At 65.1% G+C, this 222,982-nt stretch carries 238 protein-coding genes, 1 pseudogene and 1 riboswitch (2 of these 240 running past the window's edge); of the genes and pseudogenes, 154 read left to right on the top strand and 85 right to left on the bottom strand.

All coding sequences use genetic code 11. The annotated features are described in order from the left end of the window. Positions 1-38: the 3' end of a class II fructose-bisphosphate aldolase gene (gene fbaA / locus AB0366_RS06520; protein ID WP_243594553.1), read on the top strand. Its footprint begins 1,003 nt before the window's first position; the window shows 38 of its 1,041 coding nt (coding positions 1,004-1,041); the start codon falls outside the window, past its left edge; the stop codon is at positions 36-38. A 64-nt stretch (positions 39-102) separates the two neighbouring features. Here the strand turns inward: fbaA and AB0366_RS06515 are convergent, their stop codons facing one another. Next, positions 103-894, bottom strand: a complete 792-nt coding sequence (locus AB0366_RS06515) for a hypothetical protein (protein ID WP_366243164.1) — start codon at positions 892-894, stop codon at positions 103-105. Positions 895-1,043: 149 nt separating this feature from the next. Here AB0366_RS06515 and AB0366_RS06510 point away from each other — a divergent pair, with 149 nt between their 5' ends. The 3 genes from AB0366_RS06510 (at position 1,044) to AB0366_RS06500 (ending at position 3,601) form a co-directional block, all read left to right on the top strand. Next, complete coding sequence (locus AB0366_RS06510; RefSeq protein WP_032397398.1) at positions 1,044-1,460, top strand: DUF3151 domain-containing protein; 417 nt, start codon at positions 1,044-1,046, stop codon at positions 1,458-1,460. 37 nt (positions 1,461-1,497) lie between these two features. Next, a complete protein-coding gene (locus tag AB0366_RS06505) occupies positions 1,498-2,592 on the top strand; it encodes an FUSC family protein (protein WP_121872957.1) in 1,095 nt (364 codons plus the stop codon). A gap of 79 nt (positions 2,593-2,671) precedes the next feature. Next, positions 2,672-3,601, top strand: coding sequence for a cation diffusion facilitator family transporter (locus AB0366_RS06500; RefSeq protein ID WP_366243163.1), 930 nt, complete (start codon positions 2,672-2,674; stop codon positions 3,599-3,601). On the opposite strand, the gene AB0366_RS06495 is transcribed toward AB0366_RS06500, so the two are convergent. Then, a complete protein-coding gene (locus AB0366_RS06495; protein ID WP_366243162.1) occupies positions 3,591-4,058 on the bottom strand; it encodes a pyridoxamine 5'-phosphate oxidase family protein in 468 nt (155 codons plus the stop codon). The genes AB0366_RS06500 and AB0366_RS06495 overlap by 11 nt on opposite strands. A gap of 53 nt (positions 4,059-4,111) precedes the next feature. On the opposite strand from AB0366_RS06495, the gene AB0366_RS06490 reads away from it, so the two are divergent. Continuing rightward, positions 4,112-5,053, top strand: a complete 942-nt coding sequence (locus AB0366_RS06490) for a YafY family protein (protein ID WP_366243161.1) — start codon at positions 4,112-4,114, stop codon at positions 5,051-5,053. Position 5,054: 1 nt separating this feature from the next. Here the strand turns inward: AB0366_RS06490 and AB0366_RS06485 are convergent, their stop codons facing one another. Together AB0366_RS06485 and AB0366_RS06480 are read right to left on the bottom strand one after the other, a co-directional pair. Continuing rightward, positions 5,055-5,828 (bottom strand): site-2 protease family protein, encoded by a 774-nt coding sequence (locus AB0366_RS06485; protein WP_366243160.1) that lies wholly within the window; start codon positions 5,826-5,828, stop codon positions 5,055-5,057. Then, complete coding sequence (locus AB0366_RS06480) at positions 5,825-6,490, bottom strand: hypothetical protein (RefSeq protein ID WP_366243159.1); 666 nt, start codon at positions 6,488-6,490, stop codon at positions 5,825-5,827. The genes AB0366_RS06485 and AB0366_RS06480 overlap by 4 nt, the downstream gene beginning before the upstream one ends. A 202-nt stretch (positions 6,491-6,692) precedes the next feature. Here AB0366_RS06480 and AB0366_RS06475 point away from each other — a divergent pair, with 202 nt between their 5' ends. The 8 genes from AB0366_RS06475 to AB0366_RS06440 all read left to right on the top strand — a co-directional run bounded on the left by AB0366_RS06475 (position 6,693) and on the right by AB0366_RS06440 (position 13,424). Continuing rightward, positions 6,693-7,982, top strand: coding sequence for an adenylosuccinate synthase (locus AB0366_RS06475; protein WP_366243158.1), 1,290 nt, complete (start codon positions 6,693-6,695; stop codon positions 7,980-7,982). Positions 7,983-8,407: 425 nt separating this feature from the next. Further along, positions 8,408-8,956: an alternate-type signal peptide domain-containing protein gene (locus AB0366_RS06470; RefSeq protein ID WP_366243157.1), complete on the top strand. Its 549-nt coding sequence runs from the start codon at positions 8,408-8,410 to the stop codon at positions 8,954-8,956. Between the two features lie 9 nt (positions 8,957-8,965). Continuing rightward, positions 8,966-9,526, top strand: a complete 561-nt coding sequence (locus tag AB0366_RS06465; RefSeq protein WP_366243156.1) for a hypothetical protein — start codon at positions 8,966-8,968, stop codon at positions 9,524-9,526. Then, positions 9,523-10,122: a signal peptidase I gene (locus tag AB0366_RS06460; protein WP_366243155.1), complete on the top strand. Its 600-nt coding sequence runs from the start codon at positions 9,523-9,525 to the stop codon at positions 10,120-10,122. The genes AB0366_RS06465 and AB0366_RS06460 overlap by 4 nt, the downstream gene beginning before the upstream one ends. Continuing rightward, positions 10,119-10,628, top strand: a complete 510-nt coding sequence (locus tag AB0366_RS06455; protein WP_366243154.1) for a hypothetical protein — start codon at positions 10,119-10,121, stop codon at positions 10,626-10,628. The genes AB0366_RS06460 and AB0366_RS06455 overlap by 4 nt, the downstream gene beginning before the upstream one ends. Then, on the top strand, positions 10,628-11,233 hold the full coding sequence (locus tag AB0366_RS06450; RefSeq protein ID WP_366243153.1) for a SipW-dependent-type signal peptide-containing protein: 606 nt from the start codon (positions 10,628-10,630) through the stop codon (positions 11,231-11,233). The genes AB0366_RS06455 and AB0366_RS06450 overlap by 1 nt, the downstream gene beginning before the upstream one ends. Before the next feature lie 3 nt (positions 11,234-11,236). After that, the gene (locus tag AB0366_RS06445; protein ID WP_366243152.1) at positions 11,237-12,895 is read left to right on the top strand and encodes a signal peptidase I; all 1,659 of its coding nucleotides are present in this window, start codon (positions 11,237-11,239) and stop codon (positions 12,893-12,895) included. An 88-nt stretch (positions 12,896-12,983) separates the two neighbouring features. Next, positions 12,984-13,424: a hypothetical protein gene (locus tag AB0366_RS06440; protein ID WP_366243151.1), complete on the top strand. Its 441-nt coding sequence runs from the start codon at positions 12,984-12,986 to the stop codon at positions 13,422-13,424. A gap of 68 nt (positions 13,425-13,492) precedes the next feature. Here the strand turns inward: AB0366_RS06440 and AB0366_RS06435 are convergent, their stop codons facing one another. Beyond that, positions 13,493-14,017 (bottom strand): methylated-DNA--[protein]-cysteine S-methyltransferase, encoded by a 525-nt coding sequence (locus tag AB0366_RS06435; protein WP_366243150.1) that lies wholly within the window; start codon positions 14,015-14,017, stop codon positions 13,493-13,495. 91 nt (positions 14,018-14,108) lie between these two features. Here AB0366_RS06435 and AB0366_RS06430 point away from each other — a divergent pair, with 91 nt between their 5' ends. Continuing rightward, positions 14,109-15,590, top strand: a complete 1,482-nt coding sequence (locus AB0366_RS06430) for a PLP-dependent aminotransferase family protein (RefSeq protein ID WP_366243149.1) — start codon at positions 14,109-14,111, stop codon at positions 15,588-15,590. Between the two features lie 66 nt (positions 15,591-15,656). On the opposite strand, the gene AB0366_RS06425 is transcribed toward AB0366_RS06430, so the two are convergent. Further along, entirely contained in the window at positions 15,657-16,733 is a 1,077-nt protein-coding gene (locus AB0366_RS06425) for a CaiB/BaiF CoA-transferase family protein (protein WP_366243148.1), read from the bottom strand. 95 nt (positions 16,734-16,828) lie between these two features. Here AB0366_RS06425 and purT point away from each other — a divergent pair, with 95 nt between their 5' ends. After that, positions 16,829-18,025, top strand: coding sequence for a formate-dependent phosphoribosylglycinamide formyltransferase (gene purT, locus AB0366_RS06420; RefSeq protein ID WP_366243147.1), 1,197 nt, complete (start codon positions 16,829-16,831; stop codon positions 18,023-18,025). A gap of 24 nt (positions 18,026-18,049) precedes the next feature. Continuing rightward, positions 18,050-18,532, top strand: coding sequence for a DUF456 domain-containing protein (locus tag AB0366_RS06415; protein WP_121872214.1), 483 nt, complete (start codon positions 18,050-18,052; stop codon positions 18,530-18,532). 3 nt (positions 18,533-18,535) lie between these two features. Here AB0366_RS06415 and AB0366_RS06410 read toward each other — a convergent pair whose 3' ends face one another. Next, positions 18,536-19,282, bottom strand: a complete 747-nt coding sequence (locus tag AB0366_RS06410) for an amidohydrolase family protein (RefSeq protein WP_121872215.1) — start codon at positions 19,280-19,282, stop codon at positions 18,536-18,538. Positions 19,283-19,337: 55 nt separating this feature from the next. Here AB0366_RS06410 and AB0366_RS06405 point away from each other — a divergent pair, with 55 nt between their 5' ends. After that, the gene (locus AB0366_RS06405) at positions 19,338-20,207 is read left to right on the top strand and encodes an SMP-30/gluconolactonase/LRE family protein (RefSeq protein WP_366243146.1); all 870 of its coding nucleotides are present in this window, start codon (positions 19,338-19,340) and stop codon (positions 20,205-20,207) included. A gap of 71 nt (positions 20,208-20,278) precedes the next feature. Here AB0366_RS06405 and AB0366_RS06400 read toward each other — a convergent pair whose 3' ends face one another. After that, positions 20,279-21,664 carry an FAD-dependent oxidoreductase gene (locus AB0366_RS06400; protein ID WP_366243145.1) on the bottom strand — a complete coding sequence of 462 codons (1,386 nt, stop codon included), beginning with the start codon at positions 21,662-21,664 and terminating at the stop codon, positions 20,279-20,281. Positions 21,665-21,958: 294 nt separating this feature from the next. Between AB0366_RS06400 and AB0366_RS06395 the strand changes: the two genes are divergently transcribed. From AB0366_RS06395 to AB0366_RS06380, 4 genes are read left to right on the top strand one after another with little or no spacing between them, the layout of a single operon-like run. Continuing rightward, positions 21,959-22,819 carry a TauD/TfdA family dioxygenase gene (locus tag AB0366_RS06395; protein ID WP_366243144.1) on the top strand — a complete coding sequence of 287 codons (861 nt, stop codon included), beginning with the start codon at positions 21,959-21,961 and terminating at the stop codon, positions 22,817-22,819. 34 nt (positions 22,820-22,853) lie between these two features. Beyond that, positions 22,854-23,381: a hypothetical protein gene (locus AB0366_RS06390; protein WP_366243143.1), complete on the top strand. Its 528-nt coding sequence runs from the start codon at positions 22,854-22,856 to the stop codon at positions 23,379-23,381. A gap of 36 nt (positions 23,382-23,417) precedes the next feature. After that, a complete protein-coding gene (locus AB0366_RS06385; protein WP_037190430.1) occupies positions 23,418-23,831 on the top strand; it encodes a rhodanese-like domain-containing protein in 414 nt (137 codons plus the stop codon). Further along, positions 23,828-25,051 (top strand): O-succinylhomoserine sulfhydrylase, encoded by a 1,224-nt coding sequence (locus tag AB0366_RS06380; RefSeq protein WP_366243142.1) that lies wholly within the window; start codon positions 23,828-23,830, stop codon positions 25,049-25,051. The genes AB0366_RS06385 and AB0366_RS06380 overlap by 4 nt, the downstream gene beginning before the upstream one ends. 106 nt (positions 25,052-25,157) lie before the next feature. On the opposite strand, the gene AB0366_RS06375 is transcribed toward AB0366_RS06380, so the two are convergent. The 4 genes from AB0366_RS06375 to AB0366_RS06360 form a co-directional block, all read right to left on the bottom strand. Further along, a complete protein-coding gene (locus AB0366_RS06375; RefSeq protein WP_366243141.1) occupies positions 25,158-26,231 on the bottom strand; it encodes an isochorismate synthase in 1,074 nt (357 codons plus the stop codon). After that, positions 26,231-26,989: an HAD-IIA family hydrolase gene (locus AB0366_RS06370; RefSeq protein WP_068053998.1), complete on the bottom strand. Its 759-nt coding sequence runs from the start codon at positions 26,987-26,989 to the stop codon at positions 26,231-26,233. The genes AB0366_RS06375 and AB0366_RS06370 overlap by 1 nt, the downstream gene beginning before the upstream one ends. A 122-nt stretch (positions 26,990-27,111) precedes the next feature. After that, the gene (locus AB0366_RS06365; RefSeq protein ID WP_366243140.1) at positions 27,112-27,432 is read right to left on the bottom strand and encodes a WhiB family transcriptional regulator; all 321 of its coding nucleotides are present in this window, start codon (positions 27,430-27,432) and stop codon (positions 27,112-27,114) included. A 177-nt stretch (positions 27,433-27,609) separates the two neighbouring features. Further along, entirely contained in the window at positions 27,610-29,427 is a 1,818-nt protein-coding gene (locus AB0366_RS06360; RefSeq protein ID WP_366243139.1) for a DUF222 domain-containing protein, read from the bottom strand. Positions 29,428-29,743: 316 nt separating this feature from the next. Here AB0366_RS06360 and AB0366_RS06355 point away from each other — a divergent pair, with 316 nt between their 5' ends. The 4 genes from AB0366_RS06355 (at position 29,744) to AB0366_RS06340 (ending at position 32,173) form a co-directional block, all read left to right on the top strand. After that, on the top strand, positions 29,744-30,307 hold the full coding sequence (locus AB0366_RS06355; protein ID WP_366243138.1) for a hypothetical protein: 564 nt from the start codon (positions 29,744-29,746) through the stop codon (positions 30,305-30,307). Between the two features lie 62 nt (positions 30,308-30,369). Next, the gene (locus AB0366_RS06350) at positions 30,370-31,305 is read left to right on the top strand and encodes an NADP-dependent oxidoreductase (RefSeq protein ID WP_366243137.1); all 936 of its coding nucleotides are present in this window, start codon (positions 30,370-30,372) and stop codon (positions 31,303-31,305) included. Between the two features lie 136 nt (positions 31,306-31,441). Further along, positions 31,442-31,564, top strand: a complete 123-nt coding sequence (locus AB0366_RS06345) for a hypothetical protein (RefSeq protein ID WP_366243136.1) — start codon at positions 31,442-31,444, stop codon at positions 31,562-31,564. A gap of 84 nt (positions 31,565-31,648) precedes the next feature. Further along, entirely contained in the window at positions 31,649-32,173 is a 525-nt protein-coding gene (locus AB0366_RS06340; RefSeq protein WP_032393749.1) for a hypothetical protein, read from the top strand. Between the two features lie 3 nt (positions 32,174-32,176). Here the strand turns inward: AB0366_RS06340 and AB0366_RS06335 are convergent, their stop codons facing one another. Beyond that, positions 32,177-32,656, bottom strand: a complete 480-nt coding sequence (locus AB0366_RS06335; protein ID WP_366243135.1) for a winged helix-turn-helix domain-containing protein — start codon at positions 32,654-32,656, stop codon at positions 32,177-32,179. Between the two features lie 159 nt (positions 32,657-32,815). Then, entirely contained in the window at positions 32,816-33,589 is a 774-nt protein-coding gene (gene map, locus AB0366_RS06330; RefSeq protein ID WP_366243134.1) for a type I methionyl aminopeptidase, read from the bottom strand. A 104-nt stretch (positions 33,590-33,693) separates the two neighbouring features. On the opposite strand from map, the gene AB0366_RS06325 reads away from it, so the two are divergent. The 4 genes from AB0366_RS06325 (at position 33,694) to fgd (ending at position 36,183) form a co-directional block, all read left to right on the top strand. Then, the gene (locus tag AB0366_RS06325) at positions 33,694-34,386 is read left to right on the top strand and encodes a GNAT family N-acetyltransferase (RefSeq protein WP_366243133.1); all 693 of its coding nucleotides are present in this window, start codon (positions 33,694-33,696) and stop codon (positions 34,384-34,386) included. A 69-nt stretch (positions 34,387-34,455) separates the two neighbouring features. Continuing rightward, entirely contained in the window at positions 34,456-34,776 is a 321-nt protein-coding gene (locus AB0366_RS06320) for a hypothetical protein (protein ID WP_366243132.1), read from the top strand. After that, entirely contained in the window at positions 34,773-35,105 is a 333-nt protein-coding gene (locus tag AB0366_RS06315; protein ID WP_121872230.1) for a DUF202 domain-containing protein, read from the top strand. Before AB0366_RS06320 ends, AB0366_RS06315 begins: the two co-directional genes overlap by 4 nt. Before the next feature lie 64 nt (positions 35,106-35,169). Continuing rightward, entirely contained in the window at positions 35,170-36,183 is a 1,014-nt protein-coding gene (fgd, locus tag AB0366_RS06310; RefSeq protein ID WP_317804942.1) for a glucose-6-phosphate dehydrogenase (coenzyme-F420), read from the top strand. A 12-nt stretch (positions 36,184-36,195) separates the two neighbouring features. Here fgd and AB0366_RS06305 read toward each other — a convergent pair whose 3' ends face one another. Continuing rightward, positions 36,196-36,708, bottom strand: coding sequence for a nitroreductase/quinone reductase family protein (locus tag AB0366_RS06305; protein WP_366243131.1), 513 nt, complete (start codon positions 36,706-36,708; stop codon positions 36,196-36,198). A gap of 130 nt (positions 36,709-36,838) precedes the next feature. On the opposite strand from AB0366_RS06305, the gene pta reads away from it, so the two are divergent. Both pta and AB0366_RS06295 read left to right on the top strand, forming a co-directional pair. Further along, entirely contained in the window at positions 36,839-38,962 is a 2,124-nt protein-coding gene (gene pta / locus AB0366_RS06300; RefSeq protein WP_366243130.1) for a phosphate acetyltransferase, read from the top strand. Beyond that, entirely contained in the window at positions 38,959-40,146 is a 1,188-nt protein-coding gene (locus tag AB0366_RS06295; protein ID WP_366243129.1) for an acetate kinase, read from the top strand. Before pta ends, AB0366_RS06295 begins: the two co-directional genes overlap by 4 nt. 13 nt (positions 40,147-40,159) lie before the next feature. Here AB0366_RS06295 and AB0366_RS06290 read toward each other — a convergent pair whose 3' ends face one another. From AB0366_RS06290 to AB0366_RS06280, 3 genes are read right to left on the bottom strand one after another with little or no spacing between them, the layout of a single operon-like run. Next, complete coding sequence (locus AB0366_RS06290) at positions 40,160-42,568, bottom strand: tetratricopeptide repeat protein (protein ID WP_366243128.1); 2,409 nt, start codon at positions 42,566-42,568, stop codon at positions 40,160-40,162. Between the two features lie 11 nt (positions 42,569-42,579). Continuing rightward, positions 42,580-43,524 (bottom strand): glutamate ABC transporter substrate-binding protein, encoded by a 945-nt coding sequence (locus AB0366_RS06285; protein ID WP_366243798.1) that lies wholly within the window; start codon positions 43,522-43,524, stop codon positions 42,580-42,582. Positions 43,525-43,547: 23 nt separating this feature from the next. Continuing rightward, a complete protein-coding gene (locus AB0366_RS06280; RefSeq protein ID WP_366243127.1) occupies positions 43,548-44,852 on the bottom strand; it encodes a hypothetical protein in 1,305 nt (434 codons plus the stop codon). A 72-nt stretch (positions 44,853-44,924) separates the two neighbouring features. On the opposite strand from AB0366_RS06280, the gene AB0366_RS06275 reads away from it, so the two are divergent. Continuing rightward, on the top strand, positions 44,925-45,761 hold the full coding sequence (locus AB0366_RS06275; protein WP_121872962.1) for an NUDIX hydrolase: 837 nt from the start codon (positions 44,925-44,927) through the stop codon (positions 45,759-45,761). On the opposite strand, the gene thiE is transcribed toward AB0366_RS06275, so the two are convergent. Beyond that, on the bottom strand, positions 45,758-46,450 hold the full coding sequence (gene thiE / locus AB0366_RS06270; protein WP_366243126.1) for a thiamine phosphate synthase: 693 nt from the start codon (positions 46,448-46,450) through the stop codon (positions 45,758-45,760). The genes AB0366_RS06275 and thiE overlap by 4 nt on opposite strands. A gap of 35 nt (positions 46,451-46,485) precedes the next feature. After that, a riboswitch (TPP riboswitch) is annotated at positions 46,486-46,599 on the top strand. On the opposite strand from thiE, the gene thiO reads away from it, so the two are divergent. From thiO to AB0366_RS06235, 7 genes are all read left to right on the top strand, one after another. Next, positions 46,598-47,650 (top strand): glycine oxidase ThiO, encoded by a 1,053-nt coding sequence (thiO, locus tag AB0366_RS06265; protein WP_366243796.1) that lies wholly within the window; start codon positions 46,598-46,600, stop codon positions 47,648-47,650. Its footprint overlaps the riboswitch before it by 2 nt. Continuing rightward, entirely contained in the window at positions 47,647-47,862 is a 216-nt protein-coding gene (gene thiS / locus AB0366_RS06260; RefSeq protein ID WP_366243125.1) for a sulfur carrier protein ThiS, read from the top strand. Before thiO ends, thiS begins: the two co-directional genes overlap by 4 nt. A gap of 4 nt (positions 47,863-47,866) precedes the next feature. Then, complete coding sequence (locus tag AB0366_RS06255; RefSeq protein ID WP_366243124.1) at positions 47,867-48,616, top strand: thiazole synthase; 750 nt, start codon at positions 47,867-47,869, stop codon at positions 48,614-48,616. Positions 48,617-49,039: 423 nt separating this feature from the next. After that, positions 49,040-50,002, top strand: coding sequence for an ABC transporter ATP-binding protein (locus AB0366_RS06250; protein WP_366243123.1), 963 nt, complete (start codon positions 49,040-49,042; stop codon positions 50,000-50,002). After that, complete coding sequence (locus AB0366_RS06245; RefSeq protein WP_121872240.1) at positions 50,002-50,772, top strand: ABC transporter permease; 771 nt, start codon at positions 50,002-50,004, stop codon at positions 50,770-50,772. Before AB0366_RS06250 ends, AB0366_RS06245 begins: the two co-directional genes overlap by 1 nt. A gap of 26 nt (positions 50,773-50,798) precedes the next feature. Beyond that, positions 50,799-52,256, top strand: coding sequence for a M20/M25/M40 family metallo-hydrolase (locus AB0366_RS06240; RefSeq protein WP_366243122.1), 1,458 nt, complete (start codon positions 50,799-50,801; stop codon positions 52,254-52,256). A gap of 37 nt (positions 52,257-52,293) precedes the next feature. Then, positions 52,294-53,115, top strand: coding sequence for an adenylate/guanylate cyclase domain-containing protein (locus AB0366_RS06235; protein ID WP_366243121.1), 822 nt, complete (start codon positions 52,294-52,296; stop codon positions 53,113-53,115). On the opposite strand, the gene thiD is transcribed toward AB0366_RS06235, so the two are convergent. Further along, the gene (gene thiD, locus AB0366_RS06230) at positions 53,077-53,931 is read right to left on the bottom strand and encodes a bifunctional hydroxymethylpyrimidine kinase/phosphomethylpyrimidine kinase (RefSeq protein ID WP_032393765.1); all 855 of its coding nucleotides are present in this window, start codon (positions 53,929-53,931) and stop codon (positions 53,077-53,079) included. The two genes, AB0366_RS06235 and thiD, sit on opposite strands and share 39 nt — an antisense overlap. Before the next feature lie 292 nt (positions 53,932-54,223). Between thiD and AB0366_RS06225 the strand changes: the two genes are divergently transcribed. The 3 genes from AB0366_RS06225 to AB0366_RS06215 all read left to right on the top strand — a co-directional run bounded on the left by AB0366_RS06225 (position 54,224) and on the right by AB0366_RS06215 (position 55,697). After that, positions 54,224-54,550: a GNAT family N-acetyltransferase gene (locus AB0366_RS06225; protein ID WP_037186711.1), complete on the top strand. Its 327-nt coding sequence runs from the start codon at positions 54,224-54,226 to the stop codon at positions 54,548-54,550. Between the two features lie 111 nt (positions 54,551-54,661). Then, positions 54,662-55,015: a GNAT family N-acetyltransferase gene (locus tag AB0366_RS06220; protein WP_366243120.1), complete on the top strand. Its 354-nt coding sequence runs from the start codon at positions 54,662-54,664 to the stop codon at positions 55,013-55,015. 85 nt (positions 55,016-55,100) lie between these two features. Further along, complete coding sequence (locus AB0366_RS06215; RefSeq protein WP_366243119.1) at positions 55,101-55,697, top strand: hypothetical protein; 597 nt, start codon at positions 55,101-55,103, stop codon at positions 55,695-55,697. On the opposite strand, the gene AB0366_RS06210 is transcribed toward AB0366_RS06215, so the two are convergent. Genes AB0366_RS06210 through AB0366_RS06200 form a run of 3 tightly spaced genes read right to left on the bottom strand, consistent with a single transcriptional unit; the run spans position 55,667 to position 58,049 of the window. Then, the gene (locus AB0366_RS06210) at positions 55,667-56,467 is read right to left on the bottom strand and encodes an exodeoxyribonuclease III (RefSeq protein ID WP_366243118.1); all 801 of its coding nucleotides are present in this window, start codon (positions 56,465-56,467) and stop codon (positions 55,667-55,669) included. The two genes, AB0366_RS06215 and AB0366_RS06210, sit on opposite strands and share 31 nt — an antisense overlap. Before the next feature lie 11 nt (positions 56,468-56,478). Further along, complete coding sequence (locus tag AB0366_RS06205; RefSeq protein WP_366243794.1) at positions 56,479-57,423, bottom strand: GNAT family N-acetyltransferase; 945 nt, start codon at positions 57,421-57,423, stop codon at positions 56,479-56,481. A gap of 23 nt (positions 57,424-57,446) precedes the next feature. Then, positions 57,447-58,049 (bottom strand): peptide deformylase, encoded by a 603-nt coding sequence (locus AB0366_RS06200; protein WP_366243117.1) that lies wholly within the window; start codon positions 58,047-58,049, stop codon positions 57,447-57,449. A 328-nt stretch (positions 58,050-58,377) separates the two neighbouring features. Here AB0366_RS06200 and AB0366_RS06195 point away from each other — a divergent pair, with 328 nt between their 5' ends. The 4 genes from AB0366_RS06195 (at position 58,378) to AB0366_RS06180 (ending at position 61,266) form a co-directional block, all read left to right on the top strand. Beyond that, a complete protein-coding gene (locus AB0366_RS06195) occupies positions 58,378-58,716 on the top strand; it encodes a DUF3263 domain-containing protein (protein ID WP_032393769.1) in 339 nt (112 codons plus the stop codon). A 57-nt stretch (positions 58,717-58,773) separates the two neighbouring features. Beyond that, positions 58,774-59,310 (top strand): LytR C-terminal domain-containing protein, encoded by a 537-nt coding sequence (locus tag AB0366_RS06190; RefSeq protein WP_366243116.1) that lies wholly within the window; start codon positions 58,774-58,776, stop codon positions 59,308-59,310. A gap of 113 nt (positions 59,311-59,423) precedes the next feature. Then, positions 59,424-60,134: a superoxide dismutase family protein gene (locus AB0366_RS06185; RefSeq protein ID WP_366243115.1), complete on the top strand. Its 711-nt coding sequence runs from the start codon at positions 59,424-59,426 to the stop codon at positions 60,132-60,134. Between the two features lies 1 nt (position 60,135). Further along, on the top strand, positions 60,136-61,266 hold the full coding sequence (locus AB0366_RS06180; RefSeq protein WP_366243114.1) for a glutamate--cysteine ligase: 1,131 nt from the start codon (positions 60,136-60,138) through the stop codon (positions 61,264-61,266). A gap of 7 nt (positions 61,267-61,273) precedes the next feature. Here AB0366_RS06180 and mnhG read toward each other — a convergent pair whose 3' ends face one another. From mnhG to AB0366_RS06150, 6 genes are read right to left on the bottom strand one after another with little or no spacing between them, the layout of a single operon-like run. After that, positions 61,274-61,612: a monovalent cation/H(+) antiporter subunit G gene (mnhG, locus tag AB0366_RS06175; RefSeq protein ID WP_366243113.1), complete on the bottom strand. Its 339-nt coding sequence runs from the start codon at positions 61,610-61,612 to the stop codon at positions 61,274-61,276. Between the two features lie 22 nt (positions 61,613-61,634). Further along, positions 61,635-61,892 carry a monovalent cation/H+ antiporter complex subunit F gene (locus AB0366_RS06170; RefSeq protein ID WP_121872248.1) on the bottom strand — a complete coding sequence of 86 codons (258 nt, stop codon included), beginning with the start codon at positions 61,890-61,892 and terminating at the stop codon, positions 61,635-61,637. Then, positions 61,889-62,536: a Na+/H+ antiporter subunit E gene (locus AB0366_RS06165; RefSeq protein WP_121872249.1), complete on the bottom strand. Its 648-nt coding sequence runs from the start codon at positions 62,534-62,536 to the stop codon at positions 61,889-61,891. Before AB0366_RS06165 ends, AB0366_RS06170 begins: the two co-directional genes overlap by 4 nt. Then, entirely contained in the window at positions 62,533-64,176 is a 1,644-nt protein-coding gene (locus tag AB0366_RS06160) for a Na+/H+ antiporter subunit D (protein ID WP_366243112.1), read from the bottom strand. Before AB0366_RS06160 ends, AB0366_RS06165 begins: the two co-directional genes overlap by 4 nt. Next, positions 64,173-64,793: a Na(+)/H(+) antiporter subunit C gene (locus AB0366_RS06155; protein WP_121872251.1), complete on the bottom strand. Its 621-nt coding sequence runs from the start codon at positions 64,791-64,793 to the stop codon at positions 64,173-64,175. Before AB0366_RS06155 ends, AB0366_RS06160 begins: the two co-directional genes overlap by 4 nt. Beyond that, positions 64,790-67,639, bottom strand: a complete 2,850-nt coding sequence (locus tag AB0366_RS06150; protein WP_366243110.1) for a Na+/H+ antiporter subunit A — start codon at positions 67,637-67,639, stop codon at positions 64,790-64,792. The genes AB0366_RS06155 and AB0366_RS06150 overlap by 4 nt, the downstream gene beginning before the upstream one ends. Before the next feature lie 293 nt (positions 67,640-67,932). Between AB0366_RS06150 and AB0366_RS06145 the strand changes: the two genes are divergently transcribed. Together AB0366_RS06145 and AB0366_RS06140 are read left to right on the top strand one after the other, a co-directional pair. Continuing rightward, positions 67,933-68,343 carry an NUDIX domain-containing protein gene (locus AB0366_RS06145; RefSeq protein WP_366243109.1) on the top strand — a complete coding sequence of 137 codons (411 nt, stop codon included), beginning with the start codon at positions 67,933-67,935 and terminating at the stop codon, positions 68,341-68,343. Between the two features lie 63 nt (positions 68,344-68,406). Beyond that, the gene (locus tag AB0366_RS06140; RefSeq protein ID WP_366243108.1) at positions 68,407-69,159 is read left to right on the top strand and encodes an isocitrate lyase/phosphoenolpyruvate mutase family protein; all 753 of its coding nucleotides are present in this window, start codon (positions 68,407-68,409) and stop codon (positions 69,157-69,159) included. A 53-nt stretch (positions 69,160-69,212) separates the two neighbouring features. On the opposite strand, the gene AB0366_RS06135 is transcribed toward AB0366_RS06140, so the two are convergent. The 6 genes from AB0366_RS06135 to AB0366_RS06110 form a co-directional block, all read right to left on the bottom strand. After that, positions 69,213-71,390 (bottom strand): AAA family ATPase, encoded by a 2,178-nt coding sequence (locus AB0366_RS06135; RefSeq protein ID WP_366243107.1) that lies wholly within the window; start codon positions 71,388-71,390, stop codon positions 69,213-69,215. Positions 71,391-71,449: 59 nt separating this feature from the next. After that, a complete protein-coding gene (locus AB0366_RS06130) occupies positions 71,450-72,304 on the bottom strand; it encodes a phosphatidylcholine/phosphatidylserine synthase (RefSeq protein WP_121872255.1) in 855 nt (284 codons plus the stop codon). A gap of 8 nt (positions 72,305-72,312) precedes the next feature. Next, positions 72,313-73,029, bottom strand: a complete 717-nt coding sequence (locus AB0366_RS06125) for a phosphatidylserine decarboxylase (protein WP_366243106.1) — start codon at positions 73,027-73,029, stop codon at positions 72,313-72,315. A gap of 134 nt (positions 73,030-73,163) precedes the next feature. Continuing rightward, positions 73,164-73,430, bottom strand: coding sequence for a GlsB/YeaQ/YmgE family stress response membrane protein (locus AB0366_RS06120; RefSeq protein ID WP_128646930.1), 267 nt, complete (start codon positions 73,428-73,430; stop codon positions 73,164-73,166). A gap of 88 nt (positions 73,431-73,518) precedes the next feature. Continuing rightward, a complete protein-coding gene (locus AB0366_RS06115) occupies positions 73,519-73,983 on the bottom strand; it encodes an SRPBCC family protein (RefSeq protein WP_128646929.1) in 465 nt (154 codons plus the stop codon). Positions 73,984-74,110: 127 nt separating this feature from the next. After that, positions 74,111-74,908: a DUF1206 domain-containing protein gene (locus tag AB0366_RS06110; protein WP_366243105.1), complete on the bottom strand. Its 798-nt coding sequence runs from the start codon at positions 74,906-74,908 to the stop codon at positions 74,111-74,113. 424 nt (positions 74,909-75,332) lie between these two features. Here AB0366_RS06110 and AB0366_RS06105 point away from each other — a divergent pair, with 424 nt between their 5' ends. The 6 genes from AB0366_RS06105 to AB0366_RS06080 are packed head-to-tail and all read left to right on the top strand — an operon-like array spanning position 75,333 to position 80,477. Continuing rightward, positions 75,333-76,988, top strand: coding sequence for an FAD-dependent oxidoreductase (locus tag AB0366_RS06105; RefSeq protein WP_366243104.1), 1,656 nt, complete (start codon positions 75,333-75,335; stop codon positions 76,986-76,988). Beyond that, positions 76,985-78,430 (top strand): ATP-binding protein, encoded by a 1,446-nt coding sequence (locus AB0366_RS06100; protein WP_366243103.1) that lies wholly within the window; start codon positions 76,985-76,987, stop codon positions 78,428-78,430. The genes AB0366_RS06105 and AB0366_RS06100 overlap by 4 nt, the downstream gene beginning before the upstream one ends. Beyond that, positions 78,427-78,771, top strand: a complete 345-nt coding sequence (locus AB0366_RS06095; protein ID WP_366243102.1) for a UBP-type zinc finger domain-containing protein — start codon at positions 78,427-78,429, stop codon at positions 78,769-78,771. Before AB0366_RS06100 ends, AB0366_RS06095 begins: the two co-directional genes overlap by 4 nt. After that, complete coding sequence (locus AB0366_RS06090) at positions 78,768-79,187, top strand: DUF1801 domain-containing protein (protein WP_366243101.1); 420 nt, start codon at positions 78,768-78,770, stop codon at positions 79,185-79,187. The genes AB0366_RS06095 and AB0366_RS06090 overlap by 4 nt, the downstream gene beginning before the upstream one ends. Beyond that, positions 79,184-79,861: a GPP34 family phosphoprotein gene (locus AB0366_RS06085; RefSeq protein ID WP_128644818.1), complete on the top strand. Its 678-nt coding sequence runs from the start codon at positions 79,184-79,186 to the stop codon at positions 79,859-79,861. The genes AB0366_RS06090 and AB0366_RS06085 overlap by 4 nt, the downstream gene beginning before the upstream one ends. A 10-nt stretch (positions 79,862-79,871) precedes the next feature. Beyond that, the gene (locus tag AB0366_RS06080; RefSeq protein WP_366243100.1) at positions 79,872-80,477 is read left to right on the top strand and encodes a DJ-1/PfpI family protein; all 606 of its coding nucleotides are present in this window, start codon (positions 79,872-79,874) and stop codon (positions 80,475-80,477) included. Here the strand turns inward: AB0366_RS06080 and AB0366_RS06075 are convergent. Further along, a complete protein-coding gene (locus AB0366_RS06075; protein WP_366243099.1) occupies positions 80,457-80,804 on the bottom strand; it encodes a DoxX family protein in 348 nt (115 codons plus the stop codon). The two genes, AB0366_RS06080 and AB0366_RS06075, sit on opposite strands and share 21 nt — an antisense overlap. 80 nt (positions 80,805-80,884) lie before the next feature. Between AB0366_RS06075 and AB0366_RS06070 the strand changes: the two genes are divergently transcribed. Then, positions 80,885-81,214, top strand: a complete 330-nt coding sequence (locus AB0366_RS06070) for a helix-turn-helix domain-containing protein (protein ID WP_121872263.1) — start codon at positions 80,885-80,887, stop codon at positions 81,212-81,214. A gap of 43 nt (positions 81,215-81,257) precedes the next feature. Here AB0366_RS06070 and AB0366_RS06065 read toward each other — a convergent pair whose 3' ends face one another. Then, entirely contained in the window at positions 81,258-83,120 is a 1,863-nt protein-coding gene (locus tag AB0366_RS06065; RefSeq protein WP_366243098.1) for a BCCT family transporter, read from the bottom strand. Positions 83,121-83,408: 288 nt separating this feature from the next. Here AB0366_RS06065 and AB0366_RS06060 point away from each other — a divergent pair, with 288 nt between their 5' ends. Continuing rightward, positions 83,409-84,323, top strand: a complete 915-nt coding sequence (locus AB0366_RS06060; RefSeq protein WP_366243097.1) for a serine/threonine-protein kinase — start codon at positions 83,409-83,411, stop codon at positions 84,321-84,323. A gap of 29 nt (positions 84,324-84,352) precedes the next feature. On the opposite strand, the gene AB0366_RS06055 is transcribed toward AB0366_RS06060, so the two are convergent. Beyond that, positions 84,353-85,834, bottom strand: a complete 1,482-nt coding sequence (locus AB0366_RS06055; RefSeq protein ID WP_366243096.1) for an amino acid permease — start codon at positions 85,832-85,834, stop codon at positions 84,353-84,355. A 407-nt stretch (positions 85,835-86,241) separates the two neighbouring features. On the opposite strand from AB0366_RS06055, the gene groL reads away from it, so the two are divergent. Both groL and AB0366_RS06045 read left to right on the top strand, forming a co-directional pair. Continuing rightward, complete coding sequence (groL, locus tag AB0366_RS06050) at positions 86,242-87,867, top strand: chaperonin GroEL (RefSeq protein WP_008713461.1); 1,626 nt, start codon at positions 86,242-86,244, stop codon at positions 87,865-87,867. A 143-nt stretch (positions 87,868-88,010) separates the two neighbouring features. Beyond that, on the top strand, positions 88,011-88,913 hold the full coding sequence (locus tag AB0366_RS06045) for an alpha/beta hydrolase (protein WP_366243095.1): 903 nt from the start codon (positions 88,011-88,013) through the stop codon (positions 88,911-88,913). Here AB0366_RS06045 and AB0366_RS06040 read toward each other — a convergent pair. After that, on the bottom strand, positions 88,910-89,233 hold the full coding sequence (locus AB0366_RS06040; RefSeq protein WP_121872269.1) for a putative quinol monooxygenase: 324 nt from the start codon (positions 89,231-89,233) through the stop codon (positions 88,910-88,912). The two genes, AB0366_RS06045 and AB0366_RS06040, sit on opposite strands and share 4 nt — an antisense overlap. A 91-nt stretch (positions 89,234-89,324) precedes the next feature. Between AB0366_RS06040 and ligD the strand changes: the two genes are divergently transcribed. Then, the gene (ligD, locus tag AB0366_RS06035; RefSeq protein WP_366243094.1) at positions 89,325-90,278 is read left to right on the top strand and encodes a non-homologous end-joining DNA ligase; all 954 of its coding nucleotides are present in this window, start codon (positions 89,325-89,327) and stop codon (positions 90,276-90,278) included. Between the two features lie 71 nt (positions 90,279-90,349). On the opposite strand, the gene argG is transcribed toward ligD, so the two are convergent. Both argG and AB0366_RS06025 read right to left on the bottom strand, forming a co-directional pair. After that, positions 90,350-91,765: an argininosuccinate synthase gene (gene argG, locus AB0366_RS06030; protein WP_121872271.1), complete on the bottom strand. Its 1,416-nt coding sequence runs from the start codon at positions 91,763-91,765 to the stop codon at positions 90,350-90,352. Between the two features lie 39 nt (positions 91,766-91,804). Beyond that, on the bottom strand, positions 91,805-92,509 hold the full coding sequence (locus tag AB0366_RS06025; RefSeq protein ID WP_366243093.1) for a FadR/GntR family transcriptional regulator: 705 nt from the start codon (positions 92,507-92,509) through the stop codon (positions 91,805-91,807). A 99-nt stretch (positions 92,510-92,608) separates the two neighbouring features. Here AB0366_RS06025 and aspA point away from each other — a divergent pair, with 99 nt between their 5' ends. The 3 genes from aspA to AB0366_RS06010 are packed head-to-tail and all read left to right on the top strand — an operon-like array spanning position 92,609 to position 96,369. Continuing rightward, complete coding sequence (aspA, locus tag AB0366_RS06020) at positions 92,609-94,048, top strand: aspartate ammonia-lyase (RefSeq protein ID WP_121872273.1); 1,440 nt, start codon at positions 92,609-92,611, stop codon at positions 94,046-94,048. Positions 94,049-94,052: 4 nt separating this feature from the next. Further along, positions 94,053-95,492 (top strand): amino acid permease, encoded by a 1,440-nt coding sequence (locus tag AB0366_RS06015; RefSeq protein WP_366243092.1) that lies wholly within the window; start codon positions 94,053-94,055, stop codon positions 95,490-95,492. Continuing rightward, positions 95,485-96,369, top strand: a complete 885-nt coding sequence (locus AB0366_RS06010; protein ID WP_121872275.1) for an asparaginase — start codon at positions 95,485-95,487, stop codon at positions 96,367-96,369. Before AB0366_RS06015 ends, AB0366_RS06010 begins: the two co-directional genes overlap by 8 nt. A 55-nt stretch (positions 96,370-96,424) precedes the next feature. Here the strand turns inward: AB0366_RS06010 and AB0366_RS06005 are convergent, their stop codons facing one another. Further along, positions 96,425-97,231 (bottom strand): MOSC N-terminal beta barrel domain-containing protein, encoded by an 807-nt coding sequence (locus AB0366_RS06005; RefSeq protein WP_366243091.1) that lies wholly within the window; start codon positions 97,229-97,231, stop codon positions 96,425-96,427. A gap of 21 nt (positions 97,232-97,252) precedes the next feature. Here AB0366_RS06005 and AB0366_RS06000 point away from each other — a divergent pair, with 21 nt between their 5' ends. Beyond that, entirely contained in the window at positions 97,253-97,825 is a 573-nt protein-coding gene (locus tag AB0366_RS06000) for an isochorismatase family protein (RefSeq protein ID WP_366243090.1), read from the top strand. Here the strand turns inward: AB0366_RS06000 and AB0366_RS05995 are convergent. The 3 genes from AB0366_RS05995 to AB0366_RS05985 all read right to left on the bottom strand — a co-directional run bounded on the left by AB0366_RS05995 (position 97,822) and on the right by AB0366_RS05985 (position 100,106). After that, positions 97,822-98,157 (bottom strand): cupin domain-containing protein, encoded by a 336-nt coding sequence (locus AB0366_RS05995; protein WP_366243089.1) that lies wholly within the window; start codon positions 98,155-98,157, stop codon positions 97,822-97,824. The two genes, AB0366_RS06000 and AB0366_RS05995, sit on opposite strands and share 4 nt — an antisense overlap. After that, positions 98,154-99,395, bottom strand: coding sequence for a globin domain-containing protein (locus tag AB0366_RS05990; RefSeq protein WP_366243088.1), 1,242 nt, complete (start codon positions 99,393-99,395; stop codon positions 98,154-98,156). Before AB0366_RS05990 ends, AB0366_RS05995 begins: the two co-directional genes overlap by 4 nt. Before the next feature lie 75 nt (positions 99,396-99,470). Next, positions 99,471-100,106 carry a hypothetical protein gene (locus AB0366_RS05985; RefSeq protein WP_366243087.1) on the bottom strand — a complete coding sequence of 212 codons (636 nt, stop codon included), beginning with the start codon at positions 100,104-100,106 and terminating at the stop codon, positions 99,471-99,473. Between the two features lie 49 nt (positions 100,107-100,155). On the opposite strand from AB0366_RS05985, the gene AB0366_RS05980 reads away from it, so the two are divergent. Together AB0366_RS05980 and AB0366_RS05975 are read left to right on the top strand one after the other, a co-directional pair. After that, a complete protein-coding gene (locus tag AB0366_RS05980) occupies positions 100,156-101,562 on the top strand; it encodes a glucose-6-phosphate dehydrogenase (NADP(+)) (RefSeq protein WP_366243086.1) in 1,407 nt (468 codons plus the stop codon). A gap of 156 nt (positions 101,563-101,718) precedes the next feature. Then, positions 101,719-101,874: a hypothetical protein gene (locus AB0366_RS05975; protein ID WP_183130382.1), complete on the top strand. Its 156-nt coding sequence runs from the start codon at positions 101,719-101,721 to the stop codon at positions 101,872-101,874. Positions 101,875-101,931: 57 nt separating this feature from the next. Here the strand turns inward: AB0366_RS05975 and AB0366_RS05970 are convergent, their stop codons facing one another. Continuing rightward, on the bottom strand, positions 101,932-102,135 hold the full coding sequence (locus AB0366_RS05970; RefSeq protein ID WP_094613965.1) for a PspC domain-containing protein: 204 nt from the start codon (positions 102,133-102,135) through the stop codon (positions 101,932-101,934). Positions 102,136-102,432: 297 nt separating this feature from the next. Here AB0366_RS05970 and ppk2 point away from each other — a divergent pair, with 297 nt between their 5' ends. From ppk2 to AB0366_RS05955, 3 genes are all read left to right on the top strand, one after another. Continuing rightward, a complete protein-coding gene (gene ppk2 / locus AB0366_RS05965; RefSeq protein ID WP_183130383.1) occupies positions 102,433-103,377 on the top strand; it encodes a polyphosphate kinase 2 in 945 nt (314 codons plus the stop codon). Between the two features lie 703 nt (positions 103,378-104,080). Beyond that, positions 104,081-104,914 (top strand): alpha/beta fold hydrolase, encoded by an 834-nt coding sequence (locus tag AB0366_RS05960; RefSeq protein WP_121872280.1) that lies wholly within the window; start codon positions 104,081-104,083, stop codon positions 104,912-104,914. Positions 104,915-105,036: 122 nt separating this feature from the next. Then, positions 105,037-106,119 (top strand): alpha/beta hydrolase family protein, encoded by a 1,083-nt coding sequence (locus tag AB0366_RS05955; RefSeq protein WP_366243085.1) that lies wholly within the window; start codon positions 105,037-105,039, stop codon positions 106,117-106,119. Between the two features lie 3 nt (positions 106,120-106,122). Here the strand turns inward: AB0366_RS05955 and AB0366_RS05950 are convergent, their stop codons facing one another. Continuing rightward, positions 106,123-108,156 carry a prolyl oligopeptidase family serine peptidase gene (locus tag AB0366_RS05950; RefSeq protein WP_366243084.1) on the bottom strand — a complete coding sequence of 678 codons (2,034 nt, stop codon included), beginning with the start codon at positions 108,154-108,156 and terminating at the stop codon, positions 106,123-106,125. Between the two features lie 115 nt (positions 108,157-108,271). On the opposite strand from AB0366_RS05950, the gene lpdA reads away from it, so the two are divergent. Then, positions 108,272-109,687, top strand: coding sequence for a dihydrolipoyl dehydrogenase (lpdA, locus tag AB0366_RS05945; RefSeq protein ID WP_128644829.1), 1,416 nt, complete (start codon positions 108,272-108,274; stop codon positions 109,685-109,687). 75 nt (positions 109,688-109,762) lie between these two features. Here the strand turns inward: lpdA and AB0366_RS05940 are convergent, their stop codons facing one another. Next, positions 109,763-110,812, bottom strand: coding sequence for a M48 family metallopeptidase (locus AB0366_RS05940; RefSeq protein ID WP_128644830.1), 1,050 nt, complete (start codon positions 110,810-110,812; stop codon positions 109,763-109,765). Positions 110,813-111,085: 273 nt separating this feature from the next. On the opposite strand from AB0366_RS05940, the gene AB0366_RS05935 reads away from it, so the two are divergent. From AB0366_RS05935 to AB0366_RS05895, 9 genes are all read left to right on the top strand, one after another. Further along, positions 111,086-111,889: an ABC transporter permease gene (locus tag AB0366_RS05935; RefSeq protein ID WP_366243083.1), complete on the top strand. Its 804-nt coding sequence runs from the start codon at positions 111,086-111,088 to the stop codon at positions 111,887-111,889. Between the two features lie 94 nt (positions 111,890-111,983). Continuing rightward, positions 111,984-112,763 (top strand): ABC transporter permease, encoded by a 780-nt coding sequence (locus AB0366_RS05930; protein WP_237668981.1) that lies wholly within the window; start codon positions 111,984-111,986, stop codon positions 112,761-112,763. A 2-nt stretch (positions 112,764-112,765) separates the two neighbouring features. Continuing rightward, positions 112,766-113,803 carry an MlaD family protein gene (locus AB0366_RS05925; protein ID WP_366243082.1) on the top strand — a complete coding sequence of 346 codons (1,038 nt, stop codon included), beginning with the start codon at positions 112,766-112,768 and terminating at the stop codon, positions 113,801-113,803. Beyond that, positions 113,800-114,807, top strand: coding sequence for an MCE family protein (locus AB0366_RS05920; protein WP_366243081.1), 1,008 nt, complete (start codon positions 113,800-113,802; stop codon positions 114,805-114,807). Before AB0366_RS05925 ends, AB0366_RS05920 begins: the two co-directional genes overlap by 4 nt. After that, complete coding sequence (locus AB0366_RS05915) at positions 114,804-115,814, top strand: MlaD family protein (RefSeq protein ID WP_366243080.1); 1,011 nt, start codon at positions 114,804-114,806, stop codon at positions 115,812-115,814. Before AB0366_RS05920 ends, AB0366_RS05915 begins: the two co-directional genes overlap by 4 nt. Next, positions 115,814-116,923 (top strand): MCE family protein, encoded by a 1,110-nt coding sequence (locus tag AB0366_RS05910; RefSeq protein ID WP_366243079.1) that lies wholly within the window; start codon positions 115,814-115,816, stop codon positions 116,921-116,923. The genes AB0366_RS05915 and AB0366_RS05910 overlap by 1 nt, the downstream gene beginning before the upstream one ends. Next, a complete protein-coding gene (locus tag AB0366_RS05905; RefSeq protein WP_366243078.1) occupies positions 116,920-117,960 on the top strand; it encodes an MlaD family protein in 1,041 nt (346 codons plus the stop codon). Before AB0366_RS05910 ends, AB0366_RS05905 begins: the two co-directional genes overlap by 4 nt. Continuing rightward, positions 117,957-118,901 (top strand): MlaD family protein, encoded by a 945-nt coding sequence (locus AB0366_RS05900; protein WP_366243077.1) that lies wholly within the window; start codon positions 117,957-117,959, stop codon positions 118,899-118,901. The genes AB0366_RS05905 and AB0366_RS05900 overlap by 4 nt, the downstream gene beginning before the upstream one ends. A gap of 16 nt (positions 118,902-118,917) precedes the next feature. Beyond that, entirely contained in the window at positions 118,918-119,490 is a 573-nt protein-coding gene (locus AB0366_RS05895) for a hypothetical protein (protein WP_128646359.1), read from the top strand. A 7-nt stretch (positions 119,491-119,497) separates the two neighbouring features. Here AB0366_RS05895 and AB0366_RS05890 read toward each other — a convergent pair whose 3' ends face one another. Beyond that, entirely contained in the window at positions 119,498-120,607 is a 1,110-nt protein-coding gene (locus tag AB0366_RS05890; protein ID WP_366243076.1) for a DUF4873 domain-containing protein, read from the bottom strand. A 4-nt stretch (positions 120,608-120,611) separates the two neighbouring features. Continuing rightward, positions 120,612-121,385: a TetR/AcrR family transcriptional regulator gene (locus tag AB0366_RS05885; RefSeq protein ID WP_347871177.1), complete on the bottom strand. Its 774-nt coding sequence runs from the start codon at positions 121,383-121,385 to the stop codon at positions 120,612-120,614. Between the two features lie 155 nt (positions 121,386-121,540). On the opposite strand from AB0366_RS05885, the gene AB0366_RS05880 reads away from it, so the two are divergent. Genes AB0366_RS05880 through AB0366_RS05870 form a run of 3 tightly spaced genes read left to right on the top strand, consistent with a single transcriptional unit; the run spans position 121,541 to position 124,205 of the window. Next, the gene (locus AB0366_RS05880; protein WP_347871179.1) at positions 121,541-122,473 is read left to right on the top strand and encodes a diiron oxygenase; all 933 of its coding nucleotides are present in this window, start codon (positions 121,541-121,543) and stop codon (positions 122,471-122,473) included. Next, on the top strand, positions 122,470-123,348 hold the full coding sequence (locus tag AB0366_RS05875) for a diiron oxygenase (RefSeq protein ID WP_347871176.1): 879 nt from the start codon (positions 122,470-122,472) through the stop codon (positions 123,346-123,348). The genes AB0366_RS05880 and AB0366_RS05875 overlap by 4 nt, the downstream gene beginning before the upstream one ends. Beyond that, on the top strand, positions 123,345-124,205 hold the full coding sequence (locus AB0366_RS05870; protein WP_347871175.1) for an SDR family NAD(P)-dependent oxidoreductase: 861 nt from the start codon (positions 123,345-123,347) through the stop codon (positions 124,203-124,205). The genes AB0366_RS05875 and AB0366_RS05870 overlap by 4 nt, the downstream gene beginning before the upstream one ends. A gap of 15 nt (positions 124,206-124,220) precedes the next feature. On the opposite strand, the gene AB0366_RS05865 is transcribed toward AB0366_RS05870, so the two are convergent. After that, on the bottom strand, positions 124,221-124,985 hold the full coding sequence (locus AB0366_RS05865; RefSeq protein ID WP_366243075.1) for a methyltransferase domain-containing protein: 765 nt from the start codon (positions 124,983-124,985) through the stop codon (positions 124,221-124,223). Next, positions 124,982-125,542, bottom strand: a complete 561-nt coding sequence (locus AB0366_RS05860; protein WP_366243074.1) for a carboxymuconolactone decarboxylase family protein — start codon at positions 125,540-125,542, stop codon at positions 124,982-124,984. The genes AB0366_RS05865 and AB0366_RS05860 overlap by 4 nt, the downstream gene beginning before the upstream one ends. 91 nt (positions 125,543-125,633) lie before the next feature. Between AB0366_RS05860 and AB0366_RS05855 the strand changes: the two genes are divergently transcribed. Continuing rightward, the gene (locus AB0366_RS05855; RefSeq protein ID WP_366243073.1) at positions 125,634-126,557 is read left to right on the top strand and encodes an iron-siderophore ABC transporter substrate-binding protein; all 924 of its coding nucleotides are present in this window, start codon (positions 125,634-125,636) and stop codon (positions 126,555-126,557) included. Positions 126,558-126,563: 6 nt separating this feature from the next. Here the strand turns inward: AB0366_RS05855 and AB0366_RS05850 are convergent, their stop codons facing one another. The 6 genes from AB0366_RS05850 to urtA all read right to left on the bottom strand — a co-directional run bounded on the left by AB0366_RS05850 (position 126,564) and on the right by urtA (position 132,078). Next, positions 126,564-127,232, bottom strand: a complete 669-nt coding sequence (locus AB0366_RS05850) for a GntR family transcriptional regulator (protein ID WP_121873519.1) — start codon at positions 127,230-127,232, stop codon at positions 126,564-126,566. Between the two features lie 11 nt (positions 127,233-127,243). Then, positions 127,244-127,936, bottom strand: a complete 693-nt coding sequence (urtE, locus tag AB0366_RS05845) for an urea ABC transporter ATP-binding subunit UrtE (RefSeq protein WP_094613983.1) — start codon at positions 127,934-127,936, stop codon at positions 127,244-127,246. Further along, the gene (gene urtD, locus AB0366_RS05840) at positions 127,929-128,759 is read right to left on the bottom strand and encodes an urea ABC transporter ATP-binding protein UrtD (RefSeq protein ID WP_121873518.1); all 831 of its coding nucleotides are present in this window, start codon (positions 128,757-128,759) and stop codon (positions 127,929-127,931) included. The genes urtE and urtD overlap by 8 nt, the downstream gene beginning before the upstream one ends. Continuing rightward, complete coding sequence (gene urtC / locus AB0366_RS05835; RefSeq protein WP_121873517.1) at positions 128,756-129,847, bottom strand: urea ABC transporter permease subunit UrtC; 1,092 nt, start codon at positions 129,845-129,847, stop codon at positions 128,756-128,758. Before urtC ends, urtD begins: the two co-directional genes overlap by 4 nt. Then, complete coding sequence (gene urtB, locus AB0366_RS05830; protein ID WP_094680787.1) at positions 129,844-130,728, bottom strand: urea ABC transporter permease subunit UrtB; 885 nt, start codon at positions 130,726-130,728, stop codon at positions 129,844-129,846. The genes urtC and urtB overlap by 4 nt, the downstream gene beginning before the upstream one ends. A gap of 72 nt (positions 130,729-130,800) precedes the next feature. Continuing rightward, positions 130,801-132,078, bottom strand: a complete 1,278-nt coding sequence (gene urtA / locus AB0366_RS05825; RefSeq protein WP_366243072.1) for an urea ABC transporter substrate-binding protein — start codon at positions 132,076-132,078, stop codon at positions 130,801-130,803. 181 nt (positions 132,079-132,259) lie between these two features. On the opposite strand from urtA, the gene AB0366_RS05820 reads away from it, so the two are divergent. The 3 genes from AB0366_RS05820 to AB0366_RS05810 all read left to right on the top strand — a co-directional run bounded on the left by AB0366_RS05820 (position 132,260) and on the right by AB0366_RS05810 (position 133,640). Beyond that, positions 132,260-132,463, top strand: coding sequence for a helix-turn-helix transcriptional regulator (locus AB0366_RS05820; protein ID WP_094613988.1), 204 nt, complete (start codon positions 132,260-132,262; stop codon positions 132,461-132,463). Further along, a complete protein-coding gene (locus AB0366_RS05815; protein ID WP_366243071.1) occupies positions 132,460-132,981 on the top strand; it encodes a hypothetical protein in 522 nt (173 codons plus the stop codon). Before AB0366_RS05820 ends, AB0366_RS05815 begins: the two co-directional genes overlap by 4 nt. 332 nt (positions 132,982-133,313) lie before the next feature. After that, on the top strand, positions 133,314-133,640 hold the full coding sequence (locus tag AB0366_RS05810) for a hypothetical protein (protein WP_366243070.1): 327 nt from the start codon (positions 133,314-133,316) through the stop codon (positions 133,638-133,640). Positions 133,641-133,650: 10 nt separating this feature from the next. Here AB0366_RS05810 and AB0366_RS05805 read toward each other — a convergent pair whose 3' ends face one another. Together AB0366_RS05805 and AB0366_RS05800 are read right to left on the bottom strand one after the other, a co-directional pair. Further along, the gene (locus AB0366_RS05805) at positions 133,651-134,697 is read right to left on the bottom strand and encodes an agmatine deiminase family protein (RefSeq protein WP_366243069.1); all 1,047 of its coding nucleotides are present in this window, start codon (positions 134,695-134,697) and stop codon (positions 133,651-133,653) included. Beyond that, a complete protein-coding gene (locus AB0366_RS05800; RefSeq protein WP_366243068.1) occupies positions 134,694-135,680 on the bottom strand; it encodes a nitrilase-related carbon-nitrogen hydrolase in 987 nt (328 codons plus the stop codon). The genes AB0366_RS05805 and AB0366_RS05800 overlap by 4 nt, the downstream gene beginning before the upstream one ends. Positions 135,681-135,762: 82 nt before the next feature. Here AB0366_RS05800 and AB0366_RS05795 point away from each other — a divergent pair, with 82 nt between their 5' ends. Together AB0366_RS05795 and AB0366_RS05790 are read left to right on the top strand one after the other, a co-directional pair. Beyond that, positions 135,763-136,380 (top strand): TetR/AcrR family transcriptional regulator C-terminal domain-containing protein, encoded by a 618-nt coding sequence (locus tag AB0366_RS05795; protein WP_366243067.1) that lies wholly within the window; start codon positions 135,763-135,765, stop codon positions 136,378-136,380. 140 nt (positions 136,381-136,520) lie between these two features. Further along, entirely contained in the window at positions 136,521-136,763 is a 243-nt protein-coding gene (locus AB0366_RS05790) for a hypothetical protein (RefSeq protein ID WP_366243066.1), read from the top strand. A 27-nt stretch (positions 136,764-136,790) separates the two neighbouring features. Here AB0366_RS05790 and AB0366_RS05785 read toward each other — a convergent pair whose 3' ends face one another. Continuing rightward, on the bottom strand, positions 136,791-137,981 hold the full coding sequence (locus tag AB0366_RS05785; RefSeq protein WP_366243065.1) for a transposase: 1,191 nt from the start codon (positions 137,979-137,981) through the stop codon (positions 136,791-136,793). Positions 137,982-138,207: 226 nt separating this feature from the next. Between AB0366_RS05785 and AB0366_RS05780 the strand changes: the two genes are divergently transcribed. Both AB0366_RS05780 and AB0366_RS05775 read left to right on the top strand, forming a co-directional pair. Continuing rightward, positions 138,208-139,419, top strand: a complete 1,212-nt coding sequence (locus tag AB0366_RS05780; protein WP_366243064.1) for an MFS transporter — start codon at positions 138,208-138,210, stop codon at positions 139,417-139,419. 18 nt (positions 139,420-139,437) lie between these two features. After that, positions 139,438-140,244 carry a MerR family transcriptional regulator gene (locus tag AB0366_RS05775; protein WP_366243063.1) on the top strand — a complete coding sequence of 269 codons (807 nt, stop codon included), beginning with the start codon at positions 139,438-139,440 and terminating at the stop codon, positions 140,242-140,244. Here the strand turns inward: AB0366_RS05775 and AB0366_RS05770 are convergent. The 5 genes from AB0366_RS05770 to AB0366_RS05750 form a co-directional block, all read right to left on the bottom strand. Next, the gene (locus tag AB0366_RS05770; protein ID WP_366243062.1) at positions 140,224-141,741 is read right to left on the bottom strand and encodes an APC family permease; all 1,518 of its coding nucleotides are present in this window, start codon (positions 141,739-141,741) and stop codon (positions 140,224-140,226) included. The two genes, AB0366_RS05775 and AB0366_RS05770, sit on opposite strands and share 21 nt — an antisense overlap. Further along, positions 141,734-142,621, bottom strand: coding sequence for a universal stress protein (locus tag AB0366_RS05765; protein WP_366243061.1), 888 nt, complete (start codon positions 142,619-142,621; stop codon positions 141,734-141,736). The genes AB0366_RS05770 and AB0366_RS05765 overlap by 8 nt, the downstream gene beginning before the upstream one ends. A 28-nt stretch (positions 142,622-142,649) precedes the next feature. Next, positions 142,650-144,587, bottom strand: a complete 1,938-nt coding sequence (locus AB0366_RS05760; protein WP_366243060.1) for a primary-amine oxidase — start codon at positions 144,585-144,587, stop codon at positions 142,650-142,652. Then, a complete protein-coding gene (locus tag AB0366_RS05755) occupies positions 144,584-146,023 on the bottom strand; it encodes a gamma-aminobutyraldehyde dehydrogenase (protein WP_366243059.1) in 1,440 nt (479 codons plus the stop codon). The genes AB0366_RS05760 and AB0366_RS05755 overlap by 4 nt, the downstream gene beginning before the upstream one ends. Before the next feature lie 97 nt (positions 146,024-146,120). Continuing rightward, complete coding sequence (locus tag AB0366_RS05750) at positions 146,121-146,783, bottom strand: TetR family transcriptional regulator (RefSeq protein ID WP_366243058.1); 663 nt, start codon at positions 146,781-146,783, stop codon at positions 146,121-146,123. Between the two features lie 70 nt (positions 146,784-146,853). Here AB0366_RS05750 and mqo point away from each other — a divergent pair, with 70 nt between their 5' ends. Both mqo and AB0366_RS05740 read left to right on the top strand, forming a co-directional pair. Then, positions 146,854-148,176 carry a malate dehydrogenase (quinone) gene (gene mqo / locus AB0366_RS05745; protein WP_366243057.1) on the top strand — a complete coding sequence of 441 codons (1,323 nt, stop codon included), beginning with the start codon at positions 146,854-146,856 and terminating at the stop codon, positions 148,174-148,176. A gap of 9 nt (positions 148,177-148,185) precedes the next feature. Continuing rightward, the gene (locus tag AB0366_RS05740; RefSeq protein WP_366243056.1) at positions 148,186-149,181 is read left to right on the top strand and encodes an MBL fold metallo-hydrolase; all 996 of its coding nucleotides are present in this window, start codon (positions 148,186-148,188) and stop codon (positions 149,179-149,181) included. Here the strand turns inward: AB0366_RS05740 and AB0366_RS05735 are convergent. Both AB0366_RS05735 and ramB read right to left on the bottom strand, forming a co-directional pair. Then, complete coding sequence (locus AB0366_RS05735; RefSeq protein ID WP_366243055.1) at positions 149,178-149,942, bottom strand: LLM class flavin-dependent oxidoreductase; 765 nt, start codon at positions 149,940-149,942, stop codon at positions 149,178-149,180. The genes AB0366_RS05740 and AB0366_RS05735 overlap by 4 nt on opposite strands. 18 nt (positions 149,943-149,960) lie before the next feature. After that, a complete protein-coding gene (gene ramB, locus AB0366_RS05730) occupies positions 149,961-151,373 on the bottom strand; it encodes an acetate metabolism transcriptional regulator RamB (protein WP_121873501.1) in 1,413 nt (470 codons plus the stop codon). Positions 151,374-151,520: 147 nt separating this feature from the next. Here ramB and AB0366_RS05725 point away from each other — a divergent pair, with 147 nt between their 5' ends. Next, the gene (locus AB0366_RS05725) at positions 151,521-151,925 is read left to right on the top strand and encodes a hypothetical protein (RefSeq protein ID WP_366243054.1); all 405 of its coding nucleotides are present in this window, start codon (positions 151,521-151,523) and stop codon (positions 151,923-151,925) included. Positions 151,926-152,094: 169 nt separating this feature from the next. On the opposite strand, the gene AB0366_RS05720 is transcribed toward AB0366_RS05725, so the two are convergent. Next, positions 152,095-153,051 (bottom strand): DUF559 domain-containing protein, encoded by a 957-nt coding sequence (locus AB0366_RS05720; RefSeq protein WP_366243053.1) that lies wholly within the window; start codon positions 153,049-153,051, stop codon positions 152,095-152,097. Positions 153,052-153,582: 531 nt separating this feature from the next. On the opposite strand from AB0366_RS05720, the gene aceA reads away from it, so the two are divergent. The 4 genes from aceA to AB0366_RS05700 all read left to right on the top strand — a co-directional run bounded on the left by aceA (position 153,583) and on the right by AB0366_RS05700 (position 157,384). Then, positions 153,583-154,872, top strand: a complete 1,290-nt coding sequence (aceA, locus tag AB0366_RS05715) for an isocitrate lyase (RefSeq protein ID WP_037186862.1) — start codon at positions 153,583-153,585, stop codon at positions 154,870-154,872. 159 nt (positions 154,873-155,031) lie between these two features. Next, the gene (locus tag AB0366_RS05710) at positions 155,032-155,907 is read left to right on the top strand and encodes a 3-hydroxybutyryl-CoA dehydrogenase (RefSeq protein ID WP_366243052.1); all 876 of its coding nucleotides are present in this window, start codon (positions 155,032-155,034) and stop codon (positions 155,905-155,907) included. A gap of 64 nt (positions 155,908-155,971) precedes the next feature. Beyond that, the gene (locus tag AB0366_RS05705) at positions 155,972-156,247 is read left to right on the top strand and encodes a hypothetical protein (RefSeq protein ID WP_094614003.1); all 276 of its coding nucleotides are present in this window, start codon (positions 155,972-155,974) and stop codon (positions 156,245-156,247) included. Positions 156,248-156,343: 96 nt separating this feature from the next. Next, positions 156,344-157,384: an NAD(P)-dependent alcohol dehydrogenase gene (locus AB0366_RS05700; RefSeq protein WP_037186868.1), complete on the top strand. Its 1,041-nt coding sequence runs from the start codon at positions 156,344-156,346 to the stop codon at positions 157,382-157,384. 80 nt (positions 157,385-157,464) lie between these two features. On the opposite strand, the gene AB0366_RS05695 is transcribed toward AB0366_RS05700, so the two are convergent. Continuing rightward, positions 157,465-158,322, bottom strand: a complete 858-nt coding sequence (locus AB0366_RS05695; protein ID WP_366243051.1) for a PPK2 family polyphosphate kinase — start codon at positions 158,320-158,322, stop codon at positions 157,465-157,467. A 33-nt stretch (positions 158,323-158,355) separates the two neighbouring features. Here AB0366_RS05695 and AB0366_RS05690 point away from each other — a divergent pair, with 33 nt between their 5' ends. Then, the gene (locus AB0366_RS05690) at positions 158,356-158,817 is read left to right on the top strand and encodes a PPOX class F420-dependent oxidoreductase (protein WP_068046196.1); all 462 of its coding nucleotides are present in this window, start codon (positions 158,356-158,358) and stop codon (positions 158,815-158,817) included. 46 nt (positions 158,818-158,863) lie between these two features. Here the strand turns inward: AB0366_RS05690 and AB0366_RS05685 are convergent, their stop codons facing one another. Both AB0366_RS05685 and AB0366_RS05680 read right to left on the bottom strand, forming a co-directional pair. Continuing rightward, positions 158,864-159,859: an iron-siderophore ABC transporter substrate-binding protein gene (locus AB0366_RS05685; protein WP_366243050.1), complete on the bottom strand. Its 996-nt coding sequence runs from the start codon at positions 159,857-159,859 to the stop codon at positions 158,864-158,866. 16 nt (positions 159,860-159,875) lie between these two features. Further along, positions 159,876-160,421, bottom strand: coding sequence for a type 1 glutamine amidotransferase domain-containing protein (locus tag AB0366_RS05680; RefSeq protein ID WP_366243049.1), 546 nt, complete (start codon positions 160,419-160,421; stop codon positions 159,876-159,878). 62 nt (positions 160,422-160,483) lie between these two features. Between AB0366_RS05680 and AB0366_RS05675 the strand changes: the two genes are divergently transcribed. After that, positions 160,484-160,660, top strand: coding sequence for a hypothetical protein (locus AB0366_RS05675; RefSeq protein WP_366243048.1), 177 nt, complete (start codon positions 160,484-160,486; stop codon positions 160,658-160,660). Here AB0366_RS05675 and AB0366_RS05670 read toward each other — a convergent pair. Beyond that, a complete protein-coding gene (locus tag AB0366_RS05670) occupies positions 160,657-161,370 on the bottom strand; it encodes a TetR/AcrR family transcriptional regulator (RefSeq protein WP_366243791.1) in 714 nt (237 codons plus the stop codon). The two genes, AB0366_RS05675 and AB0366_RS05670, sit on opposite strands and share 4 nt — an antisense overlap. 101 nt (positions 161,371-161,471) lie before the next feature. On the opposite strand from AB0366_RS05670, the gene AB0366_RS05665 reads away from it, so the two are divergent. The 5 genes from AB0366_RS05665 to AB0366_RS05645 all read left to right on the top strand — a co-directional run bounded on the left by AB0366_RS05665 (position 161,472) and on the right by AB0366_RS05645 (position 165,532). Beyond that, the gene (locus tag AB0366_RS05665) at positions 161,472-162,746 is read left to right on the top strand and encodes a DUF445 family protein (protein WP_187298391.1); all 1,275 of its coding nucleotides are present in this window, start codon (positions 161,472-161,474) and stop codon (positions 162,744-162,746) included. A gap of 73 nt (positions 162,747-162,819) precedes the next feature. Next, the gene (locus AB0366_RS05660; RefSeq protein ID WP_052047273.1) at positions 162,820-163,287 is read left to right on the top strand and encodes a helix-turn-helix transcriptional regulator; all 468 of its coding nucleotides are present in this window, start codon (positions 162,820-162,822) and stop codon (positions 163,285-163,287) included. Then, on the top strand, positions 163,280-164,068 hold the full coding sequence (locus tag AB0366_RS05655; protein WP_366243047.1) for a heparin-binding hemagglutinin: 789 nt from the start codon (positions 163,280-163,282) through the stop codon (positions 164,066-164,068). Before AB0366_RS05660 ends, AB0366_RS05655 begins: the two co-directional genes overlap by 8 nt. A gap of 67 nt (positions 164,069-164,135) precedes the next feature. After that, positions 164,136-164,426, top strand: a complete 291-nt coding sequence (locus tag AB0366_RS05650; RefSeq protein ID WP_121873494.1) for a DUF2516 family protein — start codon at positions 164,136-164,138, stop codon at positions 164,424-164,426. Between the two features lie 80 nt (positions 164,427-164,506). Next, complete coding sequence (locus AB0366_RS05645; protein WP_366243046.1) at positions 164,507-165,532, top strand: alpha/beta hydrolase; 1,026 nt, start codon at positions 164,507-164,509, stop codon at positions 165,530-165,532. A gap of 15 nt (positions 165,533-165,547) precedes the next feature. On the opposite strand, the gene purU is transcribed toward AB0366_RS05645, so the two are convergent. Continuing rightward, complete coding sequence (purU, locus tag AB0366_RS05640) at positions 165,548-166,432, bottom strand: formyltetrahydrofolate deformylase (protein WP_121873492.1); 885 nt, start codon at positions 166,430-166,432, stop codon at positions 165,548-165,550. 13 nt (positions 166,433-166,445) lie between these two features. Beyond that, positions 166,446-167,288, bottom strand: a complete 843-nt coding sequence (locus AB0366_RS05635; RefSeq protein WP_366243045.1) for a class I SAM-dependent methyltransferase — start codon at positions 167,286-167,288, stop codon at positions 166,446-166,448. A 50-nt stretch (positions 167,289-167,338) separates the two neighbouring features. On the opposite strand from AB0366_RS05635, the gene deoC reads away from it, so the two are divergent. Next, positions 167,339-168,022, top strand: coding sequence for a deoxyribose-phosphate aldolase (gene deoC / locus AB0366_RS05630; RefSeq protein ID WP_366243789.1), 684 nt, complete (start codon positions 167,339-167,341; stop codon positions 168,020-168,022). A 27-nt stretch (positions 168,023-168,049) separates the two neighbouring features. Here deoC and AB0366_RS05625 read toward each other — a convergent pair whose 3' ends face one another. Then, positions 168,050-168,796 (bottom strand): DUF2993 domain-containing protein, encoded by a 747-nt coding sequence (locus tag AB0366_RS05625; protein WP_366243044.1) that lies wholly within the window; start codon positions 168,794-168,796, stop codon positions 168,050-168,052. A gap of 110 nt (positions 168,797-168,906) precedes the next feature. On the opposite strand from AB0366_RS05625, the gene AB0366_RS05620 reads away from it, so the two are divergent. Next, on the top strand, positions 168,907-169,494 hold the full coding sequence (locus AB0366_RS05620; RefSeq protein ID WP_121873490.1) for a hypothetical protein: 588 nt from the start codon (positions 168,907-168,909) through the stop codon (positions 169,492-169,494). 52 nt (positions 169,495-169,546) lie between these two features. Here AB0366_RS05620 and AB0366_RS05615 read toward each other — a convergent pair whose 3' ends face one another. From AB0366_RS05615 to AB0366_RS05605, 3 genes are all read right to left on the bottom strand, one after another. After that, positions 169,547-170,245: a class I SAM-dependent methyltransferase gene (locus AB0366_RS05615; RefSeq protein ID WP_366243043.1), complete on the bottom strand. Its 699-nt coding sequence runs from the start codon at positions 170,243-170,245 to the stop codon at positions 169,547-169,549. 79 nt (positions 170,246-170,324) lie between these two features. Then, positions 170,325-170,828: a DUF2505 domain-containing protein gene (locus AB0366_RS05610; protein WP_366243042.1), complete on the bottom strand. Its 504-nt coding sequence runs from the start codon at positions 170,826-170,828 to the stop codon at positions 170,325-170,327. Positions 170,829-170,839: 11 nt separating this feature from the next. Then, positions 170,840-171,349, bottom strand: a complete 510-nt coding sequence (locus AB0366_RS05605; protein ID WP_366243041.1) for a DUF2505 domain-containing protein — start codon at positions 171,347-171,349, stop codon at positions 170,840-170,842. A 58-nt stretch (positions 171,350-171,407) separates the two neighbouring features. On the opposite strand from AB0366_RS05605, the gene AB0366_RS05600 reads away from it, so the two are divergent. The 3 genes from AB0366_RS05600 (at position 171,408) to AB0366_RS05590 (ending at position 175,284) form a co-directional block, all read left to right on the top strand. Beyond that, complete coding sequence (locus AB0366_RS05600; protein ID WP_366243040.1) at positions 171,408-172,424, top strand: UDP-N-acetylmuramate dehydrogenase; 1,017 nt, start codon at positions 171,408-171,410, stop codon at positions 172,422-172,424. A 61-nt stretch (positions 172,425-172,485) separates the two neighbouring features. Continuing rightward, positions 172,486-174,036, top strand: coding sequence for an MBL fold metallo-hydrolase (locus AB0366_RS05595; protein ID WP_366243039.1), 1,551 nt, complete (start codon positions 172,486-172,488; stop codon positions 174,034-174,036). 51 nt (positions 174,037-174,087) lie between these two features. Continuing rightward, positions 174,088-175,284: an Ig-like domain-containing protein gene (locus AB0366_RS05590; protein WP_366243038.1), complete on the top strand. Its 1,197-nt coding sequence runs from the start codon at positions 174,088-174,090 to the stop codon at positions 175,282-175,284. 67 nt (positions 175,285-175,351) lie between these two features. On the opposite strand, the gene AB0366_RS05585 is transcribed toward AB0366_RS05590, so the two are convergent. Continuing rightward, positions 175,352-176,107, bottom strand: coding sequence for an SDR family oxidoreductase (locus AB0366_RS05585; RefSeq protein WP_149406639.1), 756 nt, complete (start codon positions 176,105-176,107; stop codon positions 175,352-175,354). Positions 176,108-176,443: 336 nt separating this feature from the next. On the opposite strand from AB0366_RS05585, the gene AB0366_RS05580 reads away from it, so the two are divergent. The 16 genes from AB0366_RS05580 to AB0366_RS05505 all read left to right on the top strand — a co-directional run bounded on the left by AB0366_RS05580 (position 176,444) and on the right by AB0366_RS05505 (position 194,146). Next, positions 176,444-177,697, top strand: coding sequence for an ROK family protein (locus tag AB0366_RS05580; RefSeq protein WP_366243037.1), 1,254 nt, complete (start codon positions 176,444-176,446; stop codon positions 177,695-177,697). An 11-nt stretch (positions 177,698-177,708) separates the two neighbouring features. Next, the gene (locus AB0366_RS05575; protein WP_366243036.1) at positions 177,709-178,590 is read left to right on the top strand and encodes an alpha/beta hydrolase; all 882 of its coding nucleotides are present in this window, start codon (positions 177,709-177,711) and stop codon (positions 178,588-178,590) included. A 23-nt stretch (positions 178,591-178,613) separates the two neighbouring features. Beyond that, positions 178,614-179,957: a D-inositol-3-phosphate glycosyltransferase gene (gene mshA / locus AB0366_RS05570; RefSeq protein ID WP_188078710.1), complete on the top strand. Its 1,344-nt coding sequence runs from the start codon at positions 178,614-178,616 to the stop codon at positions 179,955-179,957. Next, complete coding sequence (locus AB0366_RS05565) at positions 179,954-180,442, top strand: YbjN domain-containing protein (protein WP_121873483.1); 489 nt, start codon at positions 179,954-179,956, stop codon at positions 180,440-180,442. The genes mshA and AB0366_RS05565 overlap by 4 nt, the downstream gene beginning before the upstream one ends. 57 nt (positions 180,443-180,499) lie before the next feature. Continuing rightward, entirely contained in the window at positions 180,500-181,960 is a 1,461-nt protein-coding gene (locus AB0366_RS05560; protein ID WP_366243035.1) for a nucleobase:cation symporter-2 family protein, read from the top strand. A 75-nt stretch (positions 181,961-182,035) separates the two neighbouring features. Next, positions 182,036-183,127 (top strand): BMP family ABC transporter substrate-binding protein, encoded by a 1,092-nt coding sequence (locus tag AB0366_RS05555; RefSeq protein ID WP_262498449.1) that lies wholly within the window; start codon positions 182,036-182,038, stop codon positions 183,125-183,127. A 3-nt stretch (positions 183,128-183,130) separates the two neighbouring features. After that, positions 183,131-184,633: an ABC transporter ATP-binding protein gene (locus tag AB0366_RS05550; RefSeq protein ID WP_366243034.1), complete on the top strand. Its 1,503-nt coding sequence runs from the start codon at positions 183,131-183,133 to the stop codon at positions 184,631-184,633. Further along, positions 184,617-185,846 carry an ABC transporter permease gene (locus AB0366_RS05545; RefSeq protein ID WP_259468271.1) on the top strand — a complete coding sequence of 410 codons (1,230 nt, stop codon included), beginning with the start codon at positions 184,617-184,619 and terminating at the stop codon, positions 185,844-185,846. Before AB0366_RS05550 ends, AB0366_RS05545 begins: the two co-directional genes overlap by 17 nt. Continuing rightward, positions 185,843-187,120: an ABC transporter permease gene (locus tag AB0366_RS05540; protein ID WP_366243033.1), complete on the top strand. Its 1,278-nt coding sequence runs from the start codon at positions 185,843-185,845 to the stop codon at positions 187,118-187,120. Before AB0366_RS05545 ends, AB0366_RS05540 begins: the two co-directional genes overlap by 4 nt. A gap of 99 nt (positions 187,121-187,219) precedes the next feature. Next, positions 187,220-188,809, top strand: a complete 1,590-nt coding sequence (locus AB0366_RS05535; RefSeq protein ID WP_149406645.1) for an AMP-binding protein — start codon at positions 187,220-187,222, stop codon at positions 188,807-188,809. A gap of 225 nt (positions 188,810-189,034) precedes the next feature. Continuing rightward, positions 189,035-189,601, top strand: a complete 567-nt coding sequence (locus AB0366_RS05530; protein ID WP_366243032.1) for a DUF3558 domain-containing protein — start codon at positions 189,035-189,037, stop codon at positions 189,599-189,601. A gap of 19 nt (positions 189,602-189,620) precedes the next feature. Then, positions 189,621-190,022, top strand: a complete 402-nt coding sequence (locus tag AB0366_RS05525; RefSeq protein WP_366243031.1) for a hypothetical protein — start codon at positions 189,621-189,623, stop codon at positions 190,020-190,022. 227 nt (positions 190,023-190,249) lie between these two features. Then, positions 190,250-191,398, top strand: a complete 1,149-nt coding sequence (locus AB0366_RS05520) for a low temperature requirement protein A (protein ID WP_366243787.1) — start codon at positions 190,250-190,252, stop codon at positions 191,396-191,398. Further along, entirely contained in the window at positions 191,395-192,150 is a 756-nt protein-coding gene (locus AB0366_RS05515) for a phosphoglyceromutase (RefSeq protein WP_121873475.1), read from the top strand. The genes AB0366_RS05520 and AB0366_RS05515 overlap by 4 nt, the downstream gene beginning before the upstream one ends. Positions 192,151-192,287: 137 nt before the next feature. Continuing rightward, positions 192,288-193,460: an ATP-binding protein gene (locus AB0366_RS05510; protein ID WP_121873474.1), complete on the top strand. Its 1,173-nt coding sequence runs from the start codon at positions 192,288-192,290 to the stop codon at positions 193,458-193,460. Beyond that, positions 193,457-194,146: a response regulator transcription factor gene (locus tag AB0366_RS05505; protein WP_032393874.1), complete on the top strand. Its 690-nt coding sequence runs from the start codon at positions 193,457-193,459 to the stop codon at positions 194,144-194,146. Before AB0366_RS05510 ends, AB0366_RS05505 begins: the two co-directional genes overlap by 4 nt. A gap of 48 nt (positions 194,147-194,194) precedes the next feature. On the opposite strand, the gene AB0366_RS05500 is transcribed toward AB0366_RS05505, so the two are convergent. Then, on the bottom strand, positions 194,195-194,956 hold the full coding sequence (locus AB0366_RS05500; protein ID WP_188078719.1) for a hypothetical protein: 762 nt from the start codon (positions 194,954-194,956) through the stop codon (positions 194,195-194,197). Between the two features lie 119 nt (positions 194,957-195,075). On the opposite strand from AB0366_RS05500, the pseudogene AB0366_RS05495 reads away from it, so the two are divergent. The 10 genes and pseudogenes from AB0366_RS05495 to AB0366_RS05450 form a co-directional block, all read left to right on the top strand. Further along, positions 195,076-195,309 (top strand): annotated as a pseudogene (locus tag AB0366_RS05495) (hypothetical protein); the annotation flags it as partial. Continuing rightward, complete coding sequence (locus AB0366_RS05490; RefSeq protein WP_366243030.1) at positions 195,306-196,454, top strand: hypothetical protein; 1,149 nt, start codon at positions 195,306-195,308, stop codon at positions 196,452-196,454. The pseudogene AB0366_RS05495 and the gene AB0366_RS05490, both read left to right, overlap by 4 nt. Positions 196,455-196,466: 12 nt before the next feature. Then, a complete protein-coding gene (locus tag AB0366_RS05485) occupies positions 196,467-197,309 on the top strand; it encodes a sugar phosphate isomerase/epimerase (RefSeq protein WP_366243029.1) in 843 nt (280 codons plus the stop codon). A gap of 22 nt (positions 197,310-197,331) precedes the next feature. Further along, positions 197,332-198,189, top strand: a complete 858-nt coding sequence (locus tag AB0366_RS05480; protein ID WP_366243028.1) for a thioesterase family protein — start codon at positions 197,332-197,334, stop codon at positions 198,187-198,189. A 19-nt stretch (positions 198,190-198,208) separates the two neighbouring features. Further along, positions 198,209-199,024, top strand: a complete 816-nt coding sequence (gene proC, locus AB0366_RS05475; protein ID WP_121873626.1) for a pyrroline-5-carboxylate reductase — start codon at positions 198,209-198,211, stop codon at positions 199,022-199,024. Between the two features lie 127 nt (positions 199,025-199,151). Then, complete coding sequence (locus AB0366_RS05470; protein WP_008713658.1) at positions 199,152-199,388, top strand: helix-turn-helix domain-containing protein; 237 nt, start codon at positions 199,152-199,154, stop codon at positions 199,386-199,388. A 204-nt stretch (positions 199,389-199,592) separates the two neighbouring features. Then, the gene (locus AB0366_RS05465) at positions 199,593-199,694 is read left to right on the top strand and encodes an AURKAIP1/COX24 domain-containing protein (RefSeq protein WP_003402602.1); all 102 of its coding nucleotides are present in this window, start codon (positions 199,593-199,595) and stop codon (positions 199,692-199,694) included. A gap of 144 nt (positions 199,695-199,838) precedes the next feature. Further along, complete coding sequence (locus AB0366_RS05460; protein WP_366243027.1) at positions 199,839-200,984, top strand: NAD-dependent epimerase/dehydratase family protein; 1,146 nt, start codon at positions 199,839-199,841, stop codon at positions 200,982-200,984. Beyond that, positions 200,981-202,030 (top strand): lysophospholipid acyltransferase family protein, encoded by a 1,050-nt coding sequence (locus AB0366_RS05455; protein ID WP_121873469.1) that lies wholly within the window; start codon positions 200,981-200,983, stop codon positions 202,028-202,030. Before AB0366_RS05460 ends, AB0366_RS05455 begins: the two co-directional genes overlap by 4 nt. Before the next feature lie 22 nt (positions 202,031-202,052). Further along, a complete protein-coding gene (locus AB0366_RS05450; RefSeq protein WP_121873625.1) occupies positions 202,053-202,541 on the top strand; it encodes a GNAT family N-acetyltransferase in 489 nt (162 codons plus the stop codon). Between the two features lie 16 nt (positions 202,542-202,557). Here AB0366_RS05450 and AB0366_RS05445 read toward each other — a convergent pair whose 3' ends face one another. Beyond that, a complete protein-coding gene (locus AB0366_RS05445; RefSeq protein WP_366243785.1) occupies positions 202,558-203,493 on the bottom strand; it encodes an HAD-IB family hydrolase in 936 nt (311 codons plus the stop codon). 206 nt (positions 203,494-203,699) lie between these two features. Between AB0366_RS05445 and AB0366_RS05440 the strand changes: the two genes are divergently transcribed. The 17 genes from AB0366_RS05440 to AB0366_RS05360 all read left to right on the top strand — a co-directional run bounded on the left by AB0366_RS05440 (position 203,700) and on the right by AB0366_RS05360 (position 216,161). Continuing rightward, positions 203,700-203,981 (top strand): glutaredoxin family protein, encoded by a 282-nt coding sequence (locus AB0366_RS05440; RefSeq protein WP_366243026.1) that lies wholly within the window; start codon positions 203,700-203,702, stop codon positions 203,979-203,981. Between the two features lie 156 nt (positions 203,982-204,137). Further along, on the top strand, positions 204,138-204,983 hold the full coding sequence (locus AB0366_RS05435) for a redox-sensing transcriptional repressor Rex (RefSeq protein ID WP_366243025.1): 846 nt from the start codon (positions 204,138-204,140) through the stop codon (positions 204,981-204,983). Continuing rightward, entirely contained in the window at positions 204,980-206,392 is a 1,413-nt protein-coding gene (locus AB0366_RS05430) for a glutamyl-tRNA reductase (protein WP_149406652.1), read from the top strand. Before AB0366_RS05435 ends, AB0366_RS05430 begins: the two co-directional genes overlap by 4 nt. Before the next feature lie 5 nt (positions 206,393-206,397). Beyond that, on the top strand, positions 206,398-207,366 hold the full coding sequence (gene hemC / locus AB0366_RS05425) for a hydroxymethylbilane synthase (RefSeq protein ID WP_366243783.1): 969 nt from the start codon (positions 206,398-206,400) through the stop codon (positions 207,364-207,366). Beyond that, complete coding sequence (locus AB0366_RS05420) at positions 207,359-207,529, top strand: hypothetical protein (RefSeq protein ID WP_156516050.1); 171 nt, start codon at positions 207,359-207,361, stop codon at positions 207,527-207,529. Before hemC ends, AB0366_RS05420 begins: the two co-directional genes overlap by 8 nt. Next, positions 207,526-209,088: a bifunctional uroporphyrinogen-III C-methyltransferase/uroporphyrinogen-III synthase gene (locus tag AB0366_RS05415; protein ID WP_068046447.1), complete on the top strand. Its 1,563-nt coding sequence runs from the start codon at positions 207,526-207,528 to the stop codon at positions 209,086-209,088. Before AB0366_RS05420 ends, AB0366_RS05415 begins: the two co-directional genes overlap by 4 nt. A gap of 49 nt (positions 209,089-209,137) precedes the next feature. Next, complete coding sequence (hemB, locus tag AB0366_RS05410; RefSeq protein ID WP_366243024.1) at positions 209,138-210,112, top strand: porphobilinogen synthase; 975 nt, start codon at positions 209,138-209,140, stop codon at positions 210,110-210,112. Continuing rightward, the gene (locus tag AB0366_RS05405) at positions 210,109-210,747 is read left to right on the top strand and encodes a hypothetical protein (RefSeq protein WP_366243023.1); all 639 of its coding nucleotides are present in this window, start codon (positions 210,109-210,111) and stop codon (positions 210,745-210,747) included. The genes hemB and AB0366_RS05405 overlap by 4 nt, the downstream gene beginning before the upstream one ends. Before the next feature lie 80 nt (positions 210,748-210,827). Further along, the gene (locus tag AB0366_RS05400) at positions 210,828-211,001 is read left to right on the top strand and encodes a hypothetical protein (protein WP_155290783.1); all 174 of its coding nucleotides are present in this window, start codon (positions 210,828-210,830) and stop codon (positions 210,999-211,001) included. A gap of 69 nt (positions 211,002-211,070) precedes the next feature. Continuing rightward, the gene (locus AB0366_RS05395; protein ID WP_082323454.1) at positions 211,071-211,511 is read left to right on the top strand and encodes a hypothetical protein; all 441 of its coding nucleotides are present in this window, start codon (positions 211,071-211,073) and stop codon (positions 211,509-211,511) included. 1 nt (position 211,512) lies between these two features. After that, positions 211,513-212,001, top strand: a complete 489-nt coding sequence (locus AB0366_RS05390; RefSeq protein WP_366243022.1) for a hypothetical protein — start codon at positions 211,513-211,515, stop codon at positions 211,999-212,001. Next, positions 211,998-212,249, top strand: a complete 252-nt coding sequence (locus tag AB0366_RS05385; RefSeq protein ID WP_366243021.1) for a hypothetical protein — start codon at positions 211,998-212,000, stop codon at positions 212,247-212,249. The genes AB0366_RS05390 and AB0366_RS05385 overlap by 4 nt, the downstream gene beginning before the upstream one ends. Positions 212,250-212,265: 16 nt before the next feature. Next, a complete protein-coding gene (locus tag AB0366_RS05380) occupies positions 212,266-212,547 on the top strand; it encodes a metal-sensitive transcriptional regulator (protein ID WP_032393890.1) in 282 nt (93 codons plus the stop codon). A gap of 20 nt (positions 212,548-212,567) precedes the next feature. Further along, positions 212,568-212,771 carry a heavy-metal-associated domain-containing protein gene (locus AB0366_RS05375; protein ID WP_149406656.1) on the top strand — a complete coding sequence of 68 codons (204 nt, stop codon included), beginning with the start codon at positions 212,568-212,570 and terminating at the stop codon, positions 212,769-212,771. 88 nt (positions 212,772-212,859) lie between these two features. Then, positions 212,860-214,077 carry a sorbosone dehydrogenase family protein gene (locus tag AB0366_RS05370; RefSeq protein ID WP_262498463.1) on the top strand — a complete coding sequence of 406 codons (1,218 nt, stop codon included), beginning with the start codon at positions 212,860-212,862 and terminating at the stop codon, positions 214,075-214,077. Between the two features lie 111 nt (positions 214,078-214,188). After that, on the top strand, positions 214,189-215,364 hold the full coding sequence (locus AB0366_RS05365) for a PQQ-dependent sugar dehydrogenase (RefSeq protein WP_366243020.1): 1,176 nt from the start codon (positions 214,189-214,191) through the stop codon (positions 215,362-215,364). Further along, the gene (locus tag AB0366_RS05360; protein WP_366243019.1) at positions 215,364-216,161 is read left to right on the top strand and encodes a cyclase family protein; all 798 of its coding nucleotides are present in this window, start codon (positions 215,364-215,366) and stop codon (positions 216,159-216,161) included. Before AB0366_RS05365 ends, AB0366_RS05360 begins: the two co-directional genes overlap by 1 nt. A 13-nt stretch (positions 216,162-216,174) precedes the next feature. Here the strand turns inward: AB0366_RS05360 and AB0366_RS05355 are convergent, their stop codons facing one another. From AB0366_RS05355 to AB0366_RS05345, 3 genes are read right to left on the bottom strand one after another with little or no spacing between them, the layout of a single operon-like run. After that, complete coding sequence (locus AB0366_RS05355) at positions 216,175-218,142, bottom strand: acyl-CoA dehydrogenase (RefSeq protein WP_366243018.1); 1,968 nt, start codon at positions 218,140-218,142, stop codon at positions 216,175-216,177. 43 nt (positions 218,143-218,185) lie between these two features. Next, the gene (locus AB0366_RS05350; protein ID WP_121873456.1) at positions 218,186-218,392 is read right to left on the bottom strand and encodes an inositol 2-dehydrogenase; all 207 of its coding nucleotides are present in this window, start codon (positions 218,390-218,392) and stop codon (positions 218,186-218,188) included. A gap of 46 nt (positions 218,393-218,438) precedes the next feature. Further along, positions 218,439-219,782, bottom strand: a complete 1,344-nt coding sequence (locus AB0366_RS05345) for a serine hydrolase (RefSeq protein WP_121873455.1) — start codon at positions 219,780-219,782, stop codon at positions 218,439-218,441. Positions 219,783-219,854: 72 nt separating this feature from the next. Between AB0366_RS05345 and AB0366_RS05340 the strand changes: the two genes are divergently transcribed. The 3 genes in view from AB0366_RS05340 to bioD are tightly spaced (at most 13 nt apart) and all read left to right on the top strand, a layout consistent with a single transcriptional unit that may run on beyond the window. Continuing rightward, complete coding sequence (locus tag AB0366_RS05340; RefSeq protein ID WP_366243781.1) at positions 219,855-221,141, top strand: adenosylmethionine--8-amino-7-oxononanoate transaminase; 1,287 nt, start codon at positions 219,855-219,857, stop codon at positions 221,139-221,141. 13 nt (positions 221,142-221,154) lie between these two features. Continuing rightward, positions 221,155-222,300: an 8-amino-7-oxononanoate synthase gene (locus AB0366_RS05335; protein WP_366243017.1), complete on the top strand. Its 1,146-nt coding sequence runs from the start codon at positions 221,155-221,157 to the stop codon at positions 222,298-222,300. Continuing rightward, a protein-coding gene (gene bioD / locus AB0366_RS05330) for a dethiobiotin synthase (protein ID WP_366243016.1) crosses the window boundary here: on the top strand, positions 222,297-222,982 show its 5' portion. The gene runs 13 nt beyond the window's last position; 686 of the gene's 699 nt are visible here — the first part of the coding sequence; the start codon lies at positions 222,297-222,299; its stop codon lies off the right edge, out of view. The genes AB0366_RS05335 and bioD overlap by 4 nt, the downstream gene beginning before the upstream one ends.

Genomic DNA, 222,982 nt, shown 5'->3' with positions numbered 1-222,982 from the left:
ACCTCAAGTCCGCCGGCCGCAGCGTATCCGCCGGGTAGAGCGGCTTCGCCGCATGTGCGCAGAAACTCGTAGCCTGCTACGAGTTTCTGCGCACATGCAGCGTCAGCTGCACACCTTCCACTGATCGCCCTCGAGGCGCAGGTCGAAGGTGCGCGGCGATCGATCGTTCGGGTTGGCATCGGTGTGCGCGATGACCTGAGCGATCGCGGTGGTGTCGTCGCCGACCTGGATGGCGTCGATGCTGTCGAGGGTGGGTATGTTGCCCTGCTCGGCCGAGACGCGGTGCACCTCGGCGAATTCCGCGTCCGGGATGTCTCGGTAGAACGTCGCCAGGTCACCGCACGAGGTACTGCGCAGCGTGGCCAGGTCGCCGCCGGCCAACGCTCGGGTGAAGGACTCCACGGTCGTTCTGATTCGGGCCTCCGGGGAGTCGTCGACGCTCGTGCGGTCGATCAGCAGATACGCGCCTGCGGTCACTGCCGCGATCACGACAACCGCGGCCACCAGTGCCGCCCACCACTTCTTCCGACTCGGTGTGCCGGGTTCTGTCGGCGACGGCCCGACGCGCTGGGGACCGACCTGCTTGGGGCCCGGCTTCTGCGGCTCGATCTTCCTCGGCCCGACTGGTTGCGGCACAGCGGCAGGCGATTTCTTCTCTGCCGCAACATCTTTCGCCGAAGCTTCGGACGGGTTTCGCGGCGGGATGCGACGTGGGGCCGCGGTGGGCTTCGCGACCGGCTTCGCTTCCGCCACGGCCGGTGTCTCGGCTGGGGCAGTGGCGATCTTCTCGGTCGGAGTGTCGGCGGGCTCGTCGACCTGCTTCTTCTTGCCCAGGTCGATCTTCTCGGTGGCTGCGTCGGCCTCGGAGGGCGCATTCTTCTTCTCGTCCGGCATGCGTTCTCCCTCGTTCACCGAATTCTTGCAAGAGCGGTATGTCTGAAATTTCGTCAGCTGGCAGCCTATCGACCGTGTAGGCCGCTCAGCACGAGCGCCACCGGGGGTGTTCGGACACGATTCGGTGACGTAGGGGCACAATGAGCGCCATGACTTCTTTCGGTGATCTGCTCGGACCCCAACCCACACTGTTGCCCGGCGACGACGAGGCCGAATCCGCGCTGCTGAACCACGAGGCGCCCGAGACCGTCGCGGCGGCGCATCCGACGGCGTCCATCGCGTGGGCCTACCTCGCCGAGGCCGCGCTCGAGTCGGGTGCCACCATCACGGCGTACGCCTACGCTCGTACCGGTTACCACCGAGGTCTGGACCAGTTGCGTCGTAACGGATGGAAGGGATTCGGGCCGGTCCCGTACAGCCATGAGCCCAACCGAGGATTCCTCCGATGCGTCGCAGTCCTCGCCAAGGCAGCCCGCGACATCAACGAGCACGACGAGTACGCCCGCTGCCTCGACCTCCTCGAAGACTGTGACCCCAAGGCAGCAGAAGCGCTCGGCCTGGGCTGATCGAGCCCGCGCCAGCCGGGCGCGAGGCCGAACCCGACTGAAGTCGGGCAGTGCTCGGCTGAAGTTGTCGCTGCTGCCGATCATTCAATGCGCGTTGGCGGCAGGTGTGGCGTGGTTCGTCGCGACGGACATCGTCGGTCACGAGAGCCCGTTCTTCGCACCGATCGCCGCCGTCGTCTCGCTCGGCGTCTCGCTCGGTGCTCGCCTGCGCCGATCGGCCGAGCTCGTCGTCGGAGTGACGGTGGGCATCGGCGTCGGAGATCTGCTCATCTCACTGATCGGCAGTGGGCCGTGGCAGATCGCTCTGGTCGTGGTGTTGGCGATGTCGGCTGCGGTGTTCCTCGACGGCGGCCCGATCATCGCGATGCAGGCCGGGTCGTCTGCCGTGCTGGTGGCGACGCTCATCCCGCCCGGCAACATGGGTGGCCCCAACCGCATGGTCGACGCTTTGGTCGGTGGTCTGGTGGGCATCGCGATCGTGGCGTTGATCCCGACGCATCCGGTGTGGCGGGCCCGGAAGGATGCGGCGAGCGTGTTGGCGACGGCTGCGAGTGTGTTGCAGAAGGTGGCCGACGGTTTGGTGGCGAACGATCCCAAACCGATCGAGGAGGCGCTGCGGAAGGCGCGTGCGACGCAGTCGGGTATCGATGCTCTGCGGACCGATCTCAAGGGCGGCCGGGAGATCGCGCGAATTTCTCCGATGTACTGGAATCACCGCAATCGTCTTGCGACGCTCGCGGCCACGGCCGATCCCATCGACAATGCCGTCCGCAACATCCGGGTGCTCGCGCGTCGGTCGCTGACGCTGGTGCGCGACGACGAGATCCTCGATCCGCGGGTTGTCGACGAGGTGGAGAAGTTGGCGCATGCGGTCGAGGTGTTGCGGCAGATGATTCTCGCCGATCCGGGGCAGAAGCCGGACGCGGCAGAGGCGGCGCGAGTGCTGAGGTCGGTCGCAGCCGGTGCCAAACCGGAGTTGATTTCCAACGCCGGTCTGTCGGCGACGGTGGTGTTGGCGCAGTTGCGGTCGATCATCGTCGACCTGCTGCAGGTCGCGGGGCTCAAGCGTATTTCCGCGTTGGCGACGCTTCCGCCGACGGTGGAGCACCCGCACGTCCCGCCGGAGCTGTGACCCGAGCGCACCATTGCATATATGCGTATGTACGCATATGGTGACTTCCGGAAGTAGACATCGGTCACCAGGGGGAGTCATGGGCGCGGGTCACGGGCACAGTCACGGCGTAGGCGGTCACACGCCCGCAGGTGCGGGGCCGCCCAGCTCTCGCGTGCGCAAGATGATCGTCGCGTTGGCCATTCTGGTGGTGTTCCTCGTCGTAGAGGCGACCGTGGCCTTGGCGATCGGGTCGCTCGGCCTGCTCGCCGACGCGGGTCACATGCTCACCGATGTCCTCGGCATGTCCATGGGTCTGATCGCGCTGTTGCTCGCCCGTAAGGGAAGTGCCGTAGCGGCAAGGACATTCGGCTGGTATCGGGCGGAAGTATTGACCGCCATCGCGAATGCCGTTCTGCTGCTCGGTGTTGCGGCCTTCATCATGTACGAGGCGATCTCGCGCATCGGCGATGCACCTGAAATCCCCGGCGTGCCACTCATTCTCACCGCGACTGCCGGCCTCGCGGCCAATATCGTCGTCATGCTGCTCATTCGCGGCGACGCCAAGGATTCCCTGGCCGTCCGCGGTGCCTACATGGAAGTTCTGGCCGATGCGGTCGGCAGCGTCGGCGTGCTCGTGGCCGGCGTGCTGATGGTCGTGTTCGGGTGGACCTGGGCAGACATCGTCGTCGGCGTCCTGATCTCGCTGTGGGTTATCCCGCGCGCGATCAAGCTCGCCGGCTCGGCATTGCGCATTCTCACCCAGGCCAGTCCCGGACACGTCGACGTCGACGCGCTGACCGGCGATCTGAACGCGCTACCGGGCGTGACGGGGGTTCACGACCTGCACGTGTGGACGCTGACCACCGGAATGGATGTGGCCACCGTGCATCTCGAATGCGAGGGCTCGTCGTCGATGGTGCTCGACCGAGCCCGGGCCTTGCTGTCCGCCTACGGACTCGACCACGCCACTGTGCAGGTCGAACCCGCCGCGCACGGCCGAACCTGCAAGGAAGAGCTCACCTGGTGACGGTGCGCACCTCGGAGCCGGGACGCCACACGTCGATCTGCATGTGATCGTCCACCAGTGAGGTCAGGACGACCTCGGTGATATCGAGGTCGAACACGTGATACGGCACCAGCTCGCTCGGTGACGCGTCGAATATCGGTTGCAGCACAGCAGGATCGATGATTTCGACGGCACGTCCGCCGATCTTCGCGTCCCCGCCCTCCATGGAATGGTGACCCGGATTGCTGTGCAGCGCGAACCGCCCGTCACGCTGCAGATCTCGCGCTTTGACGGCACCGAGCATCGAACCGAGTCGCAGCACACCGCTGTCGTCGAACTCGACCTCGGTTCCGCTGACGCGCGGTGAGCCGTCCGCCCGGAGCGTCGCGAGTACGTGATGCTTGTGGGCGGTGAATCTGGCCCGAACCGCCGAGGCCAGGTTCGGGGCGGCTGTCGAGAAGTCGTTCCACGTCGTCATGTGTCGAGTGTTTACGACCATCACTGACATCGTGTGTCAGTGATATCGGACAGATGCGTTCCGCACGATTGCTTCGGATCATGTTGCTGCTCCAAGAGGGGCGGCAGGCGACCGCGCAGTCTCTCGCGGACGAGGTCGAGGTATCGGTGCGCACCATCTACCGCGACATCGGCGCGCTCGGGGCCGCAGGCGTGCCGCTGTGGACCGAACCGGGCCCCGGCGGCGGCATCCGATTGCTCGACGGGTGGCAGTCGAAACTGACCGGCATGACCGGTACCGAAACATCGGCGCTGATGCTGCTCGGTATGCCGTCGGTTGCGGCCGACCTCGGATTGTCCGACGCCACCGCCGCGGCCGAGAGCAAGCTCCTCGGCGCGCTGCCGGTGTCGCTACGGGCGAGCGCGCAGTTGTGGCGTGAGCGTGTGCACGTGGATGTTCCCGGGTGGTTCACCGCGCCCGCGGCGAACGAGTTGGTCCCGGTGTTGGCGCGTGCGGTACTCGGTGGTCGACAGATCGAGATCGGTTACCGCGGCAGGAGTCGGGTTCTCGGGCCGCTCGGACTCGTGGTGAAGGCCTCGGTCTGGTATCTGGTGGCCACTCGCGGTGAGCGCATTCTGTCGTTTCGGGTCGATCGGATCGAGAGCGTGGCGGAACTGGCGATCGAGGTGCTTCGGCCGGCCGGCTTCGACCTCGCGCAGTGGTGGGGTGCGTCGATGGCGGAGTTCGATCGGTCGCTGCTGAGGTTTCCCTGTCGAGTTCGATTGTCCGACAACGCGGTGCGTGCTCTGCCTCGGGTGATCGGCGTCGCGGCCACCCCGGAACTCGGTCCGCCCGACAGCGACGGGTGGACCGAGGTGGAGTTGATGCTCGAGAGCGAGGAGGTCGCTCTCGCTCAGCTGATCGCGCTCGGCGGGGGAGTCAGCGTGTTGGATCCCGCATCGTTGCGTCGATCGCTGCGTGATGTCGCGTCGAGCATCGTGCGTGAGAACAGTTGAGTCACAGCCAGAATCGCATCAGGTAGTTGCCGTTGCCGGCGAAGAACTCGGGAACACCGGACAGCCCGAACAGGGTGTAGATCGCCCCGAAGAATGCGGAGTTGACTGCGGGCACGAACAGCAACGCGACGAGAACGAGAATTCCGTAGCCCTTGAACTGGTTCAGCGACGCACGGGTGGCGGGCGAGAGCGAGGGCTCGAGTGCGGCGTATCCATCGAGTCCCGGTACCGGAATCAGGTTGAGGATCGTGGCCATGATCTGCAGGAACGCCAGGAAACTGAGCCCGTACCAGAAGGCCTGATGGGTGCCGTCGGTGCCGAACATGCGAATGACGATCAGGAGTGCCACGGCGACAACGGCGTTGGCGAACGGTCCGGCGAGGGCGATGCGGCGCTGCGTGGACGCCGAAAATTGGCCGGTGCGCAGATACACGGCACCGCCCGGAAGTCCGATTCCGCCGATCGCGATGAACACCACCGGCAGGACGATCGAGAGCAACGGGTGGGTGTACTTCAGCGGGTTGAGCGTCAGGTAACCGCGAAGTTCCACTTCCCGGTCGCCGGCCCGAAAAGCGGTGTACGCGTGCCCGAATTCGTGCAGGCACACCGAGGCGATCCATCCGGCGAGCACCAGTACGAACACTCCGAGGCGCGCGGCGACGGACGTGACGTCCTCGGCCGTCCACGCCAGTGCGCCGCCCACTCCGGCTACGGCGAGAACGGCCACGAACACCGGGCTCGGCAGGACGGGACTGCGGCGCAGCGGAACGGTCATCGGACCAGCAACCACTCTTCGTGGTGACGGTAGAACGTCGATCTCTTCACTGTTCTGTCGCCTGCGATGCCGTCGCGCATCAGGTCTGCGGCGGGGGAGCCCAGCTGCATCGCGCGTCCGCTCACCCAGCGGCGAGGCAGCAACCGTCGACGGCTGATCACTCGCGCGCGCAGACCCGGCAACTCCGGGGTCGGTGCCACCTCGACGCCGGGTACCACTCCGGAGAACAACCGAGTGTCGTCGACGTACGCCTCGCCCTCGAGTTCCGCGCCTCCGCCGCCGCCGAGCACCGCCCGACCGACGACGGCCTTGCCCGCGTCGTCGCGAATGAGGGGCGTGCTCGACGCTTTTCCTGTCAGTGCGACTTTGGCGGCGCGGGATCCGGTCCCGAGTTTGTAGATGTGGGCGGCGTTGGTGGCGGTCTCCGGTACGAACGCGACTTCGACGTGCAGACGGTCGGTGCGCATCAGCCTGGTGAGAACGGCGGCCAGCGAGGCATCGTCGCCCAACACGATGATGCGTGGTGCGGGGGCGGATTCGATGTCTGCGAACAGCGCGCTGCAGTCGTCGTCGGTCGGTACGGCATCGGCGTTGCGCAGTGGGACGTCGGTCAGCGTGATCGGCAACGGCGGGTTTCCGCACTGCAGAACGAACGGTGTCACGGCGCTCCTAGATCTTCGGTGAACCCTCGAACGACCATAGTGCCCTCGTTTCGGCTCGACCGTAGCGGCATGCGGGCCAGCTCACCGCCTCGGCTAGACTGTTCTCCCGGCCACTGTCGCGCCTGCGACAAATGGTGACGGCTGCGTTCGATCGAGCAATATTTGCAGCACGTCCTCGCACGAAAGCAACGTAGGAGAGCACATGCCGGCGATAGTCCTGATCGGCGCCCAGTGGGGCGACGAGGGCAAAGGCAAAGCCACCGACCTTTTCGGCGAACGCCTCCAGTGGGTCGTTCGTTACCAGGGCGGCAACAACGCCGGCCACACCGTGGTCCTTCCGAACGGCGACAAGTTCGCGCTGCACCTGATCCCGTCGGGAATTCTCACGCCCGGCGTGAAGAACGTCATCGGCAACGGCGTCGTCGTCGACCCGGGTGTGCTGCTCACCGAGCTCGACGGTCTCGAAAAGCGTGACGTCGACACCGCGAACCTGCTGCTCAGCGCCGATGCGCACCTGATCATGCCGTACCACGTGGCCATCGACAAGGTGACCGAGCGCTTCCTCGGAGCCAAGAAGATCGGAACCACCGGCCGCGGCATCGGGCCGTGCTATCAGGACAAGATCGCTCGCGTCGGCGTCCGCGCAGCCGATGTGCTCGACGAGAAGATCCTGACCCAAAAGGTCGAGGCTGCACTGGAATTCAAGAACCAGGTGCTCTCGAAGATCTACAACCGGCGGGCTCTCGACTCGCAGCAGGTCGTCGACGAGGTGCTCGAGCAGGCCGAGGGCTTCAAGCACCGCATCACCGACACCAGGCTGCAGCTGAATCTGGCTCTCGAGCGCGGCGAGACGATTCTGCTCGAGGGATCGCAGGGCACCCTGCTCGACGTCGATCACGGCACGTACCCGTACGTCACGTCCTCGAATCCGACTGCGGGCGGCGCTTCGGTCGGATCCGGCATCGGCCCCAACAAGATCGGGACCGTCCTCGGCATCCTGAAGGCCTACACGACGCGTGTCGGCTCGGGCCCGTTCCCGACGGAGCTGTTCGACAATCACGGTGAATACCTGGCCAAGCAAGGTGGCGAGGTGGGTGTCACCACCGGTCGTGCTCGACGCACCGGCTGGTTCGACGCCGTCATCGCGCGCTACGCCACCCGCGTCAACGGCATCACCGACTACTTCCTGACCAAGCTCGACGTGCTCTCGAGCCTGGACACGGTGCCCATCTGTGTCGCCTACGACGTCGACGGCGTCCGGCACGACGAGATGCCGATGACACAGACCGGTTTTCACCACGCGAAGCCGATCTACGAAGAGATGCCCGGTTGGTGGGAAGACATCTCCGGTGCCCGCACGTTCGAGGAACTGCCGATCAACGCGCAGAACTACGTCCTGCGTCTCGAGGAGCTCTCGGGTGCGTACATGTCGTGCATCGGAGTCGGACCGGGCCGCGACGAAACCATCGTTCGGCGGGACATTCTGCGGTAGGCAGCACTGCGAAATTTCACGCCCCGAGGCCCACGGCCTCGGGGCTTTTTCGTACCTCGAACCGTGCCGTGGCAGCCTGCTTGGGTAGCGGCGTCCAAACAGCGACAGTGGCCGGAAAAATCTCCTGAAAGATGTCGTCATCGCCTTTGAATAGCGCTTTTGCAGCGGTGATCTCCTGGTAATCAAGACATTTCGTATCCACTACTGCTTTACATCAAATGTTCATGTGTAATCCTGGAGTTCGAAATATGCAGCCAAAAAGACTACTGGACTTTTACCATCGCTTGGGTAACGGACCGGACGGTCGTTGCGAAACAATGGATATCGCACCCAGTTGCGGAGGCCCACATTCCGGCCGACCGACCCACATCGGGTCACCTCCCCCTCGGCCTCACGAACAAGGCCACCGAAGAAAGCGACAACGAATGAACAAGGCAACCAAGGGCGCCATAGCTGCGGGGGCGGCAGCTGTACTGCTGCTCGGCGGTTTGGGATCCTATGCGCTGTGGCAGGACACCGAGACCGTAACCGGAGGTGAGATCAACTCCGGCGAACTGAACTTCGCCCCGGTCCCCGGAACGGCGGCCTGGACCGAAACCTCGGTCACGCCCAACGCGGATCTCGGAGCCGACCCTTCCGGCTTCCTCATCGTGCCGGGCGACGTTCTCGAGTACTCGACTCAGTACACGGTCGATTGGGCAGGAGACAATCTGCGAGCCTCCATCACGGCGGACTTCACCGCAGTCGGTGGCGACACCGCATTGGCGGCCGCGCTGGACACCGAGGTGTCGGTGAACGGTGGTACATCGTTGCCCAACGGATCCGCCGTCGACCTTCCGTTGACGACGTCTCCGCAGACCATCTCCGTCGAGGTGACCATCACGTTCGACGAAGACACGGCCGGTCTGATCGCCCAGAACGAGAGCGTCGACCTCAATGCCTTCACCCTGACGCTCGACCAGGTTCGTCCCTGATCTGTTGCGGTGACGAACAAGCACGGTCGTTATTGGGCGCTCGCAGCCGCGTCCGTCGCTGTGGTGGTCTTCGGATCAGCACAGTCGACGGGCGCGCTGTGGCGTGACGAGCAGATGGTTGCCGGCGGGACCATCAACTCCGGCACCTTGGACATCGAGGTCGGCCCGAACGGAGCAGAAGTGAACGACTACGTTCTCGCTGCGCTCGGTTCGACCGACCTCGGACCGAACGGTTTCTCCCAGGCACCGCTCTCGATCCGGAACTCCGGCACCGTACCGTTCAACTTTCGGCTGCAAGGAACCACGTCGACCGGAACAGTCCCTCTTGTCTTGACTGCGACAACTGTTGCGGACGAGACGAATTGCCCGGCGTCAGGTACACCGACGGGTCCGACGACACAGTTGTACAGCGGAAGTGCCAGTGGCGCGCAAGCTCCGGTGCCACCGGCGGCCAGACTGTTGGCCGCAGGTGCCCGCGAAGTGTGGTGCTTTCGGCTCGCCGTCGGTGCCACTCCGCCGCAGAGCGCGTCGTCGACGGTGACGTTCTCGTTCCGGGCGGACCAGACATGAATGCCGACGACGACACGGACGTGATCGAAACCGTGACAGGCGTGTCCGAGGAGAACCGGACCGGTGTCTGGTGGTGGGTGAGCCGGATCGCGTCGTACACGCTTCTGGCGGCGATGTTGTTCGTTCTCGGGGTGACCGTCGTCGTTCCGAAAGTCACCGGTTCGACGCCGTACACGATTCTCACCGGCTCGATGAAGCCGTCGTACCCACCGGGGAGTCTGGTTGTGGTCAAGCCCGCAGCTGCAGACGAACTCGAGGTAGGTACTGCGATCACCTATCAAATCCGTTCGGGCGAGCCCGAAGTGGTGACTCACCGCATCGTGGCGACCCAGCAGAGCGGACGAGGTATCACCACCTATGTCACTCGAGGGGACAACAACGGATCCGACGACGAGAACCCGGTGCAGATCGGGCAGATTCGCGGAAAAGTCTGGTACTCGGTGCCGTACATGGGCTACGTCAACAACTGGCTCAACGGTGAACAGCGAAAGATCACCGTGACTGTCATCGTCATCGGATTGGTCGGGTATGCGCTGTTCATGTTCGTCGGGGCCGGTGTCGATCGCCACCGGAGCCGGAAGGAGCAGTCGCCTTGAGACACAGCGCCTTTGTCGCCTACACGGCCGTCTTCGCGGGCGTCGCAGTCGTGTTGTTCCTCGGTGCCGGATCCACCCGAGCGCACACCGTCAAGTACAGCGACGACGGGAGGGAGTGGGCGTCGACCCTTCGAAGCGCATTCTTCGACAACGATATTCGGTGGGTTCCCGGAGACGCGCGTGAATCGCAGTTCCACGTGTTCAACGACACCGACCGGGACGGGCGGCTCTGGCTGACCTTCGACAGCGACAACCCGGCGTACCTGCGATCCCTGAGCGTCTCGATCGGCGGCGGCGAGCTGGCCGAATCGTGCGCGTGGATCGACCTCGCGGCCGGGCAGAAGAGGCGCATCGACGCCACGATCACGATGGCCGAAGCTGCCGGAAACGACACCCGTTCCTCCTCTGCTGCAGTCGATCTCGTTGTGCAGTGGGACAACAGCAACAGCGCCGAGTGCCCGGAGTCATCGGGTGCGCGGACGGATATGGAAGGGGCGCAGCCCTGATGTCGCGTCACAGTGACACCGCCGGTCCGAGGGCGGTTCTCCGCCGAACAGGCTCCGCGCTCATCAGCGCACGCGCCCGGGCCATCATGTCGATCGGCATCGTTCTCGGCCTCGGTGCGGTGGGAACCCTTGCTGCGTGGTCGGATACGGCGACGGCGACGTCGGGCACCTTCACGACGGGTCGACTCGACATCAAGGTCGGCGACCCGGCCGTGGACAACAATCCGACTGCGTTCTCGACGACCTTGGCCAATCCCGCAATTTTCCCCGGCGACACCGTCGCGGCCGGGCTGTTGGTGAGCAACGCGACCGGATCCGTCGCCAACACGTACACCGTCTCCGTAGTGGCCAGTAACGCTGCTCTGGGAAACAGGCTCAATTCCTCGGTGCACACCGGTCTCCCATCCGGCTCGGCGTGCTCCGGCGCGGCAATCAGCACGGTGACCGGCCTGGAAACCTCGAAGCCGTTTCCAGCTCTGAATCGACCTCTCGCCGTGAACGGATCCGATCAGCTGTGTATCAGCGTGACGATGACAGCGGGGGCTCAGCCGACCCCCGCCCTGTCCGGCACCATCACGTACACCATCACCGCGACGTCGACGTAGATCATGTCCGATACCCACGCAGCCACCCCCATGCGATCTCGCCCGCGTCTGCTTCGCGAGATCGCTCTGACCGTCGGCGCTGTCGCCGGTCTCATCTGTGTGCTGTTCGCACTCGCGGCCGTGTTCTTCGGGATCACCCCCTTGATCTTCCGTTCCGGGTCCATGGCCCCGGCTATCGACACCGGCGCTCTGGCGCTGAGCAAGACGACTCCGGTCGCGGACATCGAGGTCGGCGACATCGTCAAGGTGACCAACGCGTCGGGAACAGGAATCACCCACCGCGTGGTCGAGATCGGGGCGGTCGGAACCGATACTGCACAGCTGTTCCTCAAGGGTGACGCGAACGCTGAGCCCGATGCCGAGAGCTACGTGGTGTCCGAGGCCGATCGTGTGTTCTTCAGCGTCGGGAAACTCGGCTATGCGGTCACCTGGCTCAGCGGCCCGGTCGCAGTGTTCATCGGAGGCATCGCCGTCGGCGCACTCCTCATGACCGCGTTCGGATTTCGTAGGCCCACGGTGGAGTCCCCTGCGCAGCCCGACGACGATCGACTGCAGGAACCGCCCAGTGGGCGGCACAGCGCACAGGGACGCGGGACGTCCACCCTCGGTGTGGTGCTCGCGCTGGCGGCCATCTCGGCAGTGGGCATCAGTGCCTCGAACACTCCGACAACCCTTGCTGCGGGACAAGATACGGCAACGGCCCTCAGTGGCACCATCACCACAGCCTTGCCGATTCCAGCACCGCTGTCGCTGACGTGCACGAATGCCGAGCGGGGGCTTCTCGGTGCGATTCGCTTCGTGAATCTCACTTTCCCCTCACGGGGGGCGCAGTACACCTACCAGTTGACACTGAGGAAGGCCGGCGAGAACGACCGTGAGTTTGCGGTAGCCGGGACTGCTGCTACCGGGGTGGTCATCACTCAAGCAGTGGAGAACGGAGCACTCCTGGAATTGCTACCGCTGCCGCTGGCCCCGGTGCTCGACGGCGTCTACACCGCGTCCATCCGAACCAAATCAGGCACGAGGTTCTCGCAGCCGAGCCCCACTGTGAACATAACGATGAACAACGGTCTTCTCATCGGCCTGGCTGCCAGTGCTCGTTGCGGAGGCACCCCGGCTGCCGCTCGCAGCGCCCCACGAGCGATCGTTCCGGAGACCACCACACCTGCACCGCCGGTGACGTCTCCGCTGGTCCCGGAGTCCACCGTCGCACCGGCTCCGACCACGACGGATCCGTCGCTCACCGAGGAGTCTCCGGCTCCGCCACCGGTCGAGGTTCCGCCGACCACGACCACCCCGTCGTCCACCACCGACACACCCGCTGCCCTACCGGAGGAGGTCACCACCCCGCCGGCTCCCGTGGCTCTGTCCGCACCGGTGACCTCGCCGTCGGGCGCGTCGACTGCCCGGGTGGTCGACATCGACGGCGCTCCGACTCTGCAAATCGTCGACGCCACCGGAGCAGTCCAGTACAGCGCCCCCGCCACGTCCAGTGAGGCCTACGGCTACGGCGTCAACTGGTCGGCCGGTGATCAGCTGTGGCTACTCGGTCCCGATGAGCTCGTTCGTCTCGACGGCACCGGCGGTTCGTGGTCGCGGTCGGTGATCGATCCGGCAGATGTGGATCGGATTCCGGCGGATATTCTCGCGTTGCTGAATTAGCGCCGTCACATATATGTCCGAATCGAACTGCGCATCTGCTCACCGGCGTGGATAATTGCGACCAGGTAAAGCGACGGAAGGTCGAGCGATGACTGAAAATTACAACGGATTGGAAGTTTTCAGCTACCAATTCGATCGCTTCGCATACGAACATCCCTGGATCGGCGCTCAGGCCGGTGAATTCATGCTCGGCCCCGAGGGCGGAGGAATGCTCGAATTCACGCACGCTACCGTGTTCGCTCTTCCCGAAGGTGGCGCCCACGAAGTGCACGGTCCGATCCTGGACTGGTACCTCGGTCACGGGGGACCCTATGGCGCACTTGGTTACCCGATCAGCAACGAGCGTCCGACGCCCACCGGATCAGGTCGGTACAACCTCTTTCAACGCGGTGCTATCGGGTGGCTTCCGGATGTGGGTGCATTCACCATCGGTGGTCGGCGCGAGGAATCCGATGTCACCCCGGGTCCGGAAGTCGTATTGGTGTCAGCAGTCGACGCTCCTATCGCGGCTCTCGGTATATCTGCCTGAAACCCATTCTTCCTCCCCGTTTCGGGCGGTTTATTCGGTCGAGCAGTTTCAATCGTTCAGGTAGTAATTCAGAACAACGTCGGCTCGTCGAATCCCGGGACCCCTTCGATACCGAGAATCTTTTGTTTGGTATTCGTACCACCCGGTGCCGAGAAGCCGCCGACTTCCGTGCCTGCGCCGAGCACCCGATGGCACGGGACGATGATCGGCACGGGGTTACGTCCCAACGCGCCACCCACGGCCTGGGCTGCACCGGGGTGGCCGAGCATGCGGGCGATGTCGCCGTAGGTGAGTGTCGCGCCCCGGGGAATCCCGCTACATACGGTGTACACCGAGGCGTCGAACTCCGAGACTTGGAGCAGCAGCGGAATCGGGCTCATGTCGACAGTCCGTCCATCGAGCAGGGCGACAATTCGCTCGATCGCGTCGGCCGCGAGCGCATCGACTGGTCCTTTCGCTACACCGAAGCCGGCCAGGTAATCCAACAGAGCCTCATCCGACGGTTCGGGCAGGGCGACGGCGACCACTCCGTCGTCGGTCCACGCGATGCCGCAACGGCCGATGGCGGTGTCGAAGAGCGTGCTGCTCGGCATCGGTCCAGTATCCACCTGGCCCCGAGCGGCAGTCCAGTGGAATGCGCAATGGACTTGAATGTTCGAGGCCAGTGGGCGAATACTGGTGGGCATGGCTTCGAGAGTCCTCAACGCAACGTCACTGGCCCGCGATCTCGGCAGCTGGCGCGGCGACGCGTCCTCGGACGGATCCGGTAGGCGCAAGGCGTCGCGTCCGACGTATCGCGCGTTGGCCGACGGCGTTCGACTACTGATTCACGACGGTCGCATCCCGCTCGGCGTCGGTCTGCCCAGTGAGCGTGATCTGTCGGCGGCTCTCGATCTCAGTCGCACCACCATCACGTCCTCGTACTCGGTACTGCGAGACGAGGGTTATCTGATCAGCAAGCAGGGATCGCGCAGTACCGTCGCACTCCCCGCTGCACCCACTCCCAACGGAATGTTGATTCAGTCGACTTCGCCCTCGGGTCCGGTCGTGGACATGTCCCACGCTGCGATGGCAGCGGCGGACGGCACCATGACTGCGGCGTACGAGTCTGCGCTGCAAGCACTTCCGACGTATCTGCCGACGCACGGCATGGAGCCCATCGGTCTGGCGGTGCTGCGTGAGGCCATTGCGCAACGCTTCGTCGAGCGTGGCCTGCCGACGACGGCCGATCAGATCATGGTGACTTCCGGTGCGCAGCAAGCAGTTCGGCTACTACTGGGCACCTTGACCTCACCCGGCGACCGGGTGCTGATCGATCACCCGACCTACCCCAACGCCCTCGAGGCCATCAGGCGAGTCGGTGCCCGTCCCGTTCCGGTGCCGGTACGTCCGGCCGACGGCGACTGGGATCTCGACGGGATTCGCAGTGCAGCACGGCAAACGGCAGCCAAGGTCGCGTATCTGATTCCGGACTTCCACAATCCCACCGGGCAGGTGCTCGGTGCCGAGGGGCGGGCCGAACTCGCACGCATCACCCGCGACACTCGTATGACGCTCATCGTCGACGAAACGATGGTGGACCTGTGGCTCGACGCCCCGCCGCCGCCGCCGGTCGCGTCGTTCGGGCGGGTCTCGGGGTCGGACATCGTCACGATCGGCTCGGCATCCAAGTCGTTCTGGGGCGGCCTGCGCATCGGCTGGATCAGGGCGCATCCGTCGCTCGTCTCGCAGCTGGCAGGCTCGCGAGCAGCGCACGACCTCGGCACCTCGATCATGGATCAGTTGGCGTCGTCGTTCCTGCTGCAGGATGCCGAACCCGCGCTCGAGCTCCGTCGATCGCAGCTACGTGAGCGTCGCGACGTCCTCGAAGACGCTCTGGCCGAACATCTTCCGGACTGGCGCTACCGACGCTCCGAGGGCGGCATGTCGCTGTGGTTGCAGCTGCCTGCGCCGGTGTCGAGTGCGCTCGCCGCCACCGCGCCCGCATTCGGCGCAGTGCTGGCGGCGGGCCCGCGATTCGGCGTCGAGGGTGCGTTCGAGCGTCATATCAGGTTGCCGTACACCCGTGAGCCACAGGAGCTTCGGGCCGCGGTGATGGCCACGGCTGCTGCGTACCGCGCCCTCGCGCCCAGCGCCGAATCGGAACAGCCTGCGCTGGTGTTCTGACCGCGAACTCGAAGTTACGGACGAAAATCAGCCGAAAAGCGTCCATAACTTCGAGTTCGGCACCAGTCAGCTCCAGACCGACGCGATGTCGGTTGCCGTGGCGGGCGGTGGCGTCGGGACTCCGTTTTCGGTGCGGGAGAATCGCGGTGCCGGGCGGTGCTGGGTGACGCCGCCGACGTCGATGAGGGAGTCGCGATCCTTCATGTGCGGGTGGTTCGGGGCCTCGGCGAAGGTGAGGACCGGCGATACGCAGGCGTCGGTGCCGTCGAAGATCGCGGCCCATTCGTCGCGGGTCTTGGACAGGAACGTCGAGGTGAATCTCTCGCGCAGTTCGGGCCAGCGCGACTTGTCCATCTGCGGCGGGAGGTCCGCATCGGCGAGGCCGAGGCCGGTGAGCAACTGGGCGTAGAACTGCGGCTCGAGCGATCCGACTGCCATGTACTGGCCGTCGGAGGTCTCGTAGGTGTCGTAGAACGGTGCGCCGGTATCGAGCAGGTTGGTGCCGCGGTCGTCGCTCCAGGCTCCGACGCCACGCCAGGCCCAGATCATGTGCGAGAGTGCGGCGGTGCCGTCGACCATGGCCGCGTCGACCACCTGTCCCTGTCCGGAGTTCTGTCGCTCGTAGAGCGCCGCCATGATGCCGAAGACGAGGAACATCGAGCCGCCGCCGAAGTCGCCGACCATGTTCATCGGTGGGACGGGCCGCTCGCCCTCGCGGCCGATGGCGTTCAGTACACCGGTGACGGAGATGTAGTTGATGTCGTGGCCTGCGGTCTGTGCCCACGGGCCTTCCTGACCCCAGCCGGTCATGCGGCCGTAGACCAGGCGCGGGTTGCGGGCGAGGGCGTCGTCGGGTCCGAGGCCGAGGCGTTCGGTGACGCCGGGGCGGAAGCCCTCGATCAGCACGTCGGCGCGTTCGACGAGCCCCAGCACCTTCTCGATGTCGGCCGGATCCTTGAGGTTGGCTTCGACGATGGTGCGGCTGCGCAGCTGGTGGTCGTGGGGAGAGATCTGCCCGGCGCGCTGCACACGTACGACGTCTGCGCCGAGGTCGGCCAGCAGCAGTGCGGCGTGTGGGCCGGGCCCGATGCCTGCGAGTTCGACTACGCGGAGCCCTGCGAGTGGTCCACCAGTGTTCGACACGTTATTTGCCTCGTTCCGACTCGTCAGCTGCGAATGTGAATGGAGACTAACTTGTACTAGGTCGTCCAACCGATCGGGGTGTGGATAATAGGGCTGTGACTGCCCCAGATCCCGTCCGTATCGGTACTCCGCTCACTCCCGGGGCCACCCGGGTGATGCTGCTCGGCTCGGGTGAGCTGGGCAAAGAGGTGATCATCGCGTTCCAGCGCCTCGGCGTGGAGGTGATTGCCGTCGATCGCTACGACAACGCCCCTGGTCATCAGGTGGCGCATCACGCGTTCACGATCGATATGAGCAACCCCGAAGAGCTACTGGCGCTGATCGATTCGCAGCAGCCGGATTTCGTGGTGCCGGAGATCGAGGCAATCGCGACCGATGCCCTGGCCGAGGTCGAAGCGCGCGGCAGGAGCGTGGTGATCCCGACGGCTCGCGCGACGCAGTTGACGATGAACCGTGAGGGCATCCGGCGTCTCGCGGCCGAAGAGCTCGGGCTGCCGACGTCACCGTACGCGTTCGCCGACTCGCTCGAAGACGTGCGAGATGCCCTGTCCACCATCGGTTTTCCCGCCGTCATCAAGCCCGTCATGTCGTCCTCTGGCAAGGGGCAATCGGTCGTTCGCAGCGAGGCCGACGTCGAGGCGGCGTGGGAGTACGCGCTCAAAGGTGGTCGCGTCGACCTCGGTCGCGTCATCGTCGAGGGATTCGTCGATTTCGATTACGAGATAACACTTCTCACGGTCCGGGCGACCAACGGAACCTCGTTCTGCGAGCCGATCGGGCACCTGCAGGAATCCGGTGACTACATCGAATCCTGGCAACCGCAACCGATGTCCGACGCGGCCCTGGCCGGTGCGCGCGACGTTGCCGAGCGCATCACGACGGCGCTCGGTGGGCGCGGGTTGTTCGGCGTCGAACTGTTCGTGCAGGGCGACAACGTGTACTTCTCCGAGGTGAGTCCGCGGCCGCACGATACGGGTCTGGTGACGCTTCGTACGCAACGGTTCTCGGAGTTCGAGCTGCATGCCCGCGCCGTTCTGGGTCTGCCGATCGACACGGCTCTGCTTTCGCCCGGTGCGTCGGCGGTTATCTACGGCGGTGTCGACGCGGATGGCATTCACTTCGATGGTGTCGCCGATGCGCTTGCTGTCCCCGAGACCGATCTTCGCCTGTTCGGTAAGCCGACGAGTTTCGTCAGGCGTCGGATGGGCGTTGCGGTGTCGACGGCCTCGGACATCGAGACGGCGCGAAGCCGGGCACGCGAGGCAGCAGGCAAGGTTCACCCCGCCGTCTGACCCGACACAGGGCACACTGAGCCCATGAGCGTGTTCGGTGAGGTCCTGGTCGGCCTGGTGATTCTGGTGGGCCTCGTCGGTATCGTCGTCCCGATTCTTCCGGGCACCATCTTGATCTTCGCGGCCGTCGCAGTGTGGGCGTGGGTCACCGGCGGAGCAGCCGCCTGGACGGTGTTCGCGATCGCGACGGTGCTCTTGGTTCTGAGCGGCGTCGTGAAGTACACCTGGCCGGGCCGGCGCATGCGGGAGGCCGGTGTGCCGATGCGATCGCTGATGATCGGCGGACTGCTCGGCATCGTCGGATTCTTCGTCATCCCCGTCGTCGGACTGTTCATCGGCTTCATCGCCGGCGTCTACGTGGCCGAGGTGCCCAGGCATCGCAATCATTCCGAGGCATGGAGATCCACCGTGCACGCCACCAAGGCTGCCGGGCTGTCCATCCTGGTGGAGCTGTTCGGTGCCCTGCTCGCCTCGGCAGTGTGGCTCGGCGGAGCTCTCTTCGTCTAAGGGTCAGGGGACGCGATACCAAGCCCGGGCATTGGCGTCGAGCACCGCCGGGAGATCGCCGCCGACGGCGTGAGAAATGATGTCGATGTCGGTTTCGGAGAACGGACGCGGGGCGCGGGTGCCCGGTAGATCGGTGCCGAACATCAACGCGGCCGGATTCACGCGATGAATCTTCTGCAGCGTGTCGATGATGTCGAGGTCCACCCGGCCGAATCCCGTTGCCTTGACGCGAACTCCGCGATCGACCAGATCGAGTAGATACGGCAGGCCCTGCGTCGAGAGGCCCAGGTGGTCGATGCTCACGGCCGGTAGTTTCGCGAGTATCGGTTCGAGCGAGAGCAGCAGGGACGCATCGACGTACAGCTCGGCGTGCCACCCCACCAGATCGTGGACACGACGCGCCGCAGTGGTGAGCATCTGAAGATCCGTTTCGCCGCGTTTGAGGTTGAACCGCATTCCTCGTACGCCCGCGTCGTGCAGCGCGACGATGTCCTCGTCGGAACATTCCGGATCGAGCTGAGTGACGCCGACCCAGCCGCGTCCCAGGGTCTCCAACGCGGCCAGCAGGTAGGTCTGATCGGTGCCTTGGAACGATCCCGAGATCACTGCGCCGCCGGTGATACCGAGCCCGTCGACGTCGTAGAGGTAGTTCGAGATGGTGTACGGATCGGGCAGGAAACCGTGGTTCTCGATCAGCGGAAACTTCGGGTCGATGATGTGTAGGTGGGCGTCGAACACGGGCCCCAGCATGCCAGCTCACGCATTCGGCGTCGCGGCCACCGTTCGCGGTGTTTGAATTCGAAACATGAAACCGGAGACCACAGTCGTTCTCGATGGATACACCTACTTCGAATGTCCGCGATGGCACGAGGGGAGGATCTGGGTATCGGACTTCTACTCCCATCGCGTCGTGTCCGCCCTCGAGGACGGCTCCGACGTACGAGTCGAAGCCGAGGTACCCAACCAGCCGTCGGGCCTGGGATGGTTGCCCGACGGGCGCCTGCTGATCGTGTCGATGCGCGACTACAAGTTGCTACTGCGTGAGCACGACGGCTCACTGACCGTGCACGCCGATCTGTCGACGTATGTGCGGGCGAATCTCAACGACATGCTCGTCGACGCGCAGGGCCGCGCGTACATCGGGAATTTCGGCTTCGATCTGATGAACTTCGCGCCCGTCGAGACGGCCGACCTGATTCGCGTCGACCCGGACGGTTCGGCTCACGTCGTGGCGTCGGATCTGTACTTCCCCAACGGGATGGCGTTCACGGCTTCGGGCGAACTGCTCGTCGACGAGACGGTCGGCAACCGGGTCAGTGCCTTCGACATCGCCGAGGACGGGTCGCTGGGGGAGCGGCGGGACTGGGCGAAGTTCGGCGAACTACCGACGTCGACGGACATGGCTACGGCCATCGGTGAGGTGAAAGTGGCCGCCGACGGATGCTGCATCGACACCGACGGCACGATGTGGATCGCCGACGCGCTGGGGCAGCGAGTGCTGCACGTGGCGCCGGGCGGGGAGGTTCTCGATCAGCTCGATTTCGATCTCGGAGTATTCGCCTGCGGGCTCGGCGGGTCCGACGGCCGCACGCTGTTCGTCTGCGCTGCACCGGATTTCAACGAGCATCAACGCAAAATCGAGACCGAGGGAAAGCTGCTGGCAGTTCGCGTATAGAGCGCTTCGCGCATGTGAGTGGAAACTCGTAGTGGGCTACGAAGTTCCGCTCACATGCGGCGCCAGCCGCTCTACGCCTTGTCGGGCTCGGAGGCCTTCAGCATGTCCTCGCGCTCGACGACCTTCACGCGCTCGCGGCCCTCGGGCTCACCGAGTGAACGCTCGTGCGCGTCGAGGCGGTACCAGCCGTCCCAGGTGGTGAAGGGAACCTGCTTGCCTTCGAGGAACGAGGTGACCGCATCGAGATCCGGCTCGGCCGCACCGACGAAGCTCGGTGCATCCTCGAGCAGGTTCGCGACGGTCTCGTTGGCGTCGCCCTTGGTGTGACCGATGAGGCCGACGGGTCCGCGCTTGATCCAGCCGGTGACGTACGTGGCCGGAACGGGCGTGGTGGACGACGGGGACTCGACGACGCGTCCGGCCTCGTTGGGGATGGTGCCTGCCTGCTCGTCGAACGGGAGCTGGCTGATGTTCTGGCTGAGGTAGCCCACGGCGCGGTAGACGGCCTGGACGTCCCAGTCGTTGTACTTGCCGGTGCCCTTGACGTTGCCGGTGCCGTCGAGCTCGGTGCGCTCGGTGCGCAGACCGACGACCTTGCCGTCCGCGCCGAGTACCTCGTGCGGTGACTCGAAGAAGTGCAGGAACAGCTTGTGCGGGCGAGCGCCGACGTCGCGGATGGCCCAGTCCTGCAGGGTGTTGGCGACCATGTCGATCTGCTTGGAGCTGCGGCGGGCCTGCTCGGAGCCCTCGTCGTAGTCGATGTCCTCGGGGGCGACGATGACCTCGATGTTGGGTGAATGGTCGAGCTCGCGCAGCTCGAGCGGGGTGAACTTGGCCTGAGCCGGTCCACGACGACCGAAGACGTGCACCTCGACGGCCTTGTTGGCCTTGAGGCCCTCGTAGACGTTGGCCGGGATCTCGGTGGGGAGCAGTTCGTCACCGGTCTTGGCGAGGACGCGTGCGACGTCGAGAGCAACGTTGCCGACGCCCAGTACGGCGACCTTCTCGGCGTCGAGCGGCCAGGTGCGCGGCACGTCCGGGTGGCCGTCGTACCAGGAGACGAAATCGGCGGCGCCGTAGCTGCCCTCGAGGTCGATGCCGGGGATGTTGAGGGCGCGGTCCGCGTTGGCGCCGGTGGAGAAGATGACGGCGTCGTAGAACCGGCGCAGGTCGTCCAACGTGATGTCGGTGCCGTAGTCGATGTTGCCGAGCAGGCGAACCTGCGGCTTGTCGAGCACCTTGTGCAGGGCGGTGATGATGCCCTTGATACGCGGATGATCGGGAGCCACGCCGTAGCGGATCAGCCCGAACGGCGCAGGCATGCGCTCGAAGAGGTCGATGCTGACGCCCGGTCCGCTGACATTGTGGTCGGACTTCATGAGCGCGTCGGCGGCATAGATGCCTGCCGGTCCGGCACCGACGATGGCGACGCGGAGTGGACGAGTCTGATCGGTCATGTGCAGCGAGCTACCTTCTTCGAGGGAAGTGCGGACACCCCAGCATAAATTAAGGACAACCTGAGCTGGGGCAGTGGGCAACTTGCCGGATTTCCCGGTTTCCGGTAGGAATTGCTCTGTGGAGACGACATACCTGGTCCGACGGTTCACCGTCGACTTCTGTCGTACCTGCACCAACATGTGTTGTCGGTGACAAGACCCGACGCTCTCCCCTTCCTGAACAGGACGGGATCCCTCTCTCGACGGCAGCGCTGCCTGAATCAGCCCTCTCGCCGTGCACAGATTCGAGGACACATGACCACCCTGGAACAGACCTCCACGCTCACCATCGACAAGCTCGGCCCGTCGTTCGGTGCCGAGGTCATCGGCCTCGACGTCGCCTCGGCGACCGACGCGCAGATACACGCCGTGGGCCGCGCCCTCGTCGAACACAAGGTCCTCGTGCTGCGCGGGCAGTCTCTCGACGACGCGGGGCACATCGAATTCGGTCGCAGGCTCGGTGATCTCACTGCGGGCCACCCGGTGCACGACAGCGGACACGTCGCCCCCGAGGTCTACGCCCTCGACAGTCAGGACAACGGTTTCGCCGACGTCTGGCACACCGACGTCACGTTCATGGAACGCCCGCCGATGGGCTCGATCCTGCGTCCCGTCGTTCTGCCACCGCACGGTGGCGACACCAACTGGGCCGATAGTCAGCTCGCCTACGAATCACTGTCCGCGCCCGTTCGCACGATGATCGACGGACTCACGGCAATGCACGACGGCAACCGCGAATTCGGCTACTACCTCGCGCAGAAGCGCGGCGGAAAAGGCAACGTGTGGGACGGCAAGGAAGTCACCGCACTGGTCCCCGTCGAACATCCCGTGGTGCGGGTCCATCCGGAAACCGGCCGCAAGGGGCTGTTCGTCAATCCGGGTTTCACCTCCCACATCGTGGGTGTGTCGGAGGCCGAGAGCCACGGAATCCTGGATCTGCTGTACGCGCACCTGACCAAACCCGAACACATCGTGCGGCACCGCTGGCGGCTGGGCGACCTGGTGCTGTGGGACAACCGCAGCACCTCGCACTACGCCAACCGCGACTACGGCACCGAGCACCGCAAGATGCACCGCATCACGTTGCGTGGCGACATTCCCGTCGGACCCCGGTAGTTCCGGGCCCGTCGGATCGAGGAAGATTGCCTACATGGCGTCGTGGAGTGAACGTAGGCAGCAGTGGGTCGACAGTCGTGAGGAAGCGCGCAACAACGCGTCCGAGGCGGCTGCCGACTCCGGTGAGCAGCGTCCGCCCAACGCGTGGCCGTTCATCCTCGCGGTCGGCGTCGTCGTGGTGTTGCTCGTCGGCATCTTCGCGGCCTCGAAGCTCGCACCTGCGGAGGACAACGTGACGCAGGCCCAGTTGCTCACCGACAGCCTCGACGGGTTCCTCAAAGCGCAGAACACCGGCGACGCGGAGCTGCTGCGTCAGAACACCTGCTTCGATCAGGTCGAGCGCCTGATTCCGGGTGACGATGCGCAGTACCGAACCGATCGGGCCGGCGAGGTCGAGCGCAACGGCGAGACATCTATCGACGGTGTGCCGTCCGAGTATCAGGTCAACGGCGACCGCGGAATGGTCAGGGTCCCGCTGAAGGAAGAGAAATCCGGAGCGCAGACCGACGACGTGTGGAACTTCGTCCGCGTCGACGACAAGTGGCTGGTGTGCAATGTGTGATGTTGCCGGTGGAACGAATTGCGGAAGGCTGGAACAGTGACGTATGCAGGTGACATAACCCCGGAAGCTGCCTGGGAGTTGTTGCAGAGCAACCCCGAGGCCGTGCTCGTGGACGTTCGTACCCGCGCCGAGTGGCAGTACGTCGGAGTTCCCGACACCTCCGGCATCGAACGCCCGACGCACCTGATCGAGTGGGTCAGCTTCCCCGACGGTGCCCGGAACACCAACTTCGTCGACGACTTGAAAGCAGCAGGCGTCGACGGGGATCGGCCGGTGGTGTTCCTGTGCCGTTCCGGTCAGCGGTCCATCGGTGCCGCCGAGGCCGCGACAGCTGCGGGAATCGGCCCGTCCTACAACGTGCTCGACGGTTTCGAAGGTGCCACCGACGCCGACGGCCACCGCGGAGCCACGGGTTGGCGTGCGGTCGGGTTGCCTTGGAGGCAGTCGTGAGCGGGAATCCGAAAGGCGGCGGATTCGACAAGCCGCTACCCGAGGGTGTGGGCCAGGCTACTTTGGGTGTGCGCGGCGGTCTGATGCGCTCGGGGTTCGACGAGAACGCCGAAGCCCTCTATCTCTCTTCGGGTTTCGTGTACGAGAGTGCCGGTGCTGCGGAGCAGGCGTTCACCGGCGAGATCGATCATTTCGTGTACTCGCGTTACGGCAACCCGACGGTCAAGATGTTCGAGGAGCGGCTGCGGCTGATCGAGGGTGCCGAGGCATGTTTCGGTACTTCGAGCGGAATGTCCGCAGTGTTCACCGCATTGGGCGCACTGCTGAAGGCCGGTGACCGGTTGGTTGCTGCCCGTAGCCTTTTCGGCTCCTGCTTCGTCGTCTGCAACGAGATTCTGCCGCGCTGGGGTGTCGAGACCGTCTTCGTCGACGGCGAGGACCTCGAGCAGTGGGAGCAGGCACTGTCGGTACCGACGACGGCGGTGTTCTTCGAGACCCCGTCCAACCCGATGCAGTCGTTGGTCGACGTTCGACGCGTCTCCGAGCTGGCTCATGCTGCCGGCGCAACTGTGGTGCTGGACAATGTGTTCGCGACGCCACTGCTACAGCGCAGCCTCGAACTCGGTGCCGACGTGGTCGTGTACTCGGGCACCAAGCACATCGACGGCCAGGGACGGGTGCTCGGCGGTGCGATCCTCGGATCGAAGGAGTACATCGACGGTCCGGTGCAGACTCTGATGCGGCACACCGGTCCGGCGTTGAGTCCGTTCAACGCCTGGACGCTGCTCAAGGGGCTCGAGACGATGCCGGTGCGGGTGCGGCATTCGGTGAACTCAGCGCTGCAGGTGGCGCAATTCCTCGAGCGGCATCCGGCCGTCCGCTGGGTGAAATATCCCTTCCTGCAGTCGCATCCGCAGTACGAGCTGGCCAAGTCGCAGATGTCGGGCGGGGGCACCGTGGTCACGTTCGAGCTCGACGCTCCCGAGGGTGAGGGCAAGAAGCGTGCCTTCGAGGTGCTCGACGCATTGCGCATCGTCGACATCTCCAACAACCTCGGCGACTCCAAGACGCTGATCACCCATCCGGCAACCACCACGCACCGAGCGATGGGGCCGGAAGGCCGTGCGGCAGTGGGCATCACCGACGGCGTCGTACGCATCTCGATCGGCCTCGAGGACACCGAGGATCTGATCGGAGACCTGGACCAGGCGCTGAATTAGTCGGCACAGCGTACGAATCGACGCCCCGCGCGAAGATCCACGCCCCGTTCGACGGGGTGTGGATCCCTGCGCGGGGCGTCGATTGCGTGATGCCGACGAATCGACGTCACTGCTCGAAGACGCTGAGCACCGTTCTGAATTTCGCTGTGGTTTCGTCGAGTTCGGCGTCGGGATCCGAGTCCGCGACGATGCCGCCGCCGGCAGTGGCGGTACCCGACATTCCGTCCGCCGAGAGCTCGATGCAGCGAATGGTCACCATCCACTCGCCGTCGCCGCTACCGTCGGTCCATCCGACGGCTCCGGCGTAGAAGCCGCGGGATCCTTCGACGTTCTCGATCGTGTTCATCGCCGCAGCCCGGGGCACCCCGGCGACGGCGGCGGTGGGATGCAGCGCAAGCGCCAGGTCGAGTGCCGAGGTCGCGGGATCGGCCAGGGTCCCGACGATGGGCGTCGACAGGTGCCACAACTGCGGCGTACTGCTCAACTGTGGCGACTCGGGCACCTCGAGTGTCTCGCAGAACGGCGTCAACGCAGCCCGGATCTCGTCGACGACGAAACGATGTTCGGCCTGATCCTTCGCACTCGCGGCCAACGCTGAGGAGATGCGCGCTTCCTCGTCGGGGTCGGTCGAGCGTGCTGCTGTTCCAGCGAACGGATGGCAGGTGACGATGTTGCCGCGCTTGCGAACCAACAGTTCCGGGCTCGCGCCGACGATGTGCGTTCCTGCCCTGCCTGCGGTCGACAGATCCGCCAGAAAGCCGTTGCCCATCGGATCGCGCGTCACCAGCGCACTCAACACCGACGCAGGTTCGATCGGCGAATCCGCGGTCACCTCGATGGCCCGCGCAAGCACGATTTTCTCGGCCACACCGGCTTTCAATTGCTCGACGACATCGCGCACTCGCTGCACGTGAACGTCCGGATCGGGGATCTGGCGCGCAACAGTGACAGTCGGTAGCGGTGGCAGGGCATCCGTTGTCATCCAGGGCCCGTCGAGGCGGTAGAACTCCTCCGGCTCTATCAGGGCGGTGGCGTCGGACATGTCGAAAGGGATTGCGCCGACGACGTTTCTGCCCTCCCGCACCGCGGCGACCGCGTCGGCGATATCAGGAAACGCGTGCCGGACGCCCAGCCCGACGACGTGGTGATCCTGGCGGGAGAGAACGAATTCCAGCTTCATCAGAACGGGTTCTGTGTGCGGCCCACCAGGTCTGCGACGGAATCGAGAACTTTGGTCGGCCGGTACGGATACTGCTCGACGGACTGAACGGTCGAGATCCCGGTGAGAACCAGGATGGTCTGCAGACCGGCTTCGAGGCCCGAGAGCACGTCGGTGTCCATCCGGTCGCCGATCATGAGCGTGTTCTCGGAGTGCCCGCCGATCGCGCGCAGCGCCGACCGCATCATCAACGCGTTGGGCTTGCCCACGTAGTACGGCTCCTTGCCGGTGGCCTTGGTGATCAGCGCGGCCACCGAACCGGTGGCGGGCAGCGAGCCCTCGCGGGACGGGCCGGTGGCGTCGGGGTTGGTTGCGATGAAACGCGAACCCTTCTCGACGAGACGAATGGCGGTGGTGATGGCCTCGAACGAATACGTCCGAGTCTCGCCCAGCACCACGTAATCGGGGCTCGAGTCGGTGAGTGTGTAGCCGATGTCGTGCAACGCGGTGGTCAGACCCGACTCGCCGACGACATAGGCGCTGCCGCCCGGCCGCTGGTTTCCCAGGAACGTCGCGGTGGCGAGAGCAGAGGTCCAGATCGACTTCTCCGGAATGTCCAGACCGGTGAACGCCAGGCGTGCCCGCAGGTCACGAGGGGTGCGAATCGAATTGTTCGTCAGCACGATGAACGGAATCTCGTTGGCCTGCAGCTCGGCGAGGAACGTGTCGGCACCGGGAATCAGATGATCCTCGTGGACCAGAACGCCGTCCATGTCCATCAGGTACGTCCACTGCTGAGGCTTCTCGATTTCACTCACCTACGTATTTTAGCTACTTGCTCATTCCGCAGGCTGCACTCGCGCTTTCCCGTCTTCTCACCCCCGCAGGCACCCGCGCGCGGTCAACTCGCCTGTCGCTCGGCGGCACGTCGGGAGTTGGTTCTGAGTAGCTGCCGCTCCCGAGCTGTCGTTCCGCCCCAGACTCCGAACGGCTCGTTCGCTGCCAGGGCGAATTGTCGGCACGCCTCGATCACCGTGCACCCGGCGCACACCTGCTTCGCGCGATCCTCACGTTCCCGGCGAGCGGAGCGCGCTTCGCCGTGCGGAGAGAAGAAGATCTCCGAGTCCTGCCCGCGGCACAGTGCGTCGACCTGCCAGTCCCAGGATTCGACGGCAGGGGAGATTCCGCGCTCGATCATGGCAACCGTGCTGTTCCTCGACATCGTTCGATCGTCACCGGATTCCCGACTGCGCACAACGATTCGAATCAGTGTGATTCGAGGATGGATGGGATGTCGCTGCGGGCGCGACCGCCTGGGTCCGTTCCTCGTGCCAACGACGACGCCGGCAGAGATGCACGTGCTGCAGGCAGGGCTGTGCTCTGAGACTGGTTCGGGCCGTCATGCGGGTTGTCGTGGTTCCTCGTCGCCGACAGCGTCGTGGTTGTCGGGTGGGTAGAGGACTTCTTCGGGGTGGTGTGCGTGATTGATCAGCCCGCGCCTGCGCGGGTCCATTCCGGTGGGTGGGTGCCAGAGGGTGCGGCCCGGGTAGCGATGTCCTGCGGTGGTTTTGGTGGTCGCCCATTTGCCTGGTCCGGTGCCGACGAGTGCGTGGTGCATGTCGCAGCCGAAGGTGAGGGAGCCGATGTCGGTGAGGCCACCGGTGGTCCAGTCGGTGACGTGGTGGGCTTGGCACCAGGTTGCGGGGCGGGTGCAGGAGGGGAAGCTGCAGCCGCGGTCTCGGGCGATGAGGACGATGCGTTGGTCGGCGGAGGCGATGCGTTTGGAGCGGCCGAGGTAGAGGGCTCTGCTGTGGTCGTCGAAGAGGGTGAGGTAGTGGTGGGCGTGGGAGGCCATGCGGATGGCGTCGCGGATGGAGACGCGTGATCCGGTGGCGGTTTTGGCGTATCCGCGGCCGGCTTCGAGATCGCGCAGGGTCATGGTGACGATGGCGGTGACGGGTAGGCCTCGGTGGGTGCCGAGTGTGCCGGAGGCGAGGGTGTGCCTCAGTGCCAGTTTCAGGGCGTCGTGTTGGCGTTCGCGTGGGGTGCGGATGTCACGAGCTGCGGCAGCGTCGTGCGCCGCTGCCTTTCTCTGCGCTTCGGCGGTATCGGATTCGGGTTCGGCAGTGTCGTCGGAGTCTGTGCCGCAACCACATTCGATGCCGCCTCCGCAGTTGCCGTCTCCGTCGCATGGACCGTCGCCCCACAGTCCCGCGCCGCTCGGCGGACCGTCGTCCGGCTCCGGTTGTGTTGGGGTGTCGGTATCGGCGACATCGCCCGGTGTTGCCGAATCCTTCTCGGCTGCTGCAGGATCAGGACGCGCACCGTCGCTCGCGGCCCCAGGGCTCGTGCTGTCCTTGCCTCCGGAAGAGCTGTCGGTCTCGTCGTCGACGATCGGTTTTCCGTCGGCGGGGTTGTACATGCCGGGTTTCGCGGCTTTGGAGAACAGGGCTTCGAGGTAGGCCCGTAGTTCGGGGTCGACGCAGAATTCTCCCTCGGACATGCCGTCTGCACCTTGTTCGCCGAGGTAGAAGAACGCATCCCGTCGCTTGGGCGGCTTCGGCGGTTTCCCGTCTTCGTCCTCGTCGTCGTCTTCGTCTTCGTCGTAGTCGCCGTCGGGGTTGAGGATCGAGTCCAGATTCGCCACCAACGGCGCGAAGTCGTCAGGCCGCCTGGTCGATGCGAAGCCCACCAACTGCTGTTCGGCGAGATCGCGGGTCTGCGGATCGACGTCCTTGGGCAGGTGCCGAAAGAATTCGCGGATCATCTGGACATACTTGGCGTCGAGCAACCCGGCCCGCAGTGCTTCGGCAGTGTGCGGCAGCAGCGGCGGCAGTACTTCACCGGAGAACGCGGTGCGATCCCCCAAATCCGCGGCCAGACGCACTCGCGCGCTTGCTGCTCGTGGGGTGATCCGCAGCATCCACGCCACCGACGACGGCACCGACCCCGGATACACATCGAGGCCGTGCTGAGAGATCAGTTCGTTGAGCCAGGTGTACGAGTGCGCGGTCAGCGACCTGGTCGCCGTTTCCATCCGCTGGATCACCGCACGCCGGTCCGCGTTCGACCACGCCACCGACGCCTGATCGGCCAACTCCGTGACTGCGGATTCCACCGCGTCCACCAGAGCAGACAGGTCGGGATCGGACACCTCAGGGGCGGGCGGCACCGTCTCGATGCCGTCCACCCCTGATCCGCCGTCCCCCGAAAGCATGAACAGAATCTACCGCGACCCACCGACAAACTTTCGAACAGACGTTCCCGGACCTCTCGAGTTGTACGCCTTAGTGACGCTCACAATTCTCAGTGTCTTGTCGTGGGGCGGGTAACTAGGCCTCGAAATTGTGACGTTGTCGGTTCGGTGTAACGCCGAGTCGCGCTGTCGCTGGTCACGGCGTTCAATAACGGGCAAGGCAGACGTAACGACCACAGCAGCGTTGCTTGTTCGGCGACAGACGCGACTGCATTGCAGCACCTCCGGAGCTCGATTCCGAGCCGGTGTCCGTTGGCTGAGTGTTGACCCAGTGGGGATGATCGACATGAACGACGCTTTTCGCTTCGCCGCTTCGTGCAGTTCACCGAGGGAGCTGATCTCCCGACTTCAATTCGGCATGACGGAGTTGTGGCCCGACGACGCAACAGTTCCCGTCCGCTGGCACTACATGGCAGACCTGATCGATTCGGAGCGAGGCTTGCTCGTCGAACTGAACGGTGCAGTGTCGGGGCCGGTTGTGGATGTGCTCGCCGCTGCAGCGGAACTGTGCAGGCAGTCGGCTTCCGAGCCTGTGCCCCAGTCGGATTGGAGGTTACTCCGTCGCGCCATGGAGTGGCTGGAGACCAGTAGTTCGGAAGTGGATCGTGCTTTGCTCGCGGTGGGAGACGAACTGGCACTGGTCGGTCTCGAAGGTGAAGAACCGGACTTCTCGGTCGTGTCATGGCTTTGCCTGGAAACACTCGCGCAGTTTGAGGCCGATCGGGAAACAATCGACTACTGGGTCGACCGCGCGAACCTGCCTGAGCCGAGTGCTGTTCACCAACGCGCAGGTTCGGTCCTCGACCAGGACGAACTGATCCCGCTCTCAGTGGCTGTCTGAGGCGGCGGCGACGCCGGAGTCGGACCGGAACATTTCGCACCGTGTCAGTCGTTGTACGTTCCATGACAAAAGCAGCGGTTGCAGCGTCCTACGGTGGTCCGGAAGTCATCGAGATCGTCGACCGAGAGCTACCCGAACCCGCCGAGGGTGAGGTGGTGGTCGAGGTGAAGGCGATCGGCGTCAATCCCTTCGACTTCAAGAGCTACAGCGGTGCGTTCGGCACCGACGAATCCAAGCTCCCGATCGCCCTGGGTAGTGAGGCGTCGGGAATCGTGGTGGCAGTCGGTGGCATCGTCGAGGGCCCGGTCGGTCCGATCGCCGTCGGCGACGAGGTGATCGTGTCCGGCGTGAACGGAACGTACACCGAGAAGATTCTCGCGCCCGCGCGCTTCGTGTTCCCGAAGCCGGCGAATCTGGATTGGGACGTCGCTGCCGGGGTGCTGGCCGTCGCCGGAACGGCCTACGACGCACTGGAATCCGTCGGGGTGAAGAGCGGTGACACGGTGCTCGTGCACGGCGCTGCGGGCGGTGTCGGATCTGTGGTGGCTCAGCTCGCGAAGGAGCGTGGTGCCACCGTCATCGGAACTGCCCGCGCTCGGAATCACGAGGCGCTGCGTGCCTTCGGAGCCGAGCCGGTCGAATACGGCGACGGCTTGCTCGGCCGCGTGCGGGCGGTCGCTCCGGATGGCATCGACGCAGCCATCGACGCCGTCGGCACGGACGAAGCCGTCGACGTGTCCCTCGAATTGCTCACCGACCGCAGCAAATTGGTGACGATCGCAGCGCATGGCCGGGCGCAAGCGGACGGTTTCCTCACCGTCGGTGGGCCGGCGAGTATGGAGCGTCGACGCCTCGCGTCGCCGACACTGTTGGAGCAGGCGGGTGCGGGAGTGTTCGAGGTGACTGTCGCCAAGACATTCCCACTCGACGACGTCGCGAGGGCGCACACCGAACTGCAGACGGCTCACCCCCGCGGAAAGTTCGTCCTGATTCCCTGACCTGTTCGGGCAACTTCACACCCATTTTCCTGACCGATCACTCCAACTCGGGTCAGATCAGGGGTGATCGGTCTGCACGAGGGGTGTGAGGTCTCGGGCGTCCGGTACGAATAGCAGCGATCCTCGGTCGACTTCGGTGTCCGCGGCCGATGATGCATCCGCAGTGCTGGCACGAGCGTTGTGGCCGTATCGCATTCCCGCCGAGGGACGCGGGCCCGAGAAGAGCCCGTTGGACGACGTCTCGGCCGGTCGGAGCTAGTTTTTGTCGCTGCGGAGATTTTCAGTTAACGATCGGGTCTCGACACGACCGGGGCACTGCTGTGCAGGCTCTACGATTGTCGGCATGACTGCCGATCCGACCACGCCCGCACCGTCGACCAGTTCGGCCAACTGGAAGCGACGCGCCATTCTTGTCGGCGCGGGCATCGTGCTTCTGCTGATCGCGTACTTCATCCTCGCTGCATTCCTGCCGCGCTGGTGGAGTCTGCGGGTCGAGGAATTGGCCGATCGCACGTTCACCAAGGGCATTCTGTGGGGACTGCTGTTCGGCATCGTCTGCACCTTCGCGCCGCTGGTGTTCTTCTGGAGCGCATGGTCGGTCCGCAAGGGCAGGGCAGGAAAGCAATTGGCTATCGGATCGGTCATCCTGGCCGTCGTCACAGCCATCCCGAACCTGTTGACCCTCACCATCGTTCTCGGAACCAGCAACGCCGCTCATGCCGGCGAACGCACCCTCGACACCAGCGCACCGGGCTTCCGCGGCGCGACGGCATTGGGCGCGATCATCGCCGTGGTCCTCGTGGCTCTGCTGGTCTTCGTGGTCGTGCGCCGAAACCGTCGTCGCAGGTCCGTCGCACTGTCTCAGTAACGGTCAGGCGCTCCGCAGCACGGCCGGCTCGGTGACGACGCGAATGCCCGGCTCCGGGTCGAATCGGTAACCGGCACCGCGGACGGTGGTGATCAGTCGGCCGAAGTGACCCAGCTTGGTTCGCACCCGAGACAGGTGCACGTCGACGCTGCGACTGCCGTCGGAGGTACTCAGTTCCGACCTCCCGATGACGACGCGTGGGCGCTGCGCCAGGTACGCGAAGATCTCGAACTCGGTGTGGCTGAGTCGTACGCTCTTACCGCCGAGGACTACATCGCGGGCGGGTAGATCGATCACCAGGGGAGCGTTGAGCTCGCTGACGCGTACATCGAAGCGCGTCAGGATCTTCGCGTGCGGGGCGTAGCTCTTGGCGGCGCTGCGAAGGGCGTCGGCGAGTGCGTGCAGTTGCGGGCGAGTCAGTCCCTGCAGGGACGATGTGCCGGAATCGGAGATGCGGACGACGACGGTCGCTTCGGTGCTCATGACGGGTGGCTCCTGTGACAAGGGTGCTGCTGATACGGGACGGATGGTCAGCGTGGGCAGCGACAGTTCTCGTTCACAGCCACAGAGTCGTCGACGATCGGCAGTTCCGCCAGGGATCCGTTCACCGTGATCGCAATGGTTGACCCCGTGGCCGTCGGGTCAGGATTTGGGGAGCGTCATGATTTCTGCACCGTCGTCGGTGATCATCACGGTGTGCTCGCTGTGCGCGGTGAGGCAGCCCGTCGTGCTCCGCAAAGTCCAGCCGTCCGGGTCGGTGACCAGTTCGTCGGTGTCCTCCATGACCCACGGCTCGAGCGCCAACATCAACCCCGGGCGTAGACGGTAGCCGCGGCCGGGCCGTCCGGAGTTGGACACGTGGGGATCCTGGTGCATCGTCGAGCCGATGCCGTGGCCGCCGAACTGCATGTTGATCGGGTATCCGGCAGCATTGAGCACCGTGCCGATGGCGTGGGAGATATCGCCGATCTTGTTGCCCGGTCGAGCCGCTTCGATTCCCGCGGCCAGGGCACGTTCGGTGGCGTCGATCATCGCGAGACTCTTCGCGGGCTTGTTCTCACCCACGACGAAACTGATGGCCGAGTCCGCTGCGACGCCGCCGAGGATCACGGCCAGGTCCAGCGTCAGCAGATCGCCGTCGGCCAGCGCGTAGTCGTATGGAAGACCGTGCAGCACAGCGTCGTTGACGGAAGTGCAGATGTAGTGACCGAACGGACCGCGACCGAAGGACGGCGCGTAGTCGACGTAGCAGGACGTCGCCCCGGCTCGCTCGATGATCTCTTTGGTCCACTGATCGATCTCGAGCAGATTGGTGCCGACTGTGGCGCGTTCGCGGACGGTTCGGAGAATCCCAGCTACCAGGGCGCCGGATTCGCGCGCGAGGGGGATCTTGGTGGGGGGAAGAATTTCGATCATGTGGTGCCTTTCGCCGTATGACGAACAACGATACCGGTATAAGTATTGGTGTCGAGTCCGACGGCGCGCAGAGCCGTGAGTCGGTTCGTGCGACGCTGTCTGTCGTGTCTGCTCATCCTCTCGACGACCCCGTTCGTAATTCCCTCGAGGGCTCGCTCTCGCGGTTCGCGGTCCGGCGCGGGCGGATCATCCGTGCCGATCCCGAGGTGTCTCCGTTCCTGGTGCACCCCGACGTCCTCGAGACCCAGGACTGGGACGACATCGCGGCCCTGTTCGGCCCGCGAACCGTCGTCGCCCTTGCCGGCCCCGAACGCGCACTGCCCGAGGGCTGGTCGCACCTCGAGACCTTCGGTCTGGTGCAGCTCCTCGGCACGCACCTCGAGACACGGCCCTTCGCCGAAGCGGTCGAGCTGACCGCTGCGGACGTCCCGGAGATGCTCGATCTGGTTCGCCGCACCGAGCCCGGACCGTTCCTGCGCCGCACCATCGAACTCGGCACGTACCTCGGTGTTCGACGCGATGGCGCTCTGATCGCGATGGCGGGCGAGCGTATGCACCCCACGGGGTGGACGGAGATCAGTGCCGTGTGTACCGACCCGGCGTTTCGCGGGCAGGGGCTGGCCACCGACCTGGTTCGCGCGATCGGCCATGGCATTCGCGCCCGCGGCGAGGAGCCGTTCCTGCATGCGTCGGCCGCGAACGTGCACGCCATCGAGCTCTATCTCTCCATCGGATTCGAGTTGCGTCGAACCTCGCACCTGACGCTGGTCCGCACGCCCGCGCCGAACGCGAGATAGGTTTCGAAATCCGTTGTTGCGTGCTCTGACCTCGAAGACATACCGTTACCTATGCGAATAAACGGCAAAGTGATCTACGACGATGGACTGGTCCGTCTCGACGAGGCAGGCGTCACGCTGAGGTATTACTACTTTCCCTTGGCTACGAAGAAGTTCGTTCCGTACGACCGGATTCGCGCCGTCGACACCGCCGTCCTCGGCAATTGGAACGGGCGGTGGAGGCTGTGGGGAGCGTCCTGGATCGACCAGTGGCTTCCACTGGACGTGATGCGTCCCAAGAAGGACACTGCAGTGGTGCTCACCCTCCGCCGCATCTCGCCGGTCTTCACCCCCGACGATCCGGACCTGGTTGCCCATCTGATTCGCGAGCGCATGGCCGCACAGCAGTGACGCGCCCAGACGAGCGGTTCACGCTGGCCAGTGAACGCACTTTTCTCGCCTGGCTGCGGACGTCGCTGGGGCTCCTGGCCGGCGGTATCGCGGTCGTCCACCTGGTTCCCGATTTCAGCACCGGGTGGGTCCGCACGGGACTCGGGCTGATCCTGATCGGTCTCGCCGCGGCGGCACCGATCATCGGTCTACGACGGTGGATGCGCGTTCGTGATGCCCTGGAGAAGGGTGCACCGATGCCCGAGTCACGAGATCTGTGGATCTTCGCCGTCGGTATCGGCGCGGTGGCCGTATTGGCTGCAGTGGTCACCGTTCTGGGGATCCAGTAGCGCGAGACCAACCACCGCGGGTGCACAATCGAAGAACTAGGACGACCAACGACAGGAGTTCGGCGTGGCGCAGGGTCTCAAGCTGGGGTACAAGGCATCGGCGGAGCAGTTCGGACCGCGGGAGTTGGTCGAACTCGGTGTGCTCGCCGAGCAGCACGGTATGGATTCGGCGACGGTCAGCGACCACTTCCAGCCGTGGCGACACGAGGGTGGCCACGCGCCGTTCTCACTGGCGTGGATGACGGCCGTCGGGGAACGTACGAACACGATCCAGCTCGGCACCTCGGTGCTGACGCCGACGTTCCGCTACAACCCGCCGGTCATCGCTCAGGCGTTCGCGACGATGGGCTGCCTGTATCCCGGACGCATCATGCTGGGTGTGGGCACCGGCGAAGCGCTCAACGAGATCGCGACCGGGTTCACCGGCGAATGGCCGGAGTTCAAGGAACGATTCGCGCGCCTGCGTGAGTCGGTGCGGTTGATGCGCGAGCTGTGGCTCGGCGACCGCGTCGACTTCGAGGGTGAGTACTACACAACCAAGGGCGCGTCGATCTACGACGTTCCCGAGGGTGGTATCCCGGTCTACATCGCCGCAGGCGGTCCCGTGGTGGCGCGTTACGCAGGCCGCGCGGGCGACGGATTCATCTGTACCTCGGGCAAGGGCATGGAGCTCTACACCGACAAGCTGCTTCCGGCCGTGGAAGAGGGCGCGGGCAAGGCCGAGCGCGACGCCGGTGAGATCGACAAGATGATCGAGATCAAGATCAGCTACGACACCGATCCCGAACTGGCGCTGGAGAATTGCCGCTTCTGGGCCCCGCTGTCGCTGACGCCGGAGCAGAAGCACTCGATCGAGGATCCGATCGAGATGGAGAAGGCCGCCGACGAGCTGCCGATCGAGCAGGTCGCCAAGCGGTGGATCGTCGCATCGGACCCGGACGAAGCAGTGGAGAAGGTCAAGCAGTACACCGATGCCGGTCTGAATCACCTGGTGTTCCACGCGCCGGGTCACGATCAGAAGCGATTCCTCGAGCTGTTCGAGAAGGACCTCGCGCCGCGCCTGCGCAAGCTCGGCTGACTCCCGACGAGACTAGAGATCGGCCGTGAGTGCGAACAATCGCATGTCACGGTCGGTCCGGGTCTCGTACTCGCCGTACACCTCGACCATGGCGTCGAACTGCCGGTAGATGCGAGCCTTCTCGTCTCCGGTGATCCGGGTGGCCGTCACCGGAATCTTCTTGCCGCCGATGGCCACCACGGCCTTAGGGTCGGCGATCAGATTCGACGTCCACGCCGGGTGGTGCTGCTGACCGAAATTGGATCCGACGACGTAGATCTTTTCGGCCTCCCGGTAGTACAGCAGCGGGCTCGTCCTGGGTTTGCCGGACTTGCGGCCGGTGGTGGTCAGCAACACCACCGGGGCCGCGATCGGCCCGAGGACGGTGAAGCGGCCGTCCGACTTGGTCAGCAACCACCGGTCGACGCCTGCGAGGTTCCTGATGACCCATGAACCGGGCTTCGTCGACGCGAACTTCACGGCGGGCTTGCGGATGAACGAGGTTTCGCTGCCCCAGCGCACATCCGGGAACGGTGATTCGGCCATGGTTCATGGGACAACCCGACCGCGCCCGGTGTCAACACCCCGCCCCTACTAGGCAGGAGTGGAGCCTGCGGAACGACCCCTACTAGGCAGGAGTGGAGCCTGCGGAACGACCCCTACTAGGCTGGCTGGCATGGCTGAGCCCAGCGGCACCGACGCGTCGGACATGTATCCCTCGAGCATCTACATCGCGTCACCGGAAGGGGACACCGGGAAGTCGACCATCGCGCTCGGTGTGCTGCAGATGCTCGCAGCGTCCGCGGCCCGGGTTGGGGTGTTCCGTCCCATCGCCCGATCCACCGACGAGCCCGATTACATTCTCGAGTTGCTCGTCGAGCACACCACCGCAGATCTGACGTACGAGCAGTCGCTCGGTGTCACGTACGAGCAGGTGCACGCCGATCAGGATGCAGCGCTCAGCAAGATCGTCGACCGGTATCACGAGGTGGCGTCCCAGTGCGACGCCGTGGTGATCGTGGGCAGTGATTACACAGACGTCGGCAGCCCCAGTGAGCTCGGTTTCAATGCCCGCATCGCTGTCAATCTCGGTGCCCCCGTGCTGCTTGCGCTGCGCGGGTCCGGTCGCACGCCCGACGAGATCGCGCAGTTGGCCACTCTGTGCCAGGGCGAACTGCGTCAGCACCATGCCCACCTGGCTGCGATCGTGGCGAACCGTTGCGCGCCGGACGATCTCGACGCGGTGACCGACGCATTGGCGTCGGTCGGCGTGCCTGCGTGGTCTCTGCCGGAGATTCCGCTCCTCGTCGCGCCGACGATGGCGGAACTGCTCGAGGCGGTGGACGGCACCCTGTACTCCGGTGACTCGTCGCTGCTGCAGCGAGAAGCGTTGCGGGTCATGGTCGGTGGTATGACGGCCGAGCACATCCTCGAACGCCTCACCGAGGGCGTCGTCGTCATCGCGCCCGCGGACCGATCCGACGTGTTGCTCGCCCTCGTCAATGCCCATGAGGCGGAGGGCTTTCCGTCCCTCGCCGGCATCATCATGAACGGCGGCATCGAGCCGCACCCGGCGATCGCCCGACTGGTGGCAGGGCTCGGCCCCCGGTTGCCGATCCTGACCACCGAGCTCGGCACCTTCGATACCGCCTCTGCTGCAGCGCAGACGCGCGGCCGCGTCGCAGTGGGCTCGCAGCGCAAGGTGGACACCGCACTCGGCCTGATGGAGCAGCGGGTCGACGCGAAAACCCTTCTGGGTCGGCTCGACATCGCCATTCCCACCATCACGACCCCGCAGATGTTCGAGTACCAGCTGATCCACCGGGCCCGCGCCGACCGCAAGCACATCGTGCTCCCCGAGGGCGGCGACGATCGCATCCTCCGGGCTGCCGGACGCCTGCTGCAGCGCCAGGTCGCGGACCTGACGATCCTCGGCGAGGAAGGTCCCATTCGGCGACGCGCATCGGAACTGGGCGTCGACCTCGACAGCGCTACGGTTCTCGATCCCAAGAACTGCGACTACGCCGAGGACTTCGCGGCCGAGTACACCGAGCTGCGCAAGCACAAGGGTATGACGATCGACCGTGCCCGCGAGATCATGGCCGACATCTCGTACTTCGGAACGATGATGGTGCACAAGGGAATTGCCGACGGCATGGTCTCCGGTGCCGCGCACACCACCGCGCACACCATCAAGCCGTCGTTCGAGATCATCAAGACGACCGAGGGCGTGTCGACGGTGTCGTCGATCTTCCTGATGTGCCTGTCCGATCGTGTTCTCGCCTACGGCGACTGCGCCGTCGTACCCGACCCGACGGCCGAGCAGCTCGCCGACATCGCCGTGTCCTCGGCGCAGACCTCGGCCCAGTTCGGGATCGAGCCGCGGGTGGCCATGCTGTCGTACTCCACCGGCGAGTCGGGTTCCGGAGCCGATGTCGACAAGGTTCGGCAGGCCACAGCACTTGTGCGCGAACGCAATCCCGAACTGCTCGTGGAGGGTCCGATCCAGTACGACGCAGCGATCGAACCGTCCGTCGCCGCGTCGAAGCTGCCCGATTCCGACGTCGCGGGCCGAGCGACGGTGTTCATCTTCCCGGACCTCAACACCGGCAACAACACCTACAAGGCCGTCCAGCGCAGCGCCGGTGCGGTTGCCGTCGGACCCGTTCTGCAGGGCCTGCGCAAGCCCGTCAACGATCTCTCGCGCGGTGCGCTGGTCGAGGACATCGTCAACACCGTCGCCATCACCGCGATTCAGGCACAGGGCATCGCCGCAGCAGCCGATCAGGAGGGCAAGTGAGCATCCTCGTCGTCAACTCCGGTTCGTCCTCGGTCAAGTTCCAACTCGTCGACCCCGGCTCGGGGGAATCCGTGGCCAGCGGACTCGTCGAGCGCATCGGTGAATCCGACGGCCGAGTCGAACTCGACCACCGTGGCGAGAGTGTCGAGCGAATCCAGCACATCGACGACCACGGTGCCGGTCTGGCCCTGGCCTTCGAGATGCTCGCCGACGCAGGCGTCGAACTGGAATCGGTCACCGCCGTCGGGCATCGCGTGGTCCACGGCGGGACGGTGTTCTACCGTCCGACGATCATCGACGACTCCGTAGTGCAGCAGATCTCCGATCTGAGCAACCTTGCACCACTGCACAATCCGCCGAACGTGCTGGGCATCGAGGTCGCCAGGAAGCAACTGCCGAACGTGCCGCACGTGGCAGTGTTCGACACGGCCTTCTTTCATTCCCTGCCCGACGCGGCCGCGACCTACGCCATCGACGCGACCGTCGCTGCCGAGCACGACATCAGGCGCTACGGCTTCCACGGCACCTCGCATCGGTACGTGTCCGAGCAGGTGGCGCAGTTCCTGGGCCGCGACCTCGAGGACCTGAATCAGATCGTGCTGCATCTGGGCAACGGTGCCTCGGCCTCGGCCATCGCAGGCGGCAAGGCGGTCGACACGTCGATGGGACTGACTCCCCTCGAAGGTCTCGTGATGGGTACTCGCAGTGGGGATATCGACCCCGGAGTGATCATGCACCTGCGTCGCAGTGCAGGCATGAGCGTCGACGACATCGACGCCCTGCTCAACCGTCGCTCCGGCCTGATCGGACTGTCCGGGGTCAACGACTTCAGGCAACTGCAGGAACGGATCGACGACGGGGACGCCTCCGCACGTCTGGCGTACGACGTCTACATTCACCGCCTGCGCAAGTACATCGGTGCGTACATGATCGGGCTGGGTCGGCTCGACGCCATCACGTTCACCGCCGGTGTCGGTGAGAACGCCGCAGCGGTGCGCGCGGACGCCCTCGCGAACCTGGAGGGCTTCGGCATCGAGATCGACGCCGAACGTAATACGCTGCGCAGCAAGCAGGCTCGGGTGATCTCGACCGACGCGTCCACCGTCACGGTGTTGGTGGTGCCGACCGACGAGGAGCTGGCGATCGCTCGTGCGGCGGACGACCTGGTTCGACAAGGCGGCTAGAACAACGCGGCAGTCAGAACAACGAACGTGGCCTGATCGCATTCGCCAGATCCACCAGCGAGAAGCGGTGAGCGCGATCAGTGGCGTTGCGGGCCAGTGCGCGAAGCCCCTTCTCGGTGCCGCGCCGCAATCCGTCCTCGGTGAACGGGACGCTGAGAATGGGTTCTCGCTCGGCTGTGGCGGCGTGGCCGGAGACGATCCAGTCCAGGGCCATCGCCAGCACCAGCGTCCGCATCTGCAGCGCCCGGCTCTCGGCCTTGGGTAGCAACGCCACTCGTCGTGCCGCAGAACGGAAATCGGACTCGGACAGCTCGGCTCGCGAGCGATCCATCAGCAACGTCAACACACTGGTCATGCGGGCCATGGAGTAGTGCCGCGAACTGATCGGCACCTGATCGAGCGCGGCGATGGCACCGGTCTGATCGCCGCGGCGCTGCAACTGCCTGGCCAAGCCGAACGCCGAGCTGACGATGCCGCGATTGGTTCGCCACACCGCTCGGTAGAGACCCTCGGCGCGGGCCCGCCACTTCTCGGCTTCCTCGACGTTGCCTGCGGCCACATGCCCGAGCAGCTCGGAGGTGGCTCCGAGGGCGAGCTTGGGTGCGAGTTCGCCGGGCATTGCACCGAGTACGTTGTCGAAACTGGTGAACGCAGAGTCGTATTCGTGATGCAACAGCGCGATCAGGCCTGCGTACCACTGCACTCGCCACGGGTCAGCGGTGTGGTCGGTCGACTGCACCTTGGCCAGAATGTCGGTTGCTTCGACGACGTTCCCGAGATCCAGGTGGGCCTTGACCTCGGCGAGGGTGATCTCGAGACTCAGTTCCACAGGACTCGAGGAGCCGGTGGAACGGCTCGATTCGGCTCCGGCGGTGACGCGTTCGATGCCGTTGCGTTTGGCGTGCTGCAGCGAGTCCAGGGTCTGTCGAGGTTCGACGTGTACGGCCGCCGCCAGCAGCGGCGCGCTCGGGTCGTTGGGATCCACCAGCGGAACCGGGAGCGCGGCAACCACTTCGGCTGCCGTCATTCGTTCGTGGCGGACCGTGCCGTCCACGTAGGTGTCGGTGCGCCCCACCGACTGCTCGGTGCCGAAAGTCGTACGCGGCGGGCTGAATACCGTCGACAGTCCCGGCCGCTCGACACCTGTCCTGATGGCCAGGATCTCACGCAGCACGCCGGTGGCCTGCCCGGCGAATTCGTCCGCGGATCGGAACCGACGAGTGGGATCCTCGTGCGTTGCGCGCAGCAACAGGCGATGCAGCGACGGAAACTGTTGCAGTACGTCGGATTCCTCGGCCGAAGGGAGGCCGTCGAGGTACTTGCCGTTCTTCGACGGCATGTCCAGCGTCAACACCGCGAGGGTGCGACCCACCGTGAAGATGTCCGACGCCACCGTCGGTCCCGTCTTCACGATCTCCGGTGCCTGGTAGCCCACCGTGCCGTACAGGTAGCCGTAGTCCTCGATACCCGCGACCGCGCCGAGGTCGATGAGTTTGATCTGGTCGTCGGAGACCATGATGTTCTCCGGTTTGAGGTCGTTGTAGACCAGCCCGATCGAATGCAGATAGCCCAGTGCCGGAAGCACTTCGAGGACGTAGGCCAGCGCCTGTTCGACGGGCAGACGGGCACCGTCGCCGCAGGCGGTGAGGATGTCGCGCAGTGAACGGCCGCCGACGTATTCCATGACGATGAAGCCGACGGTCGACCCGTCGCTGCGGGGTTGCTCGACGAAGTTGTAGATCTTCACCACGCCGGGATGGGCGACCTCGGCGAGGAACTGCCGCTCGGCGACCGCGACGGCGTGGGCCTCTTCGTCACCGAAGTGCAGCAGTCCCTTGAGTACCACCCAGCGGTCGCTGACATTGCGGTCGATGGCGAGGTAGATCCAGCCGAGCCCGCCGTGTGCGATGCAGCCCTGCACGTCGTACTGGCCGACCACGCGATCGCCCGGCTCGAGCAACGGAGTGAAGTCGAACGTTGCGCCGCAGTGTGGGCAGATGCCCATCGCCACGTCGGGCTCGCCCGGTTCGCTTCGGCCGACCTTGGCATTGCACTTCCAACAGAACCGTTTGTGCTGCGGCACCGTCGGATCCGACATCACTGCAGTGGCGGGATCGATCGGTTCGACGCGGGGCACGTCCACCAGGCCGCCGCCGAGTCGCCGCCGAATGCCGGTGCTGCGCGATCGACCGGATCTCGTTCGACCGGTCTTGGAGCGGGTGGAAGCAGTGTGCGACGCAGTCGACGTCGGGGTCCGATCGCCGACCGATGACCGTGAGACGGCCTGAGTGCGCTCGACTCCGTCCGTTCCCGAGGCTGCCTGCGTTCTCGACACTGCCCGGGTGCGCTCGCTGTCGTCGGTGCGCGAGACCGCCTGCGTTCGCTCCGCCGGGGCCGTGGGCTGCTGTTCGTCGTCGTCCATGTCCAAGGCCCCTAATCGCTGTACGTCGCGCTGGGCGGACCGGGGGAGGGGCCGAGCACCGTCAGCCACCGGTCGTAGATGCGATTCCAGGTGCCGTCGGAGCGGATGCGCGCCAACGTCCCGTTGACGAAGCGCACCAGATCCTCGTTGTTCTTGTTGATTCCCACCCCGTAGGGCTCCGGGCTCAGGCTGTCACCGACGATCTCGAGGTAAGGATCCTGTGCCGCGAGGCCGGCGAGGATCGCGTCGTCGGTGCTGATGGCGTCGACCTGCCGTTGCTGCAGCACCACAAGGCAATCCGACCACATCGGTACCGTCACCACGGTCGCGGCGGGTTGGACTCGTTGGAGGCGTCGCAGCGAGGTGGTGCCCTCCACAGCGCACACTCGCTTGTCCGCCAGGTCCTCGACTCCGCGGATGCCCGATCCCTGCACCACCAGAACGCGGTGCTGCGCTTGGAAATACACGGTGGAGAACTGGACGTCCTTGCGGCGAGCGCACGTGATGGTCATGGTCTTGACCACCATGTCCACCGAAGAATCCTGCAGAGCTTCGAGCCGTTCCGCAGAGGTGAGGATGCGAAAGTCCAGCCGGTTCGGATCGCCGAACAGGTCTCGTGAGACCTCCCGCGCGATGTCGACATCGAACCCGACCAGCTGCCCGGACATCGGATCGCGGAAGCTGAAAAGGTTGCTGCCCGTATCCAATCCGACGACCAACCGGCCCTTGGCGCGTAGTGCGTCGAGTGTCGGCTGTGGCGGCGGCGGAGCATCGGTGCCTGTCGGCAGTGGTCGCAGGCTGGCGGTGGGGCGGGCGCACTCGTCGTCGGCGGGGCTCTCGGTTGGCCGAGCGGCGACGGACGCGCCGTCCGGTAGCGGCGGTTCGGTGAACGTCGTGTCGACCTGCGGCGCAGAGTTTTCCGGCGGCGCACAGCCGACCAACAGAGCGGTGACCAGAATGCCGACGGCGAGTAGACGTTTCACAGGTACTCCCGCAGCCTCGGGAACAGGCCGACACCGAAGGCGACCGACGCGACGACGGTGAGCACGTATGCGCCGTTCGAGAGTCCGGACAGCACCCACACCGATCGGTCGATGTTGGACCGCAGTTCGCTTCGCGCATTCTCGATTCCGTCGACCAGAACGCTGTCCAGCGCGGTGAACGCGGCCGCCGAATCTGACTCGCCGGTCCCGGTGGCAATGGAGACCGCGCCGTTGAAATCGCCGACCTCGAGTGCGGAATCGATCCTCGAGTGCGAGACCGACCACGTGTTCAGTGCATCGATCACCGCGGTATCGCCCTGAAACATCTCCGTGAGCCGAGAGACGTTGGCGTCGAACGATTGTCCGTAATCCTGACCGCCGCCGCGGCGGGCGAGATCGAGAGTCTCGTCCGCCCTGGCCTGTTGCGCCAGAATGAAACCCGTCGTGTAGGACTTGAGCGGAGACACTCCGCGGTCGATCGCGCGATCGGTGGCGATCGAGGACACCAGTCCCACCACCAGCATCCAGCCGAGCAGCCCGGCGACAGCGACTGTGGCAGCGAGGAATCCGACGTTCAACGTGCGGCGAGTGGTCCGCGACAGGTACCACTGGGCCAGGCCGGTCATCAGCAACAGGAACACCAGCGAGCCGATCGCGAACAGGGGCGGATTGGTGAACCGTTCCTGATCGGCCGACACCCGCGACGCCTGCTCGGTGTACAACTTCTCCGCCAGGGGCAGCAAACTCGTCTGCATCATCGTCGATGCCTCACCGAGATACGCCGCGCCCACCGGATTTCCGCTGCGGTTGTTGGCCCTGGCCGTCTCGACCAGACCGCTGTACACCGGCAGCCCAGCGGCGATCTGGGTGAGTACCGCGCTGGTGGCCGCGTCGTTCTCGGTCACCCCGGCCGAGGCCGCGATCAGCTCGGACGACGCCTCCCCGAGCGCCTGCGAGTAGCGCTCGCGTACCTCGGGCGGTTCGAGACCACCGGCGATGAACGCGGTGGCCGCAGCCGCGTCGGCCACCGACAGGGCCCCGTACAGATTCTGTGCCGAGTTCGCGAAGGGCTCGGTGCGCACCAACAGGGTGCCGAGGGTGTCGACCCGATCGTGCACGGCCGTGGACGCGAGATTTCCGACCGTCAACGCGAGCACCACCAGCGCGATTCCCATCGCGACCAACCGCGCAGGCGTCGAACGCATCGTGTAGCGAACCGGTGGCTTGCCTGCAGCGACACCGACGTGCGTAGCCGTTGTCGGGGGGACGGCAGCGGAGGGGGTAATACCGGCCGCGATCACGCACCCGAGCATATAAGTAGGCGGACGGTACTGCAGCCACTACAGGCAGGTGATTCACCTAGGGTGGTGAGCATGCGTGGTGACGGTGACGGCTGGGTGATCGGCGAGAACGGCACTCGGCACTGGGGAAAGCACGGTGCCGCCGGACTGTTGCTGCGTGCGCCGTCCGATGCAGGCGAGCCGGTGGTGTTGCTGCAGCACCGTGCCCTGTGGAGTCACCAGGGCGGAACCTGGGCACTACCCGGCGGAGCCCGCGATTCCCACGAGAGCACCGCCCACGCGGCGGTGCGCGAGGCCCACGAAGAAGCCGGTATTTCGGCCGAACAGGTCAGTGTGCGCAGCGAGCGCGTCACCGCGAGCGTCGAGAGCGGCTGGTCCTACACCACCGTCGTCGCCGATACCGATCATCCGCTGACCACTGTGCCCAACGGGGAGAGCACCGAGCTGCGTTGGGTACCGGAGTCGATCGTCGACGAACTCCCGTTGCATCCGGGGTTCGCGTCCAGCTGGCCGTCGCTCCGCACCGTGCCGCTGCGGGTGCTGCTCGACACCGCGAACGTGCTGGGGTCCCGGCCGAACGGATGGTGGAAGGATCGCGCCGGATCGACCGGCGCACTGCTGACCTCGCTGGCCGAGACGCTGCCCCGCACCGTCGAACTGCCCAGCGGTCAGTACGGCTGGCTCACCTGCATCGAAGCCGTGCTCGAAGGCCAGGCCCGGGACGCCGTGGTCGAAGACCCCCGCACCCGGACGATTCTCGCCGATGGCAGTGGCGACGACACCTTGGCCGAGCAGGCCGACATCGACGGAGACCTGACCGCGCTCGTCACCGCCGACCGCGGACTACGCGACCGGCTGCCGGAATCGGTGCAGGTCCTGACGCCGTCCGCAGTGCTGGGTTGGCTCTAGGCCTGCAGCGCTTGGACCAATTCGCGGGCTGCGGCCTGTGGGTCCCTGGCCTCGGTGATCGCCCGGACCACCACGATGCGGTCGGCTCCGGCCGCTCGAACCTGATCCACGTTGGTCGCGTCGACGCCGCCGATGGCGAACCACGGCCGTTCCGGTAGCGCGTCCGCGGTGGCGCGCAGAGCTTCGAGTCCCGCGGCCTTGCGGTTGGGCTTGGTGGGCGTCGGCCACACCGGCCCGACGGCGAAGTAGTCGACGCCGTCCTCGATCGCGGCGAGCGAGGACTGAGCGCGGTTCTGCGTCGACCGGCCGATCACCACGTCCGGCCCGAGGATCTGACGGGCATAGTGCACCGGCAGATCGCCCTGACCCAGATGCAGCACGTCCGCGCCCGAGGCCAATGCCAGATCCGCGCGATCGTTCACCGCAAGCAGCGCACCGTGCCGCTTGGTCGCAGCGAGCAGAATCGCCAGCGCAGCGAGCTCGTCCTTGGCTTCGAGGGGACCGAACTCTCGCTCGCCTGCGGAGTTCTTGTCGCGCAGCTGAATGATGTCGACGCCACCGGACAACGCGGCCTCGGCGAACTGCGCGAGGTCGCCCTTGTCGCGCCTGGCATCGGTACACAGGTACAGGCGAGCGGACGCAAGACGCTCACGGGGAGTCTGGTTGCGGGCGGTCTGAGATGGATGCACAAAGCGAACTGTATTCTCATGGTGGCTGTAAAACGAAGATTGATCGCGGGAGTCCCAGGGTTCGTGGGGCTGAGAGTGGGTTCGCCGCCCTTACCGTCAATACCTGAACCCGATCATGCGGGCGCAGGGAGTGAGGACGTGAATCGCGTGCATATCGTCGTTATCGGCGGAGGCGTCATCGGGTTGTCGACGGCGCTGCGCTTGGCCGAGGACGGTCACCGAGTGGTCGTGCACGATCCCGCGCTCGGTCGAGGCGCATCCTGGGTCGCAGGCGGAATGCTGGCCCCGTTGTCCGAGGGCTGGCCCGGCGAACACGAACTGCTGCATCTGGGCGCTGCGTCGTTGGCGCGGTGGCCGGACTTCGCCCGACGCCTCCCCGGCCCCTCCGTGTTCTCCGCGACCGGATCGGTGACGGTCGCCCTCGACTCCGCCGACGCCGCCGACCTACGAACCATCGCCGAATGGGTGGGCGAACAGGGGCACGAACTCGAGATTTTGGCACGAGCGCAGCTGCGTGAGCTCGAACCTGCTCTGGCACAGAACATTCGACTGGGCCTGCTGGCTCCGACCGAACTGTCGGTGGACAATCGGGCGCTGATCGCCGCGCTCGAGCAGGGGTGCCTGGACGCGGGAGTCGAGTTGGTGACCACCCCGGTGGAGACCATGCCCGACGCCGACCAGGCGGTCCTGGCCGCCGGTGCCCAGTCGGCCGCGTTGTGGCCCACGCTGCCGGTTCGGCCGGTCAAGGGGGAGATCCTCCGCCTGCGACGGCGGCCGAGCGCCGCACCGCCGCCGAACCGGACCGTTCGCGGAACCGTGCACGGCCGTGCAATCTACCTGGTACCGCGCGGCGACGGATTGGTCGTCGGCGCAACCCAATACGAATCCGGCCAGGACACCCAGGTCACCGTCGCCGGGGTACGAGACCTCATCGCCGACGCCGAACGACTCATGCCGAGCATCGGCGAGTACGAGCTGTACGAAACCGCTGCCGGACTGCGGCCGATGAGCCCGGACGGGCTGCCGCTGATCGGCAGGCTGTCTCCCCGGTTGATCGCCGCCACGGGACACGGCCGTAACGGCATCCTGCTCGCGCCCATCACCGCCGACGCCGTCGCCGCGCTGATCTCCGGCGAGACGCTGCCCGAGGCGAAAGCGGCCGAGCCCCAGAGATTTCCGCAGATCGAGAGGACACCATGACACAGGTCGCGATCGGTATCACCGTCAACGGTGAGGACCACCTGCTCACCGAGGATATGACCATGCGTCGGCTGCTCGAATTCCTGGGCATGCCCGAGAAGGGCATCGCTGTCGCCGTTGACGGAGCGGTGCTGCCCAAGAGTCGCTGGGACACCACCGGCGTCGAAAAGGGTTGGGAAATCGACGTTCTCACGGCGGTTCAGGGTGGTTGAGGCCATGACGGGTCTGACCATCGCAGGCCGCACCTTCACCTCCCGGCTCATCACCGGCACCGGCGGAGCGGCGAATCTCGCGGTGCTCGAGGACGCCCTCGTCGCGTCCGGAACCGAACTGACCACCGTCGCGATGCGCCGCGTCGACGCCGCAGGTGGGACGGGAGTGCTGGATCTGCTGCGCCGGTTGAACATCGCCCCGTTGCCGAACACCGCAGGCTGCCGCGGTGCGGCGGAAGCAGTTCTCACCGCGCAACTGGGCCGTGAGGCGCTCGAGACCGACTGGGTGAAACTCGAAGTGATCGCCGACGAGCGAACCCTCCTGCCCGACGCCATCGAATTGGTCAAGGCCGCAGAACAACTCGTGGACGACGGCTTCCAGGTGCTGCCGTACACCACCGACGACCCGGTGCTGGCCAAGCGGCTCGAGGACATTGGCTGCGTCGCCGTCATGCCGCTCGGCTCACCCATCGGCACCGGCCTCGGCATCTCCAACCCCCACAACATCGAGATGATCGTCGACGCCGCATCGGTTCCGGTGATCCTCGACGCCGGCATCGGCACAGCCAGCGACGCCACCCTCGCGATGGAACTCGGCTGCGATGCGGTGCTGCTCGCGACCGCGGTGACCCGGGCGAAGGATCCGGCGCTGATGGCGTCGGCGATGCGGAACGCGGTGGCGGCGGGCTACCAGGCCCGACATGCCGGCCGTATTCCGAAACGATTCTGGGCGCAGGCCAGCTCGCCTATGTGAGGTGCGGTGTCGTCGGCGCAGCGTCGCCTGTGGTGCTGCGCATCTCGCAAACGCGCGCGCATTCGTGAAACGCGCGCGGAGTAGTGGCGATACGAGGGCGATTCCGCGCGCACCTGGCAAACGCGCGCGCGTTTGCGACCGCATGCCGCCCCTGCGACCGCGTGCCGCCCCTGCGACGGCTGCGTCGTCGCATCTCGCAAACGCGCGCGCATTCGTGAAACGCGCGCGGAGTAGTGGCGATACGAGGACGATTCCGCGCGCACCTGGCAAACGCGCGCGCATTTGCGACCGCATGCCGCCTGCTCGACCCGCAATGCCGCCCATACGACCGACTGTCTCAGGGTGTGTGTCATCCGAAAGGATGATGGAGAAGGCGACTGTGGGTCGATGTGCGGACGCTGTCGATGGGGGACAGTTGTACCCATGATCGAAGTGACAGGACTGACCAAGCAATACGGCGCGGTGACGGCGGTCGACAACCTCACCTTCACCATCAAACCCGGCATCGTGACCGGCTTCCTGGGCCCCAACGGCGCAGGCAAGTCGACCACGATGCGGATGATCCTCGGCCTCGACCGCCCCACCAAGGGAACGGCGACCATCGAGGGCAAGAGCTACAGCCATCTCAAGCAGCCACTGCGTACCGTCGGCGCTCTGCTCGACGCCAAGTGGGTTCATCCGAACCGTTCGGCGCGTGCACATCTCGAGTGGATGGCGGCCTCCAACGGCATTCCGAAGTCGCGCGTCGACGAGGTGCTGCGTCTGGTGGGCCTGTCCGAGGTGGCCAAGAAGAATGCCGGCGGGTTCTCACTCGGTATGTCGCAGCGGCTCGGCCTGGCCGGTGCGTTGCTCGGCGACCCCAAGGTGTTGCTGTTCGACGAGCCGGTCAACGGACTCGATCCCGAGGGCATCGTCTGGATCCGAAAGTTCATGCAGCGCTTGGCGGCCGAGGGCCGCACAGTGCTGGTCTCGAGCCACCTGCTCTCGGAGATGGCGCAGACCGCGGAACACCTCATCGTCATCGGACGCGGCAAACTGATCTCCGATTCCTCGGTGCAGGAATTCATCGACCATGCCTCCGAGGCATCGGTGCGCGTTCGCAGCCCGCAACTCGACGGTCTGCGCCAGGCGCTGACCACCGCCGGTCTCACCGTGCGCGAGCCGGACAAGACCGATGAACTTCAGCCCTCGCTCGTGGTGCTGAACTCGACCACCGACGCGATCGGCGACATCGCCGGTCGGGCCGGAATCACCCTGCACGAGTTGGCCTCTCAGCGAGGCTCGCTCGAGGAAGCCTTCATGAAACTCACCGGAGACACAGTGCAATACCACGGCGCGGGAGCCGAAAACCCCAACACTCAGCAAGCGATGGGCGGGTCACTCTGATGGGCGTCTTGGCAGCAGAAAGAATCAAGTTCACCTCGACCAAGTCGCCGTGGTGGTGCAGCGCGATAGTGGTGGTGTTCGGCCTCGGCTTCGGAGCCATCCTCGGATGGGCGGCCAAGACCGCCATCGGACCCGACGCACCGGAAGGCCTGCCTCCGACGACTGCCTACGACGTCGTCGCCAGCGGTGTGGGCGGGCTGGGCATCATGGTGCTGATGATTCTGGCGGCACTGACCGTCACCAGCGAATACCGGTTCGGTCTGATCCGCACGACGTTCCAGTCGGTCACCAATCGGGCTTCGGTCCTCGGTGCGAAGGCGCTCATCGTCGGTGTGTACGGCGCGGTGCTGTCTCTCATCCTGGCGTTCGGTGCGCTGTTCCTGGCGAAGTCGATTGCAGGCGAGGAGGCGGGGGCGCTCCTCGGCTTCGATGTGGACGGCACGTGGCGTGTCGTCTACGGCGCGGCGATCCTGGCGTTCGTACAGATCGTTCTGGCAGTAGCAGTGGGTGCGCTCATTCGGCAGTCCGCCGGTGCCATTGCCGTGTTGCTGCTGTGGCCGCTGCTCATCGAGAACGTCATCGGCCTCATCCCGAAGGTGGGCGAGAAGATCCAGCCGTTCATGCCGTTCCTCAATGCCAATCACTTCCTCGGCTCCAGCGGCGGAATCGACTTCCATTGGGGTCCGATCGGTAGCCTGATCTACTTCGTCGTCTTCACCGCGGTGATCTTCGGGGCAGCAGTGTTCGTCGTCAATCGTCGGGACGCCTGACGCTGCTCGCCGGTAGGGTGTCCGCTATGCGGATTTCCTTGCTTGCAGGTAGCGCTGTCACTGTCTTGATTCTGGCCGGTTGCTCGTCCACCTCGGACGAGGAACCGGCCAGAGTTTTCGCCACACCCGACGGGCCGGGGCTCTCTGCCGCGGTCACCGAGGAGGCGTTGGTGGGGCACCTCGAACAATTGGAAGCCTTCGCCGCCGAGAACGACGGAAACCGCGCGGCCGGCACCGCCGGTTACGACGCGAGTGTCGATTATGTTGTCTCGCAACTCGAATCGGCCGGGTTCGAGGTCACCACCCCGGAATTCGAGTTCGAGACCTTCGAGGCGCAGACCCAAACGCTGTCGCTGGCGGGCACCGAGATCCCGGTGTTCGCGCTCAGTTACTCGCCGACCACCACGGCCGAGGGGATCACCGCACGCGTCGTCGGCGCTCCCACCGGCGCAGACGGCTGCGAGGCAGCCGATTACACCGGCCTCGACCTGGCCGGAGCCGTCGCGGTCGTGCCGCGCGGAGTATGCCCGTTCGGTGTGAAGCAAACCGTCGCAGCAGAACTGGGAGCGGCCGCCGCGATCATCGTCAACAACGAACCGGGACCGCTCGATTCCGGCACGCTCGGCGACGCCGACACCGCCCGGATTCCGACCGGCGGTGTCAGCCAGGAGGACGGCGCGGCCGTTCTGGCCGCACCCGAGGTGACGCTGACACTCGTCACCGAAACCGAAACGACCAACAGTCGCAACATCATTGCGCAGACCACCACGGGTTCCACCGAGAACGTGGTGGTCACCGGTGCGCATCTCGACAGCGTCCCCGACGGCCCCGGCATCAACGACAACGGAACCGGCACGGCGGCAGTACTCGAGACCGCACTGCAGATGGGCAGTGCCCCCGAGGTCACCAACGCGGTGCGTTTCGCGTTCTGGGGAGCCGAGGAGAACGGACTCGTCGGCTCGACCAAATACGTCGAGGGCCTGTCCGACGAGGACAAGCGAAACATCGCGCTGTACTTGAACTTCGACATGATCGGCTCGAACAACGCCGGCTACCTCGCCTACGACGGAGACGACTCCGACCAGGTGGGTGAGCCCGCCGGACCGACCGGATCCGACGCCATCGAGCGTACTTTCGTCGAGCGACTGGCAGAGGGGGGCGTAGCCGTCGACGGGACCGATTTCGACGGTCGCTCGGACTACGGCCCGTTCATCGAGGTCGGCATCCCCGCCGGTGGCGTGTTCAGCGGAGCGGACGACACCAAGACCGCAGCGCAGGCCGAGAAGTGGGGCGGCACCGCGGATCAGACCTTCGACGAGAACTATCACACCGACCAGGACACCCTGGCGAACGTCGACCGCGCCGCACTGGCGAAGAACGGTGCGGCCGTGGCCTACGGCATCGGCGTCTACGCGCAGTCGGTCGAGGGCCCCAATGGGGTTCCGGTGGGTGCCGAGCGCGAGGCCGCGCGCGCCGAAGGGTGAGGGAAAGTATGTGTAACCGTGGGTTACGCTCGATGCTGTGAACGCAGTCGTCTCCTCGGTCGTGGAGTGGGTCCGCACCACCAACCGAGCGCCCGCGGTGGTCGGGGCGGTTCGACGTGTGCGCCGCGCACTACCGGGTGACCCCACGTTCGGCGATCCCCTCTCGATCGATGGTCCGGGCAGAGCCCTGGCCGTCGCCCGCGTCGCCGACAGGTTCTTGGCTGCGAATGGACTCGACGACGAACCCGGCGCGTCCCGCGAAGTGGGCCTCGGGGCGTTGCAGCTGTGGCAGGCGATCCTCGAACGCGCAGGCCGTGGCCGCGGCGAGCACGACGTCACCATCGTGTTCACGGACCTCGTCGGCTTCTCGTCCTGGTCGCTGCGGGCCGGCGACACCGCCACCCTGACGCTGCTGCGCAAGGTGTCCAAAGCCGTCGAACCCGAGGTCGCATTCCGCGGTGGCCACGTCGTCAAGAGGCTGGGCGACGGCATCATGGCGGTGTTCGCCGATGCGGGCAAAGCCGTCGACGCGGTCTTCGCGGCCCGCGAGGCCCTGAAGGGCGTCGACGTCGACGGCTACACCCCGACGATGCGCGTCGGCATCCACACCGGCAGCCCGCGTCAGGTGGGATCGGACTGGCTGGGCGTCGACGTCACCGTCGCCGCCCGGGTGATGCAGACCGGCGGCAACGGCAACGTCATGATCTCCGCAGCGGCTCTCGAGGCGGTCCCGCCGGAGGTGCTCGACGCCTTACGCGTGGTCTCCAAGCCCTATCGCCGCAGCTTCTTCGCTCCGAAGATCAAGGGCGCACCCGACGACCTACGCATCCTCCGACTCGTGCAGTCGCCACAGCGGTGACACCGGTCCGTGGCCTGCGCCCAGATCGTAGGACGCAGCCAGACAGCGGGTGACCCACTCCTTGCCGAACGCCACCGCGTCGGGCATGGAGTATCCGTGCGCCAGGGCCGAGGCGATCGATGCGGCGAGGGTGTCGCCGCCGCCGTGATCGTTGCCGGTGTCGATGCGCTCGCTGGTGAACTCGAGGAAGGTGTCGCCGTCGAACAGCAGGTCGGTGCTGTGCGTTGACGTCCGCAGGTGACCGCCCTTGACCAGGGCCCACTGCGCGCCCAATCCGTGTAGGGCCTCGGCGGCGCGGTGTGCGCTGGAGTCGTCGACCACGTCGATGCCGGTGATGAGCCGAACCTCGTCGAGGTTGGGAGTCACCAGCGAGGCGATGGGAAACAGGGTGTGGCGGATGGCGTCGAGTGCTTCGGCGTGCAGCAGTGGATCGCCGTGCATCGACGCGCACACCGGATCGACGACCAGGGGAACCGGCTGATCTCGGCCGATGCCGACTTCGGTGCAGACGGCCGTGACCGCTTCGATGATCGCGGTGGAGGCCAACATTCCAGTCTTCGCTGCGCCGACGCCGATGTCGGAGACGACGGAGCGAACCTGCGCGGCGACAACGTCCGGCGGAATCTCGTGGAAGCCCGTCACGCCGACGGTGTTCTGGACCGTGACCGCGGCGACGGCAACGCAGGCGTGGACACCGAGCAGTGCCATCGTTCGGCTGTCCGCTTGGATTCCGGCACCGCCGCCGGAGTCGGTTCCGGCGATGGTCAGCGCGCGGACAGGAGTCTCGCCGTTGGGCGTGAGCGGTAGGAACTTCACGAGAGAAGACAGTACCGGCGGGCGGGGAGTCGGCGGTCTCGGCAGGCGAATCGGATTGCCGAGTACGTGGCGAAATCATGGGCCGGCCTTGAATGTTGTTGTATCACAACGCCGAACAGGGTCACTTATGATCCGTACCAGCATTCGTGCCGTGTTGGACGGACAAACCTACGCAACCGAAGGTTTGTTGGTAGAAAAGGTGACAGAGCCACCGTGCGCATGTTTAATAGTGGTGCACGTCACAGAAGATTTCATTCGTTCATCACTCCACACACAGCGAAGGAGGCGTCCCATGCTGGCAAGTTCTCCTAGCGCTGATGTCTCGATCAACAAAGACCAGAACCGGTTCGAGCTTCGATTGAACGGTGATCTCGTCGGGATCGTCGGCTTCTACGAGGTCGAGGGAAACGGCAAGCGTGCGACGCGTACCCATGTCGTGTCCTTCATGCACACGGTTGTCACCGAGGATTTCGGTCATCAGGGCCTGGCCGGCATTCTGGTGCGCCGCGCACTCGACAGTGCTCGGTCCTACGGCTGGAAGGTCAAGCCGGTCTGCACGTACGTGCAGCGCTTCGCGGCAGCCAATCCCGAGTACAACGACATGCTCGTCGCTCTCTGACGTCTGGCTGACGATCGGCCGCATTGAGGCTGGTCACATTAAGGGCACGACTCGGCGACGATCGATGCACTTACCTCGCGTCACATGGACAACACTGGTCTCATCAGTGATATGAGTCACATACTTCCACGGCGGGTTCACGGGCTCGCTCCGGTCGACCGGCCCGTTGTTCGTATCGAGGACGACGTCGATCACAACAGGTTCGATCTCTTCGTCGACGACGAACTCGTCGGCATTCTCGGGTATCGCTTCGGTGAGGGCGACGACGACGGCGTCGGCCCGGTCGTCGCGCTCATGCACACCGTCGTCAAGGAGGAGTACGGCGACCGTGGGTGGGCGGGCGTGCTGGTCCGAGCGTCGCTGAACACTGCTCGTGATCGGCAGTGGCGCATCGTTCCGATCTGTACCTACGTTCGGCGGTATCTGGCGCAGCATGATGAATTTCTGGATCTGATCGCCGAATAGAGAGCAGTGCTCTTGTTTTCTCGACGCACCGAATGAATACTGCTTCCTATAGAGAGCGCCGCTCTCGAAAGGATGGCATTCCCCGATGCGTGTAGCCCTGTATCTGTTCCTCGGAGTCATGTTCGCCGCATATCCCGCACTGCGCCCCTACTCGGACGAGGTGGGCAGCGCGGGAGCCGACGCCTTCGCATCCTCGAACTGGGTGCTCTCTCACACCTTCGCCATGCTCGGCTTCGTCGCGCTCGGGCTGACCGTGCTCTACGGCGGTCGACGGTCCGATCTTGCGGTGGTGACCACCTGGATCGGCGTCGGCTTGGTGCTGCCGTACTACGGCGCGGAAACCTTCGCGCTGCATGCGCTGGGTGTCGATGCCGTACAGAACGCGAACCCGGGCCTGATCGATCTGGCCGACCCGATTCGGTACTCGCTCGTGCAGTCCGTCATGTTCGGGCTCGGACTCGTGCTGATTGCCGTCGGGCTGGTGGCATTCGCTCTACGCAACCGCTACGCCGCGGTGCTCGCTGCAGGGTTCGTGCTCTTTCTTCCGCAGTTCTACACCCCGCCCGCCGTGCGAATTGCGCACGGAATGCTGATCGCCGTCGGGGCGATTCTTGCCGCGAGGGCAGTGGCGAACAGGTCGGTGGACTCTGCTCAGCCGATCTCCACGATCACCGGAGCGTGATCGCTGGCCCCCTTGCCCTTGCGTTCCTCGCGGTCGATCGACGCACCGGTCACCCGAGCCGCCAGGGCCGGGGAGGTCAACGCCATGTCGATGCGCAGACCCTGCTTCTTGGGGAACCGCAACTGCGTGTAGTCCCAGTAGGTGTACGTCCTGGGCTCGGGGGTGAACTGCCGCGTCACCTCGGTGAAGCCGGCGTCGCCGAACGCGGTGAAGGCATCACGCTCGGCCTGGGAGGTGTGGGTCTTGCCCTCGAACAGTGCGGGATCCCAGACGTCGTCGTCGGTGGGTGCGATGTTCCAGTCGCCCACGAGCGCGATTAGCGCCTGCGGATCCGCTGCCACCCACGCCTGCGCGTCGGCCTTCAGCGCAGCGAGCCACTCGAGCTTGTAGGTGTAGTGCGGATCGGCGAGTTCGCGGCCGTTCGGCACGTACAGGCTCCAGACGCGGACCCCGTCGCACGTGGCACCGATGGCGCGGGCCTCCTGAGCGGGATCGACCTCGGGATCCTTGCTGAACCCGGGCTGATCCTCGAACCCGACCTGCACGTCGTCCAGGCCGACGCGAGAGGCGATCGCGACGCCGTTCCACTGGCTCAGCCCGACGTGGGCGACCTCGTACCCGATGTCGGTGAACCGCTGATACGGAAACTGTGCGTCCTTGCACTTGGTTTCCTGCATCGCCAGAACATCGACATCGGATCGCTGCAGCCAATCGACGATTCGATCCTGACGAGAGCGGACGGAGTTCACATTCCAAGTAGCCAAGCGCACGGGAACGAACCCTATCGAACGCCCCCGACAGGGTTCGGACCGATCGCGTTCTCGGGCCGGGCATAGCGATAGCGATGATGGTCCTCGAAGCCCAGGTCTCGGTACAGGGCAACGGCTTCGGTGTTGTTCACGGCCACCTGCAGGTACGCGTGCGTCGCGCCGTGCCCGCGTCCCCAGCGCACCAGTTCTCCGCACATCAGGGTGCCGAGCCCGTTGCGGCGATGTTCGGGGGAGACCCAGAGCGAGGTCAGTCCCACCCAGCAGCGACCGTCCGGGGCGGTGGTGACGGCCGCGCGACCCACGGCGGCTGCCGACGACGACCGCGCGCCGATCATGCCGAAACCGAGGGTGCCGCCCCGGACTGCGGCGACCACCTCCGCTGCGCCTGCGGGTGCCTCGCTGCCTTGGTAGCGCAGGGAAGTCAACCACTCGGATGTCGGCTCCGCGGTGACGGCGATGGCCGAATCGCCCTCTCGTAGAACGAGCTTCGAGATGTCTGCAGCCATGACGGCGGTCTCGTTGTAGGTCTGCCACCCCGCCGGAGCGCTGCCGAGACGGTCCGGGAGTGACAGCGTCGGCGGCAGTCCGCGCGCGGCGTATCGGTCGACGATCTGCGCGAGAGTCTCGGCCGTCGTCGATGCTCCGGGCTCGAGGGGCGCCGCCGAGTTGGCGCGGCCGGTGAACCCGTGACCGAACCGCAGCTGCCAGCCGTCGACCCATTCCCGCTCCACGCCCGGCCAGCCGTCTGCGGCAGCGGCCTCGAGCGAGCGGATCTCCGAGGTTCGAATCGGTTTGGGCCCCAGGGGTTTCAACGCCACGACTCGTTCGGCCGCGACCTGCACCAGCGCACCGTCCCGGCCGCGCACCGAGACCGCACCGGCGTCGATGGCAACCAGTTCGCCGATCACGTCCGTCATCGGGTGGGTGTGGCCGGGTGGCAACCGGTAGCGAAGCATCACCCGCGTACCCACCGGGACGGTCAGTCGTCGTCCTCGTCGTCGTGGCCGAACGGGTCGTCCACCGTGCCGGGCGTCCAGCTCAGCCCGGGCACGCCCCACCCGGCGCGCTTGATGGCCTTCTTCGCGGCCCGCGCATGCCGACCGATGAGCACGTCGGTGTAGAGATAACCGTCGAGATGTCCCACCTCGTGCTGGAGCATCCGAGCGAAGAAGCCGCGGCCCTCGATGTCTACGGGCTCGCCCTCGGCGTCCGTACCGGTCACGCGAGCCCACTCGGCGCGCCCGGTGGGGTGCTGCTCGCCGGGGACGGACAGGCAGCCCTCGTCGTCGTCGTCCGGATCGGGCATCGTCTCCGGGATTTCCGACGTCTCGAGCACCGGGTTGACGACCTCGCCGCGGCGGCGGAAGATCTTGCCGTCCTCGCCTTGATCGGGGCAGTCGTAGATGAACAGGCGCTTGCCGACGCCGACTTGATTCGCGGCGAGACCGACGCCGTTCGCGGCGGCCAAGGTCTCGTACATGTCGGCGATCAGCTCGGCCAGCTCGGCGGGTGACTCGGTGACGGGAGCTGTTGCGGTGTGCAGCACCGGATCGCCGACGATCCGGATGGGAAGAATTGCCATGGTCGACAAGGATACCGGGAGTGGAGCCTGCGGAATGACCCAGTGGTGCGGGAGTGGAGCCTGCGGAATGACCCAGTGGTGCGGGAGTGGAGCCTGCGGAATGACCCAGTGGTGTGCCAGACGCATGTGGTCGAGCACGTGGAACACGCCACGCGCCGGTACCTCGCGGGAGCCGTGCTCGAGCCGTCGAGCATGGTTGAATGATCCCCGAAGTACAACTGTGTAATTCGGTCGGTGCTCCTACGGGTGCCGGCAGTGCTGGGGGAAGCAGATTTCTCCGGGTAGGTGTTCCTGCCGACCCGAGGAAGTCGAGAAGTCGAGGAGTGGGATGGACGGCGCAGCAGCGCGTGACTCGAACCAGTCTCAGCAACCGGGAAGTTCGGACGGCTCTCAGGATCCGAACGAGGTCGGTGCGGACGGACTGAGTCGACGAGAGCACGACATCCTGTCCTTCGAGCGGCAGTGGTGGAAGTACGCCGGGGCGAAGGAAGAGGCCATCAAGGAACTCTTCTCCATGTCGGCAACCCGCTACTACCAGATTTTGAACGCGTTGGTCGATCGTCCCGAGGCGCTCGCTGCGGATCCGATGTTGGTCAAGCGCCTGCGTCGGTTGCGTGCGAGCCGGCAGAAGGCGCGTGCGGCACGTCGGCTGGGTTTCGACGTCTGAGCAGGACCTTCGTTCCGTGTGCCGAGTCGCCGTCGACGGTCGGCTAGGGTCGAGTACGTGAGCAGCCCGAACCCGGAACAGACCGGGCCACCACTTCGTGCCCTGGCCATGGTGTTGATCTCGCTCGCGATCCTGTTCGCAGCGATCGGCGCGTTGTCGCTGACGGGTTCCGATTCCGACGAGGCGGCCGCCGAGTCCGCTGCCGAGACGACGAGTGCACCGGCTGCGGTCGCACCGACCGCACAGGCTCCGGCTCCTGCAGCGCAGGCCCCGGCCGCCGACGCGTCGCCAGGTTCCGCCGCACCCACCACCTCGGCCACCCCCGCCGACGTCGAGGTGCGCGTGCTGAACAATTCCAACGTCTCCGGCCTGGCGGCAGGCACAGCGAGCACGTTGACCGCCGAGGGATGGACCGTCGCCGAGACCGGCAACTTCAGCGAAGCCCAGTTCGCGCAGACCGCGGTGTACTACGGCACCACAGCAGGCGAGGAACAGGCGGCGCAGACGATCGCCACGCAGCTCGGCGTCCCGGCCGAGCCCAAGCCGACCTCGCTCGAATCCACAGCAGGCGTTGTCGTCATCGTGACTCAGTAGTCCTACAGCGACCAGTTCGACAGCATCGACTTCCGTGCCCGATTCGGCTGAATCGGTCGGCACGTTATCATTTCCGAGCCCGGCGAAACTGCCTGAAAGAGGAGCGATTTCCGATGGACATGTTCAAGCGACGCACTGCTGCGACCCGCTCATTGCGTTACGTGGCCCCGGTCCTCGCGATCGCAGCGCTCGGGCTCTCCGCCTGCAGCAACGGCGAGGTTCCGTCCGATGTCCCCGGCACCGTCCCGCCGGTCTGGACCGGCGAGGCCGATCCGTCGGCAGAAGCCGTCGCTGGTGACAGTCCGGCCGAGTCGGGCTCCGGCGACACCATCGAGGGCACCCTGCGCAACGCTGCCGGCGCCGAGGTGGGCACGGTCTCGTTCGCGTCCGAGGGCGACAAGCTCACCGTCACCGCCGAGGTCGAGGACATGGCCCCCGGCTTCCACGGCTTCCACGTTCACACTGTCGCCGCCTGCGAGCCGAACTCCGTGGCACCGACCGGCGGGGAGCCCGGCGCGTTCCTGTCCGCGGGCGGTCACCTGCAGGTCGACGGCCGCACCGAGTACCCGGCCAGCGGTGACCTGACGTCCATTCAGGTCGGCGAGGACGGCACCGGCATGCTCACCACCACCACCGATGCGCTCACGCTCGACGATCTGCGTGCGGACGGCACCGGAACGGCTGTGATCGTGCACGAGGGTGCCGACAACTTCGCTAACATCCCGCCGCGCTACACCCTGCCGGACGGTGCCGCTGTGCCGGACATGACGACTCTGATGACCGGCGACGCCGGCTCGCGGGCGGCGTGCGCGGTACTGCAGTAGTTTGAGCGCTCCCCGGATCGACTTCGCGAGTTCACCGCGCCCGACGCTCGGCGTCGAGTGGGAGATCGCGCTGGTCGACAAGAACACGCGAGACCTGGTCAACTCCGCCGAGGCGGTCATGGACGGCGTCCGCGATCTGGCCGGGGACACCCCGCGGGTGACCAAGGAACTGTTGCGCAACACCGTCGAACTCGTCACCGGAGTGTGCGAGAACGTCGGGGAGGCGATGGCAGACCTCGGTGAGTCGCTCTCGTTGGTCGAGCGTGCCGCTGATCCGCTGGGAATCGATCTGTTCTCGGCGGGCACGCATCCGTTCGCCGAGTGGTCCACCCAGCAGCTCACCAGCTCTCCGAGCTACGACGAGTTGATCGCTCGGACGCAGTGGTGGGGTCGGCAGATGCTGATCTGGGGTGTACACGTGCACGTGGGAGTGTCGTCTCCCGACAAGGTCTTTCCCATTCTCAACTCGTTGCTGCTGCAATACCCGCACCTGCTGGCGCTGTCGGCGTCCTCGCCGATCTGGGCGGGCAACGACACCGGCTACGCCAGCAATCGGGCATTGATGTTCCAGCAGCTGCCGACGGCCGGTCTGCCGTTCCAGTTCGAGGACTGGTCGCAGTTCGAGGGATTCGTCCGCGATCAGCTCAAGACCGGCGTCATCGAGCAACTCGGCGGCATGCACTGGGACATCCGCCCCGCCCCCAAGTGGGGCACGATCGAGGTTCGGGTGTGCGACGGGGCGTCGACCAAGCGGGAGCTCGCGGCTCTTGTCGCGTTGACGCACTGCCTCATCGTCCATCTCGACGAACGTCTCGAAGCGGGGGAGACCCTGCCGTCGATACCGCCGTGGCACGTGCAGGAGAACAAGTGGCGGGCCGCCCGATACGGCCTCGACGCCGAGATCATCCTCGACTCGGACAGCAACGAACGTCTGGTCACCGACGATCTGCACGACCTGCTCGAGAAGCTGACGCCGACGGCCGTCCGACTGAACTGCGTCGACGAGCTGGCAGCGGTAGCCGACATTCCCCGGCGAGGGGCGTCGTATCAGCGTCAGCGGGCGGTGGCCGCGAAATCGGGCGGCGACCTGCGAGCCGTCGTGGAGTCGTTGGTCACCGACCTTCGATCCTGAACCCGCGCTACTGATCCGATTCGTTCGGTTCCATCTCGTTGACGATGAGCAGACCGTCGCGGCCGCGTTGTTCCCGGTAGGCGACGCGGCCGACGGTGTGCGCGATGACCGGGGCGGTGACCAGGGTGAAGATGCCCACCAGCACGAGCATCCAGATGTCGACGTTGCCGCGCAGGCTGATGACGGCCCCGATCAGGACCATGATCAGACCGACCACCTGCGGCTTTGTGGCCGCGTGCATCCGCGAGAGGGTATCGGGAAAGCGGACGATGCCCACTGCTGCGGTGAAGGCGAGCAGCGCTCCGAACAGGATGAAGGCGGAGGCTATCCACTGGGCTGCGGTCATCGTTCGCCCCTCACTGTGTCGATCATTCGTCCCTCACTCTGAATCGTGCGATGCTGACCGACCCGACGAAGCTGACCAGTGACAGCGCGACGATGGCCGGTACGAGGGTGGTGTCGCGGCTGTAGACGGCCCACACGCCGAGACCACACATCGAGAGGGCCAGGATCGTATCCATCGCCACGAGACGGTCCAGCGTGCTCGGCCCGTCGAGCAGTCGGTATGCGGTGAGGATCGCGGCACCGATCAGGAGGGCTCCGGCTATCGCCAGTACGACGGTCACGACCAGTCCCCCTTCCTCTTGTCGTCGGTCTTCTTGTCGTCCCTGGGGGCGTCGAGGTCTTTCGACGCCGGATCGTCGCCGAGCACTCCGTGGTACTGCTCGTACTCCTGGTAGTGCAGCGGGCTCGGCTTCCAGTCGGAGTCTCGCTCGAACGCGGCGATGAAGAGCTTCTCCAGGTTCCGTACGTAGGCGTAGAAACCGTCGACGGCCTTCTGGGTGCCCATGTCCAACACGTGCACGTAGAGCAGGCGTCTGGTCCGGTCGATCTCGAGCACCATGGTGCCGGGCACGAGGTTCATCGCGTCGACGAACAGGGTGAGCACCAGATCGGACTTGACCGCGATACGGCAGCGCAGCACCCCGGTGACCGGCGGAGCCTTGGGCCGGATGGCCAACCAGGCCACGCTGAAGCTCGATTCCATTGCGTAGTAGAGAAATACGACGGCCAGCTTGACGAGTGAGAACACGTGGATGCGGCCCTCGACGGGAACGCGAGGCAACGGCAGCAGCACCATGATGAGCAGCCCCACCGCGATACCGCCGAGGATGTTCGCCGCAGAGACGTTGCCCCACAGCAGAACCCAGATGGCGGTCAACCACGCCAGGGTCCACAGGCGTAGCAGGAAGGAACGGTTCATCTTCATCGAGTGCCTTCCTCGTCTCCGCGTGCCTGCTCGGCGGCCTGATCTCCGACGAATTCCGCACCGCGCACCGCATCGATGTACACCGATCGATCGCGAAGGTCCGCTGCGGCGCGATCGCTGATGTCGATGATGGGCCCGGCGAACACCGTCATGGCCAAGCCGACGGCAACCAGCCCGATCGTCGGGAGCAACATGAAGGCGGGCATCCGGCCCACGTCCTCGCGATCACCGAACGCGATGTCCGAGGAATCGTCGAGCAGCGCGGACGGGCTGTTGTCCGCCAGGTCGCCCTCGGGGGCGTCGGCGCGAGCGCGCCAGAACGCCTTGGTCCAGACACGGGCGACGACGTACAGCGTCAACAGGCTGGTGACGGTTCCGCCTGCGACGAGCAGCCAGGCCAACACACTGCCCTGCTCGCTACCGGCCTGCAGCAGCGCGACCTTGCCGATGAAGCCCGAGAACGGCGGAATGCCACCGAGATTGAGGGCCGGCACCAGGAACACGATCGCCAGGACCGGGCTGGCCGCAGCCAGACCGCCGAGGCGTCGAAGCGACGACGATCCGGCCTGACGCTCGATGAGACCGACGACTAGGAACAGCGTCGTCTGCACCAGAATGTGGTGGGCGACGTAGTAGATCGAGCCGGACAGTCCCGACTGCGTCGACAGCGCGACGCCGAAGATCATGTAGCCGATATGGCTGACGAGGGTGAACGACAACAGTCGCTTGATGTCGCTCTGAGCAATGGAGCCGAGGATGCCGACGAGCATCGTCAGTAGGCCACAGACCATCAGCACGTTGTCGAGCGAGCCGTCGGGGAACAGCAGGGTGTGGGCGCGGATGATCGCGTACACACCGACTTTCGTCAGCAGGCCGGCGAACACTGCGGTGACCGGTGCCGGGGCGGTGGGATACGAGTCGGGCAGCCACGTCGAGAGCGGGAACACCGCGGCCTTGATGCCGAACGCGACCAGCAGGACCGCGAAGATCGCGGTTCTGGTGCCGGAGTTTATGTCGTCCATCCGTACCGCGATGTGGGCCAGGTTCAGCGTCCCGGTTGCGCCGTACACCAGCGCGATGCCGATCAGGAAGATCAGCGAGGACACCATCGACACCATCACGTACGACACACCCGCGCGTACGCGGTCCGCGCTCGCGCCGAGTGTCAGCAGCACGAACGACGCCGCGAGCAGCACCTCGAAGCCGACGAACAGATTGAACAGGTCCCCGGCGAGGAACGCGTTGCAGACACCTGCGGTCAACGCGAGGTAGGTCGGCAGGAAGATCGAGACGGGCTGGTTTTCGCTGCCGTCGCGGATGCCCTGGCCGATCGAGTAGACCATGACGGCGAGCAGCACGATCGACGAGACGACGAGCATCATCGCCGACAGGCGGTCCACCACGAGGGAGATGCCGAGCGGGGAGTCCCAACCGCCGACCTGCAGGGCGCTGGTGCCGTCGCGGTCGGCGAGGTAGAGCATCACCGACGAGATCGCGACCACGGCGGTCAGCGCGACGAGGGTGATGAAACGCTGCGCACGGGGACGTCGACCGAGCACCAGAGTCAACGCTGCCGCGAGCATCGGAATCAGTACCGGCAGCGGAGTGAGAACGTCGATCACTCCTGGGGAGATCGTCACTGGTCGTCTCCCTTCTTCTCTGGCCTGCTGTCGTCCTTCTCGGCTGTGTCGATGCCGTCGAGCCCGCGCACCTGCGGATCGTCGTCGTCGTCGAAATCACCGTCGTGCAGATCCTCGTAGCATTCGAGGTCCTCGCGATTGACGAGTTGTTCGATCGGAATCGGGTTGCCCTTCGAGTCGAACGCGTCGCCGCCGAAGCTCGGCTCGCCCGTCACCGGGTCGTCCGAGCGGTCGCGGTCGGGGGCCTCGGCCATCGAGCGACGTCGGGAGACCTTGGTGTCCTCGGGGTCGTTCTCGACGTCGTCCTTGGTGTTGAGAGTGAACGACCGATACGCCAGCGCCAGCACGAACGCCGCGATACCCATCGTGATGACGATCGCCGTCAGGATCACCGCCTGGGCCAGAGGATCTGCCATCTCCTGGTTGACGGCGTTGTCGCGGCCCACGATCGGTGGTGCCCCCGCGGGCCCGCCGACGGTGAGCAACAGCAGGTTGACGCCGTTGCCGAACAGCAGCAGCCCCAGCAGCATCTTGGTGATGCTGCGTTCGAGCAGCAGGTAGACACCCGATGCGACGAGGACACCGGTGATGATCAGCATTCCGAGATCTGCGGTCATGGGGCGCTCACTCGGCCTTGGCTCTGCATTTCCACCTGTGCGTCGAGACGGGCACCGAGACTACGGAGCACGTCGAGTACCAACCCGACCACGATGAGATACACACCGAGGTCGAAGAACAGTGCGGTGACCAACTTGATGTCGCCGAGGATCGGCAACGTCATCTCCAAAGTCGCCGAGGACAACGCCGGGGCACCGAGGAACATCGACGCCACCGCCGTACCGGCCGCGAAGATCAAACCGAGACCCAGGATCTTCCCGGCATCGATCGGCACTGCCTCGCCGAGCTCGTAGCGCCCACCGGCGAGGTAGCGCAGCACCAGCGCCAATCCGGCGGTGAGGCCACCGGCGAAACCGCCACCCGGAGCGTTGTGGCCGGAGAAGAAGAAGTAGATCGAGAGCACCATGATCGTCGGGAAGATCAACCGCGTCGTGACCTCGAGAATCAACGAGCGATGTCGTGGATCGATCAGATCGCCGCCGAGCAGCCACGTCGTCTCCGCCGCGAAATTCGCATCCGAGGACGAGGCGGGGGCGTCGGACACCCGCGGAGCGCTGCCGAACCGGCGGTTGCGGAAGACCAGGCTGGCCACGCCCGTTGCCGCGACGAGGAGAACACAGATCTCGCCGAGGGTGTCCCAGGCGCGGATGTCCACGAGGATGACGTTGATGACGTTCTTGCCGTCGCCCAGGTTGTACGCGGCGTCCGGCAGGAGCAACGACACCGGGGCCGTGTTTCGCGCGTTCATTGCGAATGCGCCCAGCACGCTGACGGTCGCTCCGACGGCGACGGCAAGCACGGCGCGGGGGGCGCGCGATCCGGCCGAGCCTCGATCGTCGACCTCGGCAGGCAGCTTGCGCAGCACCAACACGAACACCACGAGGGTGAGGGTCTCGACGAGGAACTGGGTCAGGGCCAGGTCCGGTGCGCCGTGGATGGCGAAGATGACGCCGCAGCCGTAGCCGGTGAGCCCGACGAGGATGACGCTGGCCAGGCGGTTGCGCATCACCGTGGCTCCGAGGCCACCGGCGATCATGATCACGCCGATGACCAGCTGCAACGGGGTGTTCCACAGGGTGTAGTCCAAGCCCGAGTCCTGGCCGACGAGCAACACGATCATCGGCAGCAGTACCAGAGTCAGCAGGATCGTGCCCTGGGTGAGGGGGAGCGAACCACGCTGGGTGGTGCCGGTCAGGCGGATGGACAGGGCGTCCATGTACTTGAGCACGTTGTCGTAGATGCGGTCCGCGTTGCCGAGCGGGGGATGCTCGAACTTGAGCCGGTTGACGACCCGGTGGGCGATGAACAGGCCGACACCGCCGGTGACGACGACGACCGTCAGTGCGAGCGGAAGGTTGAATCCGTGCCAGAGGGCCAGGTGGTAGGGCTCCTGGCCGTACGACGGAAGTGTGCGAGCGTAGGGACTGACGATGTGGTCGACGACCGAGGATGCGAACCCAGCGACCAGACCGAGCACCGCCAGGAATGCGGGTGCGGCCAGGAACAGTACGGACGGCGCGTGCATCGCCCTGACCGACGGACTCGCCCGCTTGAGCTGCTTGCGTGCGAACGCGCCCCAGACGAACCGGATGCTGTAGGTGACCGTGAGGATCGAGCCGATCACCAGGCCTGCGACGACGACTGCCGCGACCGTGGGATCGAGCGTCGGCGTGCTGATCACGGCCGACAACGCCGTCTCCTTGCCGACGAACCCGAGCATCGGCGGGAGCCCGGCCATGCTGGCCGCGGCCAGCGCGGCTATCGCGGCGAGCCAGGGAGCCTTCTTGCCCAGGTGGGCGAGTTTGCGGATGTCGCGGGTGCCGGTGGTGTGATCGATGATGCCCACGACCATGAACAGCGCCGCTTTGAACATCGCGTGTGCGATCACCATCGTCAGGCCTGCGAGCATGGCCTTCTCGGAGCCGATGCCGACCAAGACCATGAGGAAGCCGAGCTGGCTGACGGTTCCGAACGCGAGGATCAGCTTGAGGTCGAATGCGCGCAGAGCTCGCCAGCCGGCCAGGATCATCGACAGCAGACCGAGGCTGATCACGGTGGCGCGCCACGGGCCGGAATCGGCGAACCCCGGGGCCAGGCGTGCCACCAGGTAGATGCCTGCTTTCACCATCGCGGCGGCGTGGAGGTAGCCGCTGACCGGCGTCGGTGCGGCCATGGCTCCGGGGAGCCAGAAGTGGAGTGGCACGATGGCCGACTTGCTCAGTGCGCCGATGAGGACCAGCACGATCGCGACACCGGGCAACCAGCCGCCCGGCGCGTCCGCGACCAGCTCGGAGAGGTTGTAGGTGCCGGACACCTGGCCCAGGATGATGATGCCGACCAGCATCGCCAGACCGCCCGCGGTGGTGACGAGAAGTGCCTGGGTGGCTGCGCGTCTGCTCGAGGCTCGCTCGGCGTAGTGGCCGACGAGCAGGAACGACAGGACCGTGGTGATTTCCCAGAAGATGTAGAGCACCAGCATGTTGTCGCTGGTGATGAGGCCGAACATCGCACCGGAGAACGCGACCATTTCGGCGGCGAACAGCCCGAGCCGGGGCTCGTCGTCCTCGAAGTAGCGTGCGCAGTAGAGCAGAATCAGTGCGCCGATACCGAGGACGAGCAGCGACATGATGGCGGCCAGGGAGTCGAACCGCATGTCGATGTTCATCGACAGGCCGGGGACCCATTCGATGTTCAGGTTCTGTTCGGTTCCCCAGTTGCCGAACACCCAGATCAGACTGAGCAGGGGTACGAGCGCGAGGGGGAAAAAGGCATTGCGACCCCACCACCGGACGAACAGCGGCGCGAGCAGCGCGGCGGCGGCGTGCGCAAGAAGAATGGCGAGCAAAAATCACTCCGTCGTCTCGGTCGCATCGGCGGTGAAACCGAGCGGTGGTCGTAGGGCGGCGATGAGTAGGGTGTGCGAAGTCCGTGTGAAATTTGGATGTGAAGCTTTGGGAAGTAACGAACCGGTCGCCGAACGGCAGCCGTGAGTTCTCGCTTTCCACTTTACTTTGCGTGGTCGAACGCGTGCCAAGCGGTACAAATCGGTGAGAGTGGAGCCTGCGGAATGAGCCGGGGCGGTGAGAGTGGAGCCTGCGGAATGAGCCGGATCGCGCGCTCGAGTCGAGGGGAGTGTCGGTGAGCAAGCCGGAGCTGATTCGGACCGCCGGGCTGGCGTACGTCCGGGATCGCCGAATGATCCAGACGCGATCGGCCGGCAAGTCTGCGTTCTACATGGCGGGCGGGAAGATCGACCCCGGCGAGACCCCCGAGCAAGCACTTCATCGTGAGATCAGGGAAGAGCTCGATGCGGCGGTGACGGATGCCCGGCTGCTCGGGGTGTTCGAGTGCGAGGCATGGGGGCACCCTGCTGGCACGCCGCTCGAGATCACGTGTTTCCTCGCCGATCTGGCCAGTGAGCCGACGCCGACCAGCGAAATCGCCGAGATCAGGTATTTCACCCGTGACGAGTACGCGGCGATGCCCGACGTCGCTCCGGGATCACTGATGGTGTTCGACCGGATGAGAGCACTCGATTTGATCGACTGAAGCGGGTATGTTGGGGAACCGAGAGAACGTACGTTCTCCACCGGCCACCGTTGAGGAGTCCCCATGACGAACCTGTCCCAGAAAGCCACCACCCTGCTCGAGCTGCACCAGCCCGGAAACCCGGTCGTACTGCCGACCGTGTGGGACGCCTGGTCCGCCAACCTGGCCGTGTCCGCAGGCTTCACCGCGCTGACCGTCGGAAGTCACCCCGTCGCCGACTCCATCGGCAAGCCCGACAACGAAGGCATGACCTTCGACGAACTGCTCACCCGCATCTCACAGATCTCCGCAGCCGTCGACGTGCCGCTGTCGGTCGACATCGAAGCCGGGTACGGCGAGGATCCGAAGCGACTGATCGACGGCCTCATCTCCGTCGGAGCCGTCGGCCTCAACATCGAGGACACCGTGCACAGCGAAGGCGGACGTCTCCGCGAAGCACAGGAACACGCCGACTTCGTCGGAGCACTGCGTTCAGCGTCCGACGCCACCGACGTCCACGTCGTCATCAACGCCCGCACCGACCTGTTCGTCAAGGCGATCGGTGACGAGAGCGACCGCGTCGAGCGCGCCATCGCACGCCTGAAGCTGTGCGCGGCAGCCGGAGCCGACTCGCTCTACCCCGTCGGATTCCACAACGACGCCGACTACAAGCGCCTCGCCGAGGAACTCCCACTGCCCATCAACGCCATCGCCAACCCGGCAGAAGGCGACCTGAAGCACTTCGCGTCACTCGGTGTCGGACGCATCAGCTTCGGCCCGATCTTCCAGATGACACTCGCCAAGCGCGCCGAGGAAGTCCTCGCCCGCTGGAAGTGAGAGCGGCTTCGCCGCAGGTGAGCAGAACTTCGTAGCCTGCTACGAGTTTCCGCTCACGACCCGTAGGCCCGCAGATGCGCCACCTGCTCGGGATCGAGTGACGGCTTCACCGTCGCCCGAGCGGCGGCGACATCGGCGGCGGTGACGTCGGCTGCATCCATCGACCGACGCATCGCCGTCAACGCGGCCTCACGCAGCAACGCCGCGCAGTCGGCCGCGGAGTAGCCGTCGAGATCGCGCGCCAGCGACTCCAGATCCACGTCCTCGGCGAGCGGGATGGATTTGCCCGACGCCTTCAGGATGTCCACGCGGGCATCGGAATCCGGCGGCGGCACGAACACCAGGCGCTCGAGGCGGCCGGGGCGCAACAGCGCGGGATCGATCAGATCGGGTCGGTTGGTTGCCCCGAGTACGACGACGTCGCGCAACGGTTCGACGCCGTCGAGTTCGGTCAGCAGCGCCGCGACGACCCGATCGCCGACGCCGGAGTCCGAACTCTGCCCGCGTCGGGGCACGAGCGCATCCACTTCGTCGAGGAAGATCAGCGAGGGAGCGGAATCTCGGGCGCGCTGAAAGAGTTCTCGGACAGCCTTTTCCGAGGAGCCGACCCACTTGTCCATCAATTCCGCGCCCTTGACCGAGTGCACGCTGAGCTGCCCGGAACTGGCCAGTGCCCGTACGAGGAACGTCTTTCCGCAGCCGGGTGGACCGTAGAGCAGGACTCCTCGCGGTGGCTCGATTCCCAAGCGCGCAAACGAATCCGGGTGACGGAGCGGCCATAGTACTGCCTCGGTGAGCGCCTGTTTGGTCTCCACCATGTCGCCGACGTCGTCGAGCGTGAGACTGCCGATGGCCAGTTCTTCGCTACCCGAACGCGACAGTGGGCGGATCACCTGGAGAGCGCCCACCAGATCGTCCTGCGTCAACGAGGCCGCGGCCGAATCGTTCGATGCGCGAGCCGCCGCCCGCAGTGCCGCCTCCCGCGTCAGTGCGGCCAGATCCGCGACCACGAAACCCGGTGTCCGTGCGGCTATCTCAGCGAGATCGACGTCGCCCTGCGGAACCTTGCGCAGCAGATGCTCCAGCAATCCCTTGCGGCCTGCCGCGTCGGGCAGGGTGAGGGTGAGCTCACGATCGCACAGGTCCTGACCGCGCACTCTGGGATCGGTTGCCTCCGGATGAGCTGTCGTCGCGATCAGGGCCAGACCGGGAGTGTCGACGGCCCGGCGCAAGACATCGAGGACGAACGTGGACGCCGGTTCGGGGACGGAGGGCAGCAACGCGTCGACATCGGTGATCAGCAGAACCCCGGAGCCGGCGAGTTCGTCCACGGCCGCGGTGACCCGGTCTACCCGAGCCGATGCCTCGAGCGCACCGATCGACGGTCCGTCCAGCACGACGCATGCGCGTTCGCCGATGACCGCGCGCGCCAACGTCGCCTTGCCCACCCCGCCGGGTCCGGTGATCAACACCCCCAGATGCGGCGACGCGCCCAGCGTCGCCAACAACTCCGACTCGTCCAACGCCAGCCGCAGCCACTCGGAGAGTTTCGACTGCTGGGCGCTCACTCCCACCAGATCGGCCACGCTCACCGCCGGTGCCGCGGTCTTCGGCGCGGGACTCGACGCGGCCGACGGCTGTGCACCGGTGACGGTGCCGGAGCCCCACCCGACCGCCGAATTGGGCTGCACACTCACCGGCCCACCCGACGGGTCGACGGCCGAGACCGTCAACAGCTCGGTGGTCCACGCAACCCCGAATGTCCTCGACAGCGCCTGCGTCGCCGATGTGGTCGATGTCCCGGGTCCGAGATCTCGGGGGAGGAGTGAGACCGTGTCGCCCACCGTCAGCACCTTGCCGAGCAACGCTTGGCGCAGGGTGGCGTCGGAGATGGAACCGGTGGCGAGCGCGGATCCTGTCACCGTGACAGTTCTGGCACCGTAGACGGTGGCGGGTCCGACTGCGACAGAGGCATTTTCGCGAAGGCCGGTGTTGGAGAGAGTGACGTCGTCCAGTAATGCGGTGCCCTGCGGCGATCCCTCGGGCGCCGCGGCGACGACGGCGGCCGTGCGACGAGAACCGATGAGCGACACAGCATCCCACTCCCGCAGGCCCAGAGCCGCGAGAACTTCCGGATGCAGGCGCACGACCCCGCGTCGGGCATCGGCGGCCGAGGTGTTGAGGCGGGCGGTGAGCACGAGCTCAGGCGTCGTCGAGCGAGATTCGGTCACACGGTCCAACCTACTGGGGTCATTCCGCAGGCTCCACTCCCGATACCAGCGGCGACCTGCTAACTACGAGGCCGGCGCAGTCCCAGACGAGCCTGCGACCGGCGATTGTTGCCCGGTGCGCGTCGGATGGCCCGACGCTCGGCGCGGCGCTCGGCCGGCTTGGCGTCCCAGGTGTACGGGCGCGCGGCAGTCCAACGCTGCGAGCGCACCGCGAACGGGATGTGCACCAGGTAGGCCAGCACCAAGCCCATCAGCAGTATCAGCGGGAAGGTGATGAGCGCGGCGGCGAGCAGCGCGACGAGCACCAGCAGGATCGCGGCCAGCCGCGGCGGCACCGAGACCGTCTTGAGCGCCAACGTGGGGATGCGGCTGACGATCAGACCGGCGGTGACGATCGCCCATCCGGCGACGACGTAGAACGACGCCCACCAGCCGTCGCCGAATTGCTCGAAGCCCGCGATCGGTGCCATGGCGATGAGCGCTCCGGCGGGGGCGGGAACACCGGTGAAGTACTCGCGCGCGTAGGCAGGCGTGTCGTCCACGTCGAGCAGAGTGTTGAAGCGCGCGAGCCGGAGCACGATGCTCACGGCGTAGACCAGCGCCACGATCCAGCCGCCGCTGCTGCCCTCGAGCAGAGTCACGTACAGCACCAGCGCCGGGGCCACACCGAACGAGATGGCGTCGGACAGCGAATCCAGTTCGGCACCGATCTTGCTGGTGGCGTCGAGCAATCGGGCGATGCGACCGTCCAATGCGTCGAGGATCGCCGCGGCACCGATCATGGCGAGCGCTGTGCCGAGCTGGCCGTCGAGGGCGAATTTGACCGCGGACAGGCCGGAGCAGAGCGCGAGAATCGTGACGACGGACGGGAGCAGACGGATGGCAGCAGGCGGCTTGGCGCGTCTGGTGATCATGTCGGTTTCTACTGCGGAAGCTCGGCGAGCACTGTCTCGGCGCCGACTGCGCGTTGGCCGCGTTCGACCAGCAGGGTGGTGCCCGCGGGGAAGTAGGTGTCCACGCGCGAGCCGAATCGGATCAGGCCGTACGTGTCGCCGATCGAGAGGGAGTCGCCCACCTTGGCGTTGTTGATGATGCGTCGCGCAATGAGGCCGGCGATCTGCACGACTGCCACATCCTGACCGGAGTCGGTCCTGATGTGCATGCTGTTGCGTTCGTTGACCTCGCTGGCCTCGGCCAGGTCCGCGGACTTGAACTGGCCGCGGCGGTGCACGACCTCGATGACGCGACCGGCAACGGGAACGCGCTGCACGTGCACGTCGAGAACCGAGAGAAAGATGCTCACGCGCGGAACCGGCTGCGAGCCCAGATCGAGCTCGGCGGGCGGGACGGCGGTGTCGACGAGCGTGACCAAGCCGTCGGCGGGCGCGACGACGACGCCGGGGCGATTCGGCGGTACTCGTGACGGGTGGCGGAAGAAGGTTGCGCAGGCTCCAGCGGCGACGAGACCGGCGTTTCGGACCCACTTGGAGCGGCGGCCGAGAACTGCGACGGCGAGCGGACCGCCGACGAACGGCAGGCCTGCGGGGTGTAGCGGTGGAACCGTTTCACGAACCAAGTCGACGATGTGAGCCACTCCGGTGCGGGGCGGTTGACCAATCGGGGCGGGACGGCGTGCCACGGTCTCCTCTAACTTTTCGTCGGACAGGTGCTGGCAGGTCGTTGTGCTGCACGCAATCGAGGCGTGGACGCACGACTGCCGAGGCCCTCACAGCGTACGTGAGGTGCCCCGGCAGTCAGGAGGCGCAAGTGCGATCAGACGCGGCTGCGTCCTGTCACGAGCTTGACCAGGAACAGCAAGATGCATGCGCCGAGAAGGCAGGTGATGAAGCTGAAGATGATTCCGCCACCCTCGACATCGAGGAAGGTGCTGAGCAGGAAACCGCCCAGGAGGCCGCCGATGATGCCGACGACGATGTTCAGGATGATGCCCATCTGAGCATCCGTCTTCATGATCTTGCTACCGATCCAACCGGCCAATCCGCCGATGATGATCCAGCCTATAAATCCGAGTCCCAACATAGGGTGCCCCCACTTTCCGTTCGTGTCTATTGCTTGTCGAAACGACGGATGCCCGTGGGAAACGAACCTGAAACATTCCTGAGAAAAGTTATTTCTTGCTCGACTTCTCGCTCTCGGTCTTGATACGACGCAGAGTCTTGTTCATGCCGTCGATCAACTCGACGTCGAATTCGTCGGTACCACCGAGGATGCGTTGCACCAGAAACGACGACACCGCCGACGTGCCCGTCGGCGCTTCCCGCTTCTCGACCACGGTCGTTCCGGTCGCGGTCGGAGTGAGGGTGTAGGACCAGATCGTCTTGTTCTCGACGACGCGGAACGCGAGTTCACGGTTGGGTTCGAAGGTGACGACCTTGGAGGTGGTCGGCCAGACGAGCATTCCCTTGCGATTGACGTTGAGCGTCTTGGTGCCCTTGCCGACCGGGCCGCCGAAGACCTTCATCTTCTTGCACTGCGGGCTCCACTCACCCATGCGCTGCAGATCCGAGACGATCGACCAGACGGTCTCGGGGCTCGCGGCGATGTCGATCGTGGCTTCGAGAGTCTTGCTCAACGTGGGCCTCCAGGTAGTGAGGTAAATGCAACTGACTGTCACACTCAATCGTGCGCATCCTATGTGTCGACGGCCACAGCTGGCTACGCAGGTGAGCAGTAATTCGTAGCAGGGGTCGAACTTTCGCTCACATGCGAGCGAAGCGAGCCAAGACGAAGGCATAGAGCCCGTAGAGCGCGATGCCCACTCCGGCGAGGATGAGCAGAACCTGTCCGTAGGGCTGCGAGCCGAGGGTCTTGAGCGCGCCGTCGATGCCGGTGGCCTTCGACGGATCGGATTGCAGAACTGCCACCACGACGAGGAGTCCGGCCCCGACGAGGGCGGTGCCCTTGGCGGCGTATCCGGCGATGCCGAGTTTGACGACGGCCCCGCTCTGGTGCCCTTCGAGATCGTCGAGGAAGTTCTTCGAAACGCCCTTGTAGACGTGGTAACCGCCGACGCCGATGACGACCAGCGCGACGGCGATGAGCACAAGCTTGCCGCCGCCCGATTCCATCAGTCGCGCGGACCAGCCGGCGTTCTGCTGTCCGCTGGACTTGCCCGAGCCGGTAGCGAAGCCGTAGGTCGAGAAGGCGAACGCAATGTAGACGACGGCCAGTGCTGCCGCTTTGAGACGGTCCATCGCACTACCGGCGTCGGCGTCGGACTTCTTGCCGACGATCGCTTCGACGATCCGCCACAGCGCCAGCGCCACGAAAGCGACCACTGCTACCCAGAGCGCGATCTTTCCGCCGGGCTTCTCGGCCAATTCGGCGAGTGCACCGGACTGGTCGGCGTTGCCTGCCTGGCCGAACGCCAACCGAACCGCGATGTATCCGATGAGGATGTGCAGCACTCCGCTGACGAAGTGGCCGGCACGCGCCGCCTTCTCGAATGCGCTGTTGTCCTGTACCGAATCGGCCACCGACTTACCCGACGTGTTCACTATCGTTCCCCGATCAGTAGATTTGGGCAGCTGTTTACCCCGACCGGGGGCGGAGGAAACTGTCTCGAGCTGCGAAACGCCGCACGAGATCCCACCGCGGCGTTAACACCGGGCGGACACTGATCGATGTAGCAAGCGGAGTGTCGGGACCAACGAAGAAATTGTTCGGAGTGATCCACCGTGAAATTACAGTCGATAATACGTCGTACCAGCAGTGATCTGCCCCTGTTGAAGACCGCCAGGATGAGTGGCAGCCCGCGTACCTGGCCGGCCGAGAAGCTCGAGCGGCTGCTCACCCCGCAGGAAATCGATCTGATTCGACGCGGCCGAATCTGACCCTGCTGGTGCCAGGTCTGCTTGCCTCCCATTCGGGGCGACGCGGTGGCATGCTCATGAGGTTGACGAGCATCAGTCCTGGAGGGTCATGAAACCGGTCATTCTCAGCGTCGACGACGATCCCGGTGTGTCGAGATCGGTCGCCCGCGATCTGCGTCGTCGCTACGGGGAGCAGTACCGCATCGTGCGCGCGGAGTCCGGTGCCGGGGCGCTCGACGCCCTGAAGGAACTCGCGCTGCGCGGCACCCCGGTCGCCATTCTGTTGGCCGACTACCGCATGCCGCAGATGAGCGGCATGGAATTTCTCGAGCAGGCCATGGACATCTTTCCGACGGCCCGTCGCATTCTTCTGACCGCGTACGCGGACACCGACGCTGCGATCGACGCGATCAACGTCATCGATCTCGACTACTACCTGCTCAAGCCGTGGGATCCGCCCGAGGAAAAGCTCTACCCCGTGCTCGACGCCCAGCTCGAGGCCTGGTGTGCGTACGACCACCGAGCAGTCGAGGACACCAAGATCATCGGCCATCGTTGGTCTGCGCGCTCGTCGGAGATCCGCGAGTTCCTCGCTCGCAATCAGCTGCCGTATCGCTGGTACATGTCCGACGAGTCCGAGGGTGCGCGGCTGCTGGCCGCCGCAGGCGTGGACGGTGGCCGCTTGCCGGTGGTCATCACCACCGAGGGCGATGCGTTGATCGAACCGTCGGATGCCGAGCTGGGCAATCGGCTCGGGTTGACGGTGTCGCCGTCGGAGGAGTTCTACGACCTGGTCGTCATCGGCGGCGGACCGGCGGGGCTCGGAGCTGCGCTCTACGGTGCGTCGGAGGGCCTGCGGACCACCCTGATCGAGAGGACCGCAACCGGCGGCCAAGCCGGTCAGAGTTCGCGAATCGAGAACTACCTGGGCTTTCCCGACGGTGTCTCGGGTGCGCAGCTCGCCGAGCGGGCACGGCGGCAGGCGTTGAAGTTCGGGGCCGAGGTGGTCACCACCCAGGACGTCGTGGGCCTGGAAACCAACGGTGCCGCGCGAACCGTGCGGTTCGCGGACGGCCGCAGCATCAGTGCGCAGACGATCATCCTGTCCACCGGTGTCGCCTATCGCCGGCTGGACGCACCCGGGGTCGACGACTTCACCGGCCGAGGCGTGTTCTACGGATCGGCGATGACCGAGGCGGCGCGGTGCGCCGAGCAGGACGTGTACATCGTGGGCGGCGCGAACTCGGCGGGTCAGGCGGCGGTGTACCTCTCGCGCGGGGCCAAGTCGGTGACCATTCTGATCAGGGCCTCTTCCCTCGAAGCGTCGATGTCGTACTACCTCATCAAACAGATCGAAGATAATCCGAAGATCAGCGTTCGGCCCTGCACCGAGGTCGTGGGAGTGTCGGGCGATGGCCACCTCGAGTCGATCATGCTGCGCAACAGAGCAACCGACGAGACGACGACAGTCGACGCGCAGTATCTGTTTCTGTTCATCGGTGCGGCGCCGCGCACCGAGTGGCTCGATGGGGTGCTCGTGCGGGACGACCATGGATTCGTGGTCACCGGGCCGGATCTCGTCGTCGATGGGCGTGGGCCTGCCGGGTGGACGCCCGCCCGCCTCCCGCATCACCTCGAGACGAGCGTGCCCGGCGTGTTCGCAGCCGGTGACGTGCGATCCGACTCGGCCAAACGCGTCGCGTCGGCAGTGGGAGAGGGAGCAATGGCCGTGATGTTGGTGCACAGATATCTGGCGAACCCGTGAATACCCCCGCGTGTGATCCGGAGGAGTTGCGGACGCTGTTTCTGTTCGAGCATCTCACCGACTCGCAGCTGGCGGAGCTGTGTCGGGACGGACGTATCGAAACGATCGAACCGGGTCCGGTGTATGCCGAGGGTGATCCGGCGACGTGCTTCTACGTGCTGATGGACGGAGCCGTGGTGCTCTCGAAGCTCTCGGGCGGGGAGGACCTGGTGGTCAACCGGACCTCGCAGCGCGGGGTGTACGCGGGTGCGTGGCAGGCGTACCTGGGTGATCGGGTGCCGCAGACGTACCAGGGTTCGATGCGGGTGACCGAGCGCTCCCGGTTCTTCGTGCTCGACGCCGAGTGCTTCGCGTCCATCGTGCGGGAGTGGTTCCCGATGGCGCTGCACCTGCTCGAGGGTCTGTTCTTCGGCAATCAGAACACCAAGCAGATAGTGGAGCAGCGAGAACGGCTGTTGGCGTTGGGTTCTCTGTCGGCCGGGTTGACGCACGAGCTGAACAATCCGGCGGCGGCTGCGGTGCGGGCGACGTCGGCGCTGCGGAATCGGGTGGCGCACATGCGGCAGAAGTTGGCGATGATCGCCGGCGGCACTCTCGATCGCGGCAGCATGGCGCATCTGGTGGGATTGCAGAACGAGGCCGTGGAGCTGGTGGCCAAGGCTCCGAAGCTGACCGCGATGGAAGCGTCGGACCGCGAGGACGAACTCGGAGAGTGGTTCGAGGACAAGGGCATCGGTGACGGTTGGGATCTGGCTCCGACGTTCGTCTCGGCCGGTCTCGATGTGCCGTGGCTCGACAAGGTATCCGCCACAGTCGACGATCCGACGATGCTCGAGGGTGCGATCCGGTGGCTCAACTACACCGTCGAAACCGAGTTGTTGATGAACGAGATAGCGGATTCGACCACTCGCATCTCCACGCTCGTCGGTGCCGCGAAACAGTATTCGCAGATGGATCGTGCGCCGTATCGAACGGTGGATGTGCGCGAGCTGCTCGACAGCACCCTGATCATGTTGGGCCGCAAGATCGGTGACGACATCCGTGTGGTGAAGGATTACGACCCCGCGGTGCCGCCCATCCCGGCCTACGCCGCCGAACTCAACCAGGTGTGGACGAACCTGATCGACAATGCTGTGCAGGCGATGGCGGCGACCCCCGAGGAGAAGGGGGTGCTGACGGTGCGGACATCGTTGGACGAGGATCAGGTTCAGATCGAGATCTGCGATACCGGACCCGGTGTGCCGCAGGAGATTCGGTCGCGCATCTTCGAGCCGTTCTTCACCACCAAGCCGGTCGGCGAAGGGACCGGTCTCGGCCTGGACATCTCGTGGCGCATCGTGGTGAACAAGCACCAGGGTGATCTGCGAGTGATGTCCGAACCCGGAGACACGCGATTCATCGTGCGACTGCCCGTCGACCCGGCGATAGAGGAGGCATCATGACCATCGAAGGCATCGACCCCAAGGTTCCGCCGTCGGGCCCGGGGTGTGTGGAATGCACTCGCACGCAGGGCTGGTGGGTGCACCTGCGTCGGTGCGCGCAGTGCGGTCACATCGGGTGTTGTGACTCCTCGCCGTCGCAGCACGCCAGCAAACACGCCGAGTCCACCCGGCACCAGTTCGTGCGCAGCTACGAGCCCGGCGAGGAATGGTTCTACAACTATGCCGACGAGCAGATGTACGACGGTCCGGAATTGGCTCCACCGCAACATCATCCACTCGATCAGACGGTTCCCGGTCCGCGTGAGCGGGTGCCGTCGAACTGGCAGGCCCTGATCAATTGAACGAGAACCTGACGCGACCGACCGACGTATCGGCCGAGGATTTCCTGGCCGCCGTGCAGCATCCGGTTCGGCGTGCGGACGGGCTTGTGCTCGCCGAGATGATGGGTCGCGTGACCGGGCAGCCGGCAGTGATGTGGGGGCCGACGATGGTGGGCTTCGGTGCCTACCGGTACACGACGGGCAGTGGCCGTCGGGGCGAGTATTTCGTCGTCGGGTTCTCCCCGCGCAAGGCGAATCTGTCGGTGTACGGGGCTACTTACGCCCCGGAATCGGACTCTTTGCTCGAACAGCTGGGTAAGCACAAGCGAGGAGCAGGTTGCCTGTACGTGAACAAACTTGCCGATGTGGACAAAGCGATTCTCGAGCAACTGGTGGCTCACAACTACCCGTACATCCTGGGTAACCTCGCGTCATGACCTTGATCGCGGAGGACCTCCTGTTGTTGTTGCTCGACGACGACTCGGGCAAGCCGCTGGCCGACAGCACGAAGTTGCCGCGCGTGCTGGCCGGTGCGCTCGTGGTCGAACTCGCATTGAGCGGGTCGTTGCGCATCACCGGCCCAGGTGAGCAGATCAAGAAGGATCATGTGGTCGTCGCAGGAGAACTGCCTGCGGAACCTGTGCTGCGTCGAGTCTTCGATCTCGTCGCGTCGGCGTCGCGGCCGATGAAGCCACAGAAGGTGATCGAGAAGTCGCAGAAGAATCTGTCGAAGGAGCTGGTTGCGCGGCTGGTGGCTCAGGGCTTCGTCACGGAGAAGAAGGACAAGGTGTGGGGGCTGTTCCCGACGACGACCTGGCCTGCGCGTGAGACCTCGCACGAGAAGGTGTTGCGAGATTCCTTACGCAGCGCGCTCGTCGACGGTACGACGCCGTCGCCCCACACGGCTGCGTTGATCTCGTTGATTTCGGCGGTGGACCTGACGCACAAGGTGATCGTGGACGCGGACAAGAAGCAGCTCAAGCACCGCGCGAAGCAGATCGCCGAGGGAGAGTGGGCAGGCGCGGCGGTGCGCAAGGCCGTCTCGGATGTGAACGCTGCGGTGATGGCCGCGGTAATGGTGCCCGTCATCGTGTCGACCACGAGTAGCTGAAGGCCAGGATATGAGTAGAAGCGTTGCAATTCTGATGTTCGACGATGTCGAGGTGCTCGACGCGTGCGGTCCGTTCGAGGTGTTCTCGGTCGCCAACCGGGTGGCCGAACGTACCGGCAGCGCAGCGCCTTTCGAGGTGACGCTCGTCGGGATCGAAGACAGGGCGGTTGTTGCTCGGGGCGGAATGAGGATCGGCGTCGACACCACGATCGACGATCCGCGGGGATACGACGTCGTCGTGGTGCCGGGCGGTGTCGTCGATGCGGTCTCGGCCGACGGTCGGGTTCTGCAGTGGTTGAAGGGCCTTCGCTCCGACGCCGAGTTGGTGGCGTCGGTGTGCACGGGTGCTTTCGTGCTGGCGGCGGCGGGACTGCTCGACGAGCGTCCGGTCACCACACACTGGGAGGATCTGGAATTGCTGCGGGAGAGCTGGCCCGCGCTGGTGGTGCACGAGGGCGTTCGGTACATCGACCACGGCGATCTGGCGACGTCCGCCGGTATCAGCGCCGGCCTGGATCTGGCGTTGCATCTGGTCGCGCGGTGGTCAGGAGCGGATCACGCCCTCGCCACCGCGGGCCAGATGGATTACGACTGGTCAGGCGCTGAGCACCCGTAGAACCAGAGCGACGACGGCGAACACGGCCAGTCCGGCGGCGGGTGCGAAGTCCTTGTCCTTGGCGCGCAGGTGTGCGGCAACGGCCCCGACGAAGTAGAGGATGACGCCGACGGCGGCAGCGACGCCGATGGGCCAGACGGCCAATCCCACCAGCAGGCCGACGGCTCCGAGTAGTTCCGCGTAGGCGAGCCAGGGAATCTTGTCTGCGGGAACGCCGACCTGCTCGAGCATCGGGATGACGGAGGGGTTCTTCGTCAGTTTCCCGATGGCGGAGAACGTGAGTGCCACGGCGAGCATTACCGAGACGATGACGGTTGCGATGAACATGAGTCCTGCTTTCATTTCTGAGGCCACTAGTAATTCAGAAGCAGCGAGTCGGACTGTAGCACCCTCGGTAGGGTGGAACCATGGCAACGAATGGAGAGATCGATGATCCGCGTGCCTGCGACGGAGCGCTGACGAAAGCCTTCGGCTTCCTCGGCAAGAGGTGGAACGGAATTCTTCTTGCGACGCTGATGAACGGGCCGATGGGATTCTCGGACCTGCGCCGTGCCGTCGGTGGTATCAGTGATTCGGTGTTGTCCGAGCGACTCGGCGAACTCGCCAAAGCAGGTCTGGTGGCGCGCACCGTCGACGACGGGCCACCCATCTCCGTGGGGTACAGCCTGACGTCCTCCGGCGAGGCGCTGCTGCCGTCGTTGGAGGCTCTCACCGACTGGGCTTCGAAAAACCTCTGACCCCCGCGAGAGGCTTGCGAGGGTCAGAGTCGGTCGATAGCGATCAGCTGGGGTTGCTGTCCTTCTGCCCCTCGGCCGAGTCGGCGAACTCCTGGGTGTCGAAGACCTCGCCGCCGAGTGGGTCGACCGGAGCGTTGTCTCCGGAGTACTCGACTGCCCCGGTCTCGGGATGAACCTCGAGCTGTTCGTTGGGCACCTCGTGCACCGCAAGTACGACGCCTCCGTCGCCACGCGAGGATGTCAGTCCCTCCCGAGACGGCGACAGTCCGGAGAACGTCGAGGAGATCCCGGCCGTCGCTCGCTTTCGAGGTGCGGCAGGCGTGGACACCGTCGGTTCGTCGCCTGCGACGTCCGAAGTGGTGGTAACGCGCACGTACCGCGGTGTGGTGGCGACGTCGTAGCGGAACGCCTTGAGCATCGACACACATGCGAGCGCCAGCACAATCGAGAACGGCACCGCCGTGGCTATCGACATCGTCTGCAGTGCCGTCAGAGAACTCGTTCCACCGACGAGCAGCAGCACCGCCGCAGCCACGCCCTGCAGCACGGCCCAGTAGACCCGGGTGATCTTCGGGGTCTCCAGCTCGCCACCGGTCGAGAGAATGTCGATGACCAACGATCCCGAGTCCGAGGACGTGACGAAGAAGAACACGATGACCGCGATGGCGATGACGCTGGTGATCACCGCGATCGGGAGGCCGTCGAGCACCTGGAAGAGGCTGGTGTTGTTGTTCACCGCGCCCTCGGCGTCGAGCAGATCTCCCTCGTTGCGCTGTCGCAGGATGCCGGTGTCGCCGAAGATGGTGAACCACAGCGAGCCGACGATGGTCGGAGCGAGCAGCACACCGAACACGAATTCACGGATGGTGCGGCCGCGGGAGATACGCGCGATGAACATGCCGACGAACGGTGCCCAGCTCATCCACCAGCCCCAGTAGAAGATGGTCCAGCCGCCGGCCCAACCGTCGTCGGAGAACGGCGAGGTGCGCAATGCCAGCTCGGGCAGAGCCTGGACGTAGCCGCCGAGGTTCTGTACCCAGGACTGCATCAGGAACAGTGTCGGACCCAGGATCAGCACGAACAGCGCGAGCGAGGCCGCGAGGCCCATGTTGATGTTCGAGAGCCACTTGAGGCCCTTCGAGACGCCGGTGACGACAGAGAAGGTGGCGATCAAGGTGATGACCGCGATGAGCGCGACGATGAACCAGTTGGACCTGTCCACCCAGCCCAGGAATTCGAGGCCCGCCGAGATCTGCTGGACACCGAACCCGAGCGATGTCGCAACGCCGAACAGGGTTCCCACGATTGCGACGGTGTCGATGGCGTGGCCGATCGGACCTTCGATGCGCTTGCGGCCGAGCAGCGGCTCGAGCAGCCAGCGGACGGTCAGTGGGCGACCCTTGCGGTAGGTCATGTACGCCATGCCGAGGCCGACGACGACGTAGATGGCCCAGGCGTGCAGGCCCCAGTGGAAGAGGGTGAGCTCCATCGCCTGTCGGGCAGCGGGGTCGGTGCTACCGGGAACGCCGCCCGCCTCGGGTGGCGTCACGTAGTGCGAGAGCGGCTCGGCGACGCCGTAGAACACCAGGCCGATGCCCATGCCCGCGCTGAACAGCATGGCGAACCAAGAGAGAACGCCGAACTCGGGCTTCTCGTCGTCGCGGCCGAGGCGGATGTTGCCCACTCGACTCAGGCCGCAGTAGAGGGCGAACAGCACGAAGCCGGTCGCGGCCAGGATGTACCACCAGCCGACGCCTGCGGTGATGGCTTCGTTGAGCGTCTTGAACGAATCCGCCGCCGTGCTCGCATAGACCACGGAGAAGGCGATCATGACGAAGATGATGATCGATGCGGGGACGAAGACCGGCTTGAGCAGGCCTCCCCAGGCTTCTTTTATTGCTTTCACTTACTTGACTTCCTTACAACTCGAGTCACCGTAATCGGCTGACCGCTATCGGTTTGCCGTTCTTTTTCTCTTGTTTCGGTCAAGTACCGGCTCTCACCATAAACGACATCGGCGCTGGTGGCGAAACTCGCGAGGGCCGCCGAACTGGGAAACAGGAGCGTACGCGCCTTCTTTCGAGTCGCCCCGAACAGTCGAACGGACTACAGTTCTGCCGATGCTGCGGACGTGTCCGGTCGTGTCACCCGTCGACTTCTCCGTCGCGAGTGATCCTGTGCGGCAGGCATTTCCGTGACAGGCAGATTGCAGTCGGGTTCGGAGTTCGCCGGCTTTCGAGTTCAGCGCCGCCTCGGAGTGGGCGGCATGAGCGAGGTGTATCTGGTTCTCGGGCGCGGCCACGATCGGCCCGAGGCTCTCAAGATTCTGGATCGGGACGCGTCGCGATCGCCGAGGTTGCGCAACAAGTTTCGGATGGAAGCGGCCGTCGCCGCACAACTGGTGCACCCGAACATCGTGTCGGTGCACGAGCACGGTGAGTTCGAGCACCAGCTGTGGATGTCGATGCACTACGTGGACGGCTACAGCGCCGCGCGGCTGGTCGCCCGCGGGCAGATCGCACTCGACGTGTCCCGGGTGGCGCGCATCGTCGCCGAGGCGGCCAAGGGGCTCGACTACGCCCACTCGCAGGGCGTCGTGCATCGGGACGTCAAGCCGGCGAACATTCTCATCTCTACCGAGCGAATCGACGGGTACGAGCAGGTGTTGTTGTCCGACTGGGGAATTGCACGCCTACTGGGGGATTCGACTCCGCTCGCTGCGGGTGGGACGGTGCTGGCATCCATCCCGTACGCGGCACCGGAACTGCTTCGCGGGGGCGTGCTGAGTGCGCAGACGGACGTTTACGGTCTGGGGGCGACGCTCGTCGAACTGGCGACCGGCCGAACTCCGTATCCGCTGGCCACGCCGTTGGCCATCACCGCCGCACATCTCACGGCCGAGCCGCCGTCGGTGACGCGTCGTCGACGCTCGTTGCCGCGGGGGCTCGACGCGGTGGTCGCGAGGGCGTTGGCGAAGGATCCGTCGGATCGCTTCCGAACCTGCGTCGAGCTCAGCGACGCGGTGGCGGCAGCAGTGAAAGCCGGAGTTCCGGAACCGCCGCCGCGACGGTCACCGTTCACGCGATCTCGATGGCTCAAGTTCTCGTGACCGGGTGACGGGACCGCCACGCGTATCGGCTACTCCTCCTGGTCGGTCGGACGGTTCGCGACTACCGGGTACTGGCCGGTGTAGCCGAGGCGTTCCTCGGCGACGGCGAGCACCTTGGTGCGCACCAGGAACCAGCCACCGATCAGTGCCGGGATGATGACCACCAGGGTGGCGATGGTCCAGCTGCCGATCGGGGCGTCGAAGGCCATCAGTACCAGCACGCCGAACAGGAACACCAGGGTGGCGTAGCTGGTGTACGGCGCACCGAACAGCCGGAACTTGGGCCGCTCGAGGATGCCCTTCTTGGACCAGCGGAACAGCTGGATCTGGCACAGCACGATGGTGGCCCAGCTGGCGATGATGCCGAGCGCGGACATGTTCAGCACGATCTCGAAGGCCTCGCCGGGGGCGATGGCATTGAGGGCGACACCGAACAGCGTGATGAAGCAGGTGAGCAGGATGCCGCCGAACGGGACGCCGCCCTTGGTCATCTTCTTGGTGAACTCCGGGGCGCTGCCGTTCATCGCCATCGAGCGCAGAATGCGGCCCGTCGAGTACAGCCCGGCGTTCAGGCTCGACAGCGCTGCGGTGAGCACCACGATGTTCATGATGGTGCCCGCACCACCCAGGCCGATGCTCGAGAAGAACGTCACGAACGGCGACGTCCCGGCCTGGTACGCGGTGTACGGCATCAGCACGGCCAGCAACACCAGCGAGCCGACGTAGAACAGTGCGATACGCGCGATGACCGAGTTGATCGCGCGCGGCATGATCTTCTCCGGGTTCTCGGTCTCGCCCGCGGCGGTGCCCACCAGTTCCACTGCGGCATAAGCGAACACGACGCCCGAGATCACGATCACCAGTGGCCATGCCCCGGACGGGAAGAGTCCGCCGTTGTCGGTGATCAGGCTGATGCCCGGCACCTCCGTGCCCACCGGAATGCGGCCGGCGAGGAACACGATGCCCACGATCAGGAAGGTCACCAGCGCGACGACCTTGATCATCGCCGCCCAGAACTCCATCTCACCGAACCAGCGGACCGAGACGAGGTTGATGGACATGACGATGACGAGGGCGATCAATGCGATGACCCACTGCGGGATCACCTCGAAGCTGCCCCAGTAGTGCATGTACGTCGCGATGGCCGTGACGTCGACGATGGCCGTCATCGCCCAGTTGAGGAAGTACATCCAGCCCGCGACGAACGCTGCCTTCTCGCCGAAGAACTCGCGCGCGTAGGAGACGAAGCTGCCCGACGACGGACGATGCAGGACCAACTCGCCGAGGGCGCGCAGGATGAAGAACACGAAGATGCCGCACAGGGCGTAGGCGAGGAACAGGCTGGGCCCGGCACTGGCGAGGCGTCCACCCGCGCCGAGGAACAGACCGGTGCCGATTGCGCCGCCGATCGCGATCATCTGCAACTGACGAGGCTTGAGGCCCTTGTGGTAGCCCTCCTCCTCGTGGTCCAACGCCGAATTGTCGTACGAAGTATCGACCGTATCGGACATGTTTCGATCCTTACTGTCGCTTTTGTAGGGGATTGTCCGAATTGAAATGACCTGAAAGTTACTGTCTCAGAACGATATTAGCGCTCGACGTTCGTTCGGAAGATGCCGAATGTTAACAATGGCTCCGTATGTGAAGAGTGCGTGAAGAACCCTCGCGAAGGTGATCATCTGCTCGCGACTTTCGCCGCGCGGTGGCGTCGGGCATGGGGGTGTCGGTGGTTCGCCCGCGGCGGACGACCTTGCACTCGCCATGGTCGAGTGCTAGAAATGCAGTTGGCACTCTCGACACGTGAGTGCCAGGTCGGGACACGGTGAGGCCGGGGAATCAACGACACCCCTGGTCGTCCGTCGCGGGCACCGAGCTCGGCCAGCAATGTGTCACCCCCAATCCGGAGGATCACTTCGCAATGGCCAAGATCATCGCGTTCGACGAAGAGGCACGCCGTGGCCTCGAGCGAGGCCTCAATGCCCTCGCCGACGCAGTAAAGGTGACGTTGGGCCCCAAGGGTCGCAACGTCGTACTCGAGAAGAAGTGGGGAGCTCCCACGATCACCAACGATGGTGTTTCCATCGCCAAGGAGATCGAGCTCGAAGATCCCTACGAGAAGATCGGTGCCGAGCTCGTCAAGGAGGTCGCCAAGAAGACCGACGACGTCGCAGGCGACGGCACCACCACCGCTACCGTTCTCGCTCAGGCACTCGTCCGTGAAGGCCTGCGCAACGTCGCAGCCGGCGCGAACCCGCTCGGCCTCAAGCGCGGCATCGAGAAGGCTGTTGCAGCCGTCACCGAGTCGCTGCTCGCGTCCGCCAAGGAGATCGACACCAAGGAGCAGATCGCTGCTACCGCCGGCATCTCCGCAGGCGACCCGTCCATCGGCGAGCTCATCGCCGAGGCAATGGACAAGGTCGGCAAGGAAGGCGTCATCACGGTCGAGGAGTCCAACACCTTCGGCCTGCAGCTCGAGCTCACCGAGGGCATGCGCTTCGACAAGGGCTACATCTCGGCGTACTTCGCCACCGATGCAGAGCGCCAGGAAGCCGTCCTCGAAGACGCGTACATCCTGCTCGTCAGCTCCAAGATCAGCACCGTCAAGGACCTGCTGCCGCTGCTGGAGAAGGTCATCCAGTCCGGCAAGCCGCTCGTCATCATCGCCGAGGACGTCGAGGGCGAAGCTCTCTCCACCCTCGTGGTGAACAAGATCCGTGGCACCTTCAAGTCCGTCGCCGTCAAGGCTCCCGGATTCGGTGACCGTCGCAAGGCGCAGCTCGCCGACATCGCCATCCTCACGGGCGGCGAGGTCATCAGCGAAGAGGTCGGCCTCTCCCTGGAGACCGCCGGACTCGAGCTGCTCGGTCAGGCACGCAAGGTCGTCATCACCAAGGACGAGACCACCATCGTCGAGGGCTCGGGAGATTCCGACGCCATCGCCGGTCGCGTCAACCAGATCCGCGCCGAGATCGAGAACTCCGATTCCGACTACGACCGCGAGAAGCTGCAGGAGCGCCTGGCCAAGCTGGCCGGTGGCGTTGCAGTCATCAAGGCCGGAGCGGCAACCGAGGTCGAGCTCAAGGAGCGCAAGCACCGCATCGAAGATGCCGTGCGTAACGCCAAGGCAGCCGTCGAAGAAGGCATCGTCGCCGGTGGCGGCGTGGCACTGCTCCAGGCAGCGCCCGCACTCGACAACCTCAAGCTCGACGGTGACGAGGCAACCGGCGTGAACATCGTTCGCGTCGCGCTGTCCGCTCCGCTCAAGCAGATCGCATTCAACGCAGGCCTCGAGCCCGGCGTCGTTGCGGACAAGGTCTCCAACCTGCCCGCCGGTCACGGCCTCAACGCCGCGACCAACGAGTACGAGGACCTGCTCGCTGCAGGCATCAACGACCCGGTCAAGGTCACCCGCTCGGCACTGCAGAACGCAGCGTCCATCGCGGCTCTGTTCCTCACCACCGAGGCCGTCGTCGCCGACAAGCCCGAGAAGGCCGGAGCGCCCGCTGGCGATCCGACCGGTGGCATGGGCGGCATGGACTTCTAGAGTCCGCTCTTGCACCGAAGAAGCCCGACTCCCTTTCGAGGGGGTCGGGCTTTTTCGTGCTGCTGTGCCCCGAATCGGGTGCAATGGGCCGCGCTCAGCGCGGTCAGCTGCACCCGATTCGCAGTCGTGGAAGCATGGACTTCATGATGATTCGCGCAGGTGTGTTGGACGTAGCGTTCGACCGCCACGGTGATCCGTCCGGTCGTTCGGTGGTGCTGCTGCACGGGTTTCCGTACGACCCGCGCAGCTACGACGACGTCGCCAGGCTGCTCGCCGAATCCGGCTACGACGTGGTGGTGCCGTACCTGCGCGGTTTCGGACCCACCCGGTTCGTCGACACCGACACGATGCGCTCCGGTGAGCAGGCCGCGATCGGCCACGATCTTCGCGAGCTGATCATCGCGCTGGAACTGAACGAGCCCATCGTCGCCGGCTACGACTGGGGTGGGCGAGCGGCGTGCGTCGTCGCCGCGATGTGGCCGGAGTTGATATCCGGACTGGTGAGCGTGTCCGGATACCTGATCCAGGACATCGCCGCGGCAGTGTCCACACCAGTGCTACCGCACCTCGAGAAGCGGTACTGGTATCAGTACTACCTGCATTCCGAGCGAGGCCGGGCCGGGCTCGCGGCCCACCGCGCGGAGATCGCACAAACACTGTGGACGGATTGGTCGCCGACCTGGCGGTTCGGCGACTCCGAATTCGCGGCTACGGCACCCTCGTTCGACAACCCCGACTTCGTGGACGTGTCCGTGCATTCCTACCGGCACCGCTACGGCATCGAGCCGGGGGATGCTGCCTACGCAGTGACGCAGGAGTTGCTGGCCGAGCAACCGAGGATCACGGTGCCCACGGTCGTGATCGATCCGACCGAGGACACCGTCGCCTCGTTGTACGGCCGCCCGGACCACGCGGCGCACTTCACCGATCTGATCGACGTTCGCCAGATCGACTGCGGCCACAACCCGCCGCAGGAGTTGCCCGGCCAGTTCGCCGACGCCGTCGTGACGCTGGGCGAGGCGGTCCGGGATCGAGACTCGAACTAGTCGACCGCGAGCTCGCCCAGTTCGTTCCAGTCGGTGCCGTCGACCTCTTGGCTGATGATCTTCGGCGTCTCCTGCAGGTACGGCGGGAGATCCTTCTGGGCCTGCTTGAAGTGATCCGAGTTCACATGAGCCGCACCGGCATCGGGGTCCTTGAACGCTTCCACCAGGACGTACTCGGTGGGATCGTCGAGCGTGCGCGACCAGAAGTACCAGAGACACCCTTCCTCGGCCTGGCAGGCCTGCGTGAAGTCGCGTGAGATCTCGGGCCAGTTGTCCGCGTGCTCGGGCTTGACCTTGAACTTGGCGGTGATGAAGATCAACGTTGCTCCTTGTTGTCGATGGCCTTGTTGCTGTACCCGGATTGAGTGGAGAGCATGCCTGCCGTCGGGGGAATCGCCTACTCTCGATCTCATGGCCAGTAGCTCACCGTCGATCGAGATACCGGTGGGCGAGCGCAGCGTCCGCATCTCCAACCCAGATCGGGTGTATTTCCCCGAGAGTGGTGCCACCAAGCTGGATTTGGTGAACTATTACCTGAGCGTGGGCGACGGCATCGTGCGGGCGCTGCGGGAACGACCGTGCATGATGCACCGCTTCCCGAAGGGCCTCGCCGGCGACAAGGTGCATCAGAAACGCGTGCCCAACGGAGCGCCACCGTGGCTCGAAACGGTGCAGGTGACGTTTCCCCGCTACAACCGCACCGCGGACGAATTGTGCGTGACGGAGCTGGCGCACGTGGCCTGGGCGGTCCAGATGTCGACCGTCGAATTCCATCCGTGGAACAGCCGTCGCGCCGACGTCGAGATGCCCGACGAGTGGCGCATCGACCTCGACCCGATGCCCGACTGTTCCTTCGACCGAGTACGACGCGTGGCCGGGGTGGTCCAGGAAGTGTTGGACGACCTCGGTGCCGTCGGCTGGCCCAAGACCTCCGGCGGACACGGGCTGCACATCTACGTACGCATCGACCCGGCCCACGGATTCAAGGACTTGCGAAGGGCTGCACTGGCTTTCGCGCGCGAGGTCGAGCGACGAGCCCCGGACGACGTGACGACGACGTGGTGGCGCAAGGACCGCGACCCGTCGAAACTGTTCGTCGACTACAACCAGAACGCCCGAGACCACACGATCGCCAGCGCGTATTCGGTGCGCGGAAATCAACAGGCGACGGTGTCGACGCCGATCTCGTGGGACGAGGTGGCCGACGTCGACCCTCGTGAGTTCACGATGTTCACGGTGCCGGCCAGGTTCGCCGAGTTGGGCGATCTCCACTCGGGCATCGACGAGGCGGTGTTCGCGATCGACGAGCTACTCGAATGGGCAGAGCGGGACGAGCACGAGGGTTTGACGGAGCCCGAGGAATAGCCGCCGAACTCGCAGTTATGTAGAGAAATCAGCGGAAATCCGTACATAACTGCGAGTTGGGCGGCAACAGATCAGTCAGTACCGGACTCGATGGCGGCGTGGTCGAGTGCCGAGGAGTCCACGGAACCGTCGGGACCGCTGGCGGCGATGGCGTCGGCTCCGCCTGCGGGGAGTTCGCCGATCAGTTCGCCCCAGGCCGTGAGTTGATTCTGGGCGGCGTACTGCTCGAGCTTGCTGCGCGAATCTGCGATGTCGAGGTTGCGCATCGTGAGCTGACCGATGCGGTCGCCGGGGAAGAACGCCTGGCCCTGGCTGCGTTCCATGGACAGCTTCTCGGGGTGGTAGCTGAAGTTGCTGCCCTGGGTGTCGACGATCGTGAAGTCCTGGCCGCGGCGCAGTCGCAGCGTCACGCTGCCGCTGACGACGTTGCCGACCCAGCGCTGCAGGCCCTCGCGCAGCATCAGCGCCTGAGGATCGAACCAGCGTCCCTCGTACAGCAGGCGGCCGAGTCGACGGCCCTCGTTGTGGTACGAGGCGACGGTGTCCTCGTTGTGGATGGCGTTGACGAGGCGCTCGTAGGTGATGTGCAGCAGCGCCATGCCGGGAGCCTCGTAAATGCCGCGGCTCTTGGCTTCGATGATGCGGTTCTCGATCTGATCGCTCATGCCGAGGCCGTGGCGTCCACCGATGGCGTTGGCTTCCATGACGAGGTCGACGGCGCTGTCGAAGCTCTTGCCGTTGATGCGGACGGGGCGGCCGCGCTCGAACTCGACGGTGACTTCCTCGGGCGCGATCTCCACCTCGGGGTCCCAGAACCGCACGCCCATGATGGGGCTGACGATCTCGAGCGAGGTGTCGAGGTATTCGAGCTTCTTCGCCTCGTGGGTGGCACCCCAGATGTTGGCGTCGGTGGAGTAGGCCTTCTCGGCCGAGTCACGGTAGGGGAGGGTGCGCTGGGTGAGCCACTGCGACATCTCGTGCCGACCGCCCAGCTCGGCGACGAACGCCTCGTCGAGCCAGGGCTTGTAGATCCGCAGCTGCGGGTTGGCGAGCAGGCCGTAGCGGTAGAACCGCTCGATGTCGTTGCCCTTGTACGTCGATCCGTCGCCCCAGATCGAGACTCCGTCTTCGGCCATCGCGCGCACCAGCATGGTGCCGGTGACCGCGCGGCCGAGCGGGGTGGTGTTGAAGTACGTCTGCAGCGACGAGCGGATGTGGAACGCGCCGCAGGTCAGCGCCGCCAGGCCCTCCTCGACGAGCGGTTCACGGCAGTCGATGAGCCGCGCCTGCTCGGCCCCGTAGGCCAGACCGCGCTCGGGCACATCGGACAGATCCGGCTCGTCGTACTGGCCGATGTCGGCGGTGTAGGCATACGGGATCGCGCCGTGTTCGCGCATCCAGGCGACAGCCACCGAGGTGTCGAGACCACCGGAGAATGCGATGCCGATTCGTTCGCCGACCGGGAGAGAGTTCAGTACCTTCGTCACGGCCCGCAGCTTAGTCGTAGGGCAACCTGGGCCGAACGACTAGCTGGGTCGATCGGCGAGCGACTCCACGGCATTGCGCACCGCATCGAGGTGCGCGGTCATGGCGCGTGCTGCCGCGTCGTACTCGCCGGATCGGATGCCGTCGACGATCGCGTCGTGCTCGACGTTGGATTGCTCCTGCCGGTGCGCAACGAGGTTGAGGGTTTCCGATTGCCGCGTCAACGCGTCGCGTATGTCGACGATGATCGACTCGAACACGCGGTTCTTGCTCGCCCGCGCGATCGCGGTGTGGAATTGCGCGTCCAGCAGTACCCAAGCCTCGTGGTCGTCCTCCGAACGCATCTCGTCGGCCAGGCCGGCGAGCACCGTCAACTCCTCGTCGGTGCGACGCTCCGCGGCCCAGCCGGCTGCGGGAATCTCCACGTGAGGGCGGGCCTCCATCAGTTCGCGGGCCGCGTAGTTGCCGATGTCGAGGTCGTTTCCGACGCGGTCACGAATGACGAAAGTGCCGAGGCCCGTTTTGGTTTCGGTCAGGCCGAGGGCGTGGCAGGAGCGCAGCGCCTCGCGAATGACCGAGCGGCTGACGCTGTGCCTGGTGGCGAGCGCGGCCTCGGACGGCAACTTCTGCCCTACGGGTAGATCGCCCGACGCGATCGCTGCGCGGAGGTCCGCGAACACCGCCTCGGCTGCGCTCATTCGGGCATTCGTGGGCGCACTGACTGCCCAGCTGTCCGACAAGTTCATGACGTGATCCTAGCGTGGGGTTGACCGGCGAGGTGTTCTCCGCCACACTCTACCTGTCAGACAGCCGGACAGCTGGACACCCTCACCTAGGAGCGCACCGTGGCCGATACCCGCATCGAGAAGGATCTTCTCGGGGAACGTGAAATCCCGTCGAGCGTGTACTGGGGAATCCATACCCTGCGCGCTCTCGAGAACTTCCCCATCACCGGGCGTCCGATCTCCACCAATGCGCACCTCGTTCGCGGACTCGCGGCGGTGAAGTGGGCAGCTGCGTCGGCCAATCAGGATCTCGGAATTCTCGACGCCACCCGCGGGGAAGCGATCCGCACGGCGTGCCAGGAAATTCTCGACGGCCAGTGGCACGAGGAGTTCGTCGTCGACGTCATCCAGGGCGGTGCCGGCACCTCGACCAACATGAACGCCAACGAGGTCATCGCGAATCGCGCGCTGGAAATCCTCGGCCACCCGCACGGCGACTACAGCATGCTGCACCCCAACGAGCACGTGAATGCGTCGCAGTCCACCAACGACGTGTACCCGACGTCGGTGAACATCGCGACGATCTTCGCCGTCCACGAGTTGATCGCCTCGATGAAGGTGTTGCGAGATTCGTTCGGCCGCAAAGCAAGCGAGTTCGCCACCGTGGTCAAGATGGGCCGCACGCAGCTGCAGGACGCAGTGCCGATGACCCTCGGTCAGGAGTTCGGTACCTACGCGATCATGATCGACGAGGACTGCTCGCGGCTCGAAGAAGCAGCGCTGCTGGTGCACGAGATCAACCTCGGAGCCACCGCCATCGGTACCGGGCTCAACGCCCCCGCCGGCTACACCGAATCGGCCGTCGCGCACCTGCGGACCATCACCGGTCTGCCGCTGGTGACTGCGACGGACCTGATCGAGGCAACGCAGGACGTGGGCCAGTTCGTGCACCTGTCCGGTGTACTCAAGCGTGTCGCGGTGAAACTGTCGAAGATCTGCAACGACCTCCGGCTGCTGTCTTCCGGGCCGCGGGCGGGCTTCAACGAGATCAATCTGCCTCCGATGCAGGCCGGTTCGTCGATCATGCCCGGCAAGGTCAACCCCGTCATCCCCGAGGTGCTCAACCAGGTCGCCTACGAGGTGATCGGCCACGACGTCACGATCACGATGGCAGCCGAGGCAGGGCAGTTGCAGCTCAACGCATTCGAGCCGATCATCGTCAAATCCCTGTCCGACGGCATGGCGCATCTGAGTGCCGCGTGCCGTACCGTCGCACATCGGTGTGTCGACGGCATCACCGCAAACGTGGACCTGCTGCGCGAGCGCGTCGAGAACTCCATCGGCCTGATCACCGCGCTGAGCCCGTATCTCGGATACGTGGAATCCACTGCGATTGCACAGGAAGCGTTGGTCAGTGGCCGCAATGTCGTCGACCTCGTCCTCGAGAAGGGGCTGCTGGCCCGGGACGAGTTGGATCGACTCCTGAGCCCCGAGCATCTCGCGAACCTGCGGGTGGCCCCCGTCGAGCATGCAGATGCCCCCGAAACGTCGACGAGGTAATGCGATGACCACAGAGAATCGGAGTGTCGATACCCGCAAGGCCTTCACCGAGGAAGACCCCGGCTATCGAAAAGAGTTGGCTCCACGCCAGATCCAGATGATCGCGATCGGCGGCGCGATCGGCACCGGGCTGTTCATGGGTGCGGGCGGGCGACTGCGTGACGCCGGGCCTGCCCTCGTGCTGGTGTACGCACTGTGCGGATTCTTCGCCTTCCTGATCCTGCGCGCATTGGGCGAACTGGTGATGCACCGGCCGACGTCCGGATCGTTCGTCTCGTACTCGCGCGAATTCTTCGGGGAGAAGGTCGCTTTCGCGGCCGGTTGGCTGTACTGGATGAACTGGGCGATGACGGCGGTGGTCGACGTGACGGCCGTGGCGTTGTACATGAACTTCTTCAAGAAGTACTGGGCCCCGCTCGGCGACATCGACCAGTGGGTGTTCGCACTCGCGGGCCTGCTGCTCGTCCTCGGTCTGAACCTGGTGTCGGTGAGGGTGTTCGGTGAGTTGGAGTTCTGGTTCGCGCTCATCAAAGTTGTGGCCCTGGTGACGTTTCTGTTGATCGGTACCTACTTCGTCATCTTCGGAACGCCCATCGACGGCCAGGAGCCGGGGCTGAGCGTGCTGACCGACAACGGCGGACTGATCCCCAACGGGCTGTTGCCAGCGATCGTGGTGATCCAGGGTGTGGTGTTCGCCTACGCCTCGATCGAGCTGGTCGGTACCGCGGCCGGGGAGACGCAGAATCCCGAGAAGGTGATACCGAAGGCGATCAATACCGTCATCATCCGTATCGTCGTGTTCTACGTCGGCTCGGTGCTGCTGCTCTCGTTGCTGTTGCCGTACAGCAGTTATCAGGCGGGCGAGAGTCCGTTCGTGACGTTCTTCGGAGCCATCGACGTCGAGGGCGCTGACGCAATCATGAATCTGGTCGTCCTCACCGCGGCGCTGTCCTCGCTCAACGCCGGTCTGTACTCCACCGGGCGCATCCTGCACTCGATGGCGATCGCCGGCTCGGCACCCGCATTCGCTGCGCGGATGAACAAGTCGGGTGTGCCCTACGGCGGCATCGCACTGACGTCGGTGGTGACGTTGCTCGGCGTCGTGCTCAACGCAGTGGTCCCGGCGCAGGCCTTCGAGATCGTGCTCAACCTCGCCGCGCTCGGCATCATCAGCGCCTGGGCCGTCATCGTGGCGTGTCAGCTCAAGTTCTGGTCGCTGTCCAAGACCGGCGCGGTCACCCGACCTGCGTTCAAGCTCTTCGGTGCCCCGTACACCGGGTACGCAACGCTAGGCTTCCTGGCGTGTGTACTCGTGCTGATGGCCTTCGACAAACCGGTCGGTACCTGGACGGTGGCGTCGATCCTGCTCATCGCGCCGATGCTGATCGGTGGTTGGTTCGTGTGCCGCAAGCGAATTCGAGAGGTGGCGGCGCGCAGTGACTGACCATGTCGCATTGCTGACGACCGGCGGCACGATTGCCAGTAGTCGCGACGAGTACGGGGTGTCTCGTCCGGTGGCCGGTCTCGGGATCGATGTCGACGGTGTTCGGGTGCGCGGGGTGATGTCGAAGGACAGCTCGGCGTTGGACTTGGTGGATCTCGACACCATCCGTACGGCGGTGGTCGACGCGCTCGCCGAGGACGGCTGCGTCGGAGTGGTGGTGCTGCACGGGACGGACACGATGGAGGAGTCGGCGTTGTACGTCGATCTGTTCCATGCCGACGATCGCCCGGTTGTCTTCACCGGTGCGCAGCGCACGGCCGATCATCCCGATCCGGACGGCCCCGGCAACATCGCCGCGGCGGTGGCGGCGGCGCAGTCCGAGCGCGGTGTGTTGATCGCCTTCGGCGGGCGGTTGCTGCCGGCGCGTGGTGCGATCAAGAAGCACACCTCCGAGCTCGACGCGTTCCGGTCAGCTGCGTTGCCGCGACCGAAACCGTTGCCGTGGAAGCCCATTGCCGGGATCCGCGTGGACATCGTCGCCCTGTATCCCGGTGCAGACGGTGTGCAGATCGAAGCGTGCCGCGAGGCTGGGGCGTCGGGCATCGTGCTCGAGGCGATGGGCTCGGGCAACACGAACGCCCGCGTTGTGCATGCGGTGAAAGAAGCTGTGGCTGCCGGGGTACACGTGGTGGTCACGACGCGGGTGCCGTTCGGTGAGACCTCGCCGACGTACGGCGGCGGCGGGGGTGGACACGATCTGGTCGATGCGGGTGCGGTGTTCTCCCGCGAACTGCGGGCGGGGCAGGCGCGAATTCAGTTGGCGGCGCTGGTTGCAGCGGAAGCAGGTGCGATGGTTGTCCACGATTTCTTCTCGTAGGCGGAAAAACCGTCTGCGAAAGCAAATAGTGGACAAAAATCGCACCACCCGCGAGTTACAACTCCGACTCGCCCCAACTCTCGACGCGTAGTTCATCGCCGACGGTCACCGTGCCGTCCTGCAGCACAGAGAATTTCGACCCGAAGGCGACGCCCTTCTGCCGACCGCGGCGGTAGTCGCCGAGTGTGCGCAGCGGTTCGGGGCCGGTGCGCACGCCGGTGGTCTGCTCCACGGTGGTGACGGCGCAGCGGATGGCGAGTTTGGTGTACGCCAATCGCGCCCCGCCGATGGTCACCTCCCGCAGCTCGTCTTCCCGGTGTGGATCGTCCCAGCCGTCGACGACGATGTTGGGCCTAAAGCGATCCATCGGCAGCGGTACGTCGAGGCGAGAATTGAGACCGGCCAAGGTGGCGGTCGAGAGGATGTGCACCGCCGAGCTGTCGGCGAATTGCGCTGATCCGGGCGAGATTCCGTCGGTGACGCGGCCGAGGTTGCGTGGCGCGGCCACCAGACGTGACGGCTCCTCGATCACCTCGGTGAGCCAGCCGGCGACCTCGTCGCCCTGATCGATTCCGCGCATCGGGCTGCGGAACATCGTGATGTCGCGCGCCTCGGAGTCCCGGTCCACCGGCACGGTCACCGAACCGGTCGACGCGTGTGTGAGGGTCAACGCCTCGTCCGTCACCGAGCATCGGACGACGGCGAGAACGGGGTCGCTACGTTGACTGCGGAATGCGCCGTCGGAGTCGACGATCATGAATGCCCGGTCGTGTTCGAGGCCGGTAGCGCTCACGTGAGCCGAATGCAGCGTCGAGCCTGCACATCCCTTGACGGGGTAGGTCACCAGAGACGACACGCGCACCCGTCGAGGATACTGGGATCCATGACTCGTGCTCTGTTGGTAGTGGATGTGCAGAACGATTTCACCGAGGGCGGCGCGCTGGCGGTGACCGGCGGCGCGGAAGTCGCGCGCAAGATCAGTGAGTATCTCGCGCGCCACGGGGACGAGTACGACCTGGTGGTGTCCTCGCGCGATTGGCACGACGCGGAGGGCGACAACGGCGGACACTTCGCCACCGACGCCGCCCCGGATTTCGTCACCACCTGGCCGGTGCATTGCGTCGCCGGCACGGTCGGCGCCGAGTATCACCCCGATTACGCCACCGGTTCCGTGGACGTGCACGTCTACAAGGGGCAGGGCAAGCCGTCGTACTCGGCGTTCGAGGGTGTCACCGAGGACGGGACACCGCTGACCGAGATACTCACCGCCAACGAGGTCACCGACATCGACGTCGTCGGACTTGCGACCGACTACTGCGTCCTGGCCTCGGCGAAAGACGCTGTGGCCGAGAAGCTCGAGGTTCGTGTTCTCACCGACCTCGTTGCGGGAGTAGCACCGGAGTCATCGGCCGCGGCCCTCGACGATCTGCGGGCATCCGGCGCTTCGGTGGTCTAGGCCGAGGTGACCACCGTCGTCAGCAGAACAGCCGCATCGGTGGTGGCCCGCAGCGAGTGCGGTGCATCGGGAACCACCAACAGATCGCCGGTCATCCCGCTCCAGACGTCGTCGCCGCTGAGCAATTCGACCCGACCGGACAGGACGTGCACTGTGGCCTCGCCTGGATTGCTGTGCTCGGACAGTTCGGCACCGGCCGCGAGTGCGATGAGGGTCTGCCGGAGAGCATGCTCGTGGCCTCCGTACACCGCCGACGCCGCCCGACGCGACGACGCCGAGGTGGCCTTGACCATCAGCTCGCGCGTAAGGGCGTCGAGCGAGACCTTCTTCACCCGGCCACCGTGACGGGAGACCACAGGTCCGGACCGAACACCTCGTAGGAGATGCGTTCCGAAGGCACACCACGCTGGAGGGCCGCGAGGCGGACGGCGCGCAGGAACGGCAACGGTCCGCAGCTGAGCACGTGGGTATCCGGGGTGAAGGCGAGCCGATCGAAATCCATCAATCCGGTGAACGACGTCGAATCGTCCGCTTGGACGGTCTCGTACCAGGCGTGATCGACGACGTAGTCGAGTGCTTCGGCCGCAGTGGCGATCGCCTCTCGTAATGCGTGGTCGGCGCGGCTACGGTCCGCGTGGGCCAGTATCAGCTTTCGGGCGGGCTGAGTTCGGGCGAGGTGCTCGACGAGCGGCAGCACGGTGGTGATTCCGGCACCGGCGGTGGCGATCAACAGCGGCCCGTCGCCGATGGGCACTCCGAAATCACCTGCGGGACTGCTCACTTCGAGAATGTCGCCGACGGCAACAGCCTCCTGAAGGTGCGTCGAGACCTGCCCGGGCGGACCGTTGCGTACCTGCGCCACCGTGATCTGAAGGCGGGTGTCGGAGGCGATGGACGAGACGCTGTACTGACGCGGCTGCCGAGTGCCGTCGGCGAGGTCGGCGAACACCGTGACGTACTGGCCGGCCTCGAGTGCGGGAAGGGGAGCGCCGTCCGCGGGTTCGAGGACGAGCGAGACCGTGCCGGGGCTTTCCTGCGTGCGCCGCATGACGCGGTACGGGCGCAGCGGATTGTGGGGGTCGATGTCTGCCGCTGCGTAGAGTCGGGCTTCGGTGGCGATGAGCTGCGTGGCGAACAGCCAGTAGACCTCGTCCCACGCGGCGGCGACGGCGGGAGTAACGGCGGCACCGAGGATGTCGGCCACGGCACCGAGCAGGTGTCGGCCGACGAGGGTGTACTGCTCCGGGGTGATGCCGAGCGTGATGTGCTTGCCGGCGATGCGGCGCAACACCGGCTCGAACGACGGTGCGTCCGGGTCGATCAGCTGAACGGCGTAGCCGACCACCGATGCGGCCAATGCCCGACTCTGCTCGCCGGTTTCCTGATTCGCGCGATTGAACAGACGCCACAGCTCGGGGCGTTCACCGAGCATCGACTCGTAGAAGCGGGCACTGATCGTTTCGGAGTGTTCTGCCACCACACCGGCAGTGGCGCGGACGACGGCCTCGGCGGCGGGAGACAGAACGGGATGGGCGGCGGGCACGGGACGTGCGGGAGCGGTCAGGGTCACGCCGCAATCCTGTCCGCTGTGGGGCCGCGAAAGCAGCCCTTTACGTCCCCACCTCGGGGGACTTTCGTCCTTCGGTCAGCTGTCGATCGTCGTGGTGATGGATGTGACCGACGGTGCCGCCGGGGTGCTGCCGAAGCCGAACGTCACCGGGGGAGTGACGGGGGTGAGCGATCCGAGGTCCTCGCCCTGCCAGGACGCCGAGACATCGGTGACGCGATGTTGGTGGCGGGCACCGTAGTACTCGCGTCGGTCGTTGCCCGCGCTGCCGCGGGTGCGCACTCCGCGCAGCACCACGCGGGCGATGGGGTCGCTGATGCTGCAGAACCACGGCGCGGTGGAGATCGAGTCGGGAACGATCGACAGCAATCGCCCCAGGGCGGTGGGCCCGGCGACTCGGATCCTGACGGAGAGGTCGCCTGCCTGCACCGATCGCCAACCGGCGGGAGTGGAGCCTGCGGAACGACCCATGTGATCGGGTTCCGCCGTGAAGGTAACCGGGACCAGTTCGGTGTCGTCGAACGTGTATGTGGCGGTGACGAATTCGCGTACGTCCTCGTCGGGGGCGATCAGCAGACGTCTCCCGTCGGCGAACTGGATCATGACGTCGGTGAATTCGCCGAGCGGCGATCGCGTCCAGTGGCCGACGACGATCCGCACACCGGACGTCGTACCTACCCCGTAGATCTCACCGTGAAACCGTGATCTGGTCATCACACCGACTGTAGCCATGCTCGGCTCGGGTCGGTGCATAGTGGAGGTCATGGCGTCCTCGCAACCCACTGTATTCGTCCTGTTCGGCGCAACCGGAGACCTCGCGAAGCGAATGGTCCTGCCGTCGTTCTACCAACTCCATCTCGAAGGTCTGCTCCCCGAGAAATGGGTCCTGATCGGCAACGGCCGCAAGGATTCCTCCGACGACGAATTCCGCGATCACGTCCGCAGCGTCCTCGACGAATTCGCCGAGAACGTGGCCGAGGACGATTGGTCGACATTCTCCGAGCGAATCCGCTTCGCGGGCAACGGCTTCACCGTCGACGATCCCGGTGAGTTGCCCGAGGTCGTCGCCGACGCGAAGAAGGGCATCGGCGACGACGCCCAGCTGGTGCACTACATCGCTCTGCCGCCGAGCACCTTCGTCGATTACACGAAGGCCCTGGGAGCACACGGTCTGGCCGACGGCTCCCGCGTGGTCTACGAGAAGCCGTTCGGCACCTCGCAGAGCAACTTCGAGGAACTCGACAAAGCGGTGCACGAGGTGGTCGACGAAGAGCAGGTCTATCGCATCGACCACTTCCTGGGGAAGGAGGCGACGCAGAACCTGCACGTGCTGCGGTTCGCCAACGGCATGATCAGCGGGATCTGGAACTCCGAGCACGTGGCGCAGGTACAGATCGACGTCCCCGAGACGCTCGACATCGACGATCGGGCCGAGTTCTACGACGAGACCGGTGCCGTGCTGGACATGCTCGTCACCCACCTGTTCCAGGTTGCCGCGGAGGTCGCGATGGAGCCGCCCACATCGCTGAAGGCGCAGGATCTGCAAGCGGCGCGCGAGACGGTGATCGGGCAGTTCCGGCCGCTGGACACCGACGAGGTGGTGCTCGGGCAGTACGACGGGTATCGCGACGTCGAGGGCGTTGCCGATGATTCGAAGGTCGACACGTTCGTCGCGGCCACGTTGTGGGTCGACACCGACCGTTGGCGTGGCGTCCCGTTCCTGCTCCGCACCGGAAAGATGTTGGGTGTCAGCGAGCAGCGCGTCTCGTTGGTGTTCCGCAAACCGGCCGACAGTCCGCTGGGCGAGCTGCCGGAGGACGGCGCGGTGCTCTCGTTCGACCTCTCCGGCGACGGCAGCATCGACATCGCGATGACGGTCAAGGAGCCGGGCCCGGATTTCGATCTGTCGGTGGGGCATCTGGCGTTGCCGTTGAAGTCGGTGCCCGATGCCGAGCCGCTGAGCCCGTACGCGCGCCTGATCCTCGATGTGCTCAGCGGCGACCGGTCACTGTTCACCCGTCCCGACGGCCTGGCGCATGTCTGGGATGTCGCCGCTCCCTTGCTGAGCAATCCGCCCGAGGTACAGAGCTACGCGCCCGGTTCGATGGGACCCGCCGAGGCGGACGAGCTCGCCGGACCCTGTGGCTGGTTGATCACCGAGACGGAGTAGTTCACCCGCGGTCCAGCGGGAGTTTTTTCGACAACAAACGGGGCGCAGGACTTTTTCGGCGAAACGGCGGATCGGACAGAACGGGCGCGTTATATTTCTGCCGCCTGGTCCAATGTTCAACCAGGCCTCGTCGTTTCTCCGAAAGGTGCTCACCCCATGCTTCTCGATCTCATCACCGGTCTGCTCGGCGGCGGCACCGAAGGAGGCGGCCTCGGCGGAATCATCACCGACGGCATCTCCGCAGGCATCGCCGACGCGATCTCCGAGCTCTTCACCGGAAGCGCCGAAGGGCTTTCCAGCGTCGCCGAGTAGTCGGTCGCGGGGCCCCGGACCTGTTGTCGAGGTCCGGGGCTTCGTCGCGTTCGGGCTTCACCGGAGCGGCATCAGCATCAACGCCGCGAGGTAGATCAGCACGACGGTGCCGCCGGTCAGGACCGTGCCGGCAACGGTCGCGAGTCGGACGATGTTGACGTCCCAGCCGAAATATTCGGCAACTCCGCCGCATACACCTCCCATCATCTTCTGTGAACTCGACCGGGTGAACTCTCTGGGGGAACCGCTCTCGAATGTCATGCTGAAAAGTCTGCATCAGCAATGCCTTTCGGCACATCGGGGATTTCACCCATATCGACCCCGACAAACGAGCGGTCCGAAAACGGCGCGCGAACAAGATCCTCGACTTTTCCGGGCCGACCCCTGGACCTACCGCTGCGAGGGCCGCTACGGTCGCACGTGATCGGCGAGTGCGCGACCGGCGCTACCCGGTCCGTCCCCCTTGCGGACCGGGTGGTGCCTGCGGTGAAACCGGATGCATCGGGTGTTCACCGAATCGCCATGGATTGGTCACCGATGAGCACTAACTTTCGGCCCATGACCGACAACGATCTCCGCAACGGCACGGCTGCGCGTACGAATCTGAGCGACTTGCTCGACATCACCAAGGCCGTGAATCTTGCCGACACGTCGGGCTTCGCCGTCGACGACTCCGATGACGACGATCCGGTGCTGCTGACCGTCCCCGACGGCCATATCGTCGACACCTGGCGCGAGAACTACCCGTACGACGAGCGCATGACGCGTGCCGAGTACGAGCTCGAGAAGCGTCTACTGCAGATCGAACTCCTCAAGTTGCAGATGTGGACCAAGGAGACCGGACGACGGCACGTCATCATCTTCGAGGGCCGAGATGCCGCCGGTAAGGGCGGCACGATCAAGCGCTTCATGGAACACCTCAACCCGCGCGGTGCCAGTGTCGTCGCACTGGAGAAGCCGTCTGCTCGTGAGTCGACCGAGTGGTACTTCCAGCGCTACATCGCACATCTGCCCGCGGCCGGGGAGATCGTCATGTTCGACAGGTCCTGGTACAACCGGGCCGGCGTCGAGCGGGTCATGGGCTTCTGCACCGACGAGCAGCACGCTCAGTTCGTTCGGCAGGCACCGCTGTTCGAGCAGATGCTGGTGGACGAGGGCATCAGCTTGACCAAGTTCTGGTTCTCGGTGTCGCAGCACGAGCAGCGCACCCGCTTCGCCATTCGGCAGGTCGATCCGGTGCGGCAATGGAAGCTCTCGCCCATGGACCTTGCCTCGCTGGACAAGTGGGATGCTTACACCGCGGCGAAGGAAGAGAATTTTCGCGCCACCGACACCGATGTCGCGCCGTGGACGGTCGTCAAGAGCAACGACAAGAAGCGGGCCCGCATCAATGCGATGCGCTTCGTGCTCAACAAGTTCGACTACGCGAACAAGGATCCCGAAATCGTGGGCGAAACCGACCCGTTGCTCGTGGGGCGCGCCAAAGACGTGATCGGCGAATAGTTTTGGTCGGTCAACCGGTGAAATTTCCGCTGAACCGTTGCGGCACCACCTCTTCGGGATCTCGAGTTGGTACCGGGGGCTGCGCCAAACCTTAGCGTGCGGTAAGAACGAGGGAGGTCGTATCGCTTACGGCTGTCCTTGCACACGAGCAACAGGAGTTCTCATGGGTTCAGCAGCACAGTTCATTTCCGACATCGCATCGGGCGTCTACGACGGAATCGTCGACGCGATCGTCGATCAGATCGTCGGCGTGCTGACATCGGGTAGCGCCGCGTAATCGTCCGACATCGTCGCGGTCGCCGTCGGGGGCGGCCGCGACATCTCGGTCCCGTGGCTGTTGGCCGTTTTGTGATGTCACACCAAGATTTTCGACTTTTACTATCTTTTCCGTATACAGAGCGTGACCTTCTGAGGTAGAAATCTTCTTGCAGAGATCATCGCGTGACATAAGTCACAGCAGATCTGCACACCCCCTCGATGAAGGAGTTTTACGTATGTCCGCTGAACTCGGATCCATCCTCCAGATCCTCCTCGCACTGTTCAACGCCGGTAGCTCCGAGACCCCCACCGCGCTCTGATCCCAGTTCTGAGATCCGAATGACCGGTGCCCACCCTGTCGTGGGTGCCGGTCATTCGTTCGTTCGAAACGTATTCGAGCCGTGAAAGATTCGGTTGCATCCCAGGCGCATCATAGGGTTGCCCCATGCAGACGGTTCCGATTCAGATGCCCGACGGTTCGACGGTGCCGGTCTCACTGTTTCCCGGTGAAGGCCGTGACGATGCACCCGTGATCGTCGTTCTTCCCGGCCTAGGCATTCCCGGTGGCTACTACCGACTGTTCGCCGAGGCGCTCGTCGCGCGCGGGTTCCAGGCCGCGATCGGGGACCTGCGCGGCCAGGGAGACAGTGTCCCCAAACCGAGTTCGGCGAGTCGGTACGGGTATCAGGAGCTGGTCTCGGTCGACTTTCCGGCGATCTTCGAGGTGGTTCGTGAGCAGTTCCCGGCGGCGACGCCGTATTTGCTCGGGCACAGCATGGGTGGGCAGCTCGGCTCGATGTACGCCGCCCGCATCAGGGGAAGGCTCGGCGGATTGATCCTGGTGGCGTCTGGGTCGCCGTATCACCGCGGTTTCGGCACGTCCCGTGGTGTGCCGCTGTACGTGGGCGCCGCGGCGATGGCGATCACCAGCAGCATCGCCGGGTTCTGGCCGGGGGATCGAATCGGAATCGGCGGCTTCGGTCGGCAGTCGCGGGTTCTGATCGACGATTGGTCGCGGTTCGCGCGGACCGGATCGATCGAGCCTGCGGGGGCCGATATGGACTACGAGGAACGGATGGGCCGTCTGACACTTCCGGTGCTGGCGGTGACCATCGAGGGCGACGACCTCGCGCCCCGTGGCTCGATGGACAACCTCGTGCGCAAGCTTGCCAACGCCGATGTCACCTCGGTGCACGTCGACGAGCCGCTCGGCCACAACGGGTGGATTCGAAACCCCACGGCGGTCGCCGACCTGGTCGCCGAATGGATGCACAAGTAGTTCACTCGAATTAACTTTCAGTTGTTTTGCTCGCTATTGGTCATTTCTACATACTCATGGTTCGTTTTGGTGTAGAAAGCTGTTGAACCAACAATTGTTCGACGACGTTAGTGAGCACGACTATGAACGGCCTGGGGGCTTCGGTCCGTCGAATCGGTGGTGGTCTGCTCGTTCGCTACTCCGTAGCACTGCGAAGATCAGCCATGGTGGGCGTGGTGGCATGCCTGGCCATCGGCGCCCATCCGACTGCCTCCGCCACGCCGTCATCGTCGACCGATCATCCGGCGACGGTGCAGACGGGCTCGTACGTGGTGCGGACCGAGGTGGCCGACGACACCGCGATGACGGCATTCGTTCACTCTGCCGCGATGGACCGAACCATTCCACTGAAGATTCTGCGATCTCCTGATCGGACGGCTCCGAGCCCCACGCTGTACCTGCTCAACGGCGCGGGCGGCGGAGTCGACGGAATGGACTGGTACACCCAGACCGACGTCGTGTCGTTCTTCGCCGACAAGAACGTCAATGTGGTGACCCCGGTGGGTGGGGCCTACTCCTACTACACGGACTGGCAGCACGACGATTCCGTGCTCGGCCGCAACAAGTGGGAGACGTTCCTGACCGCCGAACTGCCACCGCTCGTCGACGATCTGTTGGATACCAACGGCCGCAACGCGATTGCAGGCATCTCGATGGCCGCTACCTCTGTCCTGAACCTGGCCGCGCACCATCAGGGGCTGTACCGAGCCGTCGGTTCGTACAGCGGATGCGCGTCGACCACCGACGCGTTGGGACGGGCATACGTCAAGACGGTCGTGTCCATGGCGCTGGGCGCGAACGTGACGAACATGTGGGGGCCGGACGATCATCGGGACTGGGTGCGCAACGATGCGGTGGTCAATGCCGAGAAGTTGCGTGGCACAGCGCTGTACATCTCCAACGGCAGCGGACTGGCCGGGGCATCGGACACCCTCGACGGCACCAATCCCAACGGACCCGGCTTCGTGTTGCTCAACCAGATGGTCGTGGGCGGTGCCATCGAGGTGGCGACCGGAGACTGCACTCGCAGGCTGAAGACGGCCCTCGAGCAGCTCGACATCCCGGCACACTTCGAGTTGCGTGACCGTGGCACCCACTCGTGGGGCTACTGGCAGGACGACCTGCACGATTCCTGGCCGATGTTCGAGGACGCTCTCGCTGCCTGACCGTCAGTTGCGAGCGAGGTGCCGCCACAGAAATTCGTAGGTCAACGCCGTTTTGAACGCCAACTGCGCATTGTCCGACGCCCCGCCGTGCCCGCCTTCGATGTTCTCGTAGTAGCTGACGTCGTGACCGAGTTCGGCCAATCGAGCCGCCATCTTGCGTGCGTGTCCGGGATGGACGCGATCGTCGCGGGTGGACGTGGCGATCAGAATCGGCGGATACCGACGCTCGGATGCGGACACCACGTTCTGGTACGGGGAGTACTGCGAGATGAACTCCCACTCGTCCGGGTCGTCGGGGTTGCCGTACTCGGCCACCCAGGACGCGCCCGCGAGGAGCAGGTGGTATCGCTTCATGTCCAGTAGTGGGACCTGACATACCAACGCGCCGAACAGTTCCGGGTACTTCGTCACCATGATGCCCATCAACAGGCCGCCGTTGCTACCACCCTGTGCGGCCAACTGTTCGGTGGTGGTGATCCCTCGGGTGACGAGGTCGCGTGCGACGGCGGCGAAGTCCTCGTGCACAAGATGGCGTCCGGCGCGCAGTACCTGGGTGTGCCAGGACGGCCCGTACTCACCGCCGCCGCGGATGTTCGCGACGACGTAGGTGCCACCACGTTCGAGCCACGCCCGTCCGGTTGCGCCGCTGTAACCGGGCGTCATCGAGATCTCGAAGCCGCCGTAGCCGTAGAGCAGTGTCGGTCCGGGGCTGGAATCGGCGCGTCGGACCACGAAGTAGGGGATGTCGGTGCCGTCGTCGGACCGGGCGAAGAACTGTTCCACCGTCAGCCCGTCGGCGTCGAAGAATGCCGGAGCCTGCTTGAGGACTTCGAGTTCGCCGCCCACCGTGCCCACCAGCAGTGTCGCCGGCGTCAGATAGCCGGACGAGGAGAGGAAGAACTCGTCGCCGTTCTCCTCGGCGTCGGTGCCGATGATCTCGGTGGAGGTCAGGTCCGACAGTCCGTCGACGGTGGTGCTGACCCACTCGTTCGTGCGAGGGGTGAGCACGTGCAACTGCGTCCGTACGTCCTGCAGCGTCACCAGCAGCAGATGATTCTCGGTCCACGCGTACTGGTGCAGTGACGTGTGCGTGTCCGGGGCGAAGAGGACGGTGAGAGCGATTGTGCCGGAGATGAACTCGTCGAAATCCGCAGCCAGCAGTGCGCCGGCCGGATAGGTTTGCTCGCCGACCGTCCACGGCGTCATCGTTCGGACCAGCAGCCAGTTCTCGTGCACCGAGGTCGACGCATCGGTCGGCGCCGGGATCCGGGTCAACGCAGATCCGTCGAGGACGTAGGTCTCGGAGTTGTAGAAGTCGGTGGCACGCTGGACGAAGTCGCGCTCGAATCCCGGCGTGCGATCGTGCCAGGCGGAGATCGAGATGTCCTGCGACTCACCCTCGTACACGGTCTCGGCGTCGTCGAGCGAGGTGCCGCGACGCCACCGCTTGGTGATTCGGGGGTAGCCCGATTCGGTGAGCGAATCGGGCCCGAAATCCGTTCCGACGAAGACGGTGTCCGCGTCGATCCAGCCGATGTCGGTCTTGGCCTCGGGGAGGGCGAATCCGCCGTCCTCCGGGGCGCGGAAGGTGCGGGAGTCCAGATCGAACTCACGGACCACCGTCGCGTCGGCCCCGCCGCGGGAGAGCGTCACCAGAGCCAGTCGTTGATCGGGGCGGAGCACCTGCGCGCCACCCCACACCCAGTTCTCGTCCTCGCTGCTGGCCAGCGCATCGAGATCGAGCAGTACGTCCCACGCCGGGTTCTCGGTTCGGTACTCGTCCATCGTGGTTCGACGCCACAGGCCGCGGACGTGCTCGGCGTCGCGCCAGAAGTTGTACAGGAACTGCCCGCGACGACGGGCGTACGGAATGCGGGCGTCGGTGTCGAGAATTTCTCGGATGCTCGCCTCGGTGGCATCGAAGGCCGTGCCGCTCAGCGCCTCGACCGTCACCTCGTTCTTCTCGCGCACCCACGCGAGTGCAGCGTCGCCGGTGACGTCTTCGAGCCAGAGGTACGGGTCGTCCGAGATTGCCATTCCACAGTTCTAGCAGCAGTCGGGCCGTCGGGGTGGTCGGCGCTCGCGAGGCTACCGGCTGGTAACGAAGACCAGGTCGAGACAGCGTCGGACGGCACGACTACGCTGGGGACTCGTGACCTCACACTATGACGTCGTTGTCCTCGGAGCCGGTCCCGGTGGGTACGTCGCTGCTATCCGCGCGGCACAACTCGGACTCAGCACTGCCATCATCGAGAAGAAGTACTGGGGCGGTGTGTGCCTCAACGTCGGCTGCATCCCCTCGAAGGCTCTTCTCCGTAACGCCGAGCTGGCGCACCTCTTCACCAAAGAGGCGAAGCTGTTCGGCATCTCGGGTGAAGCCTCCTTCGACTTCGGGGCAGCGTTCGATCGGAGCCGCAAGGTCGCCGACGGCCGCGTCAAGGGCATCCACTTCCTGATGAAGAAGAACAAGATCCCCGAGTACGACGGCAAGGGCACGTTCACCGATGCCAACACCATCGAGGTCGAGCTGACCAAGGGTGGCACCGAGACGATCACGTTCGACAACGCGATCATCGCGACGGGAAGCACCACCAAGCTGCTTCCCGGCACCGAACTGAGCGAGAACGTCGTCACGTACGAAGAGCAGATCATGACGAAGGACCTGCCGGGTTCGATCCTCATCGTCGGTGCCGGTGCTATCGGCATGGAGTTCGGCTACGTCCTCAAGAACTACGGAGTCGACGTCACCATCGTCGAGTTCCTCGATCGCGCGCTCCCCAACGAGGACAAGGACGTCTCGAAGGAAATCGAGAAGCAGTACAAGAAGCTCGGCGTCAAGGTCATCACCGGCGCAGGCGTGCAGAGCATCGACGACGACGGCTCCAAGGTCACCGTTGCGATCAAGCACAACAAGTCCGGTGAGAGCGAGACCTTCACTGTCGACAAGGTGATGCAGTCCGTCGGCTTCGCTCCCCGCGTCGACGGATTCGGCCTCGAGAAGACCGGCGTCGAGCTCACCGATCGCGGTGCCATCGGCATCACCAACACGATGCAGACCAACGTGCCGCACATCTACGCCATCGGCGACGTCACGGCCAAGCTTCAGCTCGCCCACGTGGCGGAGGCGCAGGCCGTCGTGGCTGCCGAAACCATCGGCGGCGCAGAGACATTGCCGATCGACGACTACCGCATGATGCCGCGCGCGACGTTCTGCCAGCCGCAGGTCGCCAGCTTCGGCCTCACCGAGGACCAGGCCCGCGAAGAGGCTCAGGCCCGCGGTTCCGACATCAAGGTCGCGAACTTCCCGTTCGCCGCCAACGGCAAGGCGCACGGACTGGGCGACGCCACCGGCTTCGTCAAGCTCATCGCCGACACCGAGCACGGCGAACTGCTCGGCGGGCACCTCATCGGACCGGACGTGTCCGAGCTGCTGCCCGAGCTGACCCTGGCCCAGAAGTGGGACCTGACGGTCAACGAATTGGCGCGCAACGTGCACACGCACCCGACGCTGTCGGAGGCACTGCAGGAAGCTATCCACGGACTCGCAGGCCACATGATCAACTTCTGATCTTCACGGAACGACAAGGGCGGCGACCACTTCGGTGGTCGCCGCCCTTTCTCGTTCGTGGGTCCTGCTCCGGCGCTACGACTTTCGCCAGTGATCGAAGCGCCCCTTGATGTCCGAGGCCACGTCGCCGATTCCGTTGCCGACGGCGTCGACGGCTCCGGTGAAGCCACTTCCGATGTCTCGCACCGTCTTGATCAGCGGGTCCTCCGAGGTATCGAAGTTGTTCTTGTACGTGCGCGCTGCGTTACGGAACTCCTCCGAGACCTTGGCCTCGTGGTCGGTGGACCTGCGCGGGTAGTCGCCGCGAAGTACCGCCGCATACTCGCCGTTGTCGACCCACTTCTTCAGCTCTGCGGCGCGCAGCACCGAGAACGGGTGCGAGAGGAGTTCGAGGTTGAGCAGCTTGAGCACGCCGTCGCGCAGATCCCCACTGGCCTCGTACTCGGCGGCCTGAGCGAGGAAGGCGTCGACGTCGATCTCGCTGATGCGTGCGCCGCCCGCCAATTTCAGTTGCACGCTGATTGCTGTGTGCACATCCTGCCCGCACAGCAAACCTGCTCGGTCGCCGGACAATTCGGACTTGCGCTGCCATTCCATCAGCCCGGCGATGACCGCACGTAGCGCCCAACCGCCCACCGGAACCCAGCCGACGGTGCCGGCGAGGCGCATCAGATGCATCAACACGGTGCGGTACACCGCGTGACCGGACAGCGCGTGCCCCAGCTCGTGACCGACGACGAAACGCTGCTCCTCGTAGGTCATGATGTCGAGCATGCCGGTGGTCAGGACGATGAACGGGCGGTCCATTCCGATCGTGAACGCATTGACCATCGGCGACTGAACCACGAAGAGTTCCGGTGTCTCCTCGGCACCGAGAATCTGCACGCAGTCGCTGCGTAAGTCGTTCAGGTCCTTGAACTGTCGCTCGTCGACGCGCACTGCCGTGGCGAGGTACATCAGTCGATGCTGTCGCTCGCGCAGCAGCCCGGACAGTGTGCGCAGAACGGTGTCGAAACCTTTGAGGGTGCGCAGGGTGACCAGGGCGGCGCGATCGGACGGGTGTTCCCAGGTGCGAGAGGAGATGTCGGGGAATTCGATGCGGGTGCGGTCCGGGGCGGATGTCAATCTGTTCTCCCAGCGTCGATGAAGATCCAAAGTATCAGTAAAGCGGGGCAAGCGGTCCGAACTCGAAGCTCATCGCGCCCTCGCCACACTGCGATTTTCGAGCGCTCGATGACCGTTCCGAACCCCGATCGACTCACCGGAAGTCTGTGATCAGTCATAGCCCACCAAGTGATGAAAACGTCACTTGGTCGTTTGTCGGCTGGTAGTTTTCGTTTTCTGCGCGAGGGGAGTCGCGCCGAACACGAGCTGGGGGGTGGGAAATTGTCGTCGCCGATGTCGGCGCTCACACGCGTCAGCGGCGGGGTTTCCGGTGGATTCAGAACGTTCGGTCAAACTCTGGAGCTGGGCGTACTGGCCTTCGTTCACCTCGCGCGAGATATCGTCACGCTGCGTCATCCGTGGCGTGACACCATCGACCAGGCCTGGTTCGTCGTCACCGTCACAGTGGTTCCCGCAGTACTGGTATCCATTCCGTTCGGCGTCATCGTGTCCGTCCAGGTCGGCAGTCTCACCGATCAGATCGGGGCGACGTCCATCGCAGGAGCAGCGGGTGGCCTCGGGGTGATCCGCCAGGGTGCCCCGATCGTTGCGGCGCTGTTGTTGGGCGGTGCCGCAGGCGCGGCGGTCGCTGCCGATCTGGGGGCACGCACCATCCGCGACGAGATCGACGCATTGTCGACGATGGGAATCGACCCGGTTCGCAGGCTTGTCGCGCCGCGGCTGGCAGCCATCCTGCTGGTGGCACCGTTCCTGTGCATCCTCATCATCTTCATGGGCTTGGCCGCGGGCTATGCGATCAACGTCGGCTTTCAGAGTGGGACGCCCGGCAGCTACATCAGCTCGTTCGCGTCCTTCGCCTCGGTGGCGGACCTCGTGGTAGCCCTGGTGAAGACCGAGATATTCGGCGTCATCGTCATTGTCGTCGCCTGCCAGCGCGGGTTGTCCGCCGCCCACGGACCCCGCGGGGTCGCGAACGCGGTGAACGCCTCCGTGGTGCTCGGTGTGGTGTCCGCGTTCACCGTCAACGTCGTGATCACGCAGGTGGTCGCGATGTTCATGCCACAGAAGTTGGGCTGAGATGGCAACTCCTTCGCGCTACACCGTGCACGGCACCGCCCACCTCACCCGCAGCGCCAGGTATCTCGGACGCAAGCCGTTCGACGTTCTCGAAATGCTGGGTCATCAACTGACGTTCTGCGTCAAGGTGCTCACCGCCATCCCGCATACCGTCCGCTCCTATCGGCGCCAGATGCTGCTCATTCTCAGTGACATCACCTGGGGCAGTGGGAAACTGATCGTCGGTGGCGGGACGGTGTCGGTCCTCGTCGTGCTGGGTGTCGCGGTGGGTGCATCCGTCGGAATCGAAGGATTCAATTCCCTCGGCATGGTGGGGATGGAGCCGTTGACCGGTTTCATCTCGGCGTACGCCAGCACTCGCGAACTTGCCCCGATGATCGCGGCCATCGGATTCGCGACGCAGGCAGGATGCCGGATGACGGCCGAGATCGGCGCGATGCGTATCTCGGAAGAGATCGATGCCCTCGAAGCTCAAGGCATACAGTCGATGCCGTTCGTCGTGACCACCCGGGTCATCGCGGGAATCGTCACGATCGTGCCGCTCTACCTGCTGACGCTCATTCTGAGCTACCTGTCGTGCGCCGTGGTGGTTCGCGTGGTCGGCGGACAGTCGTCCGGCACCTACGACCATTACTTCAGTGCATTCCTGCAGCCGCTCGACGTTCTCTTCTCGCTGCTGAAAGCCGCGGTGTTCGTCGTGACGATCATCCTGATCCACGGCTATCAGGGTTATTACGCCTCGGGCGGTCCGGAAGGTGTCGGCCGCGCGTCGGGACGCGCCATCAGAGCCAGCCTCGTCGCGGTGGTGGTCCTGGACATGATCATGACGTTGGTCCTGTGGGGATTCGACTCGGGCATAAGGATTTCGGGGTAGAGATGGCAGTGTTCGACGATCTGACGGGTCGATCGGCCGGTCCCGCCGCGCTCCGTGTGCGCGGGCTGGCGGTCGCCGTGGCCATGGCCGTAGTGGCCGGCGGCCTCACCGCGTATGCACGCGGGGCCTTCGAGTCACCCTTCGAGTTGACGCTCGATGCGGCGTCGGTCGGGGACGGGCTGACCCCCGGGTCGGAGGTGAAGTTCCGTGGTCTGTCGATCGGCACCGTGGACCACATCGAGACCGTCGGCTTCGGCCATCAAAGACTCGAACTCGAGATCGATCCGAGTCAGGCCGGCGAGCTCACCGACACCATGCAGGCCCAGTTCTCGTCCTCGAACGTATTCGGTTCCACGGCAATCGAATTGCTATCGGATGGGACGGGCAATCGACTCGCCGACAACTCGACTCTCGAAGTGTCGGGAGACCTGCGGGGCGCAACGGTGACCGGAGTGTTCCGACGAGTCGCCGACCTCACTGAGGTTCTCGACACCGAGCAGGTACAGAACCTGCTGGATCTCTTGGCGAACACGTCGGTAGAGGTGAGCCGAAATCTGAAGCCGTTCTTCGACACCGCACAGATGATGGCGAACAATCAGATCGATCCGTTGGCCTGGAAGCTGCATCGTGGTGCCGAGCTGGGTGAGGGAATCGGCAATCTGATTCCGCCCCTGCTCGATCTGGTGGTGGGAGTGGTGGACAAGAGCGCCTACGTGGAGGCACCCGCCGACAGGGCGAGGACCATCGCGGCCAACGACGGCCTCAGCGATCAGTTGCTGGTTCCGGTGGGCGATCTGCTGAAGAAGAACAATCCGGACCTGACGCCGCTGCTGTCGACCGTACTGGATCTGTTGGTGCCCATCACGGCGTCGATCGGCACGTTCGCGCCCAGCTACAACCGGGTTCCGCAAGTGCTCGACGGCATCTCCGACGCTTTCCCCGTCGTCGACGGGAAGCCCCAGTTGCAACTCGACCTGATCGTCGAGACCATGCCCAATCTGGCCGGAGCCGTTGCCGCACACGAGGACGCGAACCGATGAAGAAGGTAGCGGGCCCGGCCGTCAAACTGCTCGCCTTCTTCACGGTGACCGCGGTATGTGCCGTGATCATCGTGGCCGCACTTCGTACCCCGGTCAGCGGACCGTTGTCGTCCTACGGCGCGGAGTTCGACGATGTGTCCGGGTTGTACGTCGGTGACGACGTGCGCATGTCCGGGGTGCAGATCGGCAAGGTCTCGTCGGTCGAACTCGACGGAGCCATTGCCCGAGTCGGATTCGAGATAGAAGGCCGGCGACCGATCTTCGCCAACACACAGGCTGCTGTCCGCTATCAGAATCTCCTGGGGCAGCGATATGTCGAGCTGATCCAGAAGGATGCGGCCACCGGTGCTCCGCTGGCGTCCGGCGAGACGATTCCGCTCGAGTACTCGATTCCATCGTTCGACATCTCCACGCTGTTCAACGGTTTCGAACCGATCTTCGACACCCTCGACACCGCCCAGCTCAATCAGTTCACCGAGAACATCCTCCGTATGGTGCAGGGTGACGGTTCCGGACTCGCTCCGGTACTGCGGGACGTGGATCGCATCACCCAGTTCGCCGTTCAGCGAGAGTCGATCATCGGACTGCTGATCGACAATCTCGGCCAGATCTCGGACTCGATCGGCGGACAGTCGGCGGCGGTCGCCGATCTCCTCGAAGAGCTGCACGGTCTGGTATCGAGGTTGAGCACCCAGATGGACGGCGTGCTGGCGTCGCTGGATCAGGCGAACTACGGACTCGGACCACTGGTCGGCTTGCTGGAGAGCCTGCAAGATGCGTACGACAACAGCTATGCACCGGTCGACGGAGCACTGCGACGGCTACTGCCGCAGACCGATCAGGTGACCGAGTTGCTCGCGCTCACCCCGTCACTGCTGACCGGGCTCAACGCGAGCATTCCCGATCCGGGTGCCCAGACCTACTCCTGCAGTCAAGGCCGACAGGACATTCCGGGCATCGGACAGATAGTGCTCGGCGGACAAAATTTGGTGGTGTGCAAATGACACGCGTGGTTCGCAAGGGCGTTCGCGACGAGCAGTCGGAGAACAAGACGCATGTGTTCTGGGGTGCGGTCGGTGTCGCGTTCGCCGTGGTGCTCGTTCTCGTCGCGGCTGCGCTGTACACGATCCCGCTCGGCGAGCGGACGTACACCGCGGAGTTCGGCTCCGCGGCCGGCGTGAAGCCGGGCGACGACATCAGGATCGCCGGTATCTCGGTCGGTTCGGTGCGCTCGGTTCAGCTGGCAGGTGCACATGTCGACGTCCAATTCAGCGTCGACTCCGACGTTTTCGTGGGTGATGCCTCGACCCTGACAGTGAAGTTGCTGACTCCCATCGGGGGTCACTACGTGATGCTCACCTCGCACGGTGACGACGAGCTCGGGTCGGCACCGATCCCACCGGAACGGGTCGAACTTCCCTACGAACTGTCCGACGCGATCCAACAGGTAACACCGTTGGTCCGCGATATCGACGGTCCGACGTTGCGACAGACGGTCGCCGAGTTGGACCGGGCAGTCGGTACGCAGCCACAGTCGACGCGTGCCATCGTGGACAATCTGAGCTCGCTCACCGACGTGATCGCCACCCGCACCGACCAACTCGAACGCGGGCTCGTGGTGTCGGACGAGTACGTCGGTGCGTTGGCCGCCGATCGTGTCATGCTCACCGAACTCGTACGTGAGCTCGGCACCCTGACCAAAGGATTCGGCGACAAGCGCGCAGAGGTCGTCAGTGCCTTCGACCTCCTCGGAAGACTCTTCGAGCTGTTCCACCGCCCCGTGGTCGCATTCGAGAAGGGGCTGGAGCCGTCGATCGTCCAGCTCGAAGAGATCACGCAGAAGCTCTTCGCTCAGCTGGGTGATGTCGACGGGGCGATCACGACCATGAAGGAAAGCGCGGACGGCCTGTCCGCCCTGATCGGCGGTGGTGAAGGTCCCGTCGTCGATCAGTCGCAGGACACGGTCGTCGGCGTCGGTGTGTGTATTCCGTTGCCGGGGAGGGTGTGCTGATGAACCGCAGATCGGTACGGATCGCCGTGGCGGCGGCAGTCGTCGTCACGCTCGTCGGCTCGGTCGCGTCCGCGACCGCTGTCATCGATACCGGCTCGGGCACTTCCTCGATGTGTGCCGAGTTCACCGACACGGTCGGTTTGTACGAGGGTAATTCGGTCATGATGCTCGGCGTGGTCGTCGGAACGGTGACGCACATCGAGAACACCGACACCGCGGTGCTGGTCACGATGGATGTCGACGGTGGCCTCCGGTTGCCCGCGGGGGTGGGGGCAGTGACACTGTCGAGTTCGATCGTCACCGACCGCCATGTGGAATTCACGCAGCCATACATCGATGGCCCGGAGTTCGATCGGGCGAGCTGTATTCCGTTGGAACGCACCAGAACACCGCTGGGGATCAGCGACACGCTCGACGCCGTGTCGGGGCTGGCGTCGGACCTGCTCGGTCCGGCGGACGCCGAGGGTAACCACGAGCAGATCCTGGGCGACACATTGCGTTCGGTCGACGGTTCGCTGCGTGGCTCCGGCACCCAGCTCAACGAGAGTCTTCGACAATTGGCCCAGCTGGTCGGCGATCCGGCCGACCGGGATACCACCGTGCGTCGACTGATCGACAACCTCGACGGTCTGATCGACACGTTCGTGGTGAGCTGGCCCGAGGTGGCGAAGCTGCTCGACAATCTGAAGCGGGGAATGATCACGCTGTCGGAGTTCACCCAAGCCTTCGGGACCACAGTCGCTTTGACCACCGAGTTCATTCCGCCACTGGCGCGCAACGTCGCGAAGTACGACGACAAGATCTACGGATTTCTCGACCAGGTGGTGCCGGTGGTCGATGTACTGCTCGGGCGGGTGGGCGATATCAAGGACATCCTCGAACAGGTGCCGACCATAGGCGAGAACTTGATGACGATGTACGACAACGATTCCAAGAGCGGGCGCGTGATCTATCACCCGCCGCAATTCGAGATCGATACCAACTCTCCCAACGAGGTCTGCGCTCTGCTCAACAAGTACAGACCGACGTGCTCGGCGGACCAGCAACGAGGCGACGTCATCGATGTCGGATTGGTGCAGCTGATCCTCGGTTCGGCGGGTTGGCGATGAGGCGCGCGCTCACCGGCCTGTGCTGTGTTGCGTTGCTGTCGGCGTGCAGCATCGATCCGGCCGACCTTCCGATACCCGGTAGCTATGTCGCCGGCGACAAGTATTCTCTGCGAATCGAATTCGCGAGCGTGCTCAATCTTCCGGAGAAGGCGAAGGTCATCGTCGAGGGCGTCGACGCGGGCGTTCTCGACACCGTCGAGCTGGTGGGTTCGACCGCCGTGGCGACGGTGGACCTGTCCGCCGATGTTCGGCTACCCGCCGATACCGTCGCCGAACTTCGACAGTCGTCGATTCTGGGCGAGATCTACATCTCGCTGCAGCCACCGGCCGATTCCTCCGGCGCGGGATCGAGCTCGGCATCGGGCACCGGCGGGCCCTACCTTCGTGACGGTGACGTCATTCCCGTGGAGCGAACTGTTCCGGCCGACAATGTCGAGGACGTGCTGCGCGGACTGTCGAACCTCGTGACCGGCGGCCATTACGTCCAATTGCAGGAAGCGGTGAACAACGTCAATGCCGCGATTCCTCCCGATCAGGCCGAGGTCGACAAGATCAACCTCGCAGCGAGGGCCGCGCTCACCGATATCGGCGACAACACCGGGGAAATCGATCGGATACTCGGTGCCGCGGAGAGTATCTCGAATACTGTTGTGACACAACGTGATGGAGTCGAGCGTGTCCTCGAGCTCGGCCCGAGACGTTCGGGAGGGTTGTCCGAGGTTCTGTTCAGCGTCGTCCACATGATCTTCAGCCTGGGGTACATGTCACAGCACGTCGGGGACGTACTGTCCGGCCCGTATCCGGAGCTGAAGGATGCTGTGGACATCATCGCGCCGGCGTTGATCACCATCGCGAATGCCGACTCGTCGGTGCCGATGAACGTGGACAAGGCCAATACCCTGCTCAGGGAGCGCTTGATTCCGTACTTCGAGTCGACGCCGAACATCGCAGTGCGGTCGGTGTCTGCAGACGGAGGGCCGAGTGCGCGCGCGGACGACATGATCGGGATCCTGCGCGGGATAGGAATTGTCCGATGAAGCCGGGCACACTGTTCTCGCTCGTCGCACTCGTGGTGATGACGGTCGTCAGCGTCGGATACCTGACCGTCGGCGTACTCGACATCGATCCGACTCGAACGACGAACCATGTCGTGGTTCGGATGGAGTCCTCCGGCGGACTGATGGACACCTCGCAGGTCACCTCACGCGGGATCCAGGTCGGTCGGGTCGAATCGATCACCGTGGTGCCGGGCGGGTTGGACGTCACTCTCGGTCTCGATGCAGACCATCGCATCCCTGCAGATTCCGAGGTGGTCGTGGCGAACCTCTCTGCCGCAGGCGAGCAGTATCTCGATCTTCGCCCTCGAAGCGCCGGAGGTCCGTACCTCACGGACGGAGACGCGCTCGGGAGCGAGCAGGTTCGAGCATCGGTCACCGTCAGTGAGGCGCTGGGCCTGGGCGATGCCCTTGCCTCGCAACTCGATACGAACGCACTGAAAGGTCTGACGGAGACAGCATCGGCCGCTGTCGACGGGCGTGACGGCGACGTCGACCGTCTGGTGGAGGCATTTCGATTCCTGGCAGCCACAGTGCGAGACAAGAGCGGCGAAATTCGTCGACTGTACGACAATGCTCAGCAGGCGGGTCGCAATGCGTACGGATACGGCCCGGTCATGACCGACGCGGCGCCGTGGGTCGGCGCGACGCGCGACGGGGTGGCCAACTTGCTCGAGGGCTTCAACGAGTACTCGTACGTCGGCGCGGATGTCTGGGACGATCCACTCGGGCAGATCACCCCGAAGATCGATCAGTACCTGACGCCTCTGTCCCCCGATCTTGCTTTGATCGCAACGCTTCTCAAGCCGTATACCGCACCCATCAAACCGATGCGGGTCGACGCCGGGTCCATCGTCGACGTACTGCAGACCGTCTTTCCTCCCGGCGGGCCGGCGAAACTCTCCGTAGAAATTCCGAACTGATTGGAGCTACCCCCTCATGGTCGAGACAGACGCAGCCGAGGCGAAAACACCAGTGCCCGAGGACAAGGCAGCAACAGTGCCCGAGGGCTCCAGACGGCACCGGATTCGGTGGCCGGTGGTCGCTGCAGCAGTACCGGGTGTGGTGCTTGCGGTGGTCTTCGGCGTGCTGTGGCATTCTGCAGCAGGCGATCTGGCTGCCGAGCGTGAACAGGAACAGGACCGGCAGATGGCGGTGAACACGGCGACCGAGTACACCGCGCGGTCGTTGACCTACGACTACCGCAACCTCGACGCCTTCTTCCAGGGTGTCGACCAGGGGGCGTCGCAGTCCCTGCAGGACAGGTACGACGGGGTCCGCGAGGCGCTGACGGCGATCATGAACGAGTCGCAGGTGGTGGCGACCGGCGAGGTCCTTTCGGCAGCAATCGATTCCGAGTCCGGTGGTGAGTACAAGGTGGCGGTGTTCGCTCAACAGACGACGCAGAACGTGCAGCAACCCGACCCGGGGAAGGTGCCCAATCTTCTGCTGGTGACGGTCACCGATCAGGACGGGCAGTGGATCGTCAGCGACTACGGACCCAAGACCTGAGACTTCGTCAGTGAGCGTTGGTGGCGCTGACGAACTGCGCCAGGCCGCGTACTTCCTGCTCGATCTCCGTCATGCCGCACTGCTCGAAGATCGACGTGAACTGATTCTTGTCGAACATGCGGACCCCGATGCGTCCCGACACCGCCCCCAGCACCGATTTGACCGGAGCGGCGTTGCGGCCGTAGCTGGACATGATCGCGATTCGACCGCCCGGTCGGAGAACTCGGACGAGTTCGTCGACGACGGTCAATGGATTCGGTATCAGGTACAGGGCAGCGAAGCAGCAGACGGCGTCGAATGTGTTGTCGGCAAACGGAAGTGACTGCGCATCACCGCGCATGTAGGCGGCGTGGGGGCCGCGGTTGTCGCGAACGGCGCGCCTGATCATCTGCTCGGAGATGTCGAACCCGATGGTGATGCCATCACCGCTCAGGTGGTCGGAGAGGTACCTGGTGAAGTTTCCCGGTCCCGCTGCCACGTCCAGTACCTTCATGTCTCCGGACAGCCGTAGGTCGTCGACGGCCTTGTCGCGTTCGGCGGACATCGAGATGCCGCCTACTCCCATCATGGCGACACCCGCAGGACGCCAGAGCCTTTCGTAGATCGAGGCCACCAGAGGGTTGTTCATGGCGCGACTCGCAGCCGTCGGTGACGGGGCAGGAGTACCGCCCAGCAGTTCCACATAGCCGTCGGTGGTGACCGCAGCCGTACGAAATTCGGGTTCGAGTAGCTCTGCGGCGCGGTGGAGGGCCTGGTCCTCGGGGGAAGGCGCGACAACGTCGTCGGACTCACTGTCCGGGTCTTCCTCGGGTACGAGCGGATACGGCGGCATCCCGGTGCCTTGCAGGCGGTATCGGCCCCAGAAGTCCACGTCGCTCACCAGGACCGGCACATCACCGCTGTCGGTGCTCAGCCTGCCTTCGCGGCGGCTGCCGGCAGCCGCCATGAAACTCTGCAGTGCCTCGTGTGGCCGGACGCGGCCGTACCAGCGGAAGATCCCGTCGATGGGTTGGGAGTGTCCGCGCAGATCTACCTGCACCTCGAACTCGGCAGGAGGGGCCTCGAAAGTCAGAGTTGCCGGTCCGCGGAAATCGGGCTTGCCGGATAGATCACTCACAGGTTCACTCCTCCTGGTCGCGAACGAACGCGAGATGAATGGGCCGGTCGAACTCGATGCGGATGCCGAGGAGCGCGCTCGAGGACTCGACGAGCCCTCGCACTATGGCCGCCAGATGCGCGGTGAATGCGTCGATGTTCATAGCGGATTCATGGTCGTCCGAGCTTCCGAGCCACCAGTCCGTGGCAGTCGCTACAGCGCCGAAGGCCGAGTACGAGATCAACTCCACCGTCGCCCTGTTCACTCCTGGTCCCTGCACAGCGTCGGCCAGAACGCGCGCCACGGTGTCGGTTGCAGCACGGGCCGACTCCAAGGCCGGGTCCGACGAAGACGTCTGCGACTTTCGGCCGACAGTGCGGGCCAGAAAGTGGCCGTGGACGAGGAACCGGAACAGATTGGGATGGTCTGCGACCACTGCCGCGTATCCGGCAGCGCTGTGATCGATGAGTTCGGCCACCGAGTCCGCGAACAGATCCGCCGTGGTCATGATGCTCGCCAACAGCATTTCCTGAACGTGCTGGACTATCTCAGCATAGAGATCGGACCGGTCGGCGAAATGCCGATACAGCTTGGGTTTGGCGGTGCCTGCAGCCTTTGCGATATCGCCCATGCTGACGCTCGGTCCGTGCGTATCGATGGCGACCAGAGCGGCCGCGACGAACTCTCGTCGCACCGCGAGTCGATGCTCACGCCAGCGTTCGGTGCGCGCATCGATCCTCTTGCACTGTGGCTTGCGCCGTCCATCTTCTGGGTTGACACGTCCGGTGACCTGAACCACACTTTGTCACATTACCTACTACCGCCGGTACTGGCTACCGTGAGTTTCGGATAGACGGAGTCTCGGCGGAGTCGTCGATCGCGAGGGGTTCGGTTGTGAAGCGTGCAGTTGTCGGTGAACGGAACAGTGACGGGGGGACGTCGAGGCGCGCTGCGCTGGTGACCGAGGACCTGTCGGCTACGCGGGCGCGGGCGGTCGGCCCGCGCGAGAAGACGGCCCGGCGGCTGCTGAAGTCGACGGCCGACAAGTTCTACGACGGCGAGGTCGACATCGATTGGGACGCTCCGGTGGTCGACGGCATGCGGTGGATGCCCGAGCATCGGGTTTCGCTCTATCGAACCAAGTTGTGGGACAAGCTCTCCGAAGAACAGCGCCGCGAACTGGGTCGACACGAGATCGTCAGCATTCTCTCGTTCGGCATCTATGCCGAGGGTTTTCTCAGTGCAAACTTGCTTCGGGTGTTCGGGAGGGGCACGTTCTCCGATCATTCGATGTACTCGATAGCCGAGGTCGGCGAGGAATCGCGCCACTCGATCATGTTCGGAAAATTGATCGAGAAGGCGGGCCTGAAGCCCTACCTGCTGCCCAGAGTGGGACTCGTCATTGCGAAGATCGGTCAGTTTCTTCCTCTCGGACCGGCCACGTACGGCGGGACTCTTCTCATCGAGGAGGTCCTCGATCGGGCGCAGCGAGAAGCGCAGAACGATCCCGAAATGCAGCCGCACCTGCGCCAGATGATGCGCATCCACGTGATCGAGGAATCGCGTCACATCACCTATGCCCGTGAAGAAATGGTGCGCGCGATGCAATCGACCAATCGGGTGAATCGTGCGGTCCACCGCGTCATCCTTGCGACGATCGCCAACTTCACGTACATCGCACTCGTCAATCCGCGCGTGTACAGATCCGTCGGCATCAACCCCATTCGCGGGATCGTCACCGCAATGGCGAGTCCCACCTACAAGACCAACATGCAGTTCTTCTCCGAACCGATGATCCGATTCTTCGCCGACGCCGGTATGTGCGACGGTGTGGTGACCCGCCGCCTGTGGAAGATGACCCGCGCCATGCCGGACGATCTCGCATGAGCCGACGCTCGTCGGCGGTCCAGTACGATCCGCATGTCGACATCGACTGGGAATCACCCTGGGAGAGTGAAGCGTCGGCGTTGCCGCGAGACTCGGTGACGTTGTACGGGACCCGCCTGTGGGGCAGGTTGGCCGAGCAGGATCGGCGTACCTTGGCACTGCACGAGGCAGTGAGCAGATGGAGCACGGTGTCGTATCTGTCGGCCATGCTGATCGGTAACCAGCTCAGGCGGGTAGCGGAGGAGGGGCTCAACAGTACCGATTCTCGCAATGCTCTCGACGAGGTCGCAGGCGGTTCGCGGACCACGATCACCTTCGGACGGCTGGTTCGCGCAACGGAAGTCCCGCCCTACAAGCCGCCACGGGGGACGGCCACGGCCGTCAAGCTGTTGGGCTTTCTACCGCTGGGCGCAGCATCGCACGCGTCCATCCTGTTGGTCGAGGAGACCTTCGCTCGGTCGATGGCCGGTGCGGTGACCGACCCCGGTATCGAACCCCACGTTCGACAGGCCGTGAAGATCCATGGGCTCGGGAGCGCCGATCGTTTTGCGTCCGCTCGATCGGAAGTGGTTGCTGCGCAGACCAACTCGAATGCGGTGGCTCGCGCGTACAACCGTGTGCTGCTCGCTCTGCTGGCCAACGTGATTCTCCGTCTCGGAGTGTCGTTCGAGGTGTACCGATCCATCGGAATCAGTCCTGCCCGAGGAGCATTCGCGTCGAGGCGTCGCCGAGTGGAGATAAGGCGGCGGGACGCGGCGAACACCGTCGCCTTCCTGGATTCGGCCGGGATGCTCGACGGCACCCTCACCGCGGCGCTGTGGAGATTGACCGGAGTCGGAATCGACAAACAGAACGCGGAAGAAGTGCGCAAGTGAAGAATTTCGAGAACAAAGTGGCCGTCGTATCCGGCGCGGGTTCGGGAATCGGCCGAGCCCTCGCACTGAATCTGGCGAACCGTGGAGCGCAGCTTGCACTGTCCGATATCGACGGAGAAGGGCTCGGAGAGACCGTGGTTCTGTGCGAGAAGATCGGAGCCCGCACGGTTCCGTACCAGCTGGACGTATCGGACCGGTCTGCGGTCTACTCGCATGCCGACGCCGTCATCGGCGAATTCGGACGCGTCAACTTCGTTGCGAACAATGCCGGCGTGGCACTGGGCGCCGATGTGGTGGACATGACCTGGGACGACTTCGAGTGGGTCATGAACATCGACTTCTGGGGTGTTGCCAACGGCACCAAAGCTTTTCTGCCTGCGTTGATCGACTCAGGCGAAGGTCATCTCGTCAATGTCTCGAGCGTGTTCGGCCTGATGGGTATCCCCGGTCAGAGTGCGTACAACTCCGCGAAATTCGCCGTCCGCGGCTTCACCGAGGCGTTGCGTCAGGAAATGAAGGTCGCTCGCCATCCTGTAGGAGTCACGTGCGTGCACCCCGGTGGGATCAAGACCAACATCGTGGCCAACGCCCGCGGAATGGACGATCTCGGGACTCCTGACGAGGCCTCGCGTCGCTTCCAGCAGATTGCGCTCACCACACCGACGAGGGCCGCCAAGGTGATCCTCGCGGGAGTGGAAAGGAACAGGCCTCGTGTTCTGATCGGCCCCGACGCCCGAGCGTTCGATCTGATTCCGCGCGTGGTCGGTCCGCGGTACCAGGACCTGCTCGCCCCGCTCAACCGGCTCGGCTCGGCGGCCGGTAGGAAACTGGCGAAGAACAGCAGTACCGGCCCGTAGGTTCGTTTCTGCCCGTTACTGTTTCGTGGCACTGACGAACTGGGCCAGTCCCCGGACGTCCTGCTGAATCTCGGTCAGTCCCGACGCTTCGAACACGTCGACGAACAGGTTCTTCGGAAACATCCGCACGCCCGCGAGGCCGGTGCCGAAGCCGACGACGGTGCCCAGCGGGGCCGGACGAGGCTCGCAGCTGGTCATGATCGCGATGCGTCCACCCGGGCGGACCACGCGAATCAATTCGTCCAGCACTGTCATGGGCTTCGGAACGAGATACAGTGCGGCGTAGCAGCATACGGCATCGAAAGCGTCGTCCGAATACGGCAGGTGGGCGGCGTCACCGCGTACGTACGCCGCGCGCGGTCCTCGATTGTCCGCCACGGCGCGGGCGATCATCGCCTCGGATATGTCGAACCCGACGGCGAGGCCGTCGTCGGTGAGAGCCTCGGAGAGAAACCTGGTGAAGTTGCCGGGGCCGCAGGCGACGTCGAGTACGCGCTGGGAGCCGTGCAACCTCAGGTCGACGACGGCTTTGGCGCGCTCGGCTGCCATCGACATGCCGGCGATGCCCATCATGGACACCCCGAACGGACGCCATAGTCTTTCGTAGATGGCTGCGACCACCCGGTTGTTCATCGCGATACTGGCAGGCGACGGGTTCGGTGCGGGCACGTCCGGCAGCAGTTCGACGTAGCCGCCGTCGCTGCGCGCCAGCTCGCGCAGCGTCGCCGGCTCGATCATGGCGAGCGCTCGGTGCAGCGCGGTCTCGGCGGACTCGCTCACGGGCGCGGTGGGCGGTCGCCGTAATCCCGTTCGACCCGCAGGGTCGCGAGAGTGGTTGCCAGGCCGTCGTATTGGGTGACCAGCAGGACGAATTCGATGAGTCGCCGTTCGTCGAACTGGGTGGCGAGTTCGTTCCAGGTCGCGTCGGAGAGAATCTTGGTGGCGATGAGTTCGTCGACTGCGGTCAGAATGGTGCGATACCGCGTCGACAGTCCCGGTGCGTCGGGTCCGGTCTTGATCAGCCCGAGCAGATCCCGGTCGATGCCCGCCCGCTTGCCCAGCCGGATGTGATGGTCCATCTCGTACGCGGAATCGCGCAGGTGCGCCACGCGCAGGATCACCATCTCGGTTTCCTTGCGGGAGATCTTGCCGCCCGGCATCAGATGGCCGCTGTAGAACAGCCATGCTCGGTAGAGACCGCCGGTGCGCCCGAGGGTGGTGAACAGGTGGGGATTCGGCACCCCCGTGCCTTTGGCGATCACCTTGCAGATAACCCAGTTGATGGGTCCGAGAGTTTTGGCGGTACCGGACGGAATGCGTGGTGTGGTCACAGCCACACCGTACCGACTGCCCGGCCGGGCGTCACCGGGAAGTAGAAGGATAGGCTACCCTCTTTATGATTCTGCACAACTTTCCTTCGGAGGACCCTTGACAAAGTCCCATGCCCGCATCACGGCCCTCGCGCTCACCATCGCCGTTCTCGGTGTGGCTGCGACGGCGTGTTCGTCCACCGACACCACCTCCGACAGTGCAGGCAGCGCGACGCGATCGATCGAGACGGTCCGGGGAACGGTCGACGTTCCCGAGACCCCGCTGCGCGTCGTCACCCTCGAGCCGGTCGAGCTCGACACCACCGTCGCTCTCGGCGTCGTGCCCGTCGGGACCGCGGTGCTCAGCGAGGACAGTGGCGTGCCGTCGTACCTCGGAGCGGAGGCCGCGGACATCGCGACCGTCGGTACGGTTGCCGAACCGACCATCGAGGACATCGCGGCCCTGCAACCGGATCTCATCCTGGGAACGGAGACTCGGCACGCCGAGTACTACGACCAACTCGCCGCCATTGCTCCGACGGTGTTCATGGCATCCCAGTCCGATCCGTGGCGCGAGAACGTCCGGTTCGTCGGACGCACCCTCGGCAAGGAGGACACAGCGGAGGACCTGCTCACCGCCTACGAAAATCGGTGTGCCGAGATCGCCGAGAAGCACGACACCGCTGGAAAGACCGCACAGTTGATTCGCCCCCGCGCAGGCGAACTGACCCTGTACGGGCCGACGTCGTTCGCCGGAAGCACCCTCGAGTGCGCAGGCTTCACCACCCCGCCGAGGCCGGAATGGGCCGACGAGATCTCGGTCGACCTCTCGCCCGAGCTGGCGGCCGAGGCGGCCGCTGATCTGATCGTCGTCACCGCCTCCGACCCGTCGGACCCCGCAGCGATTCCGGCGTCGATCACCGCCAACGCCGCGGTACTACCGAATCCGCACGCGGTGGACCTGTCGTACTGGATCACCGGCGTCGGGCCCATGGGCGGGCAGACCGTGCTCGACGACATCGATCGGATTCTCTCGGAGTAGACCGACTCACATCCGAACCGCGCCCGCCAGCGCCGCGGCTTGCTCGGCCCGCTCGACCACTCGGTCCCGCGAGGAATCGATGTGTGCCAGTAGCAGTTCCAAAGCCGAGTCCAGCGCCCCGGCGAGAACGCGCTCGACGATGTCGATGTGTTGATCGATGGCCGAGACGACGGCTGCGGCGTCGAGTCCGCCGAGTATCCGAACCGGTCGCACCTTGGCGTTCACGGTGCACAGTGCCTCGGTCAGAGCCGGGTTGCCCGAGGCAGCCAACAAGGTGACGTGGAAGTTCTCGTCCAGGGACACCAGATCGTCGGTGGTCCCGGGCGGGTCGGCACGCAGACCGATCCAGGTGTCCAACAGGTTCGACAGCGACGACCGATCGACCGGGTGCGACATCGATCGAGTGATGCCGCGGGCTTCGAGAGTGGAGCGCAGCTCGTACAGGTCGGGCAGGTCGCCGATCCGGGGGCGATAGGCGTGCAGCCCGGCTTCGTCGCGGGTGACGAGGCCGTCGGCCTGCAGCCGCGCCAGTGCCTCGCGCACCGGTGTACGCGAGACACCGTACAGCTCGGCGAGACGCTCCTCGCCGAGCCGTTCCGTGGAGCTGATGGCGCCGGAGACCAGATCCCGGCGCAGTGACGAATAGACCTTCTCGCGAAGGTCCTTGCGCGGCACGATGTGTCCGGTCAGATTGCCATGGCTGCGCGGACGTCCGCCTCGGACTCGGTTCCGCCCACGCCGGTGGACGTGATGCGGCCGGCCTCGAGGATGTAGTAGTTCTGCGCCGACTCGAGGGCGAAGCCGATGTGCTGCTCCACCAACAACACTCCCAGTCCTCCGCGTCGAGTGAGTTCGATGACGGTCCGTTCGATCTCGGCGACGACCGACGGCTGGATGCCCTCGGTCGGCTCGTCCAGGATCAACATCCGCGGTTCGGTGATCAGTGCCCGCGCGATCGCGAGCTGCTGGCGTTGACCACCCGAGAGCAGTCCCGCTCGGCGACCGAGCAATTCCTTCAACGCCGGAAACAGATCGAGTGCCTCGTCGACGAGCGCTTTGCCGCGCTTGCGACCGTCGGCGACTACCTGCAGATTCTCGGCCGTGGTCAACTGGCCGAACGACTGCTGACCCTGCGGCACGTAGGCGAGTCCGCGGGCGACGCGGGCGCTGGGACGCAACGCGCTGACGTCCTCGCCGTCGAACATGACCTTGCCGGAGTTGACCTTGAGCAGTCCGACCGCTGCTCGCAGCAGAGTGGTCTTGCCTGCACCGTTGTGTCCCATCACCGCCGCGACACCGTCGGCGGGAACCGTCAGCGACGCACCGTGAATCACTTCGCTGCGCCCGTAACCGGTACGCACATCCACCAGTTCAAGCATGATCGGCTCCTTCTTCTGCAATCTGGTCGAGTTCCTCGCCCGCAGCGGCGGTACCGAGATAGACCTCTTGGACCTTCGGATCTGCCTGCACCTCGGCCACCGTGCCCTCGGCCAGGACCCGACCGGCGGCCAACACCGTCACCGAGGTGGCGAACATGCGCATGAAGTCCATGTCGTGCTCGACCACCACCACCGTCCGCTCACCGCCGATGCGCTGCAGTAGCTGCCCGGTTTCCTCGCGTTCCTCGTGACTCATGCCTGCGACCGGCTCGTCGAGCAGAAGCACGTCGGCGTTCTGCACCAACAGCATTCCGATCTCGAGCCACTGCTTCTGACCGTGCGCGAGAATTCCTGCGGGCTTGTCGCGCTCGGCCGTCAGACCGATGGTCTCGAGGGCCTCCTCGATCTGAGGGAGCACCGATCCTCGACGTCGCAGCATCGTCAGCACGGACCGACCGGAACCGGCGGCGATGTCCAGGTTCTGCAATACCGTCAAATTCTCGAAGATGCTGGCGGTCTGGAAGGTTCGGCCGATGCCGAGGCGGGCGATCTGATGTACCTTCTTGCCGAGCAGTTCCACGCCGGACTTCGTCACCGAGCCGGTGGCCGGGACGAGGCCGGTGATGGCGTCGATCAGCGTGGTCTTGCCGGCGCCGTTGGGCCCGATGAGGAAGCGGAGATCGCCCTGCATCAGCGTCAGATCGACGTTGGTGTTGGCCTTGAAACCGTCGAAACTGACTGTCAGGTCTCGTACTTCGAGGTACTGACTCGACATGCCGGCGTTGCCGCCGAACGTGGGATGCGGACCTTCGACATGAATCATCGCGTCAGTTCCTTCTCTGGCTCTTCGCTCGACTCGGGGACCGGTTCGGATTCCTTCTTGCGTTTGCGCAGTGCGAACAGTCCCGCGATACCGGCGGGGAAGAACCCGACGACCACCACGAACAGCAGACCCTGCGCGTACGTCCAGCCGGACGGGAACTGCTCGGACAATGTGGTCTGAGCCCAGGCGACGCCGAGCGCGCCGAGGACCGGGCCGAGCAGCGTGGTTCGACCGCCGATCGCGACACCGATGAGGAACGCGATGGATGGGACGATGCCGACGTCGTTGGGGGAGATGATGCCGACGATCGGAACGAACAGCGCGCCAGCGAGACCCGCGAAGAACGCCGCGGCCACGTAGGCCACGATCTTGACGTTGGCGGGGTCGTACCCGAGGAACCGGACACGCTCCTCCTGATCTCGCACCGCCACCAGCAGTTCGCCGTAGCGTGAGTACATCAGCTGGCGGGTGATGGCGACGACGACGAGCAGTACGCCTGCGGCGATGAAGAAGAGCATCTGCTTGTTGGCGGGATCGTTGAGGTTGAACCCGAAGAACGTGCGAAACCTGTTGAGCCCGTTGGAGCCGCCCGTGGTCTGCTGACCGATCAGCAGAATGGCGAACGCGGCGGCGAGTGCCTGGCTGAGGATCGCGAAGTACGCGCCCTTGACCCGACGCTTGAACACGCCGAGACCGAGCACCAGTGCCACCAGGGCGGGCACGAACAGAATGCCCAGGACGGTGGTGATCGGCGAGGTGAACGGCACCCAGTACGAGGGCAGTTCGCGAATACCGGCGATCGACATGAAGTCCGGTACGTCGTCGCCGCGCAGATCGGCGTCGGAGATCTTCAGGTGCATGGCCATGATGTAGGCACCGATACCGAAGAAGACACCCTGACCGAGGGTGAGCATTCCGCCACGCCCCCAGGCCAATCCGATTCCGACAGCCACGATGGCGTAGCAGATGAACTTGCCCAGCAGGTTCAGCCGGAACTCGCTGAGGACGGCCGGAGCGACGGCGAACAACAGAATCGCGGCGAGCGCGAATCCCAGTAGAGCGCCGCGCTTGGCGATGAACTCGCTCATACCAGGCTCCTTGTCTTGACGGCGAACAAGCCCTGCGGGCGGGCCTGCAGGAAGATCACGATGAGCACGAACACGATGACCTTGGCGATCGACGCCGTGGTGCTGTACTCGATGAACGAGTTGAGAATTCCGAGAGCGAAGGCCGCGATGACCGCACCCTTGATCTGGCCGAGGCCGCCGACGACGACCACCAGGAAGGCGTCGATCAGATAGCTCTGCCCCACAGTGGAACTGGTGGAACCGATCAGGGTGAGCGCGACGCCGGCGACACCGGCGAGACCGGAGCCGAGGAAGAACGTCGAGATGTCCGTCCTACGGCTCGAGATACCCGAGGTCTCCGCGAGATCGCGGTTCTGCACCACCGCGCGGATGCGTCGACCCATCGCGGTCTTCTTCAGTGCCACTGACAGTGCGACGACGGCGACGATTGCGAGCACGAGGATGAAGATTCTGGTCTTGGGAACCACGGCACCGAGGATGTCGACGCCGCCGCTGAGCCATCCCGGGGAGACGACGTTGACCGCGGGTGCTCCGAAGATGTCGCGAGCGAGCTGCTGCAGGATGAGCCCGACGCCGAACGTGACGAGCAGGGTGTCGAGTGGCCGGTGGTACATGCGCTGAATCAGCGTGACCTCCAACAACACTCCCATGGCACCGCCGACGAGGAAGCCGACGACCAGAGAGATGAACAGTGATGCGCCGCCGGTGGAGACGATCTGCTGCACCACGTAGGCCGTGTACGAACCGGCCATGATGAACTCGCCGTGCGCCATGTTGATGACGCCCATCTGACCGAACGTCAGTGAGAGCCCGAGGGCGGCGAGGAGAAGAATGGATCCGATCGACAGGCCGGTGAACAACTGTCCGATCACGACGTCCATGGAGGGCTCCTTCGGAGCCATGTGAGTGGAACTTCGTAGCAGGCTACGAAGTTCCACTCACATGGGTGGTGGTCAGTTGAGGTCGGCGGCCCAGTCGTAGGTCTCGAGGAACGGGTCGGGTGCGATGGGCTCGGGGGACTCCCACACCGTGTAGATCAGTCCGTCGGCGCGGATCTCACCGATGCGGGCGGTCTTGGAGATGTGGTGGTTGTCGCCGTCGATGACGACCTCGCCCTCGGGAGCGGCGAAGCTGACGCCGTCGGCCGCGGCCTGAACGTCCGCCACGGCAAAGGAATCGGCCTTCTCGACGGTGTTCTTCCACAGGTAGACCGAGGTGTACGCGGCTTCCATGGGGTCCGAGGTGGGCTTGTCGGCACCGTACTTCGCCTTGTAGTCGGCGACGAACTTGTTGTTCTCCGGGGTGTCGACGGTCTGGTAGTAGTTCCAGGCGGTCAGCTGGCCCTCGATGTTGGCCGCACCGATGCCGGCGACTTCCTCCTCGGCGATGGAGACCGAGATGACCGGCATGTCAGCAGCTCTGAGGCCGGCGTTGGTGTATTCGCGGAAGAACGCGACGTTGGAATCTCCGTTGAGAGTGTTGAACACCGCGTCCGCGTCGGCCGAGCGAACCTTGTTGACGATGGTGGAGAAGTCCGTCGAGCCGAGTGGGGTGTAGTCCTCGCCCTTGATCTCGATGTCGTTCGCGGCTGCGTAGGCCTTGATCTCGCGGTTGGCGGTCTGCGGGAAGACGTAGTCGCTACCGACGAGGTACAGCGACGTGACGCCCTGTTCCTTGAGGTAGTCGAGGGCCGGGATGATCTGCTGGTTGGTGGTGGCGCCGGTGTAGAAGATGTTCTCCGACGCCTCCAGTCCCTCGTACTGGACGGGGTAGTAGAGGAGAGCGTCGTTGTCCTCGAACACGGGCAGCATGGCCTTGCGGCTCGACGAGGTCCAGCCGCCGAATACCGCTGCGACACAGTCGCTGCTGATCAGCTTCTCGGCCTTCTCGGCGAACACGGTCGGCTCCGACGCGCCGTCCTCGGCGACGACCTCGATCTGCTTGCCGTTGACGCCGCCCGCTGCGTTGATCTGCTCGACGGCCAGTGCGATCGAATCACGCACCGTCACTTCGCTGATCGCCATGGTGCCGGACAGGGAGTTGAGCGAGCCGACCTTGATGGTGTCACCGGAGGTGTCGACACACGAGGTGGCAGAACCGCCGCCGCCATCGGCGGAGGTGGTGTCGCTCGCCTTGCTTCCGCACGCGGTGGCGACCAGGCTCAATGCAGCCAGCGCTGCGGGAACGACCATGACGCGCTTGACGGATATGCGCTTCGAGACAGCAGGCATCTACGGGCCTTTCGGAAGTTTTGTATACGGAGTTGTATTCGCGATTGCGAACAGTAAAGGGCGAGTATTGCGTTGGTATTTTCTGCGGTGACGAGTCTGTTTCCCGCGTTACGCGGACGTAAAAGCGTCGAAATGACAAGCAAGCTTGACAAAAAATGACAAGCAGAGTTGACTTTTGGGTATGTCCGGAACGAACAACGTTCGCGCACATCGCAAACTGGCACGCATCACCCAGGCCGAACTCGGCAGCATCTGCGGGGTGAGCCGTCAGAGCATCGTCTCCGTCGAAGGCGGCGACTATGCGCCGAGCGTCTACCTGGCGCTGCGATTGGCCCGCGCACTCGATACGACAGTGGAGACACTGTTCGGAGAGGAAGAATCATGAGCGCATTCGTCAGAGCAGCCCGATTCGTCGGCGACCTCGACGACGAGTTCTACGCAGACGAACTCCAACGCGACGCCTGGAACGAGGCCTCGGCCGTCGGATTCCAGTCGCTGCTGTGGATCGGACTCGTGTCGGCGGCAATCCTGCCCTATGTGGCGGGTGTCACCGGGGCGTGGATTGCGATCGGGATAATCGTCGCGCTCCTCACCGTCGCCTATGTGGTCATCGGGTACGCCCGGGCTCGGGGAATCGACATGTACACAGTGCAGGAATTGCGCCGCCCCCGGCTCATGGTCGGCTTGGTGCTGTATTTCCTGAGCTTCGGCGGAGCTGGTATTCGGCTACTGATTCATTACGGTGGCGGGAGCTTCGGGCCGGTGTTGTTCGGGGCCGCGATCGGTGCACCTCTGGGGCTCGTCGCCGGCGCTGTGGGAATCAAGCGCAGACGGCGTCGCCGGCACGACGCCGAGCTCGCCGCCGAGAAGGCCGAGCTACAGGGCTTCGAGGAAACGGACTGATTCTCGCGTCGCGAATCAGCAGCGCTCAGTAATACAGGGTGCAAGGATACGTAAAGATATCGGTTCGAACAGTCCGCTCGCAGATCCGCGGTACGAGAGGTATGTTCTGACCGATGACATCGAGATTCCCTGGATGTTTGCGGCTGTGGGTGGGCTGGTCGGAGGCGGGTTCGTAACGCGGACGGTTTCGCCCCCGATGTAAAGAGAGGCTCGGGTCGAGGCCGATGACGACGTGTGAAACCAATCCGTCTTCCATCGCGCCACGAAGCACCAACGAGACCACGTCGGACGTTCACTTTCGGGTGGAGCACGCTAACAGGGAAGTCGAGGCCGTGCGCAGAGACAAGAGTTACCTCAGACTCGTCGGATCGAGCACGCCGCAGCCCACCATCGAGGCTCTCGGCGGACCGAAGACCATTACGGTTCACGTCGACAATGTCCTTCCGGGGCAGATGTGCGAAGTTCTGCACAACGGGATGCTGTCGCTGAGTCAGCGCGTGATCGTGGACGAGAACGCCACCAGCATCACCATCACCACGTTCAACCTCAAGCAGGGTGAATACAACGTCTCACTGCGTCTCGACGGACGCTTGGACTGCGTGACCGAAGCGCACACCGTCGCCGTCGGCCAGCAGCTCGAGGTTCGTCGCAGCTCGTAGGACGCAACCTTCAGTCGAGATTCTTCGGCGAAGGCTGGTGCTGGGTGATGCAGTGGATCCCGCCGCCTCGCTCGAACAGCGGCCTCGCGTCCACGGTCACCACGTCTCGGCCTGGGTACGCCTCCCGCAGGATCGCTGCCGCGTCGGCGTCGGACGGGTCGTCGTAACTGCAGGCGATCACGCCGCCGTCGACGACCAGATGATTGATGTAGCTGTAGTCGACGAAGCCGTCGGCATCACGCAGTGTCCGCGGAGCCGGCACCTCCACGATGTTCCAGTCCTCGCCCGAGCCGTTGTGGGTGGCACGTAGCGCGTCGACGATCAAGGAACTGGCCTCGTAGTCGGGGTGAGCCCGATCGTGTTGCCGATGCACCAGCACCGTTCCCGGCGACGGGATAGCCGCGACGATGTCGACGTGTCCGCGGGTACCGAAACGCATGGAATCGCGCGTCAGTCCGCGCGGCAGCCAAATGACATGCTGCGCACCGATGGTTCGTGCCAGTTCCGCTTCGACGTCGGCTTTCGACAACCCGGGGTTGCGGCCCGGATCGAGTTGCACGGTCTCGGTCACCAGCACCGTGCCTGCGCCGTCGACCGCTATGCCGCCGCCCTCGTTGACCATCGACGACGTGATGCGCGGTACTGCAGCCTGATTCGCCACGAACTCGCCGATGCGGCTGTCCTTGTCCCACTGCGCCCAGTCCTGTGCACCCCAGCCGTTGAAGACCCAGTCGACGGCGGCGACCGAACCGTCCTGTGCATGAACGAATGTCGGGCCGATGTCGCGCATCCAGGCGTCGTTCAACGGTGCTTCGACGATGTCGATGTCGCGCGAGAGGTATGTCGATGCGACGGCGCGTTCGGTGGGATCGACGACGACGGTCACCGGCTCGAACTCGGCAACAGCGTGTGCGACGGCAGCCCACGTCGAGCGGGCCTCGTGCTTGGCTTCCGGGTCGTCGCCGAGGGAGTAACCCTCGCACGGGAACGCCATCCACACCTTGTCCTGCGGAGCGGTTTCGGACGGCATCGTGAACGTCGTTGCGGTGGTGGTCATTTGATCACCGGCGTCGCAGCGTGTCCGTCACCGTACGGTGCGTCGGCGTTCACCGGCTCGGTGAGGCGGCCGTACGTGTCGGGTCTGCGTGTCAGTAGGAACGGGAAGAGCTCCAACCATTCTCGACGCTGATCGAGGTCGAGATCCGCGACGAGGACGGCCGGTTCGTCTCGGGGTGCCTGAACCAGGATGCGGCCGTAGGGATCGGAGATGAACGACGAACCGTAGAAGGTGATCTCGCCTTCGTTGCCGCAGCGGTTGGGCACCACCATGAACAGGCCGCTCGAGATGCCGTGGCCGACGATGACGTGCTGCCACAGCGGTTGGGTGTCGAAGGCCGGGAACGAGGGCTCGGACCCGATGGCCGTCGGATACGCGAGAATCTCCGCGCCGCCGAGTGCGTAACTGCGCGCGACCTCGGGGAACCACTCGTCCCAGCAGGTGGGCAGGCCCACTCTGGCACCGCCGAGTTCCGCCGGGGAGTACACGGGATACGGGTCCTCGGCCGGACCGGCCCGGAAGTAGGTGTCCTCGTAGTATCCGGCCGAGATGGGGATGTGCAGCTTGCGGGTTCGCGCCAGCAATTCGCCCGTCGGAGAGACCATGATGGCGGTGTTGAACCCCAATCCGTCTGCGGCTTCGGACTTCTCGTACAGCGAGGCATGGACCACGATCCCGTTCGCTGCTGCGGCCTCGGCGGCGAGGGTGAACGTGGGCCCGGTCAGCAGATCCTCGGCCTCACCTCCCGGGTTCGCTCCGGCGCGGGTATCGGCGGGGTAGCGCAACAGGGTGATCTCGGGCAGGAAGACGACCTTCGCCCCGAGGTCCGCCGCTGCGGAGATTGCCTCGAGTAGTTCGGCTTTCAATGCCGCCGCATCGGGGTTCCAGCGATGCTGCACCAGTCCGACGCGGAGCGGTGCCCGATCGGTCGGGGTGGTGCGGGTCAGGGCCTCGGGTGCGGTGAGTGCGGTGAGTGTCAGCATGCTGATCTCCTGTTAAAACGAATGCGATTCGTTAAGTATCGTGGATGTCTGCCTCGAACGCAACAGATACGGGAGAAATGCTGTGGGACGACCGTCGGCACCCCTGCTCGACCTCGATCGCATCACGACGGCGGCTCTGACTCTCGTCGAAGAGTCGGGTGGATTCACCATGCCTCAGCTGGCCAAGAAGCTGAAAGTGAGTCCGTCCTCGCTCTACAACCACGTGTCCGGACGCGACGAGATCATCGAGTTGCTGCGGGGGCGGGCGATGTCCGAGGTGGCGATGCCGGAGGTCGGTGTGCCGTGGCGTGAGGCGCTCGCCTGCATCGCGCGCGGCTACCGAAACAGCTACGGACGCTACCCGCGGCTGATTCCACTGCTGACGGCTCAGGCCGTGAACAGTAGTGCTGCGTTCGGGATGTACAACACGTTGGCGCGGGTGCTGACAGACGCCGGCTTCGCGCCCGCCGACGTGCTCCGCATCATCACTGTGCTCGACAGTTATGTGTTGGGTTCGGCGTTGGATCTGGCAGCTCCCGAGGCACCGTGGCGCAGCAGCCGCGACGTGGAGCCGGAACTGAAAGCTGCACTGGACACCGCGGGAGATCTGCGCGAGCGATCCGAGGATGCCTTCGAGTACGGACTCCGAGCGCTGCTGGCCGGGTTCGATCCCGGGCACCCGGACATGCTCGACGGCTGACTCTCTGGAAGCAACTGCAGCTCAGCTGGATTCAGCTGACGTACTCGAGTGCTTCTATCTTCTTCGCAACTGCAGTCATGTGCGCGGGCTAGCCTGAAGCTGTGAGCCCTTTTCTAGCCGAAGCTGGTTTCAGTGAGTGCGTGAACGCTGGCGTCTGCGACGCTGGATTTGACGCATTCTTCGTGAAGATGGGTATCGGTTTGCTTCTGGTGTTGCTGTGGTTCGGTCTTGCTGCCTATGTGTCTGCTGCCGCCGGGCCACCTCTGAACGCGCGGCGTACGGCGATTTCGATTCTGGCAGCTTGGCTTTTGCCGATCATTGGTTCGGCGTTCTTCTTCTACTACAGAGAGGATGCTCGTCAGCACAAGTGGCCTAGCCTATGAGCGAGCAGTAGGTCGAGATACGATCCGTCACTGTCCTGCACCCGCTTGCAGGACGTCGTCGACCGTGTGGCCGATCCAACGTTCGTATTGGTCGGCGGGGGCCAGTTTCGGAAAGAACTCCCGACGCACTTCGGAGATGAGCCCCGCGTGGTCGTAGTCCGGCCTTTGGAACGGCAACTGGTCCGGGTGATCGACCCGGTGCTGCACCTTCAGCAGGGTTTCCAGCGCGTAGAACAGGGCCGCGAACGGTTCGTCCCCGCTGGAATCGGACAAAGCATTCATCGCTACCGATGCCGCCGTCGGGGTCTGTTCGCCGTTATTCGATGTTGCCCGTAGTTGGATGCGGGGGTCGGCGTCGAAGGCGTCCCACACTTTCGTGCTGTGCCTGTCGTCGAACGGTGCCGGGAGCTGAGTGCCGTGTTCGAACGCCTCGAGCCCGGCACGAATCCAGTCGATATCTGCGATGCCAGCCAGCGTGTAAGACCGGCGCACGGCCCACGCCGCGATCTTGCGCAGTTTCGGTGCGCGGGCGCGCGCCAGTGCGTCGACGAGCATCCTGTCGTGAAATGCGAACTGTTTGGAAACGTAGGCGCGGTTGAGCTTGTCGGTGGGCGGTCGCCCACCCCAATTGATCGCGTCCTGTTTGACTTGGTTCGCCATGTATTCGTAGCCGTATTTGATGTACAGGGTCGCGTCTGCGACGGGATCGGGGTCCCACCAGCTTCTGACCTTGTGGACGGTGATGTCGTCGTTCCACACCGTGTCGCTCTTGTGGAGTCGTCGCAGAGCGGCAGGCTGGGTGACCTTCCAGACCTGGACGAGGTACGACTCGGTGGGCTCGGTGACGATCAGGCCAGGTTTCACATCTCGACCTCGCGCGCTGACTCGAAAGGTGTTGAGACCCTTCGTAATCGGCAGCACAGGAAAATCGTGCGCAATCTCGCCATCGAGGGTGACGACTCGGAACGGCTTGCTCACCTTGACGGTGGCTTCTTCGATGATCTCCCACTCGGCTCCGGCGCTGGGGTCACCGGGGTCGGCGGTGAGTAGTTCGACCGTCACCGTCACCGGGCCGTACGCGACACCTGTCATGACAGTGACGAAATTCCGTCCTATTTCGATGACGCTGCCGGTGACAGCTGGTTCGTAGGTCTCCGCGGATTGTGACCCGACCACGAACTGGTGACGGTCGGCTTCGACAGTTCCGGAGTACGTCACGAAACCGGCTCGCCGGGAATGGATGTGGATACGTTCCGCGGATTTGCGCTGCCACGATAGTCCCACCTGTCGACGCACGATTTCATGACCAAACCTTACGAGATCGCCAACGGGATTACCTCCTGCACCGACATGCTGTTTCGGACGGTCTTCAATTCCACTCTGACGCTGGCGTCGGGCATGTTCATCTTGACCTTGACGCAACGTCAATGCCGATCATCGAAGCATGAGTCGCATTCGTATTGCTGTCCCGCTGTACATCGGTGGCGCGTCATTGTCGCTTTTCGGCAACTCGGCCATCACGATCGTCCTGCCCTGGTTGGTGCTGGCCACGACCGGAAGCCTGTCGTCGGCAGGTCTGATCGCAGCGGCAGCCGGCATCGCTGCGGTGCCGGCAACATTCGCCGGTGGTCGACTGATCGACCGATTCGGGGCACGCAACGTGGCCGTCGTCTCCGACCTCGGCAGCGCGACTGCGGTACTCGGCCTGATCGTGGTGAGCGCGACGGTGGGGTTGTCGGTGCCATGGTTCGTTGTGCTGGGAGTCGCAGGCGCTGTCTTCGATGTTCCGGGGATGACGGCTCGTCAAGCGATGCTCGCCGACGTCGCGTCGATCTCGGGAACGTCGGTCACCACGGTGGCCGGGTTCTTTCAGACCGGGTTCTCACTGGCCTTCCTGGCCGGACCGGCTCTGGCAGGCCTGCTGTTGAGCGTGCTGGATCCGATCGACGTCGTAGCCGTCACCGCCGCCTCCTCGGCGGCCGCAGCGGTGCTGACTGCGTTGGTTCCGGTCATGGGGCAGGCATTCCCGACTGCTGCCACGGGGTCCGGGAGTGCCCTGGACCTGATCCGTGCCACGCCCGCACTGCGAGCGATGCTGATTTTTGCGTTCCTCGCGAGTCTGGTCACCCCGCCGATGATCAGCCTGCTGCTGCCCGGCCACTTCAACGAGATCGGCGAACCCGGGCAGCTGGGCCTGGCGATGTCGGCGTTCGCGGTCGGTGCACTGGCGGGGTCGGCACTGTTCGCTGTGTTGGCCGCCCGATCGCGACGGGCCACCTTCGTGACGGGAATGGCCGCGATGACCGCAGGTATCTGGCTGTTCGCACAGCTGCAGGGATTCTGGATCGTCGCGGCCGGGATGCTCGTCATGGGTCTCGGATCCGGGCTCTTCAGTCCGATCTGGAACGTCTACGTGGCCGAACGCGTTCCCGCAGACGTCCGGGGGCGCGTCCTCGGCTGGCTGAACATGAGCGGGCTCGTGGCGGGTCCGATGGGGCTGGGACTGATGTCGGTGGTGCTCGTCGGCGGTGATCTCGCTCTCGGGGCCGTCGTGATGGGAGTCGGATGGACCGCTGTCGCTGCCTATGCGGTGCTGAGTCCGGGTGCGCGTGAGCTCACCGAACCGGTGCCGGACTCTGCCGGGGTGGACGGTTGATCGGCAAGAATGGTCGCCATGCTGCGCATCGGTGAGCTGGCTTCCTACGTGGGCGTGACGACCCGAACCGTGCGGTTCTACCACCAGCAGGGGCTGTTGGACGAGCCACACCGCGACACTTCCGGTTACCGCCTCTACGACGGGGAGGCCGTCCTGCGGCTCTCCCGCGTCGTTGCTCTTGCCTCGGCCGGTGTGCCACTGGCGCGCGTCCACGAGCTGCTCGACGCCTCGCAGGAATCACTCGACCTGGCCTTGGTCGAGATCGACGCCGATCTGAGCACCAGGATCGAACGTCTCGAGAAGGATCGCGACAGACTCAGGCTGCTGCGTGCAGGCGACGCGCTGGTCCTTCCCGATCTGATCGTCGGCCTGATCGAGCACCTGCGCGAAGCGGGCATCGACTCCGGAGTGGTCGATCACTATCGCGATGCCTGGGTGCTGACGTATGCCGTCTACCGGCCCAGGCTCGATCCCTGGCTGGAGGAATTCGGTGCCGTCATGCTCGAGGACCCGGGCTATCTGGCACTGATGGTGCGCTCTTTTCGAGCAGCCGAGCTCGAACCCGAGGACCCACGGATCCAGGAGCTCGCGGACGACACGGTCGAATGGATGGTGAACGCCTGGGACGGTGATGCCCTCGAGTGGTCGTTCGAGCGCGGTCTCGACGACCCTCGAGCCAACGCACTGCTCGAGGCGCAGTGGGCCGACCGGCCTGCCTGGGTGCGGGTCGGCGAGCTGATCTTGCAAGGCCTGCAGCAACGTGGCGTCGAGCCGCCCGGGCGTCGACGAAGTCCAGGGGGATCGTCAGTCTTCGACGATCAGTGACGGAGTATCGCGGCGGAGGATGTTGCCCTTGAAGAACTCCGGCTTGCGCAGTGCTACCACCGCCATGACGACCATGCCGAGAACGATGATGCCGACGCCGATGAGGAACACCATCCCGATGCCGAAAAGCGAGGAGCCGCTGCCGAATTCGGGATCCCAGGCGTCGACCGAGGTCTGCACGAACACCACGGCCATCCCGACCCCGCCGAGTAGCGGTGCCAAGAACTTGAAGAAGAAGTTCCGGGTGCTGGTGAACAAGTCCTCGCGGAAGTACCAGACACAGGCGAATGCGGTGATGCCGTAGTAGAAGCAGATCATCAGTCCCAGAGCGGCAATGGTGTCGGTGAGAACGTTGTCGCTCACCACCCGCATCACGGCGTAGAAGCCGGCGGATGCCCCGCCTGCGACGAGCGTCGCGAAGCCCGGAGTGCTGAATCTCGGTGTGATGGAGGCGAACCGCTTCGGTAGGGCCTGGTAGTGACCCATCGCGAGCAAAGTACGCGCCGGTGAGATGAACGTGGCCTGCAGTGAACTGGCGGAGCTGCTCAACACGGCCAGTGACAGCAGGATCGCGAAGGGACCCATCACCGGCCCGGCGAGGGCGGCGAACACGTTGTCGGTGGTGTCGGGATTCTGCAGTCCGTTTCCGGTGTCACCGGTGCCTGCGAAGAGCAGGGTGGCCACTGCGGTGAGCAAGTACAGCACGATGATGAAGAACACCGTGACCAGCGCTGCGCGCCCGGGAATCTTTGCGCTGCCCGAGGTTTCCTCGTTGACCGTCAGACAGACGTCCCAGCCCCAGTACATGAAGATCGACAGCGACAGCCCGGCGGTGAAGGCGGAGAAGCTCGGGATACCGAACGGGTCGAACCAGTCCAGGCTGAACGAGATGTCCTGGGCCCCGTCGCCCGCACCGACCTTGACGAATGCCGCCACGATGAACCATGCCATCACCAACAGCTGGAAGCCGAGCATCGTGTACTGCACACGCTTGGTCTCCTGCATGCCGCGGTAGCAGAGCCACGCCGCCAACGCCATGAACGCCAGGCACGTGACGATGTTGACGAGCTTGTTGCCGGTCAGATCGGCCAAGGAGTCGTTGCTGGTGACCTGGGCGAGAAAGAGGTAGAAGAAGTCGACGGCCACTCCGGCCAGGTTCGAGAGCACGATGATGGTGGCCGCGATCAGACCCCATCCACCCATCCAGCCGACGTACGGGCCGAAGGCTTTCGACGCCCACGTGAACGACGTGCCGCTGTCGGGCTCGGCCGCGTTGAGCTCTCGATAGCCCAACGCCACCAACAACATCGGGATGAAGCCGACGATGAAGATCGCGGGCAGGTGCACCCCGACCTCGGTGACCGTCGGGCCGAGCGACGCGGTGAGTGCGTACGCGGGTGCGATGGTCGAGATGCCCAGGACCACACTGGCGAGCAACCCGAGCTGGCCGGCGGACAGGCCCTTGGACTCGACGTCGACTACCTTGTGCTCATTCATCGCCGGCCTCTCTCGGAACAACGATCATCGGAACGGGAACGACCCGAAGCATCTTGGCGGCAACCGATCCCAGGAAGAGACGGTGAGGTTGCGCGAGTCGAGACGACCCCACCATCAACACGTCGCCGTCGTGCCAGTCGAGCGAAGAAGCGGCCTTCTCGATGCCGGAGCCCTCCGCCACCCTCAGCTGCACGTCCGATCCCGCAGGCAATTCCGCTTGCACGGTACGCAGCACTTCCTCGGCCTTGGCGAGACCACTCTGTCCCCGTGTCGATTGCTCTTCGGCGGACACGAGGGAGAGCAGGCGCAGTGGCAACTCTGCGGTGACGGACAGGTCGGTGGCTGCTTCGACGAGTTCTGCTGCCCCCGGCCGATTTCCGATGGCGCAGGTGATCTCCCGAATCCGCTGCGGCGGAGAATGCCGATACCCCCGCGGAGCCAGCGCGAGCGGCACATGCGCCACGTGCAGCAGATCGCTGGTGACGGTACCGATCGAATGGCGTCCGAGCAGACCGTCACCGGCCGCACCGACCACGATCATGTACGCATCGAACTCGTCGTCGCCTTCGGTCGTTCCGCAGGCTCCACTCCTGGCCGCGTCGAGCAGGCCCTGTGCGAAGGACTCGTCGAACAACAGGTGCGCGCGTGCCTGCACATCATCGGGTACGAGGGTGAGTGCCTCGTCGAGCCAGGCGGTGGCCCGATCGATGAGGATGTCGTCGTATGCGGCCTCGACCGGCGCTTTGGACGGCACCGGACGCTCCTGCGGCAGCACCAGACAGATGTCCAGCGAAGCCTGCAGCGAACGCGCGAGCGTTGCGCCCAGGGCGATTCCGTCCGCGCCACTCGGTGTTGCCTGGTACCCCACGATCAGACGCATGGGCGGACCTTCCCTGAAGTCGGTCGAGCTAATGGCAGGTGCTACCGGGATCGGTGTGGCAATGCTTCTGCTCCGACGGTGCGACGTCGAGCGAGGGATTGCGATCGAAGAATCCGAACGGCTTGAGCCAGAACGAGACCGTGTCCGCGGGCATCACCGGCCAGTCCTCCGGCCGAGTGATGTGATGGATGCCGAAGGTGTACCAGACGACGACATCGGTGTTCTCGATGCTGCGATCCTTTTCGGTCCACTCCGGCAGCCCGTGGTCGACGCCGCTCTGGTTGACGAACTCGCCGCTGGGCCAACGCTCCTCGGGCGAATTGGGGGTGACCCAGACGGTGTGGCCGATCACCTGGGCGCGCTGGAAGATCGGCGACGCGGGATCGAACATGGACGGGATCGCCGCTCCCGGAACCAACTTGTACGCGGGCCGGGTGCCGAGGCCGTTGGTGACGTTGTCGTTGACGACCTTCCATGCCTTCTGGGTGTTCCAGTCGTAATCCTGCTTGCCCTCGGACTCGGTGGTGAGAGGGGTGTTGACCTGAGTCAGCGCGAGACCGTAAGGATTGTCGGGGCCCATCGGAACCCGTTGCGTCTCACTGGCGTACACGGTGTTCTCGGTGCCGTCGATGTCCAGATCGAGCCGGGCGACCAGGAAGTGCTGGTGATAGGGCGCGTAGGTCCGATTGTCGACCAGCGTTCCGGACGGATGGGAGCCGCCTTCGTCGAAGTGGGTGACGACCATGATGCCCGTCGCACGGACCTCGCACTCGATGTTGCCGTCCTGATAGAACCGCCAGTAGACGAGGTACTCGTAGTTCGCCACCGTGGCATGGAAGCTGACCGTGAGTCGACGCATCCGTCGCACCTCGGCTCCGGCGTCGTGATCGACGTGCTTCCACAGCACGGCGTTGTCTTCCTCGTGAATGCAGATCGCGTTGGTGATCGTGTACGGCTCACCCTTGCTGTTGTGCAGCACCGCGTCGAGGTACCGGATCTCGCCGAGACAATCGCAGCCGAGCTCGAGCGAGGTGGTCATGAATCCCAGGCCCCACTCGCCGATGTCGAACGCGGTGCGCCGATAGTGATCCTCGGTGTGATCGCGATAGGGAACGACCATCTCCGCGAACGACATTCGATTCGCCACGGACCGCACGTTGCCGTTGTCGTTGTAGTTGACGGCGTGCAGTGTCATGCCCTCGCGATAGTTGAATCCCACGCGCAGCGACCAGTTCTGCCAGGTCAACTTGTTGCCGTCGAGCTCGAACGAGGGCCCCTCGGTCTGAGTGATCTCGAGGGGCTTCAAGGGTGGACGTGTGCTCGAATTCCTGATTCGCTCCGGGATGTGGCGAGGCACGTACTCGCCCATGATTGCCGGCCGTTCGACGCGATACGTGTCCTCGATCTCGAGCAATTCCATCGTGTTCACGTCGATGACGCAGTGAAATCCGCCCACCGGTCCGGCATAGGGGTTGGCACCCTCCGCAGCTTTGACCCACGTGTCGGACCAGCCGAGGCGTCGACCCTTGTACTTCTCGGGCGTCACCGCCTCGCCGTAGGTCCAGGTGTCCATGAACACCAGATCCAGATCGGTGATACCGCGATCGGCAAGGGCGGCAATCACATCGGGGTGGGCACGCAGGGCCGCGTCGGCCTCTTCCCACTCGTCGACGGTGAAGTTGGGCTGCACGTCGGGGATATGTGTCCACGATTCGGTGGTGCGATCGTCCAGCGACACCACGGCCTTGAAGGTGGTGTTCTCGTTGCGGTTCAACACCACCGACACTGCTCGACGCGCAGGCACGGTACCGTCCGCGTCGAACGCGGCGACCTCGGACTTGGCCGGTTCGATCATCTCGATCGAGGCGTAGCGCCAGCCGTCGCCGACGCCGTGATCGCGGCCGAGAACCTCGGCCACGGCGGCGAATTCGTCGCTGGACATGGGATCGAGGGGATGCCAGGTCATCGAAGAGTCTCCGTCGAGCTCATGACGTGCTTGATGCGGGTGTAATCCTCGACGCCGTAGGCCGAGAGGTCCTTGCCGTAGCCGGAGTACTTGAAGCCGCCGTGTGGCATTTCCGCTACCAATGGAATGTGGCAGTTGACCCAGACGGCACCGAAGTCCAGAGCTGCCGAGATGCGCAGTGTGCGTGCATGATCGGAGGTCCAGACGCTGGACGCGAGACCGAAGTCGACGTCGTTGGCGAGCGCGATGGCCTCGGCCTCGTCGGTGAACTTCTGTACCGTGAGCACCGGGCCGAACGTCTCCTCTTGCACGATGGGGTCGGACTGCTGCACGCCCGTGATGATGGTGGGCTCGAAGAAGAAGCCCTTGTCGCCGATGCGCTTGCCGCCGGTGACGATGGTGGCATGCGCGCCGATACCGTCGACCTTGGCGCTCACCTGACCGAAGTGGTTGACGTTGTTCAGTGGACCGAGGAAGGTGTCGGGGTCGTCGGGGAGGCCGACTTTCAGCGTCTTCGCCTTGGCGACAAGGGCATCGACGAGGGTGTCGTGCACCGACTCGTGTACCAGGACACGGGTGACGGCGGTGCAGTCCTGACCGGCGTTGAAGAACGCGGCCTCGGCGATACCGTCGGCGGCCTTGCTGATGTCGACGTCGTCGAACACGATTGCCGGTGCCTTGCCGCCGAGTTCGAGGTGCGCCCGCTTGAGCTGCTTGGCGGCGGCCACGGCAACAGCGATGCCGGCGCGCACCGAACCGGTGATCGATACCAGGCCGGGAGTCTTGTGCTCCACGATGGCCGCCCCGGTGCCGCCGTTACCGAGAACGATGTTGAGCACGCCGTCGGGGACGATGCCCTTCGAGAGCTTCGCCAGCACCAGCGTGCTTTCGGGGGTGGTGTCACTCGGCTTGAGCACGATGGTGTTTCCGGCGGCCAGCGCGGGACCGATCTTCCAGATCGCCATCATGAACGGGTAGTTCCAGGGCGTCACCTGACCGACGACACCGATCGGTTCGCGTCGAACATAGGAGGTGAAGCCGTCCATGTACTCGCCCGCCGATTTGCCCTCGAGCATCCGCGCCGCGCCTGCGAAGAACCGAATCTGATCGGCACCGACGGTGACTTCCTCGGCGGCAATGGTGGCCTTGGGCTGACCGGTGTTGCGGCTCTGCGCTTCGACGATCTCGTCGCTGTGCGCCTCGATGGCGTCGGCGAGCTTCAACAGCACCTTCTGCCGTTCGCCCGGCGTCGTCTTGCCCCAGGTCTCGAATGCACTGGCGGCGGCCGACATCGCAGCATCGACATCGGCGGCGTCGGAGATGGGGGAGTGGGCGACGATCGACTCGTCCACCGGACTCACTACATCGAGCATCTCGGTGCCCGAGGGCGTCACGAACGCCCCGTCGATGTAGTTCTGCAGGACAGGCACCGTCATCACTGAACCCCTAGCGTCGACTGTTTCGGTTCTGCAAAGCCTGCACCTACGGACGAGACTTCGCCACCCGACAAGATGTCCAGTGGTTTACTTTCGATCAGGACGAAATGTCGTTCTCTCGGGCGAGGGCCCGGACGCCCGCGATGAAGGTGTCGAGACCGAGCTTCTCGAACGCCGCCCGAGCCGTGGCATCGGCCAGATGCGGGGCGGCAGCGAGGATGTTCGGAAACTCCTGGGGATCGAGGGATTTCATCGTCGACGCCACCTCGTCCTCGACGTGTGCCCGGCGCGCCGGCTCGACATCGAAACCGGTGAACAAGGGCTCCGTGATCAGCGAAATGGCGACCCGAACACCCTGGCGGGCGAGTTGGGTGGCGTCGGGAACGGAGAAGCCGGCCTCACGCAGGAGCTTCAGGCTCAGTTCCATCGCGGCTCTGCTGTTGGGAGAGAACAGCATTCGCGGCACCACGATGGTCGCGGCCCCCGGGTGTGCGCGCAGGGCGCGCATGAAGTCCTCGTGCACGGTGCGCAATTGGTCCCACCACGCGGCGGTGAGATCCACGGTGATCTCGAGGTCCTGGCAGACGCGGTCGCCCATGGCGTCGAGTAGCTCGTCCTTGTTCTCGACGTGCCAGTAGATCGCCATGGGGGAGACGCCCAGTTCGGTGGCGATCTTGCGGATGGTGAGCGAGTCCAGCCCGCGACGGTATGCGACGTCCAGTGCGGCATCGACGACGGCAGTCCTGGTCAGGCGGGGCATCGGCACAACTATACAGATGTACGAGTCGGTGTTAGCGTGACTCGTACTTAGTACGAGAAAGGGGCGGAAAATGGACGACGTCATCCTCGTCGGCGGCGGAATCATGAGTGCAACGCTCGGAACACTGCTGCAGCGACTGGAACCGAGCTGGTCGATTCGGGTGCTCGAACGATTGCCTCGCGTGGCAGCGGAAGCATCCGACGGATGGAACAACGCCGGAACCGGTCATGCCGGTCTGTGCGAGACCAACTACACGACACTGCGATCCGACGGGTCCGTCGACATCGATCGAGCCGTGGGGATCGCCGAGCAGTACGCGACCACCCGGCGCTTCTGGTCGACGCTTCCTCAGGTGGACTTCGTGCGCCCGGTGCCGCACATGACGCTCGTACGGGGTGCCGACAACGTCGAATTTCTGCGCGCACGGCACCGTGCGTTGCGCGCGCACCCGCTGTTCGAGGCGATGGAGTACACCGAAGACGCTGCGGTGCTTCGGCAATGGGCACCGCTCGTGGCAGAGGGCAGGACGGGGCAGTGGGCGGCGACCCGAGATGCGACGGGTACCGACGTCGACTTCGGTGCAGCGACGCGGCAGCTGTTCGAGGCCATGGAGGTCGCAGGCGCGAGCGTCGAGACCGGCCGTGAAGTGCGAGGGTTGAGTCAGGATCGCGATGGATCCTGGCGACTCGACGTGCGCGGCGGTCGACCGGTGGAGCGCGCCCGCTTCGTGTTCGTCGGAGCCGGTGGCTGGGCTCTGAAGTTGCTGCGCCGAGCCGCAATTGCCGAGGCGCGCGGCTACGGACTGTTGCCGATCAGCGGACAGTTCCTACGCTGTGATCGACCCGAGCTGGTCGATCGGCACCACGCCAAGGTGTACGGTACGCCACCCATCGGAGCTCCTCCGATGTCGGTGCCGCACCTGGATACTCGCGTCGTCGACGGCCGGCGATCGATTCTGTTCGGACCGTATGCCGGGGCGAACCCGAAGTTTCTGAAACACGGATCGATGCTGGACCTTCCGCGATCGGTCGGTAGGGACAACATCGGCTCATTGCTGTCGATGGCTCGCAAGAACACTCCGTTGATCGGATTGCTGCTCTCCGAGTTGACCGCCACGAGAAGCAGGAAGATCGCGGCCCTGCGTGAATTTCTGCCACACGCCGAATCGGCGGACTGGTCCATCACCAACGCCGGTCAGCGCGCTCAGATCGTGAAGGACGGTGCGCTGCAATTCGGCACCGAAGTGGTTGCCTCGCAGGATGGCACGATTGCCGCGGTACTCGGCGCGTCGCCCGGTGCGTCCACGGCCGTGCCCATCATGATCGAGCTGTTGAATCGGTGCTTCCCGGAACGACAGTGGGACTCTCACATGCGGGAGCTTCTCAGCGGCTAGCCTGTGGCGGTGGGAGACACAGAGGTGGGGTACCGACAGATCGCCGACGACACCTGGGCATTCATGCGGCCGCCCGGAAGTTGGGGACAGACCAACACCGGACTGATCGTCGCGCCGGGTTCCGCGTCGATGCTGATCGACACCGTGTGGGATGTGAACTGGGCGCAGCGGGTCGTGGCCGACACCGCCGAACTGGTGGCCGACGCGCCGATCACCGAAGTGCTCAACACTCACTCCGACGGAGATCACTGGTGGGGAAACGACACCGTCCCCGCCTCCGCTCGCATCACCACCAGCGCCGCGTCACTGCACGCGATGAAGGAAGAAACGCCACCGAAAGGGGTGGACGCGTTCGCCTCTCTCGGCGCGAGGATCGGCTGGGTGCCGGGACTGGTCGGTGCGATGGGCTCCTACATGAACCGAGTCCGCGGCGACGCCACCTTCCCCGGGGCTCTGCCTCGGCTGCCCGACCACACCTTCGAGACCACCGAGACCATCGACGTGGCCGGACGACCCGTACACCTGCGCTACCTCGGCCCGGCGCACACCGAAGGCGACCTCATCGCCCACCTCCCCGACGTCGGGGTCGTGTTCGCTGGTGACCTGCTGTTCATCGACGCCACCCCGGTGCTCTGGCACGGCCCGCTGCAGAACTGGATCGACGCCCTCGACCACCTCCTCGCGCTCGACGCCGCCGTCTACGTTCCCGGCCACGGACCGCTGTGCGGCACCGACGAGATCCGCGCCGTCCGCAACTACTGGACCTGGGTGTCCGAGGCCGGACGCAGCTGCTTCGACGCCGGACTCGACTCCACCGTGGCCGCCCGAAACCTGCTCAAATCAGGCGAATTTCAGCCATACGCGCACTGGGACTCACCGGAACGACTCATCCTGAGCATGAGCACCCTCTACCGCCTGTGGCGAGGCGAGAAGCCTGCGCCACCCACGCTGACGCGTCGAGCACGGGCTTTCGCGGACGCGGGGCGGTTCTTGCGAGAGCGCTAGGACCGCTGCGTCGACGACGCGGCGTGCGTGAACAGGCCGGCCAGATCGAATCGATCCGCGGCCGGCTCGAGTACGACGGTGGTAGCACCGGCGTCGATCCAGCGTTGCAGATTGCTCGGCGCGGCATCGGAATCGGAACTCATGGCCACGTAGACGACGATCTCGTGTCCCGGTCCACCATCGATGTGCTCGACGGCAGCGCGCACCTGATCCGGTGACGTCTCGCTGGTGAGGATGGTCCCCGTGCTGTGGCGGCCGCTCAGGGCGAGAGTCTTCGGCCCCGTCGCACCGACGAGCAGTGGCGGTGGTTGCGGCGGAGGCCAATTCAGCTGCACGTTGTCGAGTGAGACGTACCGCCCCTGCACGGTGACGCTCTCGCCCGCCAACAGTGCGGTGAGCGCGGCCATCTGTTCGCTCAGCAATGTCAGAGGCGACTGCGCTCGCGCCCCGATCTGACCCATCCACGACTGAACACCGTGCCCGAGCCCGACGCGTAGCCGCCCAGGATGGACTCGGGCCACGGTGGCGATCTCCATCGCTGTGGCTGCCACGTTGCGCATCGGAGTGGGCAGCACCCCGATGCCGACGTTCACGCGTTCGGTGCTCGCGAGAACCAGTGCAGCAGTGGACAGTCCGCCGGAGTAGAAGCAGTCTTCCCACAACCACACCTCGTCGACGCCTGCGCGGTCGGCCGCACGTGCCGCCGCGACGAGATCTTCCGGCGAAAGTTCGGGTCGGAGTACAACGCCGATTCGCGTCATTGCAGTCTTCCTTTCGTCTCAGCGAACGAGGTACGGGGACACCGAACTTCGGTGCTCGTCGATGTCGAGGTCCTTGCCCAGGGGCGGGAATGCGCGTTGCGGGCAGTTCGAGCGCTCGCACACCCGGCAGCCCGCTCCGATCGGCGTCGCCGCCGCCGAACCCTGCACGTCCAGACCGTCGGCGTACACCAGCCTTCCGGCGTGGCGCAGTTCGCAACCGAGGCCGATGGCGAAGGTCTTGCCGGGCTGACCGTATCGCGCAGCGCGTCGCTCCACGGTGCGGGCGATCCACAGGTAACTGCGGCCGTCGGGCATCTCGGCGATCTGCGTCATGATCTTGCCCGGATAGGCGAACGTCTCGTACACATTCCACAGCGGGCACGTGCCACCGCTGGACGAGAAGTGAAAACCTGTGGCGGACTGTCGCTTCGACATGTTCCCGGCGCGATCGACGCGCACGAACGAGAACGGCACGCCCCGAAGCTCGGGCCTCTGCAAGGTGGACAGGCGATGGCAGATGGTCTCGTAGCTGACCGAGAAGAAGGCCGAGAGCCGCTCGATGTCGTACCGAAAATCCTCGGCCACATCGTGGAACTGGTGGTACGGCAACACCGTCGCGGCGGCGAAGTAGTTCGCGAAACCGAGCACCGCCAACTTCTTCGACGACTCACTGGTGAAATTGCCCTCGTCGGCCATCTTCTTCAGCAGATCCCCGCATTCGAGATAGGCGAGTTCGGCGGCGTACTTGAACACCTTCTGCCCGCCGGACAGATGCGGTGAAATCTCCAGGACTCGCGTCTGTGGGTCGAACCGGTGCAGCACGTTCTCGCCGAGGTCGATGCGATTGACGATCTGCACATCGTGAACGGTCCGCAGCCGCTTGGCGATCTCGCCGCCGACGTCGGCGCGATGGAATCGGATCCTCGACGTCAGAGCCTCTGCCGCAGTGTCCAATTCGTGCAGATAATTCTGCCGCTGATAGAAGTAGTCACGCACTTCCTCGTGCGGCTTGCTGATGGAACCACTGCCACTGCCGTCGGAGAAACGCTCCTCGGTAGCGGCCAACAGCTGAGCCGTCGTATTGCGGTATCGGCGGTGCATGTTGACCATTGCCCGTGCCAACTGTGGGTGTGAGCTGACCATCTGCGCGATCTCGTGCGCATCGGCGTCGATTCCCATGTCCTGATCGAGCGCCACCTCGCGGAGTTCGGCGACCAGCCTGGTGTCGTCCTCGGAGGCGAAGAACGACGTGTCGACGCCGAACACCTCGGAGATCCGCAGCAGTACCGGCACCGTCAGTGGACGCACGTCGTGCTCGATCTGGTTGAGATAACTGGCCGAGATTCCCAGCTTCTGCGCCAGCGCCACCTGACTCATGCTGCGTTCGCTGCGGAGCTGCCGAAGCCGCACGCCGACGAAGGTTTTGGACATATCGCCAGGCTACGCCTGTGAAGAATTGGCTTAACAGCATTGGCAACTAGCTGCTGGATCACAATTCGGTGTTGTTCGGGAACATTAGCCGAGGTAAAGGCGTATACCGGTATACGAGGTATTCACCACGCACCACGAGGAGCGGTCATGTCCAACCGTCAACGCACATCCGAAATCGTCAGGGACGTCGTCGTATTCGTCACCGGAGCCGTGCTCGTCGCATCCACCGTCTGGCTTCCCGTCCAGGGAGACCAGGAAGTCACCGGTGCGATCCTCGTGCTCGGCATTCTCGCTGCATCGACCGCGCTGTGGGCCATCGGATCGTCGTCGAGGCAAAGCCACTGGACCCACGTCGGTCTCGGCCTGCTGCTCGCAGTCTCGCCCGCGCTGATGGTGTTCCCGTCCGGATTGCTCGCTGCGGACCTGTTCGCCATCATCGGTGGACTCGTGATCGCCGCGATGGGTGCCCTCGGGGTGCTCTCCTCGCGTCGGACACCGATCACCTCTCGGGTGGTTGCACACAGTGACGACCGAACCGGCGTCCGTATCTGATCTCGGCAACTGGTGCTCCACTCCCGGGGGCGTGTGCGATGAATATCGTGCGCGGCTCCGGGAGTGGAGCATTTCGTGCATTCAGGGCCTGGTGCAAAAGGTGCTCCACTCGACGCGGCAGATCCGATAGATCCCGCATACGGGCACGGGAGTGGAGCATTGTGTGCAGTCATCGCCGCGATTCCCGACGTCGCCGGATCACCGACGCAATCTCGCCGGCGATGACGTCCGGTGCGGCCAGTACGTCGAATGCCGAGTAGCGCAGCACCAGCCAGCGATCGAGCACCAAAGCGTTCTGCCGACGCCGATCCTTGCTGAACACCTCTGCAGCGCTGTGGAATTCGCGCCCGTCCACTTCTATGATCGTTCGGCTGCGACGGTCGACGAGGTCGCAGATGTACGGACCGACTGCCGCATTCATCTCCAGGAACAGCCCGATCCGGTGCAGCGCGCGTCCCAATGCCCGCTCCGGTTCCGAGGCGAATCTGGTCACTGCCAACCGAACTTGGCGAGCCAACTCTGCGTTGCCGCGTCGACCTGGGAACCGCTCGAGCAAGCAGAGGAGCGATGCGGGGTCGAGTCCGAACTTCAGGCGTTCGTCGATCAGCAACTCGGCCTCGGCGCGGGGGAGTACCGCCAGGCAATCGAGAATCGTCTGCGCAGGGGTGGTGCAGGGCAGAGTCCCGACTTGGTCGATTAACACGGAATCGAGTGCGCGACGGTGTAGCCGAAGCCATGGCGGTGGCCGCAACCTCGCCGAGCGAGGGACGGTGGCATCGAGAGTGGACGGCTCCGTCGTCCAGCCCCGCAGGTATGCGGCCGACCGGTGACTGAGCACGGCGTCCGGTCGCCACAGCGAAACGGCCCGACACCGATCCATCGTCGACGGTTCCCCTCGCATATGGACCGTCGGCAGAACACGGGTGAAGCGCCGCGAGACGGTGGTGGGGTGGAGTCCGGAGGCGACCAGCTGCTGAAGGGTGGCCGGGCCGGGAGTGGAGCCTGCGGAACGACCTGTGGGGCCGGGAGTGGAGCCTGCGGAACGACCTGTGGGGCCGGGAGTGGAGCCTGCGGAACGACCTGTGGGGCCGGGAGTGGAGCCTGCGTCGGTGTTGTCGGGAGCCATCGGTGCAGCATCGGGGATGTGTCGGCCGGCCCCAGATGCTCGAACTGGGGAAATGCAATGGCCTGTGGATAGCTGCGTGTCTGTGGATGAGTGCGCGTCGCGCTCCACTCGGGAGCGACGGACGCGGAATCCCCGCGAACGTGATGGCGAGTGGAGCACCCCGTGCATGTTCACATCGTGGGATCGGAGTACTGTGATGTCGGTCACATGGAGGCCGGTTTCTGACTCGATTCAGACGCCCTCCTCAAACCGTACAAGCGTCCGGTAAGGAATTTTGTTCATTCCGTTCATCAACTGGGGATTCATCGCTACCGGCGAGTAACCACGCCGTCCGATCGGAGCGGTTTGCGTCGCCCGAAAATTAGCAACATTAGCAATGGTGCCGGTAAAGCTAGCCAAGATTGGCACTAACAACTGGTAGACGCATGTTTTCGGGTGTGCCATTGTTTTGGAGTACACCAGAAGGGCCTGGCAACGATGTGAAGATTCGTCTCGAGGCAGGCCGAGAAGCAGAAGAGACTGGAGCTGAAGATGTCGACCACCGGCACCCCGAAGACCATCGCCGAGATCCAGCAGGATTGGGACACCAACCCCCGCTGGAAGGGCGTCACCCGTAACTTCACCGCGCAGCAGGTCTCCGACCTCCAGGGCACCGTCGTCGAAGAGGCGACACTCGCTCGCCGCGGCAGCGAGATCCTGTGGGACCTCGTGAACAACGAGGACTACATCAACTCGCTCGGTGCCCTCACCGGCAACCAGGCCGTGCAGCAGATTCGCGCCGGCCTCCAGGCGATCTACCTCTCCGGCTGGCAGGTCGCAGGCGACGCCAACCTCTCGGGCCACACCTACCCGGACCAGAGCCTCTACCCGGCCAACTCGGTGCCGTCGGTCGTCCGTCGCATCAACAACGCACTGCTGCGCGCCGACGAGATCGCCAAGATCGAGGGCGACACCTCCGTCAAGAACTGGGTTGCACCGATCGTCGCCGACGCCGAAGCCGGCTTCGGTGGCGCACTGAACGCCTACGAGCTGCAGAAGGCCATGATCGTGGCCGGCGCTGCAGGCGTGCACTGGGAAGACCAGCTCGCATCGGAGAAGAAGTGCGGCCACCTCGGCGGCAAGGTTCTCATCCCCACCCAGCAGCACATCCGCACCCTGACCTCCGCGCGTCTGGCCTCTGACGTCGCCGACGTCCCGTCGGTCATCATCGCCCGCACCGACGCCGAGGCAGCCACGCTGATCACCTCCGACGTCGACGAGCGTGACCGCGAATTCCTCGACGGAACCCGTACCGCCGAGGGCTTCTTCGGCGTCAAGAACGGCATCGAGCCCTGCATCGCTCGTGCGAAGGCCTACGCACCGTACGCAGACCTCATCTGGATGGAGACCGGCGTGCCGGATCTCGAGGTCGCCAAGAAGTTCTCCGAGTCGGTTCGCAGCGAGTTCCCGGACCAGCTGCTCGCCTACAACTGCTCGCCTTCGTTCAACTGGAAGGCGCACCTGGACGACGCGACCATCGCCAAGTTCCAGAAGGAACTCGGAGCCATGGGCTTCAAGTTCCAGTTCATCACCCTCGCAGGCTTCCACTCGCTCAACTACGGCATGTTCGACCTGGCACACGGCTACGCCCGCGAAGGCATGACCGCGTTCGTCGACCTGCAGGAGCGCGAGTTCAAGGCTGCCGAAGAGCGCGGCTTCACCGCCATCAAGCACCAGCGTGAGGTTGGCGCCGGCTACTTCGACCGCATCGCCACCACCGTCGACCCCAACACCTCGACGGCTGCACTGAAGGGCTCCACCGAAGAAGGCCAGTTCCACTGAGCCGCCTCTCCTGACCTTCAGCGCACTAGTCGGGCGGCCCGCAACATCCGTTGCGGGCCGCCTGATTTGTATCGCGAAGGTCTTGGGCGTGCCCGGCAAGAGTTACCCTCATCTCGCTTTAAGCTGTTGTGCTGCAACATTATTCGCTAGGAGTTTGCCTTGACGGTGGAGAGGGTGGGGATCGTCGGAGCGGGGCAGATGGGGGCAGGAATCGCGGAGGTGTGCGCCCGCGCCCATGTCGACGTGCTGGTCCACGAACAGACCCGCGAACTGGCGACGGCCGGTCGCAGCCGCATCCTGCAGTCCCTGGACCGCGGCGTCAGCAGCGGCAAGATCACCGAACGCGAGCGAGAGCACGCTGCGGCCAGGCTGCGATTCACCTCCGACCTCGCAGACTTCGCCGATCGTCAACTCGTCGTCGAGGCAGTGCTCGAAGACGAGAAGATCAAGGCCGACATCTTCGCCGAACTCGACTCGGTGGTGACCGACCCCGACGCCGTCATCGCCTCGAACACCTCCTCCATTCCCATCGTCAGCCTGGGAGCCGCGACTACGGAACCCGGCCGCGTCGTCGGTCTGCACTTCTTCAACCCGGTCCCGGTACTGCCACTCGTCGAACTCGTCACCACCGACCTGACCTCACCGGCAGTGGCCGACCGTGCCGAGCGATTCGCAGGCGACGTTCTCGGCAAACAGGTGGTGCGCTCGGCAGACCGCTCGGGCTTCGTCGTCAACGCGCTGCTCGTGCCCTATCTGCTCTCCGCGATTCGCATGGTCGAATCCGGATTCGCCACCAAGGAAGATGTCGACAAGGCGACGGTGCTGGGGCTCGCGCACCCGATGGGGCCGCTCGCACTCGCCGATCTCATCGGCCTCGACACCGTCAAAGCAATTGCCGATTCCATGCACTCGGAATTCGCCGAACCGCTCTTCGCCGCACCGCCGCTGCTACTGCGCATGGTCGAGGCCGGGCAGGTGGGCAAGAAGACCGGAGCCGGGTTCTATCGCTACGAGAACGGCCGGGTCGCAAAGTAGCCACCGTCGCGTAGCGCTATTGTCGTTTTGCCAGTTCAATCACCTCGATCACAGGAGCGTGTCAGTGAGCAAGTCCACGAAGTCGAACGGTGTGGTTCCCAAGGCATTCGGGATCGGGTTGGCCGCCACCGGCGCCGCCCACTTCGTGGTGCCGGAGGCGTTCGAGGGAATCACCAAGCTCCCGTTCCCCAAGGACACGCGAACCTGGATCAGTCGCAACGGAGCCACCGAACTGGCGGTCGGTGCGGCGATCGCCTACCCCAAGACCCGCAAGATCGGACTTGTCGGTCTGGTGGCGTATGTTGGGTGGCTGGGCGTCAATATCGCCAAGAACAGCTGACGTTACTGTTGCGAACGACTCGTTTAGAGCAGGAATAGCCTGGTCGAGGCGGTAGCTGCCTTGCGCTTGCACTGATGCGTAGGTAGCAATGTAGATATGACTTCAGCTACCGCTTACCAGGCCACCGCTCCGGACGCCCCGCTCGAGAAGGCGACGATCGAGCGACGCGCCGTCGGACCGAACGACATCCTCATCGACGTCAAGTTCGCCGGCATCTGCCACTCCGACATCCACACTGCCCGCAACGAATGGGGCGGCACCACCTACCCCGTCGTTCCCGGGCACGAGATCGCCGGCATCGTGGCCGAGGTCGGCTCCGAGGTGACCAGCCGCAAGGTGGGCGACCGCGTCGGCGTCGGCTGCTTCGTCGATTCCTGTGGCGAGTGCGAGGCGTGCAAGGACGGCGACGAGCAGTACTGCACCAAAGGCGTCGTCCAGACGTACAACTCGAAGACCTACGAGGGCGAGTTCACCCACGGCGGCTACTCCACCCAGATCGTCGTGACGGAGAAGTTCGTCCTCGGCATCCCGGAAGGCGTCGAGCTCGACGTCGCCGCACCGCTGCTGTGCGCGGGCATCACCCTGTACTCGCCGCTCAAGCACTGGGGAGCAGGACCGGGCAAGAAGGTCGCCATCATCGGCATGGGCGGCCTCGGCCACATCGGCGTCAAGATCGCGCACGCACTCGGAGCCCACGTCACCGTGCTGAGCCAGACGGACGCCAAGGAAGCCGACGGCAAGGCCTACGGTGCCGACGAGTACTACGCCACCAAGGACACCACCGCCCTCAAGGATCTGCAGGGCAAGTTCGACCTGATCCTCAATACGGTCTCCGCGAACCTGCCGATGGGCAAGTACCTCGGACTGCTCGCTCGCAACGGCACCCTCGTCGAGCTGGGTGTTCCCGAGAAGCCCCTCGAGGTGCCCGCGTTCAACCTGCTGGCCAACCGTCGTTCGTTCGCCGGTTCGATGGTCGGCGGCATCGCCGAGACCCAGGAAATGCTGGACTTCTGCGCCGAGCACCACATCGGTGCCGAGATCGAGGTCATCCCGGCCGAGAAGATCAACGAGGCATACGACCGCGTCGTCAAGTCCGACGTGCGCTACCGCTTCGTGATCGACGCAGCCACGCTGTAACAGTCTTCTTGGACGCGTGAATGGTCCGTTGACCTGCCCAGACGGGGGTCAATGGACCATTCACGCATTCGAAGCGGTCTTCAGCTCTCGGCCAGCCGCTTCTTCTCGTGTTCGACGTCGAAATCTGCTGCGGGCCAATCGAGATCGAGTTTCTCCAACGTGTCGATCAGGATTTCCGTGACGGCCAAGCGGCTGTACCACTTGCGGTCGGCCGGAACGACGTACCACGGTGCATGGTCGAAGTCCGTACGATCCAGCACCCGCTGATACGCCGCCCGGTACTGCGGTAGGAAGCCACGCTCGGTGACGTCGCCCGGGTTGTACTTCCAGTGCTTCTCGGGTCGATCGAGCCGCTCCTGCAATCGCTTCTTCTGCTCGTCCTCCGACACGAACAAGGCCACCTTGACCACGACCGTGTCCTCGTCGACCAATCCCTTCTCGAAGGCGTTGATCTCGTCGAATCGCTTCTCCCACACCTGCCGTGGCACGAGGTCGTGGACCGCGACGACGAGAACGTCCTCGTAGTGGGATCGATCGAACACCCCGATTCGGCCTGCCCGCGGAAGTGCTTTGCGGATGCGCCACAGGTAGTGGTGTTGCTTCTCTTCCTGAGTCGGCACCCCGAACGAGGCGAGGTCGACGCCCTGCGGATCGACCATCCCGATGACGTGCTTGACCATGCCGCCCTTGCCCGCGGTGTCCATGCCCTGCAGCACGAGCAGAACCGACTTGGTGCCGCCTGCGCGCCCATGTGCATAGAGCTTTTCCTGCAGCGCCGCGAGTACTGCACCGCGCTGCTCGAGGACGTCGTTGCCGTGTGCTTTGGCACCGTCGAAGCCCGGAGTTGCCGTGAAATCGATGTCCTCCACACGGGGAGAGGCGCTGGCGCGCAGCACATCGACGGGAGAGAGAGTCCACAGTTTCGACTTGTCGGCCATAGGCGAGAAGACTACTTCTCTACCATGGGATTCATGGCCCCTACCATTGCAAAAGCCGAAACCGTTTCGCGTGAGCAACTGCTCGAATTCGTATCTCCGCGACACCACCACACTCTCATCACTCGCAAGCGCGACGACGGTCTGCAGGTCTCTCCGGTCTCGGCCGGGGTGGACTCCGAAGGCCGCATCGTGATCGCCACCTACCCCGAGCGCGCGAAGGTGCACAACATCCGCCGCAATTCCGCCGTCACGGTGCTGGTGCACAGCGACGACTGGAACGGCGACTACGTCCAGGTCGACGGCACGGCCGAGATCATCGATCTTCCCGACGCCGTCGAGCCTCTGGTGGAGTACTTCCGCAGCATCGCCGGCGAGCACTCGGACTGGGACGAGTACCGCGCGGCGATGGTGAAGCAGGGAAAGTCGTTGATACGCATCGTGATCGACACCTGGGGACCGATCGCCGCGGGTGGATTCCCGCCGGGGAGAGTGTGACAAGCCCGCCAGGGAGAGTGTGACAAGCCCCCGGGAAGAGTGTGATCTAGCCCTTCAGTGGTGCCGCGAACAGTGGGACCGCGTTTTCCAGTGCGTATCGGGTGCCGGCCACGGACGCGGCCGAGAATGCGTTGGACAGGTTCAGGTCGCCGAGTACGACGAGCCGTCCGTCGCGTGCCGACGGCAGGCCCTGGATCGACGGGTTGTCGGTGATCACCTCGGGTCCGGTGCCGATGGGGAACATGACGGTGAGGTCGGCGTCGAGGGCGGAGATGTTCTCCTCGGACAGTTCGATGTTGAACGCTCCCGGCTCGGCCAGGTTCTGGATGGCCGGGGTGTTGGTCAGTCCGAGGGATTCGAGGAAGTCGACGCGGGTGTCGCCGCGTACGTAGGCACCGACCTGTCCGCTGTAGAGCGTCCCGACGGCGACGGTCTTGTCGGCGAACTCCGGGTTGGCCGCGATCGTGTCGTCGATCAGTGCCTGGGTGTCGTCGACGAGCTTCGTGCCCTCGTCGACCTTGCCGAGTGCCTGCGCGACGATCTCGGTCTGGCCGTCCCAGGTGGTGCCGTAGGCGATGTCGGTTCCGGGCGGTGCCGCGACGGTGGGGGCGATCTCGGAGAGGTCGTCGTAGACGGCTTTGTCGTTGGTGCTGCGTGTCCACAGGATGAGGTCCGGTGCAAGCGCCGCGATCGACTCCATGTCGACGTCGAAGGTACCGACGATGGTGGGGTCGGTGTCGTAGGTTTCGTCCACCCACGGGCCCAGGCCGTTTCCGCCGACGCCGAGCCAGTCGCTGGCACCGACCGGTTGCACGCCGAGCGCCAGTGCGGTCTCTGGATCCGACCAACCCAGCGCGACCACTCGCTGCGGATTCGCAGGGACTTCGACGTCGCCGAACATGTCGGTCACGACGGTGCTGCCGGACTCGGCCGAGTCGGCACTACCACCATCGGAACCGCTGTCGTCGGAACTGCATGCGGTCAGGGTGAGGGCGAGGGCGAGGGCTGCCGCAGGCAGAGCCAACGAACGAGAAATGCGCATAGGGCACGCTAACCTATCAAGCGCTGAAATGCTCCACGATCTTCGCGCAGAAGGCCGGCAGGTCGTCCGGGTTGCGGCTCGAGATCAGGTTGCCGTCGACGACCACTTCCTCGTCGACGACGGTTCCTCCCGCGTTGCGAATGTCGGTGCGGATGCTCGGGTAGGACGTCAACGTCCGGCCCTTCAGAACGTCGGCCTCGACGAGGGTCCAGGCTCCGTGGCAGATGACGCCGACGGGCTTGCGGGCTTCTACGAACGCGCGGACGAACTCCACCGCGTCCGCGTCCACGCGCAGTTGATCGGGGTTGGTGGTTCCGCCGGGCAGGATCAGTGCGTCGAAGTCGTCCGCGGAGACGTCGGCGACGACGCGGTCGACGGTGAAGGTGTCGGCGGCGTTGACATCGCTCTCCATGGCTTGGATGTCGCCGTGGTCGAGTGCAACCAATGTGACTGTGGCTCCGGCCTTTTCGACGGCCTCGCGGGGCTGAACCAGCTCGACTTGCTCGACGCCGTCGGTAGCGAGAATGGCGATGCGGCGTCCGGTCAATGTTTCGGTAGTCATACTTTCTCGGATGTCCGACCGGGCCTGATCTCAAACTGTCGAGCGATGGTACGAATGGAGACATGAGCGACTCACCCATCGAAACCCCGACCGAGGATCGCGTCGAACAGAATCTCCCGATCGCGGACGAGCCGGACGAGCCGAGTGCCGATGATCTGCCCATCGAGGCCGACGCCCGGGACGTGCTGGATCAACGAGCAGAAGTACCCCTGGACGACGACGGGTACGACGAGCGCTAAGGCGTGTTCGGCTCGTCGTCCACCAGAGGATGCGGCTGCGACTTGAACTTCGCGGGGGAGCCGTCGGCCATGGCGACCCCGTGGATTCCGCCCCACATCATCATGCAGAGGTAGTCGATCAAATCGTCCGCGGACATCGACTTGTTGGAGATCCACCAGTGCGTGGCCAGCTGGACCGCACCGACGATGGCGAAGGCCCACGGCACCGAACCGCCGGAATCCATCTCGCGTTGCCGTAGACGTTCACCCAATACCGTGGAGAGCAACTCGGCGATCATTCGCTCGGACTCGGCGACCACGTCGCGGTTGTTACCGGCGTTGTTCGCCATGACGTACAGGTACACCTCGGGATCGGTGGCCACCGTCTCGACGTACGCGGTCACCACGACGCGAGTGAGCTCGTACTCGTCGAGCTCGTGCGAGATCGCGGCATAGATGCGCGGGGCGAGAGTCGTCTCGACGTACCGCGACATGGTCGCGCTCGTCAGATCGTTCTTGTCGGTGAAGTAGCGGTAGAGCACCGTCTTGGAGATACCGATCTCCGACGCGATCTCGTCCATTCCGATCTCGCGGCCTCGCAACCGGATCGCGGCCAGCGTGCCGTCGACGAGCTCTTCGCGGCGCGCGATCTTGTGCTCACGCCACCGACGTTTGCGACCGTCCGGCTTCTCGACCTTCGGCTTGTCCTCGCTCGGCTCGGACTCGTCCAGCTTTGCCTCCGTCGTATTTCTCGCCACGACCACCACCCTATGCGCCCCCGAAGACACCGTCGCAGGCTGCGTCCGGTTGATCCGCCGCAGTTATGGGCACAATGTCGGTTGTGCAGCTCATGAACTTCGACGACGACACCAAACGTCGCGACCTCCGCAAGATGAAAACGGTCGCGACCGGGTTTCTCGTATTCGCATCGATCGTCTACCTGTTCTGCCGGTGGCAGGAGTCGACGGGGGCAGGTGCCTGGGTGGGTTACGTCCGGGCGGCGTCGGAGGCGGGCATGGTCGGCGCGCTCGCCGACTGGTTCGCGGTGACGGCACTGTTCAAGCACCCGCTGGGTATCCCGATTCCGCACACGGCGCTGATCAAGAAGAAGAAGGACCAGCTGGGCGCGAGCCTGAGTTCGTTCGTCGGCAGCAACTTCCTCGCACCCGAGGTGGTGTCCGAGAAGGTCGCGTCGGCGCAGGTTCCGTTGCGGTTGGGTACCTGGCTCGCCCAGCCCGACAACGCCGAACGCGTCGCGGCCGAGGCGGCGACCGTGCTGCACGGAGTGGTCGACGTACTCAACGACGAGGACATCACCGCCGTCATCGACAGCACCATCGTGCGTCGACTCGCCGATCCGCAGTGGGGTCCGCCGATCGGCCGCATCCTCGACGAACTGCTCCGCGAGAACCGTCAGCTGCCGTTGATCGACATGCTCGCCGAGCGCGCTCACCAGTGGGCGCTCGGTAGCCAGGAGATGATCGATCGCGTCGTCGCGCGGGATTCCCCGAACTGGTCGCCGAAGTTCGTCGACACCCTGTTGGGCGAGAAGGTCTACAAGGAACTCGTCGAGTTCACCTGGAAGATCCGCTCCAACCCCGAGCACGACGTCCGTCAGGCCGCGAACAAGTTCCTCGTCGACTACGCCAACGACCTGCAGCACGACCCGGTGACCATCGAGAAGGCCGAGAAGCTCAAGGCGCAGATCATGGGACGCGAGGAGATCACCGGCCTCGCCGCGGCGACGTGGAAGGTGGCCAAGCGTCTGATCACCGAGTCGGTGGACGACCCCACGAGCACACTGCGCACCAAGATCAAGGAGAACACCGCCAACCTCGGTGTCCGTCTGCGCGACGACGAGGATCTGCGCGGCAAGGTCGACGGTTGGCTCCTCGGTGGGGCGAGCTACATCGCCTCGAACTATGCCGACGAGATCACCACGATCATCGGCGACACTGTCGCTCGCTGGGATGCCGAGGAGGCGAGCAAGAAGATCGAACTGCAGGTGGGACGCGATCTGCAGTTCATTCGCATCAACGGAACCGTCGTCGGTTCCATCGCCGGTCTGGCCATCTACACGATCTCGGATCTGATCTTCGGGCACTAGTGCTAGCAGAGTGCTTGCAATAGTTAGCACCCTTCGGTACCGTCCAGTAGGACACCGAAAACAGGAGGCCGAGATGGCCGATGACGAGGGGGATCTGGTCGCCAAGGCGACCGAGGCGACGCAGGTCGTCGCCGAGGCAGGGGATCTTGTCGCCGCAGTCGTGACGACCGCAGCTCAGGACATAGGCAGCTACATCCGGTCGCAACGGGAAGCCGCACAGGTATCGATGCGGCAACTCGCCAGCCGAGCCGGAGTGAGCAACCCCTACCTCAGTCAGATCGAACGCGGACTGCGAAACCCGTCCGCAGAAGTGCTAGCGCAGATAGCCAAGGGTCTGCGCGTCTCCTCGGAGGTGCTGTACGTCCGGGCCGGGATCTTGGAAGCGCGTCCCCACGGTCCGGTGCGCGAAGCTCTGCTCGGCGATGAGCACATCACCGAACGGCAGAAGCAAGTGCTGATCGAGATCTACGACTCGTTCTGTCGTGAGAACGAGTCCACGCAGGAGCCCGAACCCGACGAACAGGAGACACCCGATGTCTGATTCCAAGAACTTCGAGAACGTCAAGACCCCCATCTTCGCAGCCGTCGGTGCAGGCGACGCCGTCGTCCAGGCCGTAGCGGACGTCGTCGCTCAGGTGCGCTCGCGCGCCGAGAGCCGTACCAGCGAGGTCAACGCCCGCTTCGCCGACATCTCCGAGGATGTCACCGAAGGCGTCGAGAGCCTGCGCGAGCGGCTGGCGAACCTGCCCGCAGAGCTTCCCGACGAGATCGCCGAACTCCGCGAGCGCTTCACCCCCGAAGAGCTCCGCAAGGTTGCCGAGGCATACCTCAAGGTCGCCTCCGACCTCTACACCTCGCTCGCCGAGCGCGGCGAAGAGACCGTCGAGCGCATCCGCCGCACCCCGGCCGTCGAAGAGAGCCTCGAGCGCGCGAACTCCGCCGCCAACGATGTCGTCGACCTCACCGAGCAGGCCCTCGGAACCGTCGCCTCGCAGACCCGCGCAGTCGGCGAGCGCGCCGCTGCCCTGGCCGGCCTCGCGTCGGACAAGGTTCGTGAAGGTGCCGACGAGATCTCCGACGCCGCCGACGAGCTCGCCGAGAACATCGACGAAGCAGGCGACGAGGCCAAGGACAAGGCCGTCGAGGCTTCCGACAAGGTGAGCGGCGTGGCAGGCAAGGTCGAGGCCAAGACCCGCAGCAGCGCCAACTCGCCGATCAAGAAGACCCCGGCTCCGGCCAAGAAGACGGCACCGGCACCGGCTGCCAAGAAGGCCACCCCGGCTCCGGCCAAGAAGGCTCCGGCGAAGAAGACCACTCGCTAAAGCACTCGTAAAGAAAACGACCCCTGCGCCGCGCGGCGCAGGGGTCGTTTCTCGTACACTGGCGGGTGTGATTGCGAGCAGCTTCTCCCAGACGATCTTCCTGATCCTGCAAATCATTTCGATTGCCGGAGCCGCGTTCGCCATTTTCCATGCGCTGCGCCAACGGCCGGACGCGTTTCCCGCGGCCGGGAAGCTGACCAAGAACGCCTGGTTGGGCATTCTGGCGGTAGGGCTGCTGCTGACGCTGATCGGGCCCATGGTCATCATGTTCTGGATCATCGGCATCGTCGGCATCGCGGTGTACCTCGTCGACGTGCGGCCCAAGATCGACAGCATCCAGCGCGGACCCCGCTGGTAGGCAGCCGCGTCGACGCTCGTTCGGTCGTGGGCGTACCGTCTACCGCACCCGCCAGGGGGTCGAGGTAGAGGGGATTTTCTGTGGTTTCTCGCAAGGTAGTCGAACGTGTGCTGTTCGGAATAGGCGGCGCGGCCGCGGCGGCCTCCGTCGGTGCATTCGTGGTTCGGCGGCGTCGCCTGCACTCGTTCACCAAGACGACCGACGTCCAGCCCGACGAGTTGCTGCAGTACCCCACCTTCGAGCCGCACATCACCGAGGTGGTCACCGACGACGGTGCACACCTGCACGTTCGCAGCTACGGTGACGCCGATGCCGCGCCGATCGTCTTCAGCCATGGCTGGACCTGCTCGGCCGACTACTGGTACCCGCAGATCAACGCCCTCGCCGGCCGCTACCGGGTCATCGCGTACGACCAGCGCGGCCACGGCCGCAGCGACGTGGGAACGCGACCACTGAGCCCCGACGTGCTGGCCGACGACCTCGCCGCGATCCTCACCGCCACCGTCGACGAGGACAACAAGGCCGTCCTGGTTGGACACAGCATGGGCGGAATGTCCATCATGGCCTGGGCCGGAAACTATCCCGAACAGGTCGACCGGCTGGTCAGTGCCGTGCTGCTCGCCAGCACTGCGACCGACTCGCTCGTCCGCGAAACCACCGTCATCCCGCTGCCGCAACGCTTCCCACGCCTCCCGACCCCCGTGGGAAAAGCCGTGCTCAGCTCGGCGCTTCCGCTGCGGCCGTCACCGGTGACCCGCCAAGCCATCAAATACATCTCGATGGCCCCCGGAGCGACACCTGCCGAGGTGGCGTTCTGCGAGAAGATCGTGCTCGAATGCGCGCCGCGCACCCGCGGCATCTGGGGCGCCGCACTCACCGACCTCGACATCCGCGAGGCACTGGAAAACATGTCCGTACCCACCAGCGTGCTCGTCGGATCTGCTGACCGCTTGACCCCGCCGGTGCACGCCCGCAAACTCGCCCGCGCCCTGGACGACCACGACCACCTGAGCAGACTGATCGTGATCCCCGGCATCGGACACATGAGCTCGGTGGAAGCAATCGACGAATTCAACGCCGAAGTGGTTCGGCTCCGGAACCTGTGATTCTTCGGGTCTCGCCTAGCTGAACACCACGGTCTTGCGGCCGTGCACCAGGACACGATCCTCCAGGTGCCACCGCAGGCCACGGGAGAGCACCAGCTTCTCGATGTCGCGGCCCTGACGCACCATGTCGGACACCTCGTCGGCATGGTCGACGCGGATGACGTCCTGCTCGATGATCGGACCTGCGTCGAGCTCGGCCGTCACGTAGTGGCACGTCGCACCGATCAGTTTCACGCCCCGCGCGAACGCCTGGTGGTACGGACGCGCGCCGACGAACGACGGCAGGAAGCTGTGGTGGATGTTGATGGCCCGCCCCGCCCAGTGCGCGCACAGCGATTCGGGGAGAACCTGCATGAACCGTGCCAGCACCACCGCGTGCGGGTCATAGGAATCGACCAGCGACCGCACCTCCTCGAAGGCAGGAGCGCGCTCGGCCGGATCCTTCGCGAACTCGACGTGATGGAACGGGGTGCCGTGCGCGGCGGCGATCGGCTCGAGTGACTTGTGGTTGCCGATCACCGCGGAGATCTGAGCGGGCAGCTCGCCGCCCGCAGCGCGCCCGAGGAGATCGTGCAAGCAGTGTGCTTCCTTGCTGACGAGCAGGACCACGCGCTTGGGTTCACCCGAATCGTGAAGTGTCCATTCGGTTTCCGGGCCGAGCTCGGCGGCCACCGCGGCGAACCGCGTGCGTAGCTCCTCGATACTCATGTCCACGGACGACGCGCGTACTGCCTGCCGGGTGAAGAACCAACCGGTGTCGGGATCGGCGTGATAAGCGGCCTCTACGATCCATCCACCGACCTCGGCGAGGAAGGTCGAGATGCGGGCGACGATGCCCGTCTTGTCGGGGCAACCGAGCGACAGAACGTAACGGCGATCCTCGGATACGGAAGAACTCATACCGCCGATTGTCTCAGGGCGTCCGCACCCCGGTTGCCACCAGTGTCCCGAGATCGATCGAATCGATTCCGCGCTCGGTCAGCAACGCAGTGAACTCGGCACGGACCTGCGTCCGGGTCGCATCGTCGAACGAAGTCAACGCGCCCCGCATCGCGCTACCCAGCACGAGATCCCACACGAACGACTCCGTCGCGGGAACGTGGTTGGACAGCTCGACGACCTCGACATCGGTGGTGCCGGCCGCGGTGAGCCACGCGCGGAGGAGATCCACGGTTTCCATCCGCCGGATCGGATGCTTGTCGTAACCGTCCTGCGCGAGTGGCCCGTCGTGCTCGCTCGGCGGCGAATGCGCACCGATCACCTCGAAGAACGTGCCCGCGAACGCCTCGATCGCACCCTTGCGCCACACCGTCACCCCGACGCGACCGCCCGGACGAACCAGAGACACCAGACGCGCGAAGTCCCGCTCGGGATCGGGCAGGAAGAAGATGCCGTACGAACAGGCCAACGCGTCGTATCCGGCATCGGGAACCGTCGACGGCGGCTCCCACTCGGTGGCGTCGGCAACGACGAAGTCGATGTTGCGCAATGCCCGATCGGTGGCCTTCACCCGCCCCACCTCCAACAGGTCGTCGGCGAGGTCTATGGCATGCACGAGACCGTCGGGGCCGACGGCCGCCGCCGCGGGAATCGCCGACGCGCCCGTACCCGAACACACATCGAGAACCGCGTCGCCGGTGGCCAACCCGAGCGCGAAGGCGAGCGACTGCCCGGCCGGCCCCCAGACCTGCGGCGTCACCGCGTCGAACTCCCTGCTGGTGGCATTGAAGGTAGCGGCGAGCGAGGCTGCGGTCATGAACGAAAATCGTAGACCGTCAGGGCTGTGAAATGCAGAGCTGTGAAAAGCTGGACCGCATGACACTCACCCGCGCCGCCCTCGCCGGAATGGTCGACCACACGCTGCTCAAGCCCGAAGCCACCGAAGCCGACGTGACCGCCCTCATCGAGGAAGGCCGCGAGCTGGGAGTGCTCGCGGTGTGCGTATCCCCGTCGATGCTGCCGATTCGCGCCGAGGGAATGCTCACTGCCGTCGTCGCCGGATTCCCGTCGGGCAAGCACCATTCGTTGATCAAGGGATCCGAGGCCAGGCTCGCGGTGCAGCAAGGTGCCGACGAGGTCGACATGGTGATCGACGTCGGCGCGGCCATCGCGGGGGACTACAACGCGGTACTGGCCGACATCGTCACCGTCCGCGAAGGGATCGCCGGAAGCGCTGTCCTGAAGGTCATCATCGAATCGGCAGCACTGTCGGACGACGCGATCGTCGAGGTCTGCCGCGCCGCCGAGAAGGCCGGTGCCGACTTCGTCAAGACGTCCACCGGATTCCACCCGGCCGGCGGCGCGAGCGTCGAGGCCGTGCGCTTGATGGCAGAGACCGTCGGCGGACGACTGGGCGTCAAGGCCAGTGGCGGCATCCGCACCACGGACGTCGCCCTGGCCATGATCGACGCGGGCGCAACACGATTGGGGCTATCGGGAACGCGCGCGGTGTTGGACGGACTAGCTGCGCACGTGAGCGGAAACTCGTAGCAGGGGGCGAGTTTCCGCGCACATGGGTTATGCGACCAGCGAGCAACCCTCGGGTGTCGGCTGATTCTGATCCTGCTGGGTCACCGGAATCGTGTACTGCCCGCCTTCGAGGGCGAGCTCGATGCCGGAGTCGGTGACGGTCAGCGACGTCGGAGCCATGTCCAACGGGTAGGCCTGCAGACTGTCGGTCAGCACGCCGACGACGGAGTCGACCAGATCGGTGGGAATGCCGAGGCCCAGGATCGACGCGTCGACGGTCTGGAAGTCGACCCTGCCGTCCACGACCTGTGGCTGGACGGTGAGATTCGCCAGAGCCCCGACGGCGAAGTCGAGGGTGCCCGCCGACGCATCCGAGGTGACGCCCGAGACGATCGCGCCGATTCCCTGGCTCTGCAGGGTGCGGGTGATGCCGTCGGTGGACCACGAGATGTCGGCACTCGAGCTGCCGATGGTGCCGCCCGAGTCGGCGGTCTGCGTCAGGTTCAGGTCACGTGCCTCGGCCTGCACGACCATGCCCTCGGCGGGGCCGAAGCGCGCGTCGTCGCTGTCGACGGTCACCGAGGAGACCTTCTTGTCCACCAGCGAGAGCAAGACCGGCTTGAGGCCGAGACCGACCTCGACCTGGCTGCCGAGCTCGGACTCGAGCTGACCGGCGAGGCAGGATTTGATCTGCTGACGGACGAACAACTCGCCACCGATGACGGCGACGAGGAGGACGACAACGACGGAGACTGCGATCAGCGGTGCGGTGCTGCGCCTGGCTGTGGATGACATTCCTGGCAGTCTTCCCGATGATTCTGAGCAAGCTCTGTGAAACTCGCCGAACCTGTGTTCTCGGTACCAAAGTTTGTGACCTGTAACACATTGTGACGTACGCTTGCGTCATGAGTACGACAGGACCGAGCGTGCACGAACTGCACTCGTTGGCCACTCGTCAGGACGGCTATTTCACGGCCGAGCAGGCCGGTGAGCTCGGCTTCGATTCTGCGATGGTGCGCGTCAATCTGGCCACGAACACGTGGACTCGCGTCGAGCGCAACCTGTTCCGACTCGGCCAGTGGCCCCGCAGCGAACTCGAAGTGTTCGCCATGTGGTGCGCCTGGTTCGGCGGCGAGGCCGTGATCTCGCACCAGAGCGCCGCCGAGCTGCACGGATTCGGGCACCTGCACCCGCAATTCGTGCACGTCTGCGCGTTCGGCGACCTGCGACTGACCGACACCAGGCTGGCGGTTCATCGTCTGCGACTCGAACCACGGGACGTCGAATCGGCAGGCACGTTCAACCTCACCACCCCGGTGCGTACGGTGCTCGACCTCGCCGCAGGTGGCATCTCCCAGATCACCCTCGACGAGGTGGTGTGCGACGCCGTCGCGATCGGTCGCGTCGACCCGCACACGCTGTATTGCGAGGCGGGAAACAGTACCGACCGGGTGGCCGAACGCGTCGAACTGGCACTGTCCGCCTGCACGTAGCTGCAGAATCGGGTGCATCCGACCGCGCTCAGCGCGGTCAGCTGCACCCGATTCACGTTGCCGGTGCGACCGTCGACCAGGGGACCGTGAGCACGTTGTCTCGCATCCGTCGGCGGGGGAGTGTGATCGGAATGCCTTGTTCGGCAAGCACTTTCATGGCCGCGCGCCACCGAATTCGAGGCCCGAACGGTGCCAGCGGTGCCGACACCGACCACGCTCGGTCGGCCCGTCGAAGTAGATCGTGCACGAGTTCACCCTCGATGTTGCGGTGTATCAACACCTTCGGTAGCCGCTCCGCGATGTCCGACGGCATCTCGACGTCGAACGGATCCCATGCCAGCGTCAGTGAACGCGGCCCATCGGCGTCGAGCAACACCCAGGCGCAGCGTCGACCGAGCTCGTCGCATGTGCCGTCCATCAACAGGCCGCCGGGAGCCAGGCCCGACAGAATGCGTTGCCACGCAGCAGGAACCGCGTCCTCGGGATACTGCCGCAGTACGTTGAACGCGCGCACCAGATTCGGTCGCAGTCCCGCCAGCTCGAAACCGCCGCGGGCGAACTCCACGCCGTCACTGCCCGGGACGACGCGAGCGGGGTCGATCTCGAGACCGGTGACTCGGAGATCGGGCCGGACGGTGCGCAGTCGACCGGCCAGCTCGAGCGTCGTGTTCGGCATCGCCCCGTACCCGAGGTCGACGACGAGGGGATTCGGCGAGCCCTGCAGAACACGTCGAACATCGGGGTTGTGCATCAACCACCGATCGCTTCGACGCAACCGATTGATGCCGGTGGTGCCGCGAGTGATGACGCCTTCGGGCCTCTTCAGTGGGCTAGGCGTTCTTGTCGAGCCAGTCGGCGGTCACTTCGCCCTCACCGCGCCACAGGTCGATGAGGTTGACGAGCATGAGCTGCTCGAGCTTGCCGCCGATGAACGGCAGGAAGACCTTGGCCTCGGAGGAGGTGCGCAGCGTCGAACCGCCGTTGGTGGGGAACAGTGAGGTGGTGCCCTTGAGCGAGCCGGGTCCGGCCGGGATCGACGCGTCGTAGTGGCCCGCGGTGACTTCCTCGAAGGCGTCGAAGTGCACGTTGCGGGTGATGACCATGTCTTTCTTCATCACCGTCTGCGCGATGTCGGGCAGTTCGGTGCGCGGGATGACGTGATGCATCACGATGTCGATTCCGGCGTCGGACACCTCGAAGCTCTTCAGCTCGTTCTCCGAGTACTTACGCATCTCCTCGATGCGCGCATCCCAGTGATCGCGACTGGAGAGCGCTGCATAGACCTGCTGCGTCGAGTGGGTGAACCGGGCGGAGTAGTTCATTCGGCGAGCCATAGTGCGCCAGGCTAGCTGTTCGCCTGCGCGGCGATCCAGTTACCGGTGAAGTCCTGTTCGTTGTCGATGAGCGAGAGCACCTGCTCGCTGATCATCGCTTCGATCTTGCCGCCGAAGATGGGGACCTTGACCTCGGTGGTGCCGGCCAACGCGATGGTGGTCGTCTCGCCCTTGGCGTCGAGGGTGGTGGTTCCGGTGATGCGCGCGGGTGCGCCCTCGACAGTTGCTCCGAAGGTGCCGTCGGCGTGGGTACCGTCGAACGGTCCCCAGCTCTCGGTGCGTTCGATGATGAGGTCGCCCTTCTTGAAGGCGGTCACCGCGGACGGCAACTCCTCTTCGGGGACGGCCTGGGTCATGACGACGTCGATGGTTCCGTTGCCGACGGTGACGCTCTTCAGGCTGGCACCCGGTCCGCCGATCTGCTCGATGCGGTCCTTCCAGTACTGCTCGGACGTCAGTGCGGCGTGGACCTTGTCGGCGGAGGCGGGCACAGTCGAGCTGTGCTCAATGGGGCGAGGCATCCCCGCAGGTTACCGGGTGACTGAAGACACCGGTGCGCGACCGGTAGCGTCATAGTCCGTGCCTACTGCAATTTCCGAGCTCACCACCATCCGGGTGGGCGGCCCGGCCCGTGAATTCACTGTTGCGACGAACGCTGACGAGTTGGTCTCCCTGGTGCGCGACGCGGACCGCGCAGGGACGGATGTGCTGGTCATCGGCGGCGGATCGAACCTGGTCGTCGGCGACGACGGGTTCGACGGCCGGGTGGTTCGGGTGACCGGATCGCGGCTCGAGATCGACGGTGAGATCGTGACGGTCGATGCAGGCGTCGAGTGGGATGCCGTCGTGAAGGCGACGATCGATGCAGGACTGTCCGGCATGGAAGCGCTCTCGGGTATTCCTGGAACCACCGGCGCGACGCCGATCCAGAACGTCGGCGCGTACGGCGCGTCGACGTCGGAGCTGTTGCACAGCCTCACCGTCTACGACCGTGAGAGCGAGCAGACGGCGGTGTGGACGCCGGAGCAGTGCGGTTTCGGAACGCATCGATCGTCGGTGTTCAAGCGATCCTCGCGGTACGTGATTCTGGACGTGACGTTCGCGCTGAAGAAGACGACCGAGTCGCTTCCGGTGCGATACGCGGCGTTGTCGGAGCGTCTCGACGTGCAGATCGGCGACGTGGTACCGGTGCCGGACGTGCGCGCGGCCGTGCTGGCTCTGCGCGGCGAACGCGGCATGGTGCTCGACGGAGAAGACCACGACACGTGGAGTGTCGGATCGTTCTTCCTCAACCCGGTACTGCCCGAGGTGCCCGAGGCCGCCGCGCACGCGCCCAGCTTCCCCGACCCCGCAGGAACGAAGATTCCGGCCGCCTGGCTGATCCAGAACGCGGGCTTCCCGCGCGGCTACGGCACCGAATTCGGCCGCGGCACCGCAGCGCTGTCGTCCAAACACGTACTTGCCGTCACCAACAGGGGTGGGGCAACCGCGTCGGACATCATGGCGCTGGCCGCGCACGTCCGCGACGGGGTGCAGGAGAAGTTCGGCGTCACGCTCACGCCCGAATGTGACCTCGTCAACTGCGCGCTGGGTTAGGGCCGGTCGAAACGGCGCATACGATGGAGCTTTGTTCGTCGGGCTCGTAGGAGGTAAATCAGTGCAGGTCACCAGCGTGGGACATGCGGGATTCCATATTCGGACCGAGGCAGGAAGCATCCTGTGCGATCCGTGGGTGAACCCGTCGTTCTACGCGTCGTGGTTCCCGTTCCCGGATAACTCGGGCCTGGACTGGGACGCCCTCGGTGATTGCGACTACCTCTACGTCTCGCATCTGCACAAGGACCACTTCGACCCGAAGAACCTGGCCGAGCACGTCAACAAGGACGCCACGGTTCTGCTGCCGGACTACCCGGTGCTCGATCTCAAGCACGAGCTCGAGAAGCTCGGCTTCCACAAGTTCTACGAGACGACGGACTCGGTCAAGCACACGATCTCCGGTCCCAAGGGCGATCTCGACATCATGATCATCGCGCTGCGGGCGCCCGCCGACGGTCCGATCGGCGACTCGGGTCTGGTGGTCTCCGACGGCAAGACCGTCGCGTTCAACATGAACGACGCGAGGCCGGTGGACCTGGATGTGATGACCGAGAATTTCGGTCCCGTGGACGTGCACATGCTGCAGTACTCGGGTGCGATCTGGTACCCGATGGTCTACGACATGGTCTCGCGCGCGAAAAAGAACTTCGGTATCCAGAAGCGTCAGCGTCAGATGGATCGCGCGCGCCAGTACATCGAGCAGGTCGGCTCGACGTGGGTGATCCCGTCGGCTGGTCCGCCGTGTTTCCTGGACGACGAGCTGCGCTCACTCAACGACGTCTACGGCGACCCGGCCAACGTGTTCCCCGACCAGATGGTGTTTCTCGAGCAGATGCGACTGCACGGGCACGACAAGGGCCTGCTGATGATGCCGGGCACCGCCGCGACATTCGACGGTTCCGAGTTGATCTCCCACGAGCACCCGATTCCGACGGCCGAGGCCGAGGCCATCTTCACCACCGGCAAGGCCGACTACATCGAGGCCTACGCCCAGCGTCAGGCATCGGTCATCGCCGCGGAGAAGGCAGCCTGGGCTCCGGCCGAGGGCGAGCCGCTGCTCGAGCCGATGCGTGGCCTGTTCGAGCCGATCATGGCGCAGACGGATCTGATCTGCGACGGCATCGGCTACCCCGTCGGAATCACGATGGGCGACGAAACCGTTGTGCTCGACTTTCCGAAACGGATCGTGCGCGAACCGATCTCGAACGAGAAGTTCCGCTACAGCTTCACCATCCCGCCGGAGCTCGTACGCACCGCGATACGTGACGAGGAGCCGGACTGGGTCAACTCGATCTTCCTGTCCACCCGCTTCCGGGCCCGACGCGTCGGCGGCTACAACGAATTCCTCTACACGTTCTTCAAGTGCCTCACCGACGAGCGCATCGCGTACGCCGACGGCTGGTTCTCCGAGGCGCACGACGACACCGCCACGATCACGATGGGCGGCTACGAAATCCAACGTCGCTGCCCACACCTGAAGGCGGACCTGACGAAGTTCGGCATCGTCGAAGGAAACAAGCTCACCTGCAATCTGCACGGATGGGACTGGAGCCTCGATTCCGGCCGCTGCCTCACCTCGAAAGGCCACGAACTTCGAACGCGCAAACTGTGAGACTGCCCCCGAAAATCGGGGTAGTTCGCAGACGCAGGTACGTTGGACAACGTGCATGAGCAGGTAGAACAGACAAAACGGACGCGTACGGTGTGGTTGATCGCCGTGCTCGTCGCCTTGGTGGCACTCGCGGCAGGCTGCACCGTCGGATCGGGTGCGGGCGGCTCGGGCACCGCGGCCCCGACCACCGAGGCAGCCCCCGTCGCCCAGGTCACCGAGAACCCGGTCGCAGGTGCCGTCGACGTCAGTCCCATCGCGCCGATCTCGGTCTCCGTGGCCGACGGAACGCTCACCCAGGTCGCGTTGACCAACCCCGACGGCAAGGTCGTCCAGGGCGCGCTCTCGCCCGACAAGACCTCGTACGCCATCACCGAGCCGCTCGGCTACGGCGTGCAGTACACCTGGTCCGGCTCGGCGCTGGGCAGCGACGACAAGACCGTCGACATCACCGGTGCATTCACCACCGTCGAACCCGACAGTCGCACGTCGGTGAGCACCAACATCGGCGACGGCCAGGAAGTGGGCATCGCCGCGCCGATCATCCTGCAGTTCGACTCCGCGATCGCGGACAAGGCCGCCGTCGAGAAGGCGTTGACGGTGACCACCAACCCGCCGACGCCGGGCGCGTGGGCATGGTTTCCCGACGACAACGGATCCCGGGTGCACTGGCGCCCGACGAACTATTGGGCTCCGGGCACGACGGTGGACGTGAAGGCGAATCTCTACGGGGTGAACTACGGCGACGGTGCCTACGGTGCGGACGATGTGACGCTCGACTTCTCCATCGGCCGCAGCCAGGTCGTCATCGCCGACGCCACCAGCCACCGCATGCAGGTGGTCCGCGACGGCGCGACGATCATGGACATTCCCGTCAGCTACGGCGAGGGCAACGAGGACCGCAACGTCACCCGCAGCGGCATCCACGTCGTCACCGAGAAGCACGAGGACTTTCTGATGTCCAACCCGCCGTTCTACGAGAACGTCCGCGAACGCTGGGCGGTGCGCATCTCCAACAACGGCGAATTCATCCACGCCAATCCGCTGACCACCGGTGTGCAGGGCGCGTCGAACGTCACCAACGGGTGCATCAACCTCTCCGATGCCGACGCTCAGGAGTACTTCCAGACGGCGATGTACGGCGATCCCGTCGAGGTCACCGGAACTCGCATCGACCTCTCGGCAGCCGACGGCGACCTGTACGACTGGGCCATCGACTGGCCGACGTGGGAGTCGATGAGTGCGGTGTGAGCGCTGCGCGCATGTGAGCGGAAACTCGTAGCAGGGGTCGAGTTTCCGCTCACATGCGGCGAAGCCGCTATTTCCGGGAGAAGCGCCCCGGACCGGCCTGATCACGTGGCTTGATGATGATCTGGTCGAGGTTGACGTGTGACGGGCGAGACGCGACGAAGCCGATGACCTCGGCGATATCGCTCGCCACCAGCGGTGTGATGCCCTGGTAGACCGCGTCGGCCTTGTCTGCGTCGCCGTCGAACCGGACGAGCGAGAACTCGGTTTCCACCGCACCCGGCGCTACCTCGGTCAACCGCACCGGCTTGCCGAGCAGCTCGCCGCGCAACGTCCGATGCAGCACTGCCTGAGCGTGTTTGGCCGAGGTGTAGCCCGATCCGTTGTCGTAGGCCTCGAATGCCGCCACGGAGGTGATGGTGACGATCAGGCCGTCACCGGAGTCGATCAGCTTGGGCAGCAACGACTTCGTCACCCGCAATGTACCGAGCACGTTGGTCTCCCACATCCAGCGCCAGTCGTCGAGGTCGGCGTCGATCACCGGGGCCAAGCCCTTCGCGCCACCGGCGTTGTTGATCAACACGTCGACGCGGGGGATGACTGCGGTGAAGGCGGCGACCGAATCCTCGTCCGTCACATCGAGTTCCAGGGCAGTACCACCGATCTCCGACGCCAACTCCTCGAGCCGGTCGAGTCGGCGGGCACCGATCACGACGTGGAAGCCGTCGGCGGCGAGTTGGCGGGCGGTGGCCGCGCCGATGCCGGAGCTCGCTCCGGTGACGACGGCGATTTTGGCATCGGGGGAAATCTGTTCGGACGAGGTCATGGCGAAATTCTATGCCCGACGTGCCCCGTGCTTTCCGATGCCCGATTGGACATCGAACGCGAGGGTGCTAATTTTGGATCCATGTCCGCCGGTGAGACGACCGCGATGCGGGTCACCTATGTGACCGCGTCCCTGGGTTCTCGCTTGCCGCTTCCTCGGGAACTGTGTTGTCCCGGCCAAGGAATCTGTCTCTAGCCTCTTCGAGCTTCGGACAGTCCATTCGCGTGCCGTGGTCCCTTCGTGGCCGCCGCACTCGCCCTTGACCTGCACCACTTCTCCCTTTCTTCGCTGTTCGTTCGCGATGAGAGGCATGCAACTGCTGAGGATCTTCGACGGATGTCTGTCACCACGCTGCACCACACCCGCTCCGCCGCGCCGCGATCGCGTCTCCAACTGGTCCCACCCGATCTGCGGATCGCCGACAGTCCCGCTGCGTCGGTGCTTCGGGTGGCCTGCTCCGAAGGTCCCATCTCGCGCGAGCGTGCTGCTCGCGCAACCGGATCGAGCATCGCCACAGTCAACCGTCAGGTATCGGCCCTACTCGCCGTCGGACTGCTCCGTGAGCGCGCAGACCTGACGGCACCGGGGGCGATCGGACGACCGCGGGTGCCGTTCGAGGTCAACCACGAGCCGTTCTCGACCATCGGAATCCACATCGGAGCCGTCGTCACCGGCATCACCGTCAGTGATCTGCGGGGACGCATCCTCGGTGCCGTCGAGATGCCCACGCCCGCTGGATCTTCGGAGACAGCGCTTGCCGCCGTCACCCGCAGCGCGGGCGCTTTTGTCGGACGCTGGCACCGCCGCACCCCGCTGTGGGTCGGGGTAGCGATCGGTGGCCGCGTCGACACCGCGAGCGGAACCGTCGACCACGCGCGGCTGGGATGGGAGAACGGACGCGTCGCCGGCATCATCGGCGGCGGACTCGGCCTTCCGATCTCGGTTTCGGGGCACGTCGAGGCCATGGCGGCCTCGGAGCTGCTCCTCGCGCCGCGTCTGTCGGGCAGTGTTGCGGCGCAGAGCAACAGCGGAACTTCGCTGTACTTCTACGCGCGCGAGACCGCAGGCATGGCGCTGACCATCGACGGCCGCGTACACACTCCTGCGAGCGGTCCGGGTTCCATCGCGCACCTACCCACCGGATCGTCGGCGCTGTGCGGCTGCGGCAATCGGGGATGCCTCGAGGCCTCCGTCAGCGATCGAGCGGTGGTCACTGCCGCCGTCGACCGTAAGATTCTTGCGCCGCAGCCACGTCCGAGTATTGCGGCGGTGTATCAGGCGGCGCAGTCAGGCTCTGAGGCCGCGCGGGAGCTGCTCGTCGAGCGGGCGCAGATTCTGGGTCGGACGGTGGCGCTGCTGCGCGACATGTTCAATCCGGACCGCGTGGTACTCGGAGGCCAGGCGTTCACCGCGTATCCGGCCGGAATTCCGTACGTGGGGGAGGCCTTCGCGACGTACTCGACGTTGGCGCGCAGGGATATTCGAGTGACCGGCTTCGGTGACAAGGTGCAGGAATACGCCGCAACCGTGGTCTCCCTCAGCGCCCTGTACTCCGATCCGCTCGCCTCGATGCGCAGGGCTGCCGCGTAGGTTCACCAACTATGAGCAAGCCCGATACGAGCACCCCTGCAGCAGGACCGGTTCGTCAAGCCACCGGCGTCGACGGAGCCAACATCATCTACCGCGTCAGCGGGGACCCAGCGGCGCGGCCACTGATCCTGCTGCACGGGTGGGCACAGAGCTCGGCCTGCTGGGGCGAGGGACTGCTGGCCGACCTGGCGGAGCGCTACCGCATCGTCGCCGTCGACCTGCGCGGACACGGCTATTCCGACGCCCCGTCGGACGGTTACGACGACCCGAAGAACTGGGCTGGAGACGTGGCTGCCGTGCTGGTCGCCGAGGACATCACTGCCGACGCGGTGCTGCTTGGTTGGTCGTACGGCGGACTGGTGATCTGCGACTACCTCGCCGAACACGGCACGGGCGCGGTGGCGGGCATCGTGCTCGTCGGTGCGATCACCAGCATGGGCAGAGGAGAGGCAGGCGGCCGCGTCGGGACGGCCATGCGCGCGGCGATCCCGGGTGCGATGGCCGAGGAGCCCCGCGTCGCGATCAAGGCTCTGGGAAGTTTCGGGCATGCGCTCACCGGGCCCACCGAAGGCAAGGGTACGGAAGCACAGGCGTTGTTCGGGTTGACGCTGTCCACGAGGCCGCGAGTTCGCGCCGCCCTGTTCGATCGAACGGTTGCCCACGACGACCTGCTGCGCGGCCTCGACGTCCCGGCGTTCGTCCTGCACGGAACCGAGGACACCGTCGTCGACGTCTCTGCCGGACGGCACGCTGCGGAGCTCATTCCCACGGCGGTCGCGTCGTACTGGGAGGGGGTCGACCACGGCCCGTTCGTAGCCGATCCGCAGCGCTTCCTCACCGAGGTGACCGAGTTCGTGGACGGTCTGAGTCTGCCCGGTCGTCAGGAGGGGTAGTTATCGAGACGTAATGTGGAGGCGTGCACACTGAAGAAGTGATTGGACGCCAGCTGAACAGGGTCGCTGTGTTGTCCTTGCATACCTCCCCGCTGGCGCAGCCCGGAACGGGTGACGCGGGCGGCATGAACGTCTACGTGCTGCAGAGCGCGAAAGAGCTGGCCAAGCGGGGCGTGGAGGTCGAGATCTTCACCCGCGCGACGGCGTCGACCGACGCTCCCGTCGTCGAGGCAGCTCCCGGTGTGCTGGTGCGCAACATCGTCGCGGGCCCGTTCGAGGGGTTGGACAAGCACGACCTGCCCACCCAGCTGTGCGCATTCGCGGCCGGGGTGCTGCGAGAGGAAGCTCGCCACGAACCCGGCTACTACGACCTGGTGCACTCGCACTACTGGCTCTCGGGTCAGGTCGGCTGGCTGGCGCGCGATCGCTGGGGAGTGCCGCTGGTGCACACCGCGCACACTCTCGCCGCCGTCAAGAACGCATCTCTGGCGCAGGGCGACTCGCCCGAGCCCGCCGCGCGTCAGATCGGTGAGCAGCAAGTGGTGGCCGAGGCGGACAGGCTGATCGCCAACACCACCGAGGAAGCGAAGTCTCTCGTCGAGATCTACGGTGCGCAGCAGGGTTCGATCGATGTGGTTGCACCGGGAGCCGATCTGGCGCAATACAATCCGGGTGACAAGCTCGCGGCGCGCGCCGAACTCGGATTGAATCCCGACGAGTCGATCGTCGCATTCGTCGGACGCATCCAGCCGCTCAAGGCCCCCGACGTGCTGATCGCCGCGGCTGCCGAAGTGCTGCAGCGCAATCCGACGACACCACTGCGCGTCCTCATCGTCGGCGGCCCGTCCGGCAGCGGACTGGATCGACCCGGCAGCCTCATCGATCTGGCCGAGAACCTCGGGATAACTGCCCGGGTGACGTTCCTGCCGCCGCAGCCGTCGGCGCGCCTGGCCCAGGTCTACCGCGCCGCGGACATCGTCGCCGTGCCGAGCTACAACGAATCGTTCGGCCTGGTTGCAATCGAAGCCCAGGCCTGTGGAACTCCGGTCCTGGCCGCCGATGTCGGCGGACTCGGCGTGGCGGTGCGATCGGGCGAGACCGGACGCTTGGTGCAGGGCCACCGCACCGAGGATTGGGCGGATGCTCTCTCGTCCATGTTGGCGGACCCAGTTGCCTTGGCCGACATGGCGACCGCGGCACCGCGGCACGCCCGCAACTTCTCCTGGGAGCACACCGCCGACGGACTCATCGAGAGTTACCGGCAGGCCAAGTTCCACTTCGACCGAGGCGAGGGACCGAGCGAGTTCTCTCCGCGACGCGTCCGAGGATTGTCGAAACTACGCAGATCAGGAGCTGTGACTGCATGAGCGAGACTGCCGAACTGATCGACCGGGCACTGAAGGACCGCGAGCTGGACTACACCCGGCGGGGCGAGGTGTTCACCGTCGAACTGCCCGGGGAACGCAAACTCAAGACGACGACGATGCTGAACGTCGGGCATCACGGGGTGCGCATCGAAGCGTTCGTCTGCCGCAAACCCGACGAGAACTTCGAGGGCGTCTACAAGTACCTGCTGCGACGCAACCGCCGCCTGTACGGGGTTCACTACACGATCGACAAGGTCGGCGACATCTACCTCGTGGGCCGAATGTCGTTGCACGCCGTCAACGGTGACGAACTCGATCGCATTCTCGGCCAGACCCTCGAGGCCGCCGACGGCGACTTCAACGTGCTGCTCGAGCTGGGCTTCGCGGAGTCCATCAAGCGCGAATGGGCGTGGCGCGTCTCGCGCGGCGAATCGTTGGCGAACCTGAAGGCATTCGAGCACTTGGTGGACAAGCGGGAAGCGTAACTCGCTCGAAATGAGTCGGAGTCGCTGCCGGTAACGTCCGGTTCCTAGCCTGAAGCGATGACCAGGCCAGAGGACGCGCGCCCGCCGGTGCTGCAGATGTTCGGATACGGTCTGCAACACATTCTCTCGATGTTCGGCGGCGTCATCGCCGTTCCGATCATCGTCGGTGGAGCGGCCGGGCTCTCGGGGGCCGATCAGGCACTGTTGATCTCGTGCGCGTTGTTCGTCAGTGGCGTGGCAACGGTGCTGCAAACGATCGGCATCCCGTTCTTCGGCTCGCAACTGCCGCTGGTACAGGGCATTTCGTTCGCGTCGGTCTCGACGGTGCTCACGATCATCGGCAGCGCGGAGGACGGGCGAACCGGACTGCGCACGGTGCTCGGAGCAGTCCTGGTGGCCGCGCTGATCGGATTGGCGATAGCCCCGTTCTTCTCCAAGATCGTTCGGTTCTTCCCGCCGCTGGTGACCGGATGCATCATCACCGTCATCGGACTGTCACTGATGCCGGTGGCGGCACGCTGGATCACCGGCCAAGAGATGGTGGGCGGTGCGCCGAACCCGAACTATCTGGACCCCGGCAACATCGGGTTGGCGATGTTCACCCTCCTGGCCGTGCTGGTGATGACCAAGATCCCCGGACTGTCGCGGCTGTCGATCCTGCTCGGACTCGTCGTCGGCACCATCGCGGCGCTGATCGTCGGCAAGACCGACTTCGGCGGCGTTGCCGACGCGTCCGTGGTAGCCGTCCCGACACCCTTCGCCTTCGGCTCACCGATATTCGCGATCGGCGCGATCGTATCGATGACCATCGTGATCCTGGTGATCATGGTCGAGACCACCGCCGACATCCTCGCCGTCGGCGAAGTGGTCGGAACCGACGTCGACTCCAAGCGCGTCGGTGACGGCCTGCGCGCCGACATGGTGTCCTCTGCCGTCGCCCCGATCTTCAACACCTTCCCGGCCACGGCCTTCGCTCAGAACGTCGGGTTGGTCGCGATGACCGGCATCAAGAGCCGCTTCGTCGTCGCGATGGGCGGCGGCGTGCTTGCACTGCTGGGCCTTTCGCCGGTACTCGCGGCCGTCGTCGGGGTCGTCCCGCTTCCGGTGCTCGGCGGTGCCGGAATCGCGCTGTTCGGAACCGTCGCCGCCAGCGGTATCCGCACCCTCGGCAAGGTGGACTACGACAACAACACCAACGTCGTCATCGTGGCGGTGACCTTGGCGTTCGGTCTCATACCCGTTGTCGCGAGCGACTTCTGGGACGAATTCCCGGACTGGTTCGTCACGATCTTCCACTCCGGAATCAGTGCCGCCAGCATCGTCGCAGTGGTGCTCAACGTATTCTTCAACGTATTCAAGCCCGGTACGCCAGCGAACCCATCGGTGGTGGCAGCGGGCCCCGCAGTGATGGTGCGTGAGGACGAAGCGAAGGTGCTCGGCGACGGCGGAAGCTTGCCCGACAAGGCCGCGTCGGAGAAGGCTCTGCCCGACACGGCTCTGCCTGATAAGGACGCCTGAGTGAAATCCTGCGCGCCCCCGCCCGCACGAGTACCGTCCCGGACCAGAAGAAACACATCTAAATTGGAGGACATCTTGTCATTCGTCACCCGCACGAGCACGCGGAAGGCAGCACTCGGCGGCGTCGCGTCGCTCGGTGCCATCGCCCTGATCGCAGGCTGTGGATCTGCCCCCGAAGACGAAGGATCGGGCGGAGGCGGATCGAGTGACTTCCTGCCCTGCATGGTCTCCGACAGTGGCGGATTCGACGACAAGTCGTTCAACCAACTCGGGTTCGAGGGCTTGACCGAAGCATCCGAAGAGCTCGGCGTCGAGCCACGCACCGTCGAGTCCGCATCGCCCACCGACTACGGCCCCAACATCAACAACCTCGTCGATCAGGGCTGCAACCTCATCGTCACCGTCGGATTCGATCTGGCCGACGCCACCAAGGTGGCAGCCGAGGCCAACTCCGACATCGACTTCGCAATCATCGACGATTCCACGATCGATCTGCCGAACGTCAAGCCGCTGACCTACGACGCGTCGCAGTCTGCATTCCTCGCCGGCTACGCGGCCGCGAGCTACAGCACCACCGGAGTGGTCGGCACGTTCGGTGGCTCCCAGTTACCGACCGTCACCATCTTCATGGACGGGTTCGCCGACGGCGTGAACTACTTCAACGAGCAGAAGGGTGAGGCAGTCCGCGTCATCGGCTGGGACGTGCCCTCGCAGAACGGCTCGTTCACCGGCGGATTCACCGCCAACGAGGTCGCGAAGAACACCGCCCAGGGTCTGATCGACCAGAACGCGGACGTCATCTTCCCGGTCGGTGGTCCCATCTATCAGAGTGCGGCACAGGCCATTCGCGACTCCTCGCGTCCCGTCGCCCTCATCGGTGCCGACGCCGACGTCTTCGAGTCCGACCCCTCGGTCGGCGACCTGTTGCTCACCTCGGTGACCAAGGGACTCAAGACCAGCGTCGACGAGGTCGTCGCCAACTCCGGTGCCGATGCGTTCGACAACACCCCGTACGTGGGCACGCTCGAGAACGGCGGAGTCGGTATCGCACCGTTCCACGACTTCGAGTCCGAGGTCGACCCCGCACTGCAGGGCGAGCTGGACACGATCGAGGCCGGCATCATCGACGGGTCCATCACCGTCGAGTCGCCGTCTGCACCCAACTAGTTCATGAAGCTCGAACTTCGCGGAATCACCAAACGATTCGGCTCGTTGATCGCCAACGACCACATCGATCTGAGCGTCGAATCCGGCGAGATCCACTGTCTCCTCGGCGAGAACGGTGCAGGCAAGTCCACGTTGATGAACGTGCTCAGTGGTCTGTATCGCGCCGAGGAGGGTCAGATTCTGCTCGACGACGTCGAGCAGAATTTCGCCGGACCGGGCGAGGCCATGACTGCCGGAATCGGCATGGTGCATCAGCACTTCATGTTGATTCCGGTGTTCACCGTTGCCGAGAACATCGTGCTCGGTAACGAAACCACCTCGCTGGGTGGACGACTCGACCTCGTGGCAGCGCGGAAGCTGGTGCGGGAGATATCCGCGAGGTTCGGCTTCGACCTCGATCCCGATGCTCTCGTCGACGACCTCCCCGTCGGCGTGCAGCAGCGGGTCGAGATCGTCAAGGCACTCTCTCGTGAGGCGAAGGTGCTCGTGTTCGACGAGCCGACGGCCGTCCTGACGCCGCAGGAAACCGACGATCTGATGCGGATCATGCGGGAACTCGCGGCGTCGGGCACCACGATCGTCTTCATCACCCACAAGCTGCGCGAAGTACGCGAAGTAGCCGACAAGATCACCGTCATCCGGCTCGGCAAGGTCGTCGGCGAAGCGAAGCCGACCGCCAGCAACACCGAGCTCGCCGCACTGATGGTGGGACGCGATGTGCAGCTGACGGTCTCGAAGGACCCGGCCACGCCCGGGGACGCGGCACTGGTGATCGAGAACCTGTCGGTGTTCGACGCCCAGGGCAACAAGACCGTCGACGACGTCAGCCTCGAGGTCGCGGCGGGAGAGATCCTCGCGATCGCCGGCGTGCAGGGCAACGGTCAGACCGAGTTCGTCGAAGCCCTACTCGGCTTGCAGGACAACGTATCCGGCAAGATCAGTCTCGACGGCAACTCGCTCGTCGGGTCGACGGTGCAGGACGTGCTCAACGCAGGCGTCGGCTTTGTGCCCGAGGACCGCACCGTCGACGGACTGGTGGGTGAATTCTCCATCGCCGAGAACCTGATGCTCGATCGCTCCAACAGCATGCCGTTCGTGCGGCGCGGCGCGGTGCAACGCGAGTATCTGGACACGTTCGCGTCGGAGAAGCTCAGCGAATTCGACGTTCGCGCACCGGGAATCGGCACCGCCGTCGGACGCCTCTCCGGAGGCAACCAGCAGAAGGTGGTGCTCGCACGAGAACTGAGCCGTGATCTGCGACTGTTCGTCGCAGCGCAGCCGACTCGTGGAATCGACGTCGGATCCATCGAATTCGTGCACAAACGCATCGTCGCCACCCGGGACTCGGGGATCCCGGTCATCGTGGTGTCGAGCGAACTCGATGAGGTCGCCGCACTGGCCGACCGCATCGCCGTCATGTATCGAGGAGCAATCGTGGGAATCGTCCCCGGGGATACGTCCCGCGAAACACTCGGCTTGATGATGGGCGGTGAGCGCAGTGAGTGAGGCCGAGCAGCCGTCGAAGTCTCATGTCGTGTTGCGGCAGATCTTCACCGGCAGCGCCATCATCTCGGTTCTCGCGGTACTCCTCGCGCTGATCGTCGGTGCGGTGCTCATCGCCGCCACCAACTCCGGCGTGCAGGAATCGGCCGGGTACTTCTTCTCCCGTCCCTCGGACATGCTGACGGCGATCTGGGATTCCGTTGCGGGAGCGTACTCCTCGTTGTTCCAGGGCTCGGTGTACAACTTCCGGCGCCCCGGATTCGAGAACGGCATCCGGCCGCTGATGGAGACGCTGACGTTCGCGACCCCGCTGATCGTCGCGGGACTCGGTGTGGCACTGGCCTTCCGCGTCGGAATGTTCAACATCGGTGGCCGCGGCCAGATGCTGATCGCCGCGGCGTGCGCAGGCTGGGTGGGATTCGGAGTGAACCTGCCGGCGGGTATCCACCTGCTGGTCGCCGTCGTCGCCGGAGTTCTGGGCGGGGCAGTGTGGGGCGGCATCGCCGGCTTCCTCAAGGCGCGCACCGGCGCTCACGAAGTGATCGTCACCATCATGCTCAACTACATCGCGTTCTACCTCGTCGCGTACCTGCTGCGTACTCCCGGTGCTCTGCAGGCACCGGGATCGAACAATCCCAAGACCGCGCCCATCGCGTCGACTGCAGTGTTCCCCAAGCTCTTCGGCGACCGCTACAGCCTGCACCTCGGATTCGTGCTGGTGATCATTGTGACGATCGCGGTGTGGTGGCTGCTCGAGCGATCGAGTCTCGGCTTCCGCTTCCGCGCCGTCGGCGAGAACCCGCACGCGTCCCGCGTCGCAGGCATGAACGTCAACCGGATCTACCTGTACGCGATGATCCTGTCGGGCGCACTGGTCGGCTTGGCCGGAGTGGCGCAGGTACTGGGCACCGTCACCACCGGTTTCAGTGCAGACATCGACGCCGGAATTGGATTCGACGCCATCACCGTCGCACTGCTCGGCCGATCGAAACCCTGGGGAGTGTTCTTCGCGGGAATCCTGTTCGGCGCGTTCAAGGCCGGCGGGTTCGCCATGCAGGCAGCCGAGGGCGTGCCCATCGACATCGTGCTCGTCGTGCAGTCGGTGATCGTGTTGTTCATCGCCGCGCCGCCACTGGTCCGAGCGGTGTTCCGATTGCCCAAACCCGGTGAGGAGAAACTCGCCAAAGCCGAGACCGCGAAGGTGGGTGCACTGTGACCACCTCTACCGAGTCCGTCGGTGCCCCCGCCGGGGCGGTACTGGGGCGCAGCTGGAAGGTGCCGTCGATCCTCTGGGTCGTGACACTGCTCGCGCTGGTGCTGTTCGTCGTCAAGAAGGGCTCGGGGACAAGCACATTCGCGTTGGCGTCGGAGGACGACTTCTTCGCACTCCCGGCCGTGGGCGTGCCGTCGTTCGGCACCGGTCTCGTCGTGGTGGTGCTGCTGGCCGTCATCACCGCGTACGCGACGTTCCTGGCCTCGCAGTACCGCTCGACGCCATTGTGGCTGCTCGCGGTGTTCGCCGTGCTGTTCGTCTTCGGATTCCTGGCCTGGGCCGCGGACGGTGAGACCATCCCCGTTCCCGGATTGCTCATCGGCGCAGTCGCTCTGAGCACCCCACTGATCTTCGGCGCGATGGGCGGTGTGATCTCCGAACGCGTCGGCGTCATCAACATCGCCATCGAAGGTCAGCTGCTCGCAGGTGCTTTCGTCAGCGCCGTCGTCGCGTCGATCACCGGCTCCACGTACGTCGCGCTGCTCGCTGCACTGATCGCCGGCGGATTGACCGCGTCCCTGTTGGCCGTGTTCTCCATCCGCTACTTCGTCAACCAGGTCATCGTGGGTGTGGTGCTCAACGTGCTGGTCGTCGGACTGACCAGCTTCCTGTACTCGGTGGTGCTCACCAAGAACACCGAGACACTCAACTCACCACCGCGCTTCGCGCGCATCGACATTCCGGTTCTCTCGCAGATTCCGATTCTCGGCCCGGTGCTGTTCCGTCAGACACTGATCGTGTACCTGATGTACATCGCCGTTGCGCTCGTGTTCTTCGGGCTGTTCCACACCAAATGGGGTCTGCGACTGCGCGCGGTGGGTGAACACCCGCAAGCTGCCGACACCGTCGGAATCAATGTAGCCCGCACCCGCTTCTGGAACGTCTGCCTCGCCGGTGCCATCGCCGGACTCGGTGGCGCGTACTTCACGCTCGGCTCCGTCGGAGCGTTCGGCAAGGAGATGACGGCCGGTGCCGGCTACATCGCTCTCGCCGCCGTGATCTTCGGCCGCTGGGATCCGGTACGCGCGACGCTCGCCGCACTCCTCTTCGGGTTCGCGTCGAATCTGCAGAACGTACTGGGCATCATCGGCTCGCCGGTACCCAGCGAGTTCATGCTGATGCTCCCGTACGTGGTGACCATTTTCGCCGTCGCGGGCCTGGTGGGCCACGTCCGAGGACCGGCTGCAGCCGGCAAACCGTATGCGTCCCGAAGTTAGCGCCCGCACTACCTGACTCGGCGGTAGGGTCGCTGTCCGTTGTGACCGCTTTCACTGTAGGGTTCGGTCATTGTTGCCGCAGTTTTTCGAAGGAGAGCCATGAGCTTCCGCAGTCCCTTTCCCGATGTCGAGATTCCCGAACTCAGCGTCTACGACTTCCTGTTCGGATCGATCGCCGAGTCCGACCTCGACAAGCCTGCACTGATCGACGGAACGTCGGGTGCGGTCACCACCTACAAGTCGCTGATCGGTCAGATCGACGCCATCGCAGGCGCTCTGGCCGCGCGTGGACTCGAGGTCGGCGACGTCGTCGGACTCCACTCGCCGAACGTGCCCGCGTTCGCGTCGGTGCTGCACGGCATCCTGCGTGCAGGCGGAACCGCAACGACCATCAATGCCCTGTACACGGCCGAGGACATCGCCAAGCAGCTCACCGGCTCGGGCGCGAAGTTCCTGTTCACCGTCTCCCCGCTGTACCCGCAGGCCAAGGCCGCCGCGGAGAAGGTCGGCCTCGACGCCGATCACGTCATCGTGCTCGACGGCGCAGAGGGCCACCCGAACCTGCGCGACCTGCTCACCCAGGGCGCACCTGCCCCCGAGGTCTCGTTCGATCCGGCCACACACGTTGCAGTGCTGCCGTACTCCTCCGGTACGACGGGTGTGCCGAAGGGCGTCATCCTCACCCACCGCAACCTCGTCGCGAACGTGGCGCAGATGGAACCGCGCGTCGGAATCGACAGCGACGACGCGATCCTGGCGCTGCTGCCGTTCTTCCACATCTACGGCCTGACGGTGCTGCTCAACATCGCGCTGAAGCTGCGTGCGCACCTGGTGACGATGCCGAAGTTCGACCTCGTCGAATTCCTGCGGATCATTCAGGATCAGAAGCTGACGTACCTGTTCATCGCACCGCCGGTGGCCGTCGCGCTCGCCAAGCACCCGCTGATCGATCAGTACGACCTCTCCAGCGTGCACACCGTCTTCTCGGGCGCGGCACCGCTGGACGAGGAACTGGGCAAGGCCGTCGCGAAGCGTCTGAACACCCGGGTGCGTCAGGGCTACGGCATGAGCGAGCTCAGCCCCGTCAGCCACGCCATCCCGTTCGATCGCGACGACATGCCGCTCAGCTCGGTGGGTCAGCCGCTGGCGAACACCGAGAACAAGCTCGTCGACCCGGGCACGCTCGAGGAGATCGAGCTGCCCACAGAGGGATTGAGCAAGCCCGGTGAACTGTGGGTCAAGGGACCGAACGTGATGGTCGGGTACCTCAACAACCCCACCGCCACCGCAGAAACCCTCGACTCCGACGGTTACCTGCACACCGGCGACATCGCAGTCGTCGATCCCGAGGGTGTCGTCTACATCGTCGACCGCCTCAAGGAACTGATCAAGTACAAGGGCTACCAGGTGCCCCCGGCCGAGCTCGAGGCATTGCTGCTCACGCACGAGGAAATCGCCGACGCCGCCGTCATCGGTGTACTCGACGACGAGGGCGAGGAAATCCCCAAGGCATTCGTCGTCCGCCAGCAGGGGGCCACCATCGACGAGGAAGGCATCATCGCCTTCGTCGCCGAGCGAGTGTCGCCGCACAAGAAGGTACGACGCGTCGAGTTCATCGACATCGTCCCCAAGTCTGCGGCCGGCAAGATTCTGCGCAAAGACCTGCGCGCCGCGGAGGCCGGAAAGTAAGACTGGCGTTCCACGACAACACCCCGTCCCACACTGTGGGGCGGGGTGTTGTTTATGTGTGGGCCAACGTATTAGGTGGAACCTCACACCGTTTTTCCCGACCGCGCGGCCCTGATCCGAGGCGAGTACGGGCGCGCGGTCGGCAGTGGGGGCGTGAGGTTGCGTGGAACCGGGTCGGCGTTCGCTGCGTCCAAGGGGTGGGTGGGTTCGACGAAGGGGAGCGGTGTGAGCGTGACGCGGTGGTGGGCGGCGGGCCTGGTCGGCGTGATGGTGTCGGTCGCTGGATGTGGCGGAGCGACAGAGGGTGCGCCGCTTGCAGAGCCGACGACGACTTCGGTGGTTGCGACGCCGGTGGCAGACGAGCCATGGGATCCCTGCACCATCCCGGACAGTGCCGTCGAGGCAGCGGGATTGGATGTGGACAGTAAGAGCACGAACCTGTTCGGAGACGCGCCGTTGTCCACCGACTGGAAGACGTGCATCTGGACGGACCCTGATCCCGGGTCGTGGTACTTCCTGGGAGTGTTCTCGGGTCACCACGATCTGGCTTACCTCGAGTCGAACGAGCAGTTCGGTGACTTCACGGCACCCGATAGTGCTGGTGCTGTGCAGTTTCGGCGAACTGCGAATTATGACGAGGTCAGCTGCGGTGTCGCCTACGAAGTGGTCGGAGGAATCGTCTACTTCATGCTCGACGGTAGGGCTGGGCGCGAGCCCAAGGGTGAACCGTGTTCGGAAATTGGTCGAGTCACGGATTCTTTGCAGACCAACCTGCCGGCGCGGGCGCGGTAGACCGAAAGGTAGAGGTTCGATGACTTCTGGAAACGGCGATCTATTCGAGTCGATGCAGTATTGGAAGGACCTTTCAGAACGTGCCGAGGCGGGGCTGATGGAGATCCCGGAGGGCGTTGCTGCCCAGTGCGACCAGGTCTGCGCTGAATACATCGACCATCTTGCCGAAATGCTGGGGAAGACCAAGTTTCTCGTCGATCTCGAGGCATTCGGCACGCTTCCTTCGGCTCAACAGCTGGGTCGCAAGTTCAAGCGACTCTCCGATGGGGAAGAGCGGTCGGCGGCTGTCGCGATCAGGCAACACATCGAGGTCATTCAGTTGATGCGGTCGGTGTTTCGTCGCTATTTCGTCGAGACCGAAGAGGTCGATCAGAGTGTGCGAGCTCGGATCGGCGGTATCGGGGCGGGCTTGGGGGAGTGAGTCCGCAACCTCACACCCTTTCTGCACACCTCACACCCCGGATTCGACGTGAATACGCGCGCTCGGTCGGCAAAAGGGGTGTCAGGTCCCGACATTCCCCGCGGCGAAGCGTCGAACAATGTCCGAAATGTCGGCAATGTACAACCCGCAACACAATCGAGACAACACCGGCGAATCGGATGACTTAGTCTGCGATCGTGAATCTCTCCGTTGCCCGTCTGGTGCCGATGCGACCGCGCGATCCTAAGGAACCGCATCGCTCGGCGAGCCCGCTCGAGTTGTTCTTCGACCTGGTGTTCGTTGTCGCCGTGGCGAACGCCGCCGTTCAGCTTCACCACGCGCTGACCGAGAACCACGTGGCCGACGGCCTCCTCAGCTACGCCCTCGTGTTCTTTGCTATCTGGTGGGCGTGGATGAACTTCACCTGGTTCGCTACCTCGTTCGACGTCGACGACTGGCTGTATCGGGTCCTGACCGTCGTGCAGATGGCGGGAGTCCTGGTGCTCGCTGCCGGAATCGAACCGGCATTCACCGAACAGAACTTCACGATCGCGGTGCTCGGATACGTCCTGATGCGGGTGACGATGGTGACTCAATGGCTTCGCGCCGCGAGAAACCCCGAGTACCGGACGACCGCACTGACCTATGCGACGGGAATCGCCGGGGTGCAAGTGCTGTGGGTGCTGTGGCTGCTCGTGTTCGACGGAGTTCCGGCGCTGATCGGGTTCGTCGTACTCGTCGCCGTCGAACTATCGGTTCCCTGGGTCGCCGAGCGCAAAGGCGCAACACCCTGGCATCCGCATCACATCACCGAGCGCTACGGCTTGTTCACGTTGATCCTGCTCGGCGAATCTCTGCTGGCCTCGGCCAACGCCATCATCGAAGCGCTACAGGACGAGACCGCGCTTGCACCGTTGATCTCGATCTCGATCTCGATCCTCACTCTGGTCGTCACCGCGAGCCTGTGGTGGATCTACTTCTGGCCCCCACATCACCGCGCGATCGGCACGCTCGGCAGCTCGCTGTTCTACGGCTACACCCACTACTTCATCTTCGCGGCCGCAGGCGCGTTCTCGGCCGGCATCGAGGTCGAGATCGACGTGCTCACCGAGCACAGCAAGCTCGGCGACGTCGCCGCGTCGTTCACCGTCACGATCCCGATCGCGGTGTTCGTGCTCGGTGTCTGGCTGATTGCGATTCGCGCCAACGCGGATCGCGTCGTGAACGTCGTGGTGCCCGCCGGTGCGGTTCTGGTGCTGTTCGACCCCGTCATCCCCATCCCGATCACCCTCACCGCAGTCGTCATGATCGTGGTCGTCGCGGTCCTCGTCGCACGCGGGCCAACACAGCCTGAGCATGAGAAACTGACCACATGAGTATCGGAACCTTGATCCTGCTTCGTCACGGCGAGAGCGAATGGAATGCGTCCAACCAGTTCACCGGTTGGGTGGACGTGCGACTGACCGAGAAGGGTGAGGCCGAGGGCAAGCGCGCCGGCCAGCTCCTCGCCGAGGCGGGCATCCTGCCCGACCTGCTGTACACCTCGCTGCTGCGTCGCGCGATCAGCACCGCCAACCTCGCACTCGACGCGGCCGACCGGCACTGGATTCCCGTCGTCCGCGACTGGCGTCTGAACGAACGGCACTACGGTGCGCTGCAGGGACTGAACAAGGCCGAGACCAAGGACAAGTACGGCAACGAGCAGTTCATGCTGTGGCGTCGTAGCTACGACACCCCGCCGCCGCCCATCGAGATCGGCAGCGAGCACAGCCAGGACGCCGACCCGCGCTACGCCGACCTGGACAGCGTTCCGCTGACCGAATGCCTGGCGGATGTCGTCGAGCGCCTGATTCCGTACTTCGAGGAGACGATCGTCGCCGATCTGAAGGCCGGCAAGAACGTCCTCGTCGCCGCGCACGGCAACTCGCTGCGCGCTCTCGTGAAGTACCTCGACGAGATCTCCGACGCAGACATCGCCGAACTCAACATCCCTACCGGCATTCCGCTGAAGTACGAGCTCACCGAGTCGGGCGGCAAGCTGAAGCCCACCAACCCCGGCGGCACCTACCTCGACCCCGAAGCAGCGGCTGCAGGTGCAGCTGCCGTGGCAAACCAGGGCGGCAAGTAACTCCGCCTCGCACAAACCGACGTTTTGTCGTAACTGCAGGTGAACGATCGAAGAACACTGCCGACGGGGACTATGACGACCAGGGAAATGCCTGCACCCTGCGTATGTGAGCTGTCCATCGAACGTACGATTCCGGTGTGAGTGTCGCATCGGCCGTACTACTGGCAATCGCCACGGCCTTCGTGGGATACCTCGTCGGCGGTGTTCTGATCCCGTACCTCAACACTCGACACTCGGAGCGTCGCCGAGCCACCTCCGGGCTGACGATGTCGCAGGTACTGGACCTGATCGTCCTCGCATCCGAGAGCGGCATCGCCGTCGTCGATCAATTTCACGACGTCGTCCTGTCGAATCCGCGAGCCGAGGAGCTCGGACTGGTGCGTAACCGTCTGATCGACGACCGGGCCTGGGACGCCGCGCTCAAGGTCCTCGCCGACGGCAACCCCGTCGAAGTCGACCTCAGCTCGAAGAACCCGAGAACCGGCCGGGACAAGATCGCCGTCCGCTGCGTTGCGCGGCTGCTGAGCAAGGAAGACAAGCGGTTCGTCGTGCTGTTCGCCGACGACGACTCCGAGCAGGTCCGGATGGAGGCGACGCGTCGGGACTTCGTGGCCAACGTCAGCCACGAACTCAAGACACCCGTCGGCGCGATGAGCCTGCTGGCCGAAGCGCTGCTCGAATCGGCCGACGACCCGGACTCCGTCCGGCACTTCGGCGGCAAGGTCGTCGCCGAATCCAAACGGCTCGGCAACATGGTGACCGAACTGATCGCCCTCTCGCGACTGCAAGGTGCCGAGAAGCTACCCGACCTCGAGGTGGTCGACGTCGACACCGTCGTCAACGAGGCGATGGATCGATCCAAGCTCGCCGCCGAGAACGCCGGGATCTCCGTCACCACCGACCACCCGAGCGGTCTCGAAGTTCTCGGCGATCAAGCGCTGCTGGTGACGGCCCTGGCCAACCTCATCCAGAACGCCATCGCCTACTCCTCGGACGGTGCGCCCGTGTCGGTGAGCCGAGCCCTGCGCGGAGACAATGTGGCGTTCGCCGTCACCGATCGCGGCATCGGCATCGCCAAGGGCGACCAGGAACGCGTCTTCGAGAGATTCTTCCGCGTCGACAAAGCTCGGTCGCGGGCAACCGGTGGCACAGGCCTTGGCCTGGCCATCGCCAAACACGTCGCAGCCAACCACAACGGCAGCATTTCGCTGTGGAGCAAGCTGGGCACCGGATCCACCTTCACCCTCCAGATCCCTGCGTACTTCGAAGAAGAAGACGACGCTTCGGTTACAGAAAGAGAGAATCAGTGACCAACGTTCTGATCGTGGAAGACGAAGAGTCGTTGGCCGATCCACTGGCCTTCCTGCTCCGCAAGGAAGGTTTCGAGGCCACCGTCGTCGGAGACGGACCGTCGGCACTAGCGGAATTCGATCGCGCAGGAGCCGACATCGTGTTGCTCGACCTCATGCTCCCCGGCATGAGCGGAACCGACGTGTGCAAGCAATTGCGTTCGCGCTCAGGCGTTCCCGTGATCATGGTGACCGCGCGCGACAGTGAGATCGACAAGGTCGTGGGGCTCGAACTCGGGGCCGACGACTACGTCACCAAGCCGTACTCGGCACGCGAACTCATCGCCCGCATCCGCGCAGTTCTGCGGCGCGGATCCGATGCCGAGGTCGACGGTGGAGTCGACACCGGAGTGCTCGAAGCCGGACCGGTGCGGATGGACGTCGAACGCCACGTGGTGATGGTCGGATCCGAGCAGATCACGTTGCCGCTCAAGGAATTCGACCTGCTCGAGTATCTGCTCCGTAACTCCGGTCGAGTGCTGACCCGCGGACAGTTGATCGACCGCGTGTGGGGAGCCGACTACGTGGGCGACACGAAGACACTCGACGTGCACGTCAAGCGACTGCGCTCGAAGATCGAGTCCGACCCGGCCAAGCCGGAACACCTCGTGACCGTGCGTGGACTGGGCTACAAGCTCGAGGGGTAGAGCCTGCGGCATGTGAGCGGAAACTCGTAGTGGGCTACGAAGTTTCGCTCACGTGCGGCGCAGCCGCTCCGCCTCACGAGTGGCAGGGTGCACCGCGATCAGACCGAGCCCGCGGCGACGCTTGCACAGCGATGCCAATTCCTCGTAGGCGGCCTTGCCGAGCAGCTCGGTCAATTCCGGCTTGTAGGACTCGAACACCTGCTTCGATCCGACGTGCGCGTCGGGCGAGCCCGAGCAGTACCAGTGCAGATCGAGGCCGCCCTCGCCCCAGCCGCGTCGGTCGTACTCGCCGATCGTGGTCTTGAGAATTTCCGAGCCGTCCGGGCGCGTCACCCAGTCCTGGGTGCGCCTGATCGGCAGCTGCCAGCACACGTCGGGCTTGACCTCGAGCGGTTCGATGCCCTTGCGCAGCGCCATCGAATGCAATGCACACCCGATTCCGCCCTCGAACCCGGGACGGTTCTGGAAGATGCAGGCACCCTTGTAGCGCCGCGTACGCAGTGACTGCTCGTCGTCGAGATCGTCGTATTCGACGTACCCCTTCTTGCCGAGACCTTTGTCCATCAGCTGCCAGTCCTGCGGAGTGAGCAACTTCACCGACTCGTCGAGCTTGCGTTTGTCGTCCTCGTCGGACAGGAACGCGCCGTGGGAGCAGCAACCGTCGTCGGGGCGGCCCTCGACGGTTCCCTGACACGCCGGAGTTCCGAACACGCAGGTCCAGTTGGACAACAACCACGTCAGATCCGCAGCGATGAGGTGCTCCGAATTGTCGGGGTCGGGGAACTCGACCCATTCTCGAGGGAAATCCATCTCGACCTCTGCAGCGAACGACTGCTGCTCACGACCTGCTGTCACAAAGGACGACGGTAGACCCAGTACCGTGGGCATGTGCGAATAGGGGTGCTCGACGTCGGTGCAGACGCGGCTCGAGGCAACTCGTAGCGTTCGTATCGCGGATCCTGGCGGCCGACCGTGCAGAATTGGAAGGTGTCAGCGCCGACAGGTCGCCACAACTGGTGGCCGGGGCTCTGGTAGCGGAGGCGAGCATGCGGGCATCGACAGCGGAGTCACTCGAGATATGCCCGTGGGCGCTGAAGGAAGGTTTGATGTTGAGGAAGCTGGACCCCGAAGCCGACGGCGATCTGGTGGGGCGTTCGAGATGAGCGACACCAACCCGGAGGACACCGGACAGATCTCGGTTGCCGAGCTACTGGCCCGAAACGGTCAGAAGACGAACCTGAGCGCAGGTGGTCGCCGTCGCCGCGGCGTCAAGGGCGGTATCTCCGTCGCCGAGCTGACCGGTGAGATCCCCGTCGTCCGCGACGAGCCGGGCAACCGCAGCGCCCCGGTGGTCGAGACCCCGGATCCCGATGCGTCCGAGCCCGAGACACCCGACGTGGCGCCGCAGAGCAGCGATGCGGCCGAGGACGACTCACCCGCCGCCGTCTCCTCCCGGCCGCAACCGGCAGCGCCGCAGAGCACGCGACCCACTCCGTTCCAACCGGCAGGCAAGCGCGAGAAGCAGCAGCCCGAGCCGGAACTGCTGTCCGGCTCCACCACGGTGGCCGGTGACCTGCTCAACCGCTCGCACGACGACACCGAACGCGCCAAGCGCCCGGCTGCGCCCACGACGGCGACGTCGGATCGGCTTCCGTACGGATCCACCGCGGCCGAGCAGGGTCGGACCCGCAAGCCGGTGGGATTCCGAGCATCGCGGCAGGTCGAGGTGGCCGAGCCGAACACCGACGTCGCTCCGCGAGCAGCGATCATCGACGTCGACGACCTGGCCAAGACTGCGGTGTCCCCGCGTATTGCGCGCGCCGACGAACCGACAGCCGAGTCGGCCGACGAGCAGGCGGAGACCGAGACGTCCGCTAAGACCGAGGTCGTCGATCTCGTGAAGCCGGAGATCGACGACGAGCCGAAGACCGCGACCGACGTCGAGGCCGACACGGCAACCGACGACGCATCGGACGCGGAGGCCGACAGCGCGACTGCGGCCTCGCGCACCGACCGCCGGGCAGCGGCCGTCAAGGGCAAGGGCGGTGCCGTCCGGCAGTGGCTGGTGCTGATCGGTCAGGCCGTGGTGTCGATCGCCGTCGGCGCGCTGCTGTTCAAGGGCTTCGAGCAACTGTGGGACGTGTTGCCGTGGGTCGCGCTGGTGCTGTCGGTGCTGGTCATCGTCGGGCTCGTCGCGGTGGTGAGAATTCTGCGGCGCACCGACGATCTGATATCGATCGTCATCGCGATCGCCGTCGGTGTCTTCGTCACGCTCGGTCCGCTCGCCTTCCAGCTCAGTACCGGCTGAGCCGGCACAGCGATGGGTGCGAAGCGAATTCAGGTGGGACTGTCCACGGCCTCGGTCTACCCGCAGAACACCGAGGCGGCGTTCCGCTACGCGGCGGAGCTCGGTTACGACGGCGTCGAACTGATGGTGTGGGCCGAGTCGGTCAGTCAGGACGTCGACGCGGTGGCCGCGCTGTCGCGGGAGTACTCGATGCCGGTGCAGGCCATCCATGCGCCGTGTCTGCTGATCTCGCAGCGAGTGTGGGGATCGGATCCGGTCGCCAAACTCGCCCGTTCGGTCGAGGCGGCCGAGAAGCTGGACTCGGCGACGGTCGTGGTGCACCCACCGTTCCGATGGCAGCGCAAGTACAGCGATGGCTTCGCCGATCAGGTCGCCGAACTCGAATCGAACTCGCACGTGGTGGTCGCCGTCGAGAACATGTTCCCGATGCGTGCCGACCGCTTCTTCGGGCGCAAGGAGAAATCCGCGCAGCGACTCGAACGACGCGGTGGGCCGGGCGCAGCCCTGTCGGCGTTCTCGCCGTCGTACGACCCGACGGATGTCGGCCACGGTCACTACACCCTCGACCTCTCGCACACGGCCACCGCAGGCTCGGACGCGCTCGAGATGCTCGACCGTATGGGCGAGGGCATCGCGCACCTGCATCTGGCCGACGGCCGGGGCGCATCGGTCGACGAGCATCTGATCCCCGGCCACGGCAGCCAGCCGTGCGTGGAGGTGTGCACCGAACTGGTGCGCCGCGGCTTCGAGGGGCAGGCGGTGATCGAGATCAACACGCAGAATGCGCGGACGGTCCCGGAGCGTTCCTCGATGCTCGGGCAAGCACTGCAGTTCGCCCGCGCACACCTGTCCTGAGGCCGCCGGTAAGTTGTCGTCAATGAGTTCAGCCAGCCCCTTCAAAGCCGCCACCACCCTGACCGCGCTCGAGGTCGCCGCCGACACCGCGTCGTTCGCGGGCGCGATCGACTCCACCTGGACCATCGGTCCGAAGGTGCACGGCGGCGCGATGCTCGCCGTCTGCGCGGCAGCAGCGCGTCAGCACATCGTCGCGACCGACCCGGATCAGACCGAGATCCAGCCGCTCGCGGTGAGCGTCAGCTACCTGGCCGCGCCCGATCCCGGTGAGGTCGCGCTGACGACGGTGGTGCGCAAGCGCGGTCGCCAGGTCTCGCACGTCGACGTCGAACTCACCCAGGCCGGACGCGTTGCCGTGCGGGCGGTGGTGACCCTCGGTCGTCCCGATTCCGACGAACCCCATCTTCAGACGCCGACGTCGCTGGCGTCGATGGCCGCCGAGCCGCCTGCGGAGACCCTCGCGGTGGCAGGCGATCATCCGATGGCGTCCATCGTGCACGTCGCCAAGGGCTGCGAGATGCGTATCGACGCGTCGTCGGCGTCGTTCCTGACCGGTCAGCAGGGCGAGGCGGAGATTCGCTTGTGGGTGCGTCCCTTCGCGGGCGACGAGGCCGACGTCGACACCGCAGTGCTGTTCGCACTGATGACCGGAGACATCTCGGCTCCGGTGACCATGAACCGCGGAATGTTCGGTTGGGCTCCGACCGTGCAGTTGACGACCTACCTGCGACGCCGTCCGGCACCGGGGTGGCTGCGCGTGGCGGCGACCAGCACCGTCATCGGCAGCACCTGGTTCGAGGAGGACCACGTGGTGCTGGATTCGACCGGTGCCGTCGTGGTGCAGAGCAGACAGTTGGCGATGGTGCCGCGCTCGAACTGACATGGCAGGCTTGGCGTCCATGACGAGAATTGCAGTGATCGGCGGCGGACGGATCGGCGAGGCGTTGATTGCGGGACTCCTCGAGTCCGGCCACGCAGTGCGCGATCTGGTGGTCGCCGAGAAGTCCGAGACCCGTGCCAAGGAGATCGCCAAGGAATTCGGAGTACTGACCACCACGGTCGGCGACGCATCCGAGGGTGCCGACGTGATCGTGCTGGCGGTCAAGCCGGCCGACGTCGAAGCGGCACTGACCGAGATCACCAAGATCGAACTCGACGGCGATCGCGAACAGCTCATCGTCTCGCTGGCCGCAGGCGTCCCCACCACCAAGTTCGAGCCCAAGCTCCCCGCCGGCTTCCCAGTGGTTCGGGTCATGCCCAACACCCCGATGCTGGTGGGGGAGGGTGTCAGCGTGCTGGCACCGGGCAAGTACGCCCGCGCCGAGCACCTCGAACTCGTGCGCTCGATCCTCTCGGCCGTCGGCAAGGTGGTCGTGGTCAAGGAGAATCAGCTCGATGCCGTGACGGCCGTGTCCGGCTCCGGTCCGGCCTATTTCTTCCTGGTGGCCGAGGCCATGATCGACGCGGGAGTGGGCTTGGGATTGAGCCGCGACGTGGCGTCGGCGCTCGTGGTTCAGACGATGGTGGGGTCGGGGGCGATGCTCGATCGCTCCGACGAGAGCGCGAGCGAGCTTCGATATGCGGTGACTTCTCCGGGCGGAACTACCGCCGCTGCGGTGCGTGAATTGGAGAGAAAGGGCCTTCGAGCAGCGTTTTTCGATGCTCTCGGTGCCGCAAATGCCCGATCCACTGAGATGGGCATCACAGCAGAATAAAAAATCTTTTCCCCACACCCGTCGCAGTAACCCCATCTGTCCCTATAGGCTCGGGGGCAGCACGTGCGTGTCTGTTCGGCAGGAGGGGAAGCCTGCCGCATGAGACGTGCCGGAGGTATGTGGATTGATGGCGTCTATAAACAAGCCGTCCAAGGGTTCGTCCCCGGACGGTCAACCGGCTCTGGCCGGAACGCAGTTCCTCACGGTCGCCGAAGTGGCGACGCTGATGAGGGTTTCGAAAATGACCGTGTACCGGCTGGTGCACGGCGGAGAATTGCCCGCTGTACGAGTGGGTCGATCTTTTCGTGTGCACGCCAAGGCGGTCCACGACTATCTCGAGACCTCGTACTTCGACGCAGGCTAGTAGTGCACGTGGGGCCGGTTTCGTAAGTCCTGGTTCACACCGGTAGGATTGGCGCTCGTCGTGCCAGCCAGCCGGTGTGCAGCCGTGGGCGAGTACGTGGCCCCAGCGCCAGCTCGGTAACCGCAGCCCCAGGGCTTGGTTGTCAGGTAGGCGTACGCAAACGGCGTGCGCGAAAACGCTAGAGAAGAACGTGAGGACACCCGCATGGGTTCAGTGATCAAGAAGCGTCGCAAGCGCATGTCGAAGAAGAAGCACCGCAAGCTGCTTCGTCGTACCCGCGTGCAGCGCAGGAAACTCGGCAAATAAGCCTGCCGTCATCTGCTTCACGAAGAAGCCCGTCACCATCGGTGGCGGGCTTCTTCTGTTCGAAGAACGGGCTTTGCTTCTCACCCACGCCGACCCCTGCCGATCCAGTAGGCTTTGCAGCGGAACCGACGTTGGGGGTGCGCAGTGAGTCCGAGCGATCGTGGATCGGCTGCGCCCCGAGTGGTCCTCGTGACCGGAGCGAGCCGATTTCTCGGCGGCTACCTCGTCACCAGGCTGGCCCAGAATCCGAATATCGAGCGCGTCATCGCCGTCGATGCGGTCTCTCCGAGCAAGGATCTGGTGCGCCGCATGGGTCGCGCGGAATTCGTCCGCGCCGACATCCGTAATCCGCTGATCGGCAAAGTGATTCGCAATGCCGGCGTCGACACCGTCGTGCACGCAGCCACCGTCGCCAAGCCGCCGAAATCCGGTGGCCGCGCGACGATGAAAGACCTCAACGTCATCGGCGCGATGCAGCTGTTCGCCGTCTGTCAGAAGTCACCGACCGTCGAGAGGGTCGTCCTGCGTTCGTCGTCCTCGGTGTACGGCTGCAGCGCCAAGGACCCGGTGAAATTCACCGAGGAGATGAGTGCCCGACGCCCCCCGAGCGGTGGGTACGCGCGGGACTCGATCGACATCGAGGGATACGCGCGCGGGCTCGGCCGCCGACGATCGGACATCGCGGTGTCGATCCTGCGCATGGCGCCGCTGATCGGTCCACGACTGAACGGCACCATCTCGCGCTACATGACCTCGCCGCTGATCCCCAGCATCGTCGGCCGCGACGCACGCATGCAGTTGCTGCACGAGGAAGACGCCCTTGCTGCGCTCGAGCGCGCCACTCTCGGCGGGTCGGCGGGCACGTTCAACATCGGTGCCGACGGAACGATCATGCTCTCCCAGGCAATTCGCCGAGCCGGCCGTGTTCAGGTGCCGGTACCGTTTCCACTCTTCAAGAGCGTCGGCCGCGCCCTGATGGGTGGCATGATGCGCGAGTTCACCACCGAGCAACTCGACTACTTCCACTTCGGCTGCGGACTCGACACCACCCGCATGCGGTCCGTCCTGGGCTTCGAGCCGCGGTGGACTACGGTTCAGGCATTCGACGACTTCGTCCGAGGAGCAGCGCTGCGGCCGGTCATCAGAACCGAATGGGTGGACAGCATCGAAGATCGACTGGTCTCGGCCGTCGAAACAGGCGCGTCCACGGCGCGTGCACTGGCCGCACTGCGCAGTTCGGAACCGGTGCGTGGTTCGGAAGCAGTGCTCGGTTCGGGAGGGGACGGGTGAGCGAGGTGGCAAAAGTGATTCCATTGCACGGCGGCACGACCGGCCGTTCGGCCCGAGCGGCTGCGGGCTCGCGTGAGCGGCACCCCTCCGCCTACGCCGATCCTCGAGAGCCGACGCCGTTGCTGGACCCGGCGCCTGCCGAGGCGTCGGCCGTGACGCCGTCCATCCCGACTCCGTTGCTGTCGATGATCGACGACACCAAGTCCACGATCGTCGACCAGATCTCCTCGGTCGCCGAGTTCGTACGCAGGCGGCTGGCCGGTGACTACAGCGTCGACGAGTTCGGCTACGACCCGCACTTCGCCGACGCGGTCTGGCTTCCGTTGCTGCGGCCGCTCTTCGACAAGTGGTTCCGTGTCGAGGTCAAGGGCATCGAGAACATTCCGTCCGACGGCGGCGCGCTCGTCGTCGCCAACCATGCGGGCGTCGTGCCCGTCGATGCATTGATGGCGTCGGTCGCCGTCCGCGATCACCACCCGGCGCACCGCCCTCTGCGAATGTTGGCCGCCGACATGGCATTCGAGATGCCCGGCGTCGGCACGATCGCGCGCAAGGCCGGGCACACGCTGGCCTGCAACCCCGACGCCGAGCGTCTGCTGCGTACCGGCGAGGTCGCCGCCGTGTTCCCCGAGGGGTTCAAGGGCATCGGCAAACCGTTCAGTGAGCGCTACAAGCTGCAGCGATTCGGTCGCGGCGGATTCGTCTCGGCTGCTTTGCGGACGGGTGTGCCGATCATCCCGTGCTCCATCGTCGGCTCGGAGGAGATCTACCCCAAGATCGGCGACATCGCGCCACTGGCCCGACTGATGGGCATGCCCTACTTTCCGGTCACGCCGTTCTTCCCGCACCTCGGCCCGCTGGGCCTGATCCCGATGCCGTCCAAGTGGTACATCGAGTTCGGCAAACCGATCCTCACCGATGGGTACGACTCCACCGCGTTCGAGGATCCGATGGTGCTGTTCGAGTTGACCGACCACGTCCGCGAGACCATTCAGCACACGCTGTATCGACTGCTTGCCAAGAGGCGCAACGTCTTCCTGGGTTAGACGCTCGGGTTATCGTGTGGCAGTGCATATTCGCGATACTGCCGCTGCCGATCTACCGGAGATTCTCGACATCCACAACGATGCGGTCGCCAACACCACCGCCATCTGGGACGAGGAACAGGTCGATCTCGCCGATCGCACAGCCTGGTTCGAGGGCCGGATCGCCGCTGGATACCCGGTACTCACCGCAGAGGTCGACGGACGGGTGGCCGGATACGCGTCGTACGGGCAGTGGCGGGTCAAGAGCGGCTACCGGCATTCGGTGGAACACTCGGTGTACATCCACCGAGACTTCTACCGCCGCGGGCTGGCCAGTGCGCTACTGGGCGAGTTGATCGAGCGAGCGAAAGCACGCGACGTTCACGTGTTGGTGGGGTTCATCGAATCCGAGAACACCACCTCGATCGCTCTGCACGAGAAGTTCGGGTTCGTCACCGTCGGACAGATGCCGCAAGTGGGCGTCAAGTTCGGTCGGTGGCTGGACCTGACGCTGATGCAGCTCACGCTCTGATCGCCGTCCGGATGGATCAGGCCTTACGACGGCCGATCACCGCGGCCAGCCCACCGCCGACCGCGCCCAAGGCCAACGCCGTGGGCACACCGATCTTGGCGGCCTTGCGTCCGGTGCGGTAGTCGCGGATCTCCCAACCCCGGTTCTTGGCCAGCTCACGCAGGTCGGTATCGGGGTTGATCGCCACGGCGGTGCCGACCAGCGAAAGCATCGGCACGTCGTTGTGGCTGTCCGAGTACGCGGTGCAGCGCTTGAGATTGAGACCTTCACGCACGGCCAGCGAGCGCACTGCGTGCGCCTTGCCGATGCCGTGCAGGATGTCGCCGACGAGACGGCCGGTGAACACCCCGTCCTTGCTCTCGGCGACGGTTCCGAGGGCCCCGGTCAAGCCCAGGCGCTTGGCGATGATCTGGGCCAGTTCGAGGGGAGTGGCCGTCACCAGCCAGACCTGCTGCCCGGCGTCGAGGTGCATCTGAGCGAGAGCCCGGGTACCGGCCCAAATCTTGTCGGCGATCACCTCGTCATAGATCTCCTCGCCGAGCCGGGTCAGCTCCGAGGTGGGACGGCCGGTGATGAACGAGAGCGCCTTCTCGCGGCCGCTGGCCACGTCCTCGCTGTTCTCTTTCCCGCTGACCCTGAATTTGACCTGCTGCCAAGCGAATTGGGCCAGATCGCCGCTGGTGAAGTACTTGCGGGCGGCCAATCCGCGAGCGAAGTGAATGATCGACGCGCCCTGCACCATCGTGTTGTCCACGTCGAAGAAGGCAGCAGCAGTCAGATCCCGCGGAACGGCACCCTCGGACTCGATCTGCAACGCCAGAGCCGCATCGGCACTGGCCTGACCTGCAACGTTGGCGCGGACCTCGGCGTCCGTCGGACCGAACGGATTGCGAATCCTGCGGATGCGGCGCTTGAACTGCTTGTCTTCGCTCGGGTCGTTCGTATCGACCATGTCGATATCGGGCGTGTTCTCGATCGGCAGGTCTGTTCCCCCGTCACTCACTTCCGTCCACCTCCCAGTCGAGTCGCTCGCCGCAAGCCTAGTCGGGGTTGTCCGGGCGACGTGTGAAGGGCAGCACTGCACGCCTGTCGTTCGGCCCCCGATCGGACCGCGGACTGTGACCTTCGTCTCTGTCGCGGCCGTGTCACAGTGGACGCATGCAGACGACTGAAACCGGCGTGGCTCTTCTCACCCGCGCAGGCTGCCATTCCTGCACTCACGCGTTCGAGGTGTTGAGCGAGGTGTGCCGGGAATTCGACGTGCCGGTCACCGTCGTCGACGTGGACGAGGCGGCAGCGGAATCGCCTGACCTGCGTGCGGAGTACGGGGATCGAGTGCCCGTGGTGCTCCTCGACGGCATCGAACACAGTTACTGGGAGGTAGACGTGCCGCGGTTGCGGGCCGATCTCACCCGGGCAGGGCACCCTAAGAACGTGTGATTGCTCTCGCGTGTGCAGGTGAGGGCCGGTGTGCGCAACTTTGTTCATTCGTTCACAAGCAGTTACCGTGGTGTGAACAGCGTCCGTGAAATAGACACGAACGCAGGATCAGCGTGAAGACCGGCATCGACGCCGTTCGGACGAGGAGCCCCAGACGTGACCGAAGAGCGCCCGTCGCCCAGCGGCGTAGAGCGGGTCATCCCTCAGGCTACGGTCACTCGTCTGGCGACGTACCTGCGGGTCCTCTCGATCCTCGCAGACGAGGGCGTTCTCATCGTCTCCAGTGAAGAACTGGCCACCGCAGCAGGCGTCGGATCGGCCAAACTGCGCAAGGATCTCTCCTTTCTCGGCCCCAATGGCGTACGCGGAGTCGGCTACGACGTGGCCCGCCTCCGCGCCAAGATCGACAGCGCACTCGGACTCGATCGCGGCCACCGCGTCGTTCTGGCGGGAGTCGGCAACCTCGGGCAGGCGCTGGCCGGATACGGCGGATTCGCTCGACGCGGGTTCACGATGGTCGGACTGTTCGACAGCGACCCGAAGCGGGTCGGCACCGACATCGACGGCCTCACCGTCCGGCACGTCGACGAACTCGTCGTCGCCTGCCGTGAACTCGAAGCCACCATCGGCGTCATCGCCACCCCCGACGAGGCCGTGCACAGCGTCGCCGAGAAGCTCGTCGCCGGTGGCGTCGAATGCATCCTGAGCTTCTCGCCGATGGTCCTCGACGTACCCGAACACGTCGAGGTGCGGCGCGTGGACCTGGCGGTGGAGATGCAGGTGCTCTCCTTCAACAGCTCGCGCAACGTCTCCGGATCGAGCGATATCGCCGATCCGGCCATCGTCGCCGCGCCCCGGCCGCAGCCGGTATCGCCGCCCCCTCTCGCATCCTCACCGCTCACGTCCACGGCACGCCTCGGCCGCAGTCACGGCCCGCGCATCGCCGGCAATCCAAGCCCAGTCAACAGTTCGACAAGAAACGGATCGGTGATTGCACCGTGAGTGTCCTTCTCGTCGGGATTTCGCACCGTAGCGCTCCCGTCGCAGTCCTCGAGCGTGTCGCCATCACGGACACCGATCGCCCGAAACTGACCGACAAGCTGATGGCCAGCGGAAGCATTTCCGAGGTCATGGTGGTGTCCACGTGCAATCGCGTCGAGATCTACGCCGTCGTCGACGCCTTCCACGGCGCGCTGACCGCCGTCGGCGAAGTTCTCGGCGAACACTCCGGGCTCGAGATCGCGGACCTGACCAAGCACGCCTACGTCCGCTACAGCGAGGCCGCCGTCGAGCACCTCTTCGCCGTGGCCAGTGGCCTCGACTCGATGGTCATCGGCGAGCAGCAGATTCTCGGCCAAATCCGTTCGGCCTACGCCGCGTCGGACGGGCAGCAGGCCTCGGGCCGCGTGATGCACGAACTGGCTCAGCAGGCCCTGCGCGTGGGCAAGCGTGTGCACAGTGAAACCGGAATCGACGCCGCCGGAGCCTCGGTGGTCTCGGTCGCCCTCGACCGCGCCGCCGAATTGTTCGACGGTTCCCTCGCCGGCCGCAAAGCCGTCGTCCTCGGTGCCGGAGCGATGGGCGGCCTCGCCGTCGCCCACCTCGGCCGCGCAGGCATAGCCGAGCTGACCGTCGTCAACCGCACCCGCGAGCGAGCCGACCACCTGGCCGAGAACGCCGTCTCCAACGGCATCACGGCAACCTCGGTCGCTCTCGAGGACCTGGCCGACGCAGTCGCCGAGGCCGACATCCTCCTCACCTGTACCGGAGCGGTGGGGGCCGTGGTCTCCATCGCCGACGCCCACCTCGCGCTCGCCCGCCGCGGCTCCGATCGACCGTTGGTCATCTGCGACCTCGGTCTGCCGCGCGACGTCGAACCCGCGGTGTCGGGTCTGCCGGGCATCACCGTCTTCGACATGGAGTCCCTGCAGCGCGATCCCGCCGCCGGTGCCGCGGCGAACGACGCGTCCGCGGCCCGCGAGATCGTCTCCAGTGAACTCTCGGGATACCTTGCCGGACAACGGCTTGCCGAGGTCACCCCCACTGTCACGGCACTGCGCCAGCGTGCTGCAGAGGTGGTCGAGGGAGAGCTGCTGCGTCTCGAATCGCGGCTGCCCGGACTCGACTCGCCGCAGCGTGACGAGGTGGCGCGCACCGTGCGCCGCGTCGTGGACAAGCTGCTGCATTCACCCACCGTGCGCGTCAAGCAGCTCGCCAGCACACCGGGCGGGGATTCCTACGCCGCTGCGCTGCGCGAGTTGTTCGAGCTGAGCCCCGGCTCGGTCGACGCCGTTGCCACGCCGATGGAGATCGGCTCGCTGGAGCTGGTGGACGATTTCACCGCCAGCCGCACCGATTTGCGCTCGGACTCCTACCCCGGCGGAACCACCGGTCAGGAGCGTGCCGAATGACCGGCATCGTCAAGATCGGCACTCGCGGAAGCCTTCTCGCGACCACTCAGGCCGACACCGTTCGGGTTGCCCTCGCGGCAGCCGGAGTCGAAGCGGAACTGGTGATCGTCAAGACTGCCGGCGACCTGTCTGCTGCTCCCGTACAGACGATCGGCGTCGGTGTCTTCACCGCGGCGCTGCGTGAGGCGCTCGCCGACGGCACCGTCGACATCGCCGTGCACTCGTACAAGGATCTGCCGACGGCGGCCGACGAGCGGTTCACCATCGCCGCCATCCCGGCTCGCGAGGACCCGCGCGACGCCCTGGTCGCCCGTGACGGACTGGTACTCGGTGAGTTGCCTGCCGACGCGAAGGTCGGCACGTCCGCCCCGCGCCGTATCGCTCAATTGCGAGCTCTCGGACAGGGATTGGACGTCCGTCCGCTGCGCGGCAACCTCGACACGCGGATCGGAAAGGTCGCGTCGGGAGAGCTCGACGCCGTCATCGTCGCCCGCGCCGGACTGTCCCGCATCGGCCGACTCGACGTCGTCACCGAAGCACTCGACCCGGTTCAGTTGCTCCCGGCACCCGCCCAGGGTGCGCTCGCAGTCGAATGTCGGGTCGAGGACACCGATCTCGCGACCGCCATCGCCACCCTCGACGACGCACACTCACGCGCCGCGGTGGCAGCCGAACGCGGGCTGCTCGCCGAACTCGAAGCCGGCTGCACCGCTCCGGTCGGCGCGATCGCAGAGGTCGTCGAATCCATCGACGAGGACGGCCGCATCTTCGACGAACTGTCCTTGCGGGGCTGCGTCGCGGCCATCGACGGCAGTGACACCATCCGCGCGTCGATCGTCGGATCACCCGACCGAGCCGAGGAGCTGGGCCGGGAATTGGCCCGCGAACTGCTCGATCTCGGTGCGCGCGAACTCGTTTCAGTCACCGAACCAGCACAGGCCGGTTCTCAGGTACAGGGTGGATCTCATGTCTAGGGCCATAACGGCACCCGTCCGTGGACGCGCCAAACGCAAGGCGACCCGTCCGGTGGTGCGAAGAGAGTCGATCGCCACCGCTCGACTGATTCCGAAACGGGGCACCGCAACCCCGATAGAACTGCAGTACCCACACAAGACAGCACTGGAGAACAACCGATGAGCCCAGTCCGCAAGAACACCAACGGACGGATCCTGTTCGTGGGATCCGGGCCGGGTGACCCGGCTCTGCTCACGGTCCGGGCACGGGAAGTGCTCGGAGCGGCCGAGCTCGCATTCACCGATCCCGACGTCGACAAGGGCGTCACCGCCCTGGTCGGTGCCGACGTTCCGCGTGACCCGGAGACGGGCGAGAACGGTGTCGAGGTTCGTCCGGCACTCGGCGAACCGGCCGAGGTCGCCAAAACCCTTCTCGCCGAAGCCAAGAACGGCCACGACGTGGTTCGCCTGGTCTCCGGTGATCCGCTCACGACCGACTCGGTGATCGCCGAGGTCAGCGCCGTCGCTCGCACGCACGTGCCGTTCGAGGTGCTCCCCGGCCTGCCGTCGGGATCGGCCGTCCCCAGCTACGCAGGAATGGCCCTCGGCTCGGGTCACACCGAGGCCGACGTCCGGGGCGAGGTCGACTGGGCAGCACTCGCTGCTGCTCCGGGCCCGCTGGTACTGCACGCAACATCGGGCCACCTGGCCGAAACCGCCAGTGCCCTCGTCGAACACGGTCTGGCACCGCAGACGCCTGCGGCCATCACCGTCCGCGGCACCACCCGTCAGCAGCGCACCGTCGAGGCCACCCTCGCCACCCTCAACGACGCCGGATCCGAGCTCGTCGGATCGCTCGTCGTCACCGTCGGCAAGGTCGTCTCGGGCCGAAACAAGATGTCCTGGTGGGAATCTCGCGCACTGTACGGCTGGACCGTGCTGGTGCCGCGCACCAAGGATCAGGCAGGGGAGATGAGCGATCGACTCGTCACCCACGGAGCCATCCCCATCGAGGTCCCGACCATTGCCGTCGAGCCCCCGCGCAGCCCGGCCCAGATGGAACGGTCCGTCAAGGGCCTGGTCGACGGCCGCTACCAGTGGGTCGTCTTCACCTCCACCAACGCCGTTCGCGCCGTGTGGGAGAAGTTCGAGGAGTTCGGTCTGGACGCTCGTGCGTTCTCCGGTGTCAAGATCGCCTGTGTCGGCGAGGCAACCGCGGCGAAGGTGCGTTCGTTCGGCATCAACCCCGAACTGGTGCCGTCGGGTGAGCAGAGCTCGCTCGGACTGCTCGAGGACTTCCCGCCGTACGACGAGGTCTTCGATCCGGTCAACCGAGTTCTTCTGCCGCGCGCCGACATCGCCACCGAGACTCTCGCCGAGGGCCTGCGCGAGCGGGGCTGGGAGATCGACGACGTCACCGCGTACCGCACCGTCCGGGCAGCACCGCCCCCCGCCGAGACCCGCGAGATGATCAAGACCGGCGGGTTCGACGCAGTGTGCTTCACGTCGAGTTCCACCGTCCGGAACCTGGTCGGCATCGCCGGCAAGCCGCACGCGCGCACACTGGTGGCGTGCATCGGCCCCAAGACCGCCGAGACGGCCGTCGAGTTCGGTCTGCGCGTGGACGTGCAGCCCGAATCGGCACAGGTCGGACCGCTGGTCGAGGCTCTCGCCGAGCACGCGGCTCGCCTGCGGGCCGAGGGCGCACTGCCCCCACCGCGCAAGAAGTCGCGCCGCCGGTAACTCGGCTGCGGATCTCACGATCGGCACACCCGGTCCGTAAGGAGTTCGCTTGTTCCCCACCGACCGTCCCCGACGCCTGCGCCGTACCCCGGCACTGCGTCGGCTCGTGGCCGAGACATCGCTCGAGGCACGGCATCTGGTGCTGCCGATGTTCGTGGCCGACGGCATCACCGAGCCTCGGGCGATCAGCTCGATGCCCGGGGTGTACCAACACACGTTGGATTCGCTGAGCGCTGCGGCCGCCGAAGCCGTTACGGCAGGCGTCGGCGGCGTCATGCTGTTCGGAGTACCGAGGCCCGAGGACAAGGACGAGACCGGCTCGGGTGCAACCGACCCGGACGGAATTCTCAATCGGGGGCTGGCGCGGCTGAAGGCCGACCTCGGGGATTCGACGGTCATCATGGCCGATACCTGCCTGGACGAGTTCACCTCGCACGGGCACTGCGGAGTCCTGGGGGAGAACGGTTCCATCGACAACGACGCCACCCTGCTGCGCTACGTGGACATGGCCGTCGCGCAGGCGGAATCGGGTGCGCACCTGCTCGGACCGAGCGGAATGATGGACGGTCAGGTCGGAGCCATCCGCGCCGGACTCGACGCTGCCGGCCACGTCGAGGTCGGTCAGCTGGCGTACTCGGCGAAATACGCGTCGGCCTTCTACGGCCCGTTCCGCGAAGCAGTGGGGTCCTCGTTGCAGGGTGATCGCCGGACGTATCAACAGGACGCAGCGAACCGCCGCGAGGCCACCCACGAGGTGGAGCTCGATCTCGCCGAGGGTGCCGACATGGTGATGGTCAAGCCGGCGATGTCGTATCTCGATATTCTTCGCGACGTCGCCGAGATGTCACCGGTTCCGGTTGCGGCTTATCAGATCTCCGGGGAATATGCCATGATCACCGCCGCCGCTCAGAACGGGTGGATCGACCGCGACGCAGCGGTACTGGAATCGCTCGTCGGTATCCGGCGCGCCGGTGCCGATGTCGTACTGACCTATTGGGCTACCGAAGTGGCGGGCTGGTTGTGAACGAATTTCCTCCGAACAACAACCCGGACGGCAACAACCCCGACAGCAACACGCCGGGCAACCCACCGCCGCAGCCGGATTGGCAGCGCTGGGAGATGGAGCACGGGTTCCCGCAGTCAGGACCGGACCTCGAGCCGACCCCACGTCCGGCCCCCGTCGACGTCGAGACCGCACGCCACCTGTGGTGGGGAGTGGCGCTGATCGGGGCGCTCTCGGCGCTGTTCTCGGTGTGGACGCTGTTCGGGGCGCGCGAGGAATTCGCGCAGTCCCTGCTCGACGACCTCGCAGCGCAGGACGCGGCCGCCGACATGACGGTGGAGTCCACGCAGTCGATGGTGACGGTGATGCTCGTCGTCACGGTGTTCGTCGTACTCGGTTTCGGAGCGTTGTTCCTGTTCTGGGTCAAGCGGATGCGCGCGGGCAAGATGTGGGCGCGCATGCTGCTCACCATCATCGGATCGTTCACCGTGTTCACCATGATCCTCGAACTGTTCGCCATTGCGTCGAGCGCAGGCGCGATGAACATCGTGATGAGTGTGCTCGGCATCGGCCAGGGAGTGTTGGCCGCCGGGGCGATCTACCTGATGCACCGTCGGGAATCCAACGAATACTTCGTCGCTTCGGGAAAACGCTAGTTTCGGGCGTGTTCGAGGCTGCGGCACCAGCTGTGTGACTAGCATCACTCTCGATATCTTCTCGAGTGATCGGAACCGACATGGCAGAGCACACCCCTGCAGCAGCGAGTATCACGCAGCCGACCGCAGCACCGGCCGTCGATCGCGAGCCCTGTCCCGCCGAGAGCGGTCGCCCCGGCTGGGCCCTGCTCGGGTTGCTGCTCGCCGTCTCGGCCGCCATCGCGATCATGGCGCTGGGAATTTCTGCAGGCTGAGCGCCGCGTCGGCGAAAGAATCTCTGCCGGCCGAACGCGCAGCTCGCCCGCGGTGGCAGGATGTCTGGCGTGAGCGCAGACACCGACGCACCGATCGCCCGGCCCCGAGTGGTTTCCGCCGCCTACTGGCTGTGGTTGGCCTCGGCGGTGCTGCTCATCGTCGTGTGCATGATCGCCCTGACGCTTCCCGCCGACCAGATCCGCGCATCGTTCACCACCGGCGGTGCGACGGACGAGCAGATCGATTCCTTCCTGACGGTCTTTCGTGGCCTCGGCGTGATCTTCGGTGTGGTCGGGCTGGCCGTCGGTCTGATGTCGGGCCCGGTCCGCGGCGGCGACCGCAGGTTCCGACGCGCCCTGGTAGCGCTGTCCGGAGCCGTTGCGCTGCTGCTGACGTTCGCCGCGCTGGTGTTTCCGTTCGTGCTGCTGGTGATCACCGTCGCGTTGGTGGTCGCAGCAGTTCTGGTCTACCGGCCGTCGGCGCGGGAGTGGTTCGTCCGTGAGCAGTGAGATGAGTAGCGAGACCCCCACCGACGACCCCGTGCTCTTCCACGAGCCCGGTGGGCGATGGCGCATGCTGGCGTGGGGACCGGTGTTCTGCCTGGTGGTGCTCGCGGTCGAACTCGCATCCGGACCGGTGATCCACTGGTTCGCCCTCGCGCTGTTCTCGCTGATCCTCGTCGGTCTCACGTACGTCCAGCTCCGCGCCGCGCGGATGCACGTCAGCGTCGAACTCACCACGCGACGGCTGCGTCAGGGAACCGAGACCGTCGACCTGGTCGAGATAGACGACATACTGCCCCCGGCCGAGTACGCCGACGGTGAATACGAGCCGAAGAGGTGGGAGACCGCGCGCGTACTCGGGGAGCTGTCGGGTGTCCCGCGCAAGCGACACGGCATCGGCCTGCGTCTGGTGGGCGGCGGACTGGTGCAGGCGTGGGCGAAGGACGACGACGGGTTGCGTGCGGCGCTGGAAACCGCGAAGCGGGAGTACCTGTGACGAAGTCACTCGGGTGGGCGGAGCTGGTGCTGGCTCTGCTCGCGGTGATCGGAGCTGTGGCGTGCTGGAACGCCGGGGTGCGCACCACCGAGTTTCCCGCGGTTCCCGATGTGTCCCCGGCGTATTCGGGAACGTTCTACTCGGGGTCCTGGATCGCGCTCGCCGCCCTGGTCGTCACCGTGGCCCTACTGCTCATGGTCGACGGCGTGCGTCGACTCCTGTCGACAGGTGCACCCCCTACCGGGTAGGGGTATGGTGGGCGCTATGAGCAGCTACAGTGCCGAGCAGGACGATCTGCTGAAGCGATTGCGTCGTATCGAGGGTCAAGTGGCCGGGATATCGAGAATGGTCGCAGACGACCGCTATTGCATCGACGTCCTCACCCAGGTGTCCGCGGTGACCAAGGCGCTGCAGTCGGTCTCGTTGAAGCTGCTCGACGCCCACCTCGCGGGATGCGTCGTGGAGGCCGCGAAACACGGCGGACCCGAGGCGGACGCGAAAGTGAAAGAGGCCTCCGAGGCCATCGCGCGCCTGGTTCGTTCCTGACGGAAGAGGAGAAAAGCCAGATGCAGACGACATATTCGGTCGAGGGCATGACGTGCGGGCATTGCGCAGCGTCGGTGAGAGAAGAAGTATCGGAGATCTCGGGAGTCACCGGCGTCGACGTCGATGTGGATTCCGGTGCGGTCGTGGTGAGCAGTGATTCGGCGCTCGATACCGCGACGGTGGACGCCGCTGTCGCCGAAGCCGGGTATCGACTGGTGTCCTGAACACGACCCCGCTCGGTCGGTGGTTCGGAAGTCGCGAAAACGGTAATAACGGAAAAATGGGACTCACCGAAATTCGTCAGGAGCGCTCGTGAAGAAACCGGTCACCGGCGCAGCGGTCATCGCCATGAGCGTCGCCCTGGTAGCGGCCTGTTCGGCGGACGCCACCGAAGAGGGCGGGGGCGCAGAGCCCACCGAGTCGTCCGCGACCTCGTCGTCGCAGGGCTCTGTTTCCGACTCTGCTCCCTCCTCGGCCGCACCTACCGAACCGCTGCCGAACCTGTCGGTCACCACCGTGCTCGACGGCCTCGACAAACCGTGGGACGTGGTGGTCGCTCCCGATGGCACGGTGCTGACCGGAGAGCGCTCCGGCCGGTTCGTCATCCGCGACTCCGCGGGAGTCCAGCGCGAACTGAACGCGGACCTCGACGACCTCTACGCCGCCGGTGAGACCGGACTCATGGGAATCGCACTGGCTACCGATTTCGCCGCGTCGCGAACGATCTACACCTGTCAGGGTGTGCGCGGCGACGCAGGTAACAACATCGGCGTGATGTCGTGGACCGTGGACCCGGAGTGGACGGCTCTGACGCGCACCGGAACCCTCGTCGACGACATTCCCGTCGCAGACGGCGGGCGTCACGGTGGCTGCCGAATTCTGGCTCATCCCGACGGCACGCTGTACATCGGCACCGGGGACACTGCCAGCCCCAGTGTTCCTCAGGATCGAAACTCGCTGGGCGGCAAGGTGTTACACGTCAACGCAGACGGCACCGCCGCAGCTGATGCACCGGATCGCATCTTCACTCTCGGTCATCGCAATGTGCAGGGACTGGCGATCCGTCCCGGAACCGATCAGATCTTCGAGGTCGAGCAGGGGACGAGCCGCGACGACGAGCTGAACCTGTTGGTGCCGGGCGGCAACTACGGCTATCGCCCCGATCGACGGTCGTCGGTCTACGACGAGTCGGTTCCCATGACCGACCCCGATCGGGTTCCCGGTGCCCTGCCCGCAGTGTGGAGTTCGGGTGATCCGACCATCGCCACCCCCGACGTCACGTTCGCCGACGGGGAGCAGTGGGGGTCCTGGAACGGTGCCGCGGTGATCTCGAGTCAGCAGGGCGAGAAGCTCGTCTTCCTGGCTTTGTCGGAGGACGGAACCGAGTACGTCGCGGAGGCGGAGGCGCTGGAAGGCACCTACGGCAGGCTGCGTTCGCTCACCCCCTTCGGAAGCGACGGCGGCTTCCTGCTCACCACCGACAACGGATCCGACGATCAGGTACTGCTCGTCACGCCCGAGGTCGGCTGAACCCCGGGCAACGAATTGCGTCGTGAGTCGGCGAGCCGCCTGAAGAGTGTGTTTAAGATCATGTGATACCGGTCATATCGGGCCGGTCGCGGATCGTCGTCAGGAGTGTGGATGAACAAGCTGGTGTCCAGTTCCGGAGTAATAGCTGCCAGCGTCTTCCTGACGCTTGCCGGTACGACTACCGCGACGGCGCAGGCCGATCCGCTCCCCGATCTGACGGTCACCACCGTGCTCGACGGACTCGCGAAGCCGTGGGATGCAGTGGTCGCGCCGGACGGAACGGTTCTGACGGGAGAGCGCTCGGGGCGGTTCGTGATCCGCGACGTCGGCGGTGCCACCCGCGAGCTCGCCGCGGACCTCGACGACCTGTACGCGTCCGGCGAGACGGGCCTCATGGGCATCGCTCTCGCGACGGATTTCGCCGCCTCCAGAACGATCTACACGTGCCAGGGCGTTCAGGGCGGCGGTGGCGGCACCGGTAGCGCCGGAACCGGAAGTGCGGGCGGTGGCAGCGACAACCACATCGCCGTGCTCTCGTGGACCGTGGACCCGGGGTGGACGGCTCTGACGCGCACCGGCACCCTCGTCGACGATATTCCCGTCGCAGACGGCGGTCGCCACGGTGGCTGCCGAATTCTGGCTCACCCCGACGGCACCCTGTACGTCGGCACCGGAGACACGGCGTCGCCGACGGTTCCTCAGGATCGGAACTCGTTGGGCGGCAAGGTTCTGCACATCAACGCCGACGGTTCCGCCGCGGCGGGTTCACCGGATCGCATCTTCACCCTGGGGCATCGGAACGTACAGGGGTTGGCGATTCGGCCCGGCACCGGTCAGATCTACGAGGTGGAGCAGGGCACCTCCCGAGACGACGAGCTGAACCTGCTGGTGCCCGGCGGCAACTACGGATACCGTCCCGATCGACTCCCGTTCATCTACGACGAGTCGGTACCGATGACCGATCCCACCCGCGTGCCCGGAGCGCTCGCTGCGGTGTGGAGCTCGGGTAGCCCCGCCATTGCGACGCCCGGTCTGACCTTTGCGAACGGACCGGGATGGGGTTCCTGGAACGGGGCCGCGGTGATATCGAGTCAACAGGACGAGAAGCTCCTGTTTCTCAAGCTCTCCGAGGACGGCACGGAGTACGTCGACGAGGCCGACGCCCTGGTGGGTACGTACGGTCGACTGCGCTCGCTCACCAGCTTCGGCGACGACGGCGCATTCCTGCTGACCACCGACAACGGATCGGACGACAAGGTTCTGCTCGTCACCCCCGCTGCCGACTGATGTGCGGCCCCGAGGTCCTCGAGACGGTTCACCGCAGAATCGGACGTAGGGCGCTGTTCGGGTCGTTGGGGGCCGCCGCGTTGACCGTTGCGACGGCCGGAGCGGTGCGCGCCGAACCCGTCGTGGCGTCGGCGCTTCCGGCCGGCCGACTGATCGACCTGACCCACACCCTGAGCCCGACGTTCCCGGTGTGGCCGGGCAGCGAACCGTTTGCGATGCGGCCGGTCGCCGCCTACGAGTTGGGCGGCTTCCTGGTGAACAAGCTCTCGTACTGGGAGCACACGGGCACGCACATCGATGCCCCGGCGCACCGCATTCGCGGCGGCGCGACGGCCGACACCCTGCCCCTGGAGGATTTGATCGCCCCGCTGGTGGTGGTGGACATCTCGGCACGGGCCGCGTCGGACCCCGAGGCCGTGGTGAGGACCGAGGACATCGCGCAGTGGGAGCGCGAGCACGGCCGAATACCCGACCGCGCCTTGGTGGTGATGCACAGCCGGTGGCAGAACAGGTTGGCCGAGCGAGCGGCACCCGGCTTCGGCGGTGGCGCGGCGCAGATGCTGGTGCGCGAGCGCAACATCGTCGGAATCGGGGTCGACACACTGAGCCTCGACCGGATGAACGACCGCGAATACCCGGCGCACACAGCGGTTCTCGGGGCAGGTCGATACGGAGTCGAGGCACTGGCGAATCTGGATGCGGTGCCCCCGGCAGGGGCGACGGTCGTCGTCGGCGCACCGAAGCACGCGGGCGCGACCGGCGGTCCCTGCCGGGTTTTCGCGATAGTTCCCAGCTGAACCCCGCTACGCGTCAGTGCGCGTGGCTGGGGTTCGCGGCCGGTTCTTCCTCGGTTCCCGCACCCGGCTCACCGAGCATCGCGGCACCGACCAACGCGTCGGGTATTCCGAAGCCGTCGACGAGCAGTTCGGCGTGCGGACGCAGTGTGCGGCACCGCTCGTTGATGGCACGGGTGACCGCCTTGGATCGCTCGGTGGACAGGTAGCGGTGCTCGATGTACCACGCCTTGTCCGCCTCGATCACCGACAACGCGTAGAGGTCGCAGACCTCGTCGAGCAGATCCTTGGTGGTGGGGTCCTCGCAGGATTCGATGCCGGCGATGAATGCCTCGAAGATGATCCGATCGATGTGTGCGCTCGCGGCATGCAGAACGTGATCCTGCACCGCGTTGAACGCCTCGAACGGGCTTGTCTCCTTGGACTTGGACTGCAGCCGGCGGGCGACGGTGGAGAGCAGGTACTCCTCACGATCTTCGAACATCTTGACCTGGGTGCCGCGGTTGAACAGCGAGCCCTCTTCCTCGTTGTCCTGACGCCGATCGAGGATGGTCTGCATGATCGCTTGGGCCGCAGTGCGTTTGACGACGCGGTCGCCCACCATGTCGGCGGCGAACTTGACCCACTCGACCGGACTCATGGACTTGACGTCGTCGGCGTACGCGGTGAGCAGCTCCTTGGCGACCAGCTGCGTCAGCACATGATTGTCGCCCTCGAACGTGGTGAACACATCCGTGTCGGCCTTGAGCGATATCAGCCGGTTCTCGGCGAGATACCCTGCGCCGCCACATGCTTCGCGGGCTTCCTGAATCGCGGCGGTCGCATGCCAGGTGTTCGCGGCCTTGAGACCCGCCGCCCTGGACTCGAGTTCGCGCTGCTCCTCGGCGTCAGGGTTGTCTGCAGTCTGCAGCTCGTGCATCTTCGACACGAGCTCGTTCTGTGCGAACTGCAGGGCGTAGGACTTCGCGATGAGCGGGAACAGTCGACGCTGATGCACCAGGTAGTCCATGATCAGGACCTCCTGATCGGAATCGGGCGCGGCGAACTGCCTGCGCTGCAACGCGTATCGCGTGGCGATGTCGAGAGCGACGCGGGCCGCCGCAGCGGCACTGCCGCCGACCGTGACGCGACCGCGGATCAACGTGCCGAGCATCGTGAAGAACCGTCGAGACTTGTTCTCGATGGGGGAGGAGTACGTACCGTCGTCGGACACGTCGGCGTACTTGTTGAGCAGATTCTCTCGCGGGATGCGGACGTGATCGAACATGAGGCGGCCGTTGTCGACTCCGGGCAGACCACCCTTGTACTGACAGTCCGAGGTGGTGACACCGGGCAGATCGTCACCGTTCTCGTCGCGGAGCGGAACGAAGAAGCAGTGCACGCCGTGACCTTCGGGCTCCTCGCCCGGGCCTGCCGTGATGAGCTGGGCGAACACGGCGGCGACGGTCGCGGTTTCGGCAGCACCGCCGATGTAGTCCTTACGCGAGGACGGCGTCGGGGAGTTGATGACGAACTCGTCCGTCTTCGGGTCGTACGTGGCCGTGGTCTCGAGCGACTGCACGTCGCTGCCGTGTCCGGTCTCGGTCATGGCGAAGCAGCCGAGCAGATCGAGACCGATGATCTTGGGGACGTAGGCCTCGTGGTGTCGTTCGGTGCCGAGATTCTCGATGGCACCCCCGAACAGCCCCCACTGGACGCCGGCCTTGACCATCAGCGAGAGATCACTCATCGCGAGCATCTCGATCATCGTCACCGCTGCGCCGACGTCGCCGGTGCCGCCGTGTTCCTTCTTGAAGCCGTTGTCGGCTGCACCGGCCGCGGCGAGCAACTTGAGCTGCTCCATTGCCTTGGTGCGGGCGATGACGGTGTTCGGGGTGTAGTGCGGACGGAACTCGTCGCGTGCAAGTTGCTGACGCGCCTGGTTCTTCACATCTCGCCAGCGGCCGTCCAGAGTGTTCCGAAGGTGATCCGTTGTGGTTGCCATACTCGACGGTAACCTTTTGTGGCGGCCCGTGAAGGCCGGAAAGTCAGACCGGCCAGACGAATTCTCGGAACACTGCCCGGCAGGTCCGCCAGAAGCCCGATTTCGCGTACGGACCGTCGTGGAACAGAGCCGCACAGTTGTCCTCGAGAGCCCTGTTCACCAGGGGACTGAAGTCGGTGAACTCACCGACCAGGAACTCCTTGAAGCCCTCCGGCCACGCGTACCGGGCTGGTTCGTGTTGTGCCTCCACGACCGTGAGTGTAATGCAGCAGTAACACCGATGTTACAAATCCCACTCACTTCATCAGCGCGAAAGCCTGCTGGGCAACGAGAAACGCGTAGCTGGACGGGATCAGATCGATCGCGCCGTCGGCCCGGAACTGCTCGGTCACGATCCAGTCCTGACCGGAGGCATCGGTGGCCAGGAACGCGCCCGCCAGATCGCCAGGCGCGCTGCCGCCCTTGAACCCCGAGTACGGCCACAGTGCCGGGTCGAGCTGCACACCCGGGGTGATCGCCAGGATGCGACGGTTCTCCTCGGCCGAATCGCTCGTCGCCAGGTAACCCATCGCGGCACAGACGTCCTGCGCGTTGGCGAACCACTCGACCCCGTCGGCCGACGCCGGGTTGTCCAGGAAGTTTTCGAAGTCGATCTCGAGCGGCCTCGCGTCCGCCTGCTCGAGCAGCTCGGCCCGGGTATCGGGGTCGGCCTCGGCCCACTCGGCACGCATGTCGGGATCCCCGAATCCGATGACGAAGAACTGCCGAGTGTCCATCATCGGTGTCATCACCGACGGATCGTGATGGCCCATGATGGACAGCTGGCGTTCGACCCGCTCGCGGCCGAGGTGATCCATCAACAGATCCGTTGCGGTGTTGTCGGACAACGAGATCATCTTCTCGGCCGCGTCGCGGACCGACACCGTCGTGCCGTCGGGCAGATTCTGCAGTTCGCCGGATGGCGCGCTCTTGGTGGCATCACGAACGGTGAGCTGCTCGTCCCAGCGGACGGTGCCTGCCTCGATCTCGTCGGTGAGCGCGCCGAGGACGTACAGCTTGAACACCGATCCGAGGGGAAGCACCGAGTCCGCATTGGCGGAGTAGATCGACTCGCAGTCATCGCCGTTGAGCCGTGACGCGCTGTAGGAGTAGTTCGGAGCCACCTTCGACAGTGCCTCGTCGAGATCGTCGAACGATGAGATCGTAGGAGTGTCCGGCCGGGCCAGGAAGCCGTCGAGCTTGCCGTCCGCACCGATCGACGTCGTGATCGTGGCCGGGATGCCCGCGGTGGTGAAGCGCAGGACGCCGGAGTTCGGTCCGGGCTCGAAGCCCGTGGCCACGTTCGGCGCACCGGCGCGCAACTGTTCGAGTGGTCCGGCGAGCCCACCCAGCGGTGCGACGGCCTCGGCCAGCTCGGGGCCGGTGACGGCGTCGACCTCGGCGGGGTCGGGTGCCTCCTCGGCGTTGATCCACCGCAGGATGCGGTCGTTGAGTGCGCCGACGGGGGTGGAGGTGTCGACGGCGAAGTCCGGAGCGGTCGTGGTGGGCGCGGGCGCTGCGGACGTGCCCCCGCAGGCGGTAAGGGTCAGAGTTGCGGCCACGACCACCCCTACGAGTCTCGTCACGGTGCGCGTCGTCATGCTGCGATGCTAATGGATTCGGACATTTCGCCACCCCTCCAGTCTCGGGACGGCCGGTCGGGCGCTGTGGCAGTGTGCTCTGGCGTGCTGACTTCCGAAGACGTCCGTCGAATCGACTCCGATCACCTCTGGCACCCCTACAGCCGGTTTCCGGCGACTACGACGCCATTGGTGGTCGACAGTGCGTCGGGAGTGCGGCTGACGTTGGCCGACGGCAGGCAACTCATCGACGGCATGAGCTCGTGGTGGGCGGCGGTGCACGGCTACCGCCACCCGGTGCTCGACGCCGCCGCGCACGATCAGCTGGGCCGGATGAGCCACGTCATGTTCGGCGGACTGACGCACGCTCCGGCGGCCAGGTTGGCCGAGTTGTTGGTCGACATCACCCCCGCAGGGCTCGACAAGGTGTTCCTCGCCGATTCCGGATCGGTCTCGGTGGAGGTCGCGGTGAAGATGGCGCTGCAGTACTGGCGTGGGCGCGGCGAGAACGGTCGCACCCGGCTGTTGACCTGGCGCGGCGGATACCACGGAGACACGTTCGCTCCGATGAGCGTGTGCGACCCGGACGGCGGGATGCACACGCTGTGGACCGATGTGCTGGCGAAGCAGGTGTTCGCTCCGGCTCCGCCCGCGGAGTTCGACGCCGGCTACGTGGCCGAATTCGAGCGGGTACTGAGCGAACACGCGAGCGAACTGGCGGCGATCATCGTCGAGCCGATCGTGCAGGGTGCCGGCGGGATGCGGTTCCACGACGCGCGCTACCTGCTGGAACTACGCCGCTTGGCCGACGAGTACGGCGTCCTGCTGATCTTCGACGAGATCGCAACCGGCTTCGGTCGAACCGGGGAGTTGTTCGCAGCCGATCACGCAGGTGTCGCGCCCGACATCATGTGCATCGGCAAGGCATTGACCGGCGGATATCTGACCCTGGCGGCCACGCTGTGCACCACCGAGGTGGCCGAAACGGTCTCGGGCGGCGAGGCCGGAGGCCTGATGCACGGGCCGACGTTCATGGGGAATCCACTGGCCTGCGCGATCGCGGTGGCCTCGGTGGAACTGTTGCTCTCGCGCGACTGGCGTACCGAGGTCGCCGCCCTGGCATCGGGGTTGTCCGACGGCCTCGCGCCGGCCCGGTCCCTGCCCGGAGTCGCCGGCGTTCGCGTTCTCGGCGGCATCGGCGTGGTCGAGATGCACCGTCCGGTGGACATGGCCCGGGCCACGGCAGCGGCCGTCGACGCGGGAGTGTGGCTGCGGCCGTTCGGCCGTCTGGTGTACGCGATGCCGCCGTTCATCTGCACCGATGCGGAGGTGACGGCCATCGCCGACGCCATGGTGGCGGTGGCGCGCGACCATACTTGAACGGCGTTCAAGTATGGTCGCTGCCATGACCGCTCTGGATTGGCTCGACGCCACCGCGCACGCCCGACGCGCGGCCGGCCTCGAGCGCAACGTGATCGCCCGCACCGCCGAGGACGCGATCCTCGATCTGGCGTCGAACGACTACCTCGGCCTATCCAGGCATCCGGCCGTCATCGACGGAGCCTGCGCTGCTGCGCGCCGGTGGGGTGGCGGATCCACGGGATCACGGCTGGTCACCGGCACGACGACGGCACACGAGCGCCTCGAGGACGAACTCGCGGAGTTCGTCGGAGCAGAGGCCGGACTGGTGTTCTCCTCCGGCTACACCGCCAACCTCGGAATCGTGACGGCGCTGGCGGGCCGAGACGCGCTGGTGATCTCCGACGCCGCGTCGCACGCCTCGCTCATCGATGCCTGCCGCCTGTCGCGGGCACGGGTGGCCGTCGCTCGGCATTGCGACACCGGCCACGTCGACGAGCTGTTGCGGGAGCGTGCCGAACAGCGGGCCCTCGTGGTGACCGACTCGGTGTTCAGCGCCGACGGCGATCTCGCGCCACTGACCGAGCTGTACGCGGTGTGCCGGAGACGGAACGCGGTGCTCGTCGTCGACGAAGCGCACGGATTGGGCGTACGCGGGCACGGCGGCCGCGGAGCCGTCCACGAAGCAGGCCTCGCCGGAGCGCCCGACCTGGTGATCACCGCAACGCTGTCCAAGGCCCTCGGATCACAGGGTGGAGTGGTGCTCGGGCCGGCAGCGGTTCGCACGCAGGTGCTGCACGGTGCGCGCACGTTCGTGTTCGACACCGGCCTCGCTCCTGCCTCCGTCGGCGCGGCATCGGCCGCGCTGACCGTCCTGCGCGCCGAACCCGACCGGGTGCACTCCATCGGCGTGCGAGCAACACAACTGGCTGCCGCAGCGGGCGTCGAACCGACCGAATCGGCGGTGGTTCCGGTGGTCCTGGGCGACGCGCAGCGGGCAGTGCGCGCGGCGGGGGACTGCCTCGAGCTCGGTGTTCGCGTCGGATGCTTCCGGCCACCGTCGGTTCCGGCCGACGGATCTCGACTCCGACTGACCGCGCGCGCCGATCTCACCGACGCCGATGTCGACCGCGCCGCGTCGGTCCTCGCGGCGGTGTTGAATGCGGCGGTTCTGCGATGACGGTTCTGCTGGTGACCGGAACGTCGACCGGCGTCGGCAAGACCGTGATCACCGCCGCACTCGCGGCGGCAGCACGGGCAGGCGGGCGGTCCGTCGCGGTGTGCAAGCCGGCGCAGACCGGCGTCGGAGGCGACTACCCGGACGAAGCCGATATCGATGTGGTGCAACGACTTTCGGGTGTCCGGGGAGTGGAGCTGGCACGGTACCCCGAGCCGCTGGCCCCGGACGTCGCGGCCCGCCGATCTGGCAGGCCGATGCTCGAACTCGACGCTGTGGTCGACGCTGTGCGCGCGCTCGACGCGGCCCACGACCTCGTGCTGGTCGAAGGTGCGGGCGGAGTCGCGGTGCGTCTGGGCGCAGGAGGGTTCACCGTGCTCGACATCGCCGGGGCCGTGTCTGCGCCGATCGTGATCGTGGCCGGTGCGGAGCTGGGAACGCTCAACCACAGCGCTCTGACCGTTGCGGCAGCGCGGGCCGCCGGCGTCGAATGCACAGGTCTGGTGATCGGGTCGTGGCCCGCCGCACCGAGCCTGGCCGCTCGGGTCAACCGCGACGAGTTGCCACTCGTGACGGGGATCGGGCTGACCGCGTGCATCCCGGAAGGAGCAGGTCTGCTCGAACCGCAGGCCTTCGAAGCCCTGGCCGTCGGTGCCTTCGGTGAGTTTGTCGACTCTTTACTCGG

Source organism: Rhodococcus sp. NPDC076796, assembly GCF_040702765.1.
GTDB lineage: Bacteria > Actinomycetota > Actinomycetes > Mycobacteriales > Mycobacteriaceae > Rhodococcoides.
The sequence above is the reverse complement of the archived record's forward strand: the minus strand, read 5'-3'. Positions and strand labels throughout refer to the sequence as shown.

What these genes read in the sequence shown, in the direction of transcription:
- AB0366_RS06515 (WP_366243164.1), bottom strand. Translation starts at nt 894, where the DNA reads ATGCCGGACGAGAAGAAGAATGCGCCCTCCGAGGCCGACGCAGCCACC.
- AB0366_RS06510 (WP_032397398.1), top strand. Translation starts at nt 1,044, where the DNA reads ATGACTTCTTTCGGTGATCTGCTCGGACCCCAACCCACACTGTTGCCC.
- AB0366_RS06500 (WP_366243163.1), top strand. Translation starts at nt 2,672, where the DNA reads ATGGGCGCGGGTCACGGGCACAGTCACGGCGTAGGCGGTCACACGCCC.
- AB0366_RS06495 (WP_366243162.1), bottom strand. Translation starts at nt 4,058, where the DNA reads ATGACGACGTGGAACGACTTCTCGACAGCCGCCCCGAACCTGGCCTCG.
- AB0366_RS06490 (WP_366243161.1), top strand. Translation starts at nt 4,112, where the DNA reads ATGCGTTCCGCACGATTGCTTCGGATCATGTTGCTGCTCCAAGAGGGG.
- AB0366_RS06485 (WP_366243160.1), bottom strand. Translation starts at nt 5,828, where the DNA reads ATGACCGTTCCGCTGCGCCGCAGTCCCGTCCTGCCGAGCCCGGTGTTC.
- AB0366_RS06475 (WP_366243158.1), top strand. Translation starts at nt 6,693, where the DNA reads ATGCCGGCGATAGTCCTGATCGGCGCCCAGTGGGGCGACGAGGGCAAA.
- AB0366_RS06470 (WP_366243157.1), top strand. Translation starts at nt 8,408, where the DNA reads ATGAACAAGGCAACCAAGGGCGCCATAGCTGCGGGGGCGGCAGCTGTA.
- AB0366_RS06460 (WP_366243155.1), top strand. Translation starts at nt 9,523, where the DNA reads ATGAATGCCGACGACGACACGGACGTGATCGAAACCGTGACAGGCGTG.
- AB0366_RS06450 (WP_366243153.1), top strand. Translation starts at nt 10,628, where the DNA reads ATGTCGCGTCACAGTGACACCGCCGGTCCGAGGGCGGTTCTCCGCCGA.
- AB0366_RS06445 (WP_366243152.1), top strand. Translation starts at nt 11,237, where the DNA reads ATGTCCGATACCCACGCAGCCACCCCCATGCGATCTCGCCCGCGTCTG.
- AB0366_RS06440 (WP_366243151.1), top strand. Translation starts at nt 12,984, where the DNA reads ATGACTGAAAATTACAACGGATTGGAAGTTTTCAGCTACCAATTCGAT.
- AB0366_RS06435 (WP_366243150.1), bottom strand. Translation starts at nt 14,017, where the DNA reads ATGCCGAGCAGCACGCTCTTCGACACCGCCATCGGCCGTTGCGGCATC.
- AB0366_RS06430 (WP_366243149.1), top strand. Translation starts at nt 14,109, where the DNA reads ATGGCTTCGAGAGTCCTCAACGCAACGTCACTGGCCCGCGATCTCGGC.
- AB0366_RS06415 (WP_121872214.1), top strand. Translation starts at nt 18,050, where the DNA reads ATGAGCGTGTTCGGTGAGGTCCTGGTCGGCCTGGTGATTCTGGTGGGC.
- AB0366_RS06410 (WP_121872215.1), bottom strand. Translation starts at nt 19,282, where the DNA reads ATGCTGGGGCCCGTGTTCGACGCCCACCTACACATCATCGACCCGAAG.
- AB0366_RS06405 (WP_366243146.1), top strand. Translation starts at nt 19,338, where the DNA reads ATGAAACCGGAGACCACAGTCGTTCTCGATGGATACACCTACTTCGAA.
- AB0366_RS06400 (WP_366243145.1), bottom strand. Translation starts at nt 21,664, where the DNA reads ATGACCGATCAGACTCGTCCACTCCGCGTCGCCATCGTCGGTGCCGGA.
- AB0366_RS06395 (WP_366243144.1), top strand. Translation starts at nt 21,959, where the DNA reads ATGACCACCCTGGAACAGACCTCCACGCTCACCATCGACAAGCTCGGC.
- AB0366_RS06390 (WP_366243143.1), top strand. Translation starts at nt 22,854, where the DNA reads ATGGCGTCGTGGAGTGAACGTAGGCAGCAGTGGGTCGACAGTCGTGAG.
- AB0366_RS06375 (WP_366243141.1), bottom strand. Translation starts at nt 26,231, where the DNA reads ATGAAGCTGGAATTCGTTCTCTCCCGCCAGGATCACCACGTCGTCGGG.
- AB0366_RS06370 (WP_068053998.1), bottom strand. Translation starts at nt 26,989, where the DNA reads ATGGACATGGACGGCGTTCTGGTCCACGAGGATCATCTGATTCCCGGT.
- AB0366_RS06365 (WP_366243140.1), bottom strand. Translation starts at nt 27,432, where the DNA reads ATGTCGAGGAACAGCACGGTTGCCATGATCGAGCGCGGAATCTCCCCT.
- AB0366_RS06360 (WP_366243139.1), bottom strand. Translation starts at nt 29,427, where the DNA reads ATGCTTTCGGGGGACGGCGGATCAGGGGTGGACGGCATCGAGACGGTG.
- AB0366_RS06355 (WP_366243138.1), top strand. Translation starts at nt 29,744, where the DNA reads ATGATCGACATGAACGACGCTTTTCGCTTCGCCGCTTCGTGCAGTTCA.
- AB0366_RS06350 (WP_366243137.1), top strand. Translation starts at nt 30,370, where the DNA reads ATGACAAAAGCAGCGGTTGCAGCGTCCTACGGTGGTCCGGAAGTCATC.
- AB0366_RS06340 (WP_032393749.1), top strand. Translation starts at nt 31,649, where the DNA reads ATGACTGCCGATCCGACCACGCCCGCACCGTCGACCAGTTCGGCCAAC.
- AB0366_RS06335 (WP_366243135.1), bottom strand. Translation starts at nt 32,656, where the DNA reads ATGAGCACCGAAGCGACCGTCGTCGTCCGCATCTCCGATTCCGGCACA.
- map (WP_366243134.1), bottom strand. Translation starts at nt 33,589, where the DNA reads ATGATCGAAATTCTTCCCCCCACCAAGATCCCCCTCGCGCGCGAATCC.
- AB0366_RS06305 (WP_366243131.1), bottom strand. Translation starts at nt 36,708, where the DNA reads ATGGCCGAATCACCGTTCCCGGATGTGCGCTGGGGCAGCGAAACCTCG.
- pta (WP_366243130.1), top strand. Translation starts at nt 36,839, where the DNA reads ATGGCTGAGCCCAGCGGCACCGACGCGTCGGACATGTATCCCTCGAGC.
- AB0366_RS06290 (WP_366243128.1), bottom strand. Translation starts at nt 42,568, where the DNA reads ATGGACGACGACGAACAGCAGCCCACGGCCCCGGCGGAGCGAACGCAG.
- AB0366_RS06275 (WP_121872962.1), top strand. Translation starts at nt 44,925, where the DNA reads ATGCGTGGTGACGGTGACGGCTGGGTGATCGGCGAGAACGGCACTCGG.
- thiS (WP_366243125.1), top strand. Translation starts at nt 47,647, where the DNA reads ATGACACAGGTCGCGATCGGTATCACCGTCAACGGTGAGGACCACCTG.
- AB0366_RS06255 (WP_366243124.1), top strand. Translation starts at nt 47,867, where the DNA reads ATGACGGGTCTGACCATCGCAGGCCGCACCTTCACCTCCCGGCTCATC.
- AB0366_RS06250 (WP_366243123.1), top strand. Translation starts at nt 49,040, where the DNA reads ATGATCGAAGTGACAGGACTGACCAAGCAATACGGCGCGGTGACGGCG.
- AB0366_RS06245 (WP_121872240.1), top strand. Translation starts at nt 50,002, where the DNA reads ATGGGCGTCTTGGCAGCAGAAAGAATCAAGTTCACCTCGACCAAGTCG.
- AB0366_RS06240 (WP_366243122.1), top strand. Translation starts at nt 50,799, where the DNA reads ATGCGGATTTCCTTGCTTGCAGGTAGCGCTGTCACTGTCTTGATTCTG.
- AB0366_RS06225 (WP_037186711.1), top strand. Translation starts at nt 54,224, where the DNA reads ATGCTGGCAAGTTCTCCTAGCGCTGATGTCTCGATCAACAAAGACCAG.
- AB0366_RS06220 (WP_366243120.1), top strand. Translation starts at nt 54,662, where the DNA reads ATGAGTCACATACTTCCACGGCGGGTTCACGGGCTCGCTCCGGTCGAC.
- AB0366_RS06215 (WP_366243119.1), top strand. Translation starts at nt 55,101, where the DNA reads ATGCGTGTAGCCCTGTATCTGTTCCTCGGAGTCATGTTCGCCGCATAT.
- AB0366_RS06205 (WP_366243794.1), bottom strand. Translation starts at nt 57,423, where the DNA reads ATGCTTCGCTACCGGTTGCCACCCGGCCACACCCACCCGATGACGGAC.
- AB0366_RS06200 (WP_366243117.1), bottom strand. Translation starts at nt 58,049, where the DNA reads ATGGCAATTCTTCCCATCCGGATCGTCGGCGATCCGGTGCTGCACACC.
- AB0366_RS06195 (WP_032393769.1), top strand. Translation starts at nt 58,378, where the DNA reads ATGGACGGCGCAGCAGCGCGTGACTCGAACCAGTCTCAGCAACCGGGA.
- AB0366_RS06185 (WP_366243115.1), top strand. Translation starts at nt 59,424, where the DNA reads ATGGACATGTTCAAGCGACGCACTGCTGCGACCCGCTCATTGCGTTAC.
- mnhG (WP_366243113.1), bottom strand. Translation starts at nt 61,612, where the DNA reads ATGACCGCAGCCCAGTGGATAGCCTCCGCCTTCATCCTGTTCGGAGCG.
- AB0366_RS06165 (WP_121872249.1), bottom strand. Translation starts at nt 62,536, where the DNA reads ATGAAGATGAACCGTTCCTTCCTGCTACGCCTGTGGACCCTGGCGTGG.
- AB0366_RS06155 (WP_121872251.1), bottom strand. Translation starts at nt 64,793, where the DNA reads ATGACCGCAGATCTCGGAATGCTGATCATCACCGGTGTCCTCGTCGCA.
- AB0366_RS06140 (WP_366243108.1), top strand. Translation starts at nt 68,407, where the DNA reads ATGACGAACCTGTCCCAGAAAGCCACCACCCTGCTCGAGCTGCACCAG.
- AB0366_RS06130 (WP_121872255.1), bottom strand. Translation starts at nt 72,304, where the DNA reads ATGATCACCAGACGCGCCAAGCCGCCTGCTGCCATCCGTCTGCTCCCG.
- AB0366_RS06120 (WP_128646930.1), bottom strand. Translation starts at nt 73,430, where the DNA reads ATGTTGGGACTCGGATTTATAGGCTGGATCATCATCGGCGGATTGGCC.
- AB0366_RS06105 (WP_366243104.1), top strand. Translation starts at nt 75,333, where the DNA reads ATGAAACCGGTCATTCTCAGCGTCGACGACGATCCCGGTGTGTCGAGA.
- AB0366_RS06095 (WP_366243102.1), top strand. Translation starts at nt 78,427, where the DNA reads ATGACCATCGAAGGCATCGACCCCAAGGTTCCGCCGTCGGGCCCGGGG.
- AB0366_RS06085 (WP_128644818.1), top strand. Translation starts at nt 79,184, where the DNA reads ATGACCTTGATCGCGGAGGACCTCCTGTTGTTGTTGCTCGACGACGAC.
- AB0366_RS06080 (WP_366243100.1), top strand. Translation starts at nt 79,872, where the DNA reads ATGAGTAGAAGCGTTGCAATTCTGATGTTCGACGATGTCGAGGTGCTC.
- AB0366_RS06075 (WP_366243099.1), bottom strand. Translation starts at nt 80,804, where the DNA reads ATGTTCATCGCAACCGTCATCGTCTCGGTAATGCTCGCCGTGGCACTC.
- AB0366_RS06070 (WP_121872263.1), top strand. Translation starts at nt 80,885, where the DNA reads ATGGCAACGAATGGAGAGATCGATGATCCGCGTGCCTGCGACGGAGCG.
- AB0366_RS06055 (WP_366243096.1), bottom strand. Translation starts at nt 85,834, where the DNA reads ATGTCCGATACGGTCGATACTTCGTACGACAATTCGGCGTTGGACCAC.
- groL (WP_008713461.1), top strand. Translation starts at nt 86,242, where the DNA reads ATGGCCAAGATCATCGCGTTCGACGAAGAGGCACGCCGTGGCCTCGAG.
- AB0366_RS06045 (WP_366243095.1), top strand. Translation starts at nt 88,011, where the DNA reads ATGATGATTCGCGCAGGTGTGTTGGACGTAGCGTTCGACCGCCACGGT.
- ligD (WP_366243094.1), top strand. Translation starts at nt 89,325, where the DNA reads ATGGCCAGTAGCTCACCGTCGATCGAGATACCGGTGGGCGAGCGCAGC.
- AB0366_RS06025 (WP_366243093.1), bottom strand. Translation starts at nt 92,509, where the DNA reads ATGAACTTGTCGGACAGCTGGGCAGTCAGTGCGCCCACGAATGCCCGA.
- AB0366_RS06015 (WP_366243092.1), top strand. Translation starts at nt 94,053, where the DNA reads ATGACCACAGAGAATCGGAGTGTCGATACCCGCAAGGCCTTCACCGAG.
- AB0366_RS06000 (WP_366243090.1), top strand. Translation starts at nt 97,253, where the DNA reads ATGACTCGTGCTCTGTTGGTAGTGGATGTGCAGAACGATTTCACCGAG.
- AB0366_RS05985 (WP_366243087.1), bottom strand. Translation starts at nt 100,106, where the DNA reads ATGACCAGATCACGGTTTCACGGTGAGATCTACGGGGTAGGTACGACG.
- AB0366_RS05980 (WP_366243086.1), top strand. Translation starts at nt 100,156, where the DNA reads ATGGCGTCCTCGCAACCCACTGTATTCGTCCTGTTCGGCGCAACCGGA.
- AB0366_RS05975 (WP_183130382.1), top strand. Translation starts at nt 101,719, where the DNA reads ATGCTTCTCGATCTCATCACCGGTCTGCTCGGCGGCGGCACCGAAGGA.
- AB0366_RS05970 (WP_094613965.1), bottom strand. Translation starts at nt 102,135, where the DNA reads ATGACATTCGAGAGCGGTTCCCCCAGAGAGTTCACCCGGTCGAGTTCA.
- ppk2 (WP_183130383.1), top strand. Translation starts at nt 102,433, where the DNA reads ATGACCGACAACGATCTCCGCAACGGCACGGCTGCGCGTACGAATCTG.
- AB0366_RS05960 (WP_121872280.1), top strand. Translation starts at nt 104,081, where the DNA reads ATGCAGACGGTTCCGATTCAGATGCCCGACGGTTCGACGGTGCCGGTC.
- AB0366_RS05955 (WP_366243085.1), top strand. Translation starts at nt 105,037, where the DNA reads ATGAACGGCCTGGGGGCTTCGGTCCGTCGAATCGGTGGTGGTCTGCTC.
- AB0366_RS05950 (WP_366243084.1), bottom strand. Translation starts at nt 108,156, where the DNA reads ATGGCAATCTCGGACGACCCGTACCTCTGGCTCGAAGACGTCACCGGC.
- AB0366_RS05935 (WP_366243083.1), top strand. Translation starts at nt 111,086, where the DNA reads ATGTCGGCGCTCACACGCGTCAGCGGCGGGGTTTCCGGTGGATTCAGA.
- AB0366_RS05930 (WP_237668981.1), top strand. Translation starts at nt 111,984, where the DNA reads ATGCTGGGTCATCAACTGACGTTCTGCGTCAAGGTGCTCACCGCCATC.
- AB0366_RS05925 (WP_366243082.1), top strand. Translation starts at nt 112,766, where the DNA reads ATGGCAGTGTTCGACGATCTGACGGGTCGATCGGCCGGTCCCGCCGCG.
- AB0366_RS05920 (WP_366243081.1), top strand. Translation starts at nt 113,800, where the DNA reads ATGAAGAAGGTAGCGGGCCCGGCCGTCAAACTGCTCGCCTTCTTCACG.
- AB0366_RS05915 (WP_366243080.1), top strand. Translation starts at nt 114,804, where the DNA reads ATGACACGCGTGGTTCGCAAGGGCGTTCGCGACGAGCAGTCGGAGAAC.
- AB0366_RS05910 (WP_366243079.1), top strand. Translation starts at nt 115,814, where the DNA reads ATGAACCGCAGATCGGTACGGATCGCCGTGGCGGCGGCAGTCGTCGTC.
- AB0366_RS05905 (WP_366243078.1), top strand. Translation starts at nt 116,920, where the DNA reads ATGAGGCGCGCGCTCACCGGCCTGTGCTGTGTTGCGTTGCTGTCGGCG.
- AB0366_RS05900 (WP_366243077.1), top strand. Translation starts at nt 117,957, where the DNA reads ATGAAGCCGGGCACACTGTTCTCGCTCGTCGCACTCGTGGTGATGACG.
- AB0366_RS05895 (WP_128646359.1), top strand. Translation starts at nt 118,918, where the DNA reads ATGGTCGAGACAGACGCAGCCGAGGCGAAAACACCAGTGCCCGAGGAC.
- AB0366_RS05875 (WP_347871176.1), top strand. Translation starts at nt 122,470, where the DNA reads ATGAGCCGACGCTCGTCGGCGGTCCAGTACGATCCGCATGTCGACATC.
- urtE (WP_094613983.1), bottom strand. Translation starts at nt 127,936, where the DNA reads ATGCTTGAACTGGTGGATGTGCGTACCGGTTACGGGCGCAGCGAAGTG.
- urtD (WP_121873518.1), bottom strand. Translation starts at nt 128,759, where the DNA reads ATGATTCATGTCGAAGGTCCGCATCCCACGTTCGGCGGCAACGCCGGC.
- urtC (WP_121873517.1), bottom strand. Translation starts at nt 129,847, where the DNA reads ATGAGCGAGTTCATCGCCAAGCGCGGCGCTCTACTGGGATTCGCGCTC.
- urtB (WP_094680787.1), bottom strand. Translation starts at nt 130,728, where the DNA reads ATGGACGTCGTGATCGGACAGTTGTTCACCGGCCTGTCGATCGGATCC.
- urtA (WP_366243072.1), bottom strand. Translation starts at nt 132,078, where the DNA reads ATGCCTGCTGTCTCGAAGCGCATATCCGTCAAGCGCGTCATGGTCGTT.
- AB0366_RS05820 (WP_094613988.1), top strand. Translation starts at nt 132,260, where the DNA reads ATGTCCGGAACGAACAACGTTCGCGCACATCGCAAACTGGCACGCATC.
- AB0366_RS05815 (WP_366243071.1), top strand. Translation starts at nt 132,460, where the DNA reads ATGAGCGCATTCGTCAGAGCAGCCCGATTCGTCGGCGACCTCGACGAC.
- AB0366_RS05805 (WP_366243069.1), bottom strand. Translation starts at nt 134,697, where the DNA reads ATGACCACCACCGCAACGACGTTCACGATGCCGTCCGAAACCGCTCCG.
- AB0366_RS05800 (WP_366243068.1), bottom strand. Translation starts at nt 135,680, where the DNA reads ATGCTGACACTCACCGCACTCACCGCACCCGAGGCCCTGACCCGCACC.
- AB0366_RS05780 (WP_366243064.1), top strand. Translation starts at nt 138,208, where the DNA reads ATGAGTCGCATTCGTATTGCTGTCCCGCTGTACATCGGTGGCGCGTCA.
- AB0366_RS05775 (WP_366243063.1), top strand. Translation starts at nt 139,438, where the DNA reads ATGCTGCGCATCGGTGAGCTGGCTTCCTACGTGGGCGTGACGACCCGA.
- AB0366_RS05770 (WP_366243062.1), bottom strand. Translation starts at nt 141,741, where the DNA reads ATGAATGAGCACAAGGTAGTCGACGTCGAGTCCAAGGGCCTGTCCGCC.
- AB0366_RS05765 (WP_366243061.1), bottom strand. Translation starts at nt 142,621, where the DNA reads ATGCGTCTGATCGTGGGGTACCAGGCAACACCGAGTGGCGCGGACGGA.
- AB0366_RS05760 (WP_366243060.1), bottom strand. Translation starts at nt 144,587, where the DNA reads ATGACCTGGCATCCCCTCGATCCCATGTCCAGCGACGAATTCGCCGCC.
- AB0366_RS05755 (WP_366243059.1), bottom strand. Translation starts at nt 146,023, where the DNA reads ATGACGGTGCCTGTCCTGCAGAACTACATCGACGGGGCGTTCGTGACG.
- AB0366_RS05750 (WP_366243058.1), bottom strand. Translation starts at nt 146,783, where the DNA reads ATGCCCCGCCTGACCAGGACTGCCGTCGTCGATGCCGCACTGGACGTC.
- mqo (WP_366243057.1), top strand. Translation starts at nt 146,854, where the DNA reads ATGGACGACGTCATCCTCGTCGGCGGCGGAATCATGAGTGCAACGCTC.
- AB0366_RS05735 (WP_366243055.1), bottom strand. Translation starts at nt 149,942, where the DNA reads ATGACGCGAATCGGCGTTGTACTCCGACCCGAACTTTCGCCGGAAGAT.
- ramB (WP_121873501.1), bottom strand. Translation starts at nt 151,373, where the DNA reads ATGTCCAAAACCTTCGTCGGCGTGCGGCTTCGGCAGCTCCGCAGCGAA.
- AB0366_RS05725 (WP_366243054.1), top strand. Translation starts at nt 151,521, where the DNA reads ATGTCCAACCGTCAACGCACATCCGAAATCGTCAGGGACGTCGTCGTA.
- AB0366_RS05720 (WP_366243053.1), bottom strand. Translation starts at nt 153,051, where the DNA reads ATGGCTCCCGACAACACCGACGCAGGCTCCACTCCCGGCCCCACAGGT.
- aceA (WP_037186862.1), top strand. Translation starts at nt 153,583, where the DNA reads ATGTCGACCACCGGCACCCCGAAGACCATCGCCGAGATCCAGCAGGAT.
- AB0366_RS05700 (WP_037186868.1), top strand. Translation starts at nt 156,344, where the DNA reads ATGACTTCAGCTACCGCTTACCAGGCCACCGCTCCGGACGCCCCGCTC.
- AB0366_RS05695 (WP_366243051.1), bottom strand. Translation starts at nt 158,322, where the DNA reads ATGGCCGACAAGTCGAAACTGTGGACTCTCTCTCCCGTCGATGTGCTG.
- AB0366_RS05690 (WP_068046196.1), top strand. Translation starts at nt 158,356, where the DNA reads ATGGCCCCTACCATTGCAAAAGCCGAAACCGTTTCGCGTGAGCAACTG.
- AB0366_RS05685 (WP_366243050.1), bottom strand. Translation starts at nt 159,859, where the DNA reads ATGCGCATTTCTCGTTCGTTGGCTCTGCCTGCGGCAGCCCTCGCCCTC.
- AB0366_RS05680 (WP_366243049.1), bottom strand. Translation starts at nt 160,421, where the DNA reads ATGACTACCGAAACATTGACCGGACGCCGCATCGCCATTCTCGCTACC.
- AB0366_RS05675 (WP_366243048.1), top strand. Translation starts at nt 160,484, where the DNA reads ATGAGCGACTCACCCATCGAAACCCCGACCGAGGATCGCGTCGAACAG.
- AB0366_RS05665 (WP_187298391.1), top strand. Translation starts at nt 161,472, where the DNA reads ATGTCGGTTGTGCAGCTCATGAACTTCGACGACGACACCAAACGTCGC.
- AB0366_RS05660 (WP_052047273.1), top strand. Translation starts at nt 162,820, where the DNA reads ATGGCCGATGACGAGGGGGATCTGGTCGCCAAGGCGACCGAGGCGACG.
- AB0366_RS05655 (WP_366243047.1), top strand. Translation starts at nt 163,280, where the DNA reads ATGTCTGATTCCAAGAACTTCGAGAACGTCAAGACCCCCATCTTCGCA.
- purU (WP_121873492.1), bottom strand. Translation starts at nt 166,432, where the DNA reads ATGAGTTCTTCCGTATCCGAGGATCGCCGTTACGTTCTGTCGCTCGGT.
- AB0366_RS05635 (WP_366243045.1), bottom strand. Translation starts at nt 167,288, where the DNA reads ATGACCGCAGCCTCGCTCGCCGCTACCTTCAATGCCACCAGCAGGGAG.
- AB0366_RS05625 (WP_366243044.1), bottom strand. Translation starts at nt 168,796, where the DNA reads ATGTCATCCACAGCCAGGCGCAGCACCGCACCGCTGATCGCAGTCTCC.
- AB0366_RS05620 (WP_121873490.1), top strand. Translation starts at nt 168,907, where the DNA reads ATGAGTACGACAGGACCGAGCGTGCACGAACTGCACTCGTTGGCCACT.
- AB0366_RS05615 (WP_366243043.1), bottom strand. Translation starts at nt 170,245, where the DNA reads ATGCACAACCCCGATGTTCGACGTGTTCTGCAGGGCTCGCCGAATCCC.
- AB0366_RS05610 (WP_366243042.1), bottom strand. Translation starts at nt 170,828, where the DNA reads ATGGCTCGCCGAATGAACTACTCCGCCCGGTTCACCCACTCGACGCAG.
- AB0366_RS05605 (WP_366243041.1), bottom strand. Translation starts at nt 171,349, where the DNA reads ATGCCTCGCCCCATTGAGCACAGCTCGACTGTGCCCGCCTCCGCCGAC.
- AB0366_RS05585 (WP_149406639.1), bottom strand. Translation starts at nt 176,107, where the DNA reads ATGACCTCGTCCGAACAGATTTCCCCCGATGCCAAAATCGCCGTCGTC.
- AB0366_RS05580 (WP_366243037.1), top strand. Translation starts at nt 176,444, where the DNA reads ATGTCTGTCACCACGCTGCACCACACCCGCTCCGCCGCGCCGCGATCG.
- AB0366_RS05575 (WP_366243036.1), top strand. Translation starts at nt 177,709, where the DNA reads ATGAGCAAGCCCGATACGAGCACCCCTGCAGCAGGACCGGTTCGTCAA.
- AB0366_RS05565 (WP_121873483.1), top strand. Translation starts at nt 179,954, where the DNA reads ATGAGCGAGACTGCCGAACTGATCGACCGGGCACTGAAGGACCGCGAG.
- AB0366_RS05560 (WP_366243035.1), top strand. Translation starts at nt 180,500, where the DNA reads ATGACCAGGCCAGAGGACGCGCGCCCGCCGGTGCTGCAGATGTTCGGA.
- AB0366_RS05550 (WP_366243034.1), top strand. Translation starts at nt 183,131, where the DNA reads ATGAAGCTCGAACTTCGCGGAATCACCAAACGATTCGGCTCGTTGATC.
- AB0366_RS05535 (WP_149406645.1), top strand. Translation starts at nt 187,220, where the DNA reads ATGAGCTTCCGCAGTCCCTTTCCCGATGTCGAGATTCCCGAACTCAGC.
- AB0366_RS05525 (WP_366243031.1), top strand. Translation starts at nt 189,621, where the DNA reads ATGACTTCTGGAAACGGCGATCTATTCGAGTCGATGCAGTATTGGAAG.
- AB0366_RS05520 (WP_366243787.1), top strand. Translation starts at nt 190,250, where the DNA reads ATGCGACCGCGCGATCCTAAGGAACCGCATCGCTCGGCGAGCCCGCTC.
- AB0366_RS05515 (WP_121873475.1), top strand. Translation starts at nt 191,395, where the DNA reads ATGAGTATCGGAACCTTGATCCTGCTTCGTCACGGCGAGAGCGAATGG.
- AB0366_RS05500 (WP_188078719.1), bottom strand. Translation starts at nt 194,956, where the DNA reads ATGGATTTCCCTCGAGAATGGGTCGAGTTCCCCGACCCCGACAATTCG.
- AB0366_RS05490 (WP_366243030.1), top strand. Translation starts at nt 195,306, where the DNA reads ATGAGCGACACCAACCCGGAGGACACCGGACAGATCTCGGTTGCCGAG.
- AB0366_RS05485 (WP_366243029.1), top strand. Translation starts at nt 196,467, where the DNA reads ATGGGTGCGAAGCGAATTCAGGTGGGACTGTCCACGGCCTCGGTCTAC.
- AB0366_RS05480 (WP_366243028.1), top strand. Translation starts at nt 197,332, where the DNA reads ATGAGTTCAGCCAGCCCCTTCAAAGCCGCCACCACCCTGACCGCGCTC.
- proC (WP_121873626.1), top strand. Translation starts at nt 198,209, where the DNA reads ATGACGAGAATTGCAGTGATCGGCGGCGGACGGATCGGCGAGGCGTTG.
- AB0366_RS05470 (WP_008713658.1), top strand. Translation starts at nt 199,152, where the DNA reads ATGGCGTCTATAAACAAGCCGTCCAAGGGTTCGTCCCCGGACGGTCAA.
- AB0366_RS05465 (WP_003402602.1), top strand. Translation starts at nt 199,593, where the DNA reads ATGGGTTCAGTGATCAAGAAGCGTCGCAAGCGCATGTCGAAGAAGAAG.
- AB0366_RS05445 (WP_366243785.1), bottom strand. Translation starts at nt 203,493, where the DNA reads ATGGTCGATACGAACGACCCGAGCGAAGACAAGCAGTTCAAGCGCCGC.
- AB0366_RS05440 (WP_366243026.1), top strand. Translation starts at nt 203,700, where the DNA reads ATGCAGACGACTGAAACCGGCGTGGCTCTTCTCACCCGCGCAGGCTGC.
- AB0366_RS05420 (WP_156516050.1), top strand. Translation starts at nt 207,359, where the DNA reads ATGTCTAGGGCCATAACGGCACCCGTCCGTGGACGCGCCAAACGCAAG.
- AB0366_RS05415 (WP_068046447.1), top strand. Translation starts at nt 207,526, where the DNA reads ATGAGCCCAGTCCGCAAGAACACCAACGGACGGATCCTGTTCGTGGGA.
- AB0366_RS05400 (WP_155290783.1), top strand. Translation starts at nt 210,828, where the DNA reads ATGGCAGAGCACACCCCTGCAGCAGCGAGTATCACGCAGCCGACCGCA.
- AB0366_RS05390 (WP_366243022.1), top strand. Translation starts at nt 211,513, where the DNA reads ATGAGTAGCGAGACCCCCACCGACGACCCCGTGCTCTTCCACGAGCCC.
- AB0366_RS05380 (WP_032393890.1), top strand. Translation starts at nt 212,266, where the DNA reads ATGAGCAGCTACAGTGCCGAGCAGGACGATCTGCTGAAGCGATTGCGT.
- AB0366_RS05375 (WP_149406656.1), top strand. Translation starts at nt 212,568, where the DNA reads ATGCAGACGACATATTCGGTCGAGGGCATGACGTGCGGGCATTGCGCA.
- AB0366_RS05365 (WP_366243020.1), top strand. Translation starts at nt 214,189, where the DNA reads ATGAACAAGCTGGTGTCCAGTTCCGGAGTAATAGCTGCCAGCGTCTTC.
- AB0366_RS05360 (WP_366243019.1), top strand. Translation starts at nt 215,364, where the DNA reads ATGTGCGGCCCCGAGGTCCTCGAGACGGTTCACCGCAGAATCGGACGT.
- AB0366_RS05355 (WP_366243018.1), bottom strand. Translation starts at nt 218,142, where the DNA reads ATGGCAACCACAACGGATCACCTTCGGAACACTCTGGACGGCCGCTGG.
- AB0366_RS05345 (WP_121873455.1), bottom strand. Translation starts at nt 219,782, where the DNA reads ATGACGACGCGCACCGTGACGAGACTCGTAGGGGTGGTCGTGGCCGCA.
- AB0366_RS05335 (WP_366243017.1), top strand. Translation starts at nt 221,155, where the DNA reads ATGGTCGCTGCCATGACCGCTCTGGATTGGCTCGACGCCACCGCGCAC.